This window comes from Agrococcus sp. SL85 (assembly GCF_026625845.1).
GTDB lineage: Bacteria > Actinomycetota > Actinomycetes > Actinomycetales > Microbacteriaceae > Agrococcus.
Window position 1 is genome coordinate 451981 of the sequence record NZ_CP113066.1, and the last position, 225046, is coordinate 677026.

Annotated in this window: 212 protein-coding genes, 5 tRNA genes and 7 pseudogenes (2 of these 224 running past the window's edge); 46 read left to right on the forward strand and 178 right to left on the reverse strand. The window is 73.8% G+C overall.

Annotated elements, in window-relative coordinates; genetic code table 11:
• Both OVA14_RS02130 and OVA14_RS02135 read right to left on the reverse strand, forming a co-directional pair.
• Positions 1-323, reverse strand: the beginning of a protein-coding gene (locus tag OVA14_RS02130) for a response regulator transcription factor (RefSeq protein ID WP_267504669.1). It extends 448 nt beyond the left edge of the window; only the first 323 of its 771 coding nucleotides appear in the window; it begins with the start codon at positions 321-323; its stop codon lies off the left edge, out of view.
• A complete protein-coding gene (locus OVA14_RS02135; protein ID WP_267504670.1) occupies positions 320-1924 on the reverse strand; it encodes an ATP-binding protein in 1605 nt (534 codons plus the stop codon). Before OVA14_RS02135 ends, OVA14_RS02130 begins: the two co-directional genes overlap by 4 nt.
• A 194-nt stretch (positions 1925-2118) precedes the next feature.
• Between OVA14_RS02135 and OVA14_RS02140 the strand changes: the two genes are divergently transcribed.
• From OVA14_RS02140 to OVA14_RS02165, 6 genes are all read left to right on the forward strand, one after another.
• Positions 2119-3153 carry a Bug family tripartite tricarboxylate transporter substrate binding protein gene (locus OVA14_RS02140; protein WP_267505469.1) on the forward strand — a complete coding sequence of 345 codons (1035 nt, stop codon included), beginning with the start codon at positions 2119-2121 and terminating at the stop codon, positions 3151-3153.
• A gap of 71 nt (positions 3154-3224) precedes the next feature.
• Entirely contained in the window at positions 3225-3698 is a 474-nt protein-coding gene (locus OVA14_RS02145) for a tripartite tricarboxylate transporter TctB family protein (protein WP_267504671.1), read from the forward strand.
• Positions 3698-5368: a tripartite tricarboxylate transporter permease gene (locus OVA14_RS02150; RefSeq protein WP_267504672.1), complete on the forward strand. Its 1671-nt coding sequence runs from the start codon at positions 3698-3700 to the stop codon at positions 5366-5368. The genes OVA14_RS02145 and OVA14_RS02150 overlap by 1 nt, the downstream gene beginning before the upstream one ends.
• Before the next feature lie 104 nt (positions 5369-5472).
• A complete protein-coding gene (locus tag OVA14_RS02155) occupies positions 5473-5850 on the forward strand; it encodes a glyoxalase superfamily protein (RefSeq protein ID WP_267504673.1) in 378 nt (125 codons plus the stop codon).
• A gap of 64 nt (positions 5851-5914) precedes the next feature.
• Entirely contained in the window at positions 5915-6085 is a 171-nt protein-coding gene (locus tag OVA14_RS02160) for a hypothetical protein (protein WP_267504674.1), read from the forward strand.
• A 61-nt stretch (positions 6086-6146) separates the two neighbouring features.
• Positions 6147-6428, forward strand: coding sequence for a DUF427 domain-containing protein (locus tag OVA14_RS02165; RefSeq protein ID WP_267504675.1), 282 nt, complete (start codon positions 6147-6149; stop codon positions 6426-6428).
• Positions 6429-6464: 36 nt separating this feature from the next.
• Here the strand turns inward: OVA14_RS02165 and OVA14_RS02170 are convergent, their stop codons facing one another.
• Together OVA14_RS02170 and OVA14_RS02175 are read right to left on the reverse strand one after the other, a co-directional pair.
• Positions 6465-8801, reverse strand: coding sequence for an ATP-dependent helicase (locus OVA14_RS02170; RefSeq protein ID WP_267505470.1), 2337 nt, complete (start codon positions 8799-8801; stop codon positions 6465-6467).
• Positions 8802-8853: 52 nt separating this feature from the next.
• Positions 8854-9879: a glycerophosphodiester phosphodiesterase family protein gene (locus tag OVA14_RS02175; RefSeq protein ID WP_324288031.1), complete on the reverse strand. Its 1026-nt coding sequence runs from the start codon at positions 9877-9879 to the stop codon at positions 8854-8856.
• A gap of 188 nt (positions 9880-10067) precedes the next feature.
• On the opposite strand from OVA14_RS02175, the gene OVA14_RS02180 reads away from it, so the two are divergent.
• Positions 10068-11012, forward strand: a complete 945-nt coding sequence (locus OVA14_RS02180; RefSeq protein ID WP_267504676.1) for a Bax inhibitor-1/YccA family protein — start codon at positions 10068-10070, stop codon at positions 11010-11012.
• Positions 11013-11061: 49 nt separating this feature from the next.
• On the opposite strand, the gene OVA14_RS02185 is transcribed toward OVA14_RS02180, so the two are convergent.
• The 8 genes from OVA14_RS02185 to OVA14_RS02220 all read right to left on the reverse strand — a co-directional run bounded on the left by OVA14_RS02185 (position 11062) and on the right by OVA14_RS02220 (position 17138).
• Positions 11062-11460: a VOC family protein gene (locus OVA14_RS02185; RefSeq protein WP_267504677.1), complete on the reverse strand. Its 399-nt coding sequence runs from the start codon at positions 11458-11460 to the stop codon at positions 11062-11064.
• Between the two features lie 73 nt (positions 11461-11533).
• Positions 11534-12523, reverse strand: a complete 990-nt coding sequence (locus OVA14_RS02190) for a bile acid:sodium symporter family protein (RefSeq protein WP_267504678.1) — start codon at positions 12521-12523, stop codon at positions 11534-11536.
• A gap of 104 nt (positions 12524-12627) precedes the next feature.
• Positions 12628-13071: a Fe-S cluster assembly sulfur transfer protein SufU gene (gene sufU / locus OVA14_RS02195; protein WP_267504679.1), complete on the reverse strand. Its 444-nt coding sequence runs from the start codon at positions 13069-13071 to the stop codon at positions 12628-12630.
• On the reverse strand, positions 13068-14363 hold the full coding sequence (locus tag OVA14_RS02200) for an aminotransferase class V-fold PLP-dependent enzyme (protein WP_267504680.1): 1296 nt from the start codon (positions 14361-14363) through the stop codon (positions 13068-13070). Before OVA14_RS02200 ends, sufU begins: the two co-directional genes overlap by 4 nt.
• Before the next feature lie 121 nt (positions 14364-14484).
• Complete coding sequence (locus tag OVA14_RS02205) at positions 14485-15780, reverse strand: RNA polymerase sigma factor (protein WP_267504681.1); 1296 nt, start codon at positions 15778-15780, stop codon at positions 14485-14487.
• 19 nt (positions 15781-15799) lie between these two features.
• On the reverse strand, positions 15800-16162 hold the full coding sequence (locus OVA14_RS02210) for a YciI family protein (RefSeq protein WP_267504682.1): 363 nt from the start codon (positions 16160-16162) through the stop codon (positions 15800-15802).
• A gap of 3 nt (positions 16163-16165) precedes the next feature.
• Entirely contained in the window at positions 16166-16597 is a 432-nt protein-coding gene (locus tag OVA14_RS02215; RefSeq protein ID WP_267504683.1) for a YciI family protein, read from the reverse strand.
• A gap of 91 nt (positions 16598-16688) precedes the next feature.
• Complete coding sequence (locus OVA14_RS02220; RefSeq protein WP_267504684.1) at positions 16689-17138, reverse strand: hypothetical protein; 450 nt, start codon at positions 17136-17138, stop codon at positions 16689-16691.
• 300 nt (positions 17139-17438) lie between these two features.
• Here OVA14_RS02220 and OVA14_RS02225 point away from each other — a divergent pair, with 300 nt between their 5' ends.
• Both OVA14_RS02225 and OVA14_RS02230 read left to right on the forward strand, forming a co-directional pair.
• Entirely contained in the window at positions 17439-17840 is a 402-nt protein-coding gene (locus OVA14_RS02225) for a GNAT family N-acetyltransferase (RefSeq protein WP_267504685.1), read from the forward strand.
• A gap of 97 nt (positions 17841-17937) precedes the next feature.
• Positions 17938-18888, forward strand: a complete 951-nt coding sequence (locus OVA14_RS02230; protein ID WP_267504686.1) for an ATP-grasp domain-containing protein — start codon at positions 17938-17940, stop codon at positions 18886-18888.
• A gap of 198 nt (positions 18889-19086) precedes the next feature.
• Here OVA14_RS02230 and guaA read toward each other — a convergent pair whose 3' ends face one another.
• The 9 genes from guaA to guaB form a co-directional block, all read right to left on the reverse strand.
• Positions 19087-20658, reverse strand: coding sequence for a glutamine-hydrolyzing GMP synthase (guaA, locus tag OVA14_RS02235; RefSeq protein WP_267504687.1), 1572 nt, complete (start codon positions 20656-20658; stop codon positions 19087-19089).
• Positions 20658-21176, reverse strand: coding sequence for a DUF3817 domain-containing protein (locus OVA14_RS02240; protein WP_267504688.1), 519 nt, complete (start codon positions 21174-21176; stop codon positions 20658-20660). Before OVA14_RS02240 ends, guaA begins: the two co-directional genes overlap by 1 nt.
• 11 nt (positions 21177-21187) lie before the next feature.
• Positions 21188-22063 (reverse strand): SURF1 family cytochrome oxidase biogenesis protein, encoded by an 876-nt coding sequence (locus OVA14_RS02245; protein ID WP_267504689.1) that lies wholly within the window; start codon positions 22061-22063, stop codon positions 21188-21190.
• A gap of 115 nt (positions 22064-22178) precedes the next feature.
• Positions 22179-23969: a glycerol-3-phosphate dehydrogenase/oxidase gene (locus OVA14_RS02250; RefSeq protein ID WP_267504690.1), complete on the reverse strand. Its 1791-nt coding sequence runs from the start codon at positions 23967-23969 to the stop codon at positions 22179-22181.
• A gap of 53 nt (positions 23970-24022) precedes the next feature.
• Positions 24023-25150, reverse strand: a complete 1128-nt coding sequence (locus OVA14_RS02255; protein WP_267504691.1) for a GuaB3 family IMP dehydrogenase-related protein — start codon at positions 25148-25150, stop codon at positions 24023-24025.
• 169 nt (positions 25151-25319) lie between these two features.
• Positions 25320-26009: a PadR family transcriptional regulator gene (locus OVA14_RS02260; protein WP_267504692.1), complete on the reverse strand. Its 690-nt coding sequence runs from the start codon at positions 26007-26009 to the stop codon at positions 25320-25322.
• A complete protein-coding gene (locus OVA14_RS02265; RefSeq protein WP_267504693.1) occupies positions 26006-26890 on the reverse strand; it encodes a DUF4097 family beta strand repeat-containing protein in 885 nt (294 codons plus the stop codon). The genes OVA14_RS02260 and OVA14_RS02265 overlap by 4 nt, the downstream gene beginning before the upstream one ends.
• Before the next feature lie 195 nt (positions 26891-27085).
• Positions 27086-27988: a hypothetical protein gene (locus tag OVA14_RS02270; protein ID WP_267504694.1), complete on the reverse strand. Its 903-nt coding sequence runs from the start codon at positions 27986-27988 to the stop codon at positions 27086-27088.
• A 154-nt stretch (positions 27989-28142) separates the two neighbouring features.
• Positions 28143-29651, reverse strand: a complete 1509-nt coding sequence (gene guaB / locus OVA14_RS02275) for an IMP dehydrogenase (protein WP_267504695.1) — start codon at positions 29649-29651, stop codon at positions 28143-28145.
• Positions 29652-29893: 242 nt separating this feature from the next.
• On the opposite strand from guaB, the gene OVA14_RS02280 reads away from it, so the two are divergent.
• The 4 genes from OVA14_RS02280 to OVA14_RS02295 are packed head-to-tail and all read left to right on the forward strand — an operon-like array spanning position 29894 to position 34022.
• Entirely contained in the window at positions 29894-31255 is a 1362-nt protein-coding gene (locus OVA14_RS02280; protein ID WP_267504696.1) for a branched-chain amino acid ABC transporter permease, read from the forward strand.
• A 1-nt stretch (position 31256) separates the two neighbouring features.
• Entirely contained in the window at positions 31257-32273 is a 1017-nt protein-coding gene (locus OVA14_RS02285; protein ID WP_267504697.1) for a branched-chain amino acid ABC transporter permease, read from the forward strand.
• Entirely contained in the window at positions 32266-33246 is a 981-nt protein-coding gene (locus tag OVA14_RS02290; protein WP_267504698.1) for an ABC transporter ATP-binding protein, read from the forward strand. Before OVA14_RS02285 ends, OVA14_RS02290 begins: the two co-directional genes overlap by 8 nt.
• Entirely contained in the window at positions 33243-34022 is a 780-nt protein-coding gene (locus tag OVA14_RS02295) for an ABC transporter ATP-binding protein (protein ID WP_267504699.1), read from the forward strand. The genes OVA14_RS02290 and OVA14_RS02295 overlap by 4 nt, the downstream gene beginning before the upstream one ends.
• Positions 34023-34444: 422 nt before the next feature.
• Here the strand turns inward: OVA14_RS02295 and OVA14_RS02300 are convergent, their stop codons facing one another.
• A complete protein-coding gene (locus OVA14_RS02300; protein WP_267504700.1) occupies positions 34445-35716 on the reverse strand; it encodes an ABC transporter substrate-binding protein in 1272 nt (423 codons plus the stop codon).
• A 254-nt stretch (positions 35717-35970) separates the two neighbouring features.
• On the opposite strand from OVA14_RS02300, the gene OVA14_RS02305 reads away from it, so the two are divergent.
• Positions 35971-37101 (forward strand): AI-2E family transporter, encoded by a 1131-nt coding sequence (locus tag OVA14_RS02305; protein WP_267504701.1) that lies wholly within the window; start codon positions 35971-35973, stop codon positions 37099-37101.
• Between the two features lie 12 nt (positions 37102-37113).
• Here the strand turns inward: OVA14_RS02305 and rarD are convergent, their stop codons facing one another.
• Positions 37114-38031 (reverse strand): EamA family transporter RarD, encoded by a 918-nt coding sequence (gene rarD / locus OVA14_RS02310; RefSeq protein ID WP_267504702.1) that lies wholly within the window; start codon positions 38029-38031, stop codon positions 37114-37116.
• 101 nt (positions 38032-38132) lie between these two features.
• Positions 38133-38429: a co-chaperone GroES gene (gene groES, locus OVA14_RS02315; RefSeq protein ID WP_267504703.1), complete on the reverse strand. Its 297-nt coding sequence runs from the start codon at positions 38427-38429 to the stop codon at positions 38133-38135.
• A 154-nt stretch (positions 38430-38583) separates the two neighbouring features.
• Between groES and OVA14_RS02320 the strand changes: the two genes are divergently transcribed.
• Positions 38584-39750: a class I SAM-dependent methyltransferase gene (locus tag OVA14_RS02320; protein WP_267504704.1), complete on the forward strand. Its 1167-nt coding sequence runs from the start codon at positions 38584-38586 to the stop codon at positions 39748-39750.
• A gap of 61 nt (positions 39751-39811) precedes the next feature.
• Here OVA14_RS02320 and OVA14_RS02325 read toward each other — a convergent pair whose 3' ends face one another.
• The 9 genes and pseudogenes from OVA14_RS02325 to glmS all read right to left on the reverse strand — a co-directional run bounded on the left by OVA14_RS02325 (position 39812) and on the right by glmS (position 47668).
• On the reverse strand, positions 39812-40828 hold the full coding sequence (locus OVA14_RS02325; protein WP_267504705.1) for a hypothetical protein: 1017 nt from the start codon (positions 40826-40828) through the stop codon (positions 39812-39814).
• Positions 40829-40944: 116 nt separating this feature from the next.
• Complete coding sequence (locus OVA14_RS02330) at positions 40945-41388, reverse strand: DUF4190 domain-containing protein (protein ID WP_267504706.1); 444 nt, start codon at positions 41386-41388, stop codon at positions 40945-40947.
• Between the two features lie 53 nt (positions 41389-41441).
• Positions 41442-42494: a tRNA (adenosine(37)-N6)-threonylcarbamoyltransferase complex transferase subunit TsaD gene (tsaD, locus tag OVA14_RS02335; protein ID WP_267504707.1), complete on the reverse strand. Its 1053-nt coding sequence runs from the start codon at positions 42492-42494 to the stop codon at positions 41442-41444.
• Positions 42491-42934 (reverse strand): ribosomal protein S18-alanine N-acetyltransferase, encoded by a 444-nt coding sequence (gene rimI, locus OVA14_RS02340; protein WP_267504708.1) that lies wholly within the window; start codon positions 42932-42934, stop codon positions 42491-42493. Before rimI ends, tsaD begins: the two co-directional genes overlap by 4 nt.
• Before the next feature lie 40 nt (positions 42935-42974).
• Entirely contained in the window at positions 42975-43523 is a 549-nt protein-coding gene (tsaB, locus tag OVA14_RS02345) for a tRNA (adenosine(37)-N6)-threonylcarbamoyltransferase complex dimerization subunit type 1 TsaB (protein ID WP_267505471.1), read from the reverse strand.
• Positions 43520-44971: a tRNA (adenosine(37)-N6)-threonylcarbamoyltransferase complex ATPase subunit type 1 TsaE gene (tsaE, locus tag OVA14_RS02350; protein ID WP_267504709.1), complete on the reverse strand. Its 1452-nt coding sequence runs from the start codon at positions 44969-44971 to the stop codon at positions 43520-43522. Before tsaE ends, tsaB begins: the two co-directional genes overlap by 4 nt.
• A gap of 94 nt (positions 44972-45065) precedes the next feature.
• Positions 45066-45422, reverse strand: a pseudogene (locus OVA14_RS02355) (alanine racemase); the annotation flags it as partial.
• Positions 45422-45787: a holo-ACP synthase gene (locus OVA14_RS02360; protein WP_267504710.1), complete on the reverse strand. Its 366-nt coding sequence runs from the start codon at positions 45785-45787 to the stop codon at positions 45422-45424. The gene OVA14_RS02360 and the pseudogene OVA14_RS02355, both read right to left, overlap by 1 nt.
• Positions 45788-45820: 33 nt before the next feature.
• The gene (glmS, locus tag OVA14_RS02365) at positions 45821-47668 is read right to left on the reverse strand and encodes a glutamine--fructose-6-phosphate transaminase (isomerizing) (RefSeq protein WP_267504711.1); all 1848 of its coding nucleotides are present in this window, start codon (positions 47666-47668) and stop codon (positions 45821-45823) included.
• Positions 47669-47729: 61 nt separating this feature from the next.
• Between glmS and coaA the strand changes: the two genes are divergently transcribed.
• Positions 47730-48662, forward strand: coding sequence for a type I pantothenate kinase (gene coaA / locus OVA14_RS02370; RefSeq protein WP_267504712.1), 933 nt, complete (start codon positions 47730-47732; stop codon positions 48660-48662).
• Here coaA and OVA14_RS02375 read toward each other — a convergent pair.
• Both OVA14_RS02375 and OVA14_RS02380 read right to left on the reverse strand, forming a co-directional pair.
• Positions 48659-49075 (reverse strand): DMT family transporter, encoded by a 417-nt coding sequence (locus OVA14_RS02375; RefSeq protein WP_267504713.1) that lies wholly within the window; start codon positions 49073-49075, stop codon positions 48659-48661. The two genes, coaA and OVA14_RS02375, sit on opposite strands and share 4 nt — an antisense overlap.
• Before the next feature lie 205 nt (positions 49076-49280).
• A pseudogene (locus tag OVA14_RS02380) lies at positions 49281-49646 on the reverse strand (EamA family transporter); the annotation flags it as partial.
• Between the two features lie 102 nt (positions 49647-49748).
• On the opposite strand from OVA14_RS02380, the gene OVA14_RS02385 reads away from it, so the two are divergent.
• Complete coding sequence (locus tag OVA14_RS02385; protein ID WP_267504714.1) at positions 49749-50288, forward strand: CGNR zinc finger domain-containing protein; 540 nt, start codon at positions 49749-49751, stop codon at positions 50286-50288.
• 64 nt (positions 50289-50352) lie between these two features.
• Positions 50353-51720 carry an APC family permease gene (locus tag OVA14_RS02390; RefSeq protein ID WP_267504715.1) on the forward strand — a complete coding sequence of 456 codons (1368 nt, stop codon included), beginning with the start codon at positions 50353-50355 and terminating at the stop codon, positions 51718-51720.
• Between the two features lie 70 nt (positions 51721-51790).
• On the opposite strand, the gene glmM is transcribed toward OVA14_RS02390, so the two are convergent.
• The 4 genes from glmM to OVA14_RS02410 form a co-directional block, all read right to left on the reverse strand.
• The gene (gene glmM / locus OVA14_RS02395) at positions 51791-53143 is read right to left on the reverse strand and encodes a phosphoglucosamine mutase (protein WP_267504716.1); all 1353 of its coding nucleotides are present in this window, start codon (positions 53141-53143) and stop codon (positions 51791-51793) included.
• A gap of 2 nt (positions 53144-53145) precedes the next feature.
• The gene (gene rpsI / locus OVA14_RS02400) at positions 53146-53625 is read right to left on the reverse strand and encodes a 30S ribosomal protein S9 (protein WP_267504717.1); all 480 of its coding nucleotides are present in this window, start codon (positions 53623-53625) and stop codon (positions 53146-53148) included.
• Between the two features lie 20 nt (positions 53626-53645).
• Positions 53646-54092 (reverse strand): 50S ribosomal protein L13, encoded by a 447-nt coding sequence (rplM, locus tag OVA14_RS02405; RefSeq protein WP_267504718.1) that lies wholly within the window; start codon positions 54090-54092, stop codon positions 53646-53648.
• Between the two features lie 197 nt (positions 54093-54289).
• A complete protein-coding gene (locus OVA14_RS02410) occupies positions 54290-55705 on the reverse strand; it encodes a DivIVA domain-containing protein (RefSeq protein WP_267504719.1) in 1416 nt (471 codons plus the stop codon).
• 104 nt (positions 55706-55809) lie between these two features.
• Between OVA14_RS02410 and OVA14_RS02415 the strand changes: the two genes are divergently transcribed.
• The gene (locus tag OVA14_RS02415; RefSeq protein ID WP_267504720.1) at positions 55810-56466 is read left to right on the forward strand and encodes an HAD hydrolase-like protein; all 657 of its coding nucleotides are present in this window, start codon (positions 55810-55812) and stop codon (positions 56464-56466) included.
• Here the strand turns inward: OVA14_RS02415 and truA are convergent.
• A complete protein-coding gene (truA, locus tag OVA14_RS02420; protein WP_267504721.1) occupies positions 56463-57272 on the reverse strand; it encodes a tRNA pseudouridine(38-40) synthase TruA in 810 nt (269 codons plus the stop codon). The genes OVA14_RS02415 and truA overlap by 4 nt on opposite strands.
• 71 nt (positions 57273-57343) lie before the next feature.
• On the opposite strand from truA, the gene OVA14_RS02425 reads away from it, so the two are divergent.
• Positions 57344-59128 carry a glycoside hydrolase family 15 protein gene (locus OVA14_RS02425; protein ID WP_267504722.1) on the forward strand — a complete coding sequence of 595 codons (1785 nt, stop codon included), beginning with the start codon at positions 57344-57346 and terminating at the stop codon, positions 59126-59128.
• 70 nt (positions 59129-59198) lie between these two features.
• Here OVA14_RS02425 and rplQ read toward each other — a convergent pair whose 3' ends face one another.
• The 34 genes from rplQ to rpsJ all read right to left on the reverse strand — a co-directional run bounded on the left by rplQ (position 59199) and on the right by rpsJ (position 79163).
• Positions 59199-59768: a 50S ribosomal protein L17 gene (rplQ, locus tag OVA14_RS02430; protein ID WP_267504723.1), complete on the reverse strand. Its 570-nt coding sequence runs from the start codon at positions 59766-59768 to the stop codon at positions 59199-59201.
• 38 nt (positions 59769-59806) lie between these two features.
• Positions 59807-60796 (reverse strand): DNA-directed RNA polymerase subunit alpha, encoded by a 990-nt coding sequence (locus OVA14_RS02435; RefSeq protein ID WP_267504724.1) that lies wholly within the window; start codon positions 60794-60796, stop codon positions 59807-59809.
• Positions 60797-60895: 99 nt separating this feature from the next.
• A complete protein-coding gene (gene rpsK, locus OVA14_RS02440; RefSeq protein WP_188715784.1) occupies positions 60896-61294 on the reverse strand; it encodes a 30S ribosomal protein S11 in 399 nt (132 codons plus the stop codon).
• Positions 61295-61317: 23 nt separating this feature from the next.
• Entirely contained in the window at positions 61318-61695 is a 378-nt protein-coding gene (gene rpsM, locus OVA14_RS02445; protein WP_267504725.1) for a 30S ribosomal protein S13, read from the reverse strand.
• A gap of 165 nt (positions 61696-61860) precedes the next feature.
• On the reverse strand, positions 61861-61974 hold the full coding sequence (rpmJ, locus tag OVA14_RS02450; RefSeq protein ID WP_004008316.1) for a 50S ribosomal protein L36: 114 nt from the start codon (positions 61972-61974) through the stop codon (positions 61861-61863).
• Between the two features lie 61 nt (positions 61975-62035).
• Positions 62036-62257, reverse strand: coding sequence for a translation initiation factor IF-1 (gene infA, locus OVA14_RS02455; protein ID WP_188715780.1), 222 nt, complete (start codon positions 62255-62257; stop codon positions 62036-62038).
• Positions 62258-62491: 234 nt separating this feature from the next.
• Entirely contained in the window at positions 62492-63415 is a 924-nt protein-coding gene (locus OVA14_RS02460) for a hypothetical protein (RefSeq protein ID WP_267504726.1), read from the reverse strand.
• A gap of 73 nt (positions 63416-63488) precedes the next feature.
• A complete protein-coding gene (locus tag OVA14_RS02465) occupies positions 63489-64610 on the reverse strand; it encodes a mannitol-1-phosphate 5-dehydrogenase (RefSeq protein WP_267504727.1) in 1122 nt (373 codons plus the stop codon).
• Positions 64610-65041: a PTS sugar transporter subunit IIA gene (locus OVA14_RS02470; protein ID WP_267504728.1), complete on the reverse strand. Its 432-nt coding sequence runs from the start codon at positions 65039-65041 to the stop codon at positions 64610-64612. The genes OVA14_RS02465 and OVA14_RS02470 overlap by 1 nt, the downstream gene beginning before the upstream one ends.
• Positions 65041-66600, reverse strand: a complete 1560-nt coding sequence (locus OVA14_RS02475) for a PTS mannitol transporter subunit IICB (protein ID WP_267504729.1) — start codon at positions 66598-66600, stop codon at positions 65041-65043. The genes OVA14_RS02470 and OVA14_RS02475 overlap by 1 nt, the downstream gene beginning before the upstream one ends.
• A gap of 37 nt (positions 66601-66637) precedes the next feature.
• Positions 66638-66892: an HPr family phosphocarrier protein gene (locus tag OVA14_RS02480; protein WP_267504730.1), complete on the reverse strand. Its 255-nt coding sequence runs from the start codon at positions 66890-66892 to the stop codon at positions 66638-66640.
• Between the two features lie 174 nt (positions 66893-67066).
• Positions 67067-67912, reverse strand: a complete 846-nt coding sequence (gene map / locus OVA14_RS02485; protein WP_267504731.1) for a type I methionyl aminopeptidase — start codon at positions 67910-67912, stop codon at positions 67067-67069.
• The gene (locus OVA14_RS02490; protein ID WP_267504732.1) at positions 67912-68493 is read right to left on the reverse strand and encodes an adenylate kinase; all 582 of its coding nucleotides are present in this window, start codon (positions 68491-68493) and stop codon (positions 67912-67914) included. Before OVA14_RS02490 ends, map begins: the two co-directional genes overlap by 1 nt.
• Positions 68494-69825: a preprotein translocase subunit SecY gene (gene secY / locus OVA14_RS02495; RefSeq protein ID WP_267504733.1), complete on the reverse strand. Its 1332-nt coding sequence runs from the start codon at positions 69823-69825 to the stop codon at positions 68494-68496.
• Between the two features lie 60 nt (positions 69826-69885).
• Complete coding sequence (gene rplO / locus OVA14_RS02500; protein WP_267504734.1) at positions 69886-70350, reverse strand: 50S ribosomal protein L15; 465 nt, start codon at positions 70348-70350, stop codon at positions 69886-69888.
• Positions 70343-70531: a 50S ribosomal protein L30 gene (rpmD, locus tag OVA14_RS02505; RefSeq protein ID WP_267504735.1), complete on the reverse strand. Its 189-nt coding sequence runs from the start codon at positions 70529-70531 to the stop codon at positions 70343-70345. The genes rplO and rpmD overlap by 8 nt, the downstream gene beginning before the upstream one ends.
• Entirely contained in the window at positions 70528-71214 is a 687-nt protein-coding gene (rpsE, locus tag OVA14_RS02510) for a 30S ribosomal protein S5 (protein WP_267504736.1), read from the reverse strand. Before rpsE ends, rpmD begins: the two co-directional genes overlap by 4 nt.
• 23 nt (positions 71215-71237) lie before the next feature.
• Positions 71238-71609, reverse strand: a complete 372-nt coding sequence (gene rplR, locus OVA14_RS02515; RefSeq protein ID WP_267504737.1) for a 50S ribosomal protein L18 — start codon at positions 71607-71609, stop codon at positions 71238-71240.
• Positions 71609-72145 (reverse strand): 50S ribosomal protein L6, encoded by a 537-nt coding sequence (gene rplF / locus OVA14_RS02520; protein ID WP_267504738.1) that lies wholly within the window; start codon positions 72143-72145, stop codon positions 71609-71611. The genes rplR and rplF overlap by 1 nt, the downstream gene beginning before the upstream one ends.
• A gap of 7 nt (positions 72146-72152) precedes the next feature.
• The gene (gene rpsH, locus OVA14_RS02525) at positions 72153-72551 is read right to left on the reverse strand and encodes a 30S ribosomal protein S8 (RefSeq protein ID WP_267504739.1); all 399 of its coding nucleotides are present in this window, start codon (positions 72549-72551) and stop codon (positions 72153-72155) included.
• A gap of 85 nt (positions 72552-72636) precedes the next feature.
• The gene (gene rplE / locus OVA14_RS02530) at positions 72637-73197 is read right to left on the reverse strand and encodes a 50S ribosomal protein L5 (protein WP_324288032.1); all 561 of its coding nucleotides are present in this window, start codon (positions 73195-73197) and stop codon (positions 72637-72639) included.
• Positions 73190-73561, reverse strand: coding sequence for a 50S ribosomal protein L24 (rplX, locus tag OVA14_RS02535; RefSeq protein ID WP_267504740.1), 372 nt, complete (start codon positions 73559-73561; stop codon positions 73190-73192). Before rplX ends, rplE begins: the two co-directional genes overlap by 8 nt.
• 3 nt (positions 73562-73564) lie before the next feature.
• Positions 73565-73933, reverse strand: coding sequence for a 50S ribosomal protein L14 (gene rplN / locus OVA14_RS02540; protein ID WP_123697054.1), 369 nt, complete (start codon positions 73931-73933; stop codon positions 73565-73567).
• Positions 73934-73958: 25 nt separating this feature from the next.
• On the reverse strand, positions 73959-74240 hold the full coding sequence (rpsQ, locus tag OVA14_RS02545; protein WP_267504741.1) for a 30S ribosomal protein S17: 282 nt from the start codon (positions 74238-74240) through the stop codon (positions 73959-73961).
• The gene (gene rpmC / locus OVA14_RS02550; RefSeq protein ID WP_267504742.1) at positions 74240-74539 is read right to left on the reverse strand and encodes a 50S ribosomal protein L29; all 300 of its coding nucleotides are present in this window, start codon (positions 74537-74539) and stop codon (positions 74240-74242) included. Before rpmC ends, rpsQ begins: the two co-directional genes overlap by 1 nt.
• Positions 74539-74958 carry a 50S ribosomal protein L16 gene (gene rplP, locus OVA14_RS02555; protein WP_267504743.1) on the reverse strand — a complete coding sequence of 140 codons (420 nt, stop codon included), beginning with the start codon at positions 74956-74958 and terminating at the stop codon, positions 74539-74541. The genes rpmC and rplP overlap by 1 nt, the downstream gene beginning before the upstream one ends.
• Positions 74958-75692 (reverse strand): 30S ribosomal protein S3, encoded by a 735-nt coding sequence (gene rpsC / locus OVA14_RS02560; RefSeq protein ID WP_267504744.1) that lies wholly within the window; start codon positions 75690-75692, stop codon positions 74958-74960. The genes rplP and rpsC overlap by 1 nt, the downstream gene beginning before the upstream one ends.
• Positions 75692-76060, reverse strand: coding sequence for a 50S ribosomal protein L22 (gene rplV / locus OVA14_RS02565; RefSeq protein ID WP_267504745.1), 369 nt, complete (start codon positions 76058-76060; stop codon positions 75692-75694). Before rplV ends, rpsC begins: the two co-directional genes overlap by 1 nt.
• Positions 76061-76087: 27 nt before the next feature.
• On the reverse strand, positions 76088-76369 hold the full coding sequence (gene rpsS, locus OVA14_RS02570; RefSeq protein WP_021010891.1) for a 30S ribosomal protein S19: 282 nt from the start codon (positions 76367-76369) through the stop codon (positions 76088-76090).
• A 12-nt stretch (positions 76370-76381) separates the two neighbouring features.
• Positions 76382-77221 carry a 50S ribosomal protein L2 gene (rplB, locus tag OVA14_RS02575; RefSeq protein ID WP_267504746.1) on the reverse strand — a complete coding sequence of 280 codons (840 nt, stop codon included), beginning with the start codon at positions 77219-77221 and terminating at the stop codon, positions 76382-76384.
• 19 nt (positions 77222-77240) lie between these two features.
• Complete coding sequence (gene rplW / locus OVA14_RS02580) at positions 77241-77540, reverse strand: 50S ribosomal protein L23 (RefSeq protein WP_267504747.1); 300 nt, start codon at positions 77538-77540, stop codon at positions 77241-77243.
• Positions 77540-78193 carry a 50S ribosomal protein L4 gene (gene rplD / locus OVA14_RS02585; RefSeq protein ID WP_267504748.1) on the reverse strand — a complete coding sequence of 218 codons (654 nt, stop codon included), beginning with the start codon at positions 78191-78193 and terminating at the stop codon, positions 77540-77542. The genes rplW and rplD overlap by 1 nt, the downstream gene beginning before the upstream one ends.
• Positions 78194-78195: 2 nt before the next feature.
• Entirely contained in the window at positions 78196-78846 is a 651-nt protein-coding gene (rplC, locus tag OVA14_RS02590; protein ID WP_267504749.1) for a 50S ribosomal protein L3, read from the reverse strand.
• Between the two features lie 8 nt (positions 78847-78854).
• Complete coding sequence (gene rpsJ / locus OVA14_RS02595; protein ID WP_021010896.1) at positions 78855-79163, reverse strand: 30S ribosomal protein S10; 309 nt, start codon at positions 79161-79163, stop codon at positions 78855-78857.
• A 337-nt stretch (positions 79164-79500) separates the two neighbouring features.
• Here rpsJ and OVA14_RS02600 point away from each other — a divergent pair.
• Positions 79501-80211 (forward strand): annotated as a pseudogene (locus OVA14_RS02600) (arginase family protein); the annotation flags it as partial.
• A gap of 64 nt (positions 80212-80275) precedes the next feature.
• On the forward strand, positions 80276-80425 hold the full coding sequence (locus OVA14_RS02605) for a hypothetical protein (protein ID WP_267505610.1): 150 nt from the start codon (positions 80276-80278) through the stop codon (positions 80423-80425).
• Positions 80426-80432: 7 nt separating this feature from the next.
• On the opposite strand, the gene OVA14_RS02610 is transcribed toward OVA14_RS02605, so the two are convergent.
• From OVA14_RS02610 to hutH, 6 genes are read right to left on the reverse strand one after another with little or no spacing between them, the layout of a single operon-like run.
• The gene (locus tag OVA14_RS02610; RefSeq protein WP_267504750.1) at positions 80433-81548 is read right to left on the reverse strand and encodes an FAD-dependent oxidoreductase; all 1116 of its coding nucleotides are present in this window, start codon (positions 81546-81548) and stop codon (positions 80433-80435) included.
• Positions 81545-82255 carry a methyltransferase domain-containing protein gene (locus OVA14_RS02615; RefSeq protein ID WP_267504751.1) on the reverse strand — a complete coding sequence of 237 codons (711 nt, stop codon included), beginning with the start codon at positions 82253-82255 and terminating at the stop codon, positions 81545-81547. Before OVA14_RS02615 ends, OVA14_RS02610 begins: the two co-directional genes overlap by 4 nt.
• Before the next feature lie 3 nt (positions 82256-82258).
• Positions 82259-83404 (reverse strand): type III polyketide synthase, encoded by a 1146-nt coding sequence (locus tag OVA14_RS02620; RefSeq protein ID WP_267504752.1) that lies wholly within the window; start codon positions 83402-83404, stop codon positions 82259-82261.
• A 59-nt stretch (positions 83405-83463) separates the two neighbouring features.
• Positions 83464-84663, reverse strand: coding sequence for an imidazolonepropionase (gene hutI, locus OVA14_RS02625; RefSeq protein WP_267505473.1), 1200 nt, complete (start codon positions 84661-84663; stop codon positions 83464-83466).
• A gap of 2 nt (positions 84664-84665) precedes the next feature.
• On the reverse strand, positions 84666-86321 hold the full coding sequence (hutU, locus tag OVA14_RS02630; RefSeq protein WP_267505474.1) for a urocanate hydratase: 1656 nt from the start codon (positions 86319-86321) through the stop codon (positions 84666-84668).
• Positions 86321-87865, reverse strand: coding sequence for a histidine ammonia-lyase (gene hutH / locus OVA14_RS02635; protein ID WP_267504753.1), 1545 nt, complete (start codon positions 87863-87865; stop codon positions 86321-86323). Before hutH ends, hutU begins: the two co-directional genes overlap by 1 nt.
• 204 nt (positions 87866-88069) lie before the next feature.
• Between hutH and OVA14_RS02640 the strand changes: the two genes are divergently transcribed.
• On the forward strand, positions 88070-88852 hold the full coding sequence (locus tag OVA14_RS02640) for an IclR family transcriptional regulator (RefSeq protein WP_267504754.1): 783 nt from the start codon (positions 88070-88072) through the stop codon (positions 88850-88852).
• Between the two features lie 121 nt (positions 88853-88973).
• On the opposite strand, the gene OVA14_RS02645 is transcribed toward OVA14_RS02640, so the two are convergent.
• Positions 88974-90224: an MFS transporter gene (locus OVA14_RS02645; RefSeq protein WP_267504755.1), complete on the reverse strand. Its 1251-nt coding sequence runs from the start codon at positions 90222-90224 to the stop codon at positions 88974-88976.
• A 70-nt stretch (positions 90225-90294) separates the two neighbouring features.
• Here OVA14_RS02645 and OVA14_RS02650 point away from each other — a divergent pair, with 70 nt between their 5' ends.
• Positions 90295-91206 carry a LysR family transcriptional regulator gene (locus tag OVA14_RS02650; RefSeq protein ID WP_267504756.1) on the forward strand — a complete coding sequence of 304 codons (912 nt, stop codon included), beginning with the start codon at positions 90295-90297 and terminating at the stop codon, positions 91204-91206.
• A gap of 3 nt (positions 91207-91209) precedes the next feature.
• Here the strand turns inward: OVA14_RS02650 and OVA14_RS02655 are convergent, their stop codons facing one another.
• The 3 genes from OVA14_RS02655 to OVA14_RS02665 form a co-directional block, all read right to left on the reverse strand.
• A complete protein-coding gene (locus tag OVA14_RS02655) occupies positions 91210-91479 on the reverse strand; it encodes a hypothetical protein (protein ID WP_267504757.1) in 270 nt (89 codons plus the stop codon).
• 88 nt (positions 91480-91567) lie between these two features.
• Entirely contained in the window at positions 91568-91798 is a 231-nt protein-coding gene (locus OVA14_RS02660) for an SCO4848 family membrane protein (RefSeq protein ID WP_267504758.1), read from the reverse strand.
• Complete coding sequence (locus OVA14_RS02665; RefSeq protein ID WP_267504759.1) at positions 91791-92363, reverse strand: dTDP-4-dehydrorhamnose 3,5-epimerase family protein; 573 nt, start codon at positions 92361-92363, stop codon at positions 91791-91793. Before OVA14_RS02665 ends, OVA14_RS02660 begins: the two co-directional genes overlap by 8 nt.
• Positions 92364-92447: 84 nt before the next feature.
• Between OVA14_RS02665 and OVA14_RS02670 the strand changes: the two genes are divergently transcribed.
• Positions 92448-93059 carry a hypothetical protein gene (locus tag OVA14_RS02670; protein ID WP_267504760.1) on the forward strand — a complete coding sequence of 204 codons (612 nt, stop codon included), beginning with the start codon at positions 92448-92450 and terminating at the stop codon, positions 93057-93059.
• A complete protein-coding gene (locus OVA14_RS02675) occupies positions 93056-93634 on the forward strand; it encodes a hypothetical protein (RefSeq protein WP_267504761.1) in 579 nt (192 codons plus the stop codon). The genes OVA14_RS02670 and OVA14_RS02675 overlap by 4 nt, the downstream gene beginning before the upstream one ends.
• Positions 93635-93667: 33 nt before the next feature.
• Here OVA14_RS02675 and OVA14_RS02680 read toward each other — a convergent pair whose 3' ends face one another.
• From OVA14_RS02680 to rpoB, 34 genes are all read right to left on the reverse strand, one after another.
• Positions 93668-94090 (reverse strand): DUF1801 domain-containing protein, encoded by a 423-nt coding sequence (locus tag OVA14_RS02680; RefSeq protein ID WP_267504762.1) that lies wholly within the window; start codon positions 94088-94090, stop codon positions 93668-93670.
• Positions 94091-94097: 7 nt separating this feature from the next.
• Positions 94098-94868, reverse strand: coding sequence for a hypothetical protein (locus OVA14_RS02685; RefSeq protein WP_267504763.1), 771 nt, complete (start codon positions 94866-94868; stop codon positions 94098-94100).
• Between the two features lie 84 nt (positions 94869-94952).
• A complete protein-coding gene (tuf, locus tag OVA14_RS02690) occupies positions 94953-96146 on the reverse strand; it encodes an elongation factor Tu (protein ID WP_188715697.1) in 1194 nt (397 codons plus the stop codon).
• A 155-nt stretch (positions 96147-96301) separates the two neighbouring features.
• Entirely contained in the window at positions 96302-98416 is a 2115-nt protein-coding gene (gene fusA / locus OVA14_RS02695) for an elongation factor G (RefSeq protein WP_267504764.1), read from the reverse strand.
• An 82-nt stretch (positions 98417-98498) separates the two neighbouring features.
• Positions 98499-98969: a 30S ribosomal protein S7 gene (gene rpsG / locus OVA14_RS02700; protein WP_267504765.1), complete on the reverse strand. Its 471-nt coding sequence runs from the start codon at positions 98967-98969 to the stop codon at positions 98499-98501.
• On the reverse strand, positions 98969-99343 hold the full coding sequence (gene rpsL, locus OVA14_RS02705) for a 30S ribosomal protein S12 (protein WP_021010916.1): 375 nt from the start codon (positions 99341-99343) through the stop codon (positions 98969-98971). Before rpsL ends, rpsG begins: the two co-directional genes overlap by 1 nt.
• A gap of 258 nt (positions 99344-99601) precedes the next feature.
• Positions 99602-100507: a hypothetical protein gene (locus OVA14_RS02710; RefSeq protein ID WP_267504766.1), complete on the reverse strand. Its 906-nt coding sequence runs from the start codon at positions 100505-100507 to the stop codon at positions 99602-99604.
• Positions 100473-100994 (reverse strand): hypothetical protein, encoded by a 522-nt coding sequence (locus tag OVA14_RS02715; RefSeq protein ID WP_267504767.1) that lies wholly within the window; start codon positions 100992-100994, stop codon positions 100473-100475. The genes OVA14_RS02710 and OVA14_RS02715 overlap by 35 nt, the downstream gene beginning before the upstream one ends.
• Positions 100991-101599: a hypothetical protein gene (locus OVA14_RS02720; protein WP_267504768.1), complete on the reverse strand. Its 609-nt coding sequence runs from the start codon at positions 101597-101599 to the stop codon at positions 100991-100993. The genes OVA14_RS02715 and OVA14_RS02720 overlap by 4 nt, the downstream gene beginning before the upstream one ends.
• Positions 101600-101623: 24 nt before the next feature.
• Entirely contained in the window at positions 101624-102802 is a 1179-nt protein-coding gene (locus tag OVA14_RS02725) for a hypothetical protein (RefSeq protein WP_267504769.1), read from the reverse strand.
• Positions 102799-103116: a hypothetical protein gene (locus OVA14_RS02730; protein WP_267504770.1), complete on the reverse strand. Its 318-nt coding sequence runs from the start codon at positions 103114-103116 to the stop codon at positions 102799-102801. The genes OVA14_RS02725 and OVA14_RS02730 overlap by 4 nt, the downstream gene beginning before the upstream one ends.
• A 77-nt stretch (positions 103117-103193) precedes the next feature.
• The gene (locus OVA14_RS02735) at positions 103194-103481 is read right to left on the reverse strand and encodes a WXG100 family type VII secretion target (RefSeq protein WP_267504771.1); all 288 of its coding nucleotides are present in this window, start codon (positions 103479-103481) and stop codon (positions 103194-103196) included.
• 124 nt (positions 103482-103605) lie between these two features.
• Positions 103606-104142: a hypothetical protein gene (locus OVA14_RS02740; protein WP_267504772.1), complete on the reverse strand. Its 537-nt coding sequence runs from the start codon at positions 104140-104142 to the stop codon at positions 103606-103608.
• Positions 104143-104244: 102 nt separating this feature from the next.
• Complete coding sequence (locus tag OVA14_RS02745) at positions 104245-105480, reverse strand: hypothetical protein (RefSeq protein ID WP_267504773.1); 1236 nt, start codon at positions 105478-105480, stop codon at positions 104245-104247.
• Between the two features lie 128 nt (positions 105481-105608).
• Positions 105609-106382, reverse strand: coding sequence for a hypothetical protein (locus OVA14_RS02750; protein WP_267504774.1), 774 nt, complete (start codon positions 106380-106382; stop codon positions 105609-105611).
• Positions 106379-107044, reverse strand: coding sequence for a hypothetical protein (locus OVA14_RS02755; RefSeq protein ID WP_267504775.1), 666 nt, complete (start codon positions 107042-107044; stop codon positions 106379-106381). Before OVA14_RS02755 ends, OVA14_RS02750 begins: the two co-directional genes overlap by 4 nt.
• A gap of 30 nt (positions 107045-107074) precedes the next feature.
• Positions 107075-108256 carry a hypothetical protein gene (locus OVA14_RS02760; protein WP_267504776.1) on the reverse strand — a complete coding sequence of 394 codons (1182 nt, stop codon included), beginning with the start codon at positions 108254-108256 and terminating at the stop codon, positions 107075-107077.
• Positions 108257-108300: 44 nt separating this feature from the next.
• Positions 108301-108597, reverse strand: coding sequence for a hypothetical protein (locus OVA14_RS02765; protein WP_267504777.1), 297 nt, complete (start codon positions 108595-108597; stop codon positions 108301-108303).
• Between the two features lie 86 nt (positions 108598-108683).
• Positions 108684-109304 carry a hypothetical protein gene (locus OVA14_RS02770; protein WP_267504778.1) on the reverse strand — a complete coding sequence of 207 codons (621 nt, stop codon included), beginning with the start codon at positions 109302-109304 and terminating at the stop codon, positions 108684-108686.
• Between the two features lie 103 nt (positions 109305-109407).
• Entirely contained in the window at positions 109408-109695 is a 288-nt protein-coding gene (locus tag OVA14_RS02775; protein WP_267504771.1) for a WXG100 family type VII secretion target, read from the reverse strand.
• A 102-nt stretch (positions 109696-109797) separates the two neighbouring features.
• Positions 109798-114399, reverse strand: a complete 4602-nt coding sequence (locus tag OVA14_RS02780) for an FtsK/SpoIIIE domain-containing protein (protein ID WP_267504779.1) — start codon at positions 114397-114399, stop codon at positions 109798-109800.
• Entirely contained in the window at positions 114396-115142 is a 747-nt protein-coding gene (locus OVA14_RS02785) for a hypothetical protein (protein ID WP_324288033.1), read from the reverse strand. The genes OVA14_RS02780 and OVA14_RS02785 overlap by 4 nt, the downstream gene beginning before the upstream one ends.
• Positions 115135-116637: a serine/threonine-protein kinase gene (locus OVA14_RS02790; protein ID WP_267504781.1), complete on the reverse strand. Its 1503-nt coding sequence runs from the start codon at positions 116635-116637 to the stop codon at positions 115135-115137. The genes OVA14_RS02785 and OVA14_RS02790 overlap by 8 nt, the downstream gene beginning before the upstream one ends.
• Positions 116634-118208 (reverse strand): FHA domain-containing protein, encoded by a 1575-nt coding sequence (locus tag OVA14_RS02795; RefSeq protein ID WP_267504782.1) that lies wholly within the window; start codon positions 118206-118208, stop codon positions 116634-116636. The genes OVA14_RS02790 and OVA14_RS02795 overlap by 4 nt, the downstream gene beginning before the upstream one ends.
• Positions 118205-119029, reverse strand: coding sequence for a PP2C family protein-serine/threonine phosphatase (locus tag OVA14_RS02800; RefSeq protein ID WP_267504783.1), 825 nt, complete (start codon positions 119027-119029; stop codon positions 118205-118207). Before OVA14_RS02800 ends, OVA14_RS02795 begins: the two co-directional genes overlap by 4 nt.
• A complete protein-coding gene (locus OVA14_RS02805) occupies positions 119026-119343 on the reverse strand; it encodes a hypothetical protein (RefSeq protein WP_267504784.1) in 318 nt (105 codons plus the stop codon). The genes OVA14_RS02800 and OVA14_RS02805 overlap by 4 nt, the downstream gene beginning before the upstream one ends.
• Positions 119321-120607, reverse strand: a complete 1287-nt coding sequence (locus OVA14_RS02810; RefSeq protein WP_267504785.1) for an RDD family protein — start codon at positions 120605-120607, stop codon at positions 119321-119323. Before OVA14_RS02810 ends, OVA14_RS02805 begins: the two co-directional genes overlap by 23 nt.
• Positions 120608-120626: 19 nt before the next feature.
• The gene (locus OVA14_RS02815) at positions 120627-122918 is read right to left on the reverse strand and encodes a transglutaminaseTgpA domain-containing protein (RefSeq protein ID WP_267504786.1); all 2292 of its coding nucleotides are present in this window, start codon (positions 122916-122918) and stop codon (positions 120627-120629) included.
• A 17-nt stretch (positions 122919-122935) separates the two neighbouring features.
• Entirely contained in the window at positions 122936-124315 is a 1380-nt protein-coding gene (locus OVA14_RS02820) for a DUF58 domain-containing protein (RefSeq protein ID WP_267504787.1), read from the reverse strand.
• Positions 124312-125292 (reverse strand): AAA family ATPase, encoded by a 981-nt coding sequence (locus tag OVA14_RS02825; protein WP_267504788.1) that lies wholly within the window; start codon positions 125290-125292, stop codon positions 124312-124314. The genes OVA14_RS02820 and OVA14_RS02825 overlap by 4 nt, the downstream gene beginning before the upstream one ends.
• Before the next feature lie 10 nt (positions 125293-125302).
• Positions 125303-131449, reverse strand: coding sequence for an Ig-like domain-containing protein (locus tag OVA14_RS02830; protein WP_267504789.1), 6147 nt, complete (start codon positions 131447-131449; stop codon positions 125303-125305).
• A 209-nt stretch (positions 131450-131658) separates the two neighbouring features.
• The gene (locus OVA14_RS02835; protein WP_267504790.1) at positions 131659-133167 is read right to left on the reverse strand and encodes a hypothetical protein; all 1509 of its coding nucleotides are present in this window, start codon (positions 133165-133167) and stop codon (positions 131659-131661) included.
• Positions 133168-133349: 182 nt separating this feature from the next.
• Positions 133350-137237 carry a DNA-directed RNA polymerase subunit beta' gene (rpoC, locus tag OVA14_RS02840; protein ID WP_267504791.1) on the reverse strand — a complete coding sequence of 1296 codons (3888 nt, stop codon included), beginning with the start codon at positions 137235-137237 and terminating at the stop codon, positions 133350-133352.
• A 39-nt stretch (positions 137238-137276) separates the two neighbouring features.
• Positions 137277-140747 carry a DNA-directed RNA polymerase subunit beta gene (rpoB, locus tag OVA14_RS02845; RefSeq protein WP_267504792.1) on the reverse strand — a complete coding sequence of 1157 codons (3471 nt, stop codon included), beginning with the start codon at positions 140745-140747 and terminating at the stop codon, positions 137277-137279.
• Between the two features lie 274 nt (positions 140748-141021).
• On the opposite strand from rpoB, the pseudogene OVA14_RS13730 reads away from it, so the two are divergent.
• From OVA14_RS13730 to OVA14_RS02865, 4 genes and pseudogenes are all read left to right on the forward strand, one after another.
• Positions 141022-141853: pseudogene (locus OVA14_RS13730) on the forward strand (spermidine synthase).
• A gap of 72 nt (positions 141854-141925) precedes the next feature.
• A complete protein-coding gene (locus tag OVA14_RS02855) occupies positions 141926-142498 on the forward strand; it encodes a hypothetical protein (protein ID WP_267504793.1) in 573 nt (190 codons plus the stop codon).
• A 43-nt stretch (positions 142499-142541) separates the two neighbouring features.
• A complete protein-coding gene (locus OVA14_RS02860) occupies positions 142542-142994 on the forward strand; it encodes a SprT-like domain-containing protein (protein WP_267504794.1) in 453 nt (150 codons plus the stop codon).
• Positions 142995-143240: 246 nt separating this feature from the next.
• Entirely contained in the window at positions 143241-143837 is a 597-nt protein-coding gene (locus tag OVA14_RS02865) for a spermidine synthase (protein WP_267504795.1), read from the forward strand.
• Here OVA14_RS02865 and OVA14_RS02870 read toward each other — a convergent pair.
• The 4 genes from OVA14_RS02870 to OVA14_RS02885 form a co-directional block, all read right to left on the reverse strand.
• Positions 143795-145354 (reverse strand): MFS transporter, encoded by a 1560-nt coding sequence (locus OVA14_RS02870; RefSeq protein WP_267504796.1) that lies wholly within the window; start codon positions 145352-145354, stop codon positions 143795-143797. The two genes, OVA14_RS02865 and OVA14_RS02870, sit on opposite strands and share 43 nt — an antisense overlap.
• Before the next feature lie 76 nt (positions 145355-145430).
• On the reverse strand, positions 145431-145883 hold the full coding sequence (locus tag OVA14_RS02875; protein ID WP_267504797.1) for a hypothetical protein: 453 nt from the start codon (positions 145881-145883) through the stop codon (positions 145431-145433).
• Positions 145884-145985: 102 nt separating this feature from the next.
• The gene (locus OVA14_RS02880) at positions 145986-146525 is read right to left on the reverse strand and encodes an NUDIX hydrolase family protein (protein WP_267504798.1); all 540 of its coding nucleotides are present in this window, start codon (positions 146523-146525) and stop codon (positions 145986-145988) included.
• A gap of 101 nt (positions 146526-146626) precedes the next feature.
• Positions 146627-147859 carry a hypothetical protein gene (locus tag OVA14_RS02885; RefSeq protein ID WP_267504799.1) on the reverse strand — a complete coding sequence of 411 codons (1233 nt, stop codon included), beginning with the start codon at positions 147857-147859 and terminating at the stop codon, positions 146627-146629.
• A 52-nt stretch (positions 147860-147911) separates the two neighbouring features.
• Between OVA14_RS02885 and OVA14_RS02890 the strand changes: the two genes are divergently transcribed.
• Entirely contained in the window at positions 147912-148538 is a 627-nt protein-coding gene (locus tag OVA14_RS02890; RefSeq protein ID WP_267504800.1) for an alpha/beta hydrolase, read from the forward strand.
• A gap of 136 nt (positions 148539-148674) precedes the next feature.
• A complete protein-coding gene (locus OVA14_RS02895) occupies positions 148675-149358 on the forward strand; it encodes a LysR family transcriptional regulator substrate-binding protein (protein ID WP_267504801.1) in 684 nt (227 codons plus the stop codon).
• Between the two features lies 1 nt (position 149359).
• Here the strand turns inward: OVA14_RS02895 and OVA14_RS02900 are convergent, their stop codons facing one another.
• The 4 genes from OVA14_RS02900 to OVA14_RS02915 all read right to left on the reverse strand — a co-directional run bounded on the left by OVA14_RS02900 (position 149360) and on the right by OVA14_RS02915 (position 151097).
• Positions 149360-149917, reverse strand: a complete 558-nt coding sequence (locus tag OVA14_RS02900) for a KH domain-containing protein (protein WP_267504802.1) — start codon at positions 149915-149917, stop codon at positions 149360-149362.
• A 51-nt stretch (positions 149918-149968) separates the two neighbouring features.
• A tRNA-Ser gene (locus OVA14_RS02905) sits at positions 149969-150059 on the reverse strand.
• A 160-nt stretch (positions 150060-150219) separates the two neighbouring features.
• A complete protein-coding gene (locus OVA14_RS02910) occupies positions 150220-150732 on the reverse strand; it encodes a GNAT family N-acetyltransferase (RefSeq protein WP_267504803.1) in 513 nt (170 codons plus the stop codon).
• Positions 150729-151097, reverse strand: coding sequence for a VOC family protein (locus tag OVA14_RS02915; RefSeq protein WP_267504804.1), 369 nt, complete (start codon positions 151095-151097; stop codon positions 150729-150731). Before OVA14_RS02915 ends, OVA14_RS02910 begins: the two co-directional genes overlap by 4 nt.
• Before the next feature lie 89 nt (positions 151098-151186).
• Here OVA14_RS02915 and radA point away from each other — a divergent pair.
• A pseudogene (radA, locus tag OVA14_RS02920) lies at positions 151187-152549 on the forward strand (DNA repair protein RadA).
• A gap of 7 nt (positions 152550-152556) precedes the next feature.
• Here the strand turns inward: radA and OVA14_RS02925 are convergent.
• From OVA14_RS02925 to OVA14_RS02955, 7 genes are all read right to left on the reverse strand, one after another.
• Entirely contained in the window at positions 152557-154128 is a 1572-nt protein-coding gene (locus tag OVA14_RS02925; protein WP_267504805.1) for an APC family permease, read from the reverse strand.
• Positions 154129-154200: 72 nt separating this feature from the next.
• A complete protein-coding gene (locus OVA14_RS02930; protein WP_267504806.1) occupies positions 154201-155571 on the reverse strand; it encodes a flavin monoamine oxidase family protein in 1371 nt (456 codons plus the stop codon).
• Between the two features lie 58 nt (positions 155572-155629).
• Positions 155630-156298, reverse strand: a complete 669-nt coding sequence (locus OVA14_RS02935; protein WP_267504807.1) for a hypothetical protein — start codon at positions 156296-156298, stop codon at positions 155630-155632.
• Between the two features lie 26 nt (positions 156299-156324).
• On the reverse strand, positions 156325-156852 hold the full coding sequence (locus OVA14_RS02940) for an amino-acid N-acetyltransferase (RefSeq protein ID WP_267504808.1): 528 nt from the start codon (positions 156850-156852) through the stop codon (positions 156325-156327).
• A 46-nt stretch (positions 156853-156898) separates the two neighbouring features.
• A complete protein-coding gene (locus tag OVA14_RS02945) occupies positions 156899-157453 on the reverse strand; it encodes a dihydrofolate reductase family protein (protein ID WP_267504809.1) in 555 nt (184 codons plus the stop codon).
• Between the two features lie 148 nt (positions 157454-157601).
• Positions 157602-159866, reverse strand: coding sequence for a bifunctional metallophosphatase/5'-nucleotidase (locus OVA14_RS02950; protein WP_267504810.1), 2265 nt, complete (start codon positions 159864-159866; stop codon positions 157602-157604).
• Between the two features lie 225 nt (positions 159867-160091).
• Positions 160092-162566, reverse strand: coding sequence for an ATP-dependent Clp protease ATP-binding subunit (locus OVA14_RS02955; protein ID WP_267504811.1), 2475 nt, complete (start codon positions 162564-162566; stop codon positions 160092-160094).
• Positions 162567-162723: 157 nt separating this feature from the next.
• On the opposite strand from OVA14_RS02955, the gene OVA14_RS13440 reads away from it, so the two are divergent.
• Entirely contained in the window at positions 162724-164331 is a 1608-nt protein-coding gene (locus OVA14_RS13440; protein ID WP_324288034.1) for a CPBP family intramembrane glutamic endopeptidase, read from the forward strand.
• A gap of 171 nt (positions 164332-164502) precedes the next feature.
• Here OVA14_RS13440 and OVA14_RS02970 read toward each other — a convergent pair whose 3' ends face one another.
• The 5 genes and pseudogenes from OVA14_RS02970 to OVA14_RS02990 form a co-directional block, all read right to left on the reverse strand.
• Positions 164503-166239: a lysine--tRNA ligase gene (locus OVA14_RS02970; RefSeq protein WP_267504813.1), complete on the reverse strand. Its 1737-nt coding sequence runs from the start codon at positions 166237-166239 to the stop codon at positions 164503-164505.
• Between the two features lie 136 nt (positions 166240-166375).
• Complete coding sequence (gene panC / locus OVA14_RS02975) at positions 166376-167230, reverse strand: pantoate--beta-alanine ligase (protein WP_267504814.1); 855 nt, start codon at positions 167228-167230, stop codon at positions 166376-166378.
• 60 nt (positions 167231-167290) lie between these two features.
• Positions 167291-168050, reverse strand: a pseudogene (locus OVA14_RS02980) (DUF2520 domain-containing protein).
• Between the two features lie 472 nt (positions 168051-168522).
• Positions 168523-169956, reverse strand: a pseudogene (locus tag OVA14_RS02985) (PH domain-containing protein); the annotation flags it as partial.
• A 71-nt stretch (positions 169957-170027) separates the two neighbouring features.
• On the reverse strand, positions 170028-170522 hold the full coding sequence (locus OVA14_RS02990) for a PH domain-containing protein (RefSeq protein WP_267504815.1): 495 nt from the start codon (positions 170520-170522) through the stop codon (positions 170028-170030).
• A 112-nt stretch (positions 170523-170634) separates the two neighbouring features.
• Here OVA14_RS02990 and OVA14_RS02995 point away from each other — a divergent pair, with 112 nt between their 5' ends.
• Positions 170635-171630 (forward strand): LCP family protein, encoded by a 996-nt coding sequence (locus tag OVA14_RS02995; RefSeq protein WP_267504816.1) that lies wholly within the window; start codon positions 170635-170637, stop codon positions 171628-171630.
• A gap of 35 nt (positions 171631-171665) precedes the next feature.
• Here OVA14_RS02995 and OVA14_RS03000 read toward each other — a convergent pair whose 3' ends face one another.
• The 13 genes from OVA14_RS03000 to tilS all read right to left on the reverse strand — a co-directional run bounded on the left by OVA14_RS03000 (position 171666) and on the right by tilS (position 182238).
• Positions 171666-172145, reverse strand: a complete 480-nt coding sequence (locus OVA14_RS03000) for a DUF3180 family protein (protein WP_267504817.1) — start codon at positions 172143-172145, stop codon at positions 171666-171668.
• Positions 172142-172642 carry a 2-amino-4-hydroxy-6-hydroxymethyldihydropteridine diphosphokinase gene (folK, locus tag OVA14_RS03005; RefSeq protein WP_267504818.1) on the reverse strand — a complete coding sequence of 167 codons (501 nt, stop codon included), beginning with the start codon at positions 172640-172642 and terminating at the stop codon, positions 172142-172144. The genes OVA14_RS03000 and folK overlap by 4 nt, the downstream gene beginning before the upstream one ends.
• Positions 172639-173850 (reverse strand): dihydropteroate synthase, encoded by a 1212-nt coding sequence (folP, locus tag OVA14_RS03010; protein ID WP_267504819.1) that lies wholly within the window; start codon positions 173848-173850, stop codon positions 172639-172641. Before folP ends, folK begins: the two co-directional genes overlap by 4 nt.
• Entirely contained in the window at positions 173847-174413 is a 567-nt protein-coding gene (gene folE, locus OVA14_RS03015) for a GTP cyclohydrolase I FolE (RefSeq protein WP_267504820.1), read from the reverse strand. Before folE ends, folP begins: the two co-directional genes overlap by 4 nt.
• Positions 174413-176368 carry an ATP-dependent zinc metalloprotease FtsH gene (gene ftsH / locus OVA14_RS03020; RefSeq protein ID WP_267504821.1) on the reverse strand — a complete coding sequence of 652 codons (1956 nt, stop codon included), beginning with the start codon at positions 176366-176368 and terminating at the stop codon, positions 174413-174415. Before ftsH ends, folE begins: the two co-directional genes overlap by 1 nt.
• 105 nt (positions 176369-176473) lie before the next feature.
• The gene (locus OVA14_RS03025; protein ID WP_267504822.1) at positions 176474-177205 is read right to left on the reverse strand and encodes a hypothetical protein; all 732 of its coding nucleotides are present in this window, start codon (positions 177203-177205) and stop codon (positions 176474-176476) included.
• 67 nt (positions 177206-177272) lie between these two features.
• A complete protein-coding gene (locus tag OVA14_RS03030; RefSeq protein WP_267504823.1) occupies positions 177273-178085 on the reverse strand; it encodes a hypothetical protein in 813 nt (270 codons plus the stop codon).
• Positions 178086-178199: 114 nt separating this feature from the next.
• Entirely contained in the window at positions 178200-178751 is a 552-nt protein-coding gene (gene hpt, locus OVA14_RS03035) for a hypoxanthine phosphoribosyltransferase (RefSeq protein WP_267504824.1), read from the reverse strand.
• A 104-nt stretch (positions 178752-178855) separates the two neighbouring features.
• Positions 178856-179584, reverse strand: a complete 729-nt coding sequence (locus OVA14_RS03040; RefSeq protein ID WP_267504825.1) for a hypothetical protein — start codon at positions 179582-179584, stop codon at positions 178856-178858.
• Entirely contained in the window at positions 179584-180336 is a 753-nt protein-coding gene (locus tag OVA14_RS03045; protein WP_267504826.1) for a hypothetical protein, read from the reverse strand. Before OVA14_RS03045 ends, OVA14_RS03040 begins: the two co-directional genes overlap by 1 nt.
• 65 nt (positions 180337-180401) lie before the next feature.
• Entirely contained in the window at positions 180402-180665 is a 264-nt protein-coding gene (locus OVA14_RS03050; RefSeq protein WP_267504827.1) for a hypothetical protein, read from the reverse strand.
• On the reverse strand, positions 180662-180916 hold the full coding sequence (locus OVA14_RS03055) for a hypothetical protein (protein ID WP_267504828.1): 255 nt from the start codon (positions 180914-180916) through the stop codon (positions 180662-180664). Before OVA14_RS03055 ends, OVA14_RS03050 begins: the two co-directional genes overlap by 4 nt.
• 329 nt (positions 180917-181245) lie before the next feature.
• A complete protein-coding gene (gene tilS, locus OVA14_RS03060; protein ID WP_267504829.1) occupies positions 181246-182238 on the reverse strand; it encodes a tRNA lysidine(34) synthetase TilS in 993 nt (330 codons plus the stop codon).
• A 47-nt stretch (positions 182239-182285) separates the two neighbouring features.
• Between tilS and OVA14_RS03065 the strand changes: the two genes are divergently transcribed.
• Positions 182286-182777 (forward strand): inorganic diphosphatase, encoded by a 492-nt coding sequence (locus OVA14_RS03065; RefSeq protein WP_324288035.1) that lies wholly within the window; start codon positions 182286-182288, stop codon positions 182775-182777.
• Positions 182778-182840: 63 nt separating this feature from the next.
• On the opposite strand, the gene OVA14_RS03070 is transcribed toward OVA14_RS03065, so the two are convergent.
• A complete protein-coding gene (locus OVA14_RS03070; RefSeq protein ID WP_267504831.1) occupies positions 182841-191531 on the reverse strand; it encodes an Ig-like domain-containing protein in 8691 nt (2896 codons plus the stop codon).
• Positions 191532-191632: 101 nt separating this feature from the next.
• Here OVA14_RS03070 and OVA14_RS03075 point away from each other — a divergent pair, with 101 nt between their 5' ends.
• Both OVA14_RS03075 and OVA14_RS03080 read left to right on the forward strand, forming a co-directional pair.
• Entirely contained in the window at positions 191633-191866 is a 234-nt protein-coding gene (locus tag OVA14_RS03075; RefSeq protein WP_267504832.1) for a hypothetical protein, read from the forward strand.
• Positions 191867-191992: 126 nt separating this feature from the next.
• Positions 191993-192565, forward strand: a complete 573-nt coding sequence (locus tag OVA14_RS03080; protein WP_267504833.1) for a hypothetical protein — start codon at positions 191993-191995, stop codon at positions 192563-192565.
• Positions 192566-192802: 237 nt separating this feature from the next.
• On the opposite strand, the gene OVA14_RS03085 is transcribed toward OVA14_RS03080, so the two are convergent.
• Entirely contained in the window at positions 192803-193744 is a 942-nt protein-coding gene (locus tag OVA14_RS03085) for a M23 family metallopeptidase (RefSeq protein WP_267504834.1), read from the reverse strand.
• A gap of 720 nt (positions 193745-194464) precedes the next feature.
• Here OVA14_RS03085 and OVA14_RS03090 point away from each other — a divergent pair.
• From OVA14_RS03090 to OVA14_RS03100, 3 genes are all read left to right on the forward strand, one after another.
• Positions 194465-194537 (forward strand) — tRNA-Glu (locus OVA14_RS03090).
• A 23-nt stretch (positions 194538-194560) separates the two neighbouring features.
• Positions 194561-194638, forward strand: a tRNA-Asp gene (locus OVA14_RS03095).
• 56 nt (positions 194639-194694) lie between these two features.
• Positions 194695-194770, forward strand: a tRNA-Phe gene (locus OVA14_RS03100).
• A gap of 56 nt (positions 194771-194826) precedes the next feature.
• On the opposite strand, the gene OVA14_RS03105 is transcribed toward OVA14_RS03100, so the two are convergent.
• Positions 194827-194994, reverse strand: a complete 168-nt coding sequence (locus tag OVA14_RS03105) for a hypothetical protein (RefSeq protein ID WP_267504835.1) — start codon at positions 194992-194994, stop codon at positions 194827-194829.
• 81 nt (positions 194995-195075) lie between these two features.
• Positions 195076-195549: a MarR family winged helix-turn-helix transcriptional regulator gene (locus OVA14_RS03110; protein WP_267504836.1), complete on the reverse strand. Its 474-nt coding sequence runs from the start codon at positions 195547-195549 to the stop codon at positions 195076-195078.
• Between the two features lie 115 nt (positions 195550-195664).
• Here OVA14_RS03110 and OVA14_RS03115 point away from each other — a divergent pair, with 115 nt between their 5' ends.
• Positions 195665-195823: a hypothetical protein gene (locus tag OVA14_RS03115; RefSeq protein ID WP_267504837.1), complete on the forward strand. Its 159-nt coding sequence runs from the start codon at positions 195665-195667 to the stop codon at positions 195821-195823.
• 4 nt (positions 195824-195827) lie between these two features.
• On the opposite strand, the gene OVA14_RS03120 is transcribed toward OVA14_RS03115, so the two are convergent.
• The 3 genes from OVA14_RS03120 to OVA14_RS03130 all read right to left on the reverse strand — a co-directional run bounded on the left by OVA14_RS03120 (position 195828) and on the right by OVA14_RS03130 (position 199159).
• A complete protein-coding gene (locus OVA14_RS03120; RefSeq protein WP_267504838.1) occupies positions 195828-196862 on the reverse strand; it encodes a zinc-binding dehydrogenase in 1035 nt (344 codons plus the stop codon).
• Between the two features lie 28 nt (positions 196863-196890).
• The gene (locus tag OVA14_RS03125; protein ID WP_267504839.1) at positions 196891-198393 is read right to left on the reverse strand and encodes a hypothetical protein; all 1503 of its coding nucleotides are present in this window, start codon (positions 198391-198393) and stop codon (positions 196891-196893) included.
• An 85-nt stretch (positions 198394-198478) separates the two neighbouring features.
• Complete coding sequence (locus OVA14_RS03130; protein ID WP_267504840.1) at positions 198479-199159, reverse strand: NADPH-dependent F420 reductase; 681 nt, start codon at positions 199157-199159, stop codon at positions 198479-198481.
• Between the two features lie 116 nt (positions 199160-199275).
• Between OVA14_RS03130 and OVA14_RS03135 the strand changes: the two genes are divergently transcribed.
• A complete protein-coding gene (locus OVA14_RS03135) occupies positions 199276-199746 on the forward strand; it encodes a hypothetical protein (RefSeq protein WP_267504841.1) in 471 nt (156 codons plus the stop codon).
• A gap of 66 nt (positions 199747-199812) precedes the next feature.
• Here the strand turns inward: OVA14_RS03135 and OVA14_RS03140 are convergent, their stop codons facing one another.
• The 6 genes from OVA14_RS03140 to OVA14_RS03165 all read right to left on the reverse strand — a co-directional run bounded on the left by OVA14_RS03140 (position 199813) and on the right by OVA14_RS03165 (position 206467).
• Entirely contained in the window at positions 199813-200256 is a 444-nt protein-coding gene (locus OVA14_RS03140; RefSeq protein ID WP_267504842.1) for a pyridoxamine 5'-phosphate oxidase family protein, read from the reverse strand.
• Between the two features lie 55 nt (positions 200257-200311).
• Entirely contained in the window at positions 200312-200959 is a 648-nt protein-coding gene (locus tag OVA14_RS03145) for a 1-acyl-sn-glycerol-3-phosphate acyltransferase (protein WP_324288036.1), read from the reverse strand.
• Complete coding sequence (locus OVA14_RS03150) at positions 200956-202041, reverse strand: fatty acid desaturase family protein (RefSeq protein WP_267504843.1); 1086 nt, start codon at positions 202039-202041, stop codon at positions 200956-200958. Before OVA14_RS03150 ends, OVA14_RS03145 begins: the two co-directional genes overlap by 4 nt.
• 211 nt (positions 202042-202252) lie before the next feature.
• Complete coding sequence (locus OVA14_RS03155) at positions 202253-204460, reverse strand: acyl-CoA dehydrogenase (RefSeq protein ID WP_420710609.1); 2208 nt, start codon at positions 204458-204460, stop codon at positions 202253-202255.
• 222 nt (positions 204461-204682) lie between these two features.
• Positions 204683-206146 (reverse strand): amidohydrolase, encoded by a 1464-nt coding sequence (locus OVA14_RS03160; protein ID WP_267504844.1) that lies wholly within the window; start codon positions 206144-206146, stop codon positions 204683-204685.
• Between the two features lie 27 nt (positions 206147-206173).
• On the reverse strand, positions 206174-206467 hold the full coding sequence (locus tag OVA14_RS03165) for a hypothetical protein (protein WP_267504845.1): 294 nt from the start codon (positions 206465-206467) through the stop codon (positions 206174-206176).
• A gap of 120 nt (positions 206468-206587) precedes the next feature.
• Here OVA14_RS03165 and OVA14_RS03170 point away from each other — a divergent pair, with 120 nt between their 5' ends.
• Positions 206588-207577, forward strand: a complete 990-nt coding sequence (locus OVA14_RS03170) for a GlxA family transcriptional regulator (RefSeq protein ID WP_267504846.1) — start codon at positions 206588-206590, stop codon at positions 207575-207577.
• A gap of 93 nt (positions 207578-207670) precedes the next feature.
• On the opposite strand, the gene OVA14_RS03175 is transcribed toward OVA14_RS03170, so the two are convergent.
• The 5 genes from OVA14_RS03175 to glgX all read right to left on the reverse strand — a co-directional run bounded on the left by OVA14_RS03175 (position 207671) and on the right by glgX (position 215815).
• Positions 207671-208690: a hypothetical protein gene (locus OVA14_RS03175; protein ID WP_267504847.1), complete on the reverse strand. Its 1020-nt coding sequence runs from the start codon at positions 208688-208690 to the stop codon at positions 207671-207673.
• 90 nt (positions 208691-208780) lie between these two features.
• The gene (gene treZ / locus OVA14_RS03180; protein WP_267504848.1) at positions 208781-210523 is read right to left on the reverse strand and encodes a malto-oligosyltrehalose trehalohydrolase; all 1743 of its coding nucleotides are present in this window, start codon (positions 210521-210523) and stop codon (positions 208781-208783) included.
• Positions 210524-210563: 40 nt separating this feature from the next.
• On the reverse strand, positions 210564-211028 hold the full coding sequence (locus OVA14_RS03185) for a hypothetical protein (RefSeq protein ID WP_267504849.1): 465 nt from the start codon (positions 211026-211028) through the stop codon (positions 210564-210566).
• Between the two features lie 94 nt (positions 211029-211122).
• On the reverse strand, positions 211123-213459 hold the full coding sequence (treY, locus tag OVA14_RS03190) for a malto-oligosyltrehalose synthase (protein WP_267504850.1): 2337 nt from the start codon (positions 213457-213459) through the stop codon (positions 211123-211125).
• A 25-nt stretch (positions 213460-213484) separates the two neighbouring features.
• Entirely contained in the window at positions 213485-215815 is a 2331-nt protein-coding gene (gene glgX, locus OVA14_RS03195) for a glycogen debranching protein GlgX (protein ID WP_267504851.1), read from the reverse strand.
• A gap of 178 nt (positions 215816-215993) precedes the next feature.
• On the opposite strand from glgX, the gene OVA14_RS03200 reads away from it, so the two are divergent.
• A complete protein-coding gene (locus tag OVA14_RS03200; protein WP_267504852.1) occupies positions 215994-216377 on the forward strand; it encodes a VOC family protein in 384 nt (127 codons plus the stop codon).
• A gap of 26 nt (positions 216378-216403) precedes the next feature.
• Here the strand turns inward: OVA14_RS03200 and OVA14_RS03205 are convergent, their stop codons facing one another.
• From OVA14_RS03205 to OVA14_RS03215, 3 genes are read right to left on the reverse strand one after another with little or no spacing between them, the layout of a single operon-like run.
• Positions 216404-216880: a YbaK/EbsC family protein gene (locus OVA14_RS03205; RefSeq protein WP_267504853.1), complete on the reverse strand. Its 477-nt coding sequence runs from the start codon at positions 216878-216880 to the stop codon at positions 216404-216406.
• Between the two features lie 27 nt (positions 216881-216907).
• Positions 216908-217951 carry an ABC transporter permease gene (locus OVA14_RS03210; RefSeq protein ID WP_267504854.1) on the reverse strand — a complete coding sequence of 348 codons (1044 nt, stop codon included), beginning with the start codon at positions 217949-217951 and terminating at the stop codon, positions 216908-216910.
• Positions 217948-219015: an ABC transporter ATP-binding protein gene (locus OVA14_RS03215; protein WP_267504855.1), complete on the reverse strand. Its 1068-nt coding sequence runs from the start codon at positions 219013-219015 to the stop codon at positions 217948-217950. Before OVA14_RS03215 ends, OVA14_RS03210 begins: the two co-directional genes overlap by 4 nt.
• A 141-nt stretch (positions 219016-219156) precedes the next feature.
• Between OVA14_RS03215 and OVA14_RS03220 the strand changes: the two genes are divergently transcribed.
• The gene (locus tag OVA14_RS03220) at positions 219157-220602 is read left to right on the forward strand and encodes an EamA family transporter (protein WP_267504856.1); all 1446 of its coding nucleotides are present in this window, start codon (positions 219157-219159) and stop codon (positions 220600-220602) included.
• 281 nt (positions 220603-220883) lie between these two features.
• On the opposite strand, the gene OVA14_RS03225 is transcribed toward OVA14_RS03220, so the two are convergent.
• The 6 genes from OVA14_RS03225 to OVA14_RS03250 form a co-directional block, all read right to left on the reverse strand.
• Positions 220884-220954: transfer RNA gene (locus OVA14_RS03225), tRNA-Gly, on the reverse strand.
• Positions 220955-221119: 165 nt separating this feature from the next.
• Positions 221120-221410, reverse strand: coding sequence for a GNAT family N-acetyltransferase (locus OVA14_RS03230; protein WP_267504857.1), 291 nt, complete (start codon positions 221408-221410; stop codon positions 221120-221122).
• Between the two features lie 67 nt (positions 221411-221477).
• Positions 221478-222347, reverse strand: coding sequence for a TerC family protein (locus OVA14_RS03235; RefSeq protein WP_267504858.1), 870 nt, complete (start codon positions 222345-222347; stop codon positions 221478-221480).
• A 22-nt stretch (positions 222348-222369) separates the two neighbouring features.
• Positions 222370-222990, reverse strand: coding sequence for an antibiotic biosynthesis monooxygenase (locus OVA14_RS03240; RefSeq protein WP_267504859.1), 621 nt, complete (start codon positions 222988-222990; stop codon positions 222370-222372).
• A 131-nt stretch (positions 222991-223121) separates the two neighbouring features.
• Positions 223122-224171 (reverse strand): lipoate--protein ligase family protein, encoded by a 1050-nt coding sequence (locus tag OVA14_RS03245; RefSeq protein ID WP_267504860.1) that lies wholly within the window; start codon positions 224169-224171, stop codon positions 223122-223124.
• A 40-nt stretch (positions 224172-224211) separates the two neighbouring features.
• Positions 224212-225046: the 3' portion of an alpha/beta hydrolase gene (locus OVA14_RS03250; RefSeq protein WP_267504861.1), read on the reverse strand. It continues 32 nt past the right edge of the window; 835 of the gene's 867 nt are visible here — the last part of the coding sequence; its start codon lies off the right edge, out of view; its stop codon occupies positions 224212-224214.

The following is a 225046-nucleotide window of genomic DNA, read 5'->3' on the forward strand; positions in this document are numbered from 1 at the left end:
AAGGGCTTCACGAGGTAGTGCCGCACGCCGAAGGCCCGCGCGGCGCGCACGGTCTCGAGGTCGCGGGCGGCCGTCACGGCCACGACCTCGCCGCCGAAGCCGCGGGCGCGGGCGACGCGCAGCACCTCGATGCCGGAGGCGTCGGGCAGGTGCACGTCGAGCAGCACGAGGTCGGGGCGGAGGGCCTCGATCGCCTCGAGCGCCGCCCTGCCCGTGCTCACCTCACCCGCGACGACGAAGGCGCCGTGCCGCTCGACGAAGCCGCGCGTGACGATCGCGACGGCCTTGTCGTCCTCGACGACGAGCGCGCGCAAGGGCCTCACCGCGCCTCCCCCGATCCTGAGCCGGCGCTCGCCGCCTCGCGCGCGGGCACGGGGAGGCTCGCGACGAAGCGGGCGCCGCCGAGCGGCGAGCGCTCGACCCGCACCTCGCCGCCGAGCCGCTCCACGACCCGGCGCACGAGCGTGAGGCCGTAGCCGCGCGCGAGCCCTGCCGCATGCGCCTTGGTCGAGACCTCGAGCGCGAAGATCGCGGCGCGCTCGGCCTCGGGCACGCCCTCGCCGTCGTCGTCGACCCTCACCTCGACGACCCGGCCGCGCGGGCCGTCGCGGTCGTCGAGCTGCACCTCGACCCGCGTCGCCGCCGCGTCGATGGCGTTGTCGACGAGGTTGCCGAGCACCGTCACCCAGTCGCCCGCGTCGCCCCCGGGCGCGGGGCGCAGGTGCGAGCCCTCGCCCACCAGGAGGTCGATCGCGTGCTCGCGCGCTTGCGCGCGCTTCGCGAGCAGGAGCGCCGCGACCTCGAGCTCGAGCACGCCCGAGGCCTGCTCGTCGGCGAGCGCGCCGCCGCCCGCGCCCGCGCGCTCCAGGACCTGCATCGCGGCCTCCGTCTCGCCGAGCTCGAGCAGCCCGCCGAGCGTGTGGAGCGTGTTGGCGAACTCGTGCTGCTGCGCCCGCAGCGTCTCGGTCATGCCCTGCGCGCCGGCGAGGTCGCGGAGCGCGGCGTCGAGCTCGGTGCGGTCGCGGAGGATGAGGACGGTGCCGACGGTGCGGCCGTCGACCACCACCGGGTCGGCCCGCGCCACGAGCACGCGCTCGCCCGCGAGCACGAGCTGCTGCTCGCCCGGGTCGGCGAGCAGCGGGTCGACGGGCGCGTCGAGCACCTCGGCCACCGGCGTGCCCGCGAGGGCCTCGCCCGGCCGGCCGAGCAGCCGCAGCGCCGCGTCGTTGCAGAGCGCGATGCGGGCGTGCTCGTCGAGCACCACGAGCCCCTCGCCGATGCCGTGCAGCGTGGCGTCGCGCACCTCCAGCATCGAGCGGATCTCGTCGGGCTCGAGGCCGTGGATGCGGCGCCGCACCACGGCGGCCGCCCAGGTCGCGAGCACGACGCCCAGCACGGCCGCGACGGCGAGGCACAGCGCGAGGATCCAGATGTCGTCGAGCCAGTCGGCGCGCAGCTCCGACTCGAGGATGCCGACCGAGACCTGGCCGAGCAGCTCGCCGTCGGCGCCGAGCACGGGCACCTTCGCGCGCCACGAGACGCCGAGCGTGCCCTCCTGCGTGCCGACGTAGCGCTCGCCGGTCTCGGCGGTGGTCGGCTCGGTCGAGACGCGCTGCCCGATGAGGTCGGGGTTGGGGTGCGAGAAGCGGATGCCGTCGCGGTCGGTGACCACGACGTAGGTCATGCCGGAGGCGATGCGCAGCGTCTCGGCGAGCGGCTGGATGACGCGCGAGGGATCGGGGTCGTCGTAGGCGTCGAGCACGGAGGGCAGCTGCGCGACCGACTCGGCGACGCCGATCATCCGGTCGAGGTAGGCGTCGCGCAGCGTGCGCTCCTGGATGAGGGCCGCCGCGACGCCGGTGCCGAGGATGACGAGGAGCATGATGGCGCTCTGCAGCAGCACCAGCTGGGTGCGAAGCCTCATCGCTCTCCTCACGCCGCTCATCGTAGGTCCGGCCCGGCCGCGACGCGCATCCCGGGTGCTCCGGCGCTGACCGAAACGACCGAAACGGCCGGAACGACCACAACGCCTCCCGGCGGCGACGGCGGCCCTAGCGTCGACCCACAGATCGCGCACCGGCACCGTCGCCGGGCGCTCGAGGAGGAGACGTGCGATCCATGCACCCCAGCACCGCGCGCAGCACGCGCATCCCGACCATCGTCCGCATCGGCGTCGCGGGGGCGGCGGCCCTCGCGCTCGCCGCCTGCTCGTCCGGCGGCTCGCAGCCCTCGGGCGGCGACGGCGAGCCGGCCGCCATCACGGCGGTCGACGTCATCGCCCCCGCCGACCCCGGCGGCGGCTGGGACCAGACGGCGCGCGCCGCGAGCGCCGCGCTCACGGAGGCCGACCTCGTCGGCTCCGCCCCCGTCGAGAACATCGGCGGCGCCGGCGGCACCGTCGGCCTCGCCTCGCTCGCGACCGAGACGAACCCCAACACCCTCATGGTCACGGGCTCCGTCATGGTCGGCGCCGTCGAGACGAACGCGTCCGAGACGCGCATCGAGGACATGACGCCCATCGCGAAGCTGACCGAGGAGCCGCTCGTCGTCGTGGTCCCCGCGAGCTCGGAGTACGAGACGCTGCAGGACCTCATCGACGCGGTCGTCGAGCAGGGCCAGGCCGTGACGATCACGGGAGGCTCCGCCGGCGGCATCGACCACATCCTCGCGGGCCTGCTGCTCACGAACGCGGGCGTCGACGCGGCCGAGGTGCCCTCCACGCTGAACTACGTGCCGAACTCCGGCGGCGGCGAGGCGCTCACGATGCTGCTCGGCGGCACCGTGCAGGCCGGCATCTCGGGCGTCGGCGAGTTCTCGGAGTCGGTGCTCTCGGGCGACCTCCGGGCCCTCGCGGTCTCGAGCGCCGAGCCCGCGGCCGCGCTGCCCGACGTACCGACGATCCAGGACGAGGGCATCGACGTCGCCATCACGAACTGGCGCGGCGTCATCGCCCCCGGCGGCATCTCCGACGAGGAGCGCAGCGCGCTCATCGACCTCGTGACGCAGCTGCACGACAGCGACGCGTGGGCCGCCCAGGTGGAGGAGAAGGGCTGGACGGACGCGTTCGTCGCCGGCGACGACTTCGACGCCTTCCTCGGCGAGGAGATCACCCGCACGCAGGAGACCCTGCGCACGATCGGACTGATCGAGTGACCGCGGCGCCGACCGGCGCACCCGAGCAGGGTGCGCCGGCGGCGTCGTCGCGGTCGTCGCGCATCGAGGCCATGGCCTTCGTCGGCCTCCTCGTCGTGCTGTCGGTCGCGATGCTCGTCGTCACCACCACCATCCGCGAGCCCGCGGGATCCACGAACGGCCTGGGCGCGCGCGTCGTGCCCTACGCCATCTGCGGCCTCATGCTCGTCTCGTCGCTCGTCGTGCTCGTGCAGCAGCTGCGCGGCCGCTTCGGCCACGCCGACGAGGGCGAGGACGTCGACCTCGAGCACGGCACCGCGTGGCTGCCCACGGGCATCGTCGTGCTCGCGTTCCTCTCGCTCATCGTCACCATCCCGATGCTCGGCTGGCCGCTCGGCGTCACGATCCTCTTCGCGGGCTCGTCGCTCGCGCTCGGCGCGAAGCGCTGGTGGGTCGCGCTGCTCATCGGCCTCGGCCTGGGCGTCGTCACCCAGCTCGTCTTCGGCGAGCTCCTGGGGCTCTCGCTGCCGATCACCGGCACCCTCACCTCCTGGATCGGCCTCTGATGGACACGCTCTCCCTGCTGCTCGACGGCTTCGCCACGGCGCTGCAGCCGATCTACCTGCTCTACGCGCTGCTGGGCGTCATGCTCGGCACCGCCGTGGGCGTGCTGCCGGGCATCGGCCCGGCGATGACGGTGGCGCTGCTGCTGCCGATCACGTACGCGCTCGAGCCGACGGCGGCGTTCATCGTCTTCGCAGGCATCTACTACGGCGGCATGTACGGCGGATCGACCACCTCGATCCTGCTGAACACGCCCGGCGAGTCGGCCTCGATCGTCACGGCGCTCGAGGGCAACAAGATGGCCCGCGCGGGCCGCGGCGCCGCCGCGCTCGCGACCGCCGCGATCGGCTCCTTCGTCGCCGGCACGATCGCGACGGTGCTGCTGACGCTCCTCGCCCCGACCATCGCGCGCCTCGCGGTGGGCCTCGGACCCGCCGACTACTTCGCGCTCATGGTGATCGCGTTCCTCACGGTCGGCGCGCTGCTGGGCGACAGCCTGTGGCGCGGCATGGTCTCGCTCTCGGTGGGCCTCTTCATCGGCCTCATCGGCGTCGACACCCTCACGGGCCAGTCGCGCTTCACGTTCGGCGTGCCGCAGCTGGGCGACGGCATCGACGTCGTCATCGTGGCGGTCGGCCTCTTCGCCCTCGGTGAGGCGCTCTACGTGGGCTCGCGGCTCCGCAACGGCGAGATCCCGCTCATCCCCATCACGCGCGGCTGGCGCACCTGGATGCGCCGCTCCGACTGGGCGCGGTCGTGGCGGCCGTGGCTGCGCGGCACCGCGATCGGCTTCCCGATCGGCACGATCCCCGCGGGCGGCGCCGACGTCGCCACCTTCCTCTCCTACGCCTCCGAGCGCAGCCTCGCGAAGCCGGAGTACCGGAAGCAGTTCGGGCGCGGTGCCATCGAGGGCGTCGCGGGACCGGAGGCCGCCAACAACGCGGCGGCCGCGGGCGTGCTCGTGCCGCTGCTGACGCTCGGCATCCCCACCTCGGCGACGGCGGCGATCATCATCTCCGCCTTCCAGTCGTACGGGCTGCAGCCCGGGCCGCGCCTGCTCGACTCGCAGCCGGCGCTCGTGTGGGCGCTCATCGCGAGCCTCTACATCGGCAACGTGCTGCTGCTCGTGCTCAACCTGCCGCTCGTGGGCATGTGGGTGAAGCTGCTGCAGATCCCGCGGCCGTACCTCTACGCCGGCATCCTCGCCTTCGCGGGGCTCGGCGCCTACGCCGCGAACTTCACGGTGTTCGACATCGGCGTCATCCTCGTGCTGGGCGTGCTCGGCTTCTTCATGCGCCGCCAGGGCTTCCCCATCGCACCGCTCGTCGTGGGCGCGATCCTCGGCCCGATGGCCGAGGAGCAGCTGCGGAAGGCCATGCAGATCGGCCAGGGCGACCCCGGCTACCTGGTGCACTCGCCGTTCGCGATCGTCGCCTACGGGCTCATGATCGTGATCGTGGTGCTCGCGCTGTGGCTGAAGCGGCGCCGCGCGCGCTACGAGGCGCAGCTGCCGCCCGTCGACACGATCGCGATCGCCGCGCTCGACGAGGAGATCGAGTCGCACGAGCCGCACCCCGAGCCCGACCGCGGGCGCCTCTCCACGGAGGCCATGCCGAGGGTGCGACGCGACGGTTCGAACCCGCCCGGGGGGCCGGGAGCCGGGAGCGAGTGACCGTGCGGGCGGGGGAGGCGAGCGCCTCCCCCGCCCGCATGTCGGCGACCCGGCGTAGCGTCGGGCGCGGCGGTCGACGGCGACCGCCGGATCGGGAGGGAACCGTGGACCAGCGGATCGAGCTCATCTTCGTGCCCGTGGCCGACGCCGATCGGGCGAAGGCCTTCTTCGTCGACCGGCTGGGCTGGCACGCCGACCACGACCAGCGCGTGAGCGACGAGCTGCGCTTCGTGCAGGTGACGCCGCCCGGCTCCGCCTGCTCGATCGCGTTCGGCGAGGGCATCTCCGACGACGAGCCGGGGACGCTCCGCAGCGTCCAGCTCGTCGTCGACGACGCGGATGCGCTCCACGCGGCCCTCACCGCCGCGGGCGTCGACGCGGGCGAGGTCGAGGAGCTGGCCTGGGGCCGGTTCGTGACGATCGCCGATCCCGACGGCAACCGCTGGACCTTCCAGCAGCTGCCCGACTTCGGCGTGGCCTGACCGGTCGCCCGCCGCGACGCCGCGGCGCTTCCCGTCGGCGGCACCGGGATGGGAGGGTGGAGGCATGCAGCAGGGCATGCACGACCGAGAGCGGATCCCGCCGGAGCTCGACCCCGAGCTCGAGCGCTTCGACGACGGCCGACCGCCGCGCACGATGGCGCGCCGCTTCCGGCCGCTCATCATCGTGGTCGCGCTCGTGACGCTCGCGGCGTTCGCGCTCCTCCCGACCTTCTGACCGAGGCGAGCTCCCGCCCGCGCCCTGCCTCGCGCACAGGTCGCGGGCGTAGCGTGCCGCCATGGCACAGGCGACCTGGCACGACCGAACGATCGCATCCTCCGACGACACCGTCGTCGTGGAGCGCAACCACTACTTCCCCCGCGACGCGGTGACGGCCGAGCTCGAGCCGAGCCCGACCGAGTACACCTGCCCCTGGAAGGGCGATGCCGTCTACTTCCACGTCGTGGTCGACGGCGAGCGGCTCGAGGACGGCGCCTGGTCGTACCCGGAGCCGAAGGACGCCGCGAAGGAGATCGCGGGCCGCATCGCCTTCGACCCCCGGATCTCGGTCAGCGCCTGAGCGGACGCGACCGCCGGGCGCCGGTGCGCCCGGCGGCTACAGCTTCTCGATCGGCGCGATCTTGATGAGCAGGCGCTTGCGGCCTGCCCCTTCGAAGCGCACCTCGGCGATGCGCTTCGCGCCGGCGCCCGTCACCGTCTCGACCCGGCCCTCGCCGAAGTCCTTGTGGCGGATGCGGTCGCCGGGCGCGAGCTCCATCGCGGAGTTGTCGCGCACCTCGGTGATCGTGTTCGCGAAGGCGCCCTTCGGCCGCCCCGCCGGCAGCGGCTTCGGGTCGCGGTAGCCCGTGACGAACTGCTCGCGCGGCGCATCCGACCAGCGGCTGCCGAGCGCGCGCTGCGGGCTCTGCCGCACGGCCGTGGGCGGGGTGCGCCAGTCGATGAGCTCGGCCGGGATCTCCTCGAGGAAGCGGCTGGGCGCGGCGGGGTTGACCTCGCCGAACTGCGCGCGGGTCATGGCGAGCGAGAGGTGCAGGCGCTTGCGGGCGCGCGTGATGCCCACGTAGAAGAGCCGGCGCTCCTCGGCGGGGCCGCCGGGCTCCATGGCCGCGATGCGATGCGGCAGCAGCTCCTCCTCGATGCCCGTGATGAACACGGCGTCGAACTCGAGGCCCTTCGCGGTGTGGAGGGTCATGAGCGAGACCTGCCCGCCGGAGTCGTCGAGCTCGTCCGCCGCCGCGACGAGCGCGGTCTCGGTGAGGAAGTCGAGGAGCGTGCCCGCGGGGTTCTGGCGGCGGAACTCGCGCGCCACGGCCACGAGCTCCTCCACGTTCTCCAGCCGCGCGGCGTCCTGCGGGTCGGGCGAGCGGCGCAGCTGGTCGGTGTAGCCGGAGCGGCTCATGAGGTCGCGGAGCACCTCGCCCGGATCGGCCTCGGGCTGGGCGGTCCAGCCGTCGAGCAGCGCGGCGAGGTCGGTGATCGCCGCGGCGACCTTGGGGCCGAGCGCGATCTCGCCCACCCGGCGCATCGCCTCGCGCAGGCTCACGCCCTGCTCGTCGGCGAAGGCCTGCAGGGCGGCCTCCGTCGCCGGGCCGATGCCGCGCCGCGGCACGTTCATGATGCGGCGGAGGCTCAGGCCGTCGTCGGGGTTCGCGACCGTGATGAGGTACGCCATCGCGTCCTTGATCTCGGCCCGCTCGTAGAACTTCGTGCCGCCGATCACCTTGTAGGGGATCGCCGAGCGGATGAGCACCTCCTCGAGCGCGCGCGTCTGCGCGTTCGTGCGGTAGAACACGGCGACGTCGCTGTAGGCCATGCCGCCGGAGGTGAGCTCGACGATCTCGTCGGCGACGAACTGCGCCTCGTCGTGGCCGGAGTAGCCGGTGAAGCCGATGATGCGCTCGCCGTCGCCCTGATCGGTCCAGAGCCGCTTCTCGCGCCGGTCGAAGTTGTTGCCGATCACGGCGTTCGCGGCCGAGAGGATCGTCTGCGTCGAGCGGTAGTTCTGCTCGAGCAGGATCACGCGCGCGCCCGGGAAGTCGCGCTCGAACTCGGTGATGTTGCGGATGTCGGCGCCGCGGAAGGCGTAGATCGACTGGTCGGAGTCGCCGACGACGGTGAGCGACGCGCCCTCGAGGTCGCCGCGGAGGTCGGGCAGCTCGTGGCGCGCCACGGGCCGCGTGAGCTCGCGGATGAGCGCGTACTGGGCGGCGTTCGTGTCCTGGTACTCGTCGACGAGGATGTGCCGGAAGCGCTTGCGGTACTGGGCGGCGACCTGCGGGAACGCGCGCAGCAGGAACACCGTCTGGCCGATGAGGTCGTCGAAGTCGAAGGCGTTCGCGCGGCGCAGCTCGGCGTCGTAGTCGCGCCAGAGCTCGAGGAACGCCGCGTCGAGCGGGTTCTCGAGGTTGGCGGTGCGCGCCCACGAGTCGGCGTCGTGCAGCTCGTTCTTGGCCTTCGAGATGCGCGCCGCGACGCCGCCGGGCGTGAGGCCCTGGATGTCGGCGCCGCGCTCCTTGATGAGGCGCTTCACGAGCGCGCGCACGTCGCCCGAGTCGTAGATGGTGAACGACTGCTTGAAGCCGAACTGCTCGGCCTCGCGGCGCAGGATGCGCACGCACGCGGAGTGGAACGTCGAGATCCACATGCCCCGCGACTCCTCCCCCACGAGGTGCTCGACGCGCTCGCGCATCTCGCCGGCCGCCTTGTTCGTGAAGGTGATCGCGAGGATCTGGCTCGGCCACGCCTCGCGGGTGGCGAGGAGGCCGGCGATGCGGTGCGTCAGCACCCGGGTCTTGCCCGAGCCGGCGCCCGCGACGATGAGGAGGGCGGGGCCGCGGTGCTCGACCGCCTCGCGCTGCGGCGGGTTCATGCCTGCGAGCAGGTGTTCGGGGATCGTGTCGCCGCGCGGCCCGATGGGCGTCGGCCGCTGCACGTCTTGGAAGCCTTCGTCGCCCAGTCCCCACAGATCGCTCACTGCACCGATCCTAGGCGCGGCCGCCCACGCGCCGTGCCGCGGCGGCGCGGGCCTCGGCGATCAGGCGATGCGGCGCCAGAGGTCCGGGTGGTCGCAGAAGACGGCCTCGAGGCCGAGGCCCGCGAGCATGCGCCACTCCGTCGTCCAGTCGCCCCACGCCGCCGGGTGCTCGCCGAGCCGCAGCTCGGACTCGAGGAAGGCGTTCTCGGGCCGCAGGGTCCAGGCGATCGTTCCCAGGCCCGCAGCTGAGGCGCGCTCGACGAGGTCGGCGGTGACGAGGCTGCCCTCGACGCGGTCGAAGAGCGCCGTCTTGTCGACCGAGATCGCGTCGACGCGGCCGGCGAGCGCCGCGAGCGCCGCATCCGCGCGCTGCTCGGCGTAGGCTCGGGCCCCCCGCCGGCAGGTCGGCGGCGGCGCCCTCGCGCCCCATGAGGTAGACGAGGCGCGCGTCGATGCCGCGCTCGCGGCACCGGTGCAGGGCCGACTCCTCGAAGCTCTCGAGCACGAGCCGGCCGCTGCCCGACCACGCGGTCCCAGCCCTCGCAGCGCCGGCGAGCGCCTCCGCGAGCAGCGCGTCGAGCGGCAGCCCGATGGCCTCGTGGTGCGCGGCGTGCTTGAGCTCGGCGACGACGTCGAGGCCCTCCTCGTCGGCGATGCGCAGCAGGTCCTCCAGCCGCAGCACGGGATCGCGGCCGTCGCGCGTCGCGCTCAGCGGCCGCAGCAGCGGCAGCCGCTCGCGCGCGCGGAGCGTCGCGATCTCCGCCCAGTCGAGGTCCTGGGCGAACCAGCCGGTGACCTCGTGGCCGTCGACCGCGCGGGTGGTGCGGCGATCGGCGAGCTCGGGCCGATCGGCGATGTCGGTGGTCTCGCCGAGCTCGACGTCGTGGCGCACGACGAGCACGCCGTCGCGGCTCGCGACGAGATCGGGCTCCACCGCGTCGGCCCCGAGCCGCGCGGCGAGGCGGATGGCGGTCTCGGTGTGCTCGGGCGCCCAGCCGGAGGCGCCGCGGTGGGCGATGAGTCGCGTGTCGGTCACGAGGGCAGGCTAGGGGGCGCAGGTGGCCGCGAGGTGACGGCCGGGCGGCCATCCGGACGCCGCAGAGGCGGCGTGCGCCGCAGGCGAACGGGCCCGCGATCACAGGGGAATCAAGGGGTCCTGCCGCTATCCTGGCCTGGCACCGCCGCCATGGCGGGGCACCCATCACTTCCTGAGGAGCGATCCCCTTGGCAAACCCGGCGTTCAGCAACTCGCCCGCGTTCACGTCGAACCCGCGGCGAGCCGCTCAGGCCGCGCCCCCGGCCCCGCAGTTCGGCCAGCAGCAGGCCTACGGCCAGCAGCCCTACGGCCAGGCCCCGCAGGCCCCCCAGTTCGGCCAGCAGCAGGCCTACGGCCAGGCCCCCTACGGCCAGCAGCCGCAGCAGTTCGGCCAGCAGCAGGGCTACGGCCAGCAGACCCCGCTCGAGACCGAGCGCCTCACCTACGACGGCGTGATCATGAAGACCGTCGGCACGCTCGGCGTGACCGCGATCGGCTTCGTCATCACGCTCGGCATGCTGCTCTTCACGGGCACCTCGGCGGCCTTCTACCTGCTCACCTACGGCGGCGCGCTCGTGGGCTTCGTGCTCGCGCTCGTCAACATCTTCAAGAAGGAGCCGGTGCCGGCGCTCGTGCTGGCCTACGGCCTCGCGCAGGGCTTCTTCCTCGGCGGGTTCTCGGGCCTCATGGAGTTCGGGGCAGGGTTCTCGGGCATCATCTTCCAGGCCCTGCTGGCCACCGCGTGCGTCTTCGGCGTGACGCTCGCAGGCTACGCCTTCCGGATCTTCCGCACGTCGCCCCGGGCGAACAAGATCTTCTTCATCCTGATCATCGGCTACACGCTGTTCTCGCTCGTGAACTTCGTGCTCATGCTGACGGGCGTGAACCAGGACCCCTGGGGCCTGCGCTCGCAGGAGATCTTCGGCATCCCGCTGGGCCTCATCCTCGGCGTCCTCGCCGTGGTGCTCGGCGCCTACTCGCTCGTCATGGACTTCGAGGGCGTCGAGAACGGCGTGAAGCGCGGCGTCGACAAGAAGTACGGCTGGTCGGCCGCCTTCGGCATCACGATGACGATCATCTGGCTCTACGTCGAGATCCTGCGCATCATCGCGATCTTCCGCAGCAACAACTAGCCGCCACGACGAAGGCCCCCGGCTGCTGCCGGGGGCCTTCGTCGTGCGATCACCGCTCGCGGCTCGAGAGCACGCAGAACTCGTTGCCGTCGATGTCGGCGAGCACCGTCCAGGACACGTCGGGGCCCTGGCCGACGTCGATGCGGGTGGCCCCGAGCGCCTCGAGCCGGGCGATCTCGGCCTCGCGGTCGTCGCCCGTGTGGGGCGCGAGATCCATGTGGAGGCGGTTCTTCGTGCGCTTCTCGTGGTCGACCCGCACGAAGACGAGGCCCGGAGGCACCTGCTCGAACGAGAGCTTCGGCAGCAGCTCCTCGGCCCACCGCGGGATCACCACGACCTCGTCCCGGGTGTCGTGGACGATCTGCCAGTCGAGGGCGTCGCGCCAGAAGGCAGCGAGCCTCGCGGTGTCGGTCGTCTCGATCACGTTCGTGTACCAGCGCAGCGGCATCGGTGCCTCCTCGGTCGGATGCCGACACCGTACGCTCCCCCGCCCACGCCCCGCCGAGCGGAGGTGCGCGGGGCTACGAGGCGGCGGGCGCCTCGGCCGGATCGGCCGCCGCCGCGGGCGCGGCGTCGCGCGGCGGGCGCCGCGACCAGAGCGCCGCGAGCAGCGAGCCCGAGACGTTGTGCCAGACCGAGAAGATCGCCGCGGGCAGCGCGGCCTCGGGGCTGAAGTGGGCCTTCGCGAGCCCGGCCGCGAGCCCGGAGTTCTGCATGCCCACCTCGATCGCCACGGCCCGCCGGGCGCTCGCGTCGAGCCCCACGGCCCTCGCGGCGAGGAAGCCGAGGCCGAAGCCGATGGCGTTGTGCAGGATCACGACGAGCGCCACGAGCAGCCCCACCGAGAGGATCGCGGAGGCGCTGCCGGCGACCACCGCGAGCACCACGAGCGCGATCCCGACCACCGAGACGAGCGGCAGCCAGGGCAGCACTCGCTCGACGAGCCGCGGCAGCAGGCGACGCAGCAGCACCCCTGCGACGACCGGCACGAGCACGATGAGGATGATCGACTGGAAGAGCGCCCACGGGTCGACGGGCAGGTAGGAGCCGGCCAGCCAGAGCACGAGCAGCGGCGTCAGCACCGGCGCGAGCAGGGTCGAGGCGGTCGTCATCGCGACCGAGAGCGCGGTGTCGCCCTTCGCGAGGTAGACCATGACGTTCGAGGCCGTGCCGCCAGGCGCCGCGCCCACGAGCACGACGCCCACGAGCAGCTCCGGCGGCAGCTGGAACGCGAGCGCGAGCCCGATCGCGGCGAGCGGCATGATGACGAACTGCGCGACCACGCCGACCACGAACGCGAAGGGCTTCCTGGCGATGACGGCGAAGTCGACCGGCTGCAGGGTGAGCCCCATGCCGAGCATGATGACGCCGAGCAGCAGCGTGATCCACGGGCCGATCGGCAGGAACACCTGCGGCACGGCGATCGCGACCGCGCCGGCCGCGAGCACGACGAGCGGGAACCAGGTGCCTGCGACGCGGCTCGCGCGCTCGCCTGCGGACGTGCTGGACATGTCTGACCTCCTCGGGGATGTGTCCCATCCCAGCAGGTCCAGCATGCGGCACCCGCCACGGGCGCGACGACCGGGGCACGCCGAGCGGCGAGCGCCGCCCCGCGTCAGCGCGCCTCGGCCTCCAGCAGGGCCTCCTCGAGCGCGACCCACGCGAGCATCGCGCACTTCACGCGCATCGGGAACCTCGCGACGCCCGCGAAGGCGACCGCGTCGCCGAGCAGCTGCTCGTCGGGCTCCGCAGCGCCGCGCGAGCGCAGCAGCTCGCGGAGCGCCTCGATGCGCTCGCGCGCCTCCGCCACCGCGAGCCCCGGCGCCTCCTCCGAGAGCACGGAGGCCGAGGCCTGCGAGATCGAGCAGCCCTGGCCCTCCCAGCCGAGCGCCGCGATCCGGCCGTCCTCGACGCGCACGCGCAGTCGGATCTCGTCGCCGCACGTGGGGTTGCGGAGGAAGCGCTCGGCGTCGAAGGGGTCGATGAGCCCCTCGCCCTCGCGACGCTTCGCGTGCTCGAGGATCAGCTCCTGGTAGAGGCCGGCCAGCGGGTCGCTCATCGTGCTCCGAAGTAGTCGCGGACGCCCGAGAGGACGTCGAGGAAGCGGTCGACCTCGGCCTCGGTCGTGTAGAGGTAGGCGGAGGCGCGGGTGGTGGCCGCGACGCCGAGCCGGCGGTGCAGCGGCTGCGCGCAGTGGTGGCCGACGCGCACCGCGATGCCCTGGGCGTCGAGCACCTGGCCGACGTCGTGGGCGTGCACGCCGTCGACGACGACGCTCGCGAGCCCGGCCCGCTCCTCCCCCGGGCGCGGGCCCACGAGGCGGACGCCCGGGATGCTCACGACCCCTGCGGCGAGTCGCTGGCCGAGCGCGAGCTCGTGCGCGTCGATGGCCGCGAGCCCCACGGCCTCCAGGTAGTCGGCGGCCGCGGCGAGGCCGACGATGGCCGAGACCGGCTGCGTGCCGGCCTCGAAGCGCTGCGGCGCGGGCAGGAACTCGCGCTCGGTCATCGTCACGGTCGTGATCATCGAGCCGCCGACGCGCGCGGGCGGCAGCGCCGCGGCCAGCTCGGGGCGCAGGTAGAGCACGCCGACGCCGCCGGGGCCGAGCATCTTGTGGCCGCTGAACGCGGCGGCGTCGACGCCGAGGCCCGCGAGGTCGACCGGGCGGTGCGGCACCGACTGGCACGCGTCGAGCACGACGAGCGCGCCGTGCGCTCGGGCGGCGGCGACGATCGCGTCGACGGGCGCGACGAGGCCCGTGACGTTCGAGACGTGCGCGATCGCCACGAGGCGCGTGCGCTCGGTGATGGCGGCCGCGGCGTCCTCCGCCGTCCAGACGCCGTCGTCGTCGACGGCGATCCAGCGCAACGTGGCGCCGGTCTCGTCGGCGAGGCGCTGCCAGGGCAGCAGGTTGGCGTGGTGCTCGGCCTCGGTGACGAGGATCTCGTCGCCCGCCCCGATGCGCAGGCGCGGGTCGACGGCGGCGGCGCGGTTGGCCTCCGCGAGCGAGAGCGCGACCTCGTTGAGCGCGTCCGTCGCGTTCATCGCCCACGAGACGGTGTCGGGGTGCGCGCCGACGAGGCGTGCGATGCGCTCGCGGGCGCTCTCGTAGTCGTCGGTCGCGAGCGCGGCGAGCGTGTGCGCGCCCCGATGCACGGCGGCGTTGCGGCCGGTGCGGAAGGCCCACTCGGCGTCGAGCACCTGCCGGGGCTGCTGGCTCGTGGCGCCGGAGTCGAGGTAGACGAGGGGCATTCCGGCGGGCTCGGCGGCGAGGATCGGGAAGTCGGCGCGGATCGCCGCCAGCCGCTCGGCGTCGAGCGCCCCCGTCGGCGCCTGCTGCTCGATCGACATGCCGCTCCCCTCGATGCCCTGCGGTCGTCGGCGCGAGGCCGATCCCGACCTTCCACGCTACCCGCTCCCGCCCGCGCCGGCACGGGCGTCATCGTGCGGCCGCAGGGTTCAGCCGCAGGGCTCAGCCGCGGGGCGAGGCGGCCCGGGCGAGCAGCACGGCGCGCTCGCGCGCGTTCCGCGCCCGTCGAGCCGCCTCGCCGAAGGCCTCGGCCGCCTCGTCGTCGCGCCCGAGCCGCGCGAGCAGCTCGCCGCGCACCGAGGGCAGCAGGTGCGAGGCGGCGAGCGCCTGCTCGCCCGCGAGCCCCTCGACGATCGCGAGGGCCGCTGCGGGCCCGAAGCCGGGCCCCGAGGCCATCGAGACGGCGACGGCGCGGTTGAGCGCCACCACGGGCGAGGGCCGCAGCCGCTCGAGCCCCTCGTAGGCGGCGACGATGCGGGCCCAGTCGGTGGCCTCGACGCCCGGCGCGACCGCGTGGCACTCCGCGATCGCGGCCTGCAGCCCGTAGGCGCCGAGGCCGCGCCCGAAGGACTCGGCGCGGCGCAGCGCGGCGCGGCCGCGGCGGATCGCTCCGCGGTCCCAGCGCCGGCGGTCCTGGTCGGCGAGCAGCACGGGCTCGCCCGCGGCGTCGACGCGTGCGGGGAAGCGGGCGGCGGTGAGCTCGAGCAGCGCGAGGAGGCCGTGCGCCTCGGGCTCCTCCGGCTGCAGCGCGGCGAGGATGCGCGCCAGCCGCACCGCCTCGCGCGCGAGGTCGGGCCGCATCCAGTCCTCGCCCTCCGTGGCCGCGTGGCCCTCGGTGAAGATCAGGTAGAGCACGCCGAGCACGGCAGCGAGCCGGGCCGGGCGCTCGGCGCGCGCGGGCGTCTCGAAGGGCACGCCCGCCTCGGCGAGCGCCGCCTTCGCCCGCACGATGCGCTGCTGGAGCGTGGCGGTGGGCACGAGGAAGGCACGGGCGATCTCGGCGGTCTCGAGGCCGCCGACGACGCGGAGCGTGAGCGCCACCTGCGCCTGCTGCGGCAGCAGCGGGTGGCACGCGGTGAACACGAGCCGGAGGACGTCGTCGTCGATCGCGTCGGGATCCCACGGCACGGCGTCGGCCGCCTCGTCCTGCTCCCGCTCGAGGTCGTGGCCGAGCGCGGCGAGGCGGTCGGCGTAGCGCTCCTGCCTGCGCCAGTGGTCCACGGCGCGACGCTTGCCGACCTGGGTGAGCCAGGCGGCGCCGTTGCGGGGCACGCCCCGCACCGGCCACTGCTCGAGCGCCTCGGCGAGCGCCTCCTGCGCGAGGTCCTCGGCGAGCGCGAAGTCGCGCGTGTAGCGCGTGAGCACCGCGACGATCTTCGCGGCCTCGATGCGCCAGACGGCGACGACGGCGCGCCGGGCGGACTCCGCCCGGCGCGCGTCGTCGCGCTGCGTCGTCACCGCTGGAGGCTCCGGGCGGTCACCGCTGCAGGTCCGCCTCGGTGTGCATGCGGCGGATCTCGAGCTTCGTGCCGGGGCCGAGCGGCGCCCGCGCGGCCCACCGCGCGGCCTCCGCCTGATCGGCGACGTCGACGATCCAGAAGCCGTTGAAGAGCTCCTTCGTCTCGCCGTAGGGGCCGTCGGTCACGAGCGGCGGATCGGCCGAGAAGTCGACGACGACGCCGGCCTCGGGCTCGGCCAGGCCCTCGGCGGCCACGAGCACGCCCGCCTCCGACATCGCGGCGTTGTAGGCGCCCATCGCGGCGAGCATCGCCTCGAACGGGGCGTCGCGGCGATCGATCGCCGCGACGTCCTCGTCCCGCATGACGAGCAGGAAGCGCACGGGTCAGCCCTGCTCGGCGGCGCGAGCCGCCTGCTCCTCGCGCCAGCCGGCCTCCTTCTCGATCCACTCGTTGTCGGCCGGGAAGTCGTCGACGCCGGTGATGCGTCGCACCTCGAGCTTCGCGCCGGGGCCCAGCGGGCAGCGCTTGGCCCACTCTGCGGCCTCCTCCTTGGAGGCGACCTCGAGGATCCAGAAGCCGTTGAAGAGCTCCTTCGTCTCGCCGTAGGGGCCGTCGGTCACGAGCGGGGTCTCGTGCGAGAAGTCGACGACGAAGCCCTCCGAGGGGTCCGAGAGGCCCTCGCCGCCGACGAGCACGCCCGCCTGCATCATCGACTCGTTGTACTTCCCCATCGCCTCGATGATCTGCTCGAAGGGCATGTCCTTCGAGGCCTCGATCGCCGCGTCGTCCGAGCGCATGATGAGCATGTACTGCATGGTGCCGTCTCCTGTTCCGGGGCCGCCCTCGCGACCCTCTCACCAGTGCGTCGATCGGGGAGCGCCCAGATCGACATCGACCGCGAAGAATCTATCGATCCCTGCCCTGCGCCCTGGCGACGCGCCACGCGGCGGCGATCATGGCGGCTGCGGCGAGCGCTGCGGGCAGCAGGCCGAAGAGCGTCGTGAGGCTCGCGCCGGCGAGCAGGACGAGCGCGGCGACGAGCTGGATGAGGGCGACCTTCGGCTGGCTGCCCGCGGCGCGGGTGCGCAGCCCCACGACCGCGAGGACGCCGGCGCCCGCGAGCACGATCGCCGGCACCATCGCCCGCTCGACCCACATCGCCACGCGGTCGGCCTCGAGCCCCGCGCCCGCGGTGCCGCTGAGCGCCGCGTCGACGAGGAGCCAGGCCGACTGCAGCACGCCGGGCAGCACGGCGATGGCGCCGATGACGGCGAGCTGCTCGGCGCGCTGGCGCGGACGGTCGGCGGTGGCGCGCAGCACGAGCCAGCTCCAGCCGAGCGCGAGCGCGACGAGCACGACGAGCGCGACCGCGCCGCCGACGTCGGGGCCCGTGCCGCAGAGCCACTCGCGCCCGGAGAGGCTCGCAGCCCGCGCGGAGCCGCTCGCGCTGGAAGATGCCGGGCACGAGGCTCGTGGCGGCCGCGGCGACGAGCCCGGCGGCGAGGAGGCGCGACGCGCCCCTGCGGGCGGAGCCCGCGCGTGCGCGCTCGAGCGTCATGCGGCCATCATGCTCCCGCATCCTGAGCGCCGCGAGCAGAGGTCGCCGCGAGCCCTCGTCGCCGCGAGCCTGGCCGCAGCCTCTGCCATCCTCGTGGCATGAGGATCCGGCTGGCCGTGCGCGAGCCCGTCGACGACGCGGCGGTGTGCGCCCTGCACGCCGCCGCCTTCGACGAGGAGCCCGGCGGGGTAACCCCGATGGCTGCGCGACTCGAGCGGCACGACGCCTCCTGGGCGACGGCGCACGACGGCGACGAGCTCGTGGGCTTCGTGCGGGCGGTGTGGGACGGCGGCCAGCATGCCTTCGTGCTCGACACGGTCGTCGCGCCGCGGCTGCAGGGGCAGGGCCTCGGCACGATGCTGCTCGGCGCGCTCGTGCAGGACTGCCGAGCCCGCGGCATCCGGTGGCTGCACGTCGACTTCGAGCCGCGGCTGGCGTCGTTCTACCGCGGTGCGGGCTTCGCCCCGACGCGCGCGGGCCTCATCGACCTCACCGCCTGACGACACGCTGCGTCACGCAGGTGCGCGCCCAGGCGCACCGCGGCAGGCTGGGACGAGCCGTCCGCGATCCGGGCGGCGCCGACCCGAGGAGGAGCCCGTGGCCCGACCGACCGTCATTGTGCTGCACGACAACGAGGAGTGGCTGCCGCCCTTCCAGCGCGCGTTCGAGGCCGAGGGGGTGGCGCTCGAGCCGTGGCACCTCGGCGAGCGCGCCATCGACCTCGACGGCGTCGCGCCGGAGGCCGTGGTGTGGTCGCGCCTGAGCGCCTCGGCGCACACGCGCGGCGTGCCGCACGCGTTCGACACGGCCTCCGCGATCCTGTCGTGGGCCGAGGCGCAGGGGCGTCGGGTCGTGAACGGCAGCCGCGTCGCCTCGCTCGAGGTGAGCAAGGTGCGCCAGCACGCGCTGCTGCGCGCGGCGGGGCTCGATGCACCGCGCACGATCGCGGCGACCTCGGATGCGGCGCTCGCGGCTGCCGCGCGGCAGATCGGCAGCCCCTTCATCACGAAGCACAACCGTGGCGGCAAGGGCCTCGGTGTGCGGCGCTTCGACAGCCCGGAGGAGCTCGACGCCGCCCTCGCGGCCGGCGAGCTCGAGCGCCCCATCGACGGCATCGCGCTCGTGCAGGAGCTGCTCGTCGCCCGAGACGCCTCGATCACGCGGGCGGAGTTCGTGGGCGGCCGCTTCCGCTACGCCGTGCGCGTCGACACGAGCCAGGGCTTCGAGCTGTGCCCTGCCGACGCCTGCCGCGTGCCCGGCCAGGACGACGCCGAGCCCGCGCCCCTCTTCTCGCTCCGCCCCGAGATCACGGCCGCGCATCCGCTGGTGCGCGAGCTGGAGGCGCTGCTCGCCCGCGAGGGCGTGGAGATCGCGGGCGTCGAGTTCCTCGAGACGGTCGACGGCCGCACGGTGCCGTACGACATCAACACGAACACGAACTACTCCCCCGACGTCGAGGCCGAGCTCGGCGACCGGGGCGCGGCGGCAGCGGTCGCGAGATTCCTCGGCGACCTGGCGCGCGATCGGTCGGCGCGCCGCGCCGCCTGATCCCTCCCCTCCCACAACCGGGAGGTGCTCGACGCCCCGCCCGCACAGAGGCGCTGATCGCCTGGTCCGCGGGGTGCGAGTTATGACGAAGTCCGGAGGCCCCGTGGGGCCTCCGGACTTCGTCATTGTCTGAGCTGAGGAGCGGACCAGGCGATCAGCACCGGAGCGACCGTCGCGATCAGCGCGGCCCGACCACGCTCACTCCCACTCGATCGTCCCCGGCGGCTTCGACGTCACGTCGAGCACCACCCGGTTGACCTCCTCCACCTCGTTCGTGATCCGGTTCGAGATGCGCGCGAGCACGTCGTACGGCAGGCGCGTCCAGTCGGCGGTCATGGCGTCCTCGGACGACACCGGGCGCAGCACGACGGGGTGGCCGTAGGTGCGGCCGTCGCCCTGCACGCCCACGGAGCGCACGTCGGCGAGCAGCACGACGGGGCACTGCCAGATCTCGCCGTCGAGGCCCGCCGCGGTGAGCTCGGCGCGCGCGATGGCGTCGGCGCGGCGGAGGGTGTCGAGGCGGTCCTCGGTGACCTCGCCGATGATGCGGATGCCGAGGCCCGGGCCGGGGAAGGGCTGGCGGCCGACGATGACCTCCGGCAGGCCGAGCTCGCGGCCGATGGCGCGCACCTCGTCCTTGAAGAGGGCGCGCAGCGGCTCGATGAGCTGGAACTGCAGGTCGTCGGGCAGGCCGCCGACGTTGTGGTGGCTCTTGATGTTGGCGGTGCCGGTGCCGCCGCCCGACTCGACGACGTCGGGGTAGAGCGTGCCCTGCACGAGCCAGCGGATGGGCTCGCCCTCGGCCGCCGCCTCGGCGGCGAGGTCGCGCTCGGCGGCCTCGAACGCGCGGATGAACTCGCGGCCGATGATCTTGCGCTTCGTCTCGGGGTCGGTGACGCCGGCGAGCGCGCCGAGGAACTGCGCGCGCGCGTCGACCGTCACGAGCCGGACGCCCGTGGAGGCGACGTAGTCCTGCTCGACCTGCTCGCGCTCATCCTGACGCAGGAGGCCGTGGTCGACGAAGATGCAGACCAGCTGGTCGCCGATCGCGCGGTGCACGAGCGCGGCGGCGACCGCGGAGTCGACGCCGCCGGAGAGGCCGCAGATGACGCGGTCGCTGCCGACCTGCTCGCGGATGCGCGCGACCTGCTCCTCGATGATGTTCTCGGAGGCCCAGTCGCCCGGGAGGCCGGCGATGTCGTGCAGGAACGACTCGAGCACGCGCTGGCCGTGCTCGGAGTGCTTGACCTCGGGGTGCCACTGCACGCCGGCCATGCGCCGCTCGCGGCTCTCGAAGGCGGCGACGGGGGTGTCGACGGTGGAGGCGAGCACCTCGAAGCCCTCGGGCGCCTGCGCGACGGCGTCGCCGTGGCTCATCCACACGGTCTGCGCGTCGGGCTGGCCGGCGAGCAGGCTGCCCGCGGCGCCCACGGTGACGGCGGTGGAGCCGTACTCGCGGTTGCCGGTGCGCGCGACCGTGCCGCCGAGCTGCGCCGCCATCACCTGGAAGCCGTAGCAGATGCCGAGCGTCGGGACGCCGAGCTCGAGGATCTCGGGGTCGAGGCGCGGCGCGCCCTCGGCGTAGACGCTCGAGGGGCCGCCGGAGAGGACGATCGCCGCCGGGTCCTTCGCGCGCACCTCGGCCGCGCTGATCGTCGAGGGCACGATCTCGCTGTAGACGTCGGCCTCGCGCACCCGTCGGGCGATGAGCTGCGCGTACTGCGCGCCGAAGTCGACGACGAGGACGGGTCGCTGGGCGGTGTCGGACATCATGCCTCCTGGGGCGTGGACGCGGCGGTCGCGCGCGCGGCCCGCTGGGCCTCGAGGCGCGCGAGGTCGTCGAGCGCGATGCGGTGCATCCGCTGCTCGACGACGAACGAGAGGAAGGGCACGACGCCGCCGAGCGCCATCGCGATGAGGCGGCCGAAGGGCCAGCGCAGCAGGCTCCAGAGGCGGAAGCACGCGACGAGGTAGACGACGTAGATCCAGCCGTGGGCGATGAGGATGCCGAGCGAGAGGTTGATCCCGTCGCCGAGCGACTGGATCTCGCAGCCCTGGCCGCCGGGCACGAAGAGCGACCACCACTCGCACGTCGGCAGCGGCACGACCCCCTGGAGCGACAGCAGCCCGCCGGAGCCGAAGGCGAAGAGCTCGACGTGCGTCGGCGAGTACTTCAGCACCATCTCGGCCACGAGCAGCAGCAGGAACACGCCCGTGACCCACGACATCACGCGGTAGAAGGTCGTCGCGGAGCGGATCTGCGGGATCTGGTCGATGGGCTTCGGCACGGTGCTCCAGTCTATTCGGCGGTCGGATGCGGCGCGGGGGCGTCCGCGCGCGCGGCGGCGGCCTCCTCCGCCTCCTCGATCGCCTCGATGTCGCGCTCGCGCGCGTCCTTGACGAGGCGGTACCAGAGGTAGAGCGCGAAGCCCATGAACGCGACCCACTCGATCGCGTAGAAGACGTTGAGCCAGTTGAGCTGCGTGTTCTGCTCGGGCGGGCGGGAGACGATGGGCTCGTCGCCGACGACGCGGGCGCCGGAGGCCTCGGGGTCGAGCACGAGGTAGCCGGTGTAGGCGCGGCCGTCCCAGTCCTGCCACTCGTTGACGAGCGCGGCGACGCTCATCGCCTCGTTCGTGCGGCCGCGCACGTCGCCGTCGGTGGGCGCCTCGGCCGGCAGGTAGCGGCCCACGACGGGTGCGGCGCCGACGGTGCCGGCGTCGTCGGCCATCGCCGCTGCCTCCTCGCGGGCGCTCGCCTCGTCGGCCGTCCAGCCGTAGGCGACCGCGAGCGAGGCGCCCGGCGCGTCGGCGGGGAGGTCCGCGGCAGGCGCCCCGTCGTCCTCGACGAGCACGCGGCCGATGATCCACCAGCCGGAGCGGCCGTCCTGGTTCCGGCCGGCGAGGGCTCGGTAGTCGGCGGTGTCGTCGCCGATGAGCGACACCATGCGGCCGCCGGCCTCCGTCGTGAGCGGCTCACCGGGCTGCGCCATCGTGCCGAGCGGCACGGCCGTCTCGGTGTCGCGCTCGTCGCGCTGCCCCTGCTCGACGGCGCGCTCGATCTGCCACTGCCCGAGCAGCGCGAAGATGCCCGAGACCAGCAGGCATCCGATGAGCACGCCGATCCACCGCGGTCGCGCGGCGACCTGCCGGAAGGTGGGGATGGAGGCGCTCATCAGCGCTCCCATCCTACCGTCCGGCGGCGCCGCGCACCCCGGCCCGAGCGGGCCGGGACGACGACGGAGGGCGGCCCCGCCTCGGCAGGACCGCCCTCCGTCGTGCGCCCTCGCGTCAGCCCCGCGCGGGCTCCTTGCGGGTGCCGACGGTGTCGGCCGCGGTCGGGAGCGCGCTCAGCGGCACGATCTCCGGCGCCTCGAGGCGCGCGCGGTCGGCCGACGCGTCGTCGGGCAGCTCCTGGCTCGCGAGCTCGGCCGCGACGCGCTTGTTGTAGGTGTTGATCTCGCGCTCGACGCGCTCGTCGTCCCAGCCCAGCGCGTCGGCCATGATGCGGGCCGCGACGGGCGCGGCCGCGACGCCGCGGTCCCACGACTCGATCGAGATGCGCGTGCGGCGCGCGAGCACGTCGTCGAGGTGCAGCGCCCCCTCGTGCGTGCACGCGTAGCGGACCTCCGCCCCGATGTAGTCGTCGGCGCCCGGGAGCGGCTCCGACAGCTCGGGGTGCTGGCGGATGATGTCGAGCAGCTCGTCGGTGAGGGTGCCGTAGCGGTTCAGCAGGTGCTCGATGCGGTGCTTGTGCACGCCGAACGCGCGCGCGATCTTCGAGCGCTTGTTCCAGGCGGCGCGGTAGCCGGTCGCGCCGAGGAGCGGGATCTGCTCGGTGCAGGACTCCGGCACCTTGCCGTCCATGGCGCTCACGGCCTCGTCGATCGCGTCCTTCGCCATCACGCGGTACGTCGTCCACTTGCCGCCCGCGATGAGCACCAGGCCCGGCACGGTGTGCGAGACGTGGTGCTCGCGCGACAGGTTGGCCGTCGAGGCGCCGTCGCTCGCGGCGAGCAGCGGCCGCAGGCCCGCGTAGACGCCCTCGACGTCGGTGCGCGTGAGCTTCGTCGCGAGCACCGAGTTGACGTGGTCGAGGATGTAGTCGATGTCGGCGGCGGTCGCGGCGGGGTGCGCGAGGTCGAGGTTCCAGTCGGTGTCGGTCGTGCCGATGATCCAGTGCCGGCCCCACGGGATGACGAAGAGCACGCTCTTCTCGGTCCGCAGGATCATGCCCATCTCGGAGTGGAAGCGGTCGCGCGGCACGACGAGGTGCACGCCCTTCGACGCCCGCACCTTGAACTCGCCGCGCTCGCCGACCATCGCCTGCGTCTCGCCGGTCCACACGCCGGTCGCGTTCACGACCTGCTTCGCGCGGATCTCGAACTGCTCGCCCGTCTCGTAGTCGTGCGCCTGCACGCCCACGACGCGCTCCCCCACCTTCAGGAAGCCCTCGGCGCGCACGCGGCTCGCGACGTGCGCGCCGTAGAACGACGCCGTGCGCGCGAGCTCCGCGACGTAGCGCGCGTCGTCGACCTGCGCGTCGTAGTACGTGAGGCCGCCCACGAAGGCGTCGGGGTCGAGCGAGGGGATCTGCTTGAGCACCTGCTTCTTGGTCAGGTGGCGGTGCAGCGGCACGCCCGGCTTCATGAAGCCCGTGTAGCTGAAGGCGTCGTACATCGCCATGCCCGCGCCGATGTAGGCGCGCTCGATGAGCGGCGTGTTCAGCGGGTAGAGGAAGCGCACGGGCTTCGCGAGGTGGGGCGCGATGCGCTGCAGCAGCAGGCCGCGCTCGATGAGCGCCTCGCGCACAAGGCCGAAGTTCAGCTGCTCCAGGTACCGGATGCCGCCGTGGATGAGCTTCGACGAGCGGCTCGAGGTGCCGGAGGCGAAGTCGCGCGCCTCGATGAGGCCGACGCGCAGGCCGCGCGTGACGGCGTCGAGCGCCGCGCCCGCGCCGACGATGCCGCCGCCGATGACGAGCACGTCGACCTCGCGCTCGCGCATCGTCGCGATCGCGGACGCACGCTCCTCAGGGCCGAGCTTCCTCGACCGGCTGACGCTGTTGGTGGTCTCAGCCATGGATCCTCCATCTGTTGCGTCGCCCGGCCCGACGGGTCGGAGCGGCGGAGCCTCTACTGCCGGGGCGGGTTCGCCTCGAGCACCACGTCGATCCGCTGGAACTCCTTGAGGTCCTTGTAGCCGGTGGTCGACATGGCCTTGCGCAGCGCGCCCATGAGGTTGGCGGTGCCGTCCGCCACGGGCGCGGGGCCGCCCAGCACGACCTCGAGCGGGCCGACCTGGTCGACCTGCACGCGGTTGCCGCGGGGCAGCTTCTGGTTGTGCGCCTCCGGGCCCCAGTGCCAGCCGCGGCCGGGGGCGTCGGTGGCGCGCGCGAGCGCGGTGCCCAGCATGACGGCGTCGGCGCCGACCGCGAGGGCCTTGACGATCTGTCCGGAGGTGCCGAGCGAGCCGTCGGCGATGACGTGCACGTAGCGGCCGCCCGACTCGTCGAGGTAGTCGCGGCGCGCCGCCGCGACGTCGCTCACGGCGGTGGCCATGGGCGCGGCCACGCCGAGCACCTTCTCGCTCGTGGAGGCGGCGCCGCCGCCGAAGCCGACGAGCACGCCCGCGGCGCCCGTGCGCATGAGGTGCAGCGCCGCGGTGTAGGTGGCGACGCCGCCGACGACCACGGGCACGTCGAGCTCGTAGATGAACTGCTTGAGGTTGAGGGGCGCCGCCGCGTCGGCCGAGACGTGCTCGGCGCTCACGGTCGCGCCGCGGATGACCATGAGCTCCACGCCCGCGGCGAGCACGGTCTCGTAGTGCTGCTGCACGGCCTGCGGGCTCAGGCTCCCGGCGACGACGACGCCGGCGTCGCGCACCTCCGCGAGGCGCGCGGTGATGAGCTCGGGCTTGATCGGCTCGGCGTAGATCTCGCGCATCCGGCTGGTCGCGAGATCGGCGGGGAGCCCCGCGATCTCGGCGAGGAGCGGCTCGGGGTCGTCGTAGCGCGTCCAGACGCCCTCGAGGTTGAGGACGCCGAGGCCGCCAGCGCGGCCGAGCGCGATCGCCGCAGCCGGGCTCATGACCGAGTCGGTGGGCGCGCCGAGCACGGGGATCTCGAACTTGAACGCATCGATCTGCCACTGGAGCGAGACGAGGTCGCTGTCGCGGGTGCGGCGCGAGGGGACGACGCTGATGTCGTCGAACCCGTAGCCGACGCGTGCCCGCTTGCTGCGGCCGATCTCGATCTCCGTCACCCGCCCAGCCTATCGTCGCCGCCCGGGCCCGGCGCCCAGGCTCCCAGCACCCTCTGAGCGCGGTCGGTGCCGGGCGGGCGACGGGCGGGGCGCGTCAGCGCAGCAGCGCCCGGATGCGGGCGAGGGCGCCGTCGAGGCTCGTCGCGCACGGCCGTCGCGGCCTGCGGCGTCAGGCGCTCGCCGCGCCCCCGCCGGGCGAGGCTCGCGCACCTCCTGCCGGAACGCGGTCAGCCTGCAGGTCGAGGTCGTGCACCGCCATGCGCGCGGCGGCGCGCGCATCGCGCTCCGGCGCCGCGGCCGGCCCTGGCGCGTCGGGCGCGTGGCGACCCGTGGCGTCGTCGGCCGGCGCGGAGGCCGGGTTCGGGACGTGCGCCGCCGACTCCTCGCGCCCCGCCGCCCAGGAGGCGTCCGGCGCCTCGCCCCAGCCCGTCGGCCACGGGTTCGGATCCGGCGCCGACCGGGCGGCGTCGCGCGCGTCGCGCTCGGCGGCGGCGAGGTCGGCGCGCAGCGAGCGCATGGCGCTGCGCACCCCCTCGCGCACCTCCGAGGCCATGCGCCGCACCGAGTCGGTGATCTCGCCCTCGAGGTCGCGCAGCTCGTGCTCGCGCGCCGCGAGCTCGGCCCGCCCGGCGTCGGTGATGGCGTAGGTCGACTTCCTGCCCTCGACGGCCTTCGTGACGAGGCCCTCCTCCTCGAGCTTCGCGAGCCGCGGGTAGATCGTGCCGGCGCTCGGCGTGTAGGTGCCGCCGAAGCGGTGCTCGAGCGCCTGCATGAGCTCGTAGCCGTGCCTGGGGGCCTCGGCGAGCAGGCTCAGCAGGTAGAGCCGGAGGGCCCCGTGGCCGAAGACCGCGGGGCTCACTCGGCCCTCCGCACGACGGTCGTGCCGCCCGAGACCGAGTTGGCCGTGAGCGCGAAGGGCTCGCGGCCCTCGACGACCTCGGTGCCGCCGCGCTTCGGCAGCGCCCGTCCCACGACGGTGCCGCGCCCCGAGACGGTGCGCGTGGTGACGCGCACGCCCTGCGCGGCGTCGAGGCGCACGGTCACGTCGGCGGAGACCGAGTTCACCGAGATCGCGCGCGGCGCGCCGTGCACGTCGAGCAGCACGTCGCCGCTCACGGTGTCGACCGAGACCTCCTGCAGCGCGCCGGAGGCCGCGACCTCCCCCGAGACGCTGTGGACGCCCACGCGCCCCTCGACGTCCGAGACCTCGACGTCCGCCGAGACGGTGTTGACGTCGAGCGGGCCGCGGTGCGACTCCACCTGCAGCGCCCCCGAGACGGTGCTGGCGCTCGCACGGCCGCGGAGGCCGGAGACGAGTCCCGAGGCGCTCACCTGGCCGAGCGAGAGCTCGACGTCGCGCGGCACGAGGATGCTGAGCTCGACGCGGGCGCGGCCGCCGACGAGCGACTTGAGGCTCTCCCACGCGTCGTCCCACGACACGCGCAGCTGCTCGATGCGGAGGCGGCCCTGCTCGAGCGTGACCGTGAGGTCGCGACCCTCGACCCGATGCACCTCGACGCGGGCGCCCGGCTCGTCGTGACCGACGATGTCGACGCTGCCGCCGACGATGCCGACCTTGAGCGCACGCACCTCGTCGAGGTCGATGACGCGGCTGTGCCCCTCGGCCACCGTCCACCGCTCCGTGATCGCGTCGGCGCCGGAGGCCGATGCGCCCGAGGCGCTGCGCGGCCGCGCATCCTGCTCGTCGTGCCCGCCCTGCTGCCGGAACTGCTCGTCCATGCTCGCCTCCCGCGATCCTCGACGCGATATATCGCGTCTGCTCGCACTCACGATATATCGCGTCTCTCCGCCCCGCAACCCCCGCTGCCGCCCCGCTCCCCACCCTCCCCGCCCCGCACGCCCGCGACAGGTACGGCCAGGTCTGGGAGGTACACGTCCACCCGTACCTCTCGGGCGGAGGGGTACCCCTCGCGATCACCAGCCAGGGAGCAGGGTCGACGCGACGGGTACGCCGGCGGCAGCCAGGATGCGCGAGAGCCGCAACGGGTGCAGCACGTCGTCCCAGATCCAGCGCGCCATGTCGTGCGAGACCCGGATCGCGTCCTCGCGCCGCTTCTCGTCGATGACGACGGCTGCGGCGTCCCGGCCCTCGGCCGTCGCGACCGCGCCGTACTTCACCAGGCCGTCGAACTCCCCGCCCACCGGGCGACGGCCCGGGAGGTCGAAGCAGAAGTCGAGCCAGCGGTCGCCGAGCGCCGTGGGCACGTGGCGCTGGAGGTCCGGCGCAGGAGCACCGACCCGGTGGATCGCGACGCGGCTCCACGACTCGCCCACCGACTCCGACCGAGGGTCGGCGAAGTCGAGCACCCATCGTGCCCGACGCTGGCCGCGCGGGCCCTGGCGCCCGAGCGCGTCGGCGATCCCCTCGATCGTGGTGTCGCCTCGGCGCAGCGCAGCATCGACAGCCGCCACCGCATCCGACTGCCGGCCGCGGCGCGCGAGATCCGCGAGCGCGTACCGCGTCGAGCATCGGAGGATCCCGTCGTCGAGCTCGAGGTCCGCGGCCGCGACCGCGACGTGGGAGTTGCGGACGCCGTGCCGCACGCCGGGCGTGGCCGGGTCGCCGATCGTGAAGACCTCGACCGGCGCACCGAACGGCAGGCCCGCGAGCGCGAGCGCCGACTCCCTCGCGAGCACGGCGCCGGGCCGCGACGCGGCCACCGCCCGGACGTCGAGCAGGTAGCGATCCCAGCGCGCGAGGGCGTCGACGCCCTCGGCGGCCGCGTACAGCCCGCGACGCACTCGACGCAGTCCGGGATCGCGGTGCAGGCGCTCGGCGTCGTGCGCGGCGCACGCGGACAGCAGCGGCAGTTCCATCCCGGCACGATGCCCGCCCCCGCGAACGCTCGCGCGCCAGGTGCGCACACCTGTGGACGTCGACGCGACAGGTACAGCTGCGCCCGACAGGTACGGGTCTGCGCGTACCTGTCGGGCGGGGCCGTACCTGTCGGCGGGACCGGCGCCGTGCCGGTCAGCGGCGGTAGTTCGGGGCCTCCACGACCATCTGGATGTCGTGGGGGTGGCTCTCCTTGAGGCCGGCGGCGGTGATCTGCACGAAGCGCCCCGTGGCGCGGAGCTCGTCGATCGTGCGTGCGCCGACGTAGAACATCGACTGCCGCAGGCCGCCCACCAGCTGGTAGGCGACGGTCGCGAGGCCGCCGCGGTACGGCACCTGCCCCTCGATGCCCTCGGCGATGAGCTGCTCGTCCGAGGGCACGTCGGCCTGGAAGTAGCGGTCGCGCGAGTAGGAGGTCTTCGTGCCGCGCGTCTGCATCGCGCCGAGGGAGCCCATGCCGCGGTACGACTTGAACTGCTTGCCGTTCACGAGCACGAGGTCGCCGGGGCTCTCGTTCGTGCCCGCGAGCAGCGAGCCGAGCATGACCGACGAGCCGCCGGCGACGAGCGCCTTCGCGATGTCGCCCGAGTACTGCAGACCGCCGTCGGCGATGATCGGCACGTCGCTGCCGAGGTCGTGCGCGGCGCGCGCCGCGTCGAAGATGGCGGTGACCTGCGGCACGCCCACGCCGGAGACGACGCGCGTGGTGCAGATGGAGCCGGGGCCGACACCCACCTTCACGGCGTCGACGCCCGCCTCGATGAGCGCCTTCGCGCCCTCGTAGGTGGCGACGTTGCCGCCGATGATGTCGACGCCCTCGAAGCGCGCGTCGCCCTTGAGCCTCGCGACCATGTCGAGCACGCCCTGGCTCTCGCCGTTGGCGGTGTCGACGACGATGACGTCGACGCCGGCCTCCGCGAGCGCCACGGCCCGGTCGAAGGCGTCGCCGAAGAAGCCGATCGCGGCGCCGACGCGCAGGCGGCCCGCGGCGTCCTTCGTCGCGTTCGGGTACTGCTCGGTCTTGTCGAAGTCCTTGACGGTGATGAGCCCGCCGAGGCGCCCCTGCTCGTCGACGAGCGGCAGCTTCTCGAGCTTCGTGCGGTGGAAGATCGCGAAGGCGTCCTCGCGGGCGATGCCGATGGGCGCCGTCTCGAGCGGCGCGTGCGTCATGACGTCGCGCACGAGCGTCGAGGCGAAGGCCTCGCGGGGCACGAAGCGCATGTCGCGGTTCGTGACGATGCCGACGAGCCTGCCCTCGGCGTCGACCACCGGGAGCCCCGAGACCTTGTACTCGCCGCAGACGCGGTCGACCTCCTCGATCGTCGCGTCGGGATGCGTCGTGACGGGGTCGGTGATCATGCCCGACTCCGAGCGCTTCACGCGGTCGACGATCGCGGCCTGGTCGGCGATCGCGAGGTTGCGGTGGATGATGCCGATGCCGCCCTGGCGAGCCATCGCGATCGCCATGCGGTCCTCGGTCACGGTGTCCATCGCGCTCGAGACGAGCGGGATCGCGAGCCGGATGCGGCGCGAGAGCCGGGTGCCGGTGTCGGCCTCGGAGGGGATCACGTCGGTGCGGCCCGGAAGCAGCATGACGTCGTCGTAGGTGAGGCCGATCGGCCCGAACGGGTTGCGCATCTCCATCGCTCCCATCGTATCGATTCGGTTACGGTCCCGCGGCATCACGGTGACGATGCGCGGACCGGGTGCGAAAACGGTCTGCGACGGCCCGATCCGCCGCTACTGTGTCACCACCGATGTAACGGGCATCTCGCGAACGGCATTCCCTTGGCCGCTCCGCCCCACAGCATGGAGGACACGTGAAGACGTCCAGCAGACCGCGACGGAGCGGGCTGCGGCGAGCGTTCGCCGTCGCCCTGGCCGTCATGGCCATGGCGACCGGCGGCGCGACCGCCGCAGCCGCGGCTCCGCTCCCCGCCACGGAGCAGCCGGCCCCCTACAACTTCAACGGCATCGTGCGCGACGGCCAGACCCCCCTCGAGGGGGTGGCGATCACGGTCTCCGGCAACGGCATCGACGAGACCGTCGAGACCGGCGCCGACGGCCGCTGGCTCGTGGGGCTGCAGGAGCAGGGCACGTACACCGTCTCGATCGACACCTCGACGCTCCCGGACGGCGTCACGCTCCGCGACCCGTCGTTCGAGAGCCGCGAGCTCGCCGCGACGTCGAGCGCGAACGGCGTGCTGTTCCCGCTCGGCGAGCCGACGGGCGGCGGCACGAGCCCCACGCAGGGCACGGGCGGCAACACCGGCACGGGCGGCGAGGGCGGCACGGGAGGCTCGGGCGGCGACGCGGGAGCCGACCCCGGCAGCGGCACCTCCACCGGCAGCAGCCGCAACGACTTCGGCTCGCAGCTGCTCGCGCGCATCATCTCGGGCGTCGGCTTCGGCCTGCTGCTCGCGCTCGCCGCGATCGGCATCACGCTGATCTTCGGCACCACGGGCGTCAACAACTTCGCGCACGGCGAGATGCTCACCTTCGGCGGCATCGCCTTCTACGCCCTGACGACGCTGCTCGACTGGAACGTCTGGCTCGCGGTGGCGCTGACGCTCATCGCGGCGGGCGTCTTCGGATGGTTCCACGACGCAGCGATCTTCCGGCCGCTCCGCAGGCGGCGCGTGGGCCTCGTGCAGGTGCTCATCGTGACGATCGGCCTCTCGATCGCGCTGCGCTACTTCTTCCAGTTCCTCATCGGCGGCGGCACCCAGCAGCTCACCGTCGACCGCGGCGCGATCGTGCAGGTCGGGCCGGTGAACATGACGATGTCGAACGTCATCACGGTCTTCGTGTCGATCCTGGTGCTCGTGGGCGTGGGCCTGTTCCTCACCCGCACGCGCATCGGCAAGGCGACCCGCGCGGTGAGCGACAACGCGAGCCTCGCGGCGGCCTCCGGCATCGACGTCGACCGCGTGATCCGCATCGTGTGGGTGCTCGCGGGCGTCCTCACGGGCCTCGCCGGCATCCTCTACACCTACTTCATCGGCGCGAACATCAAGTGGGACGTGGGCTTCACGATCCTGCTGCTGCTCTTCGCCGGCGTCACCCTGGGCGGCCTCGGCAGCGCCTTCGGCGCCCTCGTCGGCTCGCTCGTCATCGGCCTCGTGACCGAGCTCGCGACCCTCTTCATCGCACCCGACCTCCGCTACGCGGTGGCGCTGCTGGTGCTCATCCTCGTGCTCCTGGTGCGCCCGCAGGGCATCCTGGGACGCCGGGAAAGGATCGGCTGACATGGACTTCCTCTCCATCCTCAACACGGCGGCCGGCGAGATCCTCTCGCCGACGACGGCCGCGTTCGCGCTCGCGACGATCGGCCTCAACGTCCACTTCGGCTACTCGGGCCTGCTGAACTTCGGCCAGGCGGGCTTCATGGCGATCGGCGCCTACGCCTTCGCGATCTTCACGATCTCGGTCGACCCCACGGCGACGCTCGGCTGGCCCTCGTGGCTCTCGTTCCTCTCGGCGATCCTCGTGGCGATCGTGTGCGCCGTGGTGTTCGCGCTCATCCTCGGCATCCCGACGCTGCGGCTGCGCGGCGACTACCTCGCGATCGTGACGATCGCGGCGGCCGAGATCATCCGGTTCACGGTGCGCACCCAGGACCTCACGGCGGTCACGGGCGGCTCCCAGGGCCTCACGGGCGCGTCCTACAAGGGCGACATCGACGCGATGAACCCGCTCACGGGCACAACCTACGGCTTCGGCCCGTGGACGGCGACCGCGTACGACACGTGGGTGCGCATCATCGCGTGGAGCCTCGTGATCGTCGCGCTCGTGCTCGTGTGGCTGCTCATGCGCAGCCCCTGGGGCCGCGTCATCAAGGGCATCCGCGAGGACGAGGACGCCGTGCGCTCGCTCGGCAAGAACGTCTACGGCTACAAGATGCAGGCGCTCGTGCTGGGCGGCACGATGGGCGCCCTCGCAGGCGTGATGTTCATCCTCCCCCGCGCGGTGCAGCCCGACAACTTCGCCACCACGATGACCTTCTACATCTGGACGGCCCTGCTGCTCGGCGGCGCGGCCACGGTCTTCGGCCCGCTGCTCGGCTCGGTGCTCTTCTGGGTGCTGCTGTCGTTCACGGGCGGCCTCATCAACCTGCTGCACGGCATGGGCCTCTTCGGCGAGATCTCGGGCTCGCAGGCGGGCCAGCTGCGCTTCGTCCTCGTCGGCCTCGCGCTCATGGCGCTCGTGGTCTTCCGACCACAGGGCATCCTCGGCAACAAGAAGGAGCTGTCGTTCAATGTCTGACGCGACCACGACGCCCACGACCCATCCCCTCGTCGACGGCGAGGTCGGACCGGGCTGCAGGAAGGTCGACCCCATCGTCGTCGCCGACGGCGTCGTGCGCCAGTTCGGCGGCCTCACGGCCGTCGACGTCGCGCACGTCGAGATCCCGCGCGGCCACATCACGGCCCTCATCGGGCCGAACGGCGCCGGCAAGACGACCTTCTTCAACCTGCTCACGGGCTTCGACCGCCCGAACCAGGGCCAGTGGTCGTTCGAGGGCTCCTCGCTCGCGCGCGTGCCCAGCCACAAGGTCGCCCGCAAGGGCATGGTGCGCACGTTCCAGCTGACGAAGTCGCTCGGCCGCCTCACGGTGCTGCAGAACATGCTGCTCGGTGCGCGCGACCAGCGCGGCGAGGGGCTCTTCGCCGCGCTCTTCCGCCCGCTCTGGAAGGCGCAGGAGGCGGCGAACGTCGAGCGCGCCGACGCGCTGCTCGCGCGCTTCAAGCTCGACGCGAAGCGCGAGGACTACGCGGCCTCGCTCTCGGGCGGCCAGCGCAAGCTGCTCGAGATGGCGCGCGCGCTCATGAGCGAGCCGACGCTCGTCATGCTCGACGAGCCGATGGCCGGCGTGAACCCGGCGCTCACGCAGTCGCTCCTCGACCACGTCAAGGGCCTCAAGGACGACGGCATGACGGTGCTCTTCGTCGAGCACGACATGCACATGGTGCGCCACATCTCCGACTGGGTCATCGTGATGGCCGAGGGCAAGGTCGTCGCCGAGGGCCCGCCCGAGACGATCATGCAGGACCAGGCGGTCGTCGACGCGTACCTCGGCGCCCACCACGACACCGACCTCGGCACCCTCACCAACCAGCAGGTCGTGCAGATCCACGAGGAGGCCGAGGCGGAAAGGGAGGCCGAGGAGGTCCCCGCCGCCGAGACGCCCGCCGAGGCGCCCCGCGAGGGCGACGAGCGCAGCGAGGAGCAGCGATGACCCCCACCCCCGTCCTCGAGACGAAGGACCTCGTGGCCGGCTACCTGCCGGGCGTGAACATCCTCAACGGCTGCTCGGTCGTGGCGAACCAGGGCGACCTCATCGGCATCATCGGCCCGAACGGCGCCGGGAAGTCGACGCTCCTCAAGGCCGTGTTCGGCCAGGTGAACATCCGCGGCGGCAGCGTCGTGCTGAACGGCGACGACATCACGGGGCTCAAGGCCGACAGGCTCGTCGGCAAGGGCGTCGGCATGGTGCCGCAGAACAACAACGTGTTCCCCTCGCTCACCATCGAGGAGAACCTCGAGATGGGCCTGTTCCAGCAGCCGAAGATGTTCAAGGAGCGCTTCGACTTCGTCGGCGGCCTCTTCCCGGAGCTCGTGAAGCGCCGCAAGCAGCGCGCGGGCAGCCTCTCGGGCGGCGAGCGCCAGATGGTCGCGATGGGCCGCGCGCTCATGATGGACCCGGCGGTGCTGCTGCTCGACGAGCCGAGCGCCGGCCTCTCCCCCGTGCGCCAGGACGAGACGTTCCTGCGCGTCGCGGAGATCAACAGCCACGGCGTGACCATCGTGATGGTCGAGCAGAACGCCCGCCGCTGCCTGCAGATCGCGCATCGCGCCTACGTGCTCGACCAGGGCAAGGACGCCTACACGGGCACGGGCCGCGAGATGCTCAACGACCCGAAGGTCATCCAGCTCTACCTCGGCACGCTCGCGACCGACGTCGAGGAGAAGGCGCGCACGAGCTCGACCCCGGTGGTCGACCCGAAGGCCTGATCCCGCATCCCAGGAGGGGCTCCGCTGCGGCGGGGCCCCTCGTGCGTGATGCGGGCGGGGCGGCGGCCGGCGCAGCGGGTCTCGTGACGCGTGCGGCTGCGCCGCGCGCTCCTCGACCAGCGAGCGACGGGACCTCGTGCGGCTGCGCCGCGCGCTCCTCGACCAGCGAGCGACGGGACCTCGTGCGGCTGCACCGCGCGCTCCTCGACCAGCGAGCGACGGGACCTCGTGCGGCTGCGCCGCGCGCTCCTCGACCAGCGACGGGACCTCGTGCCGCTGCGCCGCGCGCTCCTCGACCAGCGGGCTGCTCGCGCTGCAGGGCGGGTGCGGACGGCGGCGGAGACGGGGGCAGGCGCGCCGCGGCGGCAGGACGCACGAAGAGGGCCCCGCCGGAGCGGGGCCCTCTCGCCGTGCAGGTCAGGTCACTCGGTGAGCGAGCCGAACTCCGCGTTGAGGAAGGTGTACTGGTTGTCGGCGCCGTACTGGTAGATGCCGATGTACGCCTCGGTGGGGTCGCCGTTCTCGTCGAACGTGATCGGGCCCGAGGGGCCGTCGTAGTCGATGTCCTCGCCGTCGGCGATGAGCTGCAGGCACTCGGCGACGTCGGTGCACTTCGTGCCGCCCTCCGAGACCATCTGCAGGTTGTCGCGGATGGTGACGGCGTCGGCCGAGCCGCCCTGCGCGGCCGCGAGGGCCGCGAGGATGACCGCGTCGTACGACTCGGGGCCGTACGAGAAGTCGGTCAGCGAGTCGTCGACCTCGAGCAGGCGGTCCTGGAACGAGCCGTCGGCGGGGTTGCCGGGCAGCGTGCCCTTGGCGCCGTCGAGCGTGCCCTCCGGGAACTCGTACGAGTTCGAGAGGTTGCCGTCGACGAAGTACATGCCCGTCGCCGGGAAGCCGTTCGTCACGAGCTCGGGCACGATCTGCGCGGTCTCGGCGAAGGCGATGATCGCGATCGCGTCGGGCTGCGCGTTGACGACGTTGGCGACGACCGTCTGGAAGTTGGTGTCGCCCGGGTTGTAGAGCTCGTTGGCGACGACGGTGCCGCCGGCCGCCTCGACCGCCGCTGCGGCGTTCTCCTGCAGGCCCGTGCCGTACGGGTCGTTGAGCGTGATGAAGCCCACGTTCGCGGCACCGTCGGAGACCATGAGGTTGCCGAGCACGCGGCCCTGCAGCACGTCGGAGGGCGCGGTGCGCCAGTAGAAGCCGTCGTCCTCGTAGTCGGAGAAGTCGGGCGAGGTGTTCGCCGGCGAGATCTGCACGACCTGCGCGTCGACCAGCTGGTCGATGAACGTGAAGGAGACGCCCGAGGAGGCCGCACCGATGACGACGTCGGCGCCGGCCGAGATGAGCTCGCCCGCCGACTGCGTCGCGATGTCGGTCGTGGTGTCGCCGGAGTCGCGCTCCTCGTGCGTCACGTCGTACTCGTAGCCCGCGGCCTCGAGGTCGGCGACCGCGAGGTTCACGCCCGCGAACTCGGGCGGGCCGAGGAACGCGAGGTTGCCGGTCTGGGGCAGGATCGAGCCGATCACGAGCGACGTGTCGGTCTCGCCGCCCTCGGACGGGCCGGTCGAGCCGGACGGGGCGGGCGAACCGCCGCCCGCGCAGGCGGCGAGCAGCAGCACGCCGGCGGTCGCGGCGCCGAGCGCTGCGACGCGACGGGGCTTGCCCGTGGTGCGAAGGAAGGACTGCATGGTGCTCCTCGTGTGCTGGAGTTCGTCCGCATGGCGCGGACGGTTGGCACCACAGTAGGCGAGGAACCCTCGCGCGGACGCCGGTTTGCGTTACGTCCTGGTAACGGTCTTGCCGCACGTGAGCTCGCTTCTCCCCCGGTCGGACGCGGCTCCTGCCGCGAGACCTCAGCGGGGCCGCAGCGGCGGCTCAGGCCCGGCCGCTGCCGACGTGCAGGCGGGGCCGGATAGCGTGCCCTCGTCGGAGGGAGACGCGCATGGGGCTGTTCACGAGGAGGCCGTCGGCACGCGACGAGGCCGTCGCCCGGCCCAGGGGCTCGCTGTGGTCGGACGGCTTCGGCCGCTTCGCGACGCGGTCGCTGCAGGCCATCGTGGTGGTCGTCGCCGTCGCCGCGGTCGTCTTCGCGATGACGCAGCTGTCGGTCGTCATCATCCCGGTCGTGATCGCGCTCATCCTCGCCTCGGCCTTCGAGCCCGCGATGCGCTGGATGCGATCGCGCGGCGTGCCGAGCCTGCTCGCGACCGTGCTCGCGCTCCTCGGGATCCTGGTGGTGCTCGGCGGCGTCGTGTGGCTCATCGTGAGCGCCGTGCGCTCGCAGTTCGGCGAGCTCGCGGAGCAGGCGACCGCGGGCTTCGACCGCGTGCTCGAGTGGGTCTCGACGCTGCCCTTCGCGCCGACCGACGAGCAGATCCAGCAGGCGCGCGACGCGATCGTCGACTTCCTCACGAGCTCGCAGTTCGGATCCGGCGCGATCGCGGGCGTGAGCGCGGCCGCGTCCTTCATCACCGGCCTGCTGCTGATGGTCGTCGTGCTCTTCTTCTTCCTCAAGGACGGCCCCCGGATCTGGGCGTTCCTGCTGCGGCCGTTCGAGGGCGCGGCGTACGAGCGCGGCACGCGCATCGGCCGCCGCACGGTCGACACGCTCGGCGGCTACGTGCGCGGCACGGCGACCGTCGCGCTCGTCGACGCCGTCGGCATCGGCGCGGTCCTCGCCGTCTTCCAGGTGCCGCTCGCGCTCCCGCTCGCGGTGCTCGTCTTCCTGCTCGCCTTCATCCCGATCGTCGGCGCGACCCTCGCGGGCGCGCTCGCGACCCTCGTCGCGCTCGTCGCGACCGATCCGATCGTCGCCCTCATCGTGCTCGGTGCCGTGATCGCGGTGAACCAGCTGGAGGGCAACTTCCTGCAGCCCATCGTCATGGGGCGCACGCTGCGCCTCCACGAGCTCGTCGTGCTCATCGCCCTGACGATCGGCACGGTGCTCGGAGGCATCGTGGGCGCTGTGCTCTCGGTGCCGATCGCCGCGGTCGCCTGGGGCATCGTGCAGGTGTGGGACGGTGACGACCTCCCCGCGCGCCCCTTCCGCCGCAAGCGCCCCGAGCCGGCGTAGCCGGCCGCGACCTCAGGCCGGGGCGGGCTCCGGCCGCGAGCGCCGCGCGCGCCTGCCCAGGAGGTCGACCGAGACGAGCACGAGCGAGGCCCAGACGAGCCCGAAGCCGATCCAGCGCGCGAGCGGCATCGGCTCGTGCATGACGAAGGCCCCGAACAGGAACGAGATGGTCGGTGCGAGGTACTGGGTGAAGGCGAGCGCCGTGAGCGAGACGCGGCGCGCCGCCGCCGCGAAGGCGAGCAGCGGCACCGCGGTGACGAGGCCGAAGCCGGCCGTCGCCCAGACGCCGACCGCGCCGTTGGCGCCGAGCGTGACGCCGCCGAGGGCGATGGCGACGCCCATCATGACGAGCGCGGCGGGCAGGGCCGCCACCGTCTCGACCGTGAAGCCCGAGAGCGCATCGACCTCGCCCGAGAGGCGCTTCTTGATGAGGCCGTAGCAGCCGAACGAGACCGCGACCGTGAGGCCGACCCACGGCACCTCGCCGTACGCGACGACCATGACGAGCACGCCCACCGCGCCGACGGCGACCGCGGCCCACTGCAGCGGCCGGAGCCGCTCGCCGAGGAACAGCACGGCGAGCACGACGCTCACGAGCGGGTTGAGGAAGTAGCCGAGGCTCGTCTCGAGCACCCTGTCGCTCAGGATGCCGACCACGAAGGCCGTCCAGTTGGCGAGCACGGTGAGGCCCGCGAGGGACAGGAGGCCCAGGTCGCGGCGGCCGCGCACGACGGCGGCGAGCCGGGCCCAGCCCCGGGTGATCGTGACGAGCGCGACGGCGACGACGACGGAGGCGAGGAGCCGCCAGCCGATGAGCTCGAAGCCGTCGATGCCGCGCATGAGCTGCACGTAGATCGGCACGACGCCCCAGAAGGCGTAGGCGAAGAGCGCGTAGCCGATCCCGGCCCGGGTCCGATCCGGCTCCCCCATCGTCGCTCCTCACGTGCGTGCGGGCCTGCCGCGGCTCCGGGTGGAACCGCGACGGCGGCGCCCCCGATCGGGGGCGCCGCCGCGTCAGCTGCTGCTGGCTGTCAGCGCTCGACGATCGCGAGCACGTCGCGCGCCGAGAGGACGAGGAGCTCGTCGCCGCCGAACTTCACCTCGGTGCCGCCGTACTTCGAGTAGAGCACGCGGTCGCCGACGGCCACGTCGACGGGGACGCGGTTGCCGTTGTCGTCGAAGCGGCCGGGGCCCACGGCCACGACCTCGCCCTCCTGGGGCTTCTCCTTGGCGGTGTCAGGGATGACGAGGCCGCTGGCGGTCGTCGTCTCGGCCTCGACCTGACGGATGACGATGCGGTCCTCGAGCGGCTTGATGGAAACCGACACGGTTGCCTCTTTCTTGTCAGACTGTGGGGCGCGTCCGGACGGGCCGGACACCAGAGCGAGCCTACGCCGCGCGCTGGCACTCGGTCAACATGAGTGCCAGCCGTTCGCCCGCGGCGGAGCCGCCGCCGCCCCGCCGCCCTGCTTGGATGGTGCGATGGACGTCGACGAGCTGCGCCTGCTGCTGAGCCGCGAGGGCCTCGCGCTCCTGGACCGGGTCGAGGACGGCCTCGGCGCCGGCGGCGACGTCGTGCGCGAGGTCGCGCGGCTGCGCTCCGAGGGCCACGACCCCCGCCTCGTGGCGGCGGTGCTCACCCAGGCCCGGCTGCGCCGACGAGCCGCGGCGCGCTTCGGCGAGTTCGCGCGCGCGATGCTCTTCACGGAGGCCGGGCTCGAGCAGGCCACGCGACTGCGCGTCGCCGCGCACCACGCCGGGCGCATGCGCGACGCGGGGATCGCCTCCGTCGCCGACCTCGGCTGCGGCATCGGCGCCGACGCCCTCGCCTTCGCGACGCTCGGCCTCGAGGTGACGGCCGTCGAGCGCGACGAGGCGACGGCCGCGGTCGCCGCGTACAACCTCGCAGCATGGCGGGCGCGCGTCGTGCACGGCGACGCGCTGGAGACCCCCGTCGACGCGGAGGCCCTCTGGTTCGATCCGGCCCGTCGCGACGGCGCGACCCGGCTCTCCGACCCCGCCGACTGGTCGCCCTCGCTCGAGGCCGTCTTCGCGCGCGCCGCCGAGCGGCCCGCGGGCGTGAAGCTCGCGCCGGGCATCGATCGGGCGCTGCTGCCCGCGGGCGCCGAGCACCAGTGGGTCACCGACGCCGGCGAGACCGTGGAGGCCGTGGTGTGGACGGGCGCGCTCGCGCGCCCCGGCGTCGCTCGCAGCGCGCTCGTGCTCGGCGACCAGGGCGCCGCGGAGCTCGCGGGCGAGCCGCAGCACCCCGAGCAGGGGCCGCTCGGCACGTGGCTCTACGAACCCGCGGGCGCCGTGATCCGCGCCGAGCTCATCGGCGCGCTCGCCGAGCGGCTCGGCGCGCACGGCATCAGCGAGGGCATCGCCTACCTCAGCGGCGACGAGCACGTGGCGACGCCGCTCGCGCAGGCCTTCCGGGTGCTCGAGACGATGCCGCTCGACGAGCGGCGGATCGCGCAGCGACTGCGCGAGCTCGGCATCGGCGAGCTCGAGATCAAGAAGCGCGGCGCCGACCTCGACCCCGCGGCCCTGCGCAAGCGGCTCAAGCTGCGCGGCGAGGGGCGGGCGACCCTCATCGCCACCCGCGTCGGCGGCCGCCACCGCGCGATCCTCGCCGAGCGCCCCTAGGCGCCGGGCGGAGACGAGAGAGCCCGCGACGGATGCCGCGGGCTCCAACGCTCGTCGTGGGTCAGATCTGGCCGAGCGCGATGAAGTAGGGGATCCAGTTCACCAGCAGGATCACGATGACGATGATCGAGATCACGACCGCCAGCACGCCCGCGAGCGCAGCGATCAGGGGCCACGGCTTGCCCTGCGGGTTCTTGCGCATCGCGATGAAGCCCAGGATGGCGCCGACGATGCCGCCGAGCAGGCCGATGCCGCTGAAGAGCGAGCCGATGAGGCTGAGGCCCGAGACGATGAGCGCCGCGATCGTCAGGCCCGAGAGCTTCTTGGCACCCGCGGGCGCCGCGCCGTAGGACTGCGCGCCGTAGCCCGACTGGTCGCCGTAGGCGGGCTGGCCGGAGTAGGCCGGCTGGCCGTAGGACTGCTCGGCGGGCGCGGCCGCGGACGGCTGCTGGCCGTAGCCGGACTGCCCGTAGCCCTGCTGCTGGCCGTAGCCGGGCGCGCTCGCCGAGGCGCCGTAGGCGGGCGCGGCCTCGTAGCCGCCCTGCGCGGGCTGGCCGTAGGACTGCTGCCCGTAGGCGGGCGCGCTCGACTGCTGGCCGTAGGGCTGCTGGCCGTACGAGGGCGCGGACTGGCCGTACGTGGGCGCTGCGTCCTGGCCCTGCTGGCCGTACGAGGGCGCGGGCTGGCCGTACGCGGCAGCCGGCTCCTGGCCCTGCTGGCCGTAGGACGGCGCGGCCTGGCCGTACGCGGGCGCCGCGTCCTGCTGCTGCTGCTCGCCGTACGACGGGGTCGCGGGCTGACCGTAGGAGGGCGCCGCATCCTGGGCGGGCTGGCCGTAGGACGGCGCCGCATCCTGCGTGGGCTGGCCGTAGGACGGCGCCGCGTCGTGCGCGGACTGGCCGTGCGACGGCGCCGCATCCTGCGACGGCTGGCCGGAGGCGGGCGCTGCGTCCTGCGCCTGGCCGAAGGACGGCGCCTGCTCGGGCTGCTGCCCGAAGTCTGCGGCGGGCTGCGACTCGCCGTCGTGGCCGTCCGGACGGCGGAAGCGGTCGTCGGACTGGGTGTGCTGGTCGCTCACGGGAACCTCCTAGGCGCGCGGATGGCTGAGCAACCGTACCGCGCGGCGAACGCCGCTTGCCTGGGTGCCCGCCGAGCGTCGTCGGCCCGTCGCGCAGGGGGCGTCGGCCGTGAGGACTAGGGCGCGAGCACCGGCGCGAAGGACTCGATCGCCGAGGCGAACGACGTGATCGCGATCACGACCATCGCGATCGTCGCGACGAGCGTCGCCGCCCCGAGCACGATGCCCCACACCGCGAGCAGCCGGCCGTCGTCGCCGGAGCGCCGGATGCGCGCGAGCCCCATCGGCCCGAGCACCAGCGCGCCCACGCTGCCGAGCACGGGCAGCACCGTCACGCCCGCGACGGCCGCGAGGATCGCGAGCAGGGCGAGGAGGTCGGTGCGGGGTCCGGGGTGCGTCGGCGACGACCAGGCCGCGGCCTGCGGCGCGTGCTGCGGCACGGGCGGCGTCGGGGCGCCCGCCTGCGGCGCCCACGAGGGCGCGGGCTGCCATGCCGGCGGCGCCGACGGCGCGGCCTGCTGCCCGCCCTGGTGCTCGCCCGGCTGCCACGTCGCGCTCATCCGCTCCCCCTCCGTCGACGCCCCCATCCTGCCGGAGGCGCCTGTGCCCGCCCTCAGCGGACGACCTGCACCACGCTCGCGTCGAGCGTGGACTCCGCCGCGAAGCCGAGCTCGCTCGGGGCGTCGCCGCGGGCGACGAGCATCGCGCCGACCGCGGCGATCATCGCGCCGTTGTCGGTGCAGAGCTCGAGCGGCGGGATGCGCAGCAGCACCCCGGCGGCCGCGCAGCGCTCGGCCGCGACCTCGCGCAGCCTCCGGTTGGCGACGACGCCGCCGCCGAGGAGCAGGCGCGGGATGCCGTGCTCGGCGCACGCGTCGAGCGCCTTCGCCACGAGCACGTCGACGACGGCCTCGCGGAAGCTCGCCGCCACGTCGGCCGTCGCGAGCGGCTCCCCTGCCGCCTCGGCGCGCTCGACGTGGCGGGCGACGGCGGTCTTCAGGCCCGAGAACGAGAAGTCGAAGCGGTGCCGCTCGCGGTCCTTCGGCGCGGTGAGGCCGCGCGGCAGCCGGATCGCGGTCGGGTCGCCGCCGACGGCCGCCGCGTCGATCGACGGCCCGCCCGGGTACGCGAGGCCCAGGAGCCTGGCGGTCTTGTCGAAGGCCTCGCCCGCGGCGTCGTCGATCGTCTCGCCGAGCAGCTCGACGTCGCCCGCGAGGTCGCGCACGAGCAGCAGCGAGGTGTGCCCGCCCGACACGAGCAGCGCGATCGTCGGCAGCGCGAGCGGCTCGCCCGAGAGCACGTCGGCGGCGACGTGGCCGACGAGGTGGTTGACGCCGTAGAGCGGCAGCGCGCGGGCGGTCGCGAGCCCCTTGGCCGCGCCGATGCCGACCATGAGCGCGCCCGCGAGGCCGGGGCCCGCGGTGACGGCGATCGCGTCGAGGTCGTCGAGGCCGAGGCCCGCGTCGTCGAGCGCCTGCCGGATCGTCGGCTCCATCGCCTCGAGGTGGGCGCGCGCGGCGATCTCGGGCACGACGCCGCCGAAGCGCGCGTGCAGGCCCATCGACGAGGCGATGCGGTTCGCGAGCAGCTCGGTGCCCCGCACGATGCCCACGCCCGTCTCGTCGCAGCTCGTCTCGATGCCGAGCACCACCGGCGGCCTGCTCATCGCGCCTCCCGCTTCATCACCACGGCGTCCACGTCCTCCGGCTGGTAGTAGCGCGGCCGGATGCCGATCTCGCGGAAGCCGACCGACTCGTAGAGGCGCCGCGCCACGTCGTTGTCGATGCGCACGTCGAGGAAGAGCTCGCGCACGCCCCGGCGGGCGGCCTCGGCCAGCAGCTCCTCGAGGATCGCGCGCCCCACGCCCCGGCCGCGCGCCTCGTCGGCGACGGCGATGGTCTGCACGTCGCCCTCGACGCCCACGGCCCGCAGGCCCGCGTAGCCGAGGGTGCGGTCGTGCTCGTCGACGGCGACGACGTAGCGCCCCCACTCGCTCGCGACCTCCTGCGCCATGGTCGAGCGCTCCCAGGCGCTCGGGCCGAAGGAGGCCTGCTCGATGCGCATGATGTCGTCGAGGTCGGCCCGGTCGGCGGTGCGGATCCTCATCGGCCCTCCCCCGCCGCGGCGCCGGGCGCCGTGGGCTGGCTCACGCGCTTGGGGCCCGCGGAGGGCACGGCGTCGGCCTCGCGCAGGTACAGCGCCTGCGCGACCGGCGCGGCGCCGCGCGCGGCCGCGCGCGCGAGCAGCGCCGCATCGATCGCGTCCGCGTCGATGCGCTCCACCCCTCGCGCGCGACGGGCACGGCGTCGGCGGGCGCGAGGTGCGGCCCGTCGAGCACGACGGCGCCCTCGACGACGCTCCAGGCGCGCTCGCGGCGGCGCACGTCGGTCGTCACCTGGGCCGGCCCTTCGGCGACGCCGAGGTGGCTCGCGATGCCGCGGCACTCGACGCCGAGGCCGAGCGCGACCGCGCGCGCCGCGACGATGCCGACGCGGAGGCCCGTGAAGGCGCCGGGCCCCATGCCGGCGACGACGAGCCGGATGCGCTCGCGGCGGCCCTCGAGCGCGCGCTCGAGCATCGGTCCGAGCAGCTCGGCGTGGCGCCGCCCCTCGTGGGCGTGCTCGACGAAGACGACCTCCTCGCCGTCCAGCACGGCCACGGAGGTGCCGAGGGCGGTGTCGACGGCCAGGATCACGATGCGCCTCCGGGGTGCTGGTCGAGCGGCGGGCGCGAGGTGGCGAGCCGCTGCAGGCGCGCGGCGTCCCATGCGGGGCCGCGACCGCTCAGGCGGACGGTGCGCGGGGCGTCGCCGTCCTCGTCCTCGGCGTCGGGCCCGCCCGCGGCGCCGCGATCGATCTCGACGAGCAGGCGGCTCTCGAGCGCGTGCTCGAGCGGCAGCCCCCACTCCGCGACCGTGATGGCGCCCTCGAGGTCGAGGTCGAGGTCGTCGAGCTCCGCCTCGTCGCCGAGCCGGTAGGCGTCGACGTGCTGGAGGTCGGGGCCGGCCTCGGTGCGGTGCGTGCGGGCGATGACGAAGGTCGGGCTCTGCACGGTGCCGCGGGCGCCGAGGGCGCGGCCGATGCCGCGGGTGAGCGTGGTCTTGCCCGCGCCGAGCGGGCCGACGAGCAGCACGGCGTCGCCCGCGACGAGCGCGGCGCCGATCCGTTCGCCGAGCGCCTCCATGGCCTCCGCGTCCGGCACCTCCCCCGCGAGCTCGACCGCGACGCGCGGGCCGATCATGGCCGAGAGCTCCGGCGCGTCGGCGTGCGCGATCGACGCCTCGTCGCCGATCCGCGCCGTGCCCTCGCCGAGGTCGAGCACGACCTGGTCCATCGCGACCCGGCCCCGGATGGGGTGCGCGGTCCCCGCGAGCGCCACCGGCCGCCCGCTCGCCGAGCGCGGGATCCCGTCGGCGTAGCCGAACGCGACGAGCGCGAGGGTCGTCGGGGCGGCGGTCGTGTACGTGCCGCCGTAGGAGACGCCATGCCCGGACTCCACGCGCTTCACGCCCACGACCTCGCCGACGAGCCGCCGCGGCGCGCCGTCGAGGCCCAGCTCGAGCACGCGTCGCGGGGCGACCGCCGCGGGCCGGGCGAGGACGCCCGCGCCGCGCGCGGCGGCCCCCATGCGCGTGACGACCTCGTAGCCAATCGTGCCCGCCGCGGCCGCCCACGCGTCGACGCTCGGCTCGCCACGCGCCGGGTCGCCCCACAGCACGGCTTCGCCCGCGAGCGGCGCGAGCGAGCGGTCGAGGGGCAGCGCGCGGAGGCGCCCGGGGCCGACCTCGACGACGTGCGCGCGGCGCCGCCCGTCCACGACGAGCGGCGCGCCCGCCGCGGGCAGCAGCCCGTCGTCGAGGCCCGCCTCGGCGACGCCGTCGGCGAGGTCGACGACGACGCGCATCGCGGGGCGCAGGCCCAGCGCCTCGGCGCCGCGACCCTCGCTCGGGCCCTCGGGGTCGACGCCGTACGCGGCCATGCCGATGCGCACCATGTCGAGCCGCGCCTCCGGCAGCGCGAGCGCGCCCGCGGAGTTCGCGACGTGCCGCAGCTCGACCTCGAGCGGCGACGCCTCCAGCGCACCGAGCAGGTCGGCGAGCTGCGCGCGGTCGGCCTCGCGGCTCGTGCCCGCGAGGTGCGACATCGCGCCGCGGATGCGAGCTCCCGCCGCTGCGAGGCTCGGCCGCGCGGGCGAGCACGGCCGGGCGGTCGCCGCGCGCGACGCCGTTGCGGCCGAGGCCCGTGTCGAGCTTGAGGTGGATCGTCGCCCCCGCCGCCGCGGCCGCCTCGAGCTGGACGAGCGAGCTCACCGCCACCTCGATGCCGCGGTCGGCGGCGATCCGGAGGTCGGCGCCCGGCCCGTGCAGCCACGCGAGCATCGGCGCCTCGATGCCGGCGTCGCGGAGCGCGACGGCCTCGGCGAGGTCGACGACGCCGAGCATCGCGGCACCGCCCTCGAGCATCGCGCGCGCCGCGAGCACCGCGCCGTGGCCGTAGCCCTCGGCCTTCACGACGCCGCACACGGGCACGCCGAGGCGCTCGCGCAGCAGCGCGACGTTCGCGGCGATGGCCGCGGGATCGACCTCGACGCGCATCACGACTCCGCGATCACGGTCGCCGTGGCGATGCCGGCGTCGTGGCTCATCGACACGTGCACGCGGACGGCGCCGATCGCGGCCGCGCGCTCGGCCGCGGTGCCGCGGAGGTCGAGGATGGGCTCGCCCTCCGGCCCCGCGACGACCGCGAGGTCGACCCAGCGCATCCCCGCTGCCGCGCCGAGCGCCTTCCGCGCGGCCTCCTTCGCGGCGAATCGGGCCGCGAGCGAGCGGACGGGCCGCTCGCGGCCGTCGACGACGAGCTCGTCGGGCGCGAAGAGCCGCGCCTTCAGGCGCGGCGTGCGCGAGACGGCGCGCTCGAAGCGCGCGAGATCGACCACGTCGACCCCGAGCCCCACGATCATCGCCGGCCCCCGCTCACGCGCCGACCACCGGGATCACTCGACCGTGACCGACTTGGCGAGGTTGCGCGGCTGGTCCACGTCGAGGCCCTTGGCGGTCGCGAGCTCGAGCGCGAAGATGTGCAGCGGCACGACCTGCAGCACCGGCTCCAGCATGGGCAGCGTGAGCGGCACGCGCAGCACGATGTCGGCGTACGGCAGGACGGCGGCGTCGCCGGCCTCCGCCACCGCGATGACGCGGGCGCCGCGCGCACGGATCTCCTGGATGTTCGAGACGATCTTCGCGTGCAGCAGCGGCTCGTTGCGCGGGCTCGGCACCACGACGAACACCACCTGACCGGGCTCGATGAGCGCGATCGGGCCGTGCTTCAGCTCTCCGCCCGCGAAGCCCTCCGCGTGGATGTAGCTGATCTCCTTGAGCTTCAGCGCGCCCTCCATCGCCACCGGGTAGCCCACGTGGCGGCCGAGGAACAGCACCGAGCGCGTGTCGCTCATCCAGTGCGCGAGCTCATGGATCTCGCCCTGCTCCGCGAGCACCTGGCGCAGCTCGTCGGGCAGCTCGCGCAGCTCCTTGACGACGTGCGCGATCGCCGCGTCGTCGAGCGTGCCGCGCACCTTGGCGAGGTAGAGGCCGAAGAGCAGCTGGCCGATGACCTGCGCGAGGAAGGCCTTCGTCGAGGCGACCGCGACCTCCGGACCCGCGTGCGTGTAGAGCACGGCGTCCGACTCTCGCGGGATCGTCGAGCCCTGCGTGTTGCAGATCGAGAGCGTGCGGGCGCCCTGCGCCTTCGCGTGCTGCACCGCCATCTTCGTGTCCATGGTCTCGCCCGACTGCGAGATGGAGATGACGAGCGTGCGCGGCGTGAGCACCGGGTCGCGGTACCGGAACTCGTGCGCGAGGTCGACCTCGACGGGGATGCGGCCCCAGGTCTCGATCGCGTACTTGCCGACCATGCCGGAGTATGCGGCCGTGCCGCACGCGACGATCACGATGCGGTCGAGGTCGCGGAGCACGTCGTCGTCGAGCTCGCCGAGCTCGCCCAGCTCGACCGTCTCGTCGACGAGGCGGCCGCGCAGCGTGTTCTCGACGGCCTCGGGGCCCTCGGAGACCTCCTTCGCCATGAACGACGACCAGCCGCCCTTCTCGGCGGCGGTCGCGTCCCAGTCGACCTCGAAGCGCTTCGGCTCGACGACGGCGCCCGAGAAGTCGACGACCGAGACGCCCTCGTCGGTGATCGTCGCGATCTGGTCGTTGTCGAGCGCCGCTGCGCTCGCCGTGTACTTCACGAACGCGGAGACGTCGGAGCCCAGGAACTGCTCGCCGTCGCCGAAGCCGACGAGCAGCGGCGAGTTGTGCGCGGCGCCGACCACGACGCCCGGCTGCTCCTCGTGCACCGCGAGCAGCGTGAACTGGCCCTCGAGCCGGCCGACGACGCGCAGCATCGCGGCCGTGAGGTCGCCGGTCTCGCGGAAGGCGCGGCCGAGCAGCTTCGCGGCGGCCTCGGTGTCGGTCTCGCTCGCGAAGGCCTCGCCCTGCGCCTCGAGCTCGGCGCGGAGCTCGGCGAAGTTCTCGATGATGCCGTTGTGGATGAGGGCGAGCCTGCCCTCGTCGCCCAGGTGCGGGTGCGCGTTGCCGTCGGTGGGCGCGCCGTGCGTCGCCCAGCGCGTGTGGCCGATGCCCGTGCCCGACGTCGAGATCGGGGTGCTCTCGAGGCTCTCGCGCAGCACCGCGAGCTTGCCGCCGCGCTTGCGCAGGTCGACGCCCTCGGCGCCGAGCACCGCGACGCCCGCGCTGTCGTAGCCGCGGTACTCCAGCCGGCTCAGGCCCTCGAGGAGCACCTCGACGCTGTTCCGCTCACCGGCATAGCCCACGATTCCGCACATGGGCCCGATCCTACCGTCGCGCGGACTCGGGGTCCGCCTCGCGCCGCTAGGCTCGCGAGCGATGTCCCACCCCATCCACTCGCCCTTCGTGGAGATCGAGCGTGCCGACTGGGCGCGCCTGGCCCCGCGGACCCCGAACCCCCTCACGGAGGAGGAGGTGCGGCGGCTGCGCGGCACGGGCGACCGGCTCGAGCTGCGCGAGGTCGCCGAGGTGTACCTGCCGCTGTCGCGGCTCGTGAGCCTGTACCAGGAATCCGCCCAGCGCCTGCATCGCGACACCACGTCGTTCCTCGGCGCGAGCGCGCAGCCGACGCCCTTCGTCATCGCGGTCGCGGGCTCGGTCGCGGTGGGCAAGTCGACCACGGCGCGCCTGCTCAAGGAGCTGCTGCGCCGCTGGGAGGGCTCGCCCCAGGTCGACCTCATCACCACCGACGGCTTCCTCCACCCCAACCGCGTGCTCGAGCAGCGCGGCCTCATGGGCCGCAAGGGCTTCCCCGAGTCGTACGACCGGCGGGCGCTGCTCGGCTTCGTCGCGAAGGTGAAGTCGGGCGAGGCGGAGGTGCGCGCCCCCGTGTACTCGCACCTCACCTACGACATCGTGCCGGGCGAGGAGGTCGTGGTCCGCCGCCCCGACATCCTCATCATCGAGGGCCTCAACGTGCTGCAGCCGCCGCCGTCCCGCGCGCACCTCGCGGTCTCGGACCTCTTCGACTTCTCGATCTACGTCGACGCCCGCACGAGCGCGATCCGCGAGTGGTACGTCGACCGCTTCTTCGCGCTGAAGGCGGGCGCGTTCCAGGATCCGCAGTCGTACTTCCACCGCTTCGCCGACCTCACGCCCTCGCAGGCGCGCGCCTACGCGACCGAGGTGTGGGACACCATCAACGGCCCCAACCTCACGCAGCACATCCTGCCGACGCGCTCGCGCGCCGACCTCGTGCTGCGGAAGGCCGAGGACCACACGATCCGCTCGGTGCTGCTCCGGAAGGTCTAGCGGCCGCCCTCGAGCTCGGGCGCCTCCGGCGCCTGCTCGAGCGGATGGATGGGCGAGGGCGTGGGCGTGTGCCGCGGCTGCCGCGCCTGGCCGAGCTTCACGAGCACGACGCCGCCGACGATCGCGACGGCGCCCGCCGCCTGCACGCCCGTCGGCAGCAGCGCGAGCAGCAGGGCTGTCCAGAGGATGCCGAACATGGGCTCGGCATAGCCGACGAAGCTCGCGAGCGTCGCGCCGAGGCGCCGCGCGCCGAGGATGCCGAGCACGTACGCGGCGGCCGTGGCCACGAGCACGAGCAGGCCGATGGCCGCCCACACGGGCACGGACGCGCCCGCGAGCTCGACGGGACCGCTGCTCGCCGCGAACGGCAGGGCCCCCGTGGCCGAGGCGATGCCGAGCGCGACCGCGCCCACCCCGAGCCCGAGGCCCGCGAGGGCGACGGGCGGCGCGCTCGGTCGCCGTCGAGGAGGCCGCCGTCCAGTAGGCGGCGTTGCCGACGGCCGCGCCGAGCGCGAGCAGCACCCCGAGCGGGTGCAGCGCGTCGCCGCCGCCGATGCCGGAGACGAGCGCCAGGCCGACGACGGCGACGCCCGCGCCGAGGAGCGTCAGCCGCGCGGGCGCCCGCCGCGTGGTCGCCCACGTCAGGCCGACGAGGAGCACGGGGCCCAGGAACTCGATGAGCAGCGCGAGGGCCGGCGAGATGAAGGCGACGGCGCTGAAGAAGGCGAGCTGGCACAGCGCCACCGCCATGAGGCCGAGCACGAGCACCTCCCGCCACGAGCGCAGCACCGCGCCCCAGCGCCCCCGGAGCAGCCAGAGGGTCGGGCCGGCGAGCGCGAGCGCGCCGCCCGCGATGCGCACGAGCGTCACCGCGCCGGCGCTCCACCCCGCCTCGAGCAGGGAGGCGGCGATGATGCCGGAGACGCCGAACGAGGCGGCGCTCGCGAGGGCGAGCGCGAGGCCGGCGGATCGGCGGTGCTGCATGGGCGGGCCCGGTTCGGTGCAGGGAGTACGATCATGCTCTCGGCGAGCACGTGTCACGGCCGTCGAGCCAGACAGTCGTGATCCTAGTCCGGAGGACCGCCGGTGACGCTCCCCTACCCGCACGAGGTCGTCCGCACGCTCGAGTTCATCGCGGCCCTCTGCAACGGCCGCCGGGCCGGGGAGCTCGAGAGCGCCGCGAGCCTGCGACGGCTGTGCGCCGAGTGGGGCTTCCCCGGCGCGAGCGGCGCCTCGCGCGCCGACGCGGCGGCGACGTGGGGCCGCATCCCCCTCATCGAGGCGATGTGGGACGCCGAGCGCGACACCGCGGCCGCGATGGCCAACCGCGTCTTCCGCGAGTCCGACGCGCGCCCCCACCTCGTGCGCCACGACGGGCTGGACTGGCACCTCCACGGGCTCTTCGCGGGCGCGCCGCTCGCCGACGCCATCGCCGTCGACACCGCGATGGCCTTCGTCGACCTCGTGCGCGCCGACGACACGGCCCGCTGCAAGCGCTGCGGGGACGACCGCTGCGAGCGCATGTTCTTCGACCGCTCGCGCAACCGCTCGCGGCGCTTCTGCTCGACGACCTGCCAGTCGCGCACGAACGTCGCGGCCTTCCGCTCCCGCACAACCGCCGCCTGAGCGGCCGCGGCGAGGGCGCCGGCCCGTTCGCCATCCTCAGCGATCCGTGGCACCCTTGACGCTCATGTCCGAGACGACGACGGCCGACGCGCCCGGCAGCACCAAGCTCAAGCGCGGCATCACCACGATCCTCCTGTTCTTCTTCATCGTCGGCGACACCCTGGGCGCCGGCATCTACACGCTCGTGGGCACCATGGCCGGCGACGTCGGAGGCGCCCTGTGGGTGCCCCTCGGCCTCGCCCTCGTGCTCGCCCTGCTCACGGCGGGCACCTACGCGGAGCTCATCACGAAGTACCCGCACGCGGGCGGCGCCGCCCGCTTCGCGGAGCGCGCCTTCGACAAGCCCTTCGTGACCTTCCTCATCGGCTTCCTCATGCTCTCCTCGGGCATCACGACCTCCGCCGCGCTCGCGAACGCCTTCGCGGGCGACTACCTGCAGGAGCTCGTGCCCGGGATCTCCCCCATCCCGGTGACGCTCGTCTTCATCGCGCTCCTCATCGCGGTGAACCTGCGCGGCGTGCGGGAGTCGCTCATCGCCAACGTCGGCGCGACGCTCATCGAGATGACGGGCCTCATCATCATCATCGCCGTCGCGGCGATCGTCATCGGCGGCGGCGGGGGCGACCTCTCGCGCCTCACGACCTTCTCGCCCGACGTGCCGCCGCTCACGGGCGCCTTCGCGGCCACCATCACGGCCTTCTTCTCGTTCCTCGGCTTCGAGGCCGCGGCGAACATGGCCGAGGAGGTCAAGGACCCGAGCCGCTCGTACCCGCGCGCGCTCTTCGGCGCCATCCTCACGGCCGCGGTCGTCTACATGCTCATCGCGCTCGGCGCCGCCGCGGTCGTGCCGACCGAGCAGCTCGCCACCTCGGAGGGCCCGCTGCTCGAGGTCATCCAGGCCTCGGGCCTCGCCTTCCCGGGCTGGCTCTTCGCGATCATCGCGCTCGTCGCGATCGGCAACGGCGCGCTGCTGTTCATGGTGATGGCCTCGCGCGCCACCTACGGGCTCGCCGAGGCGAAGCTGCTGCCGCGCGCCTTCGGCGCCGTGCTCTCGGTGCGCCGCACGCCGTGGGTCGCGATCCTCGTCGTCGGCGCCGTGACGATGGTCATGTCGTTCATCGGCGACGTCGGCACCCTCGCCGACACGACCGTGCTGCTGCTCGTGCTCGTGTTCATCTCGGCGAACGTCTCGGTGCTCGTGCTGAAGAAGGACCACGTGGCGCACAAGCACTTCTCGGTGCCGCGCATCGTGCCCGTGCTCGCGCTCGTCGCGAGCATCGGCCTCCTCACGCAGCAGACCGCGCAGACCTGGCTCATCAGCGCCGGCTACGTCGTGGTCGGCTCGATCCTCTTCCTCATCGCCCGGCTCGCGCGCCGTCGCGCGATCCAGCGGGGCACGAACGAGCCCACGCGCGCGATCCCGCTCGAGTAGCGGCAGCCGCCGCAGACGCCGGAGGCCCGGCCCCCTCGAGGGGCCGGGCCTCCGGCATGCAGCGCGGCGGTCAGGCCGAGACCGCGAGCTCCTGCCGCACGAGCGCGGCGAGCTCGTCGGCGATCGCCTGGGCCACGTGGCGCTCGTGCGCCTCGACCATGACGCGCACCATCTTCTCGGTGCCCGAGGGGCGCAGCAGCACGCGCCCGTCGGAGCCGAGCTCGGCCTCCGCGCGCGCGACCGCGTCGGCGATCGGGCGGTTGCCGCGCAGCCCCAGGCGGTCGACGCCCGAGACGTTGACGAGCACCTGCGGGTAGACCTCCATGACCGAGGCGAGCTCGGCGAGCGAGCTGCCCGAGCGCACCATCTCGGCCGCGATCTGGAGGCCCGTGAGCACCCCGTCGCCCGTCGTCGCGTGCCTGCTGAAGATCACGTGGCCCGACTGCTCACCGCCGAGCGCGAGCCCGTACTCGCCGAGCGCCTCGAGCACGTAGCGGTCGCCGACGGCCGTCTGCACGAGCTGGATGCCGTGCGCGTCCATCGCGACCTTGAGGCCGAGGTTCGACATGACGGTCGCGACGAGCGTGTCGTCGGTGAGGAGGCCCCGGCGCTTCGCGGAGAGCGCGAGGATCGCCATGATCTGGTCGCCGTCGACGACCCGGCCGTCGGCGTCGATCGCGAGGCAGCGGTCGGCGTCGCCGTCGTGGGCGATGCCGAGGTCGGCGCCGCTCGCGACGACGAGCTCGCGGATCTGCTCGAGGTGGGTCGAGCCGACCTCGCGGTTGATGTTCATGCCGTCGGGGTCGTTGCCCATGACGGTGACGCGCGCACCGGCGTCGGCGAAGGCCTGCGGCGAGACGCCGGCGGCCGCGCCGTTCGCGCAGTCGAGCACGACGTGCAGTCCCGCCAGGCTCACGTCGAGCGTGCCGAGCAGGTGGATGAGGTAGCGGTCCTCGGCGTCGGCGAAGCGGTGGATGGTGCCGACCTCGGCGCCGATGGGCCGCAGCGGCGCGCCCGCGAGGGCCGCCTCGATCTCGTCCTCGACGGCGTCGGGCAGCTTGCGGCCGCCGCGCGCGAAGAACTTGATGCCGTTGTCGGGGGCGGGGTTGTGGGAGGCCGAGACCATCACGCCGAAGTCGGCGTCGATGTCGGCGACGAGGTACGCGGCCGCGGGCGTCGGGATGACGCCCGCGTCGAGCACGTCGACGCCGCTCGAGGCGAGCCCGGCGGAGACCGCCGCCACGATGAACTCGCCCGAGATGCGGGGATCCCGCGCCACGACCGCGACAGGGCGCCGCGACTCGCGCCGGGCTGGACGCCCGAGCACGAGTGCGGCGCCCTGTGCGAGCGCCAGCGCCGACTCCGCGGTGATGTCGAGGCCTGCGAGGCCCCTGACGCCATCCGTGCCGAAGAGGCGCGACACGATCAGCGCTTCGAGTACTGCGGCGCCTTGCGAGCCTTCTTGAGACCGGCCTTCTTGCGCTCGATGACGCGGGCGTCGCGCGAGAGGAAGCCCGCCTTCTTGAGCTCGGGGCGGTTGTTCTCCGCGTCGATCTCGTTGAGGGCGCGGGCGATGCCGAGGCGCAGCGCGCCGGCCTGGCCCGAGGGGCCGCCGCCGGAGATGCGCGCGATCACGTCGTACGAGCCGTTCAGCTCGAGGAGCGTGAAGGGGTCGTTGATGAGCTGCTGGTGCAGCTTGTTCGGGAAGTAGTCCTCGAGCGTGCGGCCGTTCACGGTGAACGAGCCGGTGCCGGGGATGAGGCGCACGCGGGCGATGGCCTGCTTGCGGCGGCCCACGGCAGCGCCGGGGATGTTGACGACGCGCGGGGCCTTGGGAGCCTCGGCGGCGGGCGTCTCGGTCGAGAAGCTCTCGGGAGCCTCGATGGAGTCTGCGATCTTCGCCATGTCTGTGGTCTCCTCGCGCCCTACTGGGCGACCTGGTCGAACGTGTAGGGGGTCGGCTGCTGCGCGGCGTGGGGGTGCTCGGCGCCTGCGTACACCTTGAGCTTCTTGATCTGCGCGCGGCCGAGCGAGTTCTTCGGCAGCATGCCGCGGATCGCCTTCTCGACGGTGCGGACCGGCCAGCGGTCGAGCATCTCGGCGTAGCCGGTGGCCTTGAGGCCGCCCGGGTAGCCCGAGTGGCGGTAGGCGACCTTCTTGGCGAGCTTCTGGCCCGTGAGCGCGACCTTGTCGGCGTTCACGATGATGACGAAGTCGCCCATGTCCATGTGGGGGGCGAACGTCGGCTTGTGCTTGCCGCGGAGGATCGCGGCGGCGTGGCTGGCCAGGCGGCCGAGGACCACGTCGGTGGCGTCGATGACGACCCAGTCGTGCTGGACGTCGCTCGCCTTGGGCGAGTAGGTGCGAGTCATGTGTGCCTCACTGTCGAATGGATGTCCGTGAATCCCGCTCCGAGGTGTTCCGCGCAGGGCGGGGAACGATCCGGTGGAGGGCTCATTCGGGTGCCGCTGGCAGCGCGCACCAAGGATCGAGCATACTCGCGCGGCGATGCGGGGGTCAAGCAGGCGACGCGCCGCCCGCGAGGGTGGGCGCGCCGCTCGGATCGGCCCTAGCGGTCGATCGCGGGGTCGTAGGCCTCGGTCTCCTCGTGCCAGACGACCTCCACGGCCTCCTGCGTCGTGGCGGGGGCGTCGTCGTCGAGGGCCTCCCCCTCGACGGCCTCGTCCGCGTCGATCGCGATGGACGCCAGGTCGTCCTCGGCGGGCGCCTCGGCGGTGAAGGCGTCCTGCACGACCTCGCGGTCCTCGGCGGCGACGGTCGCTGCGCCGGCTGCAGCGGCGGCCGCGGCGGCGCCGGCAGCGGCGCGGCCGTCCGCCTCGTCGCCGGCGCCCGACCACGTGCGCGGGTCGGCCGCGTCGGCGATCCGCATGAGCGACTGCACCTCGGCCATGAAGCCCGTGAGCTGCTGCTGCTGCCAGCGCAGGCTCCGCGCACGGTCCTCCGCGTCGCGCAGCACGTCCTTCGTGTGGCCGGTGACGGCGTCGACGATCGCCTGCGAGCGGGAGCGCGCCTCCTCGAGCATCGCCGCGGCGCGCGCCTTCGCGCTCGCCTCGACCTGGGCGGCCTGCGCCCGCGAGAGCTGCTCGTAGGCCTCCGACTGCTCGGCGACGTGGCTCGCGTGCGCGAGCGCCGAGGCGACCTTCTCGTTCGCGTCGGCCGTCACGCGCTCCGCGTGGGCGACCGCCTGGTTGTGCAGCCGCAGGAACTCCTGCTGCGCGTCGTCCTGGCGGCGCGTGAGCGCGGCGTCGAGCTCGACGCGGCGGGCCTTGGCCTCCCGCACGATGCGGTCGGCGTCGAGCTTCAGGTCGTCGGTCTCCCGCGTGGCCTGCGCGCGCAGCGCCGCTGCCGCGCGCTCGGCCTCGCCCAGCAGCACCTGCGCCTCGCGGTCCGCCTGCGACACCTTCTCGCCGAGCGAGCCGAGCTCGGTCTCGATGCGCGCGCGGTGCGCCGTCTGCTCCGTCTCGGAGCGGCGGCGGACGAGCTCGGCCTCGTGCTGCGCTTCCTGCAGCACGCGCGCGGCCTCGTCCTTCGCGTCCTTGCGGATGCGGTCGCGCTCGGCGTTGGCGTCGTCGAGGATGCGCTGCGAGGTGCTCGTCGCGTTCGTCACGAGCGTCGACGCCTGGTCCTCGGCGACGCGCAGGATCTCCGAGAAGCGCACGCGCGTCTGGCGCCCCTCGTCGCCGTCGTCGCTCGCTGCGTCGGCCGGCTCCGTGCCGTCGCCGTCGAGCGTCTGCACCTGCTGCGCGAGGCGCAGCATGCGCGACTCCGCCTGGTCGGCGCGGGCGACCGCGGCGTCGAGGTCCTCGGTGAGGTGCTGGATGCGCGCCTCGGCGTCGAACGAGGAGGTGTCCTTGGCGCTCCGCGCCTCGTCGAGCGCCGCGCGCAGCTGCGCGAGCGACTCGTCCACCTGGGCGCGGTCGTACCCGCGGAACGCCTGATCGAACTCCGGCGCCTGCTCCGACATGTCTGCTCCTGATCCCGCCGGTCCGTGCGCCGGCGGCACCATCCTCGCAAACTCCCGCGCGACGCGCGCACGCGGGCGGCGCGCGCCTGGGAGGATGGAGCACCATGGCATCGCACGGCATCGTCTTCGACCTCGACGGCACCCTCACCGACTCGCAGCCCGGCCTCGTCGCGAGCCTGCGCCACATGCACGACGCGGTCGGCTGGGCGCAGCCGAGCGACGAGGAGCTGCTGCGCTGGCTGGGGCCGCCGCTCGTCACCGTGCTGCAGGAGGCGGGCCACGCCCCCGCGGATGTGGATCGCGCGATCGCCGCCTTCCGCGTCGCCATGGCCGACGGCGGCCTCGTCGACTCCACGCTCTACCCCGGCGTCGAGGCCCTGCTCGCCGAGCTCGCGGAGGCCGGCAGCCCGCTCGCGGTCGCGACCCACAAGATGCAGCTCGACGCCGACGCCGTCATCGACCACTACGGCCTGCGCCCGCGCTTCCGCGGCGTGCACGGCCGGGTCGCCGGCGAGGCCGGGCACTCGAAGGCCGAGGTCATCGCGCGCGCGATCGCCTCGATCGGCCTGCCTCCGGAGCGCATCGTCATGGTCGGCGACCGCGTCAACGACATCGCCTCGGCGCGCGAGCTCGGCGTCCGCACCATCGGCGTCGCCTACGGCTACGGCGGCCACGACGAGCTCGCGGCCGCGGGCGCCGACAGGATCGTCGACACCGTCGACGAGCTGCGCGCGGCGCTCGCCGAGGCCCTCGCCGCCTAGTCCTCGACGTCGTCGGCGCTGCGCAGCGCCCTCGCGCGCGCCGCCTGCGCCGCGAGTCCCTCGTCGGGCGGATAGCCCACCGAGACGAGCGTGAGCCCGTGCGGGGGCATGAGGCCCGTGCGCGCCGAGCGCGAGCGCTCGTCGAGGAGCGCCGCCGCCTCCGCGAGCCCCATGCGTCCCTCCCCCACGCGCACGCACGCCGACACGATCGCGCGCACCATCGAGTGGCAGAAGGCGTCGGCCGTGAGCGAGGCCGTGAGCAGCGGCCCGTCCTGCGTCCAGGCGAGCTCTCGGAGCTCGCGGATCGTCGTCGCGCCCTCGCGCGGCTTGCAGAACGCGGCGAAGTCGCGCAGGCCCACGAGCGCCTCGGCCGCCCGCCGCATCGCGTCGACGTCGAGCGGCCCGGGCACGTGCGCGGCCGTGCGGCGCTCGAGCGGATCCGCGGGGCCCGTGACGATCCGGTAGCGGTACGAGCGCGAGACGGCCGAGAAGCGCGCGTCGAAGCCGCGGGGCGCGAGCGCGACGGCGCGCACGACGAGGTCGCCCTCGGGCGCGGCGAGGCGCGAGATCCGGTGCGCGAGCCGCGGCACGACCTCGAGGCCCTCGGGCACGTCGACGTGCGTCACCTGGCCGCTCGCGTGCACGCCCGCGTCGGTGCGTCCCGCGACGACGATCCGCACGGGCTCGCGCACGATCGTCGCGAGCGCGCGCTCGAGCTCGCCCTGGCACGTGCGCAGCCCGGGCTGCACCGCCCAGCCCGAGAAGCCGCCGCCGTCGTACGCGAGGTCGAGGCGGAGGCGGGGCACGACCCCACGATACGTGGCGGGGAGCCGCGAGTCGGTAGCGTCGGAGCATGCACGCGCGCGATCAGACACCGATGCAGCAGCCCATCGAGGACTACGCGATGATCGGCGACCGGACGACCGCCGCGCTCGTCGGCCGCGACGGCTCGATTGACTGGCTCTGCCTGCCGCGCTTCGACTCCCCCGCGTGCTTCGCCGCCATCCTCGGCACCCCCGAGCACGGCCGCTGGCGCATCGCCCCCGTCGGCCCCGCGGAGACCACCCGCCGCTACGTGCCGGGGAGCCTCGTGCTCGAGACCGAGCACCGCACCCCCACGGGCGTCGTGCGCGTCACCGACGCGATGCCCACGGGCGGCGGCGTCGCCGACGTGCTGCGGATCGTCGAGGGCGTCGAGGGCGAGGTCGTGCTCGAGCAGGAGCTCGTCGTGCGCTTCCACTACGGCCGCTCGGCGCCCTGGGTGCAGCGCCTCGAGGTCGACGGCGAGGAGGTGCTCTCGATGGTCGCCGGCCCCGACCGGCTCGTGCTCCGCGCCGATCCGCTGCCGACCGCCGACGGCCACGCGCACCGCTCGCGCTTCGCCGTGCGGGCGGGCGAGCGCCGCGTGCTCGACCTGCGCTGGCAGCGCTCGTGGCGGCCCTTCGGCGTCGCCGTCGACGAGCGCCGAGCGCTCGCCGAGACCGTCGAGCGCTCGCGCTCCTGGCTCTCGGCCCTCGCCTACGAGGGGCCGTACCGCGAGGCCGTCGAGACGAGCGTGCTCGTGCTGCGCGGCATGACCGACGAGGCCACCGGCGGCATCATCGCCGCTCCCACCACCTCGCTGCCCGAGGACCCGGGCGGCGAGCGCAACTGGGACTACCGCTTCACGTGGCTGCGCGACGCCTCCCTCACCGTCGACGCGCTCGTCGCGGTCGGCCTCCACGAGAAGGTCGACCACTGGCGCGACTGGCTGCTGCGCGCGATCGCGGGCGACCCCGAGGACATGCAGATCATGTACCGCGTCGACGGCGGCCGCGACCTGCCCGAGCGCGAGCTCGCACACCTGCCCGGCTACGCGGGCTCGACGCCCGTGCGCATCGGCAACGGCGCCGTCGGCCAGCGCCAGCACGACGTGCTCGGCCAGGTGATGCTGACGCTCGCGAAGCTGCGCGCGATCGGCCACGACGACGCGCACGACGCGTGGCACATGCAGCGCGCGCTGCTCCACGACCTCGAGCTGCACTGGCAGGAGCCCGACCAGGGCCTGTGGGAGATGCGGGGCGAGCCGCAGCGCTTCACCCACTCGCTCGCGATGATGTGGGCGGCCTTCGACCGCGGCATCCGCGCGATCGAGGAGGACGGGCTCGACGGCGACCCGACGCGCTGGAAGGAGATCCGCGCGGCCCTCCACGAGGAGGTCATGGGCGCGGGCTTCTCGGAGGCCACGGGCTCGTTCCGCCAGCACGCGGGCACCGACGAGGTCGACGCCTCGCTGCTCCAGCTGCCGACGATCGGCATCGTCGCGGCCGACGACCCGCGCTTCCTCGGCACGATCGCCCGCATCGAGCAGGACCTCGTGCGGCACGGGATCCCGCTGCGCTACCGCACCACGGGCCTCGACGGCCTCTCGGGCGACGAGCACCCCTTCGTGCTCTGCGGCTTCTGGCTCGTGACCGCCTACGCGCAGGCAGGGCGGATCGACGACGCGCACGCGCTCATGGCATCGCTCGTGGCGCTCCGCAACGACGTGGGCCTGCTCGCCGAGGAGGTCGACCCCGAGACCGGCAGGCACTGGGGCAACCACCCCCAGGCGTTCTCGCACCTGGGCCTCGTGCTGGCCGCGACCGCCATCGCCGAGGCGGAGGCCGCGGCAGGGCGCTAGCGCTCCGTCCGCGGCCCGGCACGACGAAGGGCCCCGCTCGCGCGGGGCCCTTCGTCGTGGGTGGGAGACCTTACTTGGTCTCCTCGGCCTTCTCGTCGGCAGCCGTCTCGGCCTCGGTCGACTCGGCCTCGGCGGCCTCCGTCTCCTCGGCGGGCGCCTCGGTCGTCTCGGCCTCGGCCTCCTCGGCCTTCGCCTCCTCGGCCTTGGCCTCGGCGGCCTCCTGGTCGGCGGCGGCCGACTGCGTGGCAGCGGCGGCCTTCGACTTCGACGCCTTCTTCTGCACCGGCTCGAGCACGAGCTCGATCTGCGCCATGGGGGCGTTGTCGCCCTTGCGGAAGCCGAGCTTCGTGATGCGCGTGTAGCCGCCCTCGCGCTCCGCGACGAGCGGGGCGATCTCGGTGAACAGCTCGTGCACGACGCCCTTGTCGCCGATCACGGCGAGCACGCGGCGACGCGCGTGCAGGTCGCCGCGCTTCGCGAACGTGATGAGGCGCTCGGCGATCGGGCGGAGGCGCTTGGCCTTCGTCTCGGTCGTCTTGATCGACTTGTGCGTGAACAGCGCGGCCGCGAGGTTCGCGAGCAGCAGGCGCTCGTGCGCAGGACCGCCTCCGAGGCGGGGACCCTTGGTGGGCTTGGGCATGGTTCGTTATCCCTCTTGGTTCTTCAGGTCGGCCCGCGTCAGCGAGCGTCCTCGTCGTATCCGCTGTAGAAGTGCGCGCCGTCGAAGCCGGGCACCGCGTCCTTGAGCGAGAGGCCGAGCTCGGTGAGCTTGTCCTTCACCTCGTCGACCGACTTCTGGCCGAAGTTGCGGATGTTCATGAGCTGCGTCTCGCTCAGCGCCACGAGCTCGGACACCGTGTTGATGCCCTCGCGCTTGAGGCAGTTGTACGAGCGGACCGACAGGTCGAGCTCCTCGATCGGCGTGGCGAGCTCGCCCGAGCCGATGGCCTCGGCGGGCGCCTGGCCGATCTCGATGCCCTCGGCCTCGGCGTTCAGGTCGCGCGTCAGGCCGAAGAGCTCGACGAGCGTGCGGCCGGCCGACGCGATGGCGTCGCGCGGCGAGATCGCCGGCTTCGTCTCGACGTCGACGACGAGCGAGTCGAAGTCGGTGCGCTCACCGGCGCGCGTCGCCTCGACGCGGTAGGTGACCTTGAGGACCGGCGAGTAGATCGAGTCGACCGGGATGACGCCGGCCTCGGCGAACTCGTCGCGGTTCTGCGCCGCAGAGACGTAGCCGCGGCCGCGCTCGATCGTCAGCTCGAGCTGGAGCTTCGCCGAGTCGTTCAGCGTCGCGAGCACGAGCTCGGGGTTGTGGATCTCGACGCCCGCGGGCGCCGTGATGTCGGCGGCCGTGACCTGGCCCGCGCCCTGGCGCGAGAGGTAGGCGACGACGGGCTCGTCGTGCTCGCTCGAGACGACGAGCTGCTTGACGTTGAGGATGATCTCGGTGACATCCTCCTTCACGCCGGCGATCGTCGAGAACTCGTGGAGCACGCCGTCGAGGCGGACGCTCGTGACCGAGGCGCCCGGGATCGACGACAGGAGGGTGCGGCGGAGGGAGTTGCCGAGGGTGTAGCCGAAGCCGGGCTCGAGCGGCTCGATCGTGAACCGCGAGCGGTGCTCGGCGATCGACTCCTCGGTGACAGTGGGGCGCTGGGCGATCAGCACGTGTCGGTTCCTTTCGGTCGCGAGTCCGCTATATGACTCGCGTGTTCGGTGACGGCGGAATGCCGGGCAGGCGCGGGTGCGCCTGCCCGGCAGGAGCGACTAGTTGCGGCGGGGCTTCGGCGGACGGACGCCGTTGTGCGCCTGCGGCGTCACGTCGTGGATCGCACCGATCTCGAGGCCGGCGGCCTGGAGCGAGCGGATCGCCGTCTCGCGGCCCGAACCGGCGCCCTTCACGAACACGTCGACCTTCTTCATGCCGTGGTCCTGCGCCTGGCGCGCGGCCGACTCGGCGGCGAGCTGCGCGGCGTAGGGGGTCGACTTGCGCGAGCCCTTCATGCCGATCGCACCGCCCGACGCCTGCGAGATGACGGCGCCGGTGGTGTCGGTGATCGACACGATCGTGTTGTTGAACGTCGACTTGATGTGGGCGTGGCCCGCAGCGATGTTCTTCTTGTCCTTCTTGCGCGGCTTGCGGACCGCGGACTTGGGAGCTGCCATTGTTCTCTACCTCTTCCCGCGGCCTAGCGGCCGGCCTTCTTCTTGCCGGCGACGGTCTGCTTCTTGCCCTTGCGGGTGCGCGCGTTGGTCTTCGTGCGCTGGCCGCGGACGGGGAGGCCGCGGCGGTGGCGGATGCCCTCGTACGAGCCGATCTCGACCTTGCGGCGGATGTCGGCCGCGACCTCGCGGCGGAGGTCGCCCTCCACCTTGAACTCGCCCTCGATGTGGTCGCGGAGCGCGACGAGCTGGTCGTCGGTCAGGTCCTTGACGCGGATGTTGCGGTCGATGCCCGTGGCCTCGAGCGTCGCGACCGAGCGGGTGCGGCCGACGCCGAAGATGTACGTCAGCGCGATCTCCACGCGCTTCTCGCGCGGGATGTCGACACCTGCGATGCGTGCCATCGTGTGTCTCCTTCAGGAGTGTGAGAGGTGTGGAGCAGCGGAGGTGCCTGGGCCTCTCCCCAAGGTGTCGCCCCCGAGGGGGCTCTGACCGCTGCTGGTGGTGTGTTCAGTTGTGCGCGTGGTGCGAGCGACGCGGACGCCGCCCCTCGCGGGGCGGCATCGCGATCAGCCCTGCCGCTGCTTGTGGCGGGGGTTCTCGCAGATGACCATCACGCGACCGTGCCGGCGGATGACCTTGCACTTGTCGCAGATGGGCTTGACGCTGGGGTTGACCTTCATGTTGTTCCTCGCTGGCCTCGTGCTCGCGCGGTCGCGCGGGCCGTTCCTTGCCCAGCAGCCGTCACTTGTAGCGGTAGACGATCCGGCCGCGGCTGAGGTCGTAGGGGCTGAGCTCCACGATCACGCGGTCCTCCGGGAGGATGCGGATGTAGTTCTGCCGCATCTTCCCCGAGATGTGCGCGAGCACCACGTGGCCGTTCGACAGCTCCACGCGGAACATCGCGTTGGGGAGCGCCTCGACCACCGAGCCCTCGATCTCGATGACGCCGTCTTTCTTGGCCATAGCCTCTTCTGCTTGATTGGCGGATGCTGGTCGTGCGAATGGCGTGCGCATACGGGCGCACGACACCAACGGTCAAGACTACGCGGGTCGTGGATGATCGCGCAAGCCGGGCGTGTCGTCGCCCGGGACGGGCGTCGGCGCTGGGGTCGCGGCGGAGGTCCGAAAGGACCTCCGCCCTCAGCTCCACCGCGCAGGCGTGTCGTGCCGCGCTGCGGTGCAGCGCTCGCCGCCCCGCTACTCGGCCGACTGCGCCCCCACCCGGTGCACCACGATCGAGCCCCAGAGCATCGCGCGGTCCCGGCGGGCGCGCTTCGCGGCCTCGTCGTCCATCGTCGTGGCGAAGGAGCGCGCGATGACAGCGCCGCCGGGCACGATCGCGCGCACCGCGGCCTTCCGCAGGTCGCGCACCCAGCGCTCGTCCGCGCCGTCGGAGACGTTCGAGAGCGACACGGCGTCGTAGGCGCCCTCGGGCGCGCGCTCGAGGTGCTCGAGGAGCGGCTCCGCCGACCACCGCACGGCCGCGGGATCGACGGCCGCGAGCTCGTGCCCGGGCAGGTCCTCGCCCGCGAGCAGCCGCCAGGCCCACGGGTTCGTCGCCGGCGGATGCTTGCGGAGCGCGCGCGCCACGCGGCCGCGGACCGCGTCGTCGAAGTGCGCGGGGATCGAGGTCGCGAAGTCCCGCTGCACGAGCGCCGTGATCGCGCCTGCGGGGCCGAGGACCGTGCGCAGGATCGAGGCGAGCGTGCGGTTGTCGAGCCTCGCCTTCCAGTGCTCGGCCGCGCGGATCGGATCCTGCTCGAGGAGGAACTGGTGCACGCGGCGCCGTCCCCACGCGGGGCTGGCGGCGCGGACCATGCCGCGCCCGAGGTCGAGCAGTCGCTCCGCCGCACCAGGCTCGAACGGCCCGCCGGCGACGCGCCGACGCGCGTACTCGAGCTGCTCGAGGTTCGCGCCGATCGCCGTCACCTCGTGCCCGGCCGCGGCGAGCGCCGCGACCACCTCGCCCGCGCCCGCCGAGACGAGCACGCGGCTGCCGGGCGCGAGCGCCTCGAGCTCGACCGCCGCGTCCTCCCAGTCCCAGCCGTGCAGCAGGCGCTGCCGGGGGTTGGCGCTCGCCCGGCCGGTGCTGCGCGCACGCCTCCCGCCGCGCGTCAGCACGGGGGCTCCGGGGCTCGGCGGGCGATCATGCGCCCGATGATGCCCGAGCGAGGTGCCGGGAGGCTGGACGCGCTCAGGCGCGCGCGGCCTCGACCTGCGCCACGAGCAGCGGCTGCAGGGGGTGGCCGGCCTCGATGCCGCTCACCTCGGCGACGAACGCAGCGGGCTCGAGCTCTACGAGCAGCCGCTGCAGCTCGAGCGCCTGCTCGTCGCCCTCGGCGTCGAAGCGCAGCGCCGTGCCGTAGGCGGCGACGAGGCCGTCGGCCGCCTCGCCGCGCTCGAGCAGCTCGGCGGCGGGCTGCACGAAGCGCTCGCGTCGCGAGAGCTTCCGCAGCGGCTGCCTGCCGATGCGCTCGCACGTGTCCGGCAGCGCCGGGTTCTCGAAGCGCGCGATCGCTCGAGCGACGTAGGCGGCGTGCCCCTCGGGGTCGAAGCCGAACTTCGCCACGAGCAGCCCCGCGGTGTCGGCGAGCGCGGCGTCGACGGCCGCGCGCACCTCGGGCACCGCGAGGGCCTCGGCGATCGTGCCGACCCCGCGCATCCAGCCCTGGTAGGCGGTGGTCGCGTGGCCGGTGTTCACCGTGAAGAGCTTGCGCTCGATGAACGGCGCGAGGTCGCGCACGAAGTGCGCGTCGGGGATGACCGGCTCGTCGCCCGCGAAGGGCGTGCGGTCGATCGACCACTCGAAGAAGTCCTCGACGACCACGTCGAGCCCGCTCGGGTCCTGCGGCGGGATGATGCGGTCGACCGCCGTGTTCGCGAACACGGCGCGGTCGGCGAGCGTCGGTGCGCCCTCGAGCACGAGGTCGCGCAGCGTGTCGGTCGCGCCGATCGCGTTCTCGCACGCCATGACCGCGACCGGCGATCCGGAGCGGAGCTCGAGGCCCGCCCGGATCACCGGTGCGATGAACCGCATCGCGTTCGGCCCGACGGCGCACGTGACGACGTCGGCGTCGGCGACGGCCTGCGCGGCCGCCGCCGGGTCGGCGCTCGAGTCGATGCCCGTGAACCCCGTGACCGTGTGCACCCTCGCCTCGGGGCCCACCTCGCGCACCTCGTAGGAGTCGGCCGAGCGCAGCAGCTCGATGAGCTGCGCGTTCACGTCGACGAACGTCACCTCGTAGCCGGCGCGGTGCAGGATGAGGCCGACGAAGCCCCGCCCGATGTTGCCGGCGCCGAAGTGGACGGCCCGCATCAGTCGTTGACGTCCCCGAGGAGGGCGAGGATCGCCTCGGCGTCGGGCGCCGCGACGAGCTTCGCCACCTCGTCCTCGTCGGCGAAGACGATGGCGATCTTCGAGAGGATCTCGAGGTGGCCGCCGTCCTTCCCCGCGATGCCGATCACGAACCGCACCTCGTTGCCGTCCCAGTCGAGGGGCGTCTCGTAGCGGGCCACGGACAGCGCCGAGTCGAGGATCGAATCCTTCGCCTCGTTGGTGCCGTGCGGGATCGCCAGCAGGTTGCCCATGTAGGTCGACACGCTCGCCTCGCGCTCGCGCATCGAGTCGGCGTACTCGGGGGTCACCGCCCCGGCGGCGACGAGGGCATCGGCGGCCTCCTGGATCGCCTCGTCCTTCGTCGTCGCCCGCGGGTCGGTCGTGATCTGCTCGATGGTCAGGACGGGCATCAGGCCTGCGCCTCCTTGCTGGCCGCGACCTGCGCCACGACCTCGTCGTACTTCGGGCTGTTCATGAAGTTCTCGACCGACACGTGGATCGCGTCGGGCGTGCGCTGCTTCGCTCGGTCGGTGAGGTCGCGGTGCGTCACGATGAGGTCGGCCGTCGTCGGCTGGAGGTTGGCGATCGCGATGTTCGTGACCTCGACCCCCTCGATGCCGGCCTTCTTGATCTTGCTGCGCAGCACGCTCGCGCCCATGGCGCTCGAGCCCATGCCCGCGTCGCACGCGAACACGATGCGGTCGATCGGGCCCGCGGCGACCGCGGTGGCCGTCCCTCCGGCGCCGCCCGCCGCGGCCAGGTTCGACAGGTGCGCCGACTCCTTGCCCTTGTTGGCGGTCGTCTGCGCGACGGCCGCACCGAGCGCGTCCTCGCCCGCGGCCTCGCGCTCGAGGTCGCGCCGGCGGCTCGCGCGCAGGATGACCGCGGCGACCGCGAAGGTCACGGCCGCGGCGATGACCACCGAGAGCAGGACGCCGACGAGGTTGCCGCCGCCCACGAGGCCCGCCTGCACGCCCACGGCGATGATGCTGCCGGGGGCCGCGGGGCCCGCGAGGCCCGTGCCGAGCAGCATGTTCGTAGCCACGCCCGAGGCGCCGCCCGCGATGAGCGCGACGATGAGCACGGGCTTCATGAGCGCGTACGGGAAGTACACCTCGTGGATGCCGCCGAGGAAGTGGATGATCGCGGCGCCCGGGGCGGTCGCGCGCGCGGCCCCGACGCCGAAGACCGAGAACGCGAGCAGCAGCCCGAGGCCGGGGCCCGGGTTCGCCTCGAGGAGGAAGAGGATCGACTTGCCGTCGACCGCCACCTCGCTCGTGCCGAGCGGCGTGAGCACGCCGTGGTTGATCGCGTTGTTGAGGAAGAAGACCTTCGCGGGCTCGATGAGGAACGAGGCGAGCCACAGCAGGCCCGTGTCGACGAGCCAGCCGACCGCCCCGCCGACGACCGACATGATCCAGTTGACGACCGGGGCGACGACGTAGAAGCCGAACAGGCCCATGACGAAGGCGACGATACCCGCCGAGAACATGTTGACGAGCATCTCGAAGCCCGCCTTGACCTTGCCGTCCCAGAGCTTGTCGAGCTGCCGCATGACCCAGGCCGCGAGCGGGCCGAGGATCATCGCGCCGATGAACATGTGCACCTCGCCGAGCTCGCCCGCGCCCTCGGCGGGCGGGTTCGCCTCGTTGAAGGCGGCGATGAGCACGTCGGAGCCCGCGATCGCGCCCATGACGGCGAACGAGCCGACGACGGCGCCGCGCGTGCCGTGGACCATGCGACCGCCGGTGCCCGCGATGAGGATCGGCAGCAGGTAGTGGATCGTCGGGCCGACGATCTGCGCGAGGTCGGCGTTGGGCAGCGGGCCCACGTCGATGAACAGGGCCGTGACGATGCCCCACGCGATGAGCGCGGGGATGTTGGGCATGATCATGCCCGAGAGGAAGGTGCCGAACTTCTGGACGGCGACGCGGGCTCCGCTGCCCTGCGCCGGTGCTGTGGTGGTCATGCGGTGCCTCGTTCCTGGGTGGTGAGGGACCCGGCGCTCAGGCGTCGTGATCGGTGGCGAGGAGCTGCTCGAGCTCGTCGAGGATCGCCTCGTCGTCGGAGGCGATGGTCACCTGGTCGCCCTGCGAGACGCCGAGCGAGATGACCGAGAGGATGCTCGCAGCGGGCACCTGCTTGTCGCCCTTGGCGACGGTGACGGGGCTCGCGGCCCGTGCGGCGGCCTGCGCGAAGAGGGCTGCGGGACGGGCATGCAGCCCGTGCGAGGACTGGACGGTGACGGTGCGCTCTGCCATGGTGCTCCTTCGCTCGGAGAGGCCCGACGGGCCCCCGATTCGTGCGTCACGCTACCAAAGCCGAGCCCTGCTCGGAACGGGTCGCGCGTCCGTGTCGGGGGACGGCGCAGCGGTCGCCGACGGCGCGGCCCGTGGCCCGATCCGGCAGCGGACGCTCGGGCGGCGGCCGGCGGCTCAGCGGTCGGCGATGGGCGCGGGCACCACGCCGAACGGCGCGAGCTCCGCGGCGCCGCCGTCGAGCGCCGTGAGCACCCAGATGCCGTCGGAGTGCACCGCCACCGAGTGCTCCCACTGGCAGGCGTCGGCGCCGTCGGCGCTGCGGACGGTCCAGCCGTCCGCGTCGACCGCGGTCTCGATGCCGCGCTCGTGGATGATCGGCTCGATCGCGACGCACAGGCCCGGCTTGACCGCGGGGCCCATGACGCGCGTGCGGTAGTTGAACACCGGCGGATCCTCGTGCATCCGCTTGCCGATGCCGTGGCCGATGTAGTCCTCGGAGATGCCGTAGTCGGAGTGCGCCTCGACGTGGTCCTCGATCGCGGCGCCGACCTCGCCCAGCTGGCGGGCGCCGGCGAGCGCGGCGATGCCCGCCCACAGCGCGCCGCGCGTGACCGCGCTCAGGCGCTCGCGCGACTCGGCGAGCGCGCCCGTCGCCGGAGCGCCGTCCTCGGCGGGCACGACGACCGAGATCGCGGCGTCGCCGTTCGCGCCGCCGAGCATCGCGCCGCAGTCGATCGTGACGAGGTCGCCCGTGCGCAGCGGCGTCGCATCGGGGATGCCGTGGACGACGACGTCGTTGACGTTCGCGCAGATCGTGTGCTCGTAGCCGGGCTCGAGCTGGAAGTTGGGCACCGCGCCGTGCTCGCGGATGACCGCCTCGGCGATCGCGTCGAGCCCGAGCGTCGTCGCGCCCGGTCGGATCGCGGCCCGCACGGCCTCGAGCGCGAGCGCCGTGATGCGCCCGGGCTCCCGCATCGCCGCGAGCTCGCGGCGCGACTTGTAGGGGCCGCGGCCGCGCATCAGGCCGTGACGCCGCGCGCCGACAGGCCCGCGAGGATGCGCTCCGTGACCTCGTCGACCGAGCCGATGCCGTCGACCTCGACCACGAGGCCGCGCTCGGCGAAGGTCGCGACGAGCGGCGCGGTCTCGCGCTCGTAGACCTCGAGGCGGTGGCGGATGACCTCCTCGGTGTCGTCGCTGCGGCCCTGCTCGGCCGCGCGGGCCGACAGGCGCCGCACGACCTCGTCGGTGTCGGCGACGAGCCGGACGACCGCGTGGAGCTCCTCGCCGCGGCGCGCGTTCACGCCGTCGAGGTACGCGACCTGGCCCGCGGTGCGCGGGTAGCCGTCGAGCAGGTAGCCGGCCTCCGCGTCCGCCTGCGCGAGGCGGTCGTCGACGAGCTCGTTCGTGAGCTCGTCCGGCACGTACTCCCCCGCGTCGAGGATCGCCGTGACGCGCTGGCCGAGCTCCGTCTGCTCCTTGATGTTCTGGCGGAAGATGTCGCCGGTCGAGACGGCGGGGACGCCGAGCGCCTCCGCGATGCGAGCGGCCTGCGTGCCCTTGCCCGCACCGGGCGGGCCGACGATGAGGAGGTTCGGCATCTAGCGGATGAGCCCTTCGTAGTGGCGCTGCTGCAGCTGCGCGTCGATCTGCCGCACGGTCTCGAGGCCGACGCCGACGATGATGAGGATCGAGGCGCCGCCGAACGGGAAGTTCTGGTTCGCACCGACCGTCGACAGCGCGAGCAGCGGGATGAGCGCGACGATGCCGAGGTAGATGGAGCCGGGGAACGTGATGCGCGTGAGCACGTAGTCGAGGTACTCGGCCGTCGGGCGCCCCGCGCGGATGCCGGGGATGAAGCCGCCGTACTTCTTCATGTTGTCGGCGACGTCCTCCGGGTTGAAGGTGATCGCGACGTAGAAGTACGTGAAGCCGACGATGAGCAGGAAGAAGACCGCCATGTAGAGCGGGTGGTCGCCCGTGGTGAAGTTCGCCTGCACCCACAGCACCCAGTCGGCGGGCGGCGAGCCGTCGGAGGGCATGTTGAACTGCGCGACGAGCGCGGGGAGGTACAGCAGCGACGAGGCGAAGATGACGGGCACGACGCCGGCCATGTTGACCTTGATCGGGATGTACGTCGACTGCCCGCCGTACATGCGGCGGCCCACCATGCGCTTGGCGTACTGCACCGGGATGCGGCGCTGCGACTGCTCGACGAAGACGACGAGGCCCATGATCAGGACGCCCACGAGCAGCACCATGATGAAGGTGTTCGGGCCCTGCGTCTCGAAGATGACGCCGAGCGCGCCCGGGAAGGTCGCGGCGATCGACGTGAAGATCAGGAGCGACATGCCGTTGCCGACGCCGCGCTCGGTGATGAGCTCGCCGAGCCACATGATGAGGCCCGTGCCGGCGGTCATCGTGATGACCATGAGCAGGATCGCCCACCAGGCGTCGTCGGTGAGCAGGTTCTGGCACTGCGGGAGCGCGGGGCCGCCCGTGGCCGAGAACAGCGCGCCCGAGCGGGCGACCGTGATGAGCGTGGTCGACTGCAGCACGCCGAGCGCGATCGTGAGGTAGCGCGTGTACTGCGTGAGCTTCGCCTGCCCCGACTGGCCCTCCTTGTAGAGCGCCTCGAAGTGGGGGATGACGACGCGGAGCAGCTGCACGATGATCGACGCGGTGATGTAGGGCATGATGCCCAGCGCGAAGATGCTCAGCTGCAGCAGGGCGCCGCCGGAGAAGAGGTTGACGAGCTGGTAGAGGCCCGTCGTGGTCTGGTTGGCCGCGATGCACGCCTGCACGTTGCCGTAGTCGACGAACGGCGCAGGGATGAACGACCCGAGCCGGAACACCGCCACGATGGCGAGCGTGAAGAGGATCTTCCGACGCAGGTCGCGCGTCTTGAAGATGCGTGCGATGGCACTGAACACGTGCAGCCTTCCGAGAATGGCAGTAGGGGCGGCCCGCGCACGGACCGCCCCTCAGCCTACTTACTTGACCGAGCCGCCTGCGGCCACGATCTTCTGCTCCGCGGCAGCCGACACCTTGTCGACGGCGACCGTGAGCTTCACGGTGAGCTCGCCGCCGGCGAGCACCTTGACGAGCTCGTTCTTGCGGACGGCGCCCTTCGCGACCAGATCGGCCACGGTGACCTCGCCGCCAGCGGGGTAGAGCTCCTGGAGCGCGCCCACGTTGACGACCTGGTACTCGGTGCGGAACGGGTTCTTGAAGCCGCGCAGCTTGGGAGCGCGCATGACGCTGTTCAGCTGGCCGCCCTCGAACCCGGGCTTCACGGAGTAGCGGGCCTTCGTGCCCTTGGTGCCTCGACCGGCCGTCTTGCCCTTCGACGCCTCACCGCGACCGACGCGCGTGCGCGCGGTCTTCGCGCCCGGGGCGGGACGCAGGTGGTGCACCTTGAGCGACGGCAGCTCGGCCGACTCGTTCTTGTCAGTCATTCTCGATCTCCTCGACCTTCACGAGGTGGCGGACCGTGTTCACGTAGCCGCGGTTCTGCTGCGTGTCCTCGCGCACGACCGACTGGCCGATGCGCTTGAGGCCGAGCGAACGGAGCGTCTCGCGCTGGTACTGCTTCTCGCTGATCGTCGACTTCGTCTGCGTGATCTTCAGCTTGCTCACTTGGCCGCCGCCTTCGCGATCTCAGCCTCGTGCTTGGCGAACTCCGCCTCGGCGCGGAGCAGGCGCTCCGGCACGACGCGGTCCACGTCGAGGCCGCGACGGGCGGCGACGGCGCGGGGCTCCTCGAGCTGGCGCAGCGCCTCCACCGTCGCGTGGACGATGTTGATGGAGTTCGACGAGCCGAGCGACTTGCTCAGCACGTCGTGGATGCCGGCGCACTCGAGGACGGCACGCACCGGGCCGCCCGCGATGACGCCGGTACCGGCGGCAGCGGGACGGAGCAGCACGACGCCTGCGGCGGCCTCGCCCTGCACCGGGTGCGGGATCGTCTTGGCGATGCGGGGGACGCGGAAGAAGTTCTTCTTCGCCTCCTCGACGCCCTTCGAGATGGCCGTCGGGACCTCGCGCGCCTTGCCGTAGCCGACGCCGACCATGCCGTCGCCGTCGCCCACGACGACGAGCGCCGTGAAGCTGAAGCGGCGGCCGCCCTTGACGACCTTCGAGACGCGGTTGATCGTCACGACGCGCTCGAGGAACTGGTTCTCGGTGCGGTCGTCACGACGGCCGCGCTCGTTGCGCGTGCCGCGGTCGCGGCTGCCGCGACGCTGCTCGCGCGGCTCGTCGCGGTGGTCGGCCTGCTGGCCGGCCCCGGCCGGAGCCGCCGCCTGCGTGGTGTCGGTCACCTGCGTGTCCTTGTTCTCTTCGCTCACAGTCCCAGACCTGCCTCTCGTGCGCCGTCCGCGATCGCGGCGACGCGACCGGCGTAGCGGTTGCCGCCGCGGTCGAACACGACCGTCTCGACGCCCGCGGCCTTGGCGCGCTCGGCGACGAGCTCGCCGACGCGCTTGGCCTTGGCCGACTTGTCGCCGTCGAACGCGCGGAGGTCCGCCTCCATGGTCGAGGCCGACGCGAGGGTGTGGCCCTGCGCGTCGTCGACGATCTGCACGAACACGTGGCGCGCCGAGCGGGTGACCACCAGGCGGGGCACCGACGCGCTGCCGACGATCTTCTTGCGGAGGCGTGCGTGGCGACGGCCGCGGGCAGCCGACTTGCTCTTGCCTCGGGTTCCGATGCCCATCACTTACCAGCCTTTCCAGCCTTGCGGCGGATCTGCTCGCCCGCGTAGCGGACGCCCTTGCCCTTGTAGGGCTCGGGCTTGCGCAGCTTGCGGAGGTTCGCAGCCACCTCGCCGACGGCCTGCTTCGAGATGCCGGTGACGGTGACCTTATTGTTGCCCTCGACCGTGAAGCTGATGCCCGCGGGCGGCTCGACGGCGATCGGGTGCGAGTAGCCGAGCGCGAACTCGATGCCCGTGCCCTTGGCGGCGACGCGGTAGCCCGTGCCGACGACCTCGAGCTGCTTCGAGTAGCCCTCGGTGACGCCGACGATGTCGTTGGCGATGAGGGTGCGCGTCAGGCCGTGCAGCGAGCGCGACTCGCGCTCGTCGTCGGGACGCGAGACCTGCACCTGGCCGTCGGCGACCTCGACCTGGATCGGCTTCGCGATCCGGACCTGCAGCTCGCCCTTCGGGCCCTTGACGGTCACGACGTCGTCGTTGACCGAGATGTCGACACCGCTGGGGATGTCGATGGGGAGTCGTCCGATTCGAGACATCTTCAGATCACCACACGTAGGCGAGGACTTCCCCGCCGACGCCCTTCTGCTCGGCCTCACGGTCCGTGAGGAGGCCCGAGCTCGTGGACAGGATCGCGACGCCGAGGCCGCCGTGGACCTGGGGGATCTCGGTCGACTTCGCGTACACGCGGAGGCCGGGCTTCGAGACGCGCTTGATGCCGGAGATCGAGCGCTCGCGGTTGGGGCCGTACTTGAGGGCGAGGGTGAGCGTCTTGCCGACGCGCGCGTCCTCCACCTTCCACGCCGTGATGAAGCCCTCGCGCTCGAGGATCTCGGCGATGTTGGCCTTCAGGTTCGACGACGGCAGCTGGACCTCGTCGTGCAGCGCCGTGTTGGCGTTGCGCAGACGGGTCAGCATGTCGGCGACCGGGTCGGTCATCGTCATGATGGGTTCTCCGTTCTGGTTTCGCCGCCCGTTCCGCGGACGGCGACCTGGAATGTCAGCTCGGTGCCGGCGGCACCGATGGGGGTCAGGACTGGAAGGGGAAGCCGAGCGCCTTGAGCAGCGCGCGACCCTCGTCGTCCGTCTTCGCGGTCGTGACGACCGTGATGTCGAAGCCGCGGACGCGGTCGATCTTGTCCTGGTCGATCTCGTGGAACACCGACTGCTCCGTGAGGCCGAACGTGTAGTTGCCGTTGCCGTCGAACTGCTTCGGGCTCAGGCCGCGGAAGTCGCGGATGCGGGGCAGCGCGAGCGTCAGCAGGCGGTCGAGGAACTCCCACATGCGGTCGCCGCGCAGCGTCACGTGGGCGCCGATCGGCATGCCCTCGCGCAGCTTGAACTGGGCGATCGACTTGCGGGCCAGCGTGACCATCGGCTTCTGGCCGGTGATCTGCGTGAGGTCCTTGATGGCGCCCTCGATGACCTTCGAGTCGCGCGCGGCCTCGCCGACGCCGGTGTTGACGACGATCTTGACCAGGCCCGGCACCTGCATGACGTTCTCGAACGCGAACTCCTCGCGGAGCTGCGCCACGATCGTCTCGCGGTACTGCTGCTTCAGCCGGGGCAGGCGCACAGCGGTGTCAGTCATTGCTCTTGATCTCCTTGCCCGACTTCGTCGCGACGCGGACCTTCGTCGTGGTCGAGACGCCGTTCTTCTCGGTCGTCGTGACCTCGCGGCGGACGCGCGTGGGCTTCTTGCTCTCGGGGTCGACGAGCGCGACGTTCGAGATGTGGATCGAGGCCTCGTGGGTCTCGATGCCGCCCGTGCGGGTGCCGCGGCTCGTCTGGCCGACCTTGATGTGCTTCGTGACGAGGTTCACGCCCTCGACGATGACGCGGTCGCGGTCCGTGAGGACCTCGAGCACGCGGCCCGTCTTGCCGCGGTCGCCGCCGCGCGACTGGCGCGCGCCTGCGATGACGACGACGAGGTCGCCCTTCTTGATGCTGGCCATGGGTCAGATCACCTCCGGTGCGAGCGACACGATCTTCATGAACCGCTTGTCGCGGAGCTCGCGGCCGACCGGGCCGAAGATGCGCGTGCCGCGGGGGTCGCCGTCGTTCTTCAGGATGACGGCGGCGTTCTCGTCGAACTTGATGTACGAGCCGTCGGGACGACGGGTCGACTTCACGGTGCGGACGATGACGGCCTTGACCACATCGCCCTTCTTGACGGCGCCGCCGGGGATGGCGTCCTTGACCGTGGCCACGATGGTGTCGCCGAGGCCGGCGTAACGACGGCCGGAGCCGCCGAGCACGCGGATGGTCAGGAGCTGCTTGGCGCCGGTGTTGTCGGCGACCTTGACGCGGGATTCCTGCTGGATCATCTTGGATCTCCTTCGAGGCCGAGGCCTACTTGGCCTTCTCGAGGATCTCGACGAGGCGCCAGCGCTTGGTGGCGCTCGTCGGGCGCGTCTCGGCGATCAGCACGCGGTCGCCGATGCCGGCTGCGTTCTGCTCGTCGTGCGCCTTGACCTTCGACGACTGGCGGATGACCTTGCCGTAGAGGGGGTGCTTGACGCGGTCCTCGACCTCGACGACGACGGTCTTGTCCATCTTGTCGGAGACGACGTAGCCGATGCGGGACTTGCGGTACCCGCGCTGCACGGCGTCCGTGTTCTGCTCGGTGGCCATCAGTTCTCCTCGGCCTTCTCGGCCTCGTCGGCCTTCTTGGACTTCTTCTTGGCCGCGGGCTTCTCGACGGGCGCCGGCGAGGCGCTGATGCCGAGCTCGCGCTCGCGGATCACGGTGTAGAGGCGCGCGATGTCGCGCTTCACGGCGCGCAGGCGGCCGTGCGACTCCAGCTGACCGGTGGCCGACTGGAAGCGCAGGTTGAACAGCTCCTCCTTGGCCCGCTTCAGCTCGACGACGAGACGCTCGTCGTCCATGGTGGCGAGCTCACCGGGCAGGAGCTCCTTGGAACCGATCGCCATTATGCGTCAGCCTCCTCGCGCTTGATGATGCGTGCCTTGAGCGGCAGCTTGTGGATGGCGCGCTGCATGGCCTCGCGCGCGAGCTCCTCGTTCACGCCGGCGACCTCGAAGAGGACGCGACCCGGCTTGACGTTGGCGACCCACCACTCGGGCGAGCCCTTGCCGGAGCCCATGCGGGTCTCAGCGGGCTTCTTGGTGAGCGGACGGTCGGGGTAGATGTTGATCCACACCTTGCCGCCACGCTTGATGTGGCGGGTCATGGCGATACGAGCGGCCTCGATCTGGCGGTTCGTGACGTACGCAGGCGTGAGCGCCTGGATGCCGAACTCGCCGAAGTTGACCTTCGTGCCGCCAGTGGCCTGGCCGCTGCGCTTCGGGTGGTGCTGCTTGCGGTGCTTGACTCGACGGGGGATGAGCATTACGCCTTGCCTCCTGCTGCGGCCGCGTCGTCGCGACGGGGACCCCGACGCTCGCGCTGCGGCTTCTGGTTCGCCTGCTCGCGGGCAAGCTCGCGGTTGGTGAGCTCGCCGTTGTAGATCCAGACCTTCACGCCGATGCGGCCGAACGTCGTCTTGGCCTCGTAGAAGCCGTAGTCGATGTTCGAGCGGAGCGTGTGCAGGGGCACGCGGCCCTCGCGGTAGGACTCGCTGCGGCTCATCTCGGCGCCGCCGAGACGGCCCGAGACCTGGATCTTCACGCCCTTGGCGCCGGCGCGCTGCGCCGACTGGAGGCCCTTGCGCATGGCACGGCGGAACGCCACGCGAGCGCTGAGCTGCTCCGCGATGCCCTGGGCGACGAGCTGGGCCGAGCCCTCGGGGTTCTTGACCTCGAGGATGTTCAGCTGGATCTGCTTGCCCGTGAGCTTCTCGAGGTCGCCGCGGATGCGCTCGGCCTCGGCGCCGCGGCGGCCGATCACGATGCCCGGACGGGCGGTGTGGATGTCGACGCGGACGCGGTCGCGGGTGCGCTCGATCTCGATGCGGGCGACGCCGGCGCGGTCGAGGCTCGTCGTGAGCATCCGGCGGATGCGGACGTCCTCGGCGACGTAGTCGGCGTAGCGCTGCCCGGGCTTGGTCGACTCGGCGAACCAGCGCGACACGTGGTCGGTGGTGATGCCGAGGCGGAAGCCGTACGGGTTGACCTTCTGTCCCATTACTTCTCGTCCTCCGTGGTCGGCGTCGCGAGCACGACGGTGATGTGGCTGGTCCGCTTGTTGATGCGGAACGCACGACCCTGCGCGCGCGGCTGGAACCGCTTGAGCGTGGTGCCCTCGTCGACGAAGATGCGCGACACGTAGAGGTCGCTGTCGTCGAGGAACTCGTTCGTCGCGTCGGCCTTGACCCGGGCGTTCGCCATCGCCGAGGCGACGAGCTTGTAGACCGGCTCCGAGGCGCCCTGCGGGGCGAACTTGAGGATCGCGAGGGCCTCCTCGGCCTGCTTGCCGCGGATCATGTCGACGACGCGGCGGGCCTTCTGAGGGGTCACGCGGATGTGACGAACGCGAGCGATCGACTCAACCATTGCCTTCTCCTTCTTCCGTCACCGCGCTTAGCGGCGACGGCCCTTCTTGTCGTCCTTCACGTGACCGCGGAAGGTGCGGGTGGGCGCGAACTCGCCCAGCTTGTGGCCGACCATCGTCTCGGTGACGAAGACCGGGATGTGCTTGCGGCCGTCGTGCACGGCGATCGTGTGGCCGAGCATGGCCGGGACGATCATCGAGCGGCGCGACCACGTCTTGATGACGTTCTTGCTGCCGGCCTCGTTCTGGCGAACCACCTTGGTGAGGAGGTGGTCGTCGACGAACGGACCCTTCTTGAGGCTGCGGGGCATCGGACTCTCCTACTAGCGCTTCTTCTTGCCGGTCGGGCGGCGGCGGACGATGAGCTTGTCGCTCGGCTTGTTCGGCCGGCGGGTGCGGCCCTCGGCCTGGCCCCAGGGGGAGACGGGGTGGCGGCCACCGCTCGTCTTGCCCTCGCCACCACCGTGCGGGTGGTCGACCGGGTTCATCGCGACACCGCGGACCGTCGGGCGGACGCCCAGCCAGCGCTTGCGGCCGGCCTTGCCCCAGTTGATGTTCGACTGCTCGGCGTTGCCGACCTCGCCGACCGTCGCGCGGCAGCGCGCGTCGACGTTGCGGATCTCGCCCGACGGCAGGCGGAGCTGCGCGTAGGGGCCGTCCTTCGCGACGAGGCGCACCGAGGCGCCCGCCGAGCGGGCCAGCTTCGCGCCACCGCCCGGGCGGAGCTCGATCGCGTGCACGACCGTACCCGTCGGGATGTTGCGGAGCGGGAGGTTGTTGCCCGGCTTGATGTCGGCGCCGGCGCCCGACTCCACCACGTCGCCCTGCTTGAGCTTGTTGGGCGCGATGATGTAGCGCTTCGTGCCGTCCTCGAAGTGCAGGAGCGCGATGCGCGCCGTGCGGTTCGGGTCGTACTCGATGTGGGCGACGCGAGCGTTCACGCCGTCCTTGTCGTTGCGCTTGAAGTCGATGACGCGGTACTGGCGCTTGTGACCGCCACCGATGTGGCGGGTCGTGATGCGACCGGTGTTGTTGCGGCCACCCGTCTTGGGGAGCGGGCGGAGCAGCGACTTCTCGGGCGTCGAGCGCGTGATCTCAGCGAAGTCGGCGACCGACGAGCCACGACGACCGGGGGTCGTCGGCTTGTACTTGCGAATAGCCATGATGCGTTTCCTTCAGTCCTCAGCCGACAGCCGTGAAGATGTCGATCGAGCCCGACTTCAGCTTCACGATCGCGCGCTTGGTGTCCTTGCGCTTGCCGATGCCGAAGCGAGTGCGACGGGTCTTGCCGTTGCGGTTGAGCGTGTTGACGCGAGCCACCTTGACGCCGAAGATCTTCTCGATCGCGAGCTTGATCTCGGTCTTCGAGGCGCGCGTGTCGACCTCGAACGTGTAGCTGCCCATGTCGATGAGCGCGTAGCTCTTCTCCGACACGATCGGGCGGATGATGATGTCGCGAGGGTCCTTGTTGATGCCGCTCATCACTGGTCCTTGTCTGCCTTGGTGCCGGTCTTCGCGGCGACGAACGCCTCGTAGGCGGCCTTCGAGAACACGATGTCGTCGCTCACGAGCACGTCGTAGGCGTTGAGCTGGTCCCACGTGATGACGTGGACCTGCGGGAGGTTGCGCACCGAGAGGAACGCGGTCTCCTCGACGCGGTCGAGGACCACGAGGACGTTCTTCGCGATGCCGAGCGTGCCGAGCAGCTCGACGGCGGTGCGCGTCTTGGGCGTCTCGCCCGAGACGAGCGACTCGACGACGTGCAGGCGGCCGCCGCGGGCGCGGTCGGACAGCGAGCCGAGGAGCGCCGCAGCGATCATCTTCTTGGGGGTGCGCTGCGAGTAGTCGCGCGGCACGGGCCCGTGGACGATGCCACCGCCGGTGTGCTCGGGGGCGCGGATCGAGCCCTGGCGGCTGCGACCGGTGCCCTTCTGCTTGAAGGGCTTGCGGCCCGAGCCGGAGACCTCGCCGCGACCCTTGGTCTTGTGCGTGCCCTGGCGCGCCGCGGCGAGCTGGGCGACGACGACCTGGTGGATCAGCGGCACGTTGGTCTGGACGTCGAAGAGGCTGGCGGGCAGCTCGACCGAGCCGGCCTGCTTGCCGTCGGCGTCGTGGATGGCGACCTGGGTGGTCATGCTCAGGCTCCCTTCACAGCGGTGCGGACGAACACGAGTCGGCCGCGGGCACCGGGGACGGCGCCCTTGACGAGGATGAGGCCCTGCTCGACGTCGACCGAGTGGACCGTGAGGTTGAGCACCGAAACGCGCGCGCCACCCATGCGGCCGGCCATGCGCATGCCGCGGAAGACGCGGCTGGGCGTGGCCGAGGCGCCGATGGAGCCCGGCTTGCGGTGGTTGCGGTGCGCACCGTGCGACGCGGAGACGCCCGCGAAGTTGTGGCGCTTCATGACACCGGCGAAGCCCTTGCCCTTGGAGGTGCCGACGACGTCGACCTTCTGACCCGGGGCGAACAGGTCGACCGCGAGCTCCTGGCCGAGCTCGTACTCGGCGGCGTTGGCGGTGCGGACCTCGGTGAGGTGGCGGCGGGGCGTGACGCCGGCGGCGTCGAAGTGGCCCGCGGCGGGCTTGTTGACCTTGCGCGGGTCGATCTGGCCGGCGGCGATCTGGATGGCTGCGTAGCCGTCCTTCTCAGCGGTGCGGATCTGCGTGACCACGTTCGGCGTGATCTCGAGCACCGTGACGGGGACGAGCTTGTTCTGCTCGTCCCAGACCTGGGTCATCCCGAGCTTCGTGCCGAGCAGGCCGCGAGTCGTCGTGATCTTCGACATGGCGTTCCTTAGAGCTTGATCTCGATGTTGACGTCAGCGGGCAGGTCGAGGCGCATGAGCGAGTCGACGGCCTTGGGCGTCGGGTCGATGATGTCGATGAGTCGCTTGTGCGTGCGCTTCTCGAAGTGCTCGCGGCTGTCCTTGTACTTGTGAGGGGAACGGATCACCACGACCACGTTCTTCTCGGTCGGCAGCGGCACCGGGCCCACCACCGTCGCGCCCGCACGGGTCACGGTGTCGACGATCTTGCGCGCCGACGAGTCGATGACCTCGTGGTCGTACGACTTCAGTCGGATGCGGATCTTCTGTCCCGCCATGGCTGACTCCATCTCCTGTCGACGCAGCCGGGGGTCCGGCTGCTCGCAACGCACTCTCGAGTGCACCGCTGTTCTTCTGTCAATGCCCCGGAGGGCGCGCACCTCGGCAGGGCGCGGACGTGCCGCGCTCGGCTTCGGTGAAGTTCGTGTCAAGCTGCCCGCGGCCCAGGACCGTGATCGTCCTGTGCACTGCCAGAGCAGTGAGCGGCGCGCAGGGCGCCGCGTTTGCAACCTGACGATTCTCGCACGCGTCCGCATGCCCGTGCAACCCGGGCGTGTCGCGCCGGCTGCCCAGTGCTGGCGCGGCGATCGGGATGCCGACGGCGGCTCGGGAGCGATGCCGCGCCCTGGGTATCGTCGCACGCATGAGCCTCCCCCTCGACCCCAGCTGGCCGCGCGCCGGCGCCTGGCCCGCGCTCGACGAGGTCGAGGGCGACCTCGACGCCGTGCTGCTCGGCATCGGCACCCACGCGACCTCGATCAGCGCCACCGCCGCGCACACGACGCCGCCCGCCGTCCGCGAGGCGCTGCGGCGCTCCTCCCCTTCGCCGCGGGCGCGCGCGGGCTCGACGGGCTGCTGGTCGCCGACGCGGGCGACGCCGCCGACCCGGACGGCGACGAGGAGGGCGCCGCCGCGCTCGTCGCCCGCGCCGCCGGGCGCGCGCGGCTCGTGCTCGCGATCGGGGGCGACAACGCGTGCACGGTGCCCGCGGCGCTCGGCGCCTGGGGCGACGCGATCGGCACCGCGGGGCTCATCACGATCGACGCGCACCACGACCTGCGCGACGGCCGCAGCAACGGCTCGCCCGTGCGGCGGCTGCTCGAGGCGGGCCTCGACGGCACACGCGTGGTGCAGATCGGCATCCAGGACTTCGCGAACTCGCGCGCCTATGCCGAGCGCGCCGCCGAGGCCGGGATCACGGTGATCCCGCGCGACGCGTGCGAGGAGGCCCCGATGGCGGCGATCGCCGAGCGCGCGATCGCCATCGCCGGCGCGGCGGGCGGGCCGATCCACGTCGACGTCGACGTCGACGCGTGCGACCGCGCGGCGGCGCCCGGCTGCCCCGCCTCGGTGCCGGGCGGCCTGAGCGCCTGGCAGGCTGCGCGCGCTCGTGCGCGCCCTCGCGGCGGCGCCCGGCGTCCGCTCGCTCGACCTCGCCGAGGTCGACGCCTCGGCCGACGCGCCGGACGGCCGCACCGTGCGCCTCGCGGCGCTGTGCGTGCTCGAGGCCCTCGCGGGCCTCGCCTCGCGCAGCGCCTGAGCGCGGCTCAGAGCCCGCGCATCGTGAACGAGGCGGCGAGCAGTCGCCGCGCCGGCGGCGCCGCGAGCGCCCGCACGACCGCGATGCGCGCCGCGAACCGGGCCTCGCTCGCCGGGGCGCCCATCGCCATGTTCCAGGAGGCGCGGCGCATCGCCCTGCGGGCGCTCGCGCGGCGCGCCCGCGCATAGGCGGCGAGGGGCGCCGTGCGCCCGGTCGCGAGCACCTCGGCGATCGCGGCCTCGAGCGCGAGCGCGTCGAGCCAGCCGAGGCTCATGCCCTGGCCGCCGATGGGGCTCACCTCGTGCGCAGCGTCGCCCATGAGCGCGACGCGGCCGCAGGCGAAGCGGTCGGCGAGCCGCTGCCGGGCGACGAACGCGCTCACGGGCGCGTCGTCGGCGAGCGGCGGCGCCGCGCCCAGCCGCGCCGCGATCGTCGCCCGGAGCGCCTGCGCGTCCATCCCCGCCCCCGGGCCCTCGAGCCGCGCGACCCACCGGCGCGCGCCGCCGGGCAGCGGGAACGACTCGACGATGCCCTCGGGGTGGAGGTGCAGCATCGCGGCGTCGGCGCGCCCCGTCGCGTCCGGCCCGTCGGCCATCGCGTGGTGCGCCTCGCCGGGCACCGCGGTGCTGCCGATGCCGAGCATCCCCCGCATCGGCCCGTGCACCCCGTCGGCCGCGACGACGCAGCGGGCCTCGACCGCGGCGCCCTCTGCGACCGCGAGCGCAACGGCGCCACCCGCCTCGGACGCGCCGACCACCTCCGCGCCGAGGCGGAGCGCATCGGGCGCGAGCGCGGCGAGCCGCTCGCGCAGCATCGCCTCGGTGCGGTGCTGCGGGAGGGCGCGGATGGGGCTGCGGTCGAAGCGCACGGTGCCGAGGTCGATGCCGGGCGCGAGCGCGAGGCCCTCGCGGATCGCGATCGACTCGTCGCGCACCCGGCCGCCCACGCCGGCGCGGTCGAGCGCGCGCAGGCCCGGCGGGTGGATGCCGATCGCGCGCGAGCCGCCCGCGGGCGCGGCGCGGCGCTCGAGCACCACGACGTCGAGCGCGCGCTGCGCGAGCAGGCAGCCGAGCAGGAGCCCGGCGGAGCCGCCGCCGACGATCGCGACGTCGTGCCCGCTCATGGCGCGTGCACGAGCTCGAGGCGCGAGGGCGCGGCGCGCCGCACGCGCCAGCCGGCGGGGGCGGCCGCGGCGAGCTCGGCCGCCGTCCAGCTGCGGCGGATCGAGGCGAGGCCGTCGGCGCGGATGAAGGAGCCGCGCAGCAGCGTCGGCTCGAGCGGGAGGGTCGCGAGCGCGAAGCCGAGGTAGCCGAGCCGGGAGCGCTCGATGTCGCGGTGGACGGCCGCGCCGCCGGGCAGCAGGAGCCGCTCGCTCTCGGCGAGGAGCGCACCGAGCTCCCGCGCCGCGAGGTGGTGCAGCACGTGGTTCGAGACGACGAGGTCGAACCGCTCCCCCGCCGCGACGAGGTCGCCCGATCGCGCCTCGCGCAGCGTCACGCCGGGCACGGGATCGAGCGCCCTCGCCCAGGCGATCGCCCGCGGCTCCGGATCGATCGCGACGACCTCGATCGCGATGCCGTCGCGCGCCGCGGCGCGGGCGAGCCGGCGGGGCAGGTCGGCCCCGCCCGTGCCGACGTCGAGCACCCGCACGGGCCGGCGCGCCCGCACCCGCGGCAGCACCCAGCGGCGGTAGAGGTCGCCGGGCGCCGAGACCGCGGCGTTGACGAGCCCGAAGCGGGCGTAGGTGCGCGCGAGCGCCTCGGGGTCGCAGGCGGGGTCGTCCATGCGCTCGCGCAGCCGCGCGTCGCGCTCGCCGAGCCACGCCGTCACCGCTCAGCCCCGCACGGTCAGCAGACCGGACTCGACGGTGAGGCCCGGGCCGAAGGCCATCGCGGCCACCCGGTCGCCATCGGCGGCGCCCGGGTCCCGCAGGATGCGGTCGAGCACGAAGAGCACGGTCGCGCTCGACATGTTGCCGAAGTCGCGGAGCGTCGCGCGCGCGGGCACGAGCTGCGCCTCCGTGAGCCGCAGCGTCGCCTCGACCTTGTCGAGGATGCTGCGTCCGCCGGGGTGGATCGCCCAGTGCGCGATCGCCTCGCCCGCGCGCTCCTCCTCGAGCGCCGCCGCGAGGGGAGCCTCCGCGGCGAGCAGCGGCGCGATGGCGCCCGTGACGTGCTCGCCGATGAGCGAGGGCACCGCGTTCGAGAGCACCATCTCGAAGCCGTGGTCGCCGATCCGCCACGCCATCGCACCCTCGCCCGTCGGGGTGGTGCGCGTCGCGAAGCCGTCGAGCTGCAGCGCGCGCTCGCCCGCCGCGGGCTCGCGGGAGGTCACGATCGCGGCGCCCGCGCCGTCGCCGAAGAGCGAGGTGGCGACGATGGTGTCGGGGTCGTTCGAGGTGCGCAGGTGCAGGGTGCAGAGCTCGACGCTCACGACGAGCACCACGGCCTCGGGGTCCGCCTGGCAGAGCTGCGCCGCGAGCCGCAGCGCCGGCATCGACGCGTAGCAGCCCATGAAGCCCAGGTGGTAGCGCTGCACGCCCGGCCGCAGCCCCAGGTCGCGCGCGAGCACGAAGTCGGGCCCGGGCGCGTAGAAGCCCGTGCAGGAGACGGTGATGACGTGGGTGACGTCCTCGCGCTCCACCGAGCCCGCGGCGGCGATCGCGGCGCCGCCAGCCTCGACGTAGAGGCGGCTCGCGTGCTCCGCGTAGCGGTCGTTGCGCAGGCGCGTGCCGGGATCGAGCAGCAGCCCGCTCCCGCGGTCGAAGAACGCGGGCTCGTCCACCGGCTCGCTGCGCAGGTCGAGCTCGTCGAGCACCGTGTAGCGGCGCTCGATGCCCGATGCGCCGAACGAGGTGCCCACGATCCGCTGCGACAGCCGCGAGAGGCCGGGCTGCGCGCCGAAGACCTCCGCGACCTCGCCCTGGAGCAGCTCGGTCGGCGGCACCGCCGTGGACAGGCCCTGCAGCGTCACCGTCATGGAGCGACCGTAGAGGGGGACACTGCGCGTCAGCCTTGCGCCGGCTGGACGCGGCCGCGTCAGCGCACCCGCGCGCCCGCCCTCCACACCGCCGCGGTGAGCGGGACGCCCGGGCGGTAGGCGAGGTGCGCGGCGGACGGGGCCTCCAGCAGGTGAAGGTCGGCGCGCGCGCCGGGGCGGATGCGGCCGAGCGGTGCGAGCGCGCGGCCGTCGCGGGCGACGGCCTCCGCGTCGCGGCCGAGCGCGATCGCGCCGCCGAGCGTCGCGGCCCGCACGGCCTCCTCGACCGTGAGGCCCATCTGCAGCACGGCCGTGGCGACGCAGAACGCGATCGAGGTCGTGTAGGAGGTGCCGGGGTTGCAGTTCGAGGCGATCGCGACGACCGCGCCCGCGTCGAGCAGCCGCCGCGCGGGCGCGAGCGGCATGCGGGTGGAGAGGTCGCACGCGGGCAGCATCGTGGCGACGGTGCCGCGAGCGCCACCCGTCCACGAGGACGCCAGCAGCGCGACCTCCTCGTCGTCGAGGAATGCGACGTGGTCGACGCTCCGTGCGCCGAGCTCCACCGCCAGGCGGACGCCCGGGCCCGGCCCCAGCTGGTTGCCGTGGACGTGCAGCGCGAGGCCCCGCGCGACGCCGGCCTCGAGCACGCGACGGGACTGCGCCTCGTCGAAGGCGCCGCGCTCGCAGAAGACGTCGATCGCGTCGACGAGCGGCGCGACGGCGTCGAGCATGGGGCCCGCGACGTGCTCGACGTAGGCGTCGGCCTCCCAGCCCTCCGGCACGAGGTGGGCGCCGAGGAACGTCACGACCTCGGCGCGCGTGCGCGCGACGCGAGCCGCCCGCACCTCGTCGTCGATCGTGAGGCCGTAGCCGGTCTTCGCCTCGAGCGCCGTCGTGCCGCCCGCGAGCGCCTCGTCGGCGAGCCGGTCGAGGGTCGCGGCGAGCTCGGCGTCGCTCGCCGCGCGGGTGGCGGCGACCGTGACGGCGATGCCACCCGCGGCGTAGGCCTGCCCGGCCATCCGCGCCTCGAACTCCGCCGAGCGGTCCCCCGCGAACACCGGGTGCGTGTGGCTGTCGACCCAGCCGGGCAGCAGCGCGCGGCCGCCGGCGTCGAACCGCTCGTCGGCGGCGGGCGCCGCGGACGACGGCCCGACCCACGCGATCCGCTCCCCCTCGACCACGACGGCCGCGTCGGCGAGGCGGCCGAGCGCGTCGTCGTTCGTCGTCAGCTCGCCGATGCGGTCGATGAGGAGCGCCACGCTCACGCCTCCCGCATGGGCACGCGCACCTCGTGCTCCTCGGCGAAGCCGATCGCCTCGTCGTAGCCGGCGTCGACGTGGCGGAGGACGCCCATCGTCGGGTCGTTCGTGAGCACGCGCTCGAGCTTCTCGGCCGCGAGCGGCGTGCCGTCGGCGACCGTCACCTGGCCCGCGTGGATCGATCGGCCGATGCCGACGCCGCCGCCGTGGTGGATCGACACCCAGCTCGCGCCCGAGGAGGTCGAGACGAGGGCGTTGAGCAGCGGCCAGTCGGCGATCGCGTCGGAGCCGTCCTTCATGGCCTCGGTCTCGCGGTACGGGCTCGCGACCGAGCCCGAGTCGAGGTGGTCGCGGCCGATGACGACGGGCGCCGAGAGCTCGCCGTTCGCGACCATCTCGTTGAAGCGCAGCCCCGCGCGGTGCCGCTCGCCGGCGCCGAGCCAGCAGATGCGCGCGGGAAGGCCCTGGAAGTGCACGCGCTCCTGCGCCATGCGGATCCAGCGGTGCAGGTGCGCGTCGTCGGGGAAGAGCTCGAGGATCGCCTCGTCGGTGCGGCGGATGTCCTCCGGGTCGCCCGAGAGCGCCGCCCAGCGGAACGGGCCCTTGCCCTCGCAGAAGAGCGGGCGGATGTAGGCGGGCACGAAGCCGGGGAACGCGAAGGCGTCGGCGAAGCCGCCGAGCACGGCCTCCGCCCGGATCGAGTTGCCGTAGTCGAAGACCTCGGCGCCGGCGGCCTGGAAGCCGACCATCGCCTCGACGTGGCGCGCCATCGAGGCGCGCGAGCGAGCGGTGAAGCCCTCCGGGTCGCGCTCCCGCTCCGCCTGCCAGTCGTCGAAGGCGACCCCGGCGGGGAGGTAGGCGAGCGGGTCGTGCGCGCTCGTCTGGTCGGTGACGACGTCGATGGGCGCGCCCATCGCGAGCAGCTGCGGCACGACCTCGGCGGCGTTGCCGTGGATGCCGATCGACAGGCCGCGGCGCGCGTCGCGCGCCTCGACCGCGATCGCGAGCGCGTGCTCGATCGAGTCGGCGAGCACGTCGAGGTAGCGGTGCTCGATCCGGCGGTCGATGCGCGAGCGGTCGACCTCGACGCAGATGGCGACGCCGTCCTGCATCGTGACGGCGAGCGGCTGCGCGCCGCCCATGCCGCCGAGGCCCGCGGTGAGCGTGATCGTGCCGGCGAGGCTCTCGCGGCCGAGCGCGCGGGCGACCGCGCCGAAGGTCTCGTAGGTGCCCTGCAGGATGCCCTGCGTGCCGATGTAGATCCACGAGCCGGCCGTCATCTGGCCGTACATCGTGAGCCCCTCGGCCTCGAGCCTCCGGAACTCGGGCCACGTCGCCCAGTCGCCCACGAGGTTCGAGTTGGCGATGAGCACGCGCGGCGCCCACTCGCTCGTGCGCAGCACGCCCACGGGGCGGCCCGACTGCACGAGCAGCGTCTCGTCGGCCTCGAGCCGCGCGAGCTCGCGGACGATCGCGTCGTACGAGCGCCAGTCGCGCGCGGCGCGGCCGGTGCCGCCGTAGACGACGAGCTCGTCGGGGTGCTCGGCGACCTCGGGGTCGAGGTTGTTCTGCAGCATCCGCAGCACCGCCTCCTGCTGCCACCCCTTCGTGTGCAGCTCGGTGCCGCGGTGCGCGCGGACCGGACGTGCGCCCTCCATCATGCGTTCCCTCCGTCGTGGTGGATGCCGGCGGCAGCGAGCAGCGCGCCGGACGCGACGAGCGCGCGGGTGCGCTCGATGTCGTGGGCGAGGAAGCGGTCGGGCCCGATGCCCGGCACCTCCTCGCGGATGGCCGCGATCGCGGCGCCCGTGCGCTCGCCCGCGCCCGTCTCCCGCAGCTCGATGCCGCGCGCGGCCGTCATGACCTCGATCGAGAGCACGCGCTCGAGGCCGTCGATCGCGCGGCGCAGCTTGCGCGCGGCGCCCCAGCCCATCGACACGTGGTCCTCCTGCATCGCGCTCGACGGGATCGAGTCGACCGATGCCGGCACGGCGAGGCGCTTGAGCTCGGAGACGATCGCGGCCTGCGTGTACTGGGCGATCATGAGCCCGGAGTCGACGCCCGGGTCGTGCGCGAGGAAGGGCGGGAGGCCGTAGGAGCGGGCGGGGTCGAGGAAGCGGTCGGTGCGGCGCTCGCTCATGGAGGCGACGTCGGCGACCGCGATGGCGAGGAAGTCGAGCACGGCCGCGACGGGCGCGCCGTGGAAGTTGCCGTTCGAGACGACGCGGCCGTCGGGCAGCACGACGGGGTTGTCGATCGCGGACGCGAGCTCGACCGCTCCGACGCGCTCGGCGTGCGCGGCCGTGTCGCGCGCGGCGCCGTGCACCTGCGGCGCGCAGCGCAGCGAGTAGGCGTCCTGCACGCGCGTGTCCTCGGGCCCCTTGTGGCTCGCGACGATCGGGCTGCCGGCGAGCAGGGCCGCGATCTGCGCGGCGCTCGCGGCCTGGCCCGCGTGCGGGCGGAGGGCCATGAGCTCGGCGGCGAAGGGCGCGTCGGTGCCGAGGAGGCCCTCGACGCTCATCGCGGCAGCGAGGTCGGCGGTGTCGAGCAGGCGGTCGAGGTCGGCGAGCGCCATGCAGAGCATCGCGAGCATGCCGTCGGTGCCGTTGATGAGGGCGAGGCCCTCCTTCTCGGCGAGCACGACGGGCTCGAGCCCCGCGCGGCGGAGCGCCTCGGCCGCGTCGAGCAGCTCGCCGCCCAGGCGCACGGGGCCCTCGCCCATCGCCGCGAGCGCCACGTGCGAGAGCGGCGCGAGGTCGCCGGAGCAGCCGAGCGAGCCGTGCTCGCCGACAACGGGCACGACGTCGGCGTTCAGCATGGCGGCGTAGAGCTCGACCGTGGCCCGGCGGGCGCCGGTGCGGCCGGTCGCGAGCGTCTGGAGGCGCAGCAGCATCAGGCCGCGCACGACCTCCGCCTCGACCTCGTCGCCGGAGGAGGCCGCGTGCGAGCGGATGAGCGACTGCTGCAGCCGCGTGCGGTCCGCGGGCGCGATCGCGGTGTTCGCGAGCGCCCCGAAGCCGGTGGAGATGCCGTAGTGCGGTCGCACGTCGCTCGCGAGCGCGTCGATGACGGCGCGCGAGGCGTCGACGCGCTCGAGCGCGGCGGGGCTGAGGCGGACACGGGCGCGGTGGCGCGCGACCTGGACGACCTGGTGTCGGTCGAGCGGCGCGTCGCCGAGGACGATCTCCTGCATGCCCCTCATCCCACCGGCTCGAGACTGCTGGCGCATCGCCTCCCGCGCCAGTAGCGTCTGAGATCTCAGACACAACCGCCGAGCGGTCGCGTGCGGCGGTTCGCGCGCAGCCCGGGCCGCCACACGCGACCGCTCGGCGCGGGGCCCAGGCGGGAGCGACCGCTCGACGAGCGGACGGAGCGGGGGCGAGCGGTCGGAGGGATGGAGGGGCGCATGGGGATGCCGCGGATGCCGGCGGCGCGGAGCGCGCTGCGCGTGCTCGTGCTGCTCGCCGAGCAGGCGGGACCCGTGCGCGCCGCGACGATCGCCCGCGAGCTCGGGATGCCGCGCTCGAGCGCCTACCAGCTGCTGCAGGTCATGCGGGACGAGGGCTTCCTCGTGCACTACCCCGAGCTCGGCGCGTGGGGCCCGAGCGCGCGCGTCGAACGGATCGGCTCGCGCGTCGCGGCCGCGACGCGCCTCGAGCGCCTCGCCCAGCCCGTGCTCGACCGGCTCGTCGCGGAGGCGCCGCTGCCCGCCACCGGCCACCTCGCCGTGCTCGCGGGGCGCGACGTCGCCTATGCCGGCCGCGGCGCGGGACCCCGCTCCCCCGTGACGGTCTCGCGCGTGGGCGTGCGCCTGCCCGCCGTGCGCACCGCCACGGGCCGCGCCCTGCTCGCGGCGCTCGGCGACGACCAGGTGCGCGCCCTCATCCCGCACGACCGCGACCTCGCGGGCGAGCGGCCCGCCACCCGGCAGGCGCTCACGACGCTGCTCGCCGGCGTGCGCCGCCGGGGCTGGGCGATCGAGGAGGGCGAGGTCGATCCGGCCTACGGCTCGGTCGCGGCCGCCGCCTTCGACGCTGCCGGGGCGCCGGCGGCATCGGTGGGCGTCACCTTCCGGCTCGCCGACGCGGGCCCCGCGGACGGGCCGGCGTGGGCGGCGCTCGGCGAGGGATGCGCCGGCGCGGCCCGCGAGCTCGGGCGCCGGCTCGGCCGGGATCGGAGCGAGCGCTGACGCGCGAGCGCCGCGCCGCGCGGCGACGGGCGCTCGCGCGCGGCGCCGATGCACGAGCACGATCGGCCGACAGGCGATCCCGCCGAGCGCGACGGGCGATCCCGCGCGCGGCCGCCGGGCGCTACCGCGCCGAGGCCGCCAGCGCCGCGCGGCGCCCGACGCGCTCTGCGCGCCCCGCCACGAGCGAGAGCAGCAGCGAGACGACCACGACGACGAGCGCGGCGGCTGTGAGCGCCGGCCAGCCGGCGGCCTCGAACGGCAGCCCGAGCGCCCAACCGCCGACGGCCGAGCCGACGTAGAAGCCGATCGTGTACACGGCGCCCGCCTGGGAGCGGGCAGTCGCGCTCGAGCGCGCCCCCACCTGGGACGCGGCGGTCGCGTGGGCGACGAAGAAGCCGAGCGTCACGAGCACGAGGCCCGCGATCACGAGCGGCAGCGGCGGCAGCGCCATGGTCGCGAGGCCGACGAGCATCGTGGCGTGGCCCGCGAGCATCGTGGTCCGGGCGCCGATGCGGCGCGCGATCCCGCTCGACGCGCGCGAGCCGACCGTGCCCGCCGCGTAGGCGACGAAGATGAGCGAGGCGACGGCGGGCGCGAGCGCGTAGGGCGGCGCCTCGAGCCGGAAGGCGAGGTAGTTGTAGACGCCCACCTGCACGCCGACGAGCAGGAGCGCCTGCACGTACAGCGGCCACAGGCCCGGCCCGCGCAGCGCCTCGGCCATGCGGCGCCGGCGCGGCCCCGGCGCGACCGCGGGCCCGGCGCCGCGGCCGCGGATCGCGACCAGGAAGACGACGATCGCGACGGCGCCGAGCGCCACGACCACGAGCACGGCGCCCCGCCACCCGATCCAGGGGGCGAGGGGGCCGACGACGAGCCGGCCCGCGGCGCCGCCCACGGAGGTGCCGGCGATGTACGCGGCGGCGACGGCGGCGGCGGCCCTGCCGCTCAGCCGCTCGTAGGCGACGGCGACGCTCAGGGCCGGCACGGCGCCGAGCGCGGCGCCGCCGAGGCAGCGGAGCACGAGCAGCCAGCCGGCGTCCGGCGCGACGACGACGGCCGCCGCGAGGACGATCGAGCCGATCGCGGCGATGCGCATCATGGCGAGCTTGCCGAAGCGGTCGGCCGCGAAGGCCCACGGGATCACCGAGGCCGCGAGGCCGCCCGTCGCGAGCGAGACGGTGAGCGCCGCCTCGGCCGGGCTCGCGCCGAGCTCGCGCGCGACCTGCGGCAGCGCGCCCTGGATCGCGTACAGCTGCGTGAACGTGGCGAGGCCGAGCGCGAGCAGGGCGACCGTGAGGCGGCGGGGCGAGATCGCGACCGTCGGGCGCTGCACCCCGGGGCCGAGGGCGGCGGGGACGACGGTGGCGGGCACGTGCCCGAGCGTAGGGCGCGCGTGAGCGCATGACCAATGCCCGACAATGTGCATCCCATACGCTCTGCACATGCATCCTGATCCCCGTGACACCCGCCTGCTGCGCGACCTGCCCGCGCTCGTCGCCGTGCGGCGCACGGGCAGCGTGACGGCCGCCGCGGACGAGCTCGGCGTGCCGCAGCCGAGCGCCACGCGGGCGCTGCAGCGCATCGGCGCAGCGGTCGGGGCGCCCGTCGTGCGCCGCGAGGGGCGCGGGGTGGTGCTCACGCCCGCGGGATCGGCGCTCGCCGACGCGGGCGAGGCCGCCCTGCAGGCGATCGGCGACGCGCTCGCCGCGATCGCCCGCGGCGGCTCGATCGGCGACCGCGAGCTGGGCATCGCCTTCCAGACGATGCTCGGCGAGCGGCTCGTGCCGGAGGCGATCCGGCGGTTCCGCGCACGATGGCCCGAGGTGCGGCTGCGGCTCGAGCACGGCTCCCGCGCCCGCTGCGTCGAGGCCTTGGAGCAGAACCGCGCCGACATCGCGGTCGTCGCGGCCCCGCCGGCATCGGCGGGCGAGGTCACGATGCTCTACGCGGAGCCGCTCGTCGCCGTCGCGGCGCCCGACCACCCGCTCGCGGCCATGCACGAGGTCACGGTCGAGGCCCTCCGCGGCTGGCCGCAGATCATGCTCGCGCCGGGCTACGGCATCCACGACGCCGTCGAGGCGCTCTTCGCGGCCGACGGCGGGGCCGTGCCCGCGCCGACGCTGGTCGTGGGCGAGTACCGCGCGGCTCGCGGCCTCGCCGCGGCGGGCCTCGGCGTGGCCGTGCTGCCCCCGAGCCCGACGCGGATCGACGACGGGGTCCGGGAGGTGCCCGTGCGGCATCCGCTCGCGCGTCGCGAGATCGGCGCGGTCGTCGCCGACGAGCAGGATCCCGCCGTGCAGGAGCTGCTGCGGGCGCTGCTCGAGGCCGCGGCGCGGCGCTCCCCCGCGCCGTAGCGGCTACTCGGGCTCGACCTCCTCGTGCGGGCCCGGATCGCCGGGTCGCGCCCCCTCGTCGTGGCGCGGGGCGAGGTGCTCGCGCTCGTGCTCGAGCTCCTCGATGTGCGCGCGGGTCTCGGCCATCACGACCTCGCCCTCGGCGACCGCGCGCGCGAACGAGCGCCCCGTCGCGTCGTCGACGAAGGCGGCCTGACCCTCGCCGGGATGCGCCTCGCCGTCGTCGTGCGGGGCGTGCCGGGCGCTGCCGGCTCGGTCGTCGTGGTCGGGCATCGCGCACCTCCGTCGACGGCGGCGCCGTCGCCGCCGCTCGGCCCCAGTCGAGCACACCCGCGGGGCGCGCACCAGGGGGCGATCCGCGTCAGCGGACGGCGAGCCACCAGACGCCGACGATCGCCTGCGCGAGCGCGAGCACGAGGGCGGTGCCGATGAGGACGGCGTGCACGCGCAGGAATCGCGTCGGCCGGCCGGCGCCGTCGCGCGCCCGCGGGTCGGCCGCGACGCGGCGCCAGAACGGCGGCCACACGATGGCCGCGAAGGCGGCGCCGACGAGCAGCAGGACGCCCGCGGCGAGGCCGAGCGCCTCAGGCATCGGCCCGGCCCAGCACCTCGGCGAGCGTCGGTGCGGCGAGGTCCTTCGCGCTGATCTGCGCGCGGTCCTCCACGTCGACGGGTACGGGCCACGCGATGCCGAGGGCGGGGTCGAGCGGCGTGAGCGCCACGCCCGCCATGGCCGGCGTCCACTCCTCGGTGAAGCAGTAGACGTACTGCGTCGGCGTCGCGCCCGTCGACTGGAAGCCGTTGCACACGCCCTCGGGCACCAGGATCTGGGTGCCGGGCTCGAGCGCCGCCTGGAAGACGGCGCCCTCGGTCGGCGAGCCGGCGCGGGCGTCGACCCACGCACCCCAGGCGGTGCCGTGCGCGATGGCGATGAGCTTCACCATCGATTCCCCGTGCATGCCCCGGATCGCGCCGGGCATCGTCTCGGTCACGTTGACCTGCCGGAACGCGGGCAGCGGGAGCCCCGCGGCCTCGAACGCGGAGGCGCGGTAGAACTCGCGCACCGTGCCGCGCTCCTCGCGCACCTGCTTCATGCGGATGAGCGCGAGGCCGTCGATCGTGGTCGCCTGGACGTCGAAGTCGATGATCTCCACCACCCCTCCAGCCTAGGCGGGCGGCGGGTGCCGCCGGGCGCCCCGGCTGCCCCAGCGGCGTCGGCTATCGTGCGCGTGGAGGTGCCGATGAGGATCCATGCCCGCGCGGCCGCGGCGCTGCTGGCGATGGTCGTCGCCACGACGCTCGCAGGGTGCGTCGTGCTGCCGCCGTCCGCGCCGCCCGCGCCCGCGACCTCCAGCGCCGCGCCGGCCCCCACGCCGAGCGCCTCGCCCTCGCCGAGCGCCGCGCCCTCGTCGGAGCCGTCCGCGGAGGCCGACGGCGACGGCATGCCCGTGCTGGACGCGCACGGATGCTCGACCGAGATGGTCGCGGCGCTCCTCGACACCCTCGCGACCCTGCACGTGCGCGAGGGCTTCCTGCACCCGGAGGTCCTCGAGGGCACCGACGTCGCGTGCGCGCTGACCCGCCCTGCGGAGGAGGGCGAGGACTTCGCGACCTTCTCGGTCGCCGTCGTGGCTGCCGGCGATGGCGTGCTCGACCGCATCGACGCCGCGATCCTCGCGACCGGGCTCGAGCCCGACCCCATCGTCTGGGGCATCTACCAGACGGGCGACGGCACGCCCGTGGCCTTCCTCGACCCGATGCCCGAGTGGGCGAGCGTCATCGCCGAGATGACGCCCGCGCCTGCGGGCGCCGAGGACTGGGTGGTGGTCCTGTGGTACGAGCCGGTCGCATGACCCGCCGCGGTCCGCTCCTCGCCGTCATGGCCGCCGCCGCGCTCGCGCTCGCCGGCTGCGCCGTGCCCCTCCCCTTCGCGGCCCCGACCGCTGCACCTCCCGCCAGCGCGGAGCCGGCGCCCACCGCGGCGGCCTCGCCCAGCCCCGGCGACGCCGCCGCGGACCCGGACCGACCGCTCGCGGTCGTGGACGGGGCCTGCACCGAGCTGCTGCTCGACGAGGTCGCCTCCGATCCCGACGAGCCCTTCGAGGACGGGTTCACGAGGCCCGAGCTGCTCGAGGGGCTCGAGATCGGCTGCTCGGGCACCCAGGCGACGCCCGCCAACGAGTACACCGCGACCTTCTCGTTCGCGCTCGTGCGCGCCGAGGAGGGGACGATCGAGACGCTCGACGAGCGCATCCTCGCCACGAGCGGCTACGTGCGGGGCGATCCCGCGCTGCCCTACTACGTCGACGAGGGGCAGGCCGCGTGGGTCTACCTGTACTCGGGGATGGTCTGGGAGCAGCTCGAGGGCGCCGGGCCCTTCGACGACGCCGAGGCCTGGGTGCTGCTGCGCTGGCACGAGCCTCGCTGACGCGCGCCGCGCGATGCCGGAGCGCTCGGCGGGCTACGCGGCCGGATCGTCCTGCCGCGACGCCGCGATGCGGACCAGCCGCCGCAGCACCGACTCGTCGACCCGGTCGAGCCGCTTGACGTAGACGCAGCCGGCCCCCTCCGTGTACTCCCCGAGGCTCGGCAGGAGGGCCGCGCCCTCCGGCAGGTCCTTGAGGCCGTACAGCGAGATCGCGCCCTTGCGCGGCGAGAAGCCCGTCTTCGGCCACTCGCCCCGGCGCTTCGGGTCTGACGGGCTCACGTACCGGTAGCTGCCGTAGCCGACGATCGACGGGCCCCAGAGCACCGCCTCCTCCCCGGTCTCCTCGCGGAAGATCTCGTCGAGCCGACGCCCCTCCTCCACGCGCCGAGGCGGCTGCGCGGCGTCGAGGAAGTCGGCGACGGATGCGGCGGTGGGCTGGGTCTTCTGCTCGGCCATGCCGCCATCATCCGCCTGCAGCGCGCGGCCGTCCAGCGGCTTCGATCCGCGGTCGCACCGCGTCCGCGAGCGCGCGGGGCCACCACGGCTCGTGCGCGAAGAGGTCGGCGGCGAGCGCCACGAACGCGGACGCCGCACTCGCATCGCCCCGTGCGAGCTCGCGGTCGAGCGCGGCAGCGATCGCAGGGCGGTGCTGCTCGACGCGGCGCCACGGGTCCAGCGCATCAGGCGCCCCCTCGAGGGCCAGCAGCGCGAGCAGGGCGCCGGCCGCGTCGCCCAGGTGACGGCGGCCGACGAGGCGCTCGCCGCGCGCCGCACGGCCCGCGCCGACGAGGGCCGCGCGGAGCAGGGCGGAGGCGATCGAGGCGGGGTCGCGCCGCGGCGGCGCGAGCGTCGGCGCCATCCGCGCCTCGAGGTCGCCCAGTCGATCGACCGCGACGCGGAGCGCCCCGCTGCGGCTGAGCGCCAGCTCGTCGGGCGCGAACACCGCGTACTCGAGCAGGTGGCCGTCGTCCAGCACGGCCCACGCGCCGTGCGCGGTGTCCTGCTCGTGGAGCACGATCGCTCCCTGCGGGACGGGGAGCCACGCGGCGCTCGCCCGCAGCGCCGGGGCGACCGCCGGCTCGGCGATCACGAAGAAGTCGTGGTCGCTCCAGCCGTCGGGCTCGTGGGTCGTGCCCGCCGCGCTGCCGACGAGCAGCAGGCCGAGCACGCCAGGAGCGTCGGACGCCCATGCCACGAGGCGATCCGTCAGCCCGTCGAACGCCGCGCGATCCATGCGAGGAGCCTAGGGCGGGCACCTGGCCCCGGGCACGCAGAAGGGCCCCGCCGGAGCGGGGCCCTTCCAGTGAGTCCAGAGGACTTACTTGATGATCTTCGTGACCGTGCCGGCGCCGACCGTGCGGCCGCCCTCGCGGATGGCGAAGCCGAGGCCCTCCTCCATGGCGATCGGCTGGATCAGCTCGACCGTCATGTCGGTGGTGTCGCCCGGCATGACCATCTCGGTGCCCTCGGGCAGCGAGATGACGCCCGTCACGTCCGTCGTGCGGAAGTAGAACTGCGGACGGTAGTTCGTGAAGAACGGGTTGTGGCGGCCGCCCTCGTCCTTGGACAGGATGTACGCCGTGCCCTCGAAGTTGGTGTGCGGCGTGACCGAACCCGGCTTGACGACGACCTGGCCGCGCTCCACGTCCTCGCGCTTGGTGCCACGGAGGAGGAGGCCGCAGTTCTCGCCGGCCCAGGCCTCGTCGAGCTGCTTGTGGAACATCTCGATGCCCGTGACGGTGGTCTTCTGGGTCGGACGGATGCCGACGATCTCGACCTCCGAGTTGATGCCCAGCGTGCCGCGCTCGGCGCGGCCCGTGACGACCGTGCCACGGCCGGTGATCGTGAAGACGTCCTCGATCGGCATGAGGAACGGCTTGTCCTTGTCGCGCACGGGGTCCGGGATCGACTCGTCGACGGCCTCCATGAGCTCGAGGACGGCGTTGACCCACTTCTCGTCGCCCTCGAGAGCCTTGAGGCCCGAGACGCGGACGACCGGCGCGTTGTCGCCGTCGAAGTCCTGCGACGAGAGGAGCTCGCGGACCTCGAGCTCGACGAGCTCCAGGATCTCCTCGTCGTCGACCATGTCCGACTTGTTGAGCGCGACGAGCAGGTAGGGCACGCCGACCTGCTTGGCGAGCAGCACGTGCTCGCGCGTCTGGGCCATGGGGCCGTCGGTCGCGGCGACCACGAGGATCGCGCCGTCCATCTGGGCGGCACCCGTGATCATGTTCTTGATGTAGTCGGCGTGACCCGGCGCGTCGACGTGCGCGTAGTGGCGCTTCGGCGTCTCGTACTCGACGTGCGAGATGTTGATCGTGATGCCGCGCTGACGCTCCTCGGGAGCGGAGTCGATCGAGGCGAAGTCGCGCTGCACGTTGGTCGCCGACGGGTACTTGTCGGCGAGGACCTTGGAGATCGCCGCCGTGAGCGTCGTCTTGCCGTGGTCGACGTGACCGATCGTTCCGATGTTGACGTGCGGCTTGGTCCGCTCGAACTTGGCCTTAGCCACTATGTCCTCCTAGGACTTCTCATGCGTGCACCGCCGCGTCCGCGGCAGAGCGTTCGGGGTGGTGTTGACTTATGGTACTTGGGCCCGCGGTCCAGGGAAAACCGAGCCCGTGGGGGCGGGGATGCGGGGCGACGGCCAGGCCGTCGCCCCGACGATCACTCGCCCTTGCTCTTCTGGACGATCTCGTCCGAGACGGCCTTCGGCACCTCGGCGTAGGTCGAGAACTCCATCGAGTAGACGGCGCGGCCGGACGTCTTCGACCGCAGGTCGCCGACGTAGCCGAACATCTCCGACAGCGGGACGAGGGCCTTGACGACCTTCACGCCCTGGGCGTCCTCCATCGACTGGATCTGCCCGCGGCGCGAGTTGAGGTCGCCGATGACGTCGCCCATGTACTCCTCGGGCGTGCGCACCTCGACCGCCATGAGCGGCTCGAGGAGCGTCGGCTGCGCCTTGCGGGCCGCCTCCTTGTACGCCATCGAGCCGGCGATCTTGAACGCCATCTCCGACGAGTCGACGTCGTGCGCCGCACCGTCGAGGAGCGAGGCCTTCACGCCGACCGTCGGGAAGCCGGCGAGCACGCCGACCTGCATGGCGTCCTGGATGCCCGCGTCGACCGAGGGGATGTACTCACGGGGCACGCGACCGCCGGTGACGGCGTTCACGAACTCGTAGGTCTCCTCCGACGTGATCTCCATCGGCTCGAGCTTGATCTGGATCTTGGCGAACTGGCCCGATCCACCCGTCTGCTTCTTGTGGGTGTAGTCGAACTTCTCGATCGTGCCCTTGAGCGTCTCGCGGTAGGCCACCTGGGGCTTGCCCACGTTGGCCTCGACCTTGAACTCGCGCTTCATGCGGTCGACGAGGATGTCGAGGTGCAGCTCGCCCATGCCCTTGATGACCGTCTGGCCGGTCTCCGGGTTGTTCTCGGTGCGGAAGGTCGGGTCCTCCTCGGCCAGCTTCTGGATGGCCGTGGAGAGCTTCTCCTGGTCCGCCTTCGTCTTCGGCTCGATCGCGACCTCGATGACCGGGGCCGGGAACGTCATCGACTCGAGGATGACGGGGCTGGCCGGGTCGGAGAGGGTGTCGCCCGTGGTGGTGTCCTTGAGGCCGATCACCGCGTAGATGTGACCCGCGGTCACCTCGTCGACGGGGATCTCCTTGTTGGCGGCCATCTGGAAGATCTTGCCGATGCGCTCCTTCTTGCCCTTCGTCGAGTTGACGATGGCGGCGCCCGAGTCGGCGTGACCGGAGTACACGCGGACGTAGGTGAGGCGGCCGAAGAAGGGGTGGACGGCGACCTTGAACGCCAGGGCCGAGAACGGCTCCTCGCGGTCGGCGTGGCGCTCGATCTCCTTCTCCGGGTCCTTCGCGTCGTGGCCGGGGATGGCCGGGACGTCGAGGGGGCTCGGGAGGTAGTCGACGACCGCGTCGAGCATCGGCTGCACGCCGCGGTTCTTGAACGCCGAGCCGCAGAGCACCGGGTAGACCTCGCTCGCGAGCGTGAGCTTGCGGATGGCGCCCTTGATCTCGTCGATCGAGAGCTCCTCGCCCTCGAAGAACTTCTCCATGAGCGCGTCGTCGGTCTCGGCGACGGTCTCGAGGAGCATCGTGCGGTACTCCTCCGCCTTCTCCTTGAGGTCGGCCGGGATCTCCTCGACCGTCCACTCGGCGCCCATCTTCACGTCGCCCTTGGCGTCGCCGCGCCAGGTCTTCGCGTTCATCTCGACCAGGTCGACCACGCCCTCGAACGACGACTCGGCGCCGATCGGGAGCTGGAGGACGAGCGGCTTCGCGCCCAGGCGGTTGATGATGGTGTCGACCGTGAAGTAGAAGTCGGCGCCCAGCTTGTCCATCTTGTTGACGAAGCAGATGCGGGGGACGTCGTACTTGTCGGCCTGGCGCCAGACGGTCTCGGACTGGGGCTCCACGCCCTCCTTGCCGTCGAAGACGGCGACGGCGCCGTCCAGCACGCGCAGCGAGCGCTCGACCTCGACCGTGAAGTCGACGTGGCCGGGCGTGTCGATGATGTTGATCTGGGTGCCCTTCCAGGCAGCCGTGATCGCCGCGGACGTGATGGTGATGCCGCGCTCCTGCTCCTGCTCCATCCAGTCCATCGTCGAGGCGCCGTCGTGCGTCTCGCCGATCTTGTGGTTGACGCCCGTGTAGAACAGGATGCGCTCGGTGGTGGTGGTCTTGCCGGCATCGATGTGCGCCATGATGCCGAAGTTGCGCACCTTGGTCAGGTCCTTCTGGGCCTCTTGAGCCACTGGGTTCCTCCGAAGTGATGGATGGGGAGAGGGAAGTGTGGGGTGGGCGCGCCCCGCGTCGCCGCGGGGCGCGCCCGGGCTGTCACCAGCGGTAGTGCGCGAAGGCCTTGTTCGACTCGGCCATCTTGTGCGTGTCCTCGCGACGCTTCACGGCGGCGCCGAGGCCGTTCGAGGCGTCGAGGATCTCGTTCATGAGGCGCTCGGTCATGGTCTTCTCGCGACGCGCCTTGGCGTAGGAGACGAGCCAGCGCAGCGCGAGCGTGTTCGCGCGGTGCGGCTTGACCTCGACGGGGACCTGGTAGGTCGAGCCGCCGACGCGGCGCGACTTGACCTCGAGGGTCGGGCGGATGTTGTCGAGCGCCTTCTTGAGCACCACGACCGCGTCCTGGCCCGACTTCGTGCCGACGCCGGCGAGCGCGCCGTAGACGATGCGCTCGGCGAGGCCCTTCTTGCCGTCGAGGAGGATCTTGTTGACGAGCTGCGAGACGATCGGAGCGCCGTAGACGGGGTCAGCAACGACCGGGCGCTTGGGAGCGGGACCCTTGCGAGGCATTACTTCTTCTCCATCTTCGCGCCGTAGCGGCTGCGAGCCTGCTTGCGGTTCTTCACGGCCTGGGTGTCGAGCGCGCCGCGCACGATCTTGTAGCGCACGCCGGGGAGGTCCTTCACACGACCGCCGCGGACGAGCACCATCGAGTGCTCCTGGAGGTTGTGGCCCTCGCCGGGGATGTAGGCCGTGACCTCGGTGCCGTTCGAGAGCTTCACGCGGGCGACCTTGCGGAGCGCCGAGTTCGGCTTCTTGGGGGTGGTGGTGTAGACGCGGGTGCAGACGCCGCGCTGCTGCGGGTTGGCCTTGAGCGCGGGCGCCTTGGTCTTCGAGACCTTCGGCGACCGGCCCTTGCGGACCAGCTGCTGGATGGTGGGCACGTTGCTTCCTCCTGCTGCACGGTGACAGCGTTCGATGTGGTTCGCCGGGGGTCCGGCTCCATCGGTGCATCCGCCGCGCGCTCGCGCGCTCCCTCGCGGGGGCGGATATGCCGTGGGGGTCCGCGGGATGCCCCGCTCGCCCTATGTGCGGCCGCGACCCCGCGCATGGCGCAGGGCGCGCATGTGCGCACACCCGGCCAATGCTACGCCGGGTGACGTGCGACGGTCAAGGCCAGCGAGCCGCCGCTGCCGCGTGGTTCAGCGCGCGGCGCCGGGCTCGACCGCGGCCGAGCCAGTGGCGCCGACGACCACGGAGGCCAGGAAGTCGAGGTGCGCGGTGCCGAGCGGCGCGGCGACGAGCCTCGCCGCGTCGTCCTCGGGCAGCGCGGCAGTGGTCACGAGCGCGCGCAGCGCCGCCGCGCGGTCGGCCTCGAGCGCCGCGGCCGCCGCGCGCGGCACCTCCCGCTGCGCGAGCGCGATGCGCTGCTCCGCGGCGCGGCGCGCGCTGGCGGTGCGCTCGGCGATGCTGCTCCGCAGCGCCGCGGGAGCGCCGTCGGCGCGAGCCCGGGCGGCGGGGTCGGCCGCCCGCACGAGCGCGCAGCGGAGCGCCGCCGCGATGCCGAGCGCAGCGACCGCCCCGGCGAGCGCGGCGCCGAGCTGCAGGCCCGCGACGAGCAGGATCACGGCGACGATCGCGGCGATGGCCGCCACGAGCTCGACGACGATGGTCTGCGCCCGCGACGGCGGCGCCGAGCGGCGGGCGCGCAGCGCCTCGGGCGAGACGAGCAGCACCGCCACGGCGAGCATCCCCACCGACCAGGGCCAGGTCTCGGCGGCCGGGGCCTGGCCGCGGGCCAGGTGGAAGGCGAGGCCTCCGCCCGCTGCGAGCGCAGCAGCACCCAGGCGCAGCTTCGTGCCGCCGCCCGCGTAGCCGATGCCCAGCGCCTCGCGCTGCTCGGCCGCCGCCTCGCCGGCGACGCCGTGCGCCTCGCGCTGGAAGGCGGCGCCGGCCTCGCGCAGCGCCTCGCCGAGCGGGGGTGCGCCTCTGCCGCGACCGCGAGCTCGATCTCGGACGCGCGCGACGGCCCGAGGCCGGGCTTCGCCGTGCGCGCGAGCTCGCTCGCGGCGCTCACCGCGCGACGTCCATGCTCGCGACGAGCGCATCGCCGCGCCCGATGAGCGCGGCGGTGGTGAGCGGCGGCGCGGGCTCGCACGCGAAGATCGCGACGCCGCCGTCGAGCGCGACCGCGAGCGACCACGCCGTCGCCCGCGTGCCGTCGTCGAACGCGTACGGCAGCGACCACAGCGCGCGCACCGCGCGCCTGCCACCGAGCTCGTAGTGCTCGACGACGGGCTCGGTGTACGTCTCCTCCATCGGCTGCACGAGCGCCTCGAGGCCCTCGCCGTCCGGGGTCTCGGAGGTGCCGACGAAGCCGTGCACGAGGGCGGGGGCCGAGAGCCCGGGCTCCTGCAGGAGCAGCTCGAACTGCGAGGCGGGCATGCGCAGCTCGAGCGCCGCCCGCACCTGGTCCTCCGAGGCGCCCAGGCCCACCGCGTGCGCGATCGCCGCCGCGTCGACCTCCTCGGACGACGGCAGGGCGGGCAGGACGGTCCACAGGCCCTCGTCGACGACGAGGCCGACCTCGGTCACGCTGCCCACCGGAACGTCGCGAGCATCGCGTCGGCGAGCACGAGCAGCTGCCGCACGACCTGCTCGGGCAGCTCGGCGCCGTTCGCCGCGACGACGACCACCACGCTGAGCAGCATCCCCTGGCGGCGGCCCGTGCCCGGCACCGCGACGAGGCCGTTGCGCGTCAGCGTCTGCACGCGCGAGCCCTCGACCGTCGCGGTCGTCCCTTGCGTCCAGGCGAGCACCGGGCTGCCCTCGGCGAGCGGGGCGGCGCCGCGCTCCTGCACGAGCTCGCCCACGTAGGCGTCGAGGCTCGCGCCCGCCGGCGGCCGCAGCCGAGCGGCGACCATCGACATGGGCGTCATCGCCTCGGGGTCGTCGGTCTCCTGCAGGTACATGCGCACCACCTCGCGGCCGCCGCCGCTGCTGAGCGCGGCGCGCAGCTGCGAGCGCAACTGCGCGTCGAGGTCCGGCCGGCCGTGGCGCTTGAGGACGGCGGTGGCGCGCTCGTGCAGCGCGGCGATCGACGCCTCGTCGGCGTCGACGCTGCGCCAGCCGGGCGGCAGCAGCAGCGCGAACTCGGGCCAGGCAGGAGCCTGCGGCAGGGTCTCGGACGACGCGGTCATGCGACCACGCTACCGACCGGCACCTCAGCCGCCGACCGCATCGGAGACGGTGTCGAGGGTCGGGTAGACCGAGCCGAACATCGCGTCGGCCATGCCGCCGAGGCCCTCCGCCAGGTTCCCGGGCACCTGGCCCGGCTGGAAGCCGCCGAGCCGGCGCACGACGTCGCCGTAGGAGCCGGGCAGCTGCCACGGCGTGTGGCGCAGCTGCATGATCGCCTGCGTGCCGAGCGTCGCCTGGCGGAGCTCCGGGATGACGCGGTTGCCCATGCCCGACCACGCCTGCGCGGCGGCCGCGCGCGTCGAGCGGAGGTTCTGCGCGCCGCGGATGAAGTCGTCGCCGAAGTGCGCGAGCACCGCGGAGGCGCGCGAGCCCCGGCTCGCGCCGCTGATCACCGGGCCGAGCTTGGCGAGCTTCCCGAACGGCACGATGCTCAGCGCCGCGAAGGCGACGTCGGTGCCGGTCTTCCTGCCCTCGACCGCGAGGACGATCGTGCCGAGCAGCGCGACGACGCCCACGACGAGCGCGATCGCCGCGACGATCGGACCGCCGATGACGAGCGCGACCACGACGAGCGCCACGCCCACCCAGCCGAGGATCGTGACGAAGGTGTCGAGCGCGCCGACGAAGTCGTCCCAGGTCGAGTCGCGGACCCCGTCCTCGTTGGCGTCCTCGAGGCCCTGGCGCGCGGCGTCGTAGGCGGCGTCCCAGGCCTCGTAGGGGCCGTCGTAGCGGTTCGCGGCCTGCTCCCACTCGGTGACGGCCTGGTCGAAGGTCGACTGCTTCGAGGACTCCTGGTCCTCCTCCGCGCCCTCGAGGTCCCAGGACGCGCTGCGGACCGCCTCCCAGAGCGCCTCGCAGTCGGCGATCACGGGCCGGACGGCGGTCTGCGCGTCGTCGAGCGCCTCGCCGTAGGCCTTGACCGCCGCGCCCGAGGGGCTGTAGCGGATGCCGGCGGTCTTGAGGTCGGCGTAGACGTCGTCCGCGTCCTTGCGCAGCTCCTCGATCGATTGGCCGGCGCCGACCGTGCCGTCGGCGAGGTGCTTCAGCGTGTTCGCCGCCTGCTGCATCTGATCGCCCAGGCTCTCCATGGCGCGGCCGCGAGCGATGATCGTCGCGGCCTCGCCCGCGATGTCGCGGATCTCGTGGCCGCCGACCGGCGTCGGCGGCATGCCGCCCCGGTAGAAGGAGCTGTTCTCGGTCATCCGTCGTTCCCGTCCTGCACCTCGGACGCGGTCGCGAGCTCCACGTCGAGGTCCTCCCATGCCGTGCGCGTGTCGTCGACCCGCTCCTTCAGCCGCTCGAGCTTGGCCTTGAGCGTGTCGCGCTTGTCGTCCCAGGCCTCCTCGAACTCCTGCGCCTGGTCGCGCAGCCCGCCGCGCCCGAGCGGCGTGCCGATCGCGGCCTCCAGGGCCTCGCTCCTGCCCGTGGCGTCGTCGAACTCGGCGACGATGTCGCCGAGCGCGGTCGACAGCGTCTCCATGCTCCGCAGCGGGATGTCGATGTCGTCGTAGGCCATGGGGTTCCTCTCGCGTGACCTGAGCGTGGCGCGAGGACCCGACCCAACGGCCGGGTCCTCGCGGGATCAGCCGTGGGTCAGCTGCCGGCCATCTGCTCGTCGAGCGACTGGATCGCCTGCATCATGCCGCGCAGGGCCTCGCCCATGTCGGAGATGCCCTCGATCGCCGTCTCCAGGCCCGAGGTCAGCTCCTCGTAGCCCTCACCGAACTTGCCCGACGCGTGCTGCGTCTTGAAGTCCTCGCCCAGCAGCGTGTCCACCGCCGACTTGAGGTCCTTGAGGACACCGGCGATGTCCTCCTTGCCCGTGTCCAGCTTGCCCGCAGTGGACTCCATCTCGGCATAGGAAGCACCGAAGTCGCTCATCGTCCGTCCCTTTCGACGTGGTCGCGCGGCCCGGTCGGACCCGCTGCGCTCCACGGTAGGGGCGCGGCGCTGGGGAGTCGATGGGGAGTACTCCCCATCGGACTGGGAATCCGCTGGGGAGCGCTCAGGCCCCGGGCCCGACGCCTGCGACGCCCCATGCCTCGAAGGAGCCCTGCGGCGCGGACGCGCGGAACGGGCCCTCGGGCCCCTCGACCTCGAGCGACGCGACGAGCGCGTGCGCGAGCGGCAGGACCTCCGCGGCGAGCGGGGGGAGCGTCGGCTCGAGCGAGGCGCGCACGAGCGCGACCCCGTCGCTCCAGACGAGGTCGACGCCCACGAGCGGCACGGGGCCGCCGGCCTCCGGCGCTTCGATGCTCGTGCGCCGCACGATGCGGAGGCCCGGCCCGAGCAGCGGATGCTCGACGGGCGATGCCGCGCCCTCGTGCTCCTCGGGCGCCCCCTCGGCGGCCCCGAGCTGCACGTGGAGGATCGCGGTGCGCAGCTCGCGCTCGGGCCACAGCTGGAAGCACAGCGCGTCGTCGGGCGCCCGGCTCGCGAGCGCGTGCTCGAGCGCCGCGGGCACGAGCACCCCGTGCTCGGGCCGCCAGCGGGCGCCCCAGTCCGCGCGCAGGCTCGCCCGCCGCCGCCGCGACCCACGCACGGGCCCGCTCCCCCTCGAGCGCCGGCACCTCGAGCCATCCGGGCTCCTCGGAGCGCATCGCGACGCGCCAGCCGCGGCCCTCCCCCGCCTCGTGCACGGCGCTCAGAAGCCCATCCAGCGCAGCGCCGGGAAGCGATCGGCGAGGCCCTCGGTGCCCGCCGCCTGCGTGCCGTAGTTCGCGACCTTGATCGCGTTGCCCAGGTAGGAGTGGCCGAAGTCGACTCCGACCGCGAGCCGGGTGGTCCAGTCGGTGCCGGGCTCGAGCACGTTCGAGAGCATCGCGAAGTCGTCGACGCCCTTGCCGGTGAGCAGGCGCGTCATCGTGCCGCCCAGGCCGTTGCTGTTGAGCTGCAGGAAGGCGCTGGCCCCGGCGCGGAAGCCCTGCGCGCCGCCGCCGGCAAACCGCGACGCCATCGACAGCGTCCGCAGCTGCCCGACGGCGGCCGAGTAGGTCGAGGGCTTGAACGCGCCGCCCGCGACGTCGCCGAGCACGCTCACGACGCCCGACCTGCCCTGCGCGAGCTTGCCGAGGGAGCCGAACGGGATGACCCCGACGATCGCGAGCGCGAGGTCGAGGCCCGAGGCGTCGTCGCGGCAGAACTGGTAGACGGTGAGCACGAGGGTGGCGATCGCGACGATCGCGCCCAGCGCGGCGAGGATGGGGCCGCCGATGACGAGCCCGACCACGGCGAGCACGAGGCCCACCACCTGCAGCACCTTCAGCGCACCCGCCACGAACCCGTCCAGGTCGTCCCAGAACGAGTCCTCGATCTTCCCCGCCACCGCATCGCCGACATCCGCCGCCGCAGCCTCGAACGCCGACTCCCACGAGTCGTAGTCCGCATCGAAGCGCCGCGCCTCGTCCTCCCACGCCTCGTACGCCAGCCGCTTCGCCTCGTCCTCGTCGGCCTGCTGCTGCGCCTCCTCGCTGCCCGCCTCCGGCTCGAACCAGCCACCCGTCCCCCGCGGCTCCACCGAGCCCGGCAGCGACCGGAACGTCTCCCACAGCCCCTCGCACAGCGCCACATGCCCCGCGATCGCCGACTGATCCTCCGACAGCGCCACCCCGTACCGACGCACCACCGGACCCGTCGGCGTGTACAGCTGCCCCGCCTCCGCCAGCGTCCCGTGCACATCGCCCACGCCCTCGCGCAGCTTCGCAGCAGCCTTCCCCTGCAGACCGTCCGTGCCCTCCGCCAGACCCTCCAGGATCGTCGCCGAGTCCGACATCATCCGACCCAGCGCCTCGATCTCCTCACCACGCCGGATGATCGTCTGCGGATCCCCCTCGACCACCACGATCCCGCGACCCTTCGGCGACGGATCCATCCACGACATGGCACGCTCCTCAGCACTCGCTCCGACCTGTGCCCTCACGCTATTGGGGCTCGCAGGACCCCGCGATGGGGAGGAGTCCCCACCGCGCTGGGAGTGCGCTGGATCGGGCGACGCGGGGCGCGCAGGGCTCAGCGGCGCGGCTGCGACATCCGGATCGCGAGCATGCCGAGCTCCGCGCCCTTCGCCCAGTCGGCGTCGCGCGCGCTCACCAGACCGCTGCGCGCGAGCTCGTCGATCGCGGCGCGCAGCTCTGCGGCCGCCCGCTGGCGCTCGGCCTCGTCGAGCCCGGCGATGGCGGCGCGCGCCACGGCACGGGGGCCCGAGCGCGGGCCGTCGGCGCGCATCGCGCCGCGCCCCGGCGCCGCTTCCGCGGCCGGCACGGGCACGAGCGCGATCGCGAGGCCCGCGAGGCCCGCGAGGAGCACCGGCAGCATCCACAGCCACACGTGCTCGACGGCGGGCTGGACGCCGACGGCGATCGCGACCGTGAGGAGCGCCATGACGAGCGCGAAGGCCCCGACGCCGCGGAGGAAGCGATCACCGCGCCGGCGGCGGAGGATGGCGACCGCAGCGGGCACGAGCGCGAGGTCGGCGAAGAGGAAGAGCAGCGAGCTCACGGGGACCGCGGACTCGTAGTCGACGGGCGCGGCGGCCGAGATGCGTGAGGGCACGAGGATCGCCATCGCGACGAGCGGCGAGGCGATCGCCGCCATGCCGAGCCAGGGCAGCAGCATCGTGAGGCGATCGCGGGCCGACCGTCCGCCGCGGACGCGGATGCTCGGGTCGAGGCCGCGGAGCACGGCAGGGTGCTCGCGGAACGCGTCGAGCTCGAGCTGCTTCCAGCGCACCGACTCGCCGGGCCCGAGCGCGCGGGCCCGCTCGAGCGGCGTCATGCGCGTCATGCGCCCGCCTCCGCGTGCCACTGCTCCTGTGCGGCGATGCGCTCGACGCGCGCCGCCTCCGGGAGCGCCTCGAGCCGCGCGCCCCGCCACTCGGCGCCGTCGATGCGCAGCGAGCGCGCGAGGAGGCGCAGGTCGTGCAGCAGCTGCGTCGCGAGGGCCGGCAGCGTCGGCTCGGCGACGACGCCGATCCAGCGGCGGCCGTCGCAGAAGGCGTGCGCGACGAGGCCGAGTCGCGCGACACCCGCGACATCGCTCGCGATCGCGCCGCGGACCTCGATGCCGCGGCCGAGGTCGACGTGGTCGACGAGGTCGATCGCGGGCTCGCCGAGGAAGGGCACCGAGCCGACGATCGACGGCGCGGCCTCGCCCTCGGCGAGCTCGCGCGCCACGACGTGCACGACGACGTTGGCGACGGTCGTCGCGGGCCACCACTGCAGGGTCCAGGCGTCGTCGGCGGAGCGCAGGGCGAGCGCGTGCTCGAGCATGCCGCGGTACGCGCCCGCCTCGAAGCCGTCGTGGTGCTGGAGCAGCGCGAGCGAGGCGTCGACCCACGCATCGGCCGGGCGCCCGAGGGGCGGCAGCACGAGCCACCGCTCCGGGTCGGGTCCGATGGTCACCGTCGGCGCGGCCGTCGCCGCGCGCTCCGTCCCCGAGGTCAGCACCCGCTCACCCTAGCCACGACGGGCCGGGCGTCAGCGGTGCGGCGCCCACGGCACGCGCACGTCGAGGCCCTCGATCGCGTTGTGGAGCGCGCCGTCGCCGAAGATCTCCGCCGCGCCGTCCGGCACCCCGAACAGGTTCTTCACGTGGCCGTCGCCCCAGACGCCGCCCAGGATGCCCGGCGCGTCGGTCTGGCCCGTGTACCCGAACAGCCGCGCAAGGCCGTCCGCGACGTTCGCACCGCCCTGCGAGAGGCCCTGGAGCGCACCGCGGCCGCCGCGGCCGAGCGAGCCGAGCAGCCCCATGCCGTCGGCCATGCCACGGCTGAAGCCCCGCGTGAGGCCGCCCGCGAAGTGCGCACCGCTGCTCGCGATCGCCGTCCGCCCCGCCGACGAGAAGATGCCGCCCGCCATGTCGCTGAAGAAGGGGCCGACGCCCTTGCCGAGCGAGCCGAAGGGGATGACCCCGACGATCGCGAAGATCATGTCGCCGAGCGTGGCATCGCCGCGGAAGAACGCGTAGGTCGTGAGCGCGAGCGTCGCGATCGCGACGACCGCGGCGATCGCCGCGAGGATCGGTCCGCCGATGATGATGCAGGCGACGGCGAGCACGAGGCCCACCACCTGCAGCACCTTCAGCGCACCCGCCACGAACCCGTCCAGGTCGTCCCAGAACGAGTCCTCGATCTTCCCCGCCACCGCATCGCCGACATCCGCCGCCGCAGCCTCGAACGCCGACTCCCACGAGTCGTAGTCCGCATCGAAGCGCCGCGCCTCGTCCTCCCACGCCTCGTACGCCAGCCGCTTCGCCTCGTCCTCGTCGGCCTGCTGCTGCGCCTCCTCGCTGCCCGCCTCCGGCTCGAACCAGCCACCCGTCCCCCGCGGCTCCACCGAGCCCGGCAGCGACCGGAACGTCTCCCACAGCCCCTCGCACAGCGCCACATGCCCCGCGATCGCCGACTGATCCTCCGACAGCGCCACCCCGTACCGACGCACCACCGGACCCGTCGGCGTGTACAGCTGCCCCGCCTCCGCCAGCGTCCCGTGCACATCGCCCACGCCCTCGCGCAGCTTCGCAGCAGCCTTCCCCTGCAGACCGTCCGTGCCCTCCGCCAGACCCTCCAGGATCGTCGCCGAGTCCGACATCATCCGACCCAGCGCCTCGATCTCCTCACCACGCCGGATGATCGTCTGCGGATCCCCCTCGACCACCACGATCCTGCGACCCTTCGGCGACGGATCCATCCACGACATGGCGCTCAGCCCTGCTCGCTCATGGACGCGGCCGTCTCGGTGTCCCAGTCGGTGAAGCCGTCGATGACGCCCTGCACGTGCTCCTGCACGCTCTTCATGCCGTCGCGCAGCTCGTCGCGCTTGTCGTCCCAGCGATCCTCGAAGTCCTCGACGGCCTCGCGCAGGTCGTTGCGGCCGTAGGGGTCGCCGATGGCGCCCTCGAGCTGGTCGGCGCGGTCCTCCGCGGCGTCGAACTCGGCGATGATCTGCTTGAGGTAGTCGTTGAGCGTGCCGAGGTCCTCGAACTTGATCAGGACGTCCATCGCGGGTGCCTCCTCAGGCTGGGGTGTCTGGCATCACGGTAGGCGAGCGATGCTCGACGCGCGATGGGGAGGACTCCCCACCCGCCTCAGCGGTCCCAGCGCAGCGTCGCGACGCAGCCGTCGAAGAGGCGCTGCATGAGCACGAGCGCCGGGTCGTCGGCCGGGAACTCCGCGCCGCGGGTGATGACCGCGGTGAGCTGCAGCGCGCGCGAGCCCCGCGAGCCGGGGACGGGCGTGAGGTAGACGACCGTCGTCTGCACCGCGCGCTCCGTGCCGACCCGCGTCGTCGCCTCGCGCTGGAAGCGCACGAACCTGCGGTCGCCGTGCAGATCGGTCGCGCCCTCTCGGATCCGCTGCGCCATCTCCTCCGCGAGCGTCGCGCCCGGCTGGGGCGTGCGGATCGACGCGATGAGCGAGGCCGGGAGGAACGCGCTGTCGGGCGCGCCCGCCTCGGGGCCGAAGTGCGCGATCGCGCCGATCCGGCGCATGGCCTCGAACGACTCCTGCAGCTGCGCGCGCAGCTGCCCGTAGAGGTCGGGGCGGTGCGCCTCCATCAGGCGCGCCCTCGCCGCGTCCAGCATCGCCCGCTCGGTCTCGGGCGAGACGTCGCGCCGCACCCAGCCCTCCGGCAGGACGAGCTCGAACTCGGGGTCGGCGGGCGCGCCGAGCGCCTCGCGCAGCGACGGGGCGGAGGTGGGGTCGGTCACGGGTCGATCCTAGGAGCGGAGGCTGGCAGGGCACCGGGGCTGCGGCCCGCGCGCAGGAGGGGCCCGACCGCCGTGGTCGGGCCCCTCCTGGGACGGGGTGCGGTCAGCTGCCGGCCATCTGCTCGTCGAGCGACTGGATCGCCTGCATCATGCCGCGCAGGGCCTCGCCCATGTCGGAGATGCCCTCGATCGCCGTCTCCAGGCCCGAGGTCAGCTCCTCGTAGCCCTCACCGAACTTGCCCGACGCGTGCTGCGTCTTGAAGTCCTCGCCCAGCAGCGTGTCCACCGCCGACTTGAGGTCCTTGAGGACACCGGCGATGTCCTCCTTGCCCGTGTCCAGCTTGCCCGCAGTGGACTCCATCTCGGCATAGGAAGCACCGAAGTCGCTCATGGTCCCGTTCCCTTCGTTCCTGGATCGTGGCCCACCCGGACCACCTGCCACCACCGTACGGACGGGCGCCTGCGCGGTCGATGGGGAGGAGTCCCCATGCCGCTAGGCGTCGCCCGGCACCGCCTGCAGCGTCTCCTCCTGCACGCCCGCCGCCGCGACGGGCGGCGCCGCGGCCGCGGCCGCCGGCGCCGGCGCGGGGCGCTCGGGCACGAGCGGCAGCTGCATCGTGACGGCGCGGCCGTTCTGCACGAAGATGCCGCGGCCCTCCGGGAAGTCGGCGCGCTTGACCTTGGGGAAGGGCACCTTGAAGACCGAGTCGCCGTCGTAGGCGTCGGGCTTCAGGACGATGCCCTTGCGGCCCGCCTTGAAGTCGCCGATGAAGCCGTAGCCGCCCGTGACCTGCGTGACGTCGGCGTCGCCGAGCAGCAGGTGGTCGCTGCGGTTGATGGCCTGGAAGAGCTCCTTCATGGCCCGCTCCGCGTCGGAGTCGGCGAACTGCGGCACGTTCTCGACCACCACGAGGATGCGGCCCGGCACCGTCTCGTCGGCGACGATCTCCGCGAGCTCCTTCGCGAGCTCCTTCGCCGCCTCGGGGCGCGTGGCGCTGCGCACCCACGGCCGGAAGTCGTGCAGCACCGAGCGCCTGCCGGCGAAGTGGAAGAGCCGGACCTCGGGATCGAAGCGCTCCACCGCCACGACGAGCGCTTTGAGCGCGTTCGTCTTGCCGGACTGGGGCGGGCCCGCGACGATGAAGGTGCCGATCGGGTCGAAGTCGCGCGGCGCGAGGGTGTCCTCGGCGACGCCGATGACGGGGAAGTCGTCGACGCGGTCGGGCAGCGCCTCGAGCGAGAGGCGCGTCGGCAGCGCGCCGATCTCCTCGACGTCGCGCGCGCCCTGCGCACGCAGCGCCTCGGCGAGCTGCCCCATGAGCTTCGTCTGCTCGGCGACGTTGGGCGAGCCGCCCAGCACCGCCACCTGCAGCTCGAGGCCGTCGACGATCGCCCGGCCGGGCGCCGAGGCGTCGTCGAGCACGTCCTTCGGCGCGCCCACGAGCGTGTACGCCGACTCGTCCGAGAGGCGCAGCACCACGCGCCGCGAGATGTTCGAGCTGACCGCGGTGGGCACGGCGCCCGAGCGGTCGGCCGTCGCGATCGCGTGGATGCCGAGCGGCCTGCCCTCGCCGAGGATCCGCATGAACACCTGGTAGAACGGCGCCCGCGCGCTCGTGACCTCCCAGTCGGCCTTGAACTGGGGGAAGTTGTCGAGCAGCAGGAAGATGCGCGATGCGTCCGGGTCGACGAGCTCGCGGTACTCCGTGAGGCTCGCGGCGCTCGCCGCCGCGAAGGCCTTGCCGCGGCGGTCGAGCTCGCGGCCGAGCGAGCGCAGCAGGCGCTGCACGCGCTCGGCGTCGTCGCCCGCGATGATCGAGCCGACGTGCGGCAGCACCTCGAGCGGCTTCAGCGCGCCGCTCGCGAAGTCGAGGCCGTAGACCTCGGCGCGGCCGAGCTCCGGGCGCATGCCCGCCGCGGTCGCGATCGACTTGAGGAGCGTCGACTTGCCCGAGCCCGAGGTGCCGTAGACGAGCATCGAGCCGTCGCGGTCGGGGTGCAGGTAGATCGGGTCCTGGCGCTGGCGCTCCGGGATGTCGGCCTTGCCGAGCACGATGCGGCCGTCGCCCTCGATGGGCAGGTCGCGGAGGTCGACGGCCGTCTCGAGGTCGTCGAGCCACGGGCGCCGGGGCGCGGGGATGCGGGCCTGCTGCGAGGCCGCGATGAGGGTGCGCACCACGCGCTTCTGGTCGTTGGGGCCCAGGTCCTCGTCGTGCGCGTCGGACTCGGGCGCTGCCTCCGGCTCCCAGCGCTGCAGCGAGCCGAAGCGCAGCTCGGCCACCTTCACGTCGGCGACCTGCACCTCGTCGGTCGTCCAGCCTCCCGCGTAGGCCGACTGGAAGGGCACGAGCCTGCCGGGCCCGGTCTTCGCGATGCCGCGGCCGGGGATGGAGGGCGGGAAGGATGCCGCGACGGGGTCGTCGACGACGTCCTTCGAGTCGGACTCGTCGGCCATGCGGAGCGCGACGCGGAGGTTGGTGTTGGCGCGCAGGTTGTCCTTGATGACGCCCGCGGGGCGCTGCGTCGCCATGATGAGGTGGATGCCGAGCGAGCGGCCGCGCTGGGCGATGTCGACGACGCCGTCGACGAACTCCGGCACCTCGCCCGCGAGCGCCGCGAACTCGTCGATGACGAGCACGAGCGCGGGCGGGGTCTCCGGGTCCTGCCGCTTCTCGAGCTCGAGCAGGTCCTTCGCCTTCTTGCGGTTGAAGAGGTGCTCGCGGTGGTGCAGCTCGGCGCGGAGGCTCGTGAGCGCGCGCCGCACGAGGTGCGGGCTGAGGTCGGTCACGAGGCCCACGCAGTGCGGCAGCTCGACGCAGTCGGCGAAGGCCGAGCCGCCCTTGTAGTCGACGAAGAGGAAGGTCACGCGGTCGGGGCTGTGCGCGGCCGCCATGCCGAGCACCCACGCCTGCAGGAACTCCGACTTGCCCGCGCCCGTCGTGCCGCCGACGAGCGCGTGGGGGCCCTGCGTGCGCAGGTCGAGCGTCATGGCGTCGGTCGCGCCCTGGCCCATGATCGCCCGCAGCGTGCCGGCCTTCTTCAGGCGCGGCTTCTGGCCGCCGGAGCGGTCGATGATCGTGTTGTTCTGGCGCCAGCGGTCGATGACCGCGTTCGGGTCCTCGGCGAGCTCGGGGCCCACGAGCGAGAGGAACATGACGGAGTCGGGGATGTCGGAGGAGTCGGTGACGACGATGCTCGCGTCGACGACCGGCGCGAGGCGCTTCGCGAACATCTGCATGTACTCGCCCGAGACGCCCTCGACGCGCACGCCCTCGTAGTCGGCGCCCGAGCGCACCGTGCCGACGCGCGCGGCCTCGAGGCCGCCCGACACGTCGACGTAGGAGCGGCACACCGCCGGCAGCGACTCCACGGTCGGCGCCACGAAGACGCCGTGCACGCCCACGGCGGCGCCCCGCTCGAGGATCTGCGTGAGCCGGGGGCGGTCGACGGGCGCGTCGTTCGTGACGACGATGACGACCGAGGTCTGGATGCTCGTGACCGCGTCCTTCGCGGCGCGCTCGACGTCGGTGCCGTACCGCATCGGGTCCCAGTCCTCGTCGTAGGGCGTCTTGCGGTCGGGCGAGGCCGACTTCGAGCGGCCCATGACGAGCTCCTCGAGCCCGTTGAGGAGCGCGGCGCCCGCGGTCGCGGAGTCGGCGAGCGGCATGTCCTTGAACGGGCTCGTCTCGCTCGTGGTGTGGGGCAGCCACTTCATCCACTCGAGCTCGCCCGTCCAGTCGGCGTCGCAGAGCGCGACCGTGACGACCTCGTTCGGCGCGTGCAGGCCGTAGAGCTGCAGCGCCAGGCCGCGCAGCGCGTCGGCCGCGAGCGACTTCGGGCCCGCGATGCCGATCGAGCCGACCGACTCGAAGGACTCCACGATGGGCACGTCGTCGACGTAGCGGTAGCGCTCGCGCAGCCGCTCGACGCGGTCGAGGTACTCGGGGAGGCCGTCCTGCTGCTCCTCCTCCTTGATGCTGTTGCGCGAGAGCGCCCGACAGGTGCCCAGGCGCACCGCGAGGAAGTTCCAGTGCTCGGGCCGGCGGGTCCAGAGCATGGGGCCCAGGCGCATCGCGTGCTCGAAGACCTCGGCGACGGGCGGCACCTCCATGCCGCGCACCGCCTCCTCCTTCGGCTTCTCGCGGTAGAGCTCCTCCTCGAGCTGCTCGAACTTCTGCTCGAACATCTGCACCTCGAACTTCTGGCGCTGCCCGTTCTGCGTCTTCATGTTGATGAAGTTGCCGAGCAGCATCATCGGCGTCATCGCCGCGACGAGCAGGGAGCGAGGGTTCTCGGTGAGGGCGTACATCGCGGCCGCGAGCAGGATCGGCGCGACGAGCATGGGCCACGGGAAGAGCCGCTGGATCATCTCGCGCGGGATGCGCGGGCCGTCGAAGGCGGTGCCCGGGTAGCGGGCCTCGACGCGCGGCGAGCGGTTGAACAGCAGCGCGCCGCCCCGCTCGAGCACCGGGTCGGGCCCGGAGGCGTCGAAGGCGCCCGCGAGCGAGACCTGCAGCTCGCTGTCGCCGATCGTGAAGGTCGCGCCGGGGGTCACGCGCAGGCGCGAGACGAGCCCGCCGTCGACGAGCACGCCGTTCGCGGAGTTGAGGTCGACGACCTCGACGTGGGCGCCGACCTCGATGCGCGCGTGGCGCTTCGAGACGAGCGGATCGGCGAGGACGATCGCGTTCGACGCGTCGCGACCGATCGTCGCGTGACCGCGGCCGAGCTGGAACTCCTGCCCGCGGAGGGGTCCGCCGACGACGCGGAGGACCGCGACGGCGTCGAGCGCGCTGCCCGCCGGCCCGCCGTGGCGCGCGCCGCCCTCGCCGAGGCTCTCGACCCGCGCGTGGAAGCCGGAGCCGATCGGCGCCTCGCCGATGAGGGCGTCGGGCTGCAGCCGCACGAGGCTCTGCTCGGTCGGCGGCGCGACCGCGAGGGTGAGCGTCTCGCGCTCGCCCACGACGATGGAGCGCGTCGGGTCGGCGAGCGCGATCTGCCGCGCGACGTCCTCGACCGTGGCCGTGGAGTCGGCCGTGATCACGACGTCGGTCGGGTCGGCGGCGGGCCGGTGCAGGGTCAGCTTGACCTTCATGCGGTGGGCTCCTGATCGGTGGCGTCGTCGGCGGCGCGCAGCGCCGGGTCGTCGAGGAGGGCGAGGTCGGCGCGCGTGACGAGCTGCGACGAGACGGCGTACTCGACGAGCCGCGCGCGGCGGTTGCTCGCGAGCTTGCCGACGCCGCCGCGCAGGCCCTGCACGCCCATCCGGTCGAGCTTGTCGCAGACGTTGTCGAGCTTGCGGTTGAAGCGGCTCATCGTCCACCCGAGCCGCTCGGCCGCGGCCGCCGAGGAGGGCAGCTCGCTCACGCCCACGCCGTCGCGGCGCAGCATCGGCTCGGCGAGCGCGACGATGAGGAGCTTCTGCAGCTGCGTGAGGCCCACGGGCATCACGGTCGTCTCGCCCGAGCTGCGGCGGCGGTGCTCCACCGACATCGCGAATGAGGGGTCGTCGCAGTGCACGCCGAGCTCGTAGGTCGTGGGCCCTGCCGTGAAGACGATCGAGCACTCCTCGAACACGATCGGCAGGCGCGCGCCCGGCGAGAGGAACGACTGCACGGCGCCGCCGGCGCTCGACACGGTGGCCGAGAGGCGCGAGCCGACGTTCGAGAGCCACCAGAGGCCGTCGACGAAGCGCACGTCGAGGAACGCGCGGTGCAGGTACTGGTTGTCGTCGACGGTGAGGTCGCCCTCGCGGCCGATGACGAAGGGCCGCGAGGGGTCGAGCCGCGCCCACTCCCCCGCGAACTCGACCTGCAGCACCGGAGCCTGGTCAGCCATCGACGCACCCCTCCGCATCGTTCGAGTCGCGGCCGTCGGAGCGCACGAGCCGCACGAGGATGCACGTCTCGCCGTCGGGGTCCGCGTCGACCACCACCTGCGGCGCGCTCGTGCTCGAGGAGGTCGGGTCGCCGACCGAGGGCTCGTAGCGGTACAGGAAGGTGTCGCCCTCCTGCGGCTGCGCGTTGGTCCACGTGAAGGTCACCGTGCCGCCGCTCACCTCGCCCTCGACGGCGATCGGGGCGGGCGGGCGCTGCGCGAGGGGCGGCGCCGCGACGGTCTGCGAGGGGTTCGCCGACGGGGGTGCCCCGCCGCCGCCCGCGAGCGCGAGCGCCGCGATGCCGCCGCCGAGCGCGAGCACCGCGACGCCCGCGGCGATGCCGACCGCGGTGCGGCGTCGGCTGCGCGGCTGCTCGGGCTGCGCCGGAGCGGCGGGAGCGCCCGGCGCAGCAGCCTGCGCCTGCGCCGCGGGCCGCGGCCTGCGCACGGTCGCGTCGGGCACCGCGGCCACGGCCGCGGGCATCGCGCTCGGCGGGGCCTCGCCCGCGTGCGGGTCGATCGAGACGACGCCTCGGATCCGGGTGGCGCCGCCGTCCTCCTCGGCCACCTCCTCGGCGTCGAGCCCGTCGTCGAGCACGTCGAGGGGCGTGACGGGCAGGGCCATCTCGGCCTCGACCTGCTGCAGCGCCCGCCCGAAGGCCATGGCGCTCGCATGGCGCCGGCCGGGATCCGGGTCCATGGCCGCGGCGAGCACCGCCTCGAGCCGCGCGGGCACGTCGGAGCGCGCGAGCGGCGAGAGCTCGCCGCGCTGGATGCGGTCGATGAGGTCGACGCTCGTGTTCGAGCCTCCGGGCATCTCGAAGGGCGTGCGGCCCGCGAGCAGCGTCGAGAGCGTCGCCGCGAGCGAGAAGACGTCGGAGGCGGGGCTCGAGCGGGGCGGGTCGAGGAAGGCCTCGGGCGGCGACCACGGGATCGACATGCCGCTCGCGTCGTCGGTGCCGCCCGAGCTCGTCGCGATGCCGAAGTCGGTGAGCGCCGGCCGGTTGTAGGCCGTGACGAGGATGTTCGCGGGCTTGATGTCGCGGTGCAGGATGCCGGCGCGGTGGGCGGTCTCGACGGCGCCCGCGATCTGCACGCCGAGCGAGAGGACCTCCGGCACCGCGAAGCGCTCGCGCCGGTACCGGACGCCGAGGTTCGGGCGCGAGCAGTACTCCATCGCGAGGAACGGCCGCCCGTCGGGCGCGACGGCGGCGCCGTAGATCGTCACGATCGAGGGGTGCGTCGAGAGCTGCGCCATGACGTTCGCCTCGTGGCGGAAGTTGTCGATGAGCTCGCGGTTCACCGCGTCCGGCAGCAGCACCTTCACGGCGACGTGCCGCGAGGGCAGCTGCTGCTGGTAGAGGAAGACGTCGGCGAAGCCGCCGGAGCCCAGCAGCGAGACGTAGTCGTAGCCGGGCAGCTCCGGCGGGGCGGACGGCGCGCGCTTCGGGCTCACGGCGCCGACTCGATCGTCACGACGACGCCGTCGCCCAGGTCGAGGCGGTCGCCGAGCTGCAGGATCGTCGAGGCCTCGGGGCGCAGGCGCTGCGGCGCGGCGCCCTCGCGCAGCAGCAGCGTGCCGTTCGTCGACGAGAGGTCGACGGCCACGAGGTTCCAGTCCTCGACCCGCAGCTCGAGGTGGCTCCGCGAGATGTCCTCGCTGGGGCTCTCGACCGTGACGAGGCGCGGCACGCGGCCGTCCTCGACGCGGCGCGAGCGCGGGCGGCGGCCGAGCACGACGCCGCGGCCCAGCGGGATGCGGTCGCCGGAGGGCAGCACGGCCACGGCGATCTCGGGCCGGCGGCGCTGCGCAGCGGAGGCGTCGTCGATGGCGGTGCCGCACGTGGTGCACACGGTGGTGCCGGGCGCGTTGACGTGGCCCTCCGCGCAGAGCGTCGAGAGCACGAGCGGTCCCGTGGCGGGCGCGGCGACGTCGATGCCGCCGGAGCGGGGCGCGCGGTCGCCGAGGAGCGCGCGCGCCTGCGCGGCCGTGACGGTCATGCCGTCGTGGTCGCCGGCCGCGTCGGGTGCGGCCGCGGACGCGAGCGGCGCGGGCTCGGGAGCGGGCGCGGGCTCCGACGCGGCGGACGCCGGCGCCTCGGGCGCGACCGCAGGCGGCGACGCGGGCCGGACGGCGGCCGCCGGCCGGATGAACCCGGGGACGGAGTCGATGAGGCCCGACAGCGGTCCCGAGTGCTCGGTCAGGGGCTCGGGCGGCGTCGCGGAGGCCGGCGCCGCGGCGTCCTGCAGAGTCCTGGCCTCCCGCAGGTGCGGCGGGAGGGGCTGGATGCCCGTCACCGGCACGTCGTCGAACGGCACGTCGGCGTGCTCGGCCTCGACCGCATCCGGTGCCGCGGGCTCCGGCTGGGCGGGCTCCGGCTCGGCCGGGCGGAGCGCCTCGGCGTCGGCCTGGGCGAGCGGCTGCGGCTCGGGCTCCGCCACGGGCTGAGGCTCGGGCTCGGACTCCGTCACGGGCTCCGTCACGGGCTCGGGCTCCGCATCCGACGCCGTCTCCGGCTCGGGCTCGGGCGTCGTCGCGACTCGCGGCGGCTGGGTCTGCCCGAAGGCGCCGACCGCGTGCTCCTCGACCGGCTCGGGAGTCGGCTCGGGCGCGGCCGGCGCGGGCGCGACGCGCACGGCGGCCACGCGGACGACGCCGCCCTCGAAGGGCAGGCGGGCGCCCTCGAGGGCGGCGAGCCCGCCCGCGGCGACGATCGCGTCCGCCGCAGCGACGTCCTCAGCCCAGTCGCCGCCGAAGCGGTCGGGCATCGGCGAGCCGTCGGCCGTCGCCGGCACGCCGTGCCGGCGGAGCACCGTGCGGGCGCCGTCGGCGTCGAGCAGCGCGAGCAGCGCGGTGGGCTCGGCCTCGAGGAGCGCGCGGAGCCCCGCGGCATCGCGCACGGCTGCCGCCTCGGCGTGCAGCGCGGCGGCCCGCCCGGGCACGAGGTCGCGCTCGCAGACGAGCACGACCGCCCCTGCGGCGACGCACCAGGCCTCGCCGGGGGCGTACTCGATCCGGGCGCTCATCGTGCCTCCCTCGGGATGGTGTCGTCGATCGTCTGCGCGTGCGTGTCGAAGAGCTCGGCCTCGTCGAGCGCGACGGCATCGACGTCGACGACGACGACCGAGACGTTGTCGGGGGCGCCCGCGTCGAGCGCGCGGCGCAGCAGCAGCGCCGCCGCGGCCGCGGGCGAGGCGAGGTCGCCGAGGATCTCGGCGAGCTCGACGTCGTCGACCTCGCCGCTCAGCCCGTCGGAGCAGACGAGCAGCCGCTGGCCGCGCTCCGCGGGCCGCAGCCACGCGTCGGCGGGACGGCTGTCGCCGGCGCCGAGCGCGCGGGTGATGACGTTGCGGTGCGGGTGGCGGCGCGCGTCGACGCGGCGCAGCGCCCCCGACTCCACGAGCTCCTGCACGACCGAGTGGTCGACCGTCACCTGCTCGAGCTCGCCGTCGGCGTAGACGTAGGTGCGCGAGTCGCCCACGTTGAGCACGAACCAGTGCGCGACGCCGTCGACGTCGACGAGCACGGCGCCCGAGAGCGTCGTGCCGCCCACCGGCTCCCCCGTCGCCTGCGTGCGCACGTCCTCGAACGCGCGCTCGACGGCGCCCTCGACGCTCGTGACGTCCGAGAGCGTCCGGCCCTTGAGGCTGCGGAAAGCCTCGATCGCGAGCGCCGAGGCGACGTCGCCCGAGGCGTGCCCGCCCATGCCGTCCGCGACGAGGAAGACGGGGAACGAAGCGAAGACGGAGTCCTCGTTCACGGTGCGGCGTCGGCCCGGATGCGTCGCCGCGGCCCAGCGGAGCGAGATCGAGGGGTGGCTGAAGCGGTACTCGCCGATCGTGCTCATGCGCCGCCGCCCTCGAGGACGACGGTGCGGTCGCCGAACCGCACGACGTCGCCCGGCACGAGCGCGAAGGGCCGTCCGGGCTCGAGCGCGTGCTCCGCGCCCGCCCGCACGACGCTCGAGCCGTTCGTCGAGGCGCGGTCGACGGCCGCGAGCGGCGCGACGGCGATGAGCAGGTGCGTCTTCGACACCGAGCGGGTGTCGTCGGCGATCGGCAGGAGGTGCTCGACGACCTCGCCGGGCGAGGGCGAGGGGTTGCGGCCGATGAGGGCCGCGCCCGTGATGGCGAAGCGCTCACCGCTGTCGAAGGCGAGCACCGCTGCCGCGGCGCGCGCGGAGGGCCGAGCGCGGGTGGCCTCGAGGTCGTCGTCCTCGACCACCTCGACGCGGCGGATCGTGCGGTCGTCGACCTCGGCGGCCGGCGCCGGCGCAGCGGGCGCGGCCGCGACGGGCGCGGGCTGCGCGGCAGCGGCCTCGTGGTCGACCTCGACGACGGTCTCGTCGGCGATCGGGCTCGCGGGCGCCCAGGCGGGGGCCTCCTGCGCGTCCGCGCGCGAGGCCTGCGGGCGCGGCGGCTGCCAGCGCGCGTCGCCGCCCGGCGCGCCGGCCGGGGCGGCCGGGCGCCCGGGCACGCTGTCGACGATGCCGCCCGAGAGCGGCGCCGAGGCGGGGCCCGCGGGTGTCGGCGGCGCGTCGTGCCCTGCGGTGCCGCTCAGCTCGCCCGGGCGGTAGCCGCCGAGGCGCGCGCCGCCCGCGGGCATGCCGGGCACGGTGTGCGCGGGGGCCGGCTCCGACGGCTGGGACGACAGGCCCACGGGCTGCTGCGCGCCCGTCGGCTGCGGCCGCGCGGCGCCCACGACGCCCGAGCCTGATGCGCGCCCCCGGCCGGTACGCGGCGGCGGCCGAGTCGGCGGGCGTCGCGAGGGACGGCAGCTGCGAGCGCTCCGCCTCCGGCTCGGCGGCGACCGTCTTCCGCGCGATGCGCATGCGCTTCTCGTGGTAGGGGTCGAGCCCCTCGCGCACGTCGACGAACCAGGTGCCGGCGGCGTGGTCGAGCCAGCCGCGGCCGCGCTTCTCGCGGTCGAGCAGCGGCGAGGCGAGGAAGAGCGCCGGGCCGATGACGGGCACGAGGAACGAGGCCCACAGCACGAGCCCTCGGAGGACCGCGGCGCCGATGCCCGGCTTCGCGAGCGTCTTCACGTTCACGGAGCGCAGGCCCATGATCGCCTTGCCGAGCGTGACGCCCTTGCGGCCGTGGAGCACGAGCTGCACGATCACGAAGGCCAGCGTCAGCACCGACGAGACGACGGTCGCGACGACCATCCACACGAGGTCGGGGTGGCTCGCGAGCCCCCAGGGCTGCAGCGAGCCCGTGGCGACCTTGAGGAGCGTCGGCAGCGCGACGATCCAGTAGGGGAGCTGGAGGAGCGCCCAGATGCCGAACTCGATGAGCGAGGCGACCGCGCGGCGCCCGGCGGGCGCGCGGCGGAGCCCGAGCGCCGCGGCGTACTCGGGGTCGGGCCGGCCGTCCTCGTCGAGCCCCTCGACCGTCCGCCTGCCCTCGTCGATCTCCCAGATCACGGCTTCCTCCGCATGCGTGTCATCGCCGCCTCCGCTCGTGCCTGCGTCGCAGGAACGAGCGCAGCGACAGCCTCGCGAGCAGCCTGCGCCTGCGGGATGCCTCGGAACGCATCCCGCTCACGCTGCGCTCGACGTCGCGCCAGAACGCGTCGACGTCCTCGCGCTCGGGCTCGCCCGGGCCGAAGACGCCCGCGTCGACGAACTCGCCGATCTCGGTCGCTCGCGATCGAGGGTAGCGATCCTCCACGGCGCCGGCGACCTCGCGACGCGTCACGCCCGCGGGGATCGGCAGGCCGAGGTCGACGGCCTCGTCGACCACCTCGTGCCACCCGCCGGAGAGCCGGTCGCTCTCGCGCTCCGCGCCGAAGCGGCGCTTCCGGCGCGCAGCCTTCACCGCGCCCACCACCAGGAACGGGGCGAGCATGAGCAGCACGAGCAGCAGGATCGAGCCGGCGATCCAGAGCCAGACGACCCACGCGGCGTCCTCGATCTCCTCGTCGTCCTCCTGCCCCTCGTCGGCGACCGTGTCGGGCGAGAGCTCGGCGGGCTCCTCGGGCGGCTGGGGCGGCTGCAGCACCTGCGGCTTGGGCTCGGGCTGCGGCTCGGGCTCGGGCTGGATGTCCTGGTTCTCCTCGGGCGGGGTGGGGTCGAAGCGCACCCACCCGTAGCCCTCGAAGGGGATCTCGACCCACGCGTGCATGTCGCCGCCCGTGAGCTCGACCGGCTCGTCGCCGCCGCGGAAGCCGTCGTCCGGGTAGAGCCCCATGACGACGCGCGAGGGCACGTTGATGCGCTGCAGGGCGAGCGCGAAGGCGGTCGCGTACTGCTCGTCGTCGCCGACGAGCACGTCGCGCTCGAACATCGACTGGATGCGCGAGGCGCCGTGGCCGGCGAGCGAGGGGATCGGGTCGTCCTCGAGGCCGTGGCTGAACGAGCCGCCCTGCAGGATCCGCTGCATCGCCACGATGTTCTCGAGCTTCGTCTGCCCGTTCGAGCCGTGCTCCACGACCCACGCCTGCAGCAGGTCGGGCACGACCGCCGCCTGCGGCACCTGCAGCTCGGTGACCGCGCTGTCCTCGAGCGCCTCGATCGAGGGCTGCTCGGGCACGATCGCGTCGAGCTGGTAGGCGTCGCCGGGCGCGAGGCCGTCGAGCGCGAGGGCGGTGCCGGTCTGCGCGTTGTAGTGCAGCGAGCCCTGGAGGTCCTCGGCGCGCGGCCCCTCGAAGGCGAGCGACTGCAGGAAGCCGACGTCGGGCACCCAGATGCCCGAGTAGTCGCCGACCTCGACGCGCACGCGCTCCTCGGTGCCCGACTGCTGGGTGAGCACCTCGTCGCCGATGCGCGAGAACGTGCCGGAGCCGCTCGTCTGCTGGCTGCCGGCGACGGCGTAGACCGTGCCGTCGTAGTAGTCGAAGGTCGCCAGGCGCAGTCGGCCGTCCTCGGGCATGCCCGAGACCCGCAGCAGCGTCTCGTCCTCGAAGTTCTTGTGCCAGTTGCGGAATCCCGCGAGCGGGCTCGGGTACTCGGCGAGCTCGATGGGCGGCTCGACGACGTCGCGGAGGACCGCGCGGTCGCGCGTCTGCACGGGGATCGAGACGAGCCCGGCGACGAGCAGCGCCGCGGCGACCATCCCGACGGCGCCGAGGGTGCGCTGCCGCTGCGCCTGCCCGCGGTGGCGCGTGTCGTTCGTGACCTCCACCTCGTCGTTGAGGCCAGTGCGCCACGCCTCGCGGCGCCACGAGCACCAGCCGACCATGACGCCGGCGACGACGACGCCGAGCACGATGGGCCAGAAGGCGATCTTCGTGCCGAAGGCGATGCCGACGAGCAGCGCGACGGACGCCGGGATCATCGCGAAGGGCGCGCCGCGACCGAGGCGGAGGGCGAGGACCGTCGCGACCGTCGAGGTGATGAGGGTGGTGAGGAAGGGCACGACGAGCAGGCTCGGGAAGCCCTCGGCGGGCGGCTCGGCCGTCAGCAGGCCCTTCCAGGAGTAGACGACGCCCAGCAGCAGCTCGCGCCAGGCGTCGAGCGTGGGGATGACGCCGCCGATCGTCGCGCGGGGCACGGCGAGCGCGGGCCCGAGCACGACGAGCACGAGCACGACGCCCGCGGCCGTCATGAGCCAGCCGCGGAGCGGCCGCAGCGAGGTCGCGACGCCCACGCCGATGCCGGCGATCGCGCCGCCGAGGCCCGCGACCAGGTAGGCGGTGCCGCCGAAGACGGGGCCGAAGGACAGGGTCGCGACGAGCATGACCGCGAGGATCGCGGCGCAGTCGATCGCGGCCTCGCGCGGGGTGCGCGGCAGCATGCGGCGCGGTCTCGACCTCATTGCAGCGCCACCCCTCGCATGATCCGCGGCAGGTCGCTCACGGAGCCGATCGTCGCGAGCACGACGTCGCCGATGGGCTGGATGCGGGGGCTCGCGCCCTGCACGACGGTGAAGACGATGATGCGCGCCTGCGAGGGCAGGAGCGTGCGGGCCCGCCGCACGAGCGCGGGGTCGACGACGGCCCCCGCGAGGAGCATCACGACGGATGCGCCCGGGTGCGCCTGGCCGATGGTGGCCGAGAGGTCGAGGAAGCGATCGTGCCGCGGCGACCACTCGACGCCCGAGAGGCCGTCGAGGAGGCGCTTGCCGGTCGTCGCAGGCAGCGTGCGGCGCGAGGTCTGCACGACGAGGTCCATCTCGTCGCGCACCGCCTGCAGGCCCACGGAGCCGAGGATCGAGATCGCGGTCTCGAACTCCGCGGGATCCGCGTAGTCCTCGGGGCTCGTCGAGAGGCCGAGGGCGAGCACGCTGCGTCGCGTCTGCTCGAACTGGCGCACCATGAGCTGCCCCGTGCGGGCGGACGACTTCCAGTGGATGTAGCGGCGGTCGTCGCCCGCGACGTAGTCGCGCAGCGCGTGGAAGGCGATGTCGCTGTTCGTGAGGTCGCGGGTCGTGATGCCCTCGAGGTCGCGGATGAGGCCGGGGGCCGTCTCGTCGAGCTGCACCGTCTTGGGGTGCACGAAGAGCTCGACGGGGTCGGTCCACTTCACCTGGCGGCGCAGCAGCCCCACGGGGTCGCCGCGCACGGAGCGCACGGGCCCGACCTGCAGGATCGTGCGACGGCTCGTCGGGATCGCGAAGACGTCCTCGTGCACGTCCCCCGGCCGCATGCGCGGCAGGTGGAACGACGCGAGCGCCTTGCCGACCGGCACCTCGATCGTCGCGGGCAGCAGGGGCTTCGGCGAGGCCGCGTGGATCTCGATGCGTCCGAGCGCGCGCTCGCCCACGACGACGCGCGTGTAGGCGAGGTCGAGCTCGATGCGGTAGCGGTTGCGGCCGAGGATGAACGCGATGCCCGCGAGGAGCAGCAGCGCGCCCGCGATGCCGATGACCACGAGCTCCTTCCACCCCAGGAGCGCCCCGAGCATGAGGGTCGCGACCGTCGCGATCAGCACCGCCCAGCCGAAGCCCGTGATGGGCTCGATCGCCGGCCAGATGCGGTCGCGCACCCAGCGGACAGCGGCGCGCCGCGCTCGGCCGAGCGCGGCATCCGGCCCCACCGTCGCGTCGAGCGCCCGCTGGAGCGGCGTGCGCTCGCGCTCGACGACGCGCCGCAGCCGGGTCGTGCCGGATGCGGTGGTCTCAGCGGCGACGCCGGCGTCGGCGTCGGGATCGGGGGCGGGTGCTGACGTCGCCCGCTCGGGCGCCGTCGTCATGCAGCCTGCTGCCGGTCCTGCGGGGCGGGGATGTCGGCGACCGCGCGGTCGATGATGCGGTCGCCGGTGACGCCCGAGAACTCCGCCTCGGGGTCGAGCACGATGCGGTGCGCCCACACGGGCTGCGCGAGCTCCTTCACGTCGTCGGGCAGCACGTAGGCGCGGCCGCGGCTCGCGGCCCACACCTTCACGGCGCGCATGAGCGCCATCGCACCGCGCACCGAGACGCCCAGGCGCGTGTCCTTCGAGTCGCGCGTGTGCTCCGAGAGCTGCGCGACGTAGTCGAGCACCGCGTCGTCGACGTGGACGGTGGCGGCGAGGTCGACCATCTCGGCGATCGCGGCCGTGGTGATCACGGGCTGCACGCCCGCGGAGGCATTGCGGTTCGAGGCGCCCGCGAGGATGCGGACGGTCTGCTCGCGCCCCGGGTAGCCGATCGAGGTCTTCATGAGGAACCGGTCGAGCTGCGCCTCGGGCAGGCGGTACGTGCCGGCCTGCTCGATGGGGTTCTGGGTCGCGATCACCATGAACGGGCGGCCGACCTCGTAGGGCGTGCCGTCGACGGTGACGCGGGCCTCCTCCATGACCTCGAGCAGCGCCGACTGCGTCTTCGGGCTCGCGCGGTTGATCTCGTCGGCGAGCACGATCGAGGCGAAGATCGGGCCCTTGTGGAACTCGAAGGCCTGCGTCTTCTGGTCGTACACCGTGACGCCCGTGACGTCGGAGGGCAGCAGGTCGGGCGTGAACTGGATGCGGTGGTTCGTGCCCTGCACCGTCGCCGCCATCGACTTCGCGAGCTGCGTCTTGCCGGTGCCGGGGGCGTCCTCGAGCAGCAGGTGGCCCTCGGCGAGCATCGTCGTGAAGGCGAGGCGGATCACGTCCTCCTTGCCGAGCACGGCGGTGCCGACGTTGCCGACGAGTCGCTGGAACGTCTCTGCGAACCAGGTCGCCTGCTCGCGGGTCATGGGGGTGGTCATGCTGCTCCGATCATCCGGGGGGCCAGTTCACGCGCGGGGTCAGGATGTCGACGCCGTTGCCCCACACGCGCATCCAGGCCTGGCCTGCGAAGCCCGAGTAGCACGTGCGGACGTCGCCCGCCTCGCCACCGATCTCGGTGCTCGTCGAGCCGTTGCGGCCGTCGACGCGCAGCTGGCCGCTGTCGACGGGGTTGTTGGCACCGTTGCCGTCGCTGTGGTGGCACGAGAAGTTGTAGACGCCGGGCTCGAAGTCGCTCCAGTTGAACTGGTACCAGTGGCAGCTCTCGCCGTTGGCGCCCTGGCAGCTGCCCGGGTAGGCGACACCGCCGGAGCTCAGCGTGCCGCTCGGGTTCAGGCGCTCGGCGGTGGCCTGCGCGGTCGCCGTGGTGGTCTGCGCGCCGTGGCCCGCCTCGGCCGCGCCCGTCGTCGACTCGACGGTGATGCGCACCGTCTGGCCGCCCTGCGCCGCGACGGTCTGCGAGCCGTTGTTGCCCACGCTCTGCCATGCGCCGTTGTCGATGCGGATGCGCGTCGAGATGTTGCGGCCGTTGCGGCCCGGCGCGCCCCAGCTGACGGTGACCTGGTTCACCTGGCCTGTCGCGTTCGCGCTCGGAGCGCCGATCGCGCCGTAGGGGCGCACCTGGTTGCCCGCCGCGGTCTGCCCGCTGGAGTACTCGACGCCGTCGATCACGGCGTAGGCGCGCACCTGGAACGTATACGGGCCGCCGTTGTTGTCCATGCCCGTGTAGGTGCCGCCGGGGCCGAACGACTGCGCGCCAGCGCCGCCGCCCGTGATCTCGTAGCGCACCTCGTCGGCGCGGAGGCCGTTGCTCGAGCCCGGATCCCACGTGACGACGGAGTTCCCGTCGCCGTCGGTCGCGCGCACGTTCGACGGGGCGTCGGGCGCGGTGAACACGCGGATGGGTGCCGAGGCCTCGGAGGGCTGGCTCGTGCCGGCGCGGTTCGTGGCGGTCACCGTGAACGTCACGTTCTCGCCCGTGGCGCCGAAGCGGAAGCTCGCCGAGGTCGCGCTGCCGGCGACGGTCTGCGCGGGCGAGCCGTTGGAGGGCGTGACGGTGTACGACTCGATCGTCGCGCCGTTGTTGCCGTCGATGCCGTTCTGGCCGGCCGGGTACGCCCACTCGACGCGCACCTGCACCTCGCCGGGGATCGAGCGGTCGGGGGTGGCGGTGGCCCGGCCCACCTGGAACGGCGCGCCGGCGGGGGTCTTGGCCTGCGAGTAGGCCGAGAAGTCGCTCGGCTCGGGCGCGAGGTTCACGGCCTGCACGCGGAACGTGTAGGCGACGCCGTTCGTGAGGCCCGTCCAGGTGTAGCTGGTGCCCTGCACCTGCTGCTGGACGACGCCGCCGGGCGCGGGCGGCGAGATCTCGAGGTTGTACTGCTGGATGGGCGAGCCGTTGTTCACGGGCTCCTCCCACGTCACGCTGAGCTGCGAGTCGCCGTCGGCGACGACGGGCGGGCCAGGCTGCTCGGGGCGCACGTCGGGGCGCGCCTCGTTCGACGCCGCCGAGGGATCGGACTCGCCGACCTCGTTCGTCGCCGTCACCGTGAAGCGGTACGTCACGTTGTTCGTGAGGCCCGTGATGCGGCAGGTCGTCGTCTGGCACGGGAACTCGATCGCGCCGTCGGCCGAGCGCACGGTGTAGCCCGTGATGGGGGCGCCGTTCGAGGCGGGCGGCGCCCAGGTGAGCGTCACCTCGGAGTCGCCGACCGCGTCGACGTTCGGGCGCGGCGGCGCCTCGGGGCGCGCCTTCACGTTGAGCGTGAGCGTGCCGGTGACCTGGCGCTCGGTGCGCTCGGTCGCGTCCTGGATCGTGTACCGCACGGTGAGCACGCCCGAGAAGTCGGTGCCGGGCGTCACGGTGACCTCGCGGTCGGAGTTCGACACCTGCGCGTCGCCCGCGATGACCTCGACCGCCACGATGCGCAGCGGGATGCCCTCTGCCGCGAAGGGGTTGATGTCGTTCTGCACGACGTCGACCGTGAGCGGCACGCTCGCGGTGGCCTCGCCGGTGTCGGGGTTCGCGGTCGCGAGGCTGCGGTTCGTCGCGACGACCTCGACGACGACCGTGCCGGGGGCACGGTTGCCGCTCGGGTCGATCGCGACCACCTGGAACGAGCCGGAGGTGCCCGGCGGCGTCGTCACGTCGGCGCGCGCCGAGACGACCGAGCCGTCGAGGCTCACCTCGACGCCGGCCATCGAGCCGGAGAGCTCGTACTCCATCGCCTCGAGGTCGCCCACGTCGGGGTCGATCGTCGCGTCGCGCAGGTCGAAGGTCGTGGCGTCCTCGCCCGCCTCCGGGCGCAGCACCGCACCCTCGAAGGTGGGCGGCACCGCGCTCGAGGGGATGACCTCGATCGGGATCGTCAGCACCGCGGTGATGCCGTCGGGGTCGTCGGGCCCGTCGCCGTCGGTGACCTCGAAGGTGATCGACGCGGGGCCCACGTAGCCGAGGGGCGAGCGGAACTGCAGCGTCTGCGTGTCCTTGATGAGGCCCGTCTCGTCGTCGTTCACGGCGGTGACGGTCTCGCCCGTCGTGATGCGCGGCGCCTTGCCGCTCGGCACCGTGACGTAGTCGCGCAGCGGGATCTCGCGGAGCTCGCCCGAGGGGATCTGGATCGGCTCGGTCGTGGCGACGTAGGGCGCCTGGTCGCGCACGGGCGGCACGGCGACGAACGCCTCCGCCGTGAGGCCGTCGATGTCGGTGACGCGGTAGGTGACCACCTGGAAGGCCTCGCTCGGCACCACCTGCACCGCGCCCGCCGGCGTCACGGTGCCGGGGCCCGTCACGATCGAGACCTGCAGCTCGCTCGGGTCGCCGTCGCTGTCGAGGTCGTTCTCGAGCACGGGCACGTCGAGCGGCACGTCGAGCTCGACGAGGTCGCGCGGCAGCGGGTCGTCGCGCGCGATCGGCGCGAGCAGCTCGGCCTCCTCGTCGACCGTGACCTGCACCTGACCGGTCGCCCGCGCGCCGCGCGCGTCGACGATCTCGTACGAGAAGTAGGAGATGCCGGGCTCGGAGGGCGAGCGCAGGTCGACCGTCGCGCGCTCGGGGTTCACCGTCGCGTCCGCGAGCTCGTCGGGCAGCTCGAGCCCGTCGGCCACGAGGCTCAGCGGATCCTGGTCGGGGTCGGAGTCGTTCTCGAGCACCGCGATGGCGATCGCGCGGTCGGGCCGCACGGTCACGGCGTCGGTCTGCGCGAACGGCGTCTGGTTGATGTCGGCCGCCTGGGCGATGCCGATGATCGCCGTCGCGGTCGACTCCGAGCCCCAGCGGTCGCGCACGCGGTAGCGGAACTCCACGGTGCCGGAGCTCTCGGGGAAGGCCTCGAAGTCGAAGTAGTCGGGACCGATCTCGGGCAGGATGCGGCCGCCCTCGGGCGCCGTGTCGTAGCCGACGAGCTCCACGCCGTCGCCGTCGGGGTCGATGCCGTCGAGCGGGACCGGGATGCGCACCGTGGATCCCGCGAGCACGCGGGACGTGACGGTGTTCGGCGCCGGCGGCGCGTTCTGCTCGGGGTCCTGCGGCACGATCGTGAGCGCGACGGTCGCGGAGTCGCGGTTGCCGAGCGTGTCGACGACCTCGTACGTCACGGTCGCGCGCGTCGGTGCGTCCTCGGCGAGCGCGTGCACGCGCAGCGTGCCCTCGGAGATGAAGGCGACGCCCACCGCGTCGCTCTCGAAGCTCGTGTCGACGACCTGCTCGACGAGCTCGAACGGAGCGCCGTCGGGCGAGAAGTCGTTCGCGAGCACGTCGATCGTCGCGTAGTCGCCCGCGCGCACCGTCGCCTGGTCGTCGACCGCGACGGGGGCACGGGGCTGCTCGGGCGGCGCCACCGGGACGACCTCGACGGTGCCGGTCTCCGAGAACCGGCCGTTCGAGACCGTGTAGGTGAAGCGGAAGGGATCCTCGATGCCGCGGCTGTCGACGATGCTCACGATGCGGCGGTCGCGCAGCTCGACCGTGACGGGAGCGCCGTTCTCGATCGAGACCTGGGTGACGACGAGCACGCCGCCCGCGGGGTCGACGTCGTTCTGCAGCAGGTCGACGAGCGCCGTGCCGCCCTGCGGCAGCAGCGCGATGTCGCGCACGGCGACGGGCCGCGCCTCGTCGTCGGCGGAGCGGACGTCCACGCGGATGCGGCCGGGCTGCGAGAGCGGGCCGTCGGCCACGAGGTAGCTGAGGTAGTAGCTGCCGACACCGCCGCGCAGCACGCGGACGGTGCCGCTGTTCGGGTCCCAGCTGGTCTCGAGGCCCGGGGCAGGCTCGACCGAGGCGAGGCGCAGCGGCCTGCCCGAGGGCGAGAAGTCGTTGAGGAGCGGGCGGATCGTCGCCTCGCGCCCCTCGACGGTCGTGACGAAGTCGGCGTTCGGGAGCGGGGGCGCCTCGCCGCGCTCCCGGATGTCGACCGTGATCTCGCCCGTGGCCTCGGTGCGGCCGTCCGAGACGGTGACCGTCACCGTCTGGATGCCCACGTCGCCCGTGGCGGTGTAGATGAGGCGGCCGGAGGGGTCGGTGCGGATGGTGTCGCCCGAGTCGGAGACCGCGCCGACGAGGTACATGTCGTCGCCGTCGGGGTCGAACCAGCTGTCGAGCACCTGGTACTCGTACTCGCCGCCCTGCTCGGTCGCGAAGGCGAGCTCCCGCAGGGGCTCGGGCGCCGCGTTGTCGCCCTCGCCGCGCACCGCGAGGGTGACCGCTGCCTGGTCGCGGCCCTCTCGGCCGTCGTGCACCTCGTAGCGGAACGTGAACGAGCCCGAGGCGTCCTCGGGCAGCTGCACCTGCAGCTGCGAGTCGTTGGCGATGGGGGCGACGGTGACGCCCGCGGGCAGCTCGCCGACGACCGTGGCCGTGAGCACGTCGCCGTCGGGGTCGGAGTCGTTCCAGAGGATCGGCAGCACCGTCGAGCGCCCGGGGCGGGCGCCGAAGCGGTCGTCGTTCGCGACCGGCGCGGTGTTCTCCTCGTTGACGGGCGGCGGCTGGTTGGTGAGGAGGTCCTCGGTCGACTCCGAGTCCTCCTCGGAGCTCTGCTCCTCCGACTGGGGCGGCACGAGGTCGTCCCAGTTGTCGACGAGGATGAGCTGGTCGGCGAGGATCCAGGAGCGGCCGTCCTGGTACTGGTTGAGGACCACGTCGTCGCGGTTGACGCGGAAGACGACCGGCGAGCCCGTCATGCCGTCGACCTGCACCTCGAGGTCGGCCGCGTCGTCGTCGCAGTCGCGCAGGAACTGCGCGCCGGTCGGCCAGACGCCGTAGACGCAGCCGCCGACCTGCACGGGGCGCACGGCCTCCCCGCCTCCCGGCTGCGCCTGCACCTCCGCGGCGCCGCCGCCGAGCGGCTGGCGCACCAGCGCGTCGGGCGTCGCGAGGATGACGCGATCGGCCGCGTCGCCGGGCAGCTGCACGGCGGCGCCCTCGGGCGCCTCCACCGCGCCGCCGGGCAGCAGCAGGGCGCGCGTCTCGGCGTCGTGCACGACCGCCTCGGCGCCGACGGCGGTGACGACGGGGTCGCGCATGTCGCGCAGCTCGCCGCGGTCGCGGAGCACGGGCTCGCCGAGCACGCCCTCCTCGTCGAGCGCGATGGTGACCTCCTGGCCCTCGCTCGGCGAGACCGCGTGGACGGTGCCGTCGCGGCCGACGGCCGCGGCCGCTCCCTCGCCGAGCTCGACGAGGGGGTCGGTGGTCTCGGGCGAGAAGCCGCCGAGGTCGCCGAAGGGCATCGCCCACAGCGCGCCGCTCGCCGGGTCGAGGATCGCGACGATGCCGCCGTCCATCGAGATCTCGCCCTGCGGCGGCAGCTGCACGCCCGTGCCGGTCGTGACCTGCACGGGGTCGACCGTCAGGGCCGTCGAGGCCTCCTGGTTGTGCAGGAGCACGGCCTGGCCGTCCTGCAGCACGTCGAAGCGCGCGGTGGGCGAGATGAGGCCGGCGTCGAGCTCCTCCGCCTGCACGTTGATGCGGCCGAGCTGCTGGCTCTCCTGGCGCGTGACCCAGACGCCGCCGTCGTTGAGGTCGACATCGGTCGTCGTGAAGCCCTCGTAGGTGAAGGCCAGCACGCCGAGCGCGACGCTCACGGCGGTGACGAGCGCACCTGCGGCGGACGAGCGGCGATGGCGCTTCACCCAGCGGAGCATGACCGCACCCCCTCTCCCCCGACTTCGGTGCGTGCGAGGGTCGCGCGCGCACGCGCACGACCGCCGACGATTCTGCCACGGGCGAACGCCTCATCCCTGAACGCGTGTCCGGTATCTGCCCCATCACTCCTGCTGATGGGCTGACGCGACAAGGGGAGGCCCGCCCGGGCCTCCCCTTGTCGCGCTGCGCGCAGCGCGCGCGGTGCGCGTCAGGCGCGCGTGCGCTCGTACGCCGCGAGGCGCTCCGCGTTCTCGTTCGTGAAGTCGTCCATCGCCTGGCGGTTCCACTCGCGGGCGCGGCGGCCGCGGCGCGAGACGATGCCGCCGAGCCACACCGGCACCTCGCGGGCGATCACGAAGGCGAGCACCGACAGGGGCGCGAGCAGCAGCTGGCCGAGCTCCTGCGCCGTGACGTCGGTGAGCTCGGTCACGGCGCCCCAGCCGCCGCGGGCCTCCATGGCCGCGCCGACGATGTGGGCCGCGTAGGCCAGGATCGCCACCAGGAAGGCGCCGAGCACGTGCGCCCACCACCCGGCGCGGTTCACGAGCAGGGTGACGAGCCAGTAGGCGAGGAAGAACACGACGACGGGCAGGAGGTAGGAGGGGCTCAGCCACAGCGTCTGCAGCGCGTCCGCGAGCACGAACTCGCGGTCGAAGAGATAGCCGACGGCGAGCGCGGCGCCCGCGAGCAACGCTGCGAAGAGCACCGTCGCGAGGATCGCGACCAGGAACCCGACGCCGCGCGCGCCCTTGCGGCGCGGGGGCAGCGGCTCCTCGACGAGCACGATGGGCGTGCCGCCGGCTGCCGCGGCCCTGCCGGTCTCGTCGTCGACGTCGATCGTGGAGGGGCCGCGGTCGTCGCGGACGATGCCGAAGCGCTCGGTGCCGGTCGTGCCGGTGGCGGTCGCATCGGTGCCGATCCGCTCGGTCGCCGCCGTCGGCGCGCCCGCGCCCGCGGGCTGCGCGTCGAGCACGCGCGTGTCGCCCTCCGAGCCCGCGGCAGGCATCGCGCGCGTCGCTGCGTCCTGCTGCTCGATGGCCTGCGTCGGCTCGGGCTCGACGAACTCGCGCTCCTCGCGCCGGCGCGTCGAGGCGGCGGCGACGCCGCCCGCTGCGGCGCCCGCCGCGAGGCCGGCAGCCGCGCCACCGTGGGCGCGGCCGTCGTCGTGCGCGTCGTCGTCGTGCGCGTCGCCGTCGTGCCCGGCGCCGTCGTGCCCGGCGCCCTCGACGGAGCCGTCCTCGCCGTCCGCCCGGCGCCGCAGGCCGAAGGAGGGCCTCCGCGGCTCGACGAGGGCGGGCGGCTCGTCGGCGCCGGCCGCGGCCTCGAGCGAGGAGCCGTCGTCGTCGCGCGCATGCCGGTGCTCGTCGTCGGGGTGCGCGGCGGAGTGCGAGGGACCGCGGAGCGACGAGGGCGCGATCACGGTCGGCTCGATCGCCCCGTCGCGGTCGTCGTGCGCCTCCTGGGAGGCCTGGGCGTCGAGCACCTCGGTGTCCGCGGCGGGCTCGCCCGTCGCGCCGTGGTCGACGAGGGAGCGGTGCGCGTCGGCGTCGGAGGCGGAGGTCGCCGCGACCTCCGCGCGGTCCGGCGTCGCCTCTGCCGACGGCTCCTCGGCCGCAGCGGCGTCAGCAGGCCGCGAGCCCGCCTCGGCGCCGTCCTCGGGACGCGAGCCGAAGAAGCGGTCGCGCCACGACGTGGTGGGCTGCTGCTCGTCGGTCATGGGTGCACCTCCATCGGCGCCGCGATCTGCCGCGCCGTCGGCTGATCCTACGCGCGCGTCCCCCTCACGACGGGCGCGCCACCCCGGGCGCCGACGCATGCGGCGGGGGATGCGCCCGGCATGCGCCCGGGGATGCGACAGGGGCCGCATCCCGGAGGATGCGGCCCCTGTCGTCAGCGCGATCAGACGTACTGACCGGGCTCCTCGCTGCCGTACTCGCCGCCCGTGAAGGCGTCGAAGTCCAGGTACGAGAGGTCGGACTCGTCCACGCCGCCGGCGTCGGCGAACAGGCGGTTCGGGTAGCGCTCCGCCTTCGCCTCCTCCGTGGCCTCGACCGTGACGTCGCGGTAGCGCGACAGGCCGGTGCCCGCGGGGATGAGCTTGCCGATGATGACGTTCTCCTTGAGACCGAGCAGCGGGTCGCGCTTGCCGCCCAGGGCGGCCTCCGTGAGCACCTTCGTCGTCTCCTGGAACGAGGCAGCCGAGAGCCACGACTCCGTCGCGAGCGACGCCTTCGTGATGCCCATGACCTCCTGGCGGGCCGAGGCGGTCTTGCGGCCCTCGGTCAGCGCGGCGCGGTTCAGCTCGTTGTAGCGCGAGCGGTCCACGAGCTCACCGGGCAGCAGGTCCGTCTCGCCGTGGTCGACGACCGTGACCTTGCGCAGCATCTGCCGCACGATGACCTCGATGTGCTTGTCGTGGATCGGCACGCCCTGCGAGCGGTACACGTCCTGGACGCCCGAGACGAGGTGCTTCTGGACCTCGCGGACGCCGCGCACGCGCAGCACCTCCTTGGGGTCGACCGAGCCGACCTGGAGCTGCTGGCCCTGCTCGACCCGGTCGCCGTCGGCGACCTCGAGCGTGGCGCGGCGCAGCACCTGGTAGGTGAACTCCTCGTCGCCGTTGTCGGGCGTGAGCACGATGCGCTTCGACTTCTCGTCCTCCTCGATGCGCACGCGGCCGGCGGCCTCGGCGATCGGGGAGGCGTTCTTCGGGGTGCGGGCCTCGAAGAGCTCCGTCACGCGGGGCAGACCCTGCGTGATGTCGCTCGCGCCGACCGAACCACCCGTGTGGAACGTGCGCATCGTGAGCTGCGTGCCGGGCTCGCCGATCGACTGGGCGGCGATGATGCCCACCGCCTCGCCGATGTCGACGAGCTTGCCGGTCGCGAGCGAGCGGCCGTAGCAGTGGGCGCAGACGCCGACCGCCGACTCGCACGTGAGCACCGAGCGCACCTTGACGGACTCGACGCCCGCCTCGATGAACGCGCGGATCTCGCGGTCGCCGATGTCGGAGCCGCCGGTCGCGAGCACCGTGCCGTCCGCCGCCACGACGTCCGTCGCGAGGTTGCGGGCGTAGACCGCCGACTCGACGTTCTCGTGCAGGGTGAGCTGGCCGTCGATGACCTCCGCGATGGGGGTCTCGAGGCCGCGCTCGGTGCCGCAGTCGTCCTCGCGGATGATGACGTCCTGCGAGACGTCGACGAGACGACGCGTCAGGTAGCCCGAGTCCGCCGTGCGGAGCGCGGTGTCGGCCGAGCCCTTGCGCGCGCCGTGGGTGGCGATGAAGTACTCCGCCACCGTGAGGCCCTCGCGGTACGACGAGATGATGGGACGGGGGATGACCTCGCCCTTCGGGTTCGTCACGAGGCCGCGCATGCCGGTGATGTTGCGGACCTGGATCCAGTTGCCGTTCGCGCCCGCGGTGACCATGCGGTAGATCGAGTTGCCCTCGTCGAACGCCTCCTGCGTCGCCTTCTGCACCTCGTTCGTGGCCTTGGTCCACAGCTCGGTGAGGTCCGAGCGGCGCTCCGCGGCCGTGATGAGGCCCTTCGAGAACTTGTCGTCGACCTTGCGGGCCGAGGCCTCGGCCGCCTGCACGATCTCGTCCTTGCGCGCCGGCGTGATGACGTCGGAGAGCGCGACCGAGATGCCCGAGCGCGTGGCCCAGTGGAAGCCGGCGTCCTTGATCCTGTCGAGCGTCGCCGCGACGACCGTCTTCGGGTAGCCCTCGGCGAGCGCGTTCACGATCTGCGAGATGACCGGCTTGGTCGCGACCTGCTGCACGAACGGGAAGTCCGCGGGCAGGAGCTCGTTGAAGAGCGCGCGGCCGAGCGTGGTCTCGAGCAGCACCGGCTCGCCGGCGACGTGGCCCTCGGGGGCGTCGCCCTCGGGGAGCACGACGTCCTGCAGGCGGATGCGCACCGTGGCGCAGAGGTCGAGCGAGCCCTGGTCCATCGCCATGATCGCCTCGGCGACCGACGAGAACGCGCGGCCCTCGCCCGCGACGCCGGTCTTCACCGACGTCAGGTGGTGGAGGCCCGAGACGATCTCGTGCGTGGGGAGCGTCACCGGACGGCCGTCCGACGGCTTCAGGATGTTGTTCGACGCGAGCATGAGCACGCGGGCCTCGGCCTGCGCCTCGACCGACAGCGGCAGGTGGACCGCCATCTGGTCGCCGTCGAAGTCGGCGTTGAACGCCGAGCAGACGAGCGGGTGCAGCTGGATGGCCTTGCCCTCGACGAGCAGCGGCTCGAAGGCCTGGATGCCGAGGCGGTGCAGGGTGGGCGCGCGGTTCAGCAGCACGGGGCGCTCGCGGATGATCTCCTCGAGCACGTCCCACACCTGCGGCTTCGACCGCTCGACCATGCGCTTCGCGTGCTTGATGTTCTGCGAGTGGCCCAGGTCGATGAGGCGCTTGATGACGAACGGCTTGAACAGCTCGAGCGCCATCTGCTTCGGCAGGCCGCACTGGTGCAGCTGGAGCTGCGGGCCGACGACGATGACCGAGCGGCCCGAGTAGTCGACGCGCTTGCCGAGCAGGTTCTGGCGGAACCGGCCCTGCTTGCCCTTCAGCATGTCCGAGAGCGACTTCAGCGCGCGGTTGCCGGTGCCCGTGACGGGACGGCCTCGGCGGCCGTTGTCGAACAGGGCGTCGACCGCCTCCTGCAGCATGCGCTTCTCGTTGTTCACGATGATCTCGGGAGCACCGAGGTCGAGCAGGCGACGCAGGCGGTTGTTGCGGTTGATGACGCGGCGGTAGAGGTCGTTCAGGTCGGAGGTCGCGAAGCGGCCGCCGTCGAGCTGGACCATCGGGCGCAGCTCCGGCGGGATCACCGGGACGACGTCGAGGACCATCGCGGCCGGGCTGTTGCCCGTCTGCAGGAACGAGTTGACGACCTTGAGGCGCTTGATCGCGCGGATCTTGCGCTGGCCCTTGCCCTCGGCGATCTGCTGGTGCAGCAGGTCGGACTCGGCGGCCAGGTCGAAGGCCTCGAGGCGCAGCTTGATCGCCTCGGCGCCCATGTGGCCGTCGAAGAACTCGCCGTAGAGGTCGACGAGGTCGTGGTAGACCGCGTCCTCCGCCTTGAGGTCGCCGACCTTCAGGGTGCGGAAGTCGTCGAAGACGCGCTCGCTGTGCGCGATCTCGTCGTCGGCGACCTTGCGGATGTGCGCCATCTCGCGCTCGCCCGCGTCCTTCACCTTGCGCTTCTGGTCGGCCTTGGCGCCCTCGGCCTCGAGCTCGGCGACGTCCTTCTCGAGCTGCGCGAGGCGCTCGGCGATGTCGGCGTCGCGACGCTTCTCGATCTCGCTCGTGCGCAGGCGCAGCTCCTGCTCCAGCTGGGGCAGGCGCTCGTGGCGCGCGTCGGCGTCGACCCGGATGACCATGTACGCGGCGAAGTAGATGACCTTCTCGAGGTCCTTCGGCGCCATGTCCAGGAGGTAGCCGAGGCGGCTCGGCACGCCCTTGAAGTACCAGATGTGCGTGACGGGGGCGGCGAGCTCGATGTGGCCCATGCGCTCGCGGCGCACCGACGACTTCGTGACCTCGACGCCGCAGCGCTCGCAGACGATGCCCTTGAAGCGCACGCGCTTGTACTTGCCGCACGCGCACTCCCAGTCGCGCGACGGGCCGAAGATCTGCTCGCCGAACAGGCCGTCCTTCTCCGGCTTCAGGGTGCGGTAGTTGATGGTCTCCGGCTTCTTCACCTCGCCGTAGGACCAGGCGCGGATGTCCTCGGCCGTCGCGAGGCCGATCCGCAGCTCATCGAACGTGGTTGCGTCGATCAATGTGTTCCCTCTTCTGAAGATTCTCTAGCTGCGGCCGGATCAGATCTCGTCGATCGACGAGAGCTCGGGCCGGGAGATGTTGATGCCGAGCTCCTCGGCCGTGCGCAGTGCCTCGTCCTCGTCGTCGCGCAGGGTGACGACGTCGCCGGCGGCGTTGAGCACCTCGACGTTCAGGCAGAGCGACTGCATCTCCTTCATGAGCACCTTGAAGGACTCGGGGATGCCGGGCTCCTGGATGTTCTCGCCCTTGACGATCGCCTCGTACACCTTCACGCGGCCGACGATGTCGTCCGACTTGATGGTGAGGAGCTCCTGGAGCGTGTACGCCGCGCCATAGGCCTCGAGCGCCCACACCTCCATCTCGCCGAAGCGCTGGCCGCCGAACTGGGCCTTACCACCCAGGGGCTGCTGCGTGATCATCGAGTAGGGGCCCGTCGAGCGCGCGTGGATCTTGTCGTCGACGAGGTGGTGGAGCTTCAGGATGTACATGTAGCCGACCGAGATCGGGTACGGGTACGGCTCTCCCGAGCGGCCGTCGAAGAGGTTCGCCTTGCCCGTGCCGTCGATGAGGCGGTCGCCGTCGCGCGTCGGCAGCGTCGAGTCGAGCAGGCCGATGATGGCCTCCTCGGTGGCGCCGTCGAACACGGGGGTCGCGACCTTCGTGTCGGCGGGCGCCTCGAGCGTGCGCGGGTCGAGGCCCTCGGCCCACTCCGGCGTGCCCTCGACCTTCCAGCCCGTCTTCGCGATCCAGCCGAGGTGCGTCTCGAGCACCTGGCCGAAGTTCATGCGCTTCGGGATGCCGAGCGGGTTCAGGACGATGTCGACGGGCGTGCCGTCGGCGAGGAAGGGCATGTCCTCCTCGGGCAGGATCTTCGCGATGACGCCCTTGTTGCCGTGGCGGCCCGCGAGCTTGTCGCCCTCGGTGATCTTGCGCTTCTGCGCGATGTAGACCACGACCTTCTCGTGGACGCCCGAGCCGAGCTCGTCGTCGCCGTCCTCCGCGCGGAACTGCTTCACCGCGATGACGGTGCCCTGCTCGCCGTGGGGGACCTTGAGCGACGTGTCGCGCACCTCGCGGCTCTTCTCGTTGAAGATCGCGCGGAGCAGGCGCTCCTCGGCCGAGAGCTCGGTCTCGCCCTTGGGCGTGACCTTGCCGACGAGGATGTCGCCGGGGACGACCTCAGCACCGATGCGGATGATGCCGCGCTCGTCGAGGTCGGCGAGCAGGTCCTGGCCGACGTTGGGGAGGTCGCGGGTGATCTCCTCCTTGCCGAGCTTGGTGTCGCGCGCGTCGATCTCGTACTCCTCGATGTGGATCGACGAGAGCACGTCGTCCTTCACGAGGTTCTGGCTGAGGATCATCGCGTCCTCGTAGTTGTGGCCCTCCCACGGCATGAACGCGACGAGCAGGTTCTTGCCGAGCGCGAGCTCGCCCTGGTCGGTCGCGGGGCCGTCGGCGATGACCTCGCCCGCCTCGATGCGGTCGCCCGCCGAGACGATGACGCGGTGGTTGTACGACGTGCCCTGGTTCGAGCGGTCGAACTTGCGCAGGAAGTACTGCTGCGTGCCGCCCTCGTCGAGCTGGATCGACACGACGTCGGCCGAGACCTCCGCCACGACGCCGGCCTTCTCGGCCGTGATGACGTCGCCCGAGTCGATGGCCGCGAAGCCCTCCATGCCGGTGCCGACGAACGGCGCCTGGCTGCGGACGAGCGGCACCGCCTGGCGCTGCATGTTCGCACCCATGAGGGCGCGGTTCGCGTCGTCGTGCTCGAGGAACGGGATGAGGCTCGTGGCGACCGACACCATCTGGCGCGGCGACACGTCCATGTAGTTGACGGCCGAGGGCGAGACGAGCTCGACCTCCTCGCCCTTCGAGCGCGCCACGACGCGGTCCTCGACGAAGCGGCGCTTCGCGTCGAGGCGGTTGTTGGCGTGCGCGACGACGAAGTCGTCCTCCTCCGAGGCCGTCAGGTAGTCGATGACGTCGCTGACGACGCCGTTCTCGACCCGGCGGTACGGCGTCTCGATGAAGCCGAAGGAGTTGATGCGCGCGAAGGTCGCGAGCGAGCCGATGAGGCCGATGTTCGGGCCCTCAGGGGTCTCGATCGGGCACATGCGGCCGTAGTGCGAGGGGTGCACGTCGCGCACCTCGACGCCCGCGCGCTCGCGGCTCAGGCCGCCGGGGCCGAGCGCCGAGAGGCGGCGCTTGTGGGTCAGGCCCGCGAGCGGGTTGTTCTGGTCCATGAACTGCGAGAGCTGCGAGGTGCCGAAGAACTCCTTGATCGCGGCGCTCACGGGGCGCACGTTGATCAGGGTCTGCGGGGTGATCGCCTCGATGTCCTGCGTGGACATGCGCTCGCGCACGACGCGCTCCATGCGCGCCAGGCCCGTGCGGACCTGGTTCTGGATGAGCTCGCCGACGGCGCGGATGCGGCGGTTGCCGAAGTGGTCGATGTCGTCGACGTCCAGGCGGATGTCGACGGCCTCGCCCTTGCGGATGCCCGGCAGCGTGGTCTCCTCGGCGTGGAGGGCGACCAGGTACTTGATCGTCGCGACGATGTCCTCGACCGAGAGCACCGAGTCGGACATCGGGACGTCGATGCCGAGCTTGCGGTTGATCTTGTAGCGGCCGACCTTCGCGAGGTCGTAGCGCTTCGGGTTGAAGTAGAAGTTGTCGAGGAGCGCGCGGGCGGCCTCAGCAGCGACCTGCTCGCCCGGACGCAGCTTGCGGTAGATGTCGCGGAGGGCGTCCTCCTTCGTCATCGGCGCGTCCTTCTCGAGCGTCGCGAGGATCGACTCGTAGCCGGCGAACTCCTGCGCGATGTCCTCGCTCGTCATGCCGAGCGCCTTGAGGAAGACGGTGACCGACTGCTTGCGCTTGCGGTCGATGCGCACGCCGACGGCGTCGCGCTTGTCGATCTCGAACTCGAGCCAGGCGCCGCGGCTCGGGATGACGCGGGCCGAGTAGACGTCCTTGTCGGAGTTCTTCTCGGGGGTCCGCTCGAAGTAGACGCCGGGGCTGCGCACGAGCTGCGACACGACGACGCGCTCGGTGCCGTTCACGATGAACGTGCCCTTCTCGGTCATGAGCGGGAAGTCGCCCATGAAGACGGTCTGCGACTTGATCTCGCCCGTCTCGTGGTTCATGAACTCGGCCGAGACGTACAGCGGCGCGGCGTAGGTCTTGCCGCGCTCCTTGCACTCGTCGATCGTGTACTTCGGGACGTCGAGCACGGGCTCCGAGAAGGAGAGCTGCATCTTCTCGCTCAGGTCCTCGATGGGCGAGATCTCCTCGAAGATCTCCTCGAGGCCCGACTGCGCCGGGACGTCGTCGCGACCGGCCGTCTGCGCCTCGTCGAGGCGGCTCCGCCAGGCCTCGTCGCCGATGAGCCACTCGAAGCTCTCGGTCTGGAGGGCCAGCAGGTCGGGGACGGTCAGGGTGTCCGTGATGCGCGCGAAACTCAGTCGGCTCGCGTTCCGACCGGACTTGGGGCTCAGTTCAGCCAAGGCAGATACCTCCGGGCCGGGAAGGGTTGCGGGTCTTCCCGGGATCGTGTCGTCGGTGAGAGACTCGTCAACACCCTGGAGCGCCCTGTCCGGGCGCGCGCCGACCGCAATATGAAGGCAGAGGGGATGTCTATGAGCGCAACCGCCTACGTTACGCCCCGTGGCGCCGCGTGTCCAGTCGATCCGGCGTGTCGGCTCGCATCCCGTCCCCGCCCGGTGGTATCCCGCGCCGGCACCCGCTGAGCGGGGCCGCCCGCTGGGCCAGGATGGAGGCATGAGCACCCCCACCCGGCGGCTCGGCTCCGGCATGATCGCCGAGATGCGCCACGCGTCCGACGGCGGCTGGCAGCTCGTGGTCGACGGCACGCCGCAGTCGCACGTCGACCCGGAGCGGCCGCAGCTGCTCGTCTACGAGTACGTGCAGCAGATCGGCCACGTCGTCGACGCGCTGCCGCCCGGACCCCTCACGGCCGTGCACCTCGGGGCCGGCGCGCTCACGATCCCGCGCTACGTCGACGCGACGCGGCCGGGCTCGCGCCAGCAGGTGATCGAGCTCGAGCCCGCGCTCGTCGAGCTCGTGCGGGAGGTCGCTCCGCTCCCCCGCGGCGCGAGCGTGCGGGTGCGGTACGGCGACGCGCGCGAGCAGCTGCCGAGGCTGCCGGGCGGGCTCCGCGGCGCCGTCGACCTCGTGGTCGTCGACGTCTTCTCGGGCTCGCAGACGCCCGCGCACGTGACGACCGTCGAGTTCCACGAGCTCGTGCGGGAGCTGCTCGCGCCGCACGGCGTCGTGGTCGTGAACGTCGCCGACGACCGCACCCTGCAGTTCGTGCGCCGCCAGCTCGCGGCGCTGGCCGAGGTGCACGGCGCCGTCGCCGCGGTCGCCGACCCGGGGATGCTCAAGGGCCGCCGCTTCGGCAACGTCGTCGCCGTCGCGGGCGCCGCGCTGCCCGACGTCGAGGCGATCGGGCGCGCGCTGCGCCGCGACCCGCTGCCGGGCAAGGTCATGCACGGCGCGGAGCCTCACGCGCTTCCTCGGCGGCGCGCTGCCCGCGCGCGACGCCGGCGCGACGCCGAGCCCGGCGCCGAGCCGGGGCATCTTCGGCTGAGCCGCCCGTCCGCGAGGCCCCGACGCGGCGTTGCGCCGCGCGTAGGCCACGCGATGCGGGACGATGCCCTGCATGAGCGAGTCGATCGGCTACGACCAGACCGCGCTCCGCAACGCGGTCGACGTCGCCTCAGCGGCGCGGCGCCTGCGGCAGCTGGGCAGGGAGCGGTCGCTCGCCGCCACCTCCGAGCGCGCCTGGCTGCTCGAGAGCCTCGGCAGGCTCGACGAGGCCCTCGCGGCCGCGACCGAGGCCGTCGTGCTCGCGCGCGCGACAGGCTCCCGGGACCGCGTCGCCGAGGCCCGGCTGCTGCGCGCCTCCGTCGTGCAGACGCGCGGCGACCTCCAGGCCGCGCTGCGCGACTGCACCGCGATCGTCGCCGAGGCGCGGGCGAACGACTGGGTCGAGCTGTGGGCGCACGCGCTGCAGCAGCGCGGCACCGTGCACTTCGCCCTCGGCGGCTGGCACGAGGCGTGCGTCGACTTCACCGTGGCGGTCGAGCTCTGCCGCGAGGCCGAGCTGCCCGCCGAGCAGCTGGAGGCCGCCGAGGTCGCGCTGCTCGTCGCGACCGACCGCGCCCAGACCGAGGCGCTGCGGGCGGGGCGCCCGGAGGCGCGCGCGAGCCACCCGCTCTGGGGCGGCCGCTGAGGCATCGCCGGCAGGTGGCATCCTGGTCGGTCGGAGGGACGTCATGGCGGAGCTGGACCGGGTGCGGCGGTGGGCCGAGGCCCTCATCCGCCTGCACCTCGACGACTCGTGGTCGTTCGGCTTCGACCGCGCAGCGAAGCGCGCGGGCCTTACGGACTTCGGCGCGCGGCGCATCACGGTCTCGCGGCACCTCGCGGAGCGCTGGGACGACGACGAGGTGCACCAGACCCTGCTGCACGAGGTGGCCCACGCGATCGTCGGGCCGGGCGAGGGCCACGGCGCGCGCTGGCTGCGCACCGCCCGCGAGCTCGGCTACGTCGGCGGGCGCACCCACCAGGGCGAGATCGCCGCCGAGCGCGCGGGCTGGGTGGGCCGCTGCCCCGGCGGCCACGAGCACGTGCGCTTCCGCGCCCCGCGCGGCCGCTACGCGTGCCGGCCCTGCTCGAAGGGCGCCGCCCGGGTCGTCGAGGTGCGCTGGGAGCGCCGCGCGGCATGACCACGCGGACGCTCTCGGACGGGCTCGTCGCGAGCCTCGAGCCCGACGCGCACGGCCTCGTGCTCGTCATCGACGGCATCGAGCAGTCGCACCTGGGCGCGCCCGGCGCGCCCCCGCGCCACGCCTCGCACCGCTGGATGCTCGCGGCCGCGCTCGAGGCGCTCGCGAGCACGCACGCGCCGAGCGCGCTGCACCTCGGCGGCGGCGCGCTCGCGCTGCCGCGGGCGATCGCCGACGCCCGGCCCGATGCGCGCCAGCGCGTGGTCGAGCTCGAGCCCGCGCTCGTCGAGCCTCGTGGCGGAGGCCGCCCCGCCGCCCGCCTCGATCGCGGTGGAGGTCGGCGACGGCCGGGCGGCCCTCGAGACCGCCCCCTCCCCCGTCGGCCTCGTCGCGGTCGACGTCTTCGCGGCCGGCCGCGTGCCGCCGCCGTTCACGAGCGTCGAGTGCTTCGCCGCCGCCCGCGCCGCGCTCCTGCCGGGCGGCACGCTCGTCGTGAACTCGGCCGACGGGCCGCCGCTCGCGTTCCTGCGCGCGCAGCTCGCCACCCTGCGCTCGGTGTTCGCCGACGTGGCCGCGATCACGACGGGCTCGACGCTCGCCGGCGCGCGCCACAGCAACGTCGTGCTCGTCGCGAGCGATGCGCCCATCCCCGTCGACGCGATCCGCGAGCGGGTGCGCACCGGCCCGCCGCCGGCGGCGGCCCTCGGCTGGCCCCGGCTCGCGCCGTTCGTCGCCGACACGACGCCCGCGGTCGTCACGGACGCGACGGCCGTCGGCTCGCCCGAGCCGGTGCGCTCGGCCTACCTCGGCGGCTCGTCGCTGCCGGCCTCGCTGCTCGGCTGAGGCTCCCCTGCTCCACGGAGCGAAGGCCCCCGGATGCCCGCGTCGATCGGGCTGACCTGCGGCACCTCGTGGCCGGCCTGCGGCACGTCGTGGCCCGCCGGCAGCGCACCGCCGTCGGCCGCGCCCTCCGCGTCCGCGTCGGGCAGCGGGGCGGAGCCCGCGTACGAGGCGCTGATGCGCCGGTAGGCGGGCGTGAGGAACGCGAGCAGCGACGCCGCGACCATCACGAGGCCCGCGACGAGGAAGACGAGCGCGACGCCGCGCATCTCGCCCGTGCCGAGCAGCGGCTCGAGCGCGGCCGCGCCCTCGTCGGTGCGCGACCACGGCACGATCCAGAACTCGGCGATCGGGGCGATGAGGAAGGCCGTGATCGGTGCCGCGGCCGACTCGAAGGCCATCGCGAAGCCGAACACGCGCCCCTGCCGCTGCAGCGGCACGACGCGCTGGATGACCGTCTGCTCGGCCGCCTCGACCGCGGGCACGAGGCAGAGGTAGAGCCAGATGCCGGCGGCGTAGAGCAGCCACCACTCGCGGATCGTGAAGAGCGCGCCGAGGAGGCCCATGAGCGCCACGACGAGCAGCATCGTGCGCATCGGCCGCCTGCCGAGGCCGAACCTGGCGATCACGAGACCGCCGACGATGAAGCCCGTCGAGGCGACGCCGAAGACGATGCCCCAGGCCTGCACCGAGAACAGCTCGAGTCCGTACGGGTCCATGAGCGCCATGTAGACGCCGCCGATGAGGTTGTTGAAGGTGGAGAAGACGATGAGCGCGAAGAGGCCGCCGACGGCCATGACCGCGCGGATCGAGCCGCGCAGGTCGACCGCGCTCTCGCCCTCCTCGCGCGTCGCGGCCGCGCGATCCTCCGGGAACCGGAGCGTGAGCAGGTGCAGCAGCGTGCCGAGGGTGAGCGCCACGGCGATCGCGATGGTCCAGCCCATGCCGACGAAGCCGATCGCGAAGCCCGAGAGCACGCTCGTGACGATGAAGGCGAGGCCCTGCACCGTGCCCACGAGCCCGTTGGCGTTGGCGTGCTGCGCGTCGGGCACGAGCATCGTGACGGTGGTCGAGAGCGCGATGTTGCGCATGTGCTCGATGACCGCCCCCGCGAGGATGACGACGGTGAACAGCCAGAACCACGGCGCCCCGAGGTCGAGCAGCGACCGCTCCGGCAGCAGCAGGTACATGCCGCCCGCCGACGCGAACGCCGCGAGCGTCAGCGTGCTCGAGAGCAGCATGACCCGCAGCTTGCGGTGGTGGTCGACGATCGTGCCGAAGAGGATGCTGCCGAAGGCGACGAAGAGCATGTAGGCGCCGCCGATGATGCCCGTGGCCAGGATGCTCTCGGTCTCGAGGTAGACCCAGAAGGTCAGCGCGAACCAGAGGAAGCTCGTCGTGAGGTTGGCCGTCGCCGTGTTGATGAGGATGTGCAGGAAGGTGCGCCAGCCGTCGGCGGGCACTGCGGTCGCGCCCGCGACCGCGTCGGAGGGCTGCGCGCCCGGGTGCTCCTGGCTCATGGACGAACCATAGCCACGGCCGGTGACACGGGCCAGGGGTCGGATGCGCGCTCGGGGAGGCCGGCGCGGCGCCGGGCTAGCGGGAGTCGTCGGCAGCGCGCGCCGCGGCCTCCGCGGCCACGAGGCTGTCGGTCGCGCCGCGGAGCGCCGTCGCCGCGGCGCACGCGGCCGCGCACGCGGGGCTGTGGAAGTCGATGCCGACATCGGCGAGCGCGTCGACGACGCGGCCGGCCACGAGCAGGTCGGCCGTCGAGGGCCGCAGCGAGCCGTCGGGCCAGCGGTCGCCCGCCGCGACGATCGCGATCGACGCGCGCTCGCCCCGCCGCTCCTGCTCGTCCATCGCCGCTCGCGCGACCTCCGCCGCGTTCCGCAGGGTCGCGCCCAGCACGAGCGGCGTGCGCGGAGCGCGCGACTCGAGCTCCGCCGCCTCCGGGCCGCGGTCGGCGTCCGCGATCACCAGCACGTCGGCCGTGGCGACGCGCATCGCGGGGACGCCCCACTCGAGGGTCACCTGGTAGCTCGCGCTCATGCCGCCAGCCTAGGCGGGGCGCGGCGCGGCCGCCTGGGCGCCGGATCGCCCGCACCCGGGTCGCGGGGCGCCGCGGCGCCGCGGCGCAGGGTCGCCCGCGCCTCAGCGCAGGGCGCCGAGGTGCGCGAGCGCCGCGCGCACGAGGCTGCCGCGGCCGCCCTCCATCTCCGACAGCACGAGCTCCGACGCCGCGGCCTCCGGGCTCAGCCACGTGAGCTCGAGGGCGTCCTGCCGCGGGTCGCACGAGCCGGTGACGGGCACGATGTAGCAGAGCGAGACGGCGTGCTGCCGGTCGTCGGTGTACAGGCCGCCGCCGGGCAGCGGGAAGTACTCCGCGACCTGGAAGGGCACGGGGCTCGCCGGCAGCTGCGGGAAGGCCATGGGTCCCAGGTCCTTCTCGAGGTGGCGGTAGAGCGCATCCCGGATGCGCTCGCCGCGCATGACGCGGCCCGAGACGATCGTGCGGGTCATCTCGCTCTGCGCGTTCATGCGCAGCAGCAGCCCCACCTCCTCGACCTGGCCCATGCCGTCGAGCCGCACGGGGATCGCCTCGACGTAGAGGATCGGGAGCCGCTCGCGCGCGTCGCGCAGCTCGTCGTCGCTGAGCCAGCCGGGATTGGGATCAGGAGTGCGCACCGCCATGGCCCCATGGTGCCAGGCCCGGGCCGCGAGGCCCCGAGCGCCCCGCCCGCGCTGCGGGGCCGCTGGCGCTGGCGGCGCTGCGGGCGCGGGAGCGGGCGGCGCTACGGGCGCAGGCGCCGGCCGCGGCGGTCGGCCGCGAGCGCCAGCAGGAGCCAGCCGGCCGCGACGACGAGCGCGAGCACGATCGAGGGGATGTCGCCCAGGCGCGCGAACCACGCGACCGGGCTCGCCGGCAGCGACTCGAGGAGCGCCCGCGCCGCGGCGGTCGTGCCGACCGCGAGCAGGCTGCAGCGCCCGAGCGCCGCGAACGGCTCCGCGAAGGCGCCGAGCGCCGAGGTGCCGCCGCGGAGGTCCGTGTCGATCGACGGGTGCATCGCCGCGGCGAGCACCGACGCGAGCGCCGCGACCGCGAGGGTCAGCGGCGGCGTCCACAGCGCCGTCCGCGGCTCGAGCGCCGCCTGGCCCCACACCGTCGGCGTGAAGTGCGCGAGGATCCCCAGCACGCCGAAGAGCGTCGCGGCGAGCAGCGCGTAGCCGACGACGCGGCGGCGCTGCCTGCCCGTCACGCTGCGGGCGCGCAGCAGCCCGTGCACGAGCGCGGCGCCCGCCGCGGCAGGGACGACGAGGCCGAGGCCCGCGACGACCGTCGTGGCGCCGGCGACGAGCGCGGGATCCGCGGACGCGCCGGCCGCATCCGCCACGCCGCCGACGACGAGCGTCGCGGGGCTGCAGTCGTCGCTCGGGCCGCCGCAGAGCGCGGTCGTGAGCCAGAGCGCCGCGGCGCCGATCGCGGTCGTCGCGACGACGGCCCAGACCCACGCGCTCCAGCTCCTCGCGAGCGCCGCGAGCACGCCGAGGCCCGCGACCGCGACGCCGAGCTGCACGAGCGGGCCGGCGACGGCCGTGCGCTCCAGGCCGCCGAGCGCGCCGGAGGCGGAATCCCACGTCGCGCCCGTCGTCGCGCCCGCGAGGAGCGCGGCGGCCGCGGCGGTGGCGAGGCCGAGCGCGACGAGCAGCAGCGCCCGCCGGGCGACGCGCGCGCCCGAGGTCCAGCCGCGGTGCTGCGCCATGGCGAGCGCGCAGCCGAGGATGACGGCGAAGGCGGGCATCGCGATCGCGTCGAGGCCGAGCGCGCCGAAGCCCTGCGAAGCGGGGAACGGGCGCCGCGGCGCCGCGAGCCACGCGACCGTGCCGAGCACGAGCACGCCGCGCGCCGCGTCGAGCGAGACGACGCGGCCGATGCGGGCCCGCGGCGCGCGCCGGGGCGCCCTCGAGCGCCCGCCGCCGCCACGGGATGCGGGCAGCACGCGGGTCGTCGCGGAGGTGCTCGTCACCCTCCGAGGCTACGGTGTGCGGAGCGCCGGGCGGCGCCCGGAAGGAGCCTCCATGCACCCCATCGACGCGGACGCCGTGCTGCGGCGGCCCGCCGCGCCCGGCTCGGCCGGCGACGAGCTGCTGGTCGTGATGCACGGGCTCGGCAGCCACGAGGGCGACCTCTTCGGCCTCGCGCCGCACCTGCCCGGTCGCTTCGAGGTCGCATCGCTCCGCGCCCCGATCCCGTACGGCGGCGGCTTCGCGTGGTTCGGGTTCTCCGCCGTCGACTCGACCGACCACGCGCTCATCGACTCGGCGGCCGAGGGCGTGCTCGCCTGGCTCGACGGGCTCGAGCGGCCGTACGCGCGCATCCACCTGCTCGGCTTCTCGCAGGGCGGCGCGATGGCCGTGCAGCTCGCGCGGCTCGCGCCAGAGCGCTTCGCGTCGATCGCGCACCTCTCGTCGTTCGTGCACGCGGGCGAGCTGCCGGGCGATGCGGAGCTCGCGGCGCGCGAGCCGCGCATCCCCCTGCTCGCGACGATCGGCGAGCTCGACGAGGTGATCCACGCCGACAAGCGCGAGCGCTCGGCGCCGTGGCTCGACGCGCACTTCGCCGTGGAGCGCCGCACCTACCGCCGCGGGCACGCGATCGTGGCCGAGGAGCTCGCCGACGTCGTCGCCTTCCTCGACCGCGCCTGACCCCCCGCTGTTCCGCCTCCGCAGGCTCAGCGGCGCGCGGACGGGATCGTCGCGCCTGCTCGCCGCTGACCCTGCACCAGCGGATCGAGACCGCGCGAGGAGCCTGTGGCGGCCGGGAGGCGGCAGGATGGGTGCCGTGGATCGGTTCCGGCTGGGCGGCGTGCCCGGGGTCACGCCCGCGAAGTGGATGCGGGTGTGGGGCGAGCGCGTGCCCGGCACCCCGATGGAGCTCGTGCAGCTCGAGGAGGCCGAGGCGGTGGCGGCGCTCGTCGCGGGCGAGCTCGACGCGGCGCTCGTGCGGCTGCCCGTCGAGGACGAGCGCCTGCACGTGGTGCCGCTCTACGCCGAGCTCGCCGTGGTCGTCGTGCCGAAGGGCCACCCCGTCGTCGCGTTCGACGATGTCGCGCTCGCCGACCTCGCGGGCGAGGCGCGCGTCGAGCGCGGCGGGATGACCGCAGCGCAGCACCTCGAGGTCGTCGCCTCCGGCGCCGGGATCGCGATCGTGCCGATGTCGGTCGCGCGTGCCCTCGGCGGCCCGGAGACGCGGCACCGCGTCGTCGTCGACGTCGAGCCCACCCGCATCGCGCTCGCCTGGCGGCGCACCGACGACTCCGACCTGCACCAGGAGCTCGCCGCGATCGTGCGCGGCCGCACCGCGCGCTCGTCGCGCGGCGCGGAGCGCGAGGCCGAGGAGCCCGCGACGCCGACCTCGCAGCGACGCCAGCCCGCCAAGGCTCGCGGCCCGCAGCGCGGGCAGAAGCCGGGCAAGGGGCAGCGCCCCGCCGCGGGACGGAAGCCCGGCAAGGGCCGTCGCCGCTAGCTCAGCGGCCGGTCGCCGCCCGCACCTGCTCGACGGCGGCGTCGACGAGCTCCGGGGAGTCGGCCGTGACCGTCACCGCGCCGTCACGTCCCACCGAGATGCGCGCACCCGTGCGCTGCTCGAGCGCCCGCACATGCGAACCGCCGCGGCCGATGAGCGCGCCCACCTCGCCGCGCGGCACCCGGATCGTGCGCGCGACGCTCCACGCCGTCGTCTTCACGACCACGCGGTCCGCCGGGCCCTGCGTCGGCAGCACCCACACCTTCAGCGTGCTGTCGCCGAAGTCGCGCTCCAAGCGGATCGAGCCCTGCCGGTCGTCGCGGGCCTCGCGCTCGGGGCTGCGCACGACGAGCTCCAGGTGCGCCCGCTGCACGCGGCGCTGCGCCATGCGCTGCCGCGCGTGGTCGGTGAGGGCGATCTCGCCGCGGCGCTCCCGGACGGGCGCCTGCGTGCGTCGGCCCGGACCAGCGCCCGCAGACGGGCGACGGACCGCGACGAGGATGCCGAGGATCGCCGCGAGCGCGACGACGCCCAGCACGATGAGCAGGGTCGGGTCCATCGCATCCCTTCCGCCGACACGACGGAAGCCCCGCTCTCGCGGGGCTTCCTGTGGCGGTGACGGTGGGATTTGAACCCACGGTGGAGGGTTACTCCACACAACTTTTCGAGAGTTGCACCTTCGGCCGCTCGGACACGTCACCAAGCGGAGACATTACACGAGGTGCCCACCGAGCCCCAAACCGGGCGCGGCATCCCACGCCCGCCGCCGACAGGTGCTCGCCCGGACGAGCGGTGCCGGTGCACCAGCACCCGTCGTCCGCTGGAGCACCGCTCGGCCCTGCGGACGGGGGCGAGCGGCGGTCAGGCGCCGAGGTCGCGCACATGACGGCGCTCGCTGAGCTCGCCGTCGACCTTCACGCCGCCGTCCGGCAGCCAGCCGTGCTGCTCGTAGAAGCGCTGCGCGCGCTCGTTGCCCTCGAGCACCCACAGGTACGCGCGGGCGTGGCCGTCGGCGCGGAGGCGCCGCTCGGCCTCCATGAGCAGGGCGTGCCCGACGCCGCGCGACCACCGCTCCGAGAGCGCGTAGATGGCGTAGAGCTCGCCCGTCGCGCCGTCGACCTCCTCGCGCGCGGGCCCGATCGCGGCCCAGCCCACGACCTCGCCGTCGGCGACCGCGACGAGCTCGTGCGCCTGCGGGTGCGCGTGCGCCTCGTGCCACAGCTCGGTGCGGCGCTCGGTCTCGCGCTGCACGTCCATCCGATCCAGCATCGCCTGCGGCACGAGCCCCGCATAAGCGGCCCGCCACGTCTCGATGCGCACGCGCGCGATGCCCGCGGCGTCGTCGATCGTCGCCTCGCGCACGTGGGCGGTCATGCGGCCTCCCCCGGGGAGGCGTCGACGACGCAGAAGCGGTTGCCCTCGGGGTCCTCCATGATCACGTAGTCGGCGTCGTCGGGCCGCTTCGGCCAGTGCACGCGCTGGGCGCCGAGCGCCTCGAGCCGCGAGACCTCGCCGCCCTGGTCGTCGGCGTAGAGGTCGAGGTGGACGCGCGGCGGCAGCACCCGCTCGCTCGGCACCGCGTCGAGCGACACGTTGGGACCGTGCCCGGCGCGCGGCCGCAGGAGCGCGAAGCCGTCGTCGAGCGGGAGGCGCGGCTCGTAGTCGAGCGCGGCCGACCAGAAGAGCAGCTGGCGCTCGAGGTCGGAGACCCGGATCACGATGGAGCCGACGGTGAGCATGGCGTCACGCTAGCCGGGAAGCCTGCGGATGCGCCACGAAGCGGGGCGCCCCGCCGCGCGCGTGGGCGGCCGACGGTAGCGTCGCCGGCATGGCCAAGGCTCCCGGTTTCCGCTGCTCCGAGTGCGGGTGGACGACCCTCAAGTGGGTGGGGCGCTGCGGCGAGTGCCAGCAGTGGGGCACCGTCGAGGAGGCGGGCGCGCCCACCGCGCGCGTCTCGGCCGCCGCGGTGCCCGCCTCGCGCGCCGCGCGGCCCATCACCGAGCCTGACCGCGACCGACGCGCCGCGGTGGCCCACGGGCATCGGCGAGTTCGACCGCGTGCTCGGCGGCGGCATCGTGCCGGGCGCTGTTGTGCTGTGCTCGGGCGAGCCGGGCGTGGGCAAGTCGACGCTGCTGCTCGCCGTCGCGGCGACGGCCGCGCGCTCGGGTCGCCGCGTGCTCTACGTCTCGGGCGAGGAGTCGCTCGCGCAGGTGCGGCTGCGCGCAGAGCGCACAGGCGCGCTCGAGCCCGAGCTGTTCCTCGCGAGCGAGACCGACCTCGGCACGATCCTCGGCCAGATCCGCGACGTCGACCCGGAGCTCGTGATCGTCGACTCGGTGCAGACCGTCGCGAGCGCCGACAACGACGGGCTCGCGGGCGGGCCGAGCCAGGTGCGCGACGTCGCCTCGGCGCTCACGCGCGCCGCGAAGGCCGCCGACGTGCCGCTGCTGCTCGTCGGCCACGTCACGAAGGACGGCTCGGTCGCGGGCCCGCGCGTGCTCGAGCACCTCGTCGACGTCGTCGCGCACTTCGACGGCGATCGGCAGACCGCGCTGCGCTTCGTGCGCACCTCGAAGAACCGCTTCGGCCCGACCGACGAGGTGGGCTGCTTCGAGATGACGGGCGACGGCATCCTCGAGGTGCCCGACCCCTCGGGCCTCTTCCTCTCGCGCTCCTCGACCCCGCTGCCCGGCACGTGCGTGACCGTGGCGCTCGAGGGCCGCCGCGCGATCCCCGTGGAGGTGCAGGCGCTCGTCGTGCGGGCCTCGACGGCCCAGCCGCGCCGCGTCGTGAACGGCGTCGACTCCTCGCGCGTGGCGATGGTGCTCGCGGTGCTCGAGCGGCACGCTGGCATGCCGCTCGGGGCCGAGGACGTCTACGTCTCGACCGTCGGCGGCATCAGGCTCACGGAGCCCGGCGCCGACCTCGCCATCGCCCTCGCCATCGCGAGCGCCGCCCGAAACGTCGCCCTGCCGCCGCGGCTCGCGGCGATCGGCGAGATCTCGCTCGCGGGCGAGATCCGGGCGGCGAGCGCCGCGAAGCGCCGGGCCACCGAGGCGAAGCGGCTGGGCTACGCGCGCGTCGTCGACGAGGGGGCCGCGCTCGTGCGGCATGCCGTGCCCGAGACCCTGCGCGCGGGCCGCCGCGAGGCCGCGCCGCAGCGCGAGCCCGCGGGCGTGCCCGACTTCTAGGCCGCGCCTACTGCGCCTTGTCGCCCACCGCGGGCTTCGGCACCTCGAGCATCTCGGTGTCGAGCTCCATGTCGCGGCCGCCGTCCGAGGCGCCCACGGGGATGCGCTCGCCGCGGAAGAACGCGGGCTCCCGGATCGACTGCACGATCATGAGCACCACGCCGATGCCGAGCGTGACGATGCCGAGCACGAACACGAGGCCCACGCCGAACAGCGACGAGCCCGAGCCGTAGTCGGGATCCATCGAGTCGATGAGGGTCGTGAAGAACAGCACCGCGAGCACGAGGCCGCCGACGAGCGGGAAGACGAGCCGCGTGAGCGCCGTGCGCCACGACTCGAACCACGTGCGACGGAAGTACCAGACCGCCGCGAACGCCGTGATGCCGTAGTAGAAGCAGATCATCATGCCGAGCGCCGTGATGGTGTCCCACAGCACGTTCTCGCTGATGAAGCGCATCACGGCGTAGAAGGCGCTCGCCACGATCGCCGAGGCGAGGGTCGCGAAGCCGGGCGACTGGAAGCGGTCGGTGACCGAGCCGAAGCGCTTGGGCAGCGCGCCGTAGTGGCCCATCGCGAGCAGCGTGCGGGCGGGGCTCACGAAGGTCGACTGCAGCGACGACGCCGAGCTCATGAGCACGGCGAGCGAGACGAGCACCGCGAGCGGGCCGAGCACTGGGCCCGCGAGCGCGAAGAACACGTTGTCCTGGATGTCGGGGTTGCCGAGGCCGAACTCGCCCTCGCCGACGCCCGCGTACGCGGTCAGCGCGATCGCGAGCAGCAGGTAGAGCACCACGATGATGACGATCGTGAACGTGGCCGCGAGCCCGGGCGTGCGCGCGGAGCCCTTCGTCTCCTCGTTCATCGTGAGCGTCACGTCCCAGCCCCAGAAGATGAAGATCGAGAGCGACAGGCCCGCGGCGAAGGCCGAGAACGAGCTCACGGCGAAAGGGTTGAACCAGGAGGCGTCGATGGGCGTGGGGTCGAAGGCGCTGCCGTCGGCGACGCGCACAAGCGCGACGACCGCGAAGGCGACGAGCACGACGATCTGGATCGCGACGAGCCAGTACTGCAGGCGCTGCGTGGTGCGCACGTCGCGGTAGGAGATGAACGTCGCACCGGCCATGAAGCTGAGGCACACGAGCACGTTGATCCACGGCTCGGCGGCGAGGTCGGCGATCGAGGGGTCGCCGACGACCTGCGCGATGAGCAGGAAGAGGAAGTCGACGGCGATGCCCGCGAGGTTCGAGAGCACGAGGATCGTCGCGGCGATGAGCCCCCAGCCCGCCATCCAGCCCACCCAGGGGCCGAAGGCGCGCGATGCCCACGTGAACGAGGTGCCCGAGTCGGGCATCGCCGAGTTCAGCTCGCGGTAGCCGAAAGCGACGAGCAGCATCGGGATGAAGCCGACGAGGATGATCGCGGGCACCTGCACGCCGACCTCCGACACCGTGGGCCCGAGGGCCGCGGTGAGCGTGTAGGCGGGCGCGATGCACGAGATGCCGATGACGATGGCGCCGACGAGGCCCACCTGGCCGGCCGAGAGCCCCTTGCCCTGCAGGACATGCGTCTTCTCGCTCATGGGGTCCTTCCTCCTCCCCGGTCGCCCGGGGCCCTCCAGCGGCGCACGGCGTGCGCCGACGAACGATGGGGCCTAGGCCCCGAGCGCCTCGAGCACGTCCGCGGCGGCCTGGCGGCCGGAGCGGATCGCGCCGTCGACGTGCTGGTAGCCGTGGCCGGCGTAGTCGCTGCACGCCCAGTGGATGGGGCCGACCGGCTGCCGCTGGTCGGCGCCGTAGCGGTGGAGGCCGCCGAGGTCGTAGCTCGCGGCGTACGCGCCGCGCGTCCACTCCTCGCTGCCCCAGTCGCTCTCGTAGTAGACGACGGGCTCGAGCGCCTCGGGGCCCAGGTATCGGGCGATCGAGGCGAGGATGCGCGCGCGGCGCTCCTCGTCGCTCCAGCGGAACGCCTCGTCGGCGTGCTCGTCGGAGACGAAGCCCACGAGCGTGCCGCGCGGGTCCTCGTGGTTCGTGTTGTCGTAGAGCTCGTGCACGAGCTCGTCCGGGCCGAAGCCCGTGCCCGAGAGGCCTGCCTCGCGCCAGAAGGGGCGGTCGTAGACCGCGTGCACCTTGATGACGAGGCCGAGCGAGAGGTGCTGGTGCAGCTGGTGCTGGCGGCGGGGCAGCGGCGGCTGCACGTCGATGCGCGTGATGAGGTTCGGCGGCACCGCGACGATCACCTTGCGGCCGCGGGCGACGAGGCCGTCTGCGACGACGACGACGCCAGCGTCCGAGCGCTCGATGCGGCGGACGGGCGCACGGAGGTGCACGGCGTCGCCGAGCGCCTCGGCCATGCGCACGCTCACCATCTGCATGCCGCCCACGACCCGGCGGTCGAGGATCTCGTCCTCGTCGACGAGGTTCGCGAAGCCGTCGGCGCTCGCCGCCATGAGCAGCGCCTGCAGCGCCGAGAAGGCGTGCGAGGGCTTCGTGAGCATGGCGGGGCCGATGAAGAGCGCCGCGAGGTGCGCGGCGGCCGCGTCGTCGGTCTGCTGCCGCAGCCACGCGTCGAAGGGGACGGTGTCGAGCTCGCGGGCGCGGGGATGGTCCCACGGCGCGTCGGGGTCGACCTCGTGCGAGAGCCGGTCGATCTCCTCGACGAGGCGGTCGAGCTCGGCGACGGTGTCGGGGTCGATCGGGAAGTCGCCCTCGTAGTGCACGGCCTCGCCGTCGACGACGTAGACCGACCGGCCGTCGCGGTAGCGCGGGAAGGTCTCGAGGCCGAGCTCGGCGATCGTCTCGTGCAGCACCGTCTGGTGGGGCGAGACCCACTGGCCTCCGAGCTCGAGCATCGCGCCGTCGACGGTGTCGGTCCAGGTGCGGCCGCCGACGCGCTCGCGCGCCTCGAGCACGGCCACGGTGCGGCCCGCGCGCACGAGCGCCGTCGCCGCCGCGAGACCGGACGGGCCGGCTCCGACGATCACGACATCGACGTCGACGTCCACCTGCGACTCCTGCTGGGCCATGCGCACCTCCGGTCAGCGATCCTGCAGAGAACCTACTCCCGGAACGCGCAGGAAAGGCTCAGCGGAGCACGAACGTCGCCCCGCTCTGCGAGGCGTAGCCGCCGACCGAGACGCGCAGCTCGTAGCTCGCGCCGTCGGCGGGCACCTGCTCGCGCTCGGCGGTGCAGGTCTCGGTCGACGAGGCGGTGCGATCCCACTCGATCGGCACGGACGACTGCGGGGTCGCCGGCTCCAGCTGCACGACGTCGTCCTGCACGTCAGCGGCGCAGTCGGTGAAGCGGTAGACCACCTGGTCGCCGGCGCGCACCTCGTACTGCTGCTGCGCCGTGCCCGCGTTGACGGAGCACGCGGCATCGCCCGTGTTCTCGATCGTGAACGAGAGCTGCACGCGCTCGCCGTCGCCGTACTCCTCGCGGTCCGTCGCAGGCGTGAGTCGCACGCTCTCGGCCGCGCAGGGCGCCGTCGGCGCGCCCGTCGGCTGGGGCGTGCCGCCGATGGGGGTGAAGGGCTCTGTGGACGTGGGGCTCGGCTGCGCGTCGGGGGTCGCGGCGGGCGTGCCGCTCGGCGCAGGCGCCGGCTCGGGAGCCGATCCGGCCTCCCAGGGCCGCCAGACCAGCAGCACCACGGCCGCCACGACGAGGATCGCGAGGAGGCCGAGCATCGTGCGCCGGCGGCGCACGGCCGCGCGCCGCTTCGCGCCCGACGGCGCCCTGGATCCCGTGCTCACCGACCCAAGGGTAGGCGCGGGCGGGCTCAGAGCCGCTTCAGCATGCGCGTGTTGCCGAGCGTGTTCGGCTTCACGTGCGCGAGGTCGAGGAACTCGTGCACGCCGCCGTCGATCGAGCGCAGCAGCTCGCTGAAGATCTCGGGGCTCACGACCTGCTCGGCGACCTCGACGTACCCGTGGCGGCCGAAGAACGAGGTCTCGAAGGTGAGGCAGAAGAGCCGCGTGAGGCCGAGGTCGAGCGCCCTCGCCTCGAGCGCCTCGAGCATGCGGTGGCCGACGCCCGCGCCGACCACGCCCTCCGCGACGGCGATCGTGCGCACCTCGCCCAGGTCCTCCCAGAGCACGTGGAGCGCGCCGCAGCCGAGGATCTCACCGTCGCGCTCGGCGACCACGAACTCCTGGACGGCCTCGTAGAGCGTGACGAGCTCCTTGCCGAGCAGGATGCGCTTGGCGACGTAGGGCTCGATGAGCTCGCGCATCGCGCGCACGTCCGAGGTGCGGGCAGGGCGCACGACGACGGGTGCTGCAGTGACGTGCGCGGTCTCGACGGTCATGGCCGTCCAGCCTAACGGCCGTGGCATGGAGCGCGGCGGACGCGGCTCACGCGGGCCGGACCTCGTAGACGAGGCGCGCGAACTGCCCGGCCGCCCGCGCCTCCATGAGGCGCAGCCGGTCGGCGCCCACGCGGCGCGGCAGCAGCGGCGCGCCCCCGGGCAGCGCGGCGGGCGCGACCGAGATCGCGATCCGGTCGAGCGCGCCCGCGTCGAGGAACTGGCCGGCGAGGTCGCCGCCGCCCACGACCCAGACGTCGCCCTCCCCCGCCGCCGCGCGGATCGCGGGCAGCGCCTCGGCCACGTCGCCCCGCACGAACCGGACGTCGGCGCCCGCGGGCACGGGCAGCTCGCGCGTCGTGAAGACGAACACGGGCCGGTCGCCGTGGAACTCGGCCCACCGCGCGGGATGCGCGAGGAGGTCGCTCTCGCGCAGCACCCACTCGTAAGTGCTCGAGCCCTCCACGAGCACCGCGGCCTCCGGCAGCAGCGACGGGTCGGGCTCGGCGCCGCCGGGCACCTCGAACAGCCAGGCGAGCGAATGCGCCTCGTCGGCGAGGTGCCCGGTCATGGTCGTGGCGGTGTCGTAGACGATGCGGCCCATGCGCGGCACGGTACCCGCGGCCGCCGACACCGAGGGCACCGGACGGGATGGGGCCGGGGACGCGGAGCGGGGCCCCGGCCGAAGCCGGGGCCCCACCCCACCGCGCGATCCGCGTCAGCGACGCGGCAGCGTCACCGGCGCTGCAGCGTCACTGGCGCCGCAGGCGGCCGAGCAGCACGAGGCCGAGGCCGAGGAGCATGAGCAGGCCCGCGCCCGCCCACAGCATCGGCGAGACCTGCTGGCCCGTCTCGGGCAGCGCGCCCCCGCCGCCCTGGCCGTCGCCGGGCGCCGGCGCGGTGGCGCTGGGCGTCTCGGTCGGCTCCTCCGTCTCGACGGGGGGCTCGGTCACCGCGGCGGGCTGCACGAGCACCTGGAAGGGGATCTCGGTGCCGGCGTCGGCGACGAGCGTCAGCGTCTGCCAGGCGGCCTCCGTGCCCTCGCCCACGAACGAGGCCGTGACCTCGACGGTGGCGGAGGTCGTGAGGGGCGCACCCGAGTCGTCGCTGTTCACGACGACCTCGGCGGCGCCGACGACCGCGCCCTCGGCGTCGACGACCTCGAGGGTCGTCGAGGCCTCTGCGCCCGTCGAGCGGATGCGGTCGATCTGACCGACCTCGAGCTCGAACGACTCGCCCTCGGCGACGGCGTCGCCCGGCAGGCCCGTGACGTCGACGTGGCGCTGCGCGTAGTCCGGCGCGATGCCGGGGTTGTCGGCGAGGTAGGCGAGCATCGCGTCGAGGTCGACGAGACCCGAGTCGCGCACGTCCGAAGCCGCGCCGAGCGTCCAGAAGTTGTCACCGGGGCCGAAGAGGAACGACGAGCTCGAGACGCGGATCTCCTGGTCGTCGGTCACGGGCACGCCGTCGATGCGGATGTCGCTCACGCGGGCGTCGAACGGCGCCGTGGGGTCGGAGACGTAGGTGACGTTGTCCGAGAGGCCGAGCTGCAGGTACGTTCGGCCCGAGGTCAGCGGGGTGCCGGCCTCGTCGCGCTGCCACTGCTCCTCGAGCACCTGGTCGAGCTGCGCGCCCGTGAGGGTCGCGGTCCAGAGGTTGTTGATGAACGGCAGCACGGTGTTCGCCTCGGCGAGCGTGACGATGCCGTCCTCGGCCTCGCCCTCGCCGGCCGCGAAGAGCAGGCTGTCGCGCACGCCGCCCGGGTTGACGATGCCGATCTCGGCGCCGCCGCGCTCCTCGCTCGCGAGCTGGTCGCGGTACATGTCGGCGACGAACTGCGCCATCGTCGACTCCTCGCCGCGGTTGCCGTTCGACTCGGCGGGCACCGTGAAGGGGCCTGCGATCGTGCCGACCTGCTGCGAGCCGACGATCTCGGCCTCGGCCTCGGCCTCGGCCACGATGTCGCGCACCTCGGCGACGCGCGGGTAGAGCGCCGCGTAGCCGTCGATGACCGCCGCGGCGTCGCCGCCCTCGGGCACCGAGAGGCGCTCGTGGTTCACGACGTCCTCCTGCTGCACCTGCACGTCGCCCGAGGCGCGGTCGACGGTGAGCACGACCTGGCCGACGACGTCCGAGTACTGGTCGGACTGCACGATCGGGCGCAGCTCGCCGTCGACGCCGGGGACCGGCGCGAACCACGAGTACGTCTGGTGCGTGTGCGCGTTGAACACCACGTCGACGTCGGCGGTGAGCTCCTGCGCGAGGTCGCCGAAGAAGCCGTCCGAGGCGGCCTGCGGGGCGAGCGCCGCCTCCTGCTCGGCCTGCGGGGCGTTCAGCGCGGCGCCCACGCCGGCGCCGTCGTGGAACTCCGCGACGATCACGTCGGCGGCGTCCGCCGCCTCGAGCTCGGCGACGACCTCGTTCACCGCGGCGACCGGGTCCGAGAACGCGACGCCCTCGATGCCGCCGCGGTCGACGAGCGACGGCGTCTCCTGCGTGACGGCGCCGACGACGGCGACGGTCACGCCGTCGACCTCGAAGGTCTCGTAGGCGGGCGCGATCGGTGCGCCGTCGAGCGTGACGTTGGCCGCGAGGTAGGGGAAGTCGGCGAGCGCGTCGACGCGACCCGTGAGGTCGTCGACGCCGCGGTCGAACTCGTGGTTGCCGACGGCCGCGGCGTCGAGGTCGAGCGCGTTCAGCACCTCGATCGCAGGCGCGTCGTCCTGCGAGGCAGAGGTGAAGTTGGAGGCGCCGATGTTGTCGCCGCCCGAGAGCACCAGCGTGCTCGCGGGGTAGTCGGCGCGCAGCTCCTCGATCGTCGCGGCGAAGAGCGGCGTCGTCTCGCCGTCGATCCGGCCGTGGAAGTCGTTGAAGTGCAGCAGGTTGACGACCGCGGTGGTGGCGGGGTCGACGACGATGGGGGCGGCGACGGCGGCGGTGGGGCCGACGAGCAGTCCCGCTCCGACGGCGCAGGCGGCCGTGGCGGCCAGCGTGCGCTGCTTCGCGTGCGTGTTCACAGGTTCTCCGATGCAGGTGAGGGACGGCGCGCGAGGCGCACCGCTCTCGACCCTACGGATGGCCCATGCATCCGTCGACCCCCGTCGATCACGATTCGGTGAACGATCGGTGACGGGAGGCCTCCACAGGCCCGGACATGCCATGAGGGCCCCCGCAGGGGCCCTCATGCACGGCCCGAACATGCGACGAGGGCCCCCGCAGGGGCCCTCGTGCACGGCTCGGGATCAGGCGTCCGCGGCCTCGAGCTCGCGCGGCTCCGGGGCGTCGTGCGTGAAGACGAACGCGTCGTCGACGAAGTCGACCAGCACGTGCTCGCCCGCACCCAGCTCGCCGTGCAGGATCTTCTCGCTCAGCACGTCCTCGACCTCGTGCTGCACCGCGCGGCGCAGCGGCCGCGCGCCGAGCGCCGGGTCGTAGCCGACGTGGATGAGGCGCTTCTTGGCCGCCTCCGTCAGCTCGATCGTCATGTCGCGGTCGAGCATGCGCTCCGAGAGGCGCTTGACGAAGAGGTCGACGATCTGCAGCAGCTCCTCGCCCGAGAGCTGCGGGAACACGATCGTCTCGTCGACGCGGTTCAGGAACTCCGGCTTGAAGTTGCGCTTCAGCTCCTCGCGGACCTTCGCGCGCATGCGCTCGTAGTCGCCCTCGGTCGAGCCCTCCATCACGAAGCCGACGGGGCCTCCGGCGATGTCCTTCGTGCCGAGGTTCGTCGTCATGATGATGACGGTGTTCTTGAAGTCGACCACGCGGCCCTGGCCGTCGGTGAGGCGGCCCTCCTCCAGGATCTGGAGCAGCGAGTTGAAGATGTCGGGGTGCGCCTTCTCGATCTCGTCGAAGAGCACGACCGAGAACGGCTTCCGCCGCACCTTCTCGGTGAGCTGGCCACCCTCCTCGAAGCCGACGAACCCGGGAGGGGCGCCGAAGAGGCGGGAGACGGTGTGCTTCTCGCTGAACTCCGACATGTCGAGCGAGATCAGCGCGTCCTCGTCGTCGAAGAGGAACTCCGCGAGCGCCTTGGCGAGCTCGGTCTTGCCGACGCCCGTGGGTCCGGCGAAGATGAACGACCCCGAGGGGCGCTTCGGGTCCTTGAGGCCCGCGCGCTGACGACGGATCGTCTTCGCGAGCACGGCGATCGCCTCGTCCTGGCCGATGACGCGCTGGTGCAGCGCCTTCTCCATGAAGATGAGGCGGGCCGACTCCTCCTCGGTGAGCTTGAACACCGGGATGCCGGTCGCGTTCGCGAGCACCTCGGCGATCACGCCCTCGTCGAGCACGCCCGTGGGGCCGCCGTTGCCGGAGCGCCACTGCTTCTCGGTGCGGAGGCGCTCGCCGAGCAGCTCCTTCTCCTCGTCGCGCAGGCGCGCCGCGGCCTCGAAGTCCTGGCCCTCGATCGCGGCCTCCTTGCGGACGCGCACGTCGGCGATCTTCTCGTCGAACTCGCGGAGCTCCGGCGGGGCCGAGAGGATCGAGAGGCGCAGGCGCGCGCCGCCCTCGTCGATCAGGTCGATGGCCTTGTCGGGCAGGAAGCGGTCCTGCACGTAGCGGTCGGCGAGGTTCGCGGCCGCCACGAGGGCGCCGTCGGTGATCGTGACCTTGTGGTGCGACTCGTAGCGGTCGCGCAGTCCCTTGAGGATGTTGATCGTGTGGGCGACCGAGGGCTCGTTCACCTGGATCGGCTGGAAGCGGCGCTCGAGCGCGGCGTCCTTCTCGAAGTGCTTGCGGTACTCGTCGAGCGTCGTGGCGCCGATCGTCTGCAGCTCGCCGCGCGCGAGCAGCGGCTTCAGGATGTTGGCGGCGTCGATCGCGCCCTCTGCGGCGCCCGCGCCGACGAGCGTGTGGATCTCGTCGATGAAGGTGATGATGTCGCCGCGCGTGCGGATCTCCTTCGTCACCTTCTTGAGGCGCTCCTCGAAGTCGCCGCGGTAGCGGCTGCCCGCGATGAGCGAGCCGAGGTCGAGCGTGTAGACCTGCTTGTCCTTGAGCGTCTCGGGCACCTCGCCCTTGACGATCGCCTGCGCGAGGCCCTCGACGACGGCGGTCTTGCCGACGCCGGGCTCGCCGATGAGGACGGGGTTGTTCTTCGAGCGGCGCGACAGGATCTGCATGACGCGCTCGATCTCCTTCTCGCGCCCGATGACCGGGTCGAGCTTGCCGTCGCGCGCCGCCTGCGTGAGGTTGCGGCCGAACTGGTCGAGGATCTGCGAGCCCTTGGCGTCGGCCTGCTGCGTCTGCTCGCCGCCGACCGCCGTGGCCTCCTTGCCCTGGTAGCCCGCGAGCAGCTGGTTGACCGTCTGGCGCACGCGGTTGAGGTCGGCGCCCAGCTTCACGAGCACCTGCGCGGCGACGCCCTCGCCCTCGCGGATGAGGCCGAGCAGCACGTGCTCGGTGCCGATGTAGTTGTGGCCGAGCTGCAGCGCCTCGCGGAGGCTGAGCTCCAGCACCTTCTTCGCGCGCGGCGTGAACGGGATGTGCGACGTCGTCTGCTGGCTCCCGGTGCCGATCATGTCCTGCACCTGGGCGCGCACGGCGTCGAGCGAGATGCCGAGCTGCTCGAGCGCCTTGGCGGCGACGCCGTCGCCCTCGTGGATGAGGCCGAGCAGGATGTGCTCGGTGCCGATGTAGTTGTGGTTGAGGAGCTTCGCCTCCTCCTGCGCGAGCACAACGACTCGACGGGCGCGGTCCGTGAACCTCTCGAACATCGCTGCCTCCCTTCCTTGTCTGCGAGCGTAGCCCCGGGCTCGGAGGGCCCGCGCGCGTGTTCGCTGTCGGCGCGACGCGCGTCGTCACGGCGGACGGCCAGCGGATGCAGGGCTGCGGCGGCTAGCGTCGGAGGACGCACTCGAGGGACGGAGCGGGATGAGCTGGAGCGGGCCGCAGGACGCGCAGGGACGGCCGGGGGCAGCCATGCCGCCGCAGGGCGCCGTGCCCGACGGCGCCCTGCCCGACGGAGCCGTGCCGCCGCCGTGGGCGCCCCCGCAGCAGCCTGCCCCGCAGCCCTGGGGCGCACCCGCCTCGGTCCAGCAGCACTGGGGCGCGCCTACGCCTGCGCCCGCGACGCAGTCGTGGGGCGCGCCCGCGCCGGCGCAGCAGCCGGCCTGGCAGCAGCCCGCCCCGTGGGGCGCCGCCCCCTTCCCTGCCGCTCCCCCGCCCAAGAAGCCCGCGCTCCTGCCCGCGGCCCTGCCCGTGGGCGATCGCGCCTACGCCGAGGCCCTCGTGCCGCTCGAGCGTCGCGCGGGCCGCTGGGGCCTCGCGTGGGCGATCGCGCTCGGCTTCTTCCTCGGCGGCCAGGTGGTCGGCGCGGCGCTCATGCTGCCGGCGCTGCTCGGCGCGATCGTCTCCCTGCCGCTCTCGGCCATGCAGGATCCGCAGGCGGTCACCGACGCCGTCTTCGAGGCCATCGGCACGCCCTTCGGCATGCTCGGCGTGAACATCGGCTGGGCCGCGATGATCCCGGGCGCGATCGTCGCCGCCGCCGCGTTCGGCAAGGGCGCCGCGGGCTACGTCTCGAGCGTCGCCGGCACGTGGCGCTGGAGCGCCGTGGGCCGCTCCGCGCTCGTGGTCGTCCCGATCTTCGCCGTCTACATCGGCCTGACGCTCGCGCTCGACGGCACCGTCGAGTGGACCTGGGACCCGAACTGGGGACTCGTGGCGGTCGTGCTGCTCACGACCCCGCTGCAGGCCACGGGCGAGGAGTTCGCGTTCCGCGGCTTCCTCACCCAGATGCTCGGCGGCTGGGTGCGGCAGCGCTGGGTGCCGCTCGCGATCGTGGGCTCGCTCGGCATCGTGGTGCTCGGCTTCCTGGGGCTGCAGGGCGGCGCGAACGCCTCGATGCTCGTCGCCGTGCTCGTCGCGACCGCCGCGGCCGGCATCGGCCCCTGGGTCGCCGCGGGGCGACCGCTCGCGACCGCCGTCTGGATCGGCATCAGCACGGGCCTGCTCTTCGGCTCGCTGCACGGCCACGACGCCTTCTCGGCCACGCTGCAGCTCTCGCTCGTGGGCTTCGCCTGCTCGATGCTCACGCACCGCACGGGCGGGCTGGAGGCGGCCTCCGTGCTCCACACGGCCAACAACGTGTTCATCATGGTGCCGCTGGCGCTCACGGGGCAGTCGGCGTTCTCGGCGCAGCCGGTCGCGGGCGAGGACTGGCTCTCGCTCGGGATCGCGGCGGCGGCGCTGGGCCTCGCCTACCTCGCGGTGCACCTGACGATGCCGCGCGCGCAGCGCCGCACCGTCGGCGCGCCCGGCGCAGAGCCTGCTCGTGCCGCAGCAGCGGCTCGCGCCGCCCGTGGCAGCCGCGACCTCCTGACGCCCGCTACGCGTCGTCGCGGGGCGGCGCGGGCGAGGGCTGCGGGGAGGGCTCGGGGCGCCGCGCCGGGCCCTCGCGCGGCGGCAGGCCCGCCTTGGCGCGCTCCTCGGCCTCGAGCGCCTCGTACTCGCGACGCGCGGTGCGGTCGCCGCGGATGATGAAGCGCAGCACCATCCAGAAGACGATGCCGAGCACGATCGTCGGCACGAGCGAGAAGATCGCGTTGCCCCACCAGCTCTCCGGCATGCCTCCAGGCTACCGGTGCCGCCCGAGGGCCGCGGATGCGCTCCGGCGCCCGCCGCGGAGGACGGGCGCCGGAGCGCGCACGGTCAGGGCGCGAGGAGGGCGCGCACGCGCTCGCTGCCGATCGCGAGCAGCAGCGTCGGGATCCGCGGACCGGTCTCGCGGCCCACGAGCAGGCGGTACAGCAGCGCGAAGAACGCGCGCTGCGCGCCCGAGAGCTCCTTGTCGCCCTTGACGATCGCATCGGGCTCGAGCCCGCGCTGCACCTTCGCGACGCCGTAGACCTGGTTCGTGAGGCCGTCGAGCGTCCACGCCTCGTCGATCGCGGGCAGGCCGCCGCCGCCCTCGAGCAGCAGGTGCAGCGCCTCGCGCTCGGTCTCGGTGAGCGCGGCGAGCCCCTCGGCGTCGGGCGCGTCGCGCACCGTCGTGTGCTCCTCGGCCGGCATGTGCGTGGCGACCCACGCCTCCACCTTCGCCAGGCGCGGCTGCAGGGGCTCGAGGCCGTCGAGGGGCTCGTCGTCGAGGCCGCGGAGGATGCGGAGCACCTGCGCCTCGTCGCCGAACGTGATGTCGACCACGGAGGCGAGCGTGCGGTACGCGACGCGGCGGGGCGTCTGCTCGAGCCGCTCGCCGGCGGTGCCGAGCGCGCGCTCGAGCGCCGCGAGGTCGCCGGGCTGCGCGCTGCCGGCGTCGACCTTCCGCGCGAGCGCGTCCCACTCGTCGTAGGTGCGCTGCAGCTCGGAGCCGAAGGCGACGTCGAACGACTGGTTCATGCGGCGGCGGGCGTAGAGCCAGCGCAGCACCGGGCCCTCCATGACGCGCAGGGCGTCGAGGGTGTCGGGGGCGCCGCCGCGCGACGACGACATCTTGGCGACGCCGCCGAAGCCGACGAAGGCGTACATGGGGCCGAGCGGACGCTCCCAGCCGAAGACCGGCGCGAGCTGCAGGCCCACCTGGAACGAGGATCCCGGGGACTGGTGGTCGACCCCCGAGGGCTCGAACACGACGCGCTCGAAGGCCCAGCGCATCGGCCAGTCGACCTTCCAGACCAGCTTGCCCGAGCGGAACTCGCGCAGCAGCACCGTCTCGCGGTGCCCGCAGGTGCACGAGTACGTCATCTCGGTCGAGTCGTCGTCGTACGCCTCGATCGTCGTGAGGTCCGTGCCGCAGGCCGTGCAGTAGGGCTTGTAGGGGTAGTACTCGCCGCCGCCGGAGCCGTCGTCCTCGCTCGCCGCGCCGGAGCCGGCGTCGAGCGCCCGCTGCAGCTCCTCGTCCTCGTCCTTCGCGGCGGGGAGGGTGCGGTACTGCGCGAGGATCGCGTCGATCTCGGCGCGGTGGCGCATCGCGTGCAGGATCTGCTCGGTGTAGGCGCCCGCGCGGTACTGCTCGGTCTGGCTGATGCCGCGGTAGCGGATGCCGAGGGCGGCGAAGCCCTCCTCGGCGCGGGCGCGGAAGTGCGCGGCCCAGGAGTCGTGGGGGCTGCCGGGAGGGGCGGGCACGCTCGTGAGCGGCTTGCCGATGTGCTGCGCCCAGCGCTCGTCGACGCCCTCGATGCCGGCCGGCACCTTGCGGAAGCGGTCGTAGTCGTCCCAGCTGATGATGTGCTCGGCGTCGACCCCGCGGCGGCGCAGCTCGTCGGCGACGAGGTGCGGCGTCATGACCTCGCGGAAGTTGCCGAGGTGGATGACGCCCGAGGGCGACAGGCCGGAGGCGGCGATCGGCTTCGTGCCGCGGCGCTCGGCCTCGGCGATCACGTCGTCCGCGATGCGCGAGACCCAGTCGGCGCGCTCGTGCTCTGGCTGCGTCTGCTCGGCTTCCGTCACGGGATCCGATCCTACCGAGCGCGCAGCCCCTCCCCGGTGCCGGGTGTGGTCGCTTCGCGCCCGCCCGCGGCCCGCGGGAGGGCGCGAAGCGACCGCACCTCCGGCCGAGCCTCCGCCCGGAGGGGAGGACGCGGGGTCAGGGGATGGTGAACCGGGCGTTGTCGATGAGGCGGACGTCGCCCACGCGCGCCGCCACGAGCACCTGCGCCGGGCCGTGGTGGTGCTCGCCCGCGCCGAGGAAGGTGCGCGGGTCGACGATCGAGACGTAGTCGAGGCGCACGCCGCTCTCTCCCTGCAGCACGCCCTGCGCCGCCGCGAGCATCGCCTCCGTGCCGCGGTCGGCGGCAGCCCCGGCGGCCTCGAGCGCCCGCGGGAGCGCGAGCGCGTCCTGCCGGTCGGAGCCGTGCAGGAAGCGGTTGCGGCTCGACATCGCGAGCCCGTCGGCCTCGCGCACCGTCGGCACCCCCACGACCTCGACGGGCAGGTCGAGGTCGCGCACCATGCGCCGCACGAGGAAGAGCTGCTGCGCGTCCTTCTCGCCGAACGCCGCGACGTCCGGCTGCACGATCGAGAGCAGCTTCGCGACGACCGTGAGCACGCCGTCGAAGTGGCCTGGGCGGCTGCGGCCCTCGAGCACCATGCCGAGGCCGCCCGCCGAGACGGTCGTCGCCGACCGCCCGCCGTCCGGGTACATCTCGTCGACCGAGGGCATGAAGACCGCCTCGACGCCGAGCGCCTCGAGCCGCTCGGTGTCGGCCTCGGGCGTGCGCGGGTAGCGGCCGAGGTCCTCGTGCGGCCCGAACTGCATCGGGTTGACGAAGACGGAGGCGATCACGGCGTCCGCATGCGCGAGCGCGGTCTCGACGAGCGAGACGTGGCCCTCGTGCAGGGCGCCCATCGTGGGCACCAGCCCGATGCGGCGGCCCTCGGCGCGGGCGCTGCGCACGTGCGCGCGCACGGCGTCGATCGTCGTCAGGGTCTGGATGGGCATGCCGGCTCCTCGCTCGTCGTCCCCAGCGTAGGGCCGGCGCGAGCCGCCGCCCGCCGCGCCTCAGCCGTGGACGGGAGGCTCGATGGGCGGGTCGGGATGCTTCGCGAGCGCCGTCTCCACCGCGCTCCGCACCACGCCGCCGAGCACGCGCGCGGGCCGCTCGACGCCGATCTCGGCGAGCCTGCCGCAGCGCCTGCGCGACGACGCCCGCCGCGAACTCCCCCGCGGCGGCGACGGCCTCGGCGTAGGCGGCGCGGTCCGCCTCCGCCACGACGATCGGCTCCGCGCCCATCTCGACCGCGAGCGCCTGGCCGATCGGCAGCACGGGCCCGGGGGCGGTCACGGCGACCGTGGCCTCCACGAGGCGCGCGAGGTCGATCGAGGTGCCCGAGAACGACATCGCAGGGTGCAGGGCGAGCGGGATCGCCCCGCGCTCCACCGCCGGTCGCAGCACGTCGACGCCGTGCTCGGCCGCCGTGTGCACGACGAGCTGCCCGGGCTGCCACGCGCCCGTGGCCGCGAGCCCTGCGACGAGGCCCGGGAGCGCCTCGGTGGGCACGGCCAGGAGCACGAGCTCCGCGCGCTCCACGATCGTCGGGGCGTCGAGCACGGGCACGCCCGGCAGGATCGCCTCCGCGCGCTCGACGGCGTCGTCGCCCGAGGCGTCGATGCCGACGATCGCGTGGCCAGCCCCGGCGAGGGCGGCGCCGAGCACCGGGCCGACGCGCCCGGCGCCGATGATGCCGACGCCGAGCCTGCCGGGTCTCACGCCGGGCCGTCCTCGGGCCGCGGTCCGGAGGGCGGCGTCGGCGGCCGCCAGGCCGGCTGCTGCGGAGGCCGCTGGGCATGCGCGGCCCGCTGCGCCGACGGGTCCTGCGGCGGCATCCAGCCCTGCGGCGAGGCGCTCGGCGCGCCATGCGGCGCGCTGCTCGGCGGCTGCTGCCCGTGCGGCGGCATCCAGCCCTGCGGCTGCTGGGCCGGCGGCGCCCAGCCCTGCGGCTGCTGGGCCGGCGGCGCCCAGCCCTGCGGCGCCCAGCCCTGCGGCGCGGGGCCCTGCGGCTGCTGCGCCGGCGGCGCCCAGCCCTGCGGCGGCCCCTGGTTCGGCATCCCGGGCCGCATCGGCGCGGGGGCGGCACGAGGCCGTCCTGCACCGCGGGCGCCTGCTCGAGCACCGCGTGGCGCGAGAGCGCCGCGGCCCACGACTCGGAGCCGTCGCGGTCGATCGCCGCCTTGACCGTGCGCATCGCGTGGTCGAACAGCAGCCCCGCGTCGCGCTGGTCGATCGCGCCGATCGACGGCGAGAGCACCGAGCCCGGCACGTGCAGCTGCACGCGGCCGAGGCGCGCGAGGCCGTAGATCGGCCCCTGCGTCACGGCGACCGACTGCACGCGCGCCTGCGGCACGAGCTGCAGCGAGCGCCAGATGCGGCCCGTGCGCAGCAGGAAGGCCGCCTCGTGCACGTGGAAGCCGTTGCGCCGCACCGAGAACCACCGGAACCACCGGGCGCGGGGCGGCGAGACGACGAACGCGTCGGGCGCCTGGCCCGTGAGGCCCATGTCGACGAGCGGCGATCGCGCGAGCTCCGGCAGCACGAGCCCGATGACCGCCCGCACGTCGCGCAGGTCGCCCACGGGCAGCAGGAAGCTCGCGGCCTGGCCGCCCTGCCCGTTGGCTCCGGAGCCGTCGGAGGCCTGCTTGCCCGCGCGCGTGAACGTGACCTGCCACCAGCCGAAGGGCCGCCACAGCAGCGGCTGCTTCACCTGCAGCCCGAAGATGCGGCCGGGCGGCAGGATCTCGGTCGTGGTCGAGGCGAGGCCGTAGGCGAGGCGGATGCCGTCGGGCGTCGCGGCGATCGAGTAGCGCAGCTTCGACGAGAGCGCGCGGATGCCCGCGGTGAAGAAGCCGATCGCGGCGGGCAGCAGCGCGAAGATCGCCCAGAACTGCGCGAAGCCGACGACGAGCACGAGCACGCCGACGGTGTAGACGACGGCGCCCACGATCCAGCCGTCGAGCAGCGACGACGCGATGACCCTGCCGATGCCGATGCGCACGAGCGAGCCGGGCGCGAGGTGCGCGATCTCGGCGTCGGGGCGCAGGATGTCGCCGACGATGCCGCCGCTGGCGCCGCGCTCGGCGGCGAGCCTCGCCGCGTCCTCCGCGGAGCGCCCGGAGGCGCGGTTCAGGATCTCGTAGCGGAGCTCGTCGGCGATCGCGGCGTGCAGGTAGTCGAGGTCGACGTTCGAGTCGGCGCCCGCCTGCTGGATCTCGAACCTGCAGGCGCCGAGGAGCCTGGCGAACCAGGGCTTCCGCACGTTGATGCCCTGGATGCGGTTGAGCGGCGCGCGCCGGTGCTTGCGGAACAGGATGCCCTGCTGCACCTCGACCTGGTCGCCCGTGATGCGGAAGCGGTGCACGCGCCACGAGAGCCACGACAGCAGCACGCCGACGACCACGAGGACCGCGGTGCCGACGAGCACCCACAGCAGCTGCGCGATGACGAAGTCGCCGAACTCGTCCTCCACCGCGCCCTCCGACCACTCCGCGGGCACGACGAGGGCGATGAGCCGGTCGCGGAAGATCGAGATGACGACGCCGATGACGATCACGAACGAGAGGCCGCCGCGCAGGAGCGGCGTCGCGGGATGCAGGCGGTGCCACTCGCCGTCGACGAGCGTGGCGGCGCGGGCGCGGGCGTCGGGGGCTGCGGCGCTCGGCGCGGGAGGCATGGCGTGGCCGCCGGGGGGCGGCCACGCCTGCCCCTGCGTCGGCCCGGGCGGGCCGCCGTGCTGGGGATCGCTCACAGGCCCGCTCGCCGCGACTCGGAGACCGCCACCAGACGGTCGCGCAGCTCCTCGGCGGTCGTGCCCGGCATGCCGGGGATGACGATGGCGCTCGAGGCGGCGGCCGTCACGAACTTCAGGGAGCGCAGGCCGAACATCCGCTCGACCGGGCCCTGCGTGATGTCGACGACCTGCATGCGCCCGTAGGGCACGGCGACGAAGCGCCGGAAGAGCATGCCGCGGCGCACGAGCAGGTCGTCGGGCCGCTCGAGGTAGCCGATCGTGCGCGTGCGCAGGAACGCGAAGACGACGCCCAGGACGGTCAGCACCACGGCGCCCGCGAGCGGCAGCCACGCCCACAGCGGCATCTCGCCGTCGGTCGCGAACCAGAGCGGCACCGTCGCGCCCACCCCGACCACCGCCCATGTGACGACGGTCGCGATCGACTCGACGAAGGCGTAGCGCATGCTCACGCGCTGCCATGCTCCGGTGACGTCCAGGCGCTCGGCCACGGCTCCTCCAACCTCCCCCGGCGACGCTCGTCGCGCGGCCGCCGGCGCGCTCCGCCGGCTCCTCCCCAGGCTAGCCGCGGGGGCTGTGCGGCCCGTCTGGGATACTGCCCGGGTGACGGCAGACATCGGGACGGGCAAGCAGCGGCACATCGGGCGTTGGATCGCCGTCAGCATCGTGGGCGTCATCGTCCTCGCCCTGCTGGCCGCGATCGGGTGGTACTTCCTGCGCATCGCGCCCTCGGTCGAGCAGACGGAGAGCATCGAGACCGCCTTCCCCGAGGAGAGCCTGCGCCCCACGGAGGACCCGGAGGCGGGCGATGCCGTGAACATCCTGCTGCTCGGCAGCGACTCGCGCGCCCAGGACGGCTCGCTGCTCACCGACCTCGGCGACCGGGCCGACACGATCCTCGTCGCCCACATCCCGCCGGACCGCGGCACGGTGCAGATCATGTCGATCATGCGCGACTCCTGGGTCGAGGTGCCCGGGCACGGGATGTCGAAGGTGAACGCGGCGCTGTCGCTCGGCGGCGTGCCGCTCATGGTGCAGACGGTCGAGTCGATCATCGAGCAGCGCATCGACCACATCGCCGTCATCGACTTCGACGGCTTCGAGAACCTCACGACCGCGCTCGGCGGCGTCACGCTCACGAACGACATCGCGTTCTCGTACTACGGCTACGACTACCCCGCGGGCGAGATCACGGTCGAGGGCGAGGAGGCCCTCATCTACGTGCGCGCGCGCTACCCGTTCTCGGACGGCGACTACCAGCGCGTCTACAACCAGCGCGCGTTCCTGCGCGGCGTCTTCCAGCAGCTCATGACGCGCGAGAACCTGACCAACCCCGACCGCGTCGCGGACATCTTCGCCGCGGTCGCGCCCTACGTGGCCACGAGCGACACCTTCACGCTGCCCGTGGTGCTGGGCCTCGCGCCGTCGATCGCGCAGCTCGACGGCTCCGACATCCGCACCTTCACGATGCCGACCCTCGGCACGGGCATGGAGGGCAGCCAGTCGGTCGTCTACGTGAACTGGGACGGCGTCGAGCAGATCCGCGCCGCCTTCGCCGAGGAGTCGATGGACGCCTTCGAGCCCGCGCCGGAGCGCTAGGCCGAACCCGCGCCGGAGCGCCGGCCGGCCCCGGCTCAGCCGGTGCTCGGCGTGGGCGCGGCGCCGCGGGCGCGCGCCTCGTCCTCGTCGTCGGGCGGCAGCACGCACCAGTGCTCGGCGAGCAGGCCGGCCACGAGCTGCAGCAGGGCGCCGCCGCCCACGACCGCGAGCGCGAGCACCGCATCGCCCGCCACGACCGCGCGCGAGGCGAAGAAGCCGAGCGCGCCGAGCGCGGCGCCGAGCAGCAGCGCACCCACGATCGAGGACGCCTTCGCGAGGCCCAGGACGCCGGTGGCGTGGCGGTGGTCGATGCGCCGTCGCCCGCGCGCCGCCTGTCGCACCGGCCACGCGACGAGCAGCAGCACGGCCGCGAGCAGCGCGAGCGCGGGGCCGAGCGTGAGCGGCGGGACGATCGCGGCTCGGCCGCTCATGACGAGCGAGGCCTCGAGCACCCACAGCAGGCCGCCGCCGATGAGCGCGGCAGCCACGAGGGCCGTGGCCGTCGTGCGCCTCACGGCAGCCGCCAGGCGTCGCCGTCGGCGTAGTCGGCGAGCTCCGCGATCGCGCCGCGGCCGGGGATGGTGGCGTGGGGCTCGACCTCGAGCCAGGGCTGCAGCACGAACTGCCGCTCGTGCGCCCTGGGGTGCGGCAGGATGAGGGCGTCGTCCGCGCGCTCCAGCTGCCCGATCGCGACGATGTCGATGTCGATCGTGCGGCTGCCGTAGCGCTCCTCGCGCACGCGGCCGAGGGCGTCCTCGATCGCGTGCACCGCGTCGAGCAGGTCGAGGGCGTCGAGCACCGTGCCGACCACCACGACGATGTTCGCGTAGTCGGGCGAGAGGCCCTCGCCGTCGGGATGCCACGACGGCGACTCCCAGGTGCTCGAGCGCTCGAGCACCCGGACGCCGTCGATCGCGTCGAGCGCGCGGACGGCGCGGTCGAGCGTGCCGACGCGGTCGCCCAGGTTCGAGCCGAGCGAGAGCACCGCGCGGTGCTCGGCGAGCAGCCTCACAGCACCACCCAGTCCGAGCGCTCCCGGCTGCGGTGGACGGTCACGGCCACGTCGCCGAAGGGCACGGCGATGGGCGCCTGCGGCTTGTGCACCGTCACCGTCGCGTGCTCGACGCGGCCGTCCACGAGGCACAGCGCCGCGAGGCGGTCGGCGAGCGTCTCGATGAGGTCGACGGGGTCGCGGCCGACGTCGGCGACGATCCGCTCGGCGAGCTCGCCGTAGTGGACCGTCGCGTGCACGTCGTCCCTGTCGATGGCATCGCCCAGGTCGAGCACGAGCTGCACGTCGACGACGAACTCCTGGCCGTCGCGGCGCTCCTCGGGCAGGACCCCGTGGTGCCCGCGGGCCCGCACGCCCGTCAGGGAGATCGCGCCGCTGCGCGGCTGCGGCCGGAGCGCGGGATCCGGCGCCGCCTCCGCGGTCGCCACGAGGGCGCGCAGCGCCGAGACGGTCGAGGCGACGTCGTGCACCCGCACGGCCGCCGCGCCGCGCTGCGCCGCGAGCACGGCGGTCGCCGCCGTCGCGGCGTCGCGCTCCTCGGGCCGCGCACCCTCCGGCAGCAGGGTGCCGAGGAAGCGCTTGCGGCTCGTGCCGATGAGGAGCGGCAGGCCGATGCGGCCGACCGCGCCGAGGCCCGCGAGCAGGCGCCAGTTGTCCTCAGGCTCCTTCGAGAACCCGAAGCCGGGGTCGAGCATGATGCGCTCGCGCGGCACGCCCGCATCGACGGCCGCGGCGAGCCGGGCGCGCAGGTGCGCCGCGACCTCCGCGACGACGTCGCCGTAGCGGGTGTCCTGGGTCACGTCGAGGCCGCGCGAGTGCATGAGCACGAGGCGCGCGCCGCCCTCGGCCACCGCGCCCAGGAGCGCCGGGTCGTGCTCGCCGGCGGTGACGTCGTTGATGATCTCGGCGCCCGCCTCGATCGCCGCGCGCGCCGTCGCCGCGTGGACGGTGTCGACCGAGACGCGGATGCCCTCGCGCACGAGCTCGCGCACGACGGGCAGGATGCGGGCCTGCTCCTCCTCGGGCGTCACGGGGGTCGCGCCCGGCCTGGTCGACTCGCCGCCGACGTCGATGACGTCGGCGCCCTGCGCGCGCATCCGCCGCGCGTGCGCGATGGCCGCGCCGGCGTCGACGTAGCGACCGCCGTCGCTGAAGGAGTCGGGGGTGACGTTGAGGATGCCCCAGACCTCGATGCCGTGCCCGCTCATCGCCGCTCCCCGATGAGCGCCATGATCTCGGCGCGCTCGATGGGCTCGGCGAGCGTGCCGCGGCTCGCGACCGTCACCGTGGACGACTTCGCCTGCCGCGCGCCGCGCGCGGCGACGCAGCCGTGGGCGGCCTCCACCACCACGAGCACGCCACGCGGCTCGAGGCCCGCGACGAGCGCGTCGGCGATCTCGTCGGTGAGCCGCTCCTGGATCTGCGGCCGCGAGGCGACGGTCTCGACGACGCGCGGGATGCGGCCGAGTCCGACGATGCGGTCGCTCGGCAGGTAGGCGACGTGCGCGACGCCCGTGAAGGGCAGCAGGTGGTGCTCGCACATCGAGCGGAACTCGATGTCGCGCAGCAGCACGAGCTCGCCCGTCTCGCCCGCGAGGCCCTCCGAGTCGAGGTGCAGCGCCGGATCGGCGCCGACGCCCGCGAAGTACTCCTCGTAGGCGGCGGCGACCCGGCGCGGCGTGTCGGCGAGGCCGGGGCGCGCGGGATCGTCGCCGATCGCGGCGAGCAGCTCCCGGACCGCCGCTTCGACGCGCTGCCGGTCGATCGCCATCAGGCCTCGGCGGGCGTCTCGGTGTCGGGCTCGACCGCCTCGTCGACGTGCTGCGACACGGGCAGCTCGATGGGCGGCCGCGTGCTCACGGGGCGGTCGGTGCTCGAGAGCCACTGCGGGCGCTCGGGGAGCTTCCGCACCTCGGCGAAGATCTCGGCGAGGCGCACGTGGTCGAGCGTCTCCCGCTCGAGCAGCTCGGCGGCGAGGGCGTCGAGCACGTCGCGGTTGTCGTTGAGCACCGTCCACGCCTCGGTGTGCGCCTGCTCGATGAGCGCGCGCACCTCGCGGTCGACGGCCTCCGACAGCGACGGCGAGTAGTCGCGGCTCGAGCCCATGTCTCGGCCGAAGAAGGCCTCGCCCTGCGCCTGGCCGAGCTTCACGGCGCCGATCGCCGAGGTCATGCCGTACTCGGTGACCATCTTGCGGGCGATGCCCGTGGCCTTCTCGATGTCGTTGCCCGCGCCCGTCGTGGGGTCGTGGAAGACGATCTCCTCGGCGACGCGGCCGCCCATCGCGTAGGTCAGCTGGTCGAGGAGCTCGTTGCGCGTCACGGAGTACTTGTCGTTGACCGGCATCACCATCGTGTAGCCGAGCGCCCTGCCGCGCGGCAGGATCGTCACCTTCGTGACCGGGTCGGAGTGGCGCATCGCCGCCGCCGCGAGCGCGTGGCCGCCCTCGTGGTAGGCCGTGATGAGGCGCTCCTTGTCGTTCATGATGCGGGTGCGCCGCTGCGGGCCGGCCATGACGCGGTCGACGGCCTCGTCGAGGTTCTCGTCGGTGATCTGCGTGCGGTTCTGGCGCGCGGTGAGGAGCGCGGCCTCGTTGAGCACGTTGGCGAGGTCGGCACCCGTGAAGCCGGGCGTCTTCCGCGCGAGCACCTCGAGGTCGACGCCGGGCGCGATGGGCTTGCCCTTCGCGTGCACCGACAGGATCGTCTCGCGGCCCTTCATGTCGGGCGCGTCGACGCCGATCTGGCGGTCGAAGCGGCCCGGGCGCAGGAGCGCGGGGTCGAGGATGTCGGGGCGGTTCGTCGCGGCGATGAGGATGATGTTCGTCTTCACGTCGAAGCCGTCCATCTCGACGAGCAGCTGGTTGAGCGTCTGCTCGCGCTCGTCGTGCCCGCCGCCGAGGCCCGCGCCGCGCTGGCGGCCGACCGCGTCGATCTCGTCGACGAAGATGATCGCCGGTGCGTTCTGCTTCGCCTGCTCGAAGAGGTCGCGCACGCGGCTGGCGCCGACGCCCACGAACATCTCGACGAAGTCGGAGCCCGAGATCGAGTAGAAGGGCACGCCCGCCTCGCCCGCGACGGCGCGCGCGAGGAGCGTCTTGCCCGTGCCGGGAGGGCCGTACAGCAGCACGCCCTTCGGGATGCGCGCGCCGACCGCCTGGAACTTCGACGGGTCCTGCAGGAACTCCTTGATCTCCTGCAGCTCCTCGACGGCCTCGTCGGCGCCCGCGACGTCGGCGAACTTCACCTGCGGCATGTCCTTCGAGACCATCTGGGCCTTCGACTTGCCGAACTGCATGACGCCGCGGTTGCCGCCGGCCATGCGGGTCATGAAGAAGTAGAAGAGCGCGCCCAGCAGCAGCACCGGCAGCAGGATGCCCAGCAGCGACAGGAACCAGTTGCCCTGCGGCACCTCGTCGACGTAGCCCTCGGAGGGGTCGGCCGCCGTGATCGCCTCGACGACGTCGGCGCCGCGGGGCTGCACGTAGTAGAACTGCACCTGCTGGCCGTACTCGGCGTCGGGCTCGCTGAGGATCAGGTCGACGCGCTGCTCGCCGTCGACGATGCGCGCCTGCTGCACCTTGCCGTCGGCGATCAGCTGCATGCCGACGTCGGTCTGCACCGGCCGGAACTGCGGCGTCATGAAGAAGCTGAAGGCCACGCCGACGATCAGCAGCGCGAGCACGATCCACGGGATCGGGCCCTTGAGGAACTTCTTGAAGCTCATGACGTCCTTCGGGGTCGGGATGCACTCAGGCTAGCCGCCGCCCGGCGGCGCTTCGCCGCTGTTCGCTGAGGGCGCGGGAGCCTGTGGATGCGCCCAGGACGGGCGCTAGGAGACGACCTCGAACGACATGAGGATCGCGCGGATGATGCGGAACTCCTCGGTGCCGAGGTAGGCCTGGGCCGCCTCGAGCGAGCCGACTGCCCAGGGCGCGCCGGGTCCGGACCCCGTCACGATCGTCTCGGAGCCGAAGCTCCAGTCGCCCGCGCCGGTGCCGATGTCGTGCACGATCGGGCAGCGCGGGCTCGCCGCCTCGGCCGTCGGCAGCAGGCCCACGCTCACGATCCACTGGCCGTCGAGCTGCAGCGCGGCCGCGCCGAACGACGCGTCGCCCGCGCCCGCGACCTCGACCGCGTCGCGCTCGAGCGGCACGGTGCGCCAGGAGACGGCCGTGCCCGAGCCGTCGAGGCAGCGGCCGTCGCCGGTGTCGGGGCCCTGCACGAGGCCCAGCTGGCGCTCGCCGTCGCCCCGCAGGATCGCGAGGCCGCCGTCGGCCTCCTGCGTGCTCCAGTCGGCCGGGATGCGGAAGGTGACGGCGCCGTCGCCCGCGGGGATCTGCTGCCAGCCGCTCGTGTCGACGCCCGCGATCTCGGCGGGCAGCTGCGACTCGACATCGGGCGCCTCCGGGGTCGGCGTCGCGACGGGCGTGGGCGGCGGCGCGGTGATGCCGGTCGGCAGGCTCGGCTGCGGCGTGCTGTCGGGCGCACCCGTGCAGGCCGCGAGCGCGGCGGCCGCCACGGCGATCGCCACGACGGCGAGCGAGCGGGCAGGACGTTCCACCCCTCCATCATGCCGCCAGCGCGGCCCTGTCGCTGTGCGGCCGCCGCGAACGGCCGCACAGCGCGCCTCACGGCGCGACGGTCGGGCGCGGCCCCCAGGCGATCTGCAGGCTCGCCATGACCTCGACGATCGTCGCGGACTCCTCGCCGTCCAGCCACGCCTCGGCCGCGGCTTCGCTCTCGAACGCGATCGCGGTGTCGGGGTAGCCACCCTCGGCCGCGCTGTCGGCGACGGCGGAGAGCAGCCCGACGCCTCCGCCCGTGGGGAAGGGGCCGCCGTACCCGCACGTGTCGGCCGGGTCGCCCTGGTTCTCGAGCGCGAGCTCGACGACGCCGCGGCCGCTCTCGACGTACTGGTCGCCCTGCTGCACGATCTCGGGATCGACGTCGCCGTGGACGGCGAGCTCGATCTCGCGGCCGATGCCGTCGCGCATCGCGGCGAGGCCGGCCTCGTCGTACGGCGCGACGGGCACCGACAGCAGCGGCTCGACGAGGTCGTCGCCCGGGCATTCGACGGCGTCGTTGCCGTAGTGCTCGCGGTACCAGAGCACCTGCGACCCCTCGGCGTCGAGGATCACGAGCTCGTTGAGCCAGCCGGGACCCCTGTTGTACATCTCCGACGCCTCGCCGAGCGCGCTGCGGTCATCCACGCTCCACCCGGCGGGGACCCGGAGCGAGATCGCGCCGTCCTGCGTCGTGAACGACTGCCAGCCGTCGGCGGGCCCGGTCGGCGAGCCCGTCGGCTCGGCGGTCGCCTCGGCTGTCGGTGCCTGCGTCGACGGCGCGGGCGAGCTCGGGGCGTCCCCGCCCGGCTGCGCGCAGGCGCTGAGGGCGAGCGCGGCGACGGCGACGATCGCGGCGGAGGTGGCGGTGCGGTGCATGGGTTCCTCTCTCGAGGCCCGGTGGCCCCTTCACCACGTCATGTCCACCCAGCTCGCCGAGGTCACGCCCGGACGGTCACGATCCGGTCACGGCCTGCGTCGCGGCCGTCGTCGTCACTCGTAGACGTGGGGCGCGAGCACGCCGATGCCGCGCATGTTGCGGTACTGCTCGGCGTAGTCGAGGCCGTAGCCGATGACGAACTCGTTGGGGATGTCGAAGCCGCAGTACTTCACGTCGACCTGCACCTTGAGCGCCTCGGGCTTGCGGAGCATGGTGCAGATCTCGACCGATGCGGCGCCGCGCGACTCGAGGTTGCCCTTGAGCCACGAGAGCGTCAGGCCGGAGTCGATGATGTCCTCGACGATGAGCACGTGGCGGCCCGTGAGGTCGGTGTCGAGGTCCTTGAGGATGCGGACGACGCCCGAGGAGACCGTGCCGGACCCGTACGACGAGACCGCCATCCAGTCCATCTCGAGGTGGCGGTTGAGGGCTCGCGAGAGGTCGGCCATCACCATGACCGCGCCGCGGAGCACGCCGACGAGCAGCAGGTCGAGGCCCTCGTAGTCGTCCTCGATCTGGCGCGCGAGCTCGTCGAGCTTCGCGTGCAGCTCCTCCTCGGTGATGAGGGTCTTCGCGAGGTCGGCCTCGACGTGGTGGAAGTCCATGTGCGCTCCTGGCGGTGGCGGATCGGCGGCGGTGCGACCAACCTACCGGCGACGCAGCGGGGCGCGCGCGGTGCTCCGCGCACGCCCCGGCGTCCTGCCCGGCGTCAGCCCTCGGGGAGGACGGGAGCCGGGATGCCCGTGAGGTCGAGCGTCGCGATGATGTCGAGCAGCAGCGCAGCCTCGGCGCTCTCGAGCCAGGCGATCGCCTCCTCCTCGGACGCCATGTCGCGGCGGGTGGAGAAGTCGATGAGTCGCTCGCCGTCGATGACGGTGGCGGTCGGCGGCTGGTCGCCGCCGGCGACGTGCGACAGCGCGACGTGCGCCCAGGTGTCGCCGGTGTCGTTGCCGTCCCACCATGCGCTGGCGCTGTGCTCGAGCACGGACCGGTCGTCGCGGTCGACGGCTGCCAGCTCGTCCTCGGAGAGCGTCGCCACGCGCTCGGTCGAGACGATGCCGAACCTCGCGACGGCGCCCGCGCCATCCCCGGGGCCGTCCCAGTAGCTGAGCCGCACCGACCCGTCGGGGTCGCGGATCGCGATGCCGTTCACCCAGTGGGTCTCGCCGTCGTACTCCTGCTCCTCGCCGTCGACCTCGGCGCTCCAGCCGGGCGGGATGCGGAACGACGCGGTGCCGTTCGGCGTCTCGATGCGCTGCCAGACGGCCTGGGGATCGGTCTCGGTAGGCGTCGGGGCGGCGCTCGACTCGGAGGTCGGCGCGGGTGCCTGCGAGGTCGGCGCCGTCGTGGGCGCCTCGGTCGGATCGGCCGCGGGCTGCGCGCATCCGGCGAGCAGGACGACGGCGGCGACGGCCGTGACGATGGGGAGCGCGCGCATCAGCGGACCTCGAACGAGCGCAGGATCTCGAGGATCGTGCGGTACTCGTCCGTCTCCATGTAGGCGCGGGCGTCGTCGAGCGAGTCGATCGACCAGAGCGGGTCGTCGTCGGTCGAGCCCATCTGGAAGTGCGTGCCGAAGCCGACGCCGCCGTCGGAGCTGCCGGCGACGAAGTAGGTCGTGCAGGCCTCCTCGTACTCGAGGCGCTCGGCATCGGTGATGCCGATGCCCATGATCCAGCGGTCGGTCTCGGTGCCGATCGCGACCGTCGCGATCACCGATCCCCCACCGTCCAGCGCGGCGGCCTCGGACGGCTCCTGGGCCAGCACCTCGAACGGGAAGACGATGCCGCCGCAGGCGCCGCCGATGTCGACGAAGTCGGCGAGCGCGAGCAGCTGCTGCCCGTTCGGCGCGGTGAGCGTCGCCGAATCCATGGTCCGCTCGTACGGATCCTGCACGTCGTCGCGATCGGCGTCGGGCGCGAAGAGCTCCGCGTCGCTCTCGAGCGTCCAGTCGGCGGGATACCGGAAGGACGCATCGCTGTCGGTGGTCTCGTACGTGAGCCAGTCACTGGTGTCGATGGCGGTGGGGTCCTCGGTGGCCGTGGGCTCGGTGGTGGGCTCGGGCGCCTGCGAGGTGGGCGCGGTCGTGGGCGCCTCGGTCGGCTCGGCGGCGGGTTGAGCGCAGCCGGCGAGCGCCAGGACGGCGACTGCGGCGGCGGCGAGCGGGACGAGTGCGGCTGGGGCGTGCATGGTTCCTCGGTCGTCGTGGTGGGTTCGGGGGCGTTCGGCCGGACGCGAAGGGCGCGGCGCGGGCATCAGGAGCGCACCGTCGCGGAGCGGAGGACCTCGACGATCGTGCGGTGCTCGCCGGTCTCCATGGAGGCGCGGGCCTCGGCCTCGCTGCGGAAGAGCGGCACGTCGCCGGCCGCATCGTCCGCGATCTGCAGGGTGATGAACGAGTACGGCAGGCCCGCCGGGTAGATCACGAGGATCTGGGGCTCGCACGCCTCCGCGGCGTCGAGCTCGGAGATGCCGACATGGAGGCCGCCGAGGTCATGGCGGTCGACGAAGACGGTCACGACCCGGCCGCCTGCGCAGCGAGGCCGGGTGCGGGCTGCTCGTCGAGCACGGTGCGGGTGGGCGATTGGTCGCACGGCGCGACGTCGGTCGCGTACTGGCCGTTCACCACTGCGGCGTAGGTGAGCATCGGGGTGCCGGAGCCGTCGACGACGATGCCGCGGTAGTCCTCCGGACCGTCCATGCCCTCCTCGGGCTCGAAGCTCCAGGCGGCGGGCATGCGCCACGTGACATCGCCCAGGCCGAGCTCCACCGTCTCCCAACCCTCGGTCGGGTCGGACGTCGCCTCGGCGCCGACTCGTCGGCGGGCCCGGCGCAGGCCGCGAGCGCAGCGATGAGCGGCGGCGCTGCTGTTCGGAGCCTGCGGCGTGCGTGCATGGGATGCCTCTCGTGACGGGATGCGGCTGCATCGGTGCATCCCGTCATGTCCGGCTCCGGGTCGGGGTCACAGCCTCCGGGTCACGGTTCGATCACGATTCGCCGGTCCCAGCCAAGCGCCCGGAGCACCCGCGAGCATGACGGATCGCCGAGCATCGGATCACGATTCCGCAACGGGGCCGACGCGAAGCCGACCCTGGAGCCTCAGGCGGCGACGAAGACGAGCCTGCGGCCCTCGCGCGCGACGCGGATGCCCGGCAGGTGGATCGGCCCCTGTCCGTGCCAGTCGGTCACGAGGCGCGAGACCTCGAGCGTCTGCTGCCGCGTGAGCGCCACGTGGAACTCGCTCTGCACCGCGAGGCGGATGATGCGCTGGCGCAGCGCCGGCGGGTTCGACTCGAGCCCGCCCACGTCGAGCGAGAGGCCGCCCTCCGCGTGCTCGACGAGGTCGACCACCTGCTCCTGCGCGAAGTGCGCGAGGGCCTCGGCGTCCTCGCGCAGCGTGTCGGCGGTGCGGGTGAGCGCGAGCGCGACACCGCCGCCGAGCACCTCGTCGAGCATCGGCAGCACCCGGTGCCGCACCCGCGCGCGCAGGAATCGCTCGTCGTCGTTGTGCGGATCGCTCCAGACCTCGAGGCCGAGGTCGCGGCACGACTGGTGCGTCGTGGCGCGGCGCACCTGCAGGAGCGGCCGCCGCAGGAAGCCGATGCGCGGATGCATGCCCCACAGGCTCTCGGGCCCCGAACCGCGGGCGAGCCCGATGAGCACCGTCTCGGCCTGGTCGTCGAGCGTGTGGCCGAGCAGCACTGCCGCGGCGCCCTCCTGCTTGCGCACCTGGAGGAGCGCCGCGTAGCGCGCCTGCCGCGCGGCGGCCTCGGGGCTGCCGTCGGGCGCGACCTGCACGGGCACGACCCGCACCGGCTCGAGCGCGAGCGCGCGCGCCTGCTCGGCGGCGCGCTCCGCGGCGTCGGCGCTGCCGGGCTGGAGGCCGTGGTCGACGACGACCGCGCCGGCGCGCACGCCGGAGCGCTGCGCCTCGAACGCGGTGGCGGCGGCGAGCGCGAGGGAGTCGGGGCCGCCGGAGAGGGCGACGAGCACGAGCGCGCCCTCGGGCAGGTCGTCGATCGCCTCCCGCACCGCGCGCCGCACGTCGGCGACGGCCGGCGTCAGGCGGGGACGGCGGTCGCTGGCGGGCATGAAGTAACCTTATGCCGATTCCTCACGCCCACGAGAAGGAGCCGATCTTGGCCGCCTACGACGTCGTCATCGAGATCCCCAAGGGGAGCCGCAACAAGTACGAGGTCGACCACGAGACCGGCCGCGTCTTCCTCGACCGCGTGCTGTTCACGACGTTCGTCTACCCCACCGACTACGGCTACTTCGACGAGACCCTCGGCCTCGACGGCGACCCGGTCGACGCGCTCGTGCTGCTCGAGTACCCGGTGCCGCCGGGCGTGTTCGTGAAGGTCCGCCCCGTCGGCCAGCTCAACATGGAGGACGACGGCGGCATCGACACGAAGGTCGTCTGCGTGCTCGAGAAGGACCCGCGCTGGGCGCACATCCAGGACATCGACGACGTGCCGCAGCAGATCCGCGACGAGATCGAGCACTTCTTCCTGCACTACAAGGACCTCGAGCCCGGCAAGTGGGCCAAGCTCGGCGGCTGGGAGGGCAAGGAGGCCGCGGAGGCCACCGTCGCCGCCGGCAAGGCCGCGTACGTGCCCGCCGGCCACTGACGCCGCACCACGACGACGACGGAGGGGGCGCACCGCGAGGTGCGCCCCCTCCGTCGTCGTCCGCTAGGCGCGGCGGCGTCGCGGCCTCGCCAGCCACGCGCCGCTGAGCAGCAGGAGCGCGGCGAGGGCGAGCAGCGCCGCATCGGGCCCGGCGCCCGTGCGCGGCAGGTCGCCGCCGCCCGGCGTCGGCGCGGGCGCGGGCGCCGCGAGCACCGCCTCGAAGGCGTGCCGCGCGCGCTCGGACTCGTTGCCCGCGGCATCGACCTGCCAGGCCTCGACCACGTGCGGGCCCGCCGCGATCGCATCCGAGAGCACCAGCTCCCACTCGCACCCCGGTGCGTCGAGCAGGCCGAGGTCGCCCGGCGCGTCGACGCAGGCGGGCACGCCCGCCTCGCCCACGACCTCGCCGTCGATCGCCACCACGACCGTGCTGCCGGGCTCGCCCGTGCCGCTGATGACGGGCAGCGTGCCCGTCGTGCCGCCGTCGACGGGCGACGTGATCGTCGGCGCCTCGGGCACGACGGTGTCGACCACGATCGCGACGGGGGCGGAGGGCGCGGAGCCCGTGCCCTCGCCGTCCGACTGCACCGCGTCGATCACGTGCGGGCCGTCCGGCAGCGCCTCCGGCAGCTCGAGCTCCCAGGTGCCGTCGTCGCCGACGATCGCGCTGCCGACGGGCTCGCCGTCGACCCGGACCACGACGGTCGCGCCGGGCGTGCCGGTGCCGGTCACCGTGGGCGTGGGATCGCTCGTGCTCGTGCCGTCGGCGGGCGCCGTGATCGTCGGCGCCGGCAGGGCCTCTGGTCCGGCGACCTCGAAGGCGACGCCCGCAGTCGGCGAGGCGTTGCCCGCCGCATCGGTCTGCGTCGCCTCGACCGCGTGCGGGCCGTCGGCGAGCGGCTCGTCGACGGGCAGCGCCCACGACCCGTCCTCGGCCACCTCGGTCTCGCCGAGCACCTCGCCGTCGAGCACGACCTCGACCGCGGCGCCGGGCTCGCCCGTGCCCTCGATGGCGGGCGTGCGGTCGTCGATCGTCGTGCCGTCCCCGGGGGCGGTGATGACGGGCGCGGCGGGCGTGGTCGCGTCGACCTCGAACCGCACCGAGTCGGCGCCCGAGGCGTTGCCGGCGGGGTCGGCCTGCACGGCGACGGCCTCGTGCGCGCCGTCGGCCAGCGGGGTCGTGACGGGCACCGCCCAGGCGCCGTCCGGTCCCACCTCGGCCTCGCCGATCGGGGCGCCGTCGACGCGGACCGCGACGGTCGCCCCCGCCTCGCCCGTGCCCGAGACCTCGGGCGTGGGGTCGGCGATGAGCGCGCCCTCCTCCGGCGCGAGGATCGTCGGCGCCGCGGGCGCCGTCACGTCGACCTCGAAGGCCCGCTCGGCGGAGCCCGAGACGTTGCCCGCGGCGTCCGCCTGCGTCGCCTCGGCCAGGTGGCCGCCCTCCGCCAGCGCGGTCGTGACCGGCACGGCCCAGCTGCCGGCGGCGTCGACGATCGCCGTGCCGATCGCCTCGCCGTCGAGCCGCACCTCGACCCGGGCACCGGGCTCGCCGGTGCCGGAGATCGGGGGCGTGGTGTCGGCGAGCACGGCGCCCTCCGCCGGCGACACGATGGTCGGCGCGGCGGGCGCGACGGTGTCGACCTCGAAGGCGCTCCGGTCGCTGCCGCTCGCGGTGCCGCCCTCGACCGTCTGGATGGCCTCGGCGAGGTGCTCGCCGTCGGCGAGCGGCGCGACGACGGGCACCGACCAGGTGCCGTCCTCCGCGACGACCGACTCGCCCACCGGCTCGCCGTCGATCGCGAGGGCGACCGTGGCGCCGGCCTCGCCCGTGCCCGAGACCAGCGGCGTGGCGTCGGCGAGCACGGCCCCCTCGGCGGGCTCGAGGATGACCGGCGCGGCCGGGGCGGCGCGATCGATCACGAAGGTGCTCCCGGCGGCCTCCGAGGTGTTCCCCGCGGCATCCGACTGCACGGCTGCCGCCGTGTGCGTGCCGTCGGCGAGCGGCTCCGCGACCGCGATCGACCACGTGCCGTCGAGCGCGACCTCGACCGTGCCGAGCTCGGCGCCGTCGAGCGTCACCGAGAGCGTGGCTCGGGGCTCGCCCGTGCCGGCGATCACCGGGGTCGCGTCGCCCGTCGTGGAGCCGTCGGCGGGGGTGTCGATGACGGGCGCGGCCGGGGCGACGGTGTCGACCAGGAAGGTCGAGGCGTCGGGAGGAGAGCCGTTGCCGGCCGCATCCTCCTGGGTCGCGACCGCGGTGCGCTCGCCGTCCTCGAGCGGCGAGGCCAGCTCGAGGCTCCAGCCGCCGCCGCCGTCGACGGGCGCGCTGCCCACCGGGGTCCCGTCGATCGAGACGGCGACGGTCGCGCCAGGCTCGCCGGTGCCGCCGATCGTCGGCGTCGCATCGTTCGTCGAGGAGCCGTCGGCCGGGCGCTCGATGACGGGGGCGGCGGGTGCGGTCGCGTCGACCGCGAAGGCCACGGCATCGGCGGCCGAGGCGTTGCCCGCGGCGTCGGTCTGCACGGCCTCCACCACGTGCTCGCCGTCGGCGAGCGGCGTGGTCGTGGGCAGCGTCCAGCTGCCGTCGTCGTCGACGAGCGCGTCGCCGGCGGGGACGCCGTCGATCGTCACCGAGACGGTGGCGCCCGCCTCGCCCGTGCCGCGCACGGTCGGCGTCGCGTCGGCGAGCAGCGCGCCCTCGACGGGCGCGAGGATGACGGGTGCGTCGGGTGCGACCGTGTCGACGACCACGACGACCTCTGCGGCCTCCGACGCATTGCCGGCGAGGTCCTCCTGCGTCGCGCCGATCGTGCGCTCGCCGTCGGCGAGCGGTGCAGCGAGCGGCAGCGTCCACGCGCCCTCGCCGTCCACGGGCGCGGTGCCCACGGGGCTGCCGTCGACGAGCACGGCGACCGTCGCGCCGGGCTCGCCGGTGCCGCGCACCGTGGGCCGCGGGTCGGCGAGGACGACGCCGTCGACGGGCGCCTCGATGCTCGGCGCCTCGGGTGCCGTGAGGTCGATCAGGATCGTCGCCGAGTCGGCCTCCGAGCCGTTGCCTGCGGCATCGGTCTGCGTCGCGCCGATCACGTGCTCGCCCTCGGCGAGCGGTGCGGGGAGCGGCAGCGTCCAGGTGCCGTCGGGCTCCACGGGCGCCGTGCCCACCTCGACGCCGTCGACGGTCACGGTGACCGTCGACCCGGGCTCCCCGGCGCCGCCGACGGTGGGCTGCGCGTCGGCGAGCACGGCGCCGTCGGCGGGGGTCTCGATCACGGGAGCGTCGGGAGCCGTCAGGTCGACCTCGAAGGTCGACGACGCGGCGCCCGACGCGTTGCCCGCGGGATCCGTCTGCGTCGCGGTCGCGGTGCGCTCGCCCTCGGCGAGGGGCGTCACGAGCGGCAGCGCCCAGGTGCCGTCGTCGAGCACGGTCGCGACGCCCGCCTCGGCGCCGTCGACCGACACCGCCACGACGGCGCGGAGCTCGCCCGTCCCAGTGACGGTCGGGGTGGCGTCCCCGATGGTCGAGCCGTCGGCGGGTGCCTCGATCACGGGCGCGTCGGGCGCAGTGAGGTCGACCGTGAAGCTGGAGGTCGCGGCCTCGGACGCGTTGCCCGAGGGGTCGGCCTGCGTGGCCTCGGCGGTGTGCTCTCCCTCGTCGAGCGGCGTCGTGACCGGCACGGCCCAGCTGCCGTCGCCGAGCACGGGCGCGGAGCCGACGACGGCTCCGTCCACGGTCACCTGGACGGTGGCGCCGGGCTCGCCGGAGCCGGAGACCGTCGGGGTGGGGGATCCGATGGTGGAGCCGTCGGCGGGCACCTCGATGACCGGCGCCTCGGGCGCCGTCAGGTCGATCTCGAACGCGATCGCGTCTGCCTCGGAGACGTTGCCGGCCGGGTCGCTCTGCGTCGCCTCGACGACGTGCTCGGCCTCGGCGAGCTCATCGACGAGCTGCAGCGACCACCGGCCGTCGCCGTCGACCGGCGCGGTGCCGGCCTCGACGCCGTCGACCTCGACGGTCACGGTGGATCCCGCGGCGCCGGAGCCGGAGACGACCGGGGTGGTGTCGCCCGTGACGCTGCCGTCGACGGGCGCCTCGATGCTCGGTGCGGCATCGGCCGTGCGGTCGACCTCGAAGGCGATCGCGTCCGCGTCCGAGACGTTGCCCGCCGGGTCGGCCTGGCTCGCCTCGACGAGGTGCTCGCCCTCGGCGAGCTCGTCCACGAGCTGCAGCGACCAGTCGCCCGCGCCGTCGACCGGCGCGGTGCCGACCTCGGTGCCGTCCACGAACACCGTCGCCGTCGCGCCGGGCTCGCCCGTGCCCGTCACGAGCGGCGTCGCGTCGTTCGTGACGGAACCGTCCGCGGGGGCCTCGATGACGGGTGCCTCCGGCGCGGTCAGATCGACCTCGAAGGCCACCGAGGCGGCCTCGGAGGCGTTGCTGGCCGGGTCGGTCTGCGTCGCCTCGACGAGGCGCTCGCCCTCCACGAGCCCGTCCACGAGCTGCAGCGACCACGCGCCCGCGTCGTCGACCGGCGCGGTGCCGACCTCGGCGCCGTCCACCGCGACGGTCACGATCGCGCCCGGCTCACCCGAGCCCGTCACGAGCGGCGTCGCGTCGTTCGTGACGGAACCGTCCGCGGGGGCCTCGATGACGGGTGCCTCCGGCGCGGTCAGATCGACCTCGAAGGCCACCGCGGCGGCCTCGGAGGCGTTGCCGGCCGGGTCGGTCTGCGTCGCCTCGACGAGGCGCTCGCCCTCCACGAGCTCCTCCGCGAGCTGCAGCGACCACGCGCCCGCGTCGTCGACCGGCGCGGTGCCGACCTCGGCGCCGTCCACCGCGACGGTCACGATCGCGCCCGGCTCACCCGAGCCCGTCACGAGCGGCGTCGTGTCGTTCGTGACGGAGCCGTCCGCGGGCGCCTCGATGACGGGCGCCTCCGGCGCGGTCAGATCGACCTCGACGGTCACCGAGGCGGCCTCGGACGCGTTGCCCGCCGGGTCGGTCTGCGTCGCCTCGACGAGGCGCTCGCCCTCCGCCAGCGCGTCCACGAGCTGCAGCGACCACGCGCCCGCGTCGTCGACCGGCGCGGTGCCGACCTCGGCGCCGTCCACCACCACGAGCACCGTCGCGCCGGGCTCGCCCGTGCCCGAGACCTCAGGCGTCGTCTCGTTCGTCACCGAGCCGTCGACCGGGGCCTCGATCACCGGAGCGCCGGGGGGCGTGAGGTCGATCTCGACGACGACCGAGGCGGCCTCGGAGGCGTTGCTCGCCGGGTCGGCCTGCGTCGCATCGATCGTGCGCTCTCCCTCCACCAGCGCGTCGACGAGCTGCAGCGACCAGTCGCCCACCTCGTCGACCGGGGCGGTGCCCACCTCGGCGCCGTCCACCACCACGAGCACCGTCGCGCCGGGCTCGCCCGTGCCCGTCACGAGCGGCGTCGTGTCGTTGGTGACCGTCCCGTCCGCGGGCGTCTCGATCACCGGGGCCTCGGGGTCCGTGAGGTCGATCTCGACCGTCGCCGAAGCAGGCCCCGAGCCGTTGCCCGCGACGTCGGTCTGCGTCGCCTCGATCGTGCGCTCGCCCTCCGCCAGCGCGTCGACGAGCTGCAGCGACCACTCGCCCGCCTCGTCGACCGGCGCGGTGCCCGCCTCGGCGCCGTCCACCAGCACGGTCACGGTCGCGCCGGGCTCGCCCGTGCCCGCGACGAGCGGCGTCGTGTCGTTCGTCACCGAGCCGTCGACGGGTGCGTCGATCGCCGGTGCCGCAGGAGCGGTCAGGTCGACCTCGACGGTCACCGACGCGGCCTCCGACGCGTTCCCGGCGCCATCGGTCTGGGTCGCCGAGACGACGCGCTCGCCCTCCGCGAGCGGCGCGATGGGCGTGAGGGTCCAGTCGCCGAGGCCGTCGACCGGCGCGAGCCCGGCCGGCTCGCCGTCGATCTCGACCGCCACGACGGCACCCGCCTCGCCCGTGCCGCGGATCTCGGGCGTCGGGTCGTTCGTCACGGAGCCGTCGACGGGCGCCGTGATGACCGGCGGCTCCGGCGCGCCCGTGTCGACCACGACGTCGACGCGGTCGGATCCGGAGGCGTTGCCCGCGGCGTCGCGCTGCACGGCTGCGATGGTGTGCTCGCCGTCTGCGAGCGGCGCGGGCAGCGCCAGGCTCCAGGTGCCGTCGTCGAGCACGGTGGTCGAGTCGACCTCGGTGCCGTCGGCCGAGAGCGAGAGCGTGGCCCCGGCCTCTCCCGTGCCCGAGACGGTCGGCTGCGGGTCGCCCAGCAGCGCGCCGTCGGTCGGCACCAGGATCTCAGGTGCGTCGGGGGCCGCGGTGTCGATCGTGACCACCACCTCGGCCTCGCCGGACGCGTTGCCCGCGGCGTCGGTCTGCGATGCCGCGATCGTGCGGTCGCCGTCGGCGAGCGATGCGATGGGGGTGAGGCTCCACGTGCCGTCCTCGTCGACCGGCGCGAGGCCGATCGGCGCGCCGTCGACCTCGACCGCGACCGTGGCGCCGGGCTCGCCGGTGCCGGTGATCGTGGGGATGCTGTCGGCGAGCACCGAGCCGTCGGCGGGCTCGACGATCACGGGCGCCTCGGGGGCCTGCGTGTCGACGGTCACCGTGATGCCGTCGGCGGCCGAGGCGTTGCCCGCGGCATCCACCTGCACGGCCTCGATCAGACGCACGCCGTCGGCCAGCGGGGTCGAGGGCTCGAGCGACCACGAGCCGTCCGGCAGGACGGTCGTCGTGCCCGCCTCGACGCCGTCGACCGTCACCGCGATGCTCGCGTCGGCCTCGCCCGTGCCGCTGATCTCGGGCTGCGGGTCGGCGAGCACGTCGCCGTCCTGGGGCGCGAGGATCGCGGGCGCCCCGGGCGCGACGGTGTCGACGACGAACGAGACCGTTGCTGCGTCGGAGACGTTGCCCGCCTCGTCGGCCTGCGTCGCCGACACGATGTGGCCGCCCTCGGCGAGCGGGGCCGCGAGCGCGAGCTCCCACGCTCCGTCCCCGTCGACGAGGGCCGTGCCGACGCCATCGCCGTCGATCGCGACCTCGACGGCGGCGCCGGCCTCGCCGGCGCCCGAGATGGTCGGGGTCGCGGTCGGCACCGTGCTGCCGTCGGCCGGCGACTCGATCGCGGGGGGTGCAGGTGCGACGACGTCGACGACGAAGGCGCTCTCGGCCGGCGCGGATGCGTTGCCGGCCTCGTCGGTCTGGATCGCGACGACCGTGCGCTCGCCCGGGGCGAGGGCCGGCACGACCTCCACCGACCAGCTGCCGTCGGCGTCGACGGTGCCGCTGCCGACGGCGGTGCCGTCGATGGCGACGTCGACGACGGCGCCCGCCTCGCCCGTGCCGGAGACCGTGGGCGTCGTGTCGTTCGTGCGCGAGCCGTCCGCAGGCTCGAGGATCACGGGCGCCGCGGGGGCGGTGACGTCGACGGCGAAGGTGCTGGTGGCCGCGCCCGAGGCGTTCCCCGCGGGATCGGCCTGGGAGGCGCTGACGATGTGGTCGCCCTCGTCGAGCGCGTCGGCGAGCTCGAGGCTCCATCCGCCGCCCGGCGAGACTGCCGCCGTGCCCACCGCCGCGCCGTCGATCGCGACGTCGACGGTCGCTCCCGGCTCGCCCGTGCCGGACACCGTGGGCGACGTGTCGGACGTCCGCGAGCCGTCCGCCGGCTCGACGATGCTCGGCGCGTCGGGGGCCGTGAGGTCGACCTCGAAGGCGTTCGAGGCGGCCTCGGAGGCGTTGCCCGCCGCGTCGTCCTGGGTCGCCGAGACGACGTGGGCGCCCTCGGCGAGGGCATCGACGGTCGGCAGCGTCCAGGAGCCGCCCTCGACCACCACGGTGCCGATCGCGGCACCGTCCATGCGCACCTCGACCGTCGCGCCGTCCTCGCCCGTGCCGGAGACCGTCGGCGTCGTGTCGTTCGTCGTCGAGCCGTCGGCGGGGGCGACGATCTCCGGCGCCTCGGGCGCGGTGCGGTCCACCTCGAAGGCGTTCGTCGCCGCGTCGGAGACGTTGCCGAGCGCGTCCGTGGCGGTCGCGGAGACGGCGTGCGCTCCCTCGGCGAGGGCATCGACCGTCTGGAGCGACCACGCACCGGACGACTCGGCCTCGACGGTGCCGATCGCGGCGCCGTCGATCGAGACCGTCACGGTCGAGCCGGCCTCCGCGGTGCCGCGGATGGGCGGCGTGGCGTCGGTCGTGGCGGAGCCGTCGGCGGGCTCCTCGACGACGGGCGGGGCGGGTGCCGTGGCATCGATCGAGAAGCCGCTGGACGCGGGCGCCGAGGCGTTGCCCGCAGGGTCGGTCTGGATCGCGGTCACGGTGTGCGCGCCGTCGGAGAGGGCGCTCGGCTGCGGCAGGCTCCACGCGCCGCCGACCACGGGCGCCGAGCCGATGGCGACGCCGTCGACCTCGACGGCGACGGTCGCGCCGGTCTCGCCGGTGCCCGCGAAGGTGGGCGTCGCGTCGGCGATCGTCGAGCCGTCGGCGGGCTCGACGATCACGGGCGGCGCGGGCGGGGCCGTGTCGATGGTGAACGACACGAGGCCGCTCTGCGTCGACGTGCCGGCGATCGTCTGCGTGGCGCGCGCGTTGTGCGCGCCGTCGCCGAGCGCGGCGGGCGCGTCGAGGGCCCAGGTGCCGGCGCCGGTGACGGTCGTCGAGCCGACGGGAGTGCCGTCGACGGCGACCGACATCGTCGCGCCGGGCTCGCCGAGGCCCGCGATCGTCGGGGTGGCGTCGGCGAGCACCGCGCCGTCGGCCGGCGCCTGGATGACGGGCGCGTCGATGCACAGCTTGCGCCGCCGGCACGGCGGGCACGGTCGCGCTCGCGCTGAGCGGGAGCACGCCGATGGTCGCGGTCGCCAGCGGCGGCAGGGGCGCGACCGCCAGCACCGAGAGCTGCACGTCGAGCAGCGAGACCGACGCGGTGGCGCTCGTGCCGTTCGCCGCGGCGCTCGCCGTCGGCAGCGGCATCGCGATGCGCACGGAGGTGCCCGCGACCGTCGTCGTGAAGGCCGTGCCGCCGGGCACGAGGCTCGTGGCGACGCCGCCGACGGTGACGGTGACCGCGGGGAAGGCATAGGCGGTGGTCGCAGGGCCGGGGGTGCCGGGCGCGGTCGCGCTGAGCGTCGCGGTGCCGTCGACCCGCACCTGCACGAGGTCGTTGACGAGGCTGAGGCCGGCGATGCTCCCGGAGGACGAGCTCACCATGCCGCCGGCGCCGAGCGTCGTGCTCGTCGCCACCTGCGAGGCGCCGAGCCCGAGCGCGTCGACGGTCAGGAGGCCGACGTCGGCGGAGGCGAGGCTCGTCACGGAGGTCGCCCGCTGGCCGTCGGCGGAGCAGGCCTCCTGCGTGCGCGCCTGCACGGTGCTGTCGATCGTGCTCGTGCTGAGCTGGAGCACCCCGGCGGCGTTCACCCCGAGGGCGAGCAGCGAGTCGACGCTCGGCGAGGTGTTGTCCGGCGGCGCCGACTGCTGGTTGCTGTCGACCGTCACGGGGAGGCCGACGACCGGGGCGGCGATGTTGCTGCCGCGTGCGCTCGCCGCGGTGGAGCCGAACGCGGCGTCCGCGTGGCCCACCCTCGCGCCCGCGAGGTTCAGCGCCGCGGCGCTCACGCCGATGTTCAGGATGTCGGCGCCGGCAGCGCTGGAGATGCCGCCCGGCTGCACGGCGGCCGCGGCCTGCGGCGGCGCCGGGAGGGCGACGATGCCCGCCGCGACGACGAGGCTGGCGGTGACGAGTGCGGCGAGGCGCGACCGGCGCATGAGGACTCCTGCGTGACCTGGAGGGGCTGCCGGCCGAGGCCGGGCAGCCAGCGCGCCTCGGGGACGCGCTCGGGCACACCATAGGCAGACGAGCGTCCAAGACACTCGCACAGAACAGAGTTCCAAGCGGACTATGCGTCCGCTTTCAGTCGTCGCTCAGCCTCGAGGATCGGCGGCGATCACCGACCGACGGCCCCCGCGCACCAGAGGGGCCCGGGCGCGATCGCGCCCGGGCCCCTCGTCCATACCGATGTCAGCGCAGGCCCACGCCCCTGCCGCCGAGGAACGACTCCGGGTTCACGAGCGAGCCGCCCACGCGGATCTGGAAGTGCAGGTGGCAGCCGGTCGCATGGCCGGTGGCGCCCTCATAGCCGACGACCTGGCCCGCGGCGACCCGCTGCCCGGGCGCCACCGAGGCGGGACGGATCATGTGGTAGTACTCCGTCTGCACACCGCCGCCGTGGCTGATGTAGAGCATGTTGGCGCCGTAGACGTCGCGCGCGCGCAGCGTGACCGTGCCCGCCGCGGCAGCGTAGATGGGCGTGCCGCAGCCCGCAGCGATGTCGATGCCGCCGTGCAGCTTGTAGCCGAGCGAGCCCACCGGATCCCAGCGCCAGCCGTAGCCGGAGGTGAAGCGGCCGTAGTGCGGCGTCTGCCAGCCGCTCGAGCTGGGCGGCTGCACGGGCACGGAGCCACCGCCGCCACCGCCGCCGCCGTTGTTGCCGGCGTTCTGCGCTGCCTCCTCGGCCGCGCGCCGAGCCTCTTCGATCGCGCGCTGGCGGGCGGCCTCGCGCTCGCGGGCCTCGCGCTCGCGCCGCAGCCGCTCCTGCTCGGCCAGCCAGGCGCGGTGCCGCTGCCCGGCCTGGTAGTCGTCCTCGGTCGCCTGACGGTTCTCGACGAGCACGGCGAGCTGCGCGTTGAGCTCGACCCTGTGCTCCTGCTCCCTCACCACCGCGGCCTCAGCAGCGGCACTCGCCTCGACAGCGGCCTGGTAGGCGGCATCGGCCGCCTCCTTGAGGCCGAGCAGCGCCTCGCGCGCCACCTCGGCCTGCGCCTGCAGCGACTGCGCGGTGTTCGCATCCTGCTGCGCCTGCTGGTACAGCGAGTCGGCCGTGCCGGCCGCTCGATCCATGACGTCGAGCCGGTAGAGCCAGGTGTCCGCCGAGCCCGGGTTCGCGAACAGCTCGGCGCTCATGTCGCCCGTGCCGCCCGAGCGCGCCAAGCCTGCGCCGCGAGCGCCCGGCGGCGCGCTCGGACTCGACGGCGCGCGATGCGGCCTCGTCGGCCTGGTCCTGGAGCCGCTGCGCCACCGCGACCGCCTCGTCGTAGCGGCGCTGCGCCTCGACGGCCTCCGCCGCGCGCTGGTCGGCGACCGCGCGGGCATCCGCGAGCTCGGTCTCGAGCTGCCCGATCAGGGCTCGGATCGCGACGATCTGGCGACCCTTCGCCGCCTCGTCGCCCCGAGCGGCCTCCACCTCCGACCACGTCGGGAAGCCGTACTCGTCGACGGCCTCCGCGGCAGGCGCACCGGGGGCGACGATGCCGAGCACGAGGCCGGCGAGCGCCGCCGTGGCGGCGCAGGCCATCCGCAGGCGCCGCGACGGCCGCAGCCGCGCTCCGCTGGCAGCCTGCATGGTCGACTGACGCATCTCGCTCCTCGTGACGGACCGCCGCACCTGATCGTGCGACGGTCGGGCGATCCGGACCACGGTAGCAAGGTTCATGCTCGACCTGAAGGTTCTGAGGAAGTCGTAGGCGTGCTGGCGTGTCGCCGAGGCGGCGCTGAGGTTCGCGCCTCGCGCCGCCCCTCGGACGCGCGCGACGCGCCGAGAGGAGGCGCCGATCGCACTCGATTTGTCGGATGGCTCGAGCGTGTTGTAGCGTTACTCCTCGGTAGTCATGTGCTCCGGCGCATGGCCCCATCGTTTAGTGGCCTAGGACACCGCCCTTTCACGGCGGCAGCACGGGTTCGAATCCCGTTGGGGTCACTTCTCGGAGGGGTTACCAGCAAGGCCCTGTAGCGCAGTTTGGTTAGCGCGCCGCCCTGTCACGGCGGAGGTCGCGGGTTCAAGTCCCGTCAGGGTCGCCATTGCACTGGCCCGCTCGCGAGAGCGGGCCTTGTGCAAGCGGCGGCGAAGGCCGCCTGGCTCTGTAGCTCAGTTGGTAGAGCGCACGACTGAAAATCGTGAGGTCACGGGATCGACGCCCGTCGGAGCCACCACCGAAGCCCCCGCAGCCGCGGGGGCTTCGTCGTCGCGGGACGCCGGCTGGGCGGGTTCAGCGCGCAAGGGGCGAGACCGGGTTCGGTTCGCGCCGCCGCGCCTCGCGCAGCCTCGCGAACGATCCGACCAGGCCCTTCGTCGCGATGCCGCTCAGGACGTCCACGAGCAGCAGCGCGGCCGTGCCGAGCACGATGAAGCCGAGCAGGACGAGGACGATCTCCATGGGGCGCCCCTTCCGCGGTGCCAGCGTCTCCAGCGTACGCGCGCGGCCCCCGATGCGGACTGCGGATCCGCTGTGGATCGCCTACGGCGTCCGCTCCCCCGCGCGGTCGGCGGCGGCGATCAGCGTCGTCATGAGGCCGTGCAGCTGCTCGAGGTGCGTCGCGTCGAGCCCGAGGCGCTCGGCCATCGTCGTGGGCACCGAGAGCGCGCGCTCGCGGAGCGCCGCCCCCTGCGCGGAGAGGCCCACGTCGAGCGTGCGCGCGTCGTCGGCGCGGCGCTCGCGCGTCACGAGGCCCGCCGCCTCGAGCCGTTGCAGCAGCGGCGACAGCGTGGCCGGCTCGAGCCGCAGGGAGGCGCTGAGCTCGCGCAGCGACACCGGCGCCCCGCCCCAGAGCGCGAGCATCACGAGGTACTGCGGATGCGAGAGCCCGAGCGGCTCGAGCACCGGCCGATAGGCCTGCACGACGACTCGCGAGGCGACCGACAGCGCGAAGCAGACCTGCCGCTCGAGCGCGAGCGGGTCCTCCGGGGCGACGTCCGGTTGCGAGGAGGGCATGCTGCGAGCGTAGGCGGCGGCGCTCGGATGGCTGGCGGAGGACACCCGGCCAGCCTATGCTTAGGGCCCTAAGCATCTGTCGCACGAGCGAGGGATGCCCGATCCAGGAGGCCACATGCCCGACCGCCGAGCCCGCACGGAGCACCCCCGCGACCCGCAGAGCTTCACGCGCGGCGACCGCCGGGCGATCACGATCGTCGTCTCGATCGGCCTCGCGATCACCGTCGGCCTCCTCGGCCTCTTCGTCGCAGTGATCGTGCTGCCCGCGCTGTGAGCGGCTAGCTGCGCGGGTCGATCATCGTCATGCCGGCGAGCGTCGAGCGATCCATCGCGGGCAGGAGCGCAGCGGCAGCCTCGAGGCCGACGGTGCGGCGGATGAGCCGCTGCGGCTCGAGCGCGCCCGAGGCGACGAGCGCGAGCATCCCCGGGTAGTCGATCGCGGCCATGCCGTGGCTGCCGAGGAGGTCGAGCTCCCACGCGATCGCGCGATCCATGGGGATCCGCGGATGCCCCTCCGCCGCGGGCAGCAGGCCGACCTGCACGTGCCGGCCGCGGCGGCGGAGGCTGCGGATGGCGTCTGCGGCGGTCCGCTCGCTGCCGACCGCGTCCACCGCCACGTGCGCGCCGCCGACGAGCGCCTCGACCTCGGCGGGCACGTCGCGGCCGTCGGCGAGGATCGCGTGCTCGGCGCCGAGCTCGACCGCGAGCGCGAGCGCCTCCGGGTTGCGGTCGACGGCGATGGGGCGGGCGCCGAGTGCCTTCGCGATCATCACGGCGCTGAGGCCGACGCCGCCCGCGCCCACCACGACCACCGACTCCCCCGCCCGCACCCGGGCGCGTGCGACGAGCGCGCGGTAGGCGGTGGCGAAGCGGCAGCCGAGGCTCGCGGCCGTCGCGGCGTCGACGCCCTCGGGGATCGCCACGAGGTTCGTGTCGGCAGCGTGGAGCGCGACGCGCTCGGCGAAGGATCCCCAGTGCGTGAAGCCCGGCTGCTGCTGCGCGGGGCACACCTGCGCGTCACCCGCCAGGCAGTGCTCGCAGCGCCCGCAGCCGCACACGAACGGCACGGTGACGCGGTCGCCGGCCCGCCAGCGCACCACGCCCTCCCCCACCTCGACGACCGTGCCGGCGAGCTCGTGGCCCGGCACGTGCGGCCACGCGATGTCCTCGTGCCCGGCCCAGGCGTGCCAGTCGCTGCGGCAGAGGCCCGTCGCCTCGACCGCGACGACGACGCCGCCGACGGGCGCCACGGGCGCGGGGACGTCGCGGACGGCCGGGACGCCGCGCACGGCGTCGATCAGGAGGGCGCGCATGGAGCCATCCTCCCAGCGCCGGAGGCGGTCAGCCGCGCGCGCCGATCGCCCGGTAGATGGCGCCGTCGAACCGCGCCTGCTCCGGCACGGCGAGCGCCGCGAGGAGCAGGCGGCGGGAGCTGAGCACCGGCGCCGGGATCGTCGCGAGGTCGTACTCTGCGTAGCCGGTCGCCGCCCACTTGCTCATGCGATGCTCCCAGTGGAACAGGTCGTAGAAGTCGTGGCCGCGCATCGCGGGCTCCGAGAAGCCGGTGCGCGCCATCCACGCCGCCATCGCCTCATGCAGGACGGGGTCGTCGCCGAACGCGGAGCCGGCGAACTTCCGAGCCAGCAGTCCTGGCGACAGCGTGCGGTCCGAGCGCTCCTTGGTCATGCCCGTGACGATCGCCCCGCCCACGCCGAAGATCGTGGCCGCCCGCGCGGGCGCTCCGACGTAGAGGGCTCCGGCGAGCGCCGCGTAGCGGCGCCACACGGGGAACGTGCGCGCGTGGAGCCGGTGCATGGGCCCGTCGGCCGAGAGGGGCCGCACGTCGAGCGTCAGGTGCCGCAGGCCCGCGGCCGCGGCGAGCCGGCTCGCGACCTCGAGGTCGGAGCGCGTGCTCTTGGCCGGCTGATGGAACGGATGATAGGTCAGCGCGAGCGCCCGGGCGCGCCGGAGGTCGATGAGGCCTGCCTCGAGCACCGCCCTCGAGTCGACGCCCGCCGTGAGCGCCAGCACCGTCGTCGGCGCGATCGAGGCCCAGTTGCGCACCTGCTGGGCGAGCTCGGCGCGGAAGGCCTCGGCGGCGTCCGCCACCGGCAGCTCGACCCGGTCGGAGAGCGGGAAGCAGCGGCGATGCTCGACCGATGCGCCGTCGACCGCGAGCGCGCCGTTGGCGAACAGCTGGCCGACCCCGTCGTGCTCGGTGATGAGACCCGGCAGCCATCGCCCGAAGGGCGCGGCGTGGTCGGGGTGGAGGAGCGCCCAGCGCGCCTGTGCGGACGGGAGCCCGCCGACCGCCTCCGCGAGCAGCGCCGAGTGCGACCCCAGCTGCACGCCGTCCGGACCCCGGTGCCAGTAGACGCTGCGGGAGGCGAGCGGGTCGCCGTGCACGTCGAGGCGCTCGCCGTGGCGCACGATCACCACGAAGCGGCCCGACAGCCACACCACCGCCTCGTCGACCTGCTGCCGGCTCCGAGACGCATCCGGCAGCGTCGCCGCGCGCAGCAGCCGCCGCGCGATGCGGTCGCGGCCCTGCGGCCCGCGGTCGTCGAACGCCTGGCCGAGGATGACGACCGTCACGTCGCCCGCGTCGGCTCGGCGGAGCTCCAGCTCGGGGTCGAGGAGCAGCCGCCACGGGCCCACGGAGGTCGAGGCCCAGCGATCGACCGGCGGCTCCGCGCTGCCGCGCGTGAGCAGCCACCCCTTCGCGAACGGGTTCGTGTAGCCCCACAGCTTGTAGGCCGGGCGCAGCCGGTGCTGCTCGGCATCCAGCTCGCGCAGCGCGCGGAGGCGCTGGCGTTCGGGGCGGCCTCGCGGACCCTCCGGCATCGTCGTGCTCCTCGTCGCGGCGGTGCGGCCCGTAGCGCTCGACGGGCGGGTGCTCGGAGCCTAGCTCACCACGACGCGCGGCCCGTCAGCCGATGCCGAGGAGGCGACGGAGGCTCGCGGCGTCCTCGTTGGCACCGAAGGCCGGGTGGCCCGGCTGCAGGTGCAGGCCGGCTTCGAGCGAGTCGAGCACGACGGGATCGAAGCCGAACTCGTCGACGAGGCGCGCGACGAGCGCGACGTCGGCGGGGTCGTCGCCCGCGACGGCGATCGCGCGGCGATCCACGTGCCCGCGCGAGCGCGGGTGGTCGGCGAGGTCGTGGTAGCCCATGTGGTTGAAGGCCTTGACCACCCGCGACTCCGGCAGGCGGGCCTGCACGATGCCGCTCGTGGGGCGGGCGGGGTCGTCGAGCTCGGGCCGCACCCCGTCGGTCTCCCACCAGTAGTTCATGGCATCGATGACGACCTTGCCCGCGAGCGCGTCGACCGGCAGGCGCTCGTGCTCGCCGAGCGGCAGCGCGAGGATCACGACCTCGCTCGCCGCCGCGACCTCGGCCGCCGTCAGCGGCTCGGCGCCGGGGGCGAGGTGCTGGGCGATGAGGCGGATGCGCGCTGCGCTGCCGGACCCGGCGATGAGGGTGCGGTGCCCCGCCCGCAGCGCGTGCCGGGCGAGCACGGTGCCGAGCTTGCCGACCCCGAGGATGCCGATCGTGAGCGTGCGGAGCTCCCGCTCCGCCTCCGCCGTCCCGGCCGCCTGCTGCTGCACCATGCTCCCCCTCGCGTCTCCAGGTGCAACCAGCCTGGTGGAGCGCGCATTCCTGCGCACCGGAGGGCGTCACGGGGCGTCACCGGCGCGCTCCCAGCCCTCGGCCCTACGGTGCCGCCATGCGGGTGGCGTGGGAGGACGGCGAGGTCGTGCAGGACGGCGAGGCCGTGGCGCGCACCGCGCCCGGCTTCTGGGCCCCCACGGCCGGGTTCGACGTGCTCGGCACGCGGTGGACGCTGCGGCGCGAGGGCGCCGCCTATGTCGCCGCGCGCGAGGACGACGACCGCCTCCGCCTCGACGCGCGCGGCGGCCTCGGCGCTCGCCGCACGCTCGCGACGCCCGACGCCGTGCTCGAGCTCGTGCGCACCTCGAGCCTGTTCGGCGCGCTGTGCTTCGACCTCGAAGGACCGCGGGGGCGGATCGGCAGCATCGCGCCCGAAGGTCCGTGGCGGTACCGCCCGGCGCTCGAGGCCCGGCTGCCCGTCGACCCGGCGCTCGCGACCTTCGTGCTGTGGAGCGCGGCGCAGCTCGATGCGCGTCGGCCGACGCGCGTGCTCTCCGGCGCACCCGCCACGGGCGCGCACGGCTGACGCGCGACGGCCCGCTTCGGCGCAGCCGACGCCGCCCGTCGGCGCTGCGACCGTGCGCCGCGCATCTCAGTCGCTCGAATCGACCACCGGCTCGGCATCGGCCTCGGGCTCCGGCACGCGATGGAAGCGCCGTCCGGTGACTCGCTGGAGCTCGATGCGCAGGAACTCGCGCTTGACGGTGGGGATGAGCGGCTGCAGCGGCAGCGCGGCGGCGGACGCGAGCTCGCCCTCGTGCTCGAGGTGCCGTGCGCGGCCGCGCCCGACCACGCTCCACACCTCGCGCTCGCCGCGATGGTCGATCTCGAGCACGACCTCGTCGGCGATGAGCGCGCCCGCGAGCTTCGTGCCCGGCGCCGTGCGGATCGTGACCTCGCGCCCGCTCGCGTGGTAGTTCACGGGGAAGACCTCGAGCGCGTCGCCGACGCGGAACGCGATGCGCCCCATGTCGAACGCCGCGAGCAGCTTGAGGCACTCCGCCTCGCTGATGTCGTGCACCGGGCTGTCGTCCATGCCCCATGGTCGCACCGCTCGGCCTCGACGGCCAGAGCCGGCGCCGAGACCCGACCTATTCGTCGCCGGCGGCGAGGCGCGCGGCGAGGCCCGCCTCGTCGGCGAGCCTCGGCTCGGTGCGCAGCGCCGGCAGGATGCCGGCCTTGTCGGCGTAGAAGGCGCGGATGCGATCCATGTCGGCCGGCACGTCGCCCGTCAGCCGCATCGTGGGCCCGAGCCCCGTCGTGCGGGTGGTGCGATCGACGTAGCCGAGCGTGACGGGCAGCCCCGAGCGCAGCGCGATCCGGTAGAAGCCCGAGCGCCAGCCCTTCGAGCGCCGCGTGCCGTCGGGGGTCACGACGATCGCGGCGCGCGGGTCGGAGCGCGCGAGCTCGACGACCCGGTCGACGAGCCCCGCGGGGTCGTCGCGGTCGACGGGGATGCCGCCGAGCGCGCGCATGATGCCGCCGAACGGCGCGCGGAAGAGCTCGCGCTTGCCGAGCCAGCGCACGTGGAGCCGGAGGTCCCACGCGATGCCGAGCATGAGCACGAAGTCGCGGTTCGAGGTGTGCGGCGCGCCGATGAGGATGCGCGGCCCCTCGTAGGGCGGCTGCTCGCGCACGAGCCGCCACGGGCTGAGCGCCCAGTGCAGCTGCGCGATCGCGTGCCGCACGGGCATCCCGGAGCGGCGCGCGGCGCCGCCGCGCTCGCTCGCGGCGCTCATCGCCTCGCGGCCAGCATCGGGCAGTCGAAGGGGTCGCGGGCCGCGAGGCCCACGCGGTTCAGGTGTCGCACGACGGAAGCGTACGCGCCCGCGAGGCTCGTCTCGGTGTAGGGGATGCCGTGCGTGCGGCAGTGCGCGCGCACGATCCTGCTCGCGGCGCGCAGGTGCGGCCTGGCCATGTTGGGGAAGAGGTGGTGCTCGACCTGGTAGTTCAGGCCGCCCATGAGCGCGCTGGTGCCCCAGCCGCGGATGTTGCGGGAGGTGCGCACCTGCTTCGTGAAGAAGTCGAGCCGGGCGTCGCGGCCGACGGTGGGCATGCCCTTGTGGTTGGGGGCGAACGAGGCGCCCATGCCGATCCCGAAGACGGCCAGCTGCACGCCCAGGAACGCGAGCGCCATCCACCACGGCATCACGAGGAGCAGGAACGCGCCGAGCAGCGCGAAGCGGGCGGCGATCATGCCGAGCTCGACCCACCGGCCCTCGACGGGGCGGCGCTCGAGCAGCGTCCGGATCGAGACGACGTGCAGGTTGAGGCCCTCGAGGGTGAGCAGCGGGAAGAAGAGCCAGCCCTGGCGGCGCACGATCCAGCGGAGCGCGCCTCGCGACCGCTTGGCGTCCGAAGGCAGGAAGTGGATCGTGTCGACCTCGATGTCGGGGTCGCGGCCGATCTGGTTGGGGTTCGCGTGGTGGCGGGAGTGCTTCGTCATCCACCACTGGTGGCTGATGCCGACCACGCCCGCGGCGAGGATCCGGCCGAGGCGATCGTTCGCGGGCCCCGAGCGCAGCACCTGCCGGTGCGAGGCCTCGTGGGCGACGAACGCGATCTGCGTCAGCACGACGCCGAGGCCCGCGGCGATCGCGAGCTGCCACCACGACTCGCCGAGCAGCGCGCTGCCGACGAGCAGGCCGGCGAGGGCGACGCCGAGCCCGACGAGCAGCCAGGTGTAGAAGCCGACGGTGCGCTCGAGCAGGCCCGCATCGCGGACGGCCTTCGCGACGACGCGGAAGTCGGCGCGGCGCTCGTCCTCGGTCCTGGGGATGGTCCGGCGCAGCGCGCCCTCGGTCACGGTCCCTGCGGTCATCGTCATGGTCATTCGGCACCTCTCGGCCTCGTCGGCCATCGGCCGATGCGGCGATCGGTCTGCACCGACCTTCGAACCCTTACAGCGTATGGCGTACGCAATGCGGTTCGGAGCATGTGCGGCTGTGGATGCCACATGGATCGCGGCGCGCGCGACGGAGGGGAGCCGCCGGCGATCCGGCTGCTCCCCTCCTGCGGGCTCGTCGCGGGCCTCAGCGCGAGTCGGCGAGCGCCGCGGAGCCGGCCTCCTCGGGCGTGCCCTCGTGCTCGACCTCGGCCACGGCCTCCGGGGGCAGCGGCGCGGCCTTCGACTCCGGCACCGCGGGGGCGTCGGTGCCGCGGCGGGCGCCGGCCTGCTTCTCCGGCACCGGCATCTCGCCCGAGGCGCGGAGCGCCTCGTAGTGGGCCATCGCCTCCGCCTGGCGGCGGCCCTCGGCACCCGAGGCGATCCTCGAGCGCAGGTGCTCGTCCTCCAGGCCGAACGCGGCGACGAGGTCGAGCGCGTGCGGGCGGAGCTTCACGAGCAGCCGCTCGATCGTCGACGTGACCGCGCGCGACCGGGCGCCCGAGAGGCGGCCGTGCTCGAGGTGCCAGGCCGCGTGCTCCTCGATGATCGTGAGCGCGAAGAGGTCGCGCACGTGCGTCATGACCTTGCGCGTGGCGGCGGGCATCCGCTCCACCGCCGCGTCGAGGGCGTCGTACTGCTGCAGCTCGGTCCAGGCGCGCGCCGCCTCGATGAGCTCGTGCTGCTCGTCGTTGAACGCTGCCGCCGCCTTCGCCTGGTCCTTCGGCGCGTGGCGGAGGCGCCCGGCGATCTCGGCCACCATCGTCGAGACGCGGTCCTCGAGCAGCTCGCGCTGCACCTCCCGGTCGCGGAGCGCGACGGACGCGTTCTGCACGCGGCCGAGGTCGCGCACGTCCTGCGAGAGCACGCGGAGGCCCGTGAGCGTCTGCGCGCGATCGAAGAACTGGTCGGCCGCGAAGCGCGCGATGTCGCCCTTCGAGGCGCCCTTGAACGACTTCGCGAAGTCGCCGAGCAGCCGCTTGCCGACGAGCTGCAGCAGCACGGTGTTGTCGCCCTCGAAGGTGACGTAGACGTCGAGGTCGGCGCGCAGCTGCACGAGGCGGTTCTCGGCCAGGAAGCCCGCGCCGCCGCAGGCCTCGCGCGCCTCCTGGACGGTGTCGAGCGCCTGCCACGTGGACAGGGACTTGAGGCCCGCGGCGAGCGTCTCGAGGTCCTCGCGCTCCTCCGGGGTGTCGCGCTCGCCCGAGAAGACGCCGTCGAACTTCGTCAGCAGGATCTCGTGCGCGTAGGTCTGCGCGTAGGCCTTCGCGAGGCGCGTGAAGAGGCGGCGCTGGTGCCGGCGGTAGTCGAGGAGCACCTCCTCCTGCACGTCGCTCGAGGCGGTGAACTGGCGCCGCTCGGTGCCGTAGCGGATGGCGATCGCGAGCGCCGCCTGCTGCGCGCGCGCCGCGGCGCCGTCGAGCGAGACGCGGCCCTGCACGAGCGTGCCGAGCATGGTGAAGAAGCGGCGGCCGGGGCTCTGGATCGGGCTCGAGTAGGTGCCGTCGGGCGCCACGTCGCCGTAGCGGTTGAGGAGGTTCGTGCGCGGCACGCGCACGTGGTCGAAGTGGAGGCGGCCGTTGTCGATGCCGTTGAGGCCGCCCTTCACGCCGTCGTCCTCGGAGCCGACGCCCGGCAGGTGCTGCCCCTGCTCGTCGCGGATGGGGACGTAGAAGGCGTGCACGCCGTGGTCGACGCCGCGCGTGATGAGCTTCGCGAAGACGACGGCGTCGCGGCCGTGCAGCGCCGCGTTGCCCAGGTAGTCCTTCCAGGCGCCGCGGAAGGGCGTGTGGATCACGAACTCCTCGGTCTCGGCGTCGTACGTCGCGGTCGTGCCGATCGAGGAGACGTCGGAGCCGTGACCCGTCTCGGTCATCGCGAAGGCACCGGGGATCTCGAAGCGCATGATCGGCGGCAGGAACGTGTCGTGGTGGTGCTGCGTGCCGAGGTGCAGCACCGCGGCGCCGAACAGCCCGTACTGCACGCCCGACTTGATCTGCAGGCTCGGGTCGGCGAGCACGAGCTCCTCGAAGCCCGCGATGTTGCCGCCGTGGTCGTCGCCGCCGCCGAGGCGCGTGGGGAACGCCGCGAGCACGGCGCCGTCGTCGACGAGCAGGCGCAGCTGGCCGAGCACGCGCTCGCGGTGCTCGGCGACCGTGAGGTCGTCCTGGCGCTGGAAGCGCGGGTCGGCGACCTTGGCGCGGGCCGCGAGGCGCCGCTCGGCCCAGGTGCCGAGGAGGTCGCGGCCGAGCCAGTCGACGTCGACCGCGCCGTGCTGCCGCGGCGTCGCGCCGCGCTGCGCCTCCCCGCGCTGGCGCCGGATGGTGCGGGTCCTGTCGGTGCTGCGGTCGGTCACTGCTGCTCCTCTGCGATGCGCTCGTCGCCGGGCACGCCGGCGGTCGGTGGCATCACGGTACGAGCGTCCGCGTCGCGGCGCTCGGACGTTGCGCCGAGGCACGAGCGGGGCTCTCGACGTGCCGCGGCCCGTTGTGGCGCATCCACAACCCAGCCGCCGATCGGCTGTCGGATGCGACCTGCGGCGGCAGGCCGCCCGAGCGGCGCCCGGTGCGCGGCGGGCCTAGGCGAGCGCGCCGAAGATCGCCTCGCCGTCGAGCAGCGTGGCGCGCACGGGCATCCCGCGCAGCCGCGCTGCCGCGGCGTTCGGGTCGTCGGCGACGTCCGCCGCCGAGGGCGGCGCCGCGTCGAGCACGACGAGGTCGGCGGGCTGGCCCGCGCGGATCGTCGTGGGGGCGCTCGCCGCGACCGCGGCCTCGAGCCCGATCGCCTCCTCCGGCCGCCACGGCGCCTCGTCGCCGCGCGTGCGCGTGACGGCCGTCGCGATCGCGAGCCACGGGTCGAGCGGCGTGACGGGGGCGTCGGAGCCCATCGAGAGCACGACCCCCGCCTCGAGGAAGGAGCGGAGGCGATAGGCGTCGTGGGCGCGATCGACCCAGAGCGCCGCGGTGAGCTCGCGATCGTCGAGCGCGTGCTCTGGCTGCACCGAGGCGACGATGCCCGCGCGGGCCATGCGGGGCACGTCGGCCGCGGCGACGAGCTGCGCGTGCTCGATGCGACCGCCCCTGCCCGGGCGCTCGAGCGCGTCGATCGCCGCGGTCACCGCGGCGTCGCCGATCGCGTGGATGGCGGCGTCGAGGCCCAGCTCGCCAGCGCGCGCAAGGAGCCGCTCCAGCTCGGCGGCGCCCACGGTGCGCACGCCCGTGGTGAGCGCGTCGTGCGCGTGGCCGTAGGGCTCGGCCGTCCAGGCCGTGCGCGTGCCGAGCGAGCCGTCGGTGATGACCTTGAGCGGGCCGACCTGCGCCCTGCCCGCGAGCGCATCGCCGCCGCGGAGGCCCCGCTCGACGAGCAGCTCGAGCTCTGCTGCGTAGACCCCGGCCCGCACGCGCGCGGGCGTGCGGCGCGTGCCGCGCGCCCACGCGCCCACGGCGTCGTCGAAGTCGAGGTCGACGACGCCGACGACCCCGCGGGAGGCCGCGACCGCGAGCGCGTCGTCGACGAGGCGGTCGACGGCCGCGGTGTCGAGCATCCGGTCGACGAGCGTGAGCACGTCGAAGGCCTCGTCCTCGCGGAAGAGCACATCGGCCGGTGCGCGGCCGAGGAGCCGCGCCATCGCCGTGTTGGGCCAGGAGCAGTGGACGTCGCTGGAGATGACGAGCGTCGGCACGTCGCCCGTCGCGGCGTCGAGCAGGGCGGCGCTGGGGGCGTCGGGCCAGAGGCCGTCGCGCATGCCGACGAGCACGAGCGGGCCCTGGCCCGGGTGGGTGGCGGCAGCCTCCCGCGCGACGAGCGCCGCCGCCGCGGCGGTCGGCGCCTCGAGCACCGAGGGACGGGCCCGGAAGAGCGCCCACTGGCCCATGTGCGTGTGCGAGTCCCAGAGGCCCGGCACGACCGCGGCGCCGCCGAGGCCGATCCGCTCCCCTGCGGCCGCGGTGCTGCCCGCGGGGCTCACGCGGGCGATCGAGGAACCGTCGACGTCGATGTCCACGAGGGAGCCGTCCAGCAGGCGGGCGTCGGCGAGGCGCATGCATCGCACGCTACCGGGCTGGCGGGCTCACGCGGTGCGCGTGCGACGCGCGGGCGGCGCGATGCGGGGCTGGAGCGCGACGGGCACGAGGCCGTTGCCACGCGCGTCGAGCTCGTGCTCGAGCTGCGCCTCGAGGATGGCGCGGGCGCGCTCGCGCTCGGCGCGGTCGAGCTCGGCGACCTCGTGGCGGTCGCGGAGGCCACGGAGCAGCCAGGGGTCGACGGGCACGCGGGGTGCCTGCTCGCCGACGAGGGCGCCGAGGGTGGCGGCGATCGCGAGGATCACCAGCGGGGCGATGATGAGGAGCCAGATCGTGTCCATGGCAGGAACTCTGCTCTTGTGGAGATCCTGCCACGAGTGGCAGGATGGACAACGCCAGGCAAGATCCCGCCAAGCGGCCGCAGCCACCGCCGGATCCCGCGCAGCGCACGAGGAGGCAGCATGCACAAGGTCGCCGTGATCGTCGACGACGGCATCAACCCGTTCGAGCTCGGGGTCGCGGCCGAGGTGTTCGGCGACGACCGCTCCGATCGGGGCGTGCCGCGCTTCGACTACCGCATCGTCGCGCCCGTGCCCGGCCGCGTCGCCCTCGACTACCCGGGCGGCGCCGACCTCCTCGTGCAGCACGACCTCGCCTTCGTCGACGAGGCCGACATCGTCGTCGTGCCCGCGTACACCGACTGCGCCGACCGCGAGTGCCACCAGGGGGCCATCGAGGCGATCCGCCGCGCGCACGCCCGCGGCGCGTGGATCCTCACCCTCTGCACCGGCGCGTTCGTCGCCGCGAAGGCCGGCATCCTCGACGGTCGCCGCGCCACCACGCACTGGCGCCACACCGACCGCCTGGCGCGCGACTTCCCGCGCGTCGAGGTGGACGCCGACGCGATCTTCGTCGAGGACGGCCGGGTCGTGACGAGCGCAGGCACCGCTGCCGCGATCGACGCATCCCTGCACCTCGTCTCGGTGCTCTTCGGCGCGCGCGCCGCCGCCGTCATCGCGCGCGGCATGGTGGTGCCGCCGCGACGCGACGGCGGGCAGTCGCAGTACGCCGTCGGTCCCGTCGCCGAGCAGCGCGCCGAGACGCTCGCGCCCGTGCTGCACTGGGCGGCCGAGCGGCTCGACGAGGAGCACACCGTCGCCTCGCTCGCTCGCCGCGCGATGCTCTCGGAGCGCACCTTCGCCCGCCGCTTCCGAGAGGAGCTCGGCACCACGCCGCTCGCGTGGCTCACCGGCCAGCGCGTGCAGCGCGCGCGGCAGCTGCTCGAGGCCACCGACCTGCCGCTCGACGACGTCGCCCGGCAGGCAGGGTTCGGCACGGCTGCGCTGCTGCGGCACCACTTCCAGCGGCAGCTCGGCACCACGCCCTCCGCCTACCGCCGGCGCTTCGCGTGCGAGCTCGAGGACGCGGAGGCCGTCCCCGTCGGCGCCTGATCGCGAGCGGTACGCCTGCGCCCGAGGGGTACGGGTCGACAGGTACCCCTCGGGCGGAGCGGCACCTCTCGCGGGGCGCGAGCGCGCCGCGCGTCAGCCGAGCGTCGGCCAGGCCTCCGGCATCCAGCCCTCGGCCTCGAGCACGAAGCGGCCGACCGGGGCCGGCGGGCGCTTTCGGATGCGCGGGTTGCCCGAGCGCAGCTCGCCGATGGGCTTGGCCGAGAGCGGCAGCTCGCGGCGATCGGCGTGCGACTGGCCGGGGCGCGGCCCGGGCGCCGTGACCGAGCGCCCCGCGGCCCAGGCGGGCGGGCGGGCGCCGAGCACGTCGAAGGTCAGCGAGCGGCCGTCGGCGGCACCGTGCGGCACGACCGGCACCGGATCGCCGCCGTCGGCGGGCACGAGCCAGCGCAGCCAGTCGGTGGGGTCGAAGGGCGGCAGCGCGCCGAGGCCCGCGTCCCGCGCGTGCGCCTCGAGCGCCGCGCGGCTGCCGATCCACCAGCGGCCGTGCGGCTCGTCCGGGTGGCCGTCGTAGAGGTAGACCTGCAGCTCCTGCACGCCCGTCGCCTCGAGCGCCGCCGCGGCATCCCCCTCCCCCACGGGCTCCGCGTCGTAGACGCCCGGGTGCAGCGAGCGGCCGTGCTCGGAGGCCGGGTGCAGCCAGAGCAGGCCGCTGCCCTCGTCGAGGCCGCCCGTGATCACGAACGCGCGGCCCTCCTCGTCGAGCGCCCACAGCCCGAACGGGTCGACATCGCCCTCCGCCTCCGGCGCGGGCTCCGCGGCCTCGAGGTCCTCGCGGACCTCGGCGAGCACGAGGTCGGTCTCCTCCCAACCGTAGTCGGGGTCGATGACGGCGTCGCGGCGGACGGCCGCATCCGGCTCCTCGGGCACGAGCACCGCCGTGACGATCCACCCCGCCTCGACCTCGTCGTCCAGGAGCGCCGCGACCTCCGTGCTCCAGAGGCCCGCGCGCAGCTCGCCCGCGCCCTCGGGCACCCGCAGGTAGGCGCGGGTGGGGCCGATCGGCTCCTGCGAGAGCGCGACCTCGACGATCGCGCCCCGACGGGTCTGGAGGAAGCCCCGGACGGGGAAGGGGAGGTCGCCGACGGTGTCCACGCGGCAACGCTACCCGCGCCGGTCGCGAGGTGCGCGCGACCACGACCGCCCCGCGCGAACGCCCCTGAGCAGGTTGAGCGTTGCGCGGGGTCAGTCGAGGAGCGCGCCGCTGCCGGGCGGGAGGGTGAGCCTGCCGTCGGCGACCGCGACCTCCGGATGCGTCGCGAAGCGCAGCCGCGACTTCGTCACGGGCATCGACTGCGCGGCCTCGCCGAGGTTTAGCACGACCTCCACCGCGTCGTCGCGGCCCGCACGGCGCACGAGGCGCAGCACGCGGGTCTCCTCGTCGGCGCTCACCTCGTTCGCCGTGTAGGCGGGGTCGGTGAGCGCCGGCAGCTCGCGGCGCAGCGCCGCGAGGCGACGGTAGCCGTCGAGGATGCGCGCGTGCTCGCCCTGCTCGGCCTCCGCCCAGTCGAGCTTCGAGCGCTCGAAGGTCTCGGGGTCCTGCGGGTGCGGCACGACCGACTCGTCCCACCCCATCTCCTTGAACTCCTCGAGGCGGCCCTCGCCCGTGAGGCGGCCGAGCTCCTCCTCGGGGTGGGAGGTGAAGAACTGGAACGGCGTCGACGCGCCCCACTCCTCGCCCTGGAAGAGCATGGGCGTGAACGGGCCCGCGTAGAGCAGCAGCGCCGCGCACAGCAGCTGCGACTCGTCGAGCGCCTCGGTGATGCGGTCGCCGCGGGCGCGGTTGCCGATCTGGTCGTGGTTCTGGGCGCTCACGACCAGTCGCCACGAGAGCGCGTGGTCGAGGTCGATGGGGCGGCCGTGCTCCTTGCCGCGGAACGAGGAGTACGTGCCGTCGTGGAAGAACCCGCGCTCGAGCGACTTCGCGAGCGCCGCGAGCGGCGCGAAGTCGGCGTAGTAGCCGTCGGTCTCGCGCGTGAGCGCGACGTGCACGCCGTGGTGGAAGTCGTCCGACCACTGCGCATCGAGGCCGTAGCCCCCGGACTCGCGCGGCGTGATGAGCTTCGCGTCGTTCATGTCGCTCTCGGCGATGAGCTCGAGCGGACGGCCGAGGTGCGCGGCGAGCGCCGCGGTCTCGATCGCCATCTCCTCGAGGATGTGCACCTCGGCCTCGTCGACGAGCGCGTGCACGGCGTCGAGCCGCAGGGCGTCGACGTGCATGTCGTGGAACCACATGCGCACGTTGTCGAGGATGAAGCGGCGCACCTCGGGCTCGGCGAGGTTCACGTGCTCGCCCCACGTGGAGCGGCTCTCGCTCGAGAGGTAGGGGCCGAAGAGCGGCAGATAGTTGCCGGAGGGGCCGAGGTGGTTGTAGACGACGTCCTGGACGACCGCGAGCCCCGCGGCGTGCGCGGCGTCGACGAAGCGCTGGTAGCCGGCCGGGCCGCCGTAGCCCTCGTGCACCGCGTACCAGGCGACGCCGTCGTAGCCCCAGTTGTGCGTGCCGTTGAAGCCGTTGACAGGCAGCAGCTCGACGTGCGTCACGCCGACGGAGCGCAGGTGCTCGAGGTGCGCGATCGCGGCGTCGAAGGTGCCCTCGGGCGTGAAGGTGCCGACGTGGAGCTCGTAGAGCACGCCGCCCGCGATCGGCCGCCCCGTCCACGCGGCGTCCTGCCAGTCGTGCGCGCCCGCGTCGAAGACGCGGCTGCGCTCGTGGACGCCCGCGGGCTGGTGCCGCGATGCGGGGTCGGGCCGGATCGCGTCGTCGTCGTCGATCTGGAAGCCGTAGTCGGCGCCGGCGGCAAAGGCGTGCCACCAGCCGCCGTCCTGCTGCGTCATCTCGACGGTCTCGTCGGCGACGACGCGCATCCGGGAGGCGAGGGGCGCCCAGACGCGGTGCTCGTGCTGGAGGGGCTCGTGCGCGGTCATGCCCCGATCCTGGCAGGAGGACCGGGGCACGACCTGGGGGTCAGGCGGGGAGCGGCGCAGCCGCGGCCGCGACGCGCGGACGGTGCCAGCGGCCGCGCGTGGGGAGCGCGAGGAGCACGCCGCCGACGATCGCCGCCGCCGCCATCGCGATCGTGAGCGGCGCGGGCGACATGGTGACGAGCAGCACGAAGAGGCCCGCGGCGCCCAGGCCGATGCCCGCGACGACCGCGACCCAGCGCGCCCAGCGCTGGCGGAGGCTCGCGAGCACGAGCACGACGATCACGAGCGCGATGGGCAGGCCGCCGAGCAGGAGGTCGGTGAGGACCGTGCTGGCCTGCACGTCGGCCGCCTGGCCGATGGTCGCGAAGTACCAGGTGTTCATGGCGGAGACGAAGTAGAGGGAGGTGAGGAGGGTGCCCCAGAGGAGGACGAGGCCGGCGACGGCCGTCCAGGCGATGCCGCGCCCGGCGCGGTCGGTGGCGGGTGCTGCGCTGGTGGTGCTCATGGCGCGACGATAGGCATCGATCCTGCGCGATCGCCGCGAGCACGACGCAGGCACGCCGAGCGGATCCCCGGCGGTCGCCGGGAGCCGCCCGGCGTCAGTCGGCGATCGGCACGAGCAGCGCGACCGGCAGCACGTCGAGGAGCTCGGCGACGAGGGCATCGCCGCCCTGCACCTCCCGACCCGTGAGCAGCTCGCGCCAGCGCACGGCGTCGGCGCCGCGCGAGGGCAGATGGACCCGCGTCTCGCCCCAGCCGCCGCGGGCGGCGAGGGCGATCGGGAGGCGCGTCGCGAGCGCCACGGCGCCGCCGCGGTCGAAGGCGACGAGGTGCCCCGCGGCGTCGCCGGAGGCCAGCACCGGCTCGTATGCCGAGAACCGCTCCGGCTCGGAGCGGCGCAGGCGCAGCGCCTCTCGCACGACGCGGGCCTTCGCCACCTCGAGGTCCCAGCCCCGCTCGATCGGCGCCGTGGCCGCCTCGCGGAGCTCGTCCATGCGCGCCCAGTCGACCGGTCGCCGGTTGTCGGGGTCGACGAGCGACTGCTCGAGGCCCTCGGAGCCCTGGTAGACGTCGGGGAAGCCGGGGATCGTGAGGTTCAGCAGCTTCGCCGAGAGCACGTTGCTGCGGAAGCCGGCCTCCGTCTCGGCGAGGAAGGCCTCGACGTCGCCCGCCGCGGGCTGCGCGAGCACGCTGCGCACGAGCTCCGCGAGCGCGCCCTCGAAGCGCTCGTCCGGGTCGGTCCAGTGCGTGAGGGCGTCGGCCTCGCGGGCGGCCTTCTCCATGTAGGCGAGCAGGCGCTCCTCGCTCGCCGGCCACGCGCCCACCACGGCCTGCAGCAGCAGGTTCGCGAACGCACGACCGCGGTGCGGGGCGAAGACGAGCAGCTTGTCGAGCAGACCCTCCCACGAGGCCGGCACCTCGGCGATCGTCGTGATGCGCGCGCGCACGTCCTCGCCGCGCTTCGTGTCGTGCGTCGAGAGCGCGTTCATCGCGCGCGGCCACTCGCGCTGCCGCTGCCCCATGGCGGTGTGGAAGTCGTGCACGGTGATGTCGAAGACGTCGGGGTCGCCGCCGACCTCGTTGAGGCTCGTGAGGCGCGAGTATCGGTAGAACGCGGTGTCCTCGACGCCCTTCGCCATCACCATGCCGCTCGTCTGCTGGAACCGCAGCGCCGCCTCCTGGCGGGCGTTGCCGAGCACCGGCAGCAGCGCGTCGACCGTCTGCGCGAGGTCGGGGCGCAGCGCCTTCGCGCGCTCGGCCGCCTCGCCCAGGTGCTCGAGGCCCTCGGGCAGGTAGGAGCGGTAGACCGGGAAGCACGCGAGCAGCTCGGCGATCGCGTCGGCGGTGTCCTCCGGCGCACCCGCGTCGCCCCAGGCGTCGGCGGCGCGCACCTCGCGCTCGAGGCGCAGCACCTCGGCGCGCAGGAGACGATCGGCGATCCTCCGCTTCGTGCGGTGGATGAGCTCGGCCCAGTCGACCGGCTCGCCGCGCAGCCGCGCGTCGAGCGCGTCGAGCGCGTCGCCGGAGGCGCCGTCGGTGAGCACGCGGTCGATGAGGCCCAGGGTGTCGTAGCCGGTCGTGCCCGCGGTCGCCCAGCGCGGCAGCGACTCCCCCGGCTCCAGGATCTTCTCGACGAGCACGAAGGCGCCGCCCGTGAGCCGGTCGAGGTCGTCGAGGTAGCCGGCGGGGTCGCGCAGGCCGTCCGGGTGGTCGACGCGGAGGCCCTGCACGAGGCGCTCGTCGAACCAGCGCCGGATCTCGACGTGCGTGTCGTCGAAGACGTGCGGCAGCTCGACGCGGACCGCGGCGAGGGTCGTGACCGCGAAGAAGCGGCGGTAGTTGAGCCGGTCGTCGGCCTGCGACCAGTGCACGAGGCGGTAGTGCTGGCGCTCGAGCACCTGCTGCGCCGTGCCCTCGCCCGTGCCCGGGGCGACCGGCAGGCGCGTGTCCCAGTAGCGCAGCGCCTCGCCGCCGGGCTCCAGCTCGAGGTGCCCGACCGTGCCGTCGTCGGACCAGTCGTCGTCGCCGACGATCGGCAGGAGCAGCTTGCCCTCGCCCGCCTCCCAGTCGACGTCGAAGGCCTCGGCGCGCGCGCCCTCGCGGCCGTCGCGCAGCAGCTCCCACCACCAGGCGTTGTGCTCGGGCGTCGCGACGCCCATGTGGTTCGGCACGATGTCGACGAGGACGCCCATGCCGAGCCTGCGCGCCTCGGCCGAGACCGCCTCCAGGCCCGCCGCCCCGCCGCGGGACTCGTCGACGCGATCGTGCGCGACGACGTCGTAGCCGTGGTTCGAGCCGGGCTCCGCGGCGAGGATCGGCGAGAGGTAGACCCAGTCGACGCCGAGGTCGTGGAGCGCCTCGAGCCTCGCGGCGGCGTCGTGGAGCGTGAACTCCTCGCTGATCTGCAGGCGGTACGTGCTCTGGGGCGCGTGCACTGGTGCTCCTTCGCGTGGCCGGCGGCTACGGCCGGTCGCCGGGGATGGTGCCGTCGATGCCGGGCTCGACGGGCTGCTCGTCCCCCGCGGTGGGCGCCGAGGCGCCGAGGGGCGCGCCGCCGCGGCCGCGCGGCTCCGGGGTGGAGACCGGGCCGGGCGCCGACGATCCGGTGGTCGCGGCGATCGAGGCCGCGACCGAGTAGTCCTGGTCGACCGGCGGGATGTGCTCGCGCAGCAGCGCGAGCGAGCGGGGCGCGAGCCTGCCCACGTAGCCGGCGCCCACGGGCTCCTCGCTCGAGTCGTGCGCGCCGGTGTCGATGAGGACGTCCCACGCGGCCGCGTACTCCTCCGGAGGGATCGTGAGCTGCTGCTCCTCCTCGGAGGCGTTCACGTAGAGCAGGAAGTGGTTGTCGACGATGCGCTCGCCGCGCGAGCCGCGGCCCGCGATGCCGTCGCCGTTCAGGTACATGCCCACCGACTTCTCGGCGTTGCCGTCCCAGTCGCCGCCCTCCATGGGGCTGCCGTCGAGCCGCAGCCACACGATGTCGTTGAGGCGCTCGCCGTCGCCCGTGCGCACCGTGTTGCCCGTGAAGAAGCGCTTGCGGCGGAACGTCGGGTGGTCGCGGCGCAGCTTCGCGACGGCCGCGGTGAACTCGATGAGCGGGTGGTCGATCGCCGACCAGTCGATCCACGCGATCTCGGAGTCCTGCGCGTAGGTGTTGTTGTTGCCGTGCTGGGTGCGGCCCAGCTCGTCGCCGTGCAGGATCATCGGCACGCCCTGGCTCAGCAGCAGCGTCGCGAGGAAGTTGCGCTGCTGGCGCGAGCGCGTCGCGAGGATCTCGGGGTCGTCGGTCGGCCCCTCCACCCCGTAGTTGTAGGAGCGGTTGTGGCTCTCGCCGTCGTTGCCGTCCTCGCCGTTCGCGTCGTTGTGCTTCTCGTTGTACGAGACGAGGTCGCGCAGCGTGAAGCCGTCGTGCGCGGTGACGAAGTTGATGGAGGCCACGGGACGGCGGCCCGAGTGCTCGTAGAGGTCGGCGGAGCCGGCGAGGCGGCTCGCGAACTCGCCGAGCGCCGTGGGCTCGCCGCGCCAGAAGTCGCGCACCTCGTCGCGGTACTTGCCGTTCCACTCCGTCCACTGCGGCGGGAAGTTGCCCACCTGGTAGCCGCCGGGGCCGATGTCCCACGGCTCGGCGATGAGCTTGACCTGGCTGATCACCGGATCCTGCTGCACGAGCTCGAAGAAGGTCGAGAGCTTGTCGACGTCGTAGAACTCGCGCGCGAGCGTGGCGGCGAGGTCGAAGCGGAAGCCGTCGACGTGCATCTCGGTCACCCAGTAGCGCAGGGAGTCCATGATGAGCTGCAGCGCGTGCGGGTGGCCGACGTTGAGGCTGTTGCCGGTGCCCGTGTAGTCCATGTAGTGCTGGCGGTCGTCGTCGACGAGGCGGTAGTAGGCGGCGTTGTCGATGCCGCGCCACGAGAGCGTCGGGCCCATGTGGTTGCCCTCGGCGGTGTGGTTGTAGACGACGTCGAGGATGACCTCGATGCCCTCGGCGTGCAGCGCCTTCACCATCGCCTTGAACTCCTGCACCTGCTGCCCGCGCTCGCCGGTGGCGGCGTACTCGGCGTGCGGCGCGAAGAAGCTGAGCGTGTTGTAGCCCCAGTAGTTGCGCAGCCCCTTCTCGACGAGCGTCGCGTCGTGCACGAACTGGTGCACGGGCATGAGCTCGATCGCGGTGATGCCGATCTTCTTCAGGTGGGCGATGACCGCGGGATGCGCGATGCCGGCGTACGTGCCGCGCATCGACTCGGGCACCTCGGGGTGCGTCTGCGTGAGGCCCTTGACGTGCGCCTCGTAGATGATCGTCTGGTTGTAGGGCCGGCGCGGGTAGCGGTCCCCCGTCCAGTCGAAGAAGGGGTTGATGACGACGCCCTTCGCCATGAACGGGGCGGAGTCCTCGTCGTTGCGGCTGAGCGGGTCGCCGAAGGTGTAGCTGTGGAGCGGCTGGCCCCACTCGATCGTGCCGCTCGTCGCCTTCGCGTAGGGGTCGAGCAGCAGCTTGCTGGGGTTGTGGCGCTGCCCGTTGGCCGGGTCGTAGGCGCCGTGCACGCGGTAGCCGTAGCGCTGCCCAGGCTGGATCGAGGGCAGGTAGGCGTGCCACACGTAGGCGTCGACCTCGGTGAGCTCGACGCGGGTCTCGACGTCGTCCTCGTCGAAGAGGCAGAGCTCGACGCGCTCGGCGGACTCCGTGAAGATCGCGAAGTTGGTGCCGGTGCCGTCGAACGTGGCCCCCAGCGGGTAGGGCTGGCCCGGCCAGACGGCGAGCTCGGGGCGGTCTGCAGGAGCGGAGTCGGTCACCCGGCTCACTCTACGGACGCGCGTTTCGCGGACATTGCGTTCCGCTGAGTGCTGGCCGTCGTCGGCGCGGGCGGCAGCGGGCGGAGCCTTGCCGGGGCGCGACCGCGCGGATATCTTGACGTCGAGACATCTGGCCGCGTCCCGCCGGACGGCGGCCGCGGAGATCGAGGGGGATCGCATGCAGCTGCACCACGTGCAGGTGGCCGCGCCGAAGGGCGGCGAGGAGGAGGCGCGCCGCTTCTGGCGCGACGGCCTCGGCATGGCGGAGGTCGAGAAGCCCGAGGCCCTCAGGGCCCGCGGCGGCTGCTGGTTCCGGTCGCACGACGGCGACCGCGTGACCGCCGAGGTGCACGTGGGCATCGAGGAGCCCTTCCAGCCGCAGCGGAAGGCGCACCCCGGCTTCGTGCTGCCGGACGCCGCCGCCCTCGACGCGTGCGCGGCGCGGCTGCGCGAGCACGGCGTCGAGGTGGACGAGCGCGAGCGCGCGACCTTCGACGGCTACCTGCGCTTCCACACGGCCGACCCCTTCGGCAACCGCGTCGAGGTGCTCGCGCCGCGCTGATCCCGCCGCCGCCGCCCGGCCGCCGATCAGTCGCCGACGACGCGCTCCTCGCCGCCCGTGATGGCGAGGAGCTCGTCGTAGGTGAGCATGAAGACGGTGTCGGCCGTGCCCGCCGCCGCCGAGAGCAGCGGGTGCTCGCGGAGCGCGACGTCGACGATCGTGCGGATGGGCGCCGGGTGCCCGAGCGGCGAGACGCCGCCGATGACCTGGCCGGTCGCGGCGCGCACCTGCTCGGGCGTCGCGCGCACGATGGGGCCCTCGCCGAGCTCGGCCGCGACGCGCTCGAGGTCGACCCGGTGGGCGCCGCTCGTCATGATGAGGAGCGGCGCATCCGCCATCCAGAAGATCAGCGAGTTGGCGATCGCGCCGACCTCGATGCCGAGCGCCGCGGCGGCCGCCTTCGCGGTGTGCGTGCCCTCGTCGAAGCGGATCACCTCGCGGTCGATGCCGCGCTCGCGGAGCTGCTGCTGGATCACGGCCGCGCGGGCGGGGAGGGTCGTCATGCACCCATCCTGCACGTGCACCGCGCCTCAGGCGATGCGGCTGCCCGGCGCGAGCGTCCGCGCGGGCGTGCGGTTCGCGGCGATGGCGCCGACGACCGCGGCGGCCCCGAGCGCCACGTGGATCGCGAGGCCCACGAACCAGCTGGGCAGCGCGCCGTCGTAGACCGCCCGCGCCTGGTCCGGGTCCTGCACGCCCGTGTAGCTCGCGCACGTCTGCGGCTGCGGCGGCACCTGCGCCTGCCGCACGCCGAGGGCGATCTGGCCGAACAGGTCGTCGGGGTAGCCGTACGCGTCGAAGCGCGGCGGGATGGCGTCCGAGATCATCACGTAGGGGTTGGCGGCGAGCAGCAGCCAGACGCGGTCGAAGCGCTGCACGGCCTGCGGGTAGGTGTCGCCGGTCTCGACGCAGGTGCCGCCGTCGTACGGATCGGTGTCGTCGTACTCCCACGTGATCTCGGGGTGCTGCTGCTCCTCGGTGAGCGCGAGGCCGCCGACCGCGAAGCCGATGAGCGTGCCGACGCTGAGCGCCGCCACCACGAGGTAGCTGACGACCGTCGACATGATGGGCTTGCGGATGAGCCCGGAGAGGCCGACGCCGATCGCGGAGACCACGCCGATCTCGGCCACGAGGATCGGGATCGCGATGAGCACGACCTCGAGCCGCAGGCCGCCGGCGAGCGCCGACCAGAGCATGAAGGGCACGCACACGGCGAGGAAGCCGAGCGAGGCGATCCACGCCGCGAGCACCTTGCCGAGCACGAGCTGCGTCGCCGTCACCTGCGTGACCTGCGTGGAGGCGAGCACGCCGGCCTCGCGGTCGCCGTTGATCGCGTTGCCCGACAGCGCCGGGGTCACGAGCGAGGTCACGAGCATGACGAAGAAGATCGTCGTGGCGAAGATCGCGCCGCCGAGATCCTGGCCGAAGCCCGCGAGGCCCACGTAGAGGGTGACGATGACGCCGCCGACGACGACGGCGACGATGCCCAGCAGCACGTACCAGGCGACCGAGCGCACCCGCTGCGCGAGCTCGAGCCCCACGACCACCCGGAGCATCCGCAGCCACGCGCTCATGCGGCGCCTCCCGTCTTCGCGGCGCCCGAGGCGGAGGAGCCCGCGAGGCCGAGGTAGGTGCGCTCGATCTCGCCGACGGCGGGCGCGAAGTGGATGACCGGCACGCCCGCCCCGACGAGGCGTGCGAGCACCTCGGCGGCGTGCTCGTCGCGGTCGAGCGCGAGGAAGGTGGAGTCGCCGACGGTGCGCACGCGGTCGAACGCGACGCCGATGTGCGCGAGCTGGAACGAGAGCGCCTGCGGATCGAGCGCCCGGATGCGCCACTCGCGGCTCGCCTGCCGCGCGAGCACGAGGCGCTCGGCCGCGACCACCTCGCCGCGATCGACGAAGACGGCGTCGTCGGCCATCTCGTCGAGCTCCGAGAGGTCGTGGCTCGAGACGAGCACCGTGCCGCCCTCGGCCACGAAGCCGCGCAGCAGGCCGCGCAGCTCGAGGCGCGAGGTGGGGTCGAGCCCCGCCGCCGGCTCGTCGAGCAGCAGCACCTGCGGCCGGTGCACGAGCGCGCGCACGAGGCCGAGCCGCTGCTGCTGCCCGCGCGAGAGCACGCGGCTGGGGCGCTTCGCGAGCTCGTCGAGCCGGGCGAGCGCGATGAGCTCCTCGGCGCGGGCGCGGGCCTCTGCCGGCGGCATGCCGTGGAGCCGGCCCACGGTGGTGAGGATCTGGCGCGGCGTGAGCGAGCGCCACGTGCCGAGCACGTCGGGCATCCAGCCCATCGCGCGGCGCACCGCGTGCGGTTCGGCGACGGGATCGGCGCCGGCGATGCGGATCTCGCCCGCGTCGGGCGCGAGGAGGCTCGCGAGCATGAGCAGCAGCGTCGTCTTGCCGGCGCCGTTGGGGCCGATGAGGGCCGTCACGGCACCGGGCTTCGCGTGGAACGTCATGCCGCGCACGGCGTGCACGCTGCCGAACGAGCGCGCGACGCCGCGCACCACGATGCCGCCGGCGTCGAGCGCGGGTGCGTGCGGCTGCTGCGAGAGCGGATCGACGAAGGCGGGCGAGGCGGGGCGCTCGACGGGCTCGGGGCGGCCGTCGGGCGCGGGCGGGCTCGGCTGCGGGCCGGTCATGGTCGGAGCCTAGGACGGGAGCCTGGAGCGCGCCCGACGGCGCGGCGCGAGGATGCGGCCCGGCGGGTCACGATCCGGTCACGGGCGCACCGCGGACCGGTCCGGGGCGGTGGGGCATCCGCTCGCGCCTACGCTGGGCTCGTGCCCCGACTCCCCCGCGTCTCCTCGGGCGGCATGCTCGTGGGCGTGCTGCTCGTGCTGTGCGCGATCTCGTCGGTGCAGCTGGGCGGCTCGATCGCGAAGACGGTGTTCGACCGCATCGACCCGGCCGCCCTGACCCTGCTGCGGCTCGTCTTCGCGGCGGCCGTCATGCTGCTCGTGGCCCGGCCGCGGCTGCGCTCGTGGGACGCCGCGGCGTGGCGCGCGGTGCTCGCGCTCGGCGCGACGCTCGCGGGCATGAACCTGCTCTTCTACCTCTCGCTGCCGCGCATCCCGATCGCGCTCGCCGTGACCCTTGAGCTCCTGGGCCCGCTCGTGCTGGCGCTCGTGCAGTCGCGCCGAGTCGTCGACGTCGCGTGGGTGGCGCTCGCCGCCGTGGGCGTCGGCGTCATCGGCTGGCAGGCGGTGGGCGGCGACCTCGATCCGGTCGGCGTGCTGCTGGCGCTCGGCGCGGGCGCGTTCTGGGCGCTCTACATCCTCTCCTCGGCCGCCGTCGGGCGACGCGTGCCCGGGCTCGGCGGCCTGGCCGGGGCGCTCGTGGTCGCGGCCGTCGCGGTGCTGCCGTTCGGGCTCGCGGGCGCGCTCTCGTCGGTCGCCGCGGACCCGTCCGTCCTCGTGCCGGCGTTCGGCATCGCGATGCTCTCGAGCGCGATCGCGTACGGCCTGGAGCTGCTGGCGCTGCGCCGCGTGCCGACGCGCGTCTTCGGCACGCTCATGGCGATGGAGCCCGCAGCAGCGGCGCTCTTCGGCCTGCTGGTCGTGGGCGAGGCGCTCACGGGCCTCGACCTCCTCGCCCTCGCGCTCGTCATCGTGGCCGCGGCGGGCGTCTCGCTCACCGCCGCGCGGGCGCGGCGCGAGCCGCCGCCCGTCACGGGCCAGCCTGCTGCCGCTGCCGTAGCCGCGGCGCCAGCGCTTGCGCGGTGGGACGATGGACCCATGGAGGGGCGCGGCGACGAGCGGTGGGCCCGGCCGGGGGCCGGAGGGCCTGATGCGGCTGACGGTGCGTCGCCGGACGCGCCTCAGGCGCACTCGGCCGCGGCACCCTGGGTGCGGGGCCCGCGCGAGCGGCGCCCCCAGGAGCCCGTGGCCGGCGTGCCCCTGCCCGAGCTGCCGTTCGTCGCGCCGCCCGAGGCCGCCGAGGGAGGGCCGACGGATCGCTCGATCCTGCCGGTGGCGATCGGTGTCGCGCTGCTGGCGGTGCTCGCGTGCGTGCCGCACTGGGTGGCGCCGACCGTGGCGCTCATGGTGGCGCTCGTCGGCATCCCGATCGCCTGGGGCTTCCGCCGCATCTCGGAGGGGCGGCGGCGCATCCACTACGTCGTGATCGTGGTGGCGCTGCTGCTGTGCGCGGTGCTCGCCGTCGTCGCGCCGATGCTGTGGCTCGAGGCGGGCGTGCTGCGGCCGCTCGAGGTGCCGGGCACGGCGTAGGCCGCTCGGGCGGAGCCCGGGCCTGCACGAGCGGATGACGGGCGCGGAGGTCCGGTGGATCTCCGCGTGATCCGACCAGCGCGGCCGGAGGCCGCTCGACGGTTCGATTGCCGTCGGGAGCGAGCGAAGGCCCGGTCGAAGACCGGGCCTGCACGAGCGGATGACGGGCGCGGAGGTCCGGTGGATCTCCGCGTGATCCGACCTGCGCGGCCGGAGGCCGCTCGACGGTTCGATTGCCGTCGGGAGCAAGCGAAGGCCCGGTCGAAGACCGGGCCTGCACGAGCGGATGACGGGAATCGAACCCGCGCTATCAGCTTGGGAAGCTGAAGTTCTGCCATTGAACTACATCCGCGCAGCCGCCTGCGCGACCGACATCATCCTACGGCACGCGCGCTCGATCGGGCTGAGCGGAGGGGCGGACGCACTATGCACCCGGCGTCGCGCTGGGGCCGATCGAGCGCGGGCGGGGCCTCGTGACGCGTGGTGCCTGCGGCGGCGCGCTCCTCGACCGGCGCGGCTACGCGACGAGGCCCGCGTGCTCCGGATGCCGCGCGAGCCAGCCCTGCACGAAGGTGCACTGCGGCACGATGCGGCGGCCGGCCTCGCGCGCATCCGCCATCGCGAACGCCGCGAGGGCGCTGCCGACGCCGTGGCCGCCGAACGCCTCGCCGACCACGGTGTGCTGCAGCACGCGCCCGCGCGCCTCGTCGACGTAGGAGAGGACGCCGGCGAGGCGGTCGCCGATGTGCGCCTCGTAGCGGCCGCGGTCGGTGTCGTCGCCGACGACGACGTGCTGGTGCTCCGTCACGAGCCCATCCAAGCGCCGATCGGCGCCGGCCGACAAGGGCCGACGCCGATCGGCGCGCAGGACGCGGTCAGCTGGTGTCGCCCGGACGCTCCGGGACATCCTCGGCGGGAGGCGCCGCGGCGTCGCGGCCTGCGGTCGCGGTCGAGGTGGCGCCCGCCGTGGCCTTCGACTCGTGCATCGTGTCGTGCAGCTTGACCGGCTCCGCGGCCTTCCTCCCCTTCCGCTTGGCCTTGTTGCGCGCGTAGGCGAGGTTCAGCACCTCGACGAGCACCGCGAACGCCATCGGGCCGTAGATGAGGGCCTTCTCGATGTGGATGCCGAAGCCCTCGGCCACGAGGAAGACGCCGATGAGCAGCAGGAACGAGAGCGCCAGCATCTTCACCGTCGGGTGGCGGTTCACGAACTCGAAGATGTACTTCGCGGCGAACAGCAGGATGCCGAACGAGATGACGACGGCGGCGATGATCACGACCATGTTGCTCGTCATGCCGACGGCCGTGATGACGGAGTCGAGCGAGAACACGAGGTCCATCACGAGGATCTGCGCGAGCACCGCGCCGAAGGTGGCCTTCACGGCCGAGGCACCGTGCTCCTCCTCGCCCTCGAGCTTCAGGTGGATCTCGTGCACCGCCTTGTAGAGCAGGAAGCCGCCGCCCGCGATGAGCACGAGCTCGCGGCCCGAGAAGCCCATCCCGAACACCTCGAAGAGGTCCTCGTCGAGCGTGATGATCCAGCCCGCGAGCAGCACGAGCAGCACGCGCATGCCCATCGCGAGGGTGAGGCCGAGGGTGCGCGCCCGCGCCTGCTGCTCCTTGGGGAGCTTCGAGGCGAGGATCGAGATGAAGATGACGTTGTCGACGCCGAGGACGATCTCGAGCACGAACAGCGTGAGGAAGATCGCCAGCAGGTCGGGCGTGAATTCGAAGGAGAAGTCCATTTGAGCGCTGATCGTAGGCAGGTCAGGCGTCGGGATGCTGGGAATCGCGGTGCGCGCCGGGAGCGGCGAGCCCGCGCCGCAGCCAGGGGCGGAAGAGCCGGGTGACGAACGGCAGCACCACCACGACCATCACGGGCGTGAGCAGCAGGGTCGAGATGAGCAGCCGCAGCCACAGCTGCAGGCCCTCGAAGCCGGGGATCAGGCCCAGCAGGAACGTGGCGAGCAGGTTCATGGGGAAGAAGGCCGTCCACACGGTGACGGCCTGCTTCCAGCGCGGCGGCGCCGGCTCCTCGACGCGGATCTGCACGTGCTCGCCGGGCAGGGTGATCCCCTCGACGGCGTCGAACCAGCCCTCGATGCCGGTGCGCCGCTCCACGCGCGCCTCGTGCGCGAAGGCGGCGCCGGCGTCGAGCCAGCGGCGGCGCTCCTCGCTGCCCTCCCACTCGGCGAGCAGCGCCGCGTCGTCGAAGCGGTAGAGCATGTGCCAGGTGTCGCTGCCGGCGGCCTCCTCGACCCATCCGGCGCCGAGGAAGCCGGGGCGCGTGGAGGCGAGGTCGATGCCCTGCTGGAGCCAGGTGCGCGCGTAGTCGTGGAGCGCCGGGTCGATGCGGCGCTCGATGGCGACGGTGATGGGCTGCGACATGCATCCAGGATGCCGCGCCCGCGAGGCCTCCGTGTGACGGCCGCGTTGCGACCGCGTCACCGCCTCCTCGACGTCTGGGCGCGCACCTCGGCCCCGGATCCGGGGTCGGGATGCGCGCCCAGGCGTCGAGATCAGGGCACGCGGTGCAGCCACTCCTCGGTCGAGAACTTCGTGCGGATGAGCTCGTCGGCCGCGGCGAGCTCGGCCTCGGTGAGCGCGCCGTCCGTGCCGCCGTACAGCCGCCGGAACGTGGCCTTCAGCGCCTCCTGGATCGCGGCCTTCGCCATGCCGGTCTGCGAGCGCAGGGGGTCGACGCGCTTCTTCGCGCTCGTCGTGCCCTTGTCGCTCAGCTTCTCCTTGCCGATGCGCAGCACCTCGGTCATCTTGTCGGCGTCGATGTCGTACGACATGGTCGCGTGGTGCAGCACGGCGCCGCCCGCGAGGCGCTTCTGCGCGGCCCCGCCGATCTTGCCCTTCGCGGAGGTGATGTCGTTGAGCGGCGCGTAGTAGGCGTCGATCCCGAGGTCCTTGAGCGCCTCGATGACCCACGCGTCGAGGAACGCGTAGGAGTCCTGGAAGCTCATGCCCTGCACGAGGTCGCCGGGCACGTAGAGCGAGTAGGTGATCGCGTTGTCGGGCTCCGAGAACATCGCGCCGCCGCCCGTGATGCGGCGCAGCACCGGGATGCCGTGCCTGGCCGCCGCCTCGGGCTCGACCTCGTTGCGGTAGCTCTGGAACGAGCCGATGTAGACGGCGGGGCCCGAGAGGTTCCAGAAGCGCAGCGTCGGGCCGCGGCGACCGGCGCCGACCTCCTGCGTGAGCACCTCGTCGAGCGCCGTGTGCAGGATCGGGAGGCGCGGCTCGTCATCGACGATCGTCCACTCGTAGTCGGCGAACGAGCGCGCGTGCTGCAGCGAGCGGCGGATCGCGACGCCCACCGCCTCGGGCGTGAAGCCGAGCAGCACGGCTCCCTCGGGGAGGGCCGCGCGGATCGCAGCGGCGATCTCTGCGGCGGTCGACGAGGTGGGGAGGCCCTCGACCGCGGCGTCGATCGCGCCGAGCGCCTCGTCGGGCTCCAGGAAGAAGTCGCCCGCGAGGCGGAAGCCGACGATGCGGCCGTCCTGCTCCTCGAGGTCGACGACCACGAGCTTGCCGCCGGGGACCTTGTACTCGCCGTGCATGGGATCAGCCTACGGCTGCGCGCTCCTCGACCGGCGGGGATCAGGCGGGCGCGAGCCTCGCGTCGAACCAGGCGACGAGGTCGTCGAGCACCTTGCCGCGGTTGATCTCGTTGACGATCTCGTGGCGCCCGCCCGGGTAGACGGTCACGGTCACGTCGCTGAGCCCGCCGCGCCGCCGGTAGGCCTCGGCGAGCCGTCGCATCGAGCGCGGGCCGCCGAGCGTGTCGTCGGAGCCGCCCGCGATGAGCAGCGGGATCTCGTGCGACATCCGGTTCGGCACGCCCAGGAGCCGCGCCGCCTCGACGGGGCCGAACAGCTGCAGCACCTTCGCGGGGAACGTGAGCGGGTCGGCCACGAACGCCTCGACGACGGCGGGGTCGCGCGAGAGCCACTCGTAGCCGGTGTCGCCGAGGTGGGCGTGGCGGGCGTTGAGATCGCCCGAGTTCATGGCTCCCGGCAGGCGCAGCGCCGTGCCCGAGAGCACGACGGCGTCGACGAGGTCGGAGTGGCGCTGCAGCAGGATCTGCGCCGAGAGCGAGCCCCAGGAGTGCGCGAGCAGGCCGATGGGCAGGCCCGGGTGCGCACCGCGCATGCGCTTGAGCGTCATCGCGAGGTCGCCGACGACGGCGCGCATGCCGCCCGGCCCGAGCCGGCCCAGCTTCGACAGGTCGCCGCCGTGCTGCTCGATGCCCGTGGCGCCATGCCCGCGCTGGTCGATCGCCCACACGGCGTAGCCCGCCTGCACGAGCCGCTGGGCCACGTGCTCCCAGCGCAGCGCGTGCTCGCCCACGCCGTGCGCGATGAGGATCGCCGCCTTCGGGCGACCCGGCTGCCAGCGGTACTGGTGGATGGTCACGCCCTGCAGGTCGACGAAG

Excerpts from the sequence above, each read along its gene's own strand:
- OVA14_RS02865 (WP_267504795.1), top strand. The coding sequence starts at position 143,241 with ATGCGCGCCAGCGCGTGGTCGAGCTCGAGCCCGCGCTCGTCGAGCCTC.
- rplV (WP_267504745.1), bottom strand. The coding sequence starts at position 76,060 with ATGGTTGAGTCGATCGCTCGCGTTCGTCACATCCGCGTGACCCCTCAG.
- OVA14_RS03120 (WP_267504838.1), bottom strand. The coding sequence starts at position 196,862 with ATGCGCGCCCTCCTGATCGACGCCGTGCGCGGCGTCCCGGCCGTCCGC.
- OVA14_RS03045 (WP_267504826.1), bottom strand. The coding sequence starts at position 180,336 with ATGCACGCCCCAGCCGCACTCGTCCCGCTCGCCGCCGCCGCAGTCGCC.
- OVA14_RS03030 (WP_267504823.1), bottom strand. The coding sequence starts at position 178,085 with ATGCACCGCACCGCCACCTCCGCCGCGATCGTCGCCGTCGCCGCGCTC.
- rpsS (WP_021010891.1), bottom strand. The coding sequence starts at position 76,369 with ATGCCCCGCAGCCTCAAGAAGGGTCCGTTCGTCGACGACCACCTCCTC.
- OVA14_RS02785 (WP_324288033.1), bottom strand. The coding sequence starts at position 115,142 with ATGGCTGACCAGGCTCCGGTGCTGCAGGTCGAGTTCGCGGGGGAGTGG.
- OVA14_RS02410 (WP_267504719.1), bottom strand. The coding sequence starts at position 55,705 with ATGTCGGAGCAGGCGCCGGAGTTCGATCAGGCGTTCCGCGGGTACGAC.
- rpsI (WP_267504717.1), bottom strand. The coding sequence starts at position 53,625 with ATGGCGAAGATCGCAGACTCCATCGAGGCTCCCGAGAGCTTCTCGACC.
- hutH (WP_267504753.1), bottom strand. The coding sequence starts at position 87,865 with ATGAGGGGCATGCAGGAGATCGTCCTCGGCGACGCGCCGCTCGACCGA.
- guaB (WP_267504695.1), bottom strand. The coding sequence starts at position 29,651 with ATGGAGATGCGCAACCCGTTCGGGCCGATCGGCCTCACCTACGACGAC.
- rpsJ (WP_021010896.1), bottom strand. The coding sequence starts at position 79,163 with ATGGCGGGACAGAAGATCCGCATCCGACTGAAGTCGTACGACCACGAG.
- OVA14_RS03085 (WP_267504834.1), bottom strand. The coding sequence starts at position 193,744 with ATGAGCGCCGAGCTGTTCGCGAACCCGGGCTCGGCGGACACCTGGCTC.
- OVA14_RS02815 (WP_267504786.1), bottom strand. The coding sequence starts at position 122,918 with ATGCTGCCGCGCACCCCGCGCGAGGCCGCGATCGACTGCGCCGCGATC.
- rplC (WP_267504749.1), bottom strand. The coding sequence starts at position 78,846 with ATGTCGAAGATCACGACGACTCGCGGCCTGCTCGGCACGAAGCTCGGG.
- rplM (WP_267504718.1), bottom strand. The coding sequence starts at position 54,092 with ATGACTCGCACCTACTCGCCCAAGGCGAGCGACGTCCAGCACGACTGG.
- OVA14_RS02185 (WP_267504677.1), bottom strand. The coding sequence starts at position 11,460 with ATGCCGCTGCGCTGGTACACGAACGTGATCGAGACGACCGACACCGCG.
- OVA14_RS02135 (WP_267504670.1), bottom strand. The coding sequence starts at position 1,924 with ATGAGGCTTCGCACCCAGCTGGTGCTGCTGCAGAGCGCCATCATGCTC.
- OVA14_RS03080 (WP_267504833.1), top strand. The coding sequence starts at position 191,993 with ATGCCGCCGGCGCCGAGCGTCGTGCTCGTCGCCACCTGCGAGGCGCCG.
- OVA14_RS02225 (WP_267504685.1), top strand. The coding sequence starts at position 17,439 with ATGAGGATCCGGCTGGCCGTGCGCGAGCCCGTCGACGACGCGGCGGTG.
- treZ (WP_267504848.1), bottom strand. The coding sequence starts at position 210,523 with ATGACCGCGCACGAGCCCCTCCAGCACGAGCACCGCGTCTGGGCGCCC.
- glmS (WP_267504711.1), bottom strand. The coding sequence starts at position 47,668 with ATGTGCGGAATCGTGGGCTATGCCGGTGAGCGGAACAGCGTCGAGGTG.
- OVA14_RS02900 (WP_267504802.1), bottom strand. The coding sequence starts at position 149,917 with ATGGACCCGACCCTGCTCATCGTGCTGGGCGTCGTCGCGCTCGCGGCG.
- OVA14_RS02685 (WP_267504763.1), bottom strand. The coding sequence starts at position 94,868 with ATGGATCGCGCGGCGTTCGACGGGCTGACGGATCGCCTCGTGGCATGG.
- OVA14_RS02910 (WP_267504803.1), bottom strand. The coding sequence starts at position 150,732 with ATGACCGCCCACGTGCGCGAGGCGACGATCGACGACGCCGCGGGCATC.
- OVA14_RS02620 (WP_267504752.1), bottom strand. The coding sequence starts at position 83,404 with ATGACGGTGACGCTGCAGGGCCTGTCCACGGCGGTGCCGCCGACCGAG.
- coaA (WP_267504712.1), top strand. The coding sequence starts at position 47,730 with ATGTCCCACCCCATCCACTCGCCCTTCGTGGAGATCGAGCGTGCCGAC.
- OVA14_RS03240 (WP_267504859.1), bottom strand. The coding sequence starts at position 222,990 with ATGTCGCAGCCCATCACCGTCGCCATCGAGCGCCGCATCGACCCGGCG.
- rpmC (WP_267504742.1), bottom strand. The coding sequence starts at position 74,539 with ATGGCGATCGGTTCCAAGGAGCTCCTGCCCGGTGAGCTCGCCACCATG.
- OVA14_RS03245 (WP_267504860.1), bottom strand. The coding sequence starts at position 224,171 with ATGCACGGCGAGTACAAGGTCCCCGGCGGCAAGCTCGTGGTCGTCGAC.
- OVA14_RS02680 (WP_267504762.1), bottom strand. The coding sequence starts at position 94,090 with ATGGCCGAGCAGAAGACCCAGCCCACCGCCGCATCCGTCGCCGACTTC.
- OVA14_RS03130 (WP_267504840.1), bottom strand. The coding sequence starts at position 199,159 with ATGGTGCAGCAGCAGGCGGCCGGGACGGCGGAGGCGGAGCGGGAGCTC.
- OVA14_RS02945 (WP_267504809.1), bottom strand. The coding sequence starts at position 157,453 with ATGGGCCGCATCGTCTACGACACCGCCACGACCATGACCGGGCACCTC.
- rpsK (WP_188715784.1), bottom strand. The coding sequence starts at position 61,294 with ATGGCAGCTCCCAAGTCCGCGGTCCGCAAGCCGCGCAAGAAGGACAAG.
- OVA14_RS02925 (WP_267504805.1), bottom strand. The coding sequence starts at position 154,128 with ATGAGCGAGAAGACGCATGTCCTGCAGGGCAAGGGGCTCTCGGCCGGC.
- OVA14_RS02710 (WP_267504766.1), bottom strand. The coding sequence starts at position 100,507 with ATGCGCTCGTCGCGAGCATGGACGTCGCGCGGTGAGCGCCGCGAGCGA.
- OVA14_RS02330 (WP_267504706.1), bottom strand. The coding sequence starts at position 41,388 with ATGAGCGCGACGTGGCAGCCGGGCGAGCACCAGGGCGGGCAGCAGGCC.
- hpt (WP_267504824.1), bottom strand. The coding sequence starts at position 178,751 with ATGGACTTCCACCACGTCGAGGCCGACCTCGCGAAGACCCTCATCACC.
- OVA14_RS02480 (WP_267504730.1), bottom strand. The coding sequence starts at position 66,892 with ATGGCAGAGCGCACCGTCACCGTCCAGTCCTCGCACGGGCTGCATGCC.
- rplP (WP_267504743.1), bottom strand. The coding sequence starts at position 74,958 with ATGCTCATCCCCCGTCGAGTCAAGCACCGCAAGCAGCACCACCCGAAG.
- OVA14_RS02660 (WP_267504758.1), bottom strand. The coding sequence starts at position 91,798 with ATGCCTGAGGCGCTCGGCCTCGCCGCGGGCGTCCTGCTGCTCGTCGGC.
- rpsQ (WP_267504741.1), bottom strand. The coding sequence starts at position 74,240 with ATGGCCACCGAGCAGAACACGGACGCCGTGCAGCGCGGGTACCGCAAG.
- OVA14_RS03185 (WP_267504849.1), bottom strand. The coding sequence starts at position 211,028 with ATGAGCACCACCAGCGCAGCACCCGCCACCGACCGCGCCGGGCGCGGC.
- rplX (WP_267504740.1), bottom strand. The coding sequence starts at position 73,561 with ATGGCCAGCATCAAGAAGGGCGACCTCGTCGTCGTCATCGCAGGCGCG.
- OVA14_RS02775 (WP_267504771.1), bottom strand. The coding sequence starts at position 109,695 with ATGAGCGACTTCGGTGCTTCCTATGCCGAGATGGAGTCCACTGCGGGC.
- tsaE (WP_267504709.1), bottom strand. The coding sequence starts at position 44,971 with ATGTCGCACCTCGCGGGCACGAGCCGCGAGGCCGACCGCGCGCAGCTC.
- OVA14_RS02160 (WP_267504674.1), top strand. The coding sequence starts at position 5,915 with ATGCAGCAGGGCATGCACGACCGAGAGCGGATCCCGCCGGAGCTCGAC.
- OVA14_RS02675 (WP_267504761.1), top strand. The coding sequence starts at position 93,056 with ATGACCCGCCGCGGTCCGCTCCTCGCCGTCATGGCCGCCGCCGCGCTC.
- rplO (WP_267504734.1), bottom strand. The coding sequence starts at position 70,350 with ATGACTGACAAGAACGAGTCGGCCGAGCTGCCGTCGCTCAAGGTGCAC.
- OVA14_RS02875 (WP_267504797.1), bottom strand. The coding sequence starts at position 145,883 with ATGAGCGCGAGCTACCAGGTGACCCTCGAGTGGGGCGTCCCCGCGATG.
- OVA14_RS02270 (WP_267504694.1), bottom strand. The coding sequence starts at position 27,988 with ATGGAACTGCCGCTGCTGTCCGCGTGCGCCGCGCACGACGCCGAGCGC.
- tsaD (WP_267504707.1), bottom strand. The coding sequence starts at position 42,494 with ATGAGCAGGCCGCCGGTGGTGCTCGGCATCGAGACGAGCTGCGACGAG.
- OVA14_RS03210 (WP_267504854.1), bottom strand. The coding sequence starts at position 217,951 with ATGAGCGCGTGGCTGCGGATGCTCCGGGTGGTCGTGGGGCTCGAGCTC.
- OVA14_RS02735 (WP_267504771.1), bottom strand. The coding sequence starts at position 103,481 with ATGAGCGACTTCGGTGCTTCCTATGCCGAGATGGAGTCCACTGCGGGC.
- OVA14_RS02655 (WP_267504757.1), bottom strand. The coding sequence starts at position 91,479 with ATGCCCGACCACGACGACCGAGCCGGCAGCGCCCGGCACGCCCCGCAC.
- OVA14_RS03135 (WP_267504841.1), top strand. The coding sequence starts at position 199,276 with ATGCGGGTGGCGTGGGAGGACGGCGAGGTCGTGCAGGACGGCGAGGCC.
- OVA14_RS02610 (WP_267504750.1), bottom strand. The coding sequence starts at position 81,548 with ATGAGCGGGCACGACGTCGCGATCGTCGGCGGCGGCTCCGCCGGGCTC.
- OVA14_RS02250 (WP_267504690.1), bottom strand. The coding sequence starts at position 23,969 with ATGGCTGAGACCACCAACAGCGTCAGCCGGTCGAGGAAGCTCGGCCCT.
- rplQ (WP_267504723.1), bottom strand. The coding sequence starts at position 59,768 with ATGCCCAAGCCCACCAAGGGTCCCCGCCTCGGAGGCGGTCCTGCGCAC.
- rplF (WP_267504738.1), bottom strand. The coding sequence starts at position 72,145 with ATGTCTCGAATCGGACGACTCCCCATCGACATCCCCAGCGGTGTCGAC.
- OVA14_RS02165 (WP_267504675.1), top strand. The coding sequence starts at position 6,147 with ATGGCACAGGCGACCTGGCACGACCGAACGATCGCATCCTCCGACGAC.
- OVA14_RS02955 (WP_267504811.1), bottom strand. The coding sequence starts at position 162,566 with ATGTTCGAGAGGTTCACGGACCGCGCCCGTCGAGTCGTTGTGCTCGCG.
- rplB (WP_267504746.1), bottom strand. The coding sequence starts at position 77,221 with ATGGCTATTCGCAAGTACAAGCCGACGACCCCCGGTCGTCGTGGCTCG.
- sufU (WP_267504679.1), bottom strand. The coding sequence starts at position 13,071 with ATGAGCGACCCGCTGGCCGGCCTCTACCAGGAGCTGATCCTCGAGCAC.
- OVA14_RS02200 (WP_267504680.1), bottom strand. The coding sequence starts at position 14,363 with ATGTCGATCGAGCAGCAGGCGCCGACGGGGGCGCTCGACGCCGAGCGG.
- OVA14_RS03145 (WP_324288036.1), bottom strand. The coding sequence starts at position 200,959 with ATGAGCGCCGCGAGCGAGCGCGGCGGCGCCGCGCGCCGCTCCGGGATG.
- rpsG (WP_267504765.1), bottom strand. The coding sequence starts at position 98,969 with ATGCCTCGCAAGGGTCCCGCTCCCAAGCGCCCGGTCGTTGCTGACCCC.
- OVA14_RS13440 (WP_324288034.1), top strand. The coding sequence starts at position 162,724 with ATGAGCTGGAGCGGGCCGCAGGACGCGCAGGGACGGCCGGGGGCAGCC.
- OVA14_RS03110 (WP_267504836.1), bottom strand. The coding sequence starts at position 195,549 with ATGCCCTCCTCGCAACCGGACGTCGCCCCGGAGGACCCGCTCGCGCTC.
- OVA14_RS03165 (WP_267504845.1), bottom strand. The coding sequence starts at position 206,467 with ATGGACACGATCTGGCTCCTCATCATCGCCCCGCTGGTGATCCTCGCG.
- OVA14_RS02830 (WP_267504789.1), bottom strand. The coding sequence starts at position 131,449 with ATGCTCCGCTGGGTGAAGCGCCATCGCCGCTCGTCCGCCGCAGGTGCG.
- guaA (WP_267504687.1), bottom strand. The coding sequence starts at position 20,658 with ATGTCCGACACCGCCCAGCGACCCGTCCTCGTCGTCGACTTCGGCGCG.
- OVA14_RS03140 (WP_267504842.1), bottom strand. The coding sequence starts at position 200,256 with ATGGACGACAGCCCGGTGCACGACATCAGCGAGGCGGAGTGCCTCAAG.
- OVA14_RS03170 (WP_267504846.1), top strand. The coding sequence starts at position 206,588 with ATGCACAAGGTCGCCGTGATCGTCGACGACGGCATCAACCCGTTCGAG.
- OVA14_RS02215 (WP_267504683.1), bottom strand. The coding sequence starts at position 16,597 with ATGCAGTACATGCTCATCATGCGCTCGGACGACGCGGCGATCGAGGCC.
- OVA14_RS02145 (WP_267504671.1), top strand. The coding sequence starts at position 3,225 with ATGGCCTTCGTCGGCCTCCTCGTCGTGCTGTCGGTCGCGATGCTCGTC.
- OVA14_RS02765 (WP_267504777.1), bottom strand. The coding sequence starts at position 108,597 with ATGGACGTCCTGATCAAGTTCGAGGACCTCGGCACGCTCAACGACTAC.
- OVA14_RS02650 (WP_267504756.1), top strand. The coding sequence starts at position 90,295 with ATGCATCCTGATCCCCGTGACACCCGCCTGCTGCGCGACCTGCCCGCG.
- OVA14_RS02940 (WP_267504808.1), bottom strand. The coding sequence starts at position 156,852 with ATGACCGTCGAGACCGCGCACGTCACTGCAGCACCCGTCGTCGTGCGC.
- OVA14_RS02140 (WP_267505469.1), top strand. The coding sequence starts at position 2,119 with ATGCACCCCAGCACCGCGCGCAGCACGCGCATCCCGACCATCGTCCGC.
- OVA14_RS02800 (WP_267504783.1), bottom strand. The coding sequence starts at position 119,029 with ATGAGCACGATCGGCGAGTACCGCTTCAGCCACCCCTCGATCTCGCTC.
- OVA14_RS02300 (WP_267504700.1), bottom strand. The coding sequence starts at position 35,716 with ATGCAGTCCTTCCTTCGCACCACGGGCAAGCCCCGTCGCGTCGCAGCG.
- OVA14_RS03235 (WP_267504858.1), bottom strand. The coding sequence starts at position 222,347 with ATGGACTTCTCCTTCGAATTCACGCCCGACCTGCTGGCGATCTTCCTC.
- OVA14_RS03200 (WP_267504852.1), top strand. The coding sequence starts at position 215,994 with ATGCAGCTGCACCACGTGCAGGTGGCCGCGCCGAAGGGCGGCGAGGAG.
- OVA14_RS02750 (WP_267504774.1), bottom strand. The coding sequence starts at position 106,382 with ATGACGCGCATGACGCCGCTCGAGCGGGCCCGCGCGCTCGGGCCCGGC.
- tilS (WP_267504829.1), bottom strand. The coding sequence starts at position 182,238 with ATGCCCGCCAGCGACCGCCGTCCCCGCCTGACGCCGGCCGTCGCCGAC.
- OVA14_RS02730 (WP_267504770.1), bottom strand. The coding sequence starts at position 103,116 with ATGGCCTACGACGACATCGACATCCCGCTGCGGAGCATGGAGACGCTG.
- rplW (WP_267504747.1), bottom strand. The coding sequence starts at position 77,540 with ATGAGCGGCATCAACAAGGACCCTCGCGACATCATCATCCGCCCGATC.
- OVA14_RS02745 (WP_267504773.1), bottom strand. The coding sequence starts at position 105,480 with ATGTCGTGGATGGATCCGTCGCCGAAGGGTCGCGGGATCGTGGTGGTC.
- OVA14_RS03105 (WP_267504835.1), bottom strand. The coding sequence starts at position 194,994 with ATGGAGATCGTCCTCGTCCTGCTCGGCTTCATCGTGCTCGGCACGGCC.
- OVA14_RS02825 (WP_267504788.1), bottom strand. The coding sequence starts at position 125,292 with ATGACCACCCCCATGACCCGCGAGCAGGCGACCTGGTTCGCAGAGACG.
- OVA14_RS02725 (WP_267504769.1), bottom strand. The coding sequence starts at position 102,802 with ATGACCGAGAACAGCTCCTTCTACCGGGGCGGCATGCCGCCGACGCCG.
- OVA14_RS02465 (WP_267504727.1), bottom strand. The coding sequence starts at position 64,610 with ATGCGGGCCGTCCACTTCGGCGCCGGCAACATCGGGCGGGGCTTCGTC.
- OVA14_RS03115 (WP_267504837.1), top strand. The coding sequence starts at position 195,665 with ATGCCCGACCGCCGAGCCCGCACGGAGCACCCCCGCGACCCGCAGAGC.
- OVA14_RS02915 (WP_267504804.1), bottom strand. The coding sequence starts at position 151,097 with ATGCTCACCGTCGGCTCCATCGTGATCCGGGTCTCCGACCTCGAGCGC.
- OVA14_RS02855 (WP_267504793.1), top strand. The coding sequence starts at position 141,926 with ATGAGCGAGTCGATCGGCTACGACCAGACCGCGCTCCGCAACGCGGTC.
- OVA14_RS02470 (WP_267504728.1), bottom strand. The coding sequence starts at position 65,041 with ATGCCCGTCCTGACCATCGAGCAGATCACGACCGACCCGCGGGCGACG.
- OVA14_RS02880 (WP_267504798.1), bottom strand. The coding sequence starts at position 146,525 with ATGGCGGTGCGCACTCCTGATCCCAATCCCGGCTGGCTCAGCGACGAC.
- OVA14_RS02670 (WP_267504760.1), top strand. The coding sequence starts at position 92,448 with ATGAGGATCCATGCCCGCGCGGCCGCGGCGCTGCTGGCGATGGTCGTC.
- OVA14_RS02795 (WP_267504782.1), bottom strand. The coding sequence starts at position 118,208 with ATGAGCGCCCGGATCGAGTACGCCCCCGGCGAGGCCTGGTGCGTCGCC.
- OVA14_RS02890 (WP_267504800.1), top strand. The coding sequence starts at position 147,912 with ATGCACCCCATCGACGCGGACGCCGTGCTGCGGCGGCCCGCCGCGCCC.
- OVA14_RS02475 (WP_267504729.1), bottom strand. The coding sequence starts at position 66,600 with ATGACCACCACAGCACCGGCGCAGGGCAGCGGAGCCCGCGTCGCCGTC.
- rimI (WP_267504708.1), bottom strand. The coding sequence starts at position 42,934 with ATGAGGATCCGCACCGCCGACCGGGCCGACCTCGACGACATCATGCGC.
- OVA14_RS03215 (WP_267504855.1), bottom strand. The coding sequence starts at position 219,015 with ATGACCGGCCCGCAGCCGAGCCCGCCCGCGCCCGACGGCCGCCCCGAG.
- OVA14_RS02190 (WP_267504678.1), bottom strand. The coding sequence starts at position 12,523 with ATGTCCAGCACGTCCGCAGGCGAGCGCGCGAGCCGCGTCGCAGGCACC.
- hutU (WP_267505474.1), bottom strand. The coding sequence starts at position 86,321 with ATGGAGGGCGCACGTCCGGTCCGCGCGCACCGCGGCACCGAGCTGCAC.
- rpsH (WP_267504739.1), bottom strand. The coding sequence starts at position 72,551 with ATGACGATGACCGACCCGGTCGCCGACATGCTGACCCGTCTGCGCAAC.
- rpmJ (WP_004008316.1), bottom strand. The coding sequence starts at position 61,974 with ATGAAGGTCAACCCCAGCGTCAAGCCCATCTGCGACAAGTGCAAGGTC.
- OVA14_RS02305 (WP_267504701.1), top strand. The coding sequence starts at position 35,971 with ATGGGGCTGTTCACGAGGAGGCCGTCGGCACGCGACGAGGCCGTCGCC.
- rplD (WP_267504748.1), bottom strand. The coding sequence starts at position 78,193 with ATGACCACCCAGGTCGCCATCCACGACGCCGACGGCAAGCAGGCCGGC.
- OVA14_RS02415 (WP_267504720.1), top strand. The coding sequence starts at position 55,810 with ATGGCATCGCACGGCATCGTCTTCGACCTCGACGGCACCCTCACCGAC.
- map (WP_267504731.1), bottom strand. The coding sequence starts at position 67,912 with ATGCGCGGCCGCGGCCCCTACAAGTCGCGCCGCGAGCTCGCGGCGATG.
- folP (WP_267504819.1), bottom strand. The coding sequence starts at position 173,850 with ATGAGCGGGCACGGCATCGAGGTCTGGGGCATCCTCAACGTCACCCCC.
- OVA14_RS02425 (WP_267504722.1), top strand. The coding sequence starts at position 57,344 with ATGCAGCAGCCCATCGAGGACTACGCGATGATCGGCGACCGGACGACC.
- OVA14_RS02390 (WP_267504715.1), top strand. The coding sequence starts at position 50,353 with ATGTCCGAGACGACGACGGCCGACGCGCCCGGCAGCACCAAGCTCAAG.
- ftsH (WP_267504821.1), bottom strand. The coding sequence starts at position 176,368 with ATGAGCTTCAAGAAGTTCCTCAAGGGCCCGATCCCGTGGATCGTGCTC.
- OVA14_RS02870 (WP_267504796.1), bottom strand. The coding sequence starts at position 145,354 with ATGAGCCAGGAGCACCCGGGCGCGCAGCCCTCCGACGCGGTCGCGGGC.
- rpsC (WP_267504744.1), bottom strand. The coding sequence starts at position 75,692 with ATGGGACAGAAGGTCAACCCGTACGGCTTCCGCCTCGGCATCACCACC.
- OVA14_RS02280 (WP_267504696.1), top strand. The coding sequence starts at position 29,894 with ATGGCCATGGCGACCGGCGGCGCGACCGCCGCAGCCGCGGCTCCGCTC.
- folE (WP_267504820.1), bottom strand. The coding sequence starts at position 174,413 with ATGGCGATCGACCGGCAGCGCGTCGAAGCGGCGGTCCGGGAGCTGCTC.
- OVA14_RS02780 (WP_267504779.1), bottom strand. The coding sequence starts at position 114,399 with ATGAAGGTCAAGCTGACCCTGCACCGGCCCGCCGCCGACCCGACCGAC.
- rpsM (WP_267504725.1), bottom strand. The coding sequence starts at position 61,695 with ATGGCACGCATCGCAGGTGTCGACATCCCGCGCGAGAAGCGCGTGGAG.
- panC (WP_267504814.1), bottom strand. The coding sequence starts at position 167,230 with ATGCCCATCCAGACCCTGACGACGATCGACGCCGTGCGCGCGCACGTG.
- OVA14_RS03075 (WP_267504832.1), top strand. The coding sequence starts at position 191,633 with ATGGTCGCGGTCGCCAGCGGCGGCAGGGGCGCGACCGCCAGCACCGAG.
- OVA14_RS02295 (WP_267504699.1), top strand. The coding sequence starts at position 33,243 with ATGACCCCCACCCCCGTCCTCGAGACGAAGGACCTCGTGGCCGGCTAC.
- OVA14_RS02360 (WP_267504710.1), bottom strand. The coding sequence starts at position 45,787 with ATGATCGTGGGGCTCGGGGTCGACGTGGTCGATCTCGCGCGCTTCGAG.
- rplR (WP_267504737.1), bottom strand. The coding sequence starts at position 71,609 with ATGGGCATCGGAACCCGAGGCAAGAGCAAGTCGGCTGCCCGCGGCCGT.
- OVA14_RS03150 (WP_267504843.1), bottom strand. The coding sequence starts at position 202,041 with ATGACCGCAGGGACCGTGACCGAGGGCGCGCTGCGCCGGACCATCCCC.
- OVA14_RS03205 (WP_267504853.1), bottom strand. The coding sequence starts at position 216,880 with ATGACGACCCTCCCCGCCCGCGCGGCCGTGATCCAGCAGCAGCTCCGC.
- OVA14_RS02150 (WP_267504672.1), top strand. The coding sequence starts at position 3,698 with ATGGACACGCTCTCCCTGCTGCTCGACGGCTTCGCCACGGCGCTGCAG.
- OVA14_RS02640 (WP_267504754.1), top strand. The coding sequence starts at position 88,070 with ATGGGGATGCCGCGGATGCCGGCGGCGCGGAGCGCGCTGCGCGTGCTC.
- OVA14_RS02930 (WP_267504806.1), bottom strand. The coding sequence starts at position 155,571 with ATGGCCCAGCAGGAGTCGCAGGTGGACGTCGACGTCGATGTCGTGATC.
- OVA14_RS02285 (WP_267504697.1), top strand. The coding sequence starts at position 31,257 with ATGGACTTCCTCTCCATCCTCAACACGGCGGCCGGCGAGATCCTCTCG.
- rarD (WP_267504702.1), bottom strand. The coding sequence starts at position 38,031 with ATGGGGGAGCCGGATCGGACCCGGGCCGGGATCGGCTACGCGCTCTTC.
- OVA14_RS02290 (WP_267504698.1), top strand. The coding sequence starts at position 32,266 with ATGTCTGACGCGACCACGACGCCCACGACCCATCCCCTCGTCGACGGC.
- OVA14_RS02320 (WP_267504704.1), top strand. The coding sequence starts at position 38,584 with ATGGACGTCGACGAGCTGCGCCTGCTGCTGAGCCGCGAGGGCCTCGCG.
- infA (WP_188715780.1), bottom strand. The coding sequence starts at position 62,257 with ATGGCCAAGAAAGACGGCGTCATCGAGATCGAGGGCTCGGTGGTCGAG.
- OVA14_RS03040 (WP_267504825.1), bottom strand. The coding sequence starts at position 179,584 with ATGCGCGCGCTCCCCATCGTCACGGCCGTCGCCGCCGTCGTCCTGCTC.
- OVA14_RS02720 (WP_267504768.1), bottom strand. The coding sequence starts at position 101,599 with ATGACCGCGTCGTCCGAGACCCTGCCGCAGGCTCCTGCCTGGCCCGAG.
- rplN (WP_123697054.1), bottom strand. The coding sequence starts at position 73,933 with ATGATCCAGCAGGAATCCCGCGTCAAGGTCGCCGACAACACCGGCGCC.
- OVA14_RS03160 (WP_267504844.1), bottom strand. The coding sequence starts at position 206,146 with ATGCGCCTCGCCGACGCCCGCCTGCTGGACGGCTCCCTCGTGGACATC.
- OVA14_RS02860 (WP_267504794.1), top strand. The coding sequence starts at position 142,542 with ATGGCGGAGCTGGACCGGGTGCGGCGGTGGGCCGAGGCCCTCATCCGC.
- OVA14_RS02245 (WP_267504689.1), bottom strand. The coding sequence starts at position 22,063 with ATGAGCGCCTCCATCCCCACCTTCCGGCAGGTCGCCGCGCGACCGCGG.
- OVA14_RS02265 (WP_267504693.1), bottom strand. The coding sequence starts at position 26,890 with ATGGACGAGCAGTTCCGGCAGCAGGGCGGGCACGACGAGCAGGATGCG.
- OVA14_RS03125 (WP_267504839.1), bottom strand. The coding sequence starts at position 198,393 with ATGCCGGAGGGTCCGCGAGGCCGCCCCGAACGCCAGCGCCTCCGCGCG.
- OVA14_RS02835 (WP_267504790.1), bottom strand. The coding sequence starts at position 133,167 with ATGACCGACGAGCAGCAGCCCACCACGTCGTGGCGCGACCGCTTCTTC.
- OVA14_RS02490 (WP_267504732.1), bottom strand. The coding sequence starts at position 68,493 with ATGCCGAACCTCCTCATCGTCGGCCCGCCCGGTGCGGGCAAGGGCACG.
- OVA14_RS02820 (WP_267504787.1), bottom strand. The coding sequence starts at position 124,315 with ATGACGACGGCGCCCGAGCGGGCGACGTCAGCACCCGCCCCCGATCCC.
- rplE (WP_324288032.1), bottom strand. The coding sequence starts at position 73,197 with ATGACTGACACCGCTGTGCGCCTGCCCCGGCTGAAGCAGCAGTACCGC.